198 protein-coding genes and 5 tRNA genes (2 of these 203 cut by a window edge) are annotated in these 230,686 nt (G+C 57.1%); 86 read left to right on the top strand and 117 right to left on the bottom strand.

The window, feature by feature from the left end:
- Both NAT21_RS06055 and NAT21_RS06050 read left to right on the top strand, forming a co-directional pair.
- On the top strand, window positions 1-2,089 hold the 3' portion of the coding sequence (locus NAT21_RS06055) for an O-linked N-acetylglucosamine transferase family protein (RefSeq protein ID WP_250936463.1). 767 nt of this gene lie to the left of the window's left edge; the window shows 2,089 of its 2,856 coding nt (coding positions 768-2,856); the start codon falls outside the window, past its left edge; the stop codon is at window positions 2,087-2,089.
- A 329-nt stretch (window positions 2,090-2,418) separates the two neighbouring features.
- On the top strand, window positions 2,419-2,778 hold the full coding sequence (locus NAT21_RS06050; protein WP_250936462.1) for a flagellar protein FlaG: 360 nt from the start codon (window positions 2,419-2,421) through the stop codon (window positions 2,776-2,778).
- Window positions 2,779-2,830: 52 nt separating this feature from the next.
- On the opposite strand, the gene fliE is transcribed toward NAT21_RS06050, so the two are convergent.
- On the bottom strand, window positions 2,831-3,181 hold the full coding sequence (gene fliE, locus NAT21_RS06045) for a flagellar hook-basal body complex protein FliE (RefSeq protein ID WP_250936461.1): 351 nt from the start codon (window positions 3,179-3,181) through the stop codon (window positions 2,831-2,833).
- Window positions 3,182-3,427: 246 nt separating this feature from the next.
- Between fliE and fliF the strand changes: the two genes are divergently transcribed.
- The 13 genes from fliF (at window position 3,428) to fliR (ending at window position 14,732) form a co-directional block, all read left to right on the top strand.
- Complete coding sequence (fliF, locus tag NAT21_RS06040; RefSeq protein ID WP_250936460.1) at window positions 3,428-5,116, top strand: flagellar basal-body MS-ring/collar protein FliF; 1,689 nt, start codon at window positions 3,428-3,430, stop codon at window positions 5,114-5,116.
- Complete coding sequence (fliG, locus tag NAT21_RS06035) at window positions 5,106-6,113, top strand: flagellar motor switch protein FliG (protein ID WP_250936459.1); 1,008 nt, start codon at window positions 5,106-5,108, stop codon at window positions 6,111-6,113. The genes fliF and fliG overlap by 11 nt, the downstream gene beginning before the upstream one ends.
- On the top strand, window positions 6,106-6,789 hold the full coding sequence (locus NAT21_RS06030) for a flagellar assembly protein FliH (RefSeq protein WP_250936458.1): 684 nt from the start codon (window positions 6,106-6,108) through the stop codon (window positions 6,787-6,789). The genes fliG and NAT21_RS06030 overlap by 8 nt, the downstream gene beginning before the upstream one ends.
- The gene (fliI, locus tag NAT21_RS06025) at window positions 6,789-8,147 is read left to right on the top strand and encodes a flagellar protein export ATPase FliI (RefSeq protein WP_250936457.1); all 1,359 of its coding nucleotides are present in this window, start codon (window positions 6,789-6,791) and stop codon (window positions 8,145-8,147) included. Before NAT21_RS06030 ends, fliI begins: the two co-directional genes overlap by 1 nt.
- A 23-nt stretch (window positions 8,148-8,170) precedes the next feature.
- Window positions 8,171-8,614 carry a flagellar export protein FliJ gene (gene fliJ / locus NAT21_RS06020; RefSeq protein WP_250936456.1) on the top strand — a complete coding sequence of 148 codons (444 nt, stop codon included), beginning with the start codon at window positions 8,171-8,173 and terminating at the stop codon, window positions 8,612-8,614.
- 19 nt (window positions 8,615-8,633) lie between these two features.
- Window positions 8,634-10,121 (top strand): flagellar hook-length control protein FliK, encoded by a 1,488-nt coding sequence (locus NAT21_RS06015; protein ID WP_250936455.1) that lies wholly within the window; start codon window positions 8,634-8,636, stop codon window positions 10,119-10,121.
- Between the two features lie 214 nt (window positions 10,122-10,335).
- The gene (gene fliL, locus NAT21_RS06010; protein WP_250936454.1) at window positions 10,336-10,833 is read left to right on the top strand and encodes a flagellar basal body-associated protein FliL; all 498 of its coding nucleotides are present in this window, start codon (window positions 10,336-10,338) and stop codon (window positions 10,831-10,833) included.
- A gap of 18 nt (window positions 10,834-10,851) precedes the next feature.
- On the top strand, window positions 10,852-11,868 hold the full coding sequence (gene fliM / locus NAT21_RS06005) for a flagellar motor switch protein FliM (protein ID WP_250936453.1): 1,017 nt from the start codon (window positions 10,852-10,854) through the stop codon (window positions 11,866-11,868).
- A complete protein-coding gene (gene fliN, locus NAT21_RS06000; protein WP_250936452.1) occupies window positions 11,861-12,415 on the top strand; it encodes a flagellar motor switch protein FliN in 555 nt (184 codons plus the stop codon). The genes fliM and fliN overlap by 8 nt, the downstream gene beginning before the upstream one ends.
- A complete protein-coding gene (gene fliO / locus NAT21_RS05995) occupies window positions 12,415-12,897 on the top strand; it encodes a flagellar biosynthetic protein FliO (RefSeq protein WP_250936451.1) in 483 nt (160 codons plus the stop codon). Before fliN ends, fliO begins: the two co-directional genes overlap by 1 nt.
- On the top strand, window positions 12,894-13,634 hold the full coding sequence (gene fliP / locus NAT21_RS05990; protein WP_407658215.1) for a flagellar type III secretion system pore protein FliP: 741 nt from the start codon (window positions 12,894-12,896) through the stop codon (window positions 13,632-13,634). The genes fliO and fliP overlap by 4 nt, the downstream gene beginning before the upstream one ends.
- An 18-nt stretch (window positions 13,635-13,652) precedes the next feature.
- Window positions 13,653-13,925, top strand: a complete 273-nt coding sequence (fliQ, locus tag NAT21_RS05985; protein WP_250936450.1) for a flagellar biosynthesis protein FliQ — start codon at window positions 13,653-13,655, stop codon at window positions 13,923-13,925.
- 6 nt (window positions 13,926-13,931) lie between these two features.
- Window positions 13,932-14,732, top strand: a complete 801-nt coding sequence (gene fliR, locus NAT21_RS05980; RefSeq protein ID WP_250936449.1) for a flagellar biosynthetic protein FliR — start codon at window positions 13,932-13,934, stop codon at window positions 14,730-14,732.
- A gap of 63 nt (window positions 14,733-14,795) precedes the next feature.
- On the opposite strand, the gene flgL is transcribed toward fliR, so the two are convergent.
- The 11 genes from flgL to flgB all read right to left on the bottom strand — a co-directional run bounded on the left by flgL (window position 14,796) and on the right by flgB (window position 25,106).
- Window positions 14,796-16,013 (bottom strand): flagellar hook-associated protein FlgL, encoded by a 1,218-nt coding sequence (flgL, locus tag NAT21_RS05975; protein WP_250936448.1) that lies wholly within the window; start codon window positions 16,011-16,013, stop codon window positions 14,796-14,798.
- Between the two features lie 5 nt (window positions 16,014-16,018).
- Window positions 16,019-17,677 (bottom strand): flagellar hook-associated protein FlgK, encoded by a 1,659-nt coding sequence (flgK, locus tag NAT21_RS05970; protein ID WP_250936447.1) that lies wholly within the window; start codon window positions 17,675-17,677, stop codon window positions 16,019-16,021.
- Window positions 17,678-17,774: 97 nt separating this feature from the next.
- Window positions 17,775-18,881: a flagellar assembly peptidoglycan hydrolase FlgJ gene (gene flgJ / locus NAT21_RS05965; RefSeq protein ID WP_250936446.1), complete on the bottom strand. Its 1,107-nt coding sequence runs from the start codon at window positions 18,879-18,881 to the stop codon at window positions 17,775-17,777.
- Window positions 18,882-18,889: 8 nt separating this feature from the next.
- The gene (locus NAT21_RS05960; RefSeq protein ID WP_250938004.1) at window positions 18,890-20,002 is read right to left on the bottom strand and encodes a flagellar basal body P-ring protein FlgI; all 1,113 of its coding nucleotides are present in this window, start codon (window positions 20,000-20,002) and stop codon (window positions 18,890-18,892) included.
- Window positions 20,003-20,025: 23 nt separating this feature from the next.
- Window positions 20,026-20,718 carry a flagellar basal body L-ring protein FlgH gene (locus tag NAT21_RS05955; RefSeq protein ID WP_407658238.1) on the bottom strand — a complete coding sequence of 231 codons (693 nt, stop codon included), beginning with the start codon at window positions 20,716-20,718 and terminating at the stop codon, window positions 20,026-20,028.
- 19 nt (window positions 20,719-20,737) lie between these two features.
- Entirely contained in the window at window positions 20,738-21,520 is a 783-nt protein-coding gene (flgG, locus tag NAT21_RS05950) for a flagellar basal-body rod protein FlgG (protein WP_250936445.1), read from the bottom strand.
- Window positions 21,521-21,532: 12 nt separating this feature from the next.
- On the bottom strand, window positions 21,533-22,291 hold the full coding sequence (locus NAT21_RS05945) for a flagellar basal body rod protein FlgF (protein WP_250936444.1): 759 nt from the start codon (window positions 22,289-22,291) through the stop codon (window positions 21,533-21,535).
- 25 nt (window positions 22,292-22,316) lie between these two features.
- Entirely contained in the window at window positions 22,317-23,510 is a 1,194-nt protein-coding gene (gene flgE / locus NAT21_RS05940; protein ID WP_250936443.1) for a flagellar hook protein FlgE, read from the bottom strand.
- Between the two features lie 71 nt (window positions 23,511-23,581).
- The gene (locus tag NAT21_RS05935) at window positions 23,582-24,262 is read right to left on the bottom strand and encodes a flagellar hook assembly protein FlgD (RefSeq protein WP_250936442.1); all 681 of its coding nucleotides are present in this window, start codon (window positions 24,260-24,262) and stop codon (window positions 23,582-23,584) included.
- Between the two features lie 13 nt (window positions 24,263-24,275).
- Entirely contained in the window at window positions 24,276-24,680 is a 405-nt protein-coding gene (gene flgC, locus NAT21_RS05930; protein ID WP_250936441.1) for a flagellar basal body rod protein FlgC, read from the bottom strand.
- A 3-nt stretch (window positions 24,681-24,683) separates the two neighbouring features.
- Window positions 24,684-25,106 carry a flagellar basal body rod protein FlgB gene (gene flgB / locus NAT21_RS05925; protein ID WP_250936440.1) on the bottom strand — a complete coding sequence of 141 codons (423 nt, stop codon included), beginning with the start codon at window positions 25,104-25,106 and terminating at the stop codon, window positions 24,684-24,686.
- A 195-nt stretch (window positions 25,107-25,301) separates the two neighbouring features.
- On the opposite strand from flgB, the gene flgA reads away from it, so the two are divergent.
- The 3 genes from flgA to NAT21_RS05910 all read left to right on the top strand — a co-directional run bounded on the left by flgA (window position 25,302) and on the right by NAT21_RS05910 (window position 26,958).
- Window positions 25,302-26,024: a flagellar basal body P-ring formation chaperone FlgA gene (flgA, locus tag NAT21_RS05920; protein WP_250936439.1), complete on the top strand. Its 723-nt coding sequence runs from the start codon at window positions 25,302-25,304 to the stop codon at window positions 26,022-26,024.
- A gap of 160 nt (window positions 26,025-26,184) precedes the next feature.
- Window positions 26,185-26,457 (top strand): flagellar biosynthesis anti-sigma factor FlgM, encoded by a 273-nt coding sequence (gene flgM, locus NAT21_RS05915; protein WP_250936438.1) that lies wholly within the window; start codon window positions 26,185-26,187, stop codon window positions 26,455-26,457.
- 3 nt (window positions 26,458-26,460) lie between these two features.
- The gene (locus NAT21_RS05910) at window positions 26,461-26,958 is read left to right on the top strand and encodes a flagella synthesis protein FlgN (protein WP_250936437.1); all 498 of its coding nucleotides are present in this window, start codon (window positions 26,461-26,463) and stop codon (window positions 26,956-26,958) included.
- 15 nt (window positions 26,959-26,973) lie between these two features.
- Here NAT21_RS05910 and NAT21_RS05905 read toward each other — a convergent pair whose 3' ends face one another.
- The 17 genes from NAT21_RS05905 to NAT21_RS05825 all read right to left on the bottom strand — a co-directional run bounded on the left by NAT21_RS05905 (window position 26,974) and on the right by NAT21_RS05825 (window position 46,217).
- Window positions 26,974-27,414, bottom strand: coding sequence for a flagellar protein FlhE (locus tag NAT21_RS05905; RefSeq protein ID WP_250936436.1), 441 nt, complete (start codon window positions 27,412-27,414; stop codon window positions 26,974-26,976).
- 3 nt (window positions 27,415-27,417) lie between these two features.
- Window positions 27,418-29,628 carry a flagellar biosynthesis GTPase FlhF gene (flhF, locus tag NAT21_RS05900; protein WP_250936435.1) on the bottom strand — a complete coding sequence of 737 codons (2,211 nt, stop codon included), beginning with the start codon at window positions 29,626-29,628 and terminating at the stop codon, window positions 27,418-27,420.
- Window positions 29,625-31,724, bottom strand: a complete 2,100-nt coding sequence (flhA, locus tag NAT21_RS05895) for a flagellar biosynthesis protein FlhA (protein ID WP_250936434.1) — start codon at window positions 31,722-31,724, stop codon at window positions 29,625-29,627. The genes flhF and flhA overlap by 4 nt, the downstream gene beginning before the upstream one ends.
- Window positions 31,721-32,875 carry a flagellar biosynthesis protein FlhB gene (flhB, locus tag NAT21_RS05890; protein WP_250936433.1) on the bottom strand — a complete coding sequence of 385 codons (1,155 nt, stop codon included), beginning with the start codon at window positions 32,873-32,875 and terminating at the stop codon, window positions 31,721-31,723. Before flhB ends, flhA begins: the two co-directional genes overlap by 4 nt.
- A gap of 145 nt (window positions 32,876-33,020) precedes the next feature.
- Entirely contained in the window at window positions 33,021-33,677 is a 657-nt protein-coding gene (gene cheZ / locus NAT21_RS05885; RefSeq protein WP_250936432.1) for a protein phosphatase CheZ, read from the bottom strand.
- 29 nt (window positions 33,678-33,706) lie between these two features.
- Complete coding sequence (gene cheY / locus NAT21_RS05880; protein WP_250936431.1) at window positions 33,707-34,096, bottom strand: chemotaxis response regulator CheY; 390 nt, start codon at window positions 34,094-34,096, stop codon at window positions 33,707-33,709.
- Between the two features lie 43 nt (window positions 34,097-34,139).
- Window positions 34,140-35,213, bottom strand: a complete 1,074-nt coding sequence (locus NAT21_RS05875) for a protein-glutamate methylesterase/protein-glutamine glutaminase (protein ID WP_250936430.1) — start codon at window positions 35,211-35,213, stop codon at window positions 34,140-34,142.
- Entirely contained in the window at window positions 35,210-35,896 is a 687-nt protein-coding gene (cheD, locus tag NAT21_RS05870) for a chemoreceptor glutamine deamidase CheD (RefSeq protein ID WP_250936429.1), read from the bottom strand. The genes NAT21_RS05875 and cheD overlap by 4 nt, the downstream gene beginning before the upstream one ends.
- Complete coding sequence (locus tag NAT21_RS05865) at window positions 35,893-36,738, bottom strand: CheR family methyltransferase (RefSeq protein ID WP_250936428.1); 846 nt, start codon at window positions 36,736-36,738, stop codon at window positions 35,893-35,895. Before NAT21_RS05865 ends, cheD begins: the two co-directional genes overlap by 4 nt.
- Before the next feature lie 70 nt (window positions 36,739-36,808).
- Window positions 36,809-38,929, bottom strand: coding sequence for a methyl-accepting chemotaxis protein (locus NAT21_RS05860; protein ID WP_250936427.1), 2,121 nt, complete (start codon window positions 38,927-38,929; stop codon window positions 36,809-36,811).
- A gap of 139 nt (window positions 38,930-39,068) precedes the next feature.
- Window positions 39,069-39,545 carry a chemotaxis protein CheW gene (locus NAT21_RS05855; protein WP_250936426.1) on the bottom strand — a complete coding sequence of 159 codons (477 nt, stop codon included), beginning with the start codon at window positions 39,543-39,545 and terminating at the stop codon, window positions 39,069-39,071.
- A 30-nt stretch (window positions 39,546-39,575) separates the two neighbouring features.
- Window positions 39,576-41,615, bottom strand: coding sequence for a chemotaxis protein CheA (cheA, locus tag NAT21_RS05850; protein WP_250938002.1), 2,040 nt, complete (start codon window positions 41,613-41,615; stop codon window positions 39,576-39,578).
- 55 nt (window positions 41,616-41,670) lie between these two features.
- Window positions 41,671-42,036, bottom strand: a complete 366-nt coding sequence (locus NAT21_RS05845; protein ID WP_250936425.1) for a response regulator — start codon at window positions 42,034-42,036, stop codon at window positions 41,671-41,673.
- Between the two features lie 75 nt (window positions 42,037-42,111).
- The gene (motB, locus tag NAT21_RS05840) at window positions 42,112-43,011 is read right to left on the bottom strand and encodes a flagellar motor protein MotB (RefSeq protein WP_250936424.1); all 900 of its coding nucleotides are present in this window, start codon (window positions 43,009-43,011) and stop codon (window positions 42,112-42,114) included.
- A 9-nt stretch (window positions 43,012-43,020) separates the two neighbouring features.
- A complete protein-coding gene (motA, locus tag NAT21_RS05835; protein WP_250936423.1) occupies window positions 43,021-43,890 on the bottom strand; it encodes a flagellar motor stator protein MotA in 870 nt (289 codons plus the stop codon).
- A 108-nt stretch (window positions 43,891-43,998) separates the two neighbouring features.
- A complete protein-coding gene (eutC, locus tag NAT21_RS05830; protein WP_250936422.1) occupies window positions 43,999-44,817 on the bottom strand; it encodes an ethanolamine ammonia-lyase subunit EutC in 819 nt (272 codons plus the stop codon).
- 8 nt (window positions 44,818-44,825) lie between these two features.
- A complete protein-coding gene (locus NAT21_RS05825; protein ID WP_250936421.1) occupies window positions 44,826-46,217 on the bottom strand; it encodes an ethanolamine ammonia-lyase subunit EutB in 1,392 nt (463 codons plus the stop codon).
- 257 nt (window positions 46,218-46,474) lie between these two features.
- On the opposite strand from NAT21_RS05825, the gene NAT21_RS05820 reads away from it, so the two are divergent.
- Window positions 46,475-46,795, top strand: coding sequence for a hypothetical protein (locus NAT21_RS05820; protein ID WP_250936420.1), 321 nt, complete (start codon window positions 46,475-46,477; stop codon window positions 46,793-46,795).
- A gap of 32 nt (window positions 46,796-46,827) precedes the next feature.
- Here NAT21_RS05820 and NAT21_RS05815 read toward each other — a convergent pair whose 3' ends face one another.
- Window positions 46,828-47,319 carry a hypothetical protein gene (locus NAT21_RS05815; RefSeq protein WP_250936419.1) on the bottom strand — a complete coding sequence of 164 codons (492 nt, stop codon included), beginning with the start codon at window positions 47,317-47,319 and terminating at the stop codon, window positions 46,828-46,830.
- 329 nt (window positions 47,320-47,648) lie between these two features.
- Here NAT21_RS05815 and NAT21_RS05810 point away from each other — a divergent pair, with 329 nt between their 5' ends.
- Both NAT21_RS05810 and NAT21_RS05805 read left to right on the top strand, forming a co-directional pair.
- Window positions 47,649-48,143, top strand: a complete 495-nt coding sequence (locus NAT21_RS05810; protein ID WP_250936418.1) for a hypothetical protein — start codon at window positions 47,649-47,651, stop codon at window positions 48,141-48,143.
- 145 nt (window positions 48,144-48,288) lie between these two features.
- Window positions 48,289-48,906 (top strand): CBS domain-containing protein, encoded by a 618-nt coding sequence (locus NAT21_RS05805; protein ID WP_250936417.1) that lies wholly within the window; start codon window positions 48,289-48,291, stop codon window positions 48,904-48,906.
- A 51-nt stretch (window positions 48,907-48,957) separates the two neighbouring features.
- Here the strand turns inward: NAT21_RS05805 and NAT21_RS05800 are convergent, their stop codons facing one another.
- From NAT21_RS05800 to NAT21_RS05790, 3 genes are read right to left on the bottom strand one after another with little or no spacing between them, the layout of a single operon-like run.
- A complete protein-coding gene (locus NAT21_RS05800) occupies window positions 48,958-49,911 on the bottom strand; it encodes a 5-oxoprolinase subunit C family protein (RefSeq protein ID WP_250936416.1) in 954 nt (317 codons plus the stop codon).
- Window positions 49,908-50,618: a 5-oxoprolinase subunit B family protein gene (locus NAT21_RS05795; protein ID WP_250936415.1), complete on the bottom strand. Its 711-nt coding sequence runs from the start codon at window positions 50,616-50,618 to the stop codon at window positions 49,908-49,910. Before NAT21_RS05795 ends, NAT21_RS05800 begins: the two co-directional genes overlap by 4 nt.
- Entirely contained in the window at window positions 50,615-51,367 is a 753-nt protein-coding gene (locus tag NAT21_RS05790) for a 5-oxoprolinase subunit PxpA (RefSeq protein WP_250936414.1), read from the bottom strand. Before NAT21_RS05790 ends, NAT21_RS05795 begins: the two co-directional genes overlap by 4 nt.
- 169 nt (window positions 51,368-51,536) lie before the next feature.
- On the opposite strand from NAT21_RS05790, the gene NAT21_RS05785 reads away from it, so the two are divergent.
- The 9 genes from NAT21_RS05785 to NAT21_RS05745 all read left to right on the top strand — a co-directional run bounded on the left by NAT21_RS05785 (window position 51,537) and on the right by NAT21_RS05745 (window position 58,959).
- Window positions 51,537-52,541, top strand: a complete 1,005-nt coding sequence (locus tag NAT21_RS05785; protein WP_250936413.1) for a TRAP transporter substrate-binding protein — start codon at window positions 51,537-51,539, stop codon at window positions 52,539-52,541.
- A gap of 20 nt (window positions 52,542-52,561) precedes the next feature.
- Window positions 52,562-53,125 (top strand): TRAP transporter small permease, encoded by a 564-nt coding sequence (locus NAT21_RS05780; RefSeq protein WP_250936412.1) that lies wholly within the window; start codon window positions 52,562-52,564, stop codon window positions 53,123-53,125.
- Between the two features lie 15 nt (window positions 53,126-53,140).
- Window positions 53,141-54,439, top strand: coding sequence for a TRAP transporter large permease (locus NAT21_RS05775; RefSeq protein WP_250936411.1), 1,299 nt, complete (start codon window positions 53,141-53,143; stop codon window positions 54,437-54,439).
- Window positions 54,439-54,960 carry a winged helix DNA-binding protein gene (locus NAT21_RS05770; RefSeq protein WP_250936410.1) on the top strand — a complete coding sequence of 174 codons (522 nt, stop codon included), beginning with the start codon at window positions 54,439-54,441 and terminating at the stop codon, window positions 54,958-54,960. Before NAT21_RS05775 ends, NAT21_RS05770 begins: the two co-directional genes overlap by 1 nt.
- 140 nt (window positions 54,961-55,100) lie before the next feature.
- Window positions 55,101-55,775: a 7-cyano-7-deazaguanine synthase QueC gene (queC, locus tag NAT21_RS05765; RefSeq protein WP_250936409.1), complete on the top strand. Its 675-nt coding sequence runs from the start codon at window positions 55,101-55,103 to the stop codon at window positions 55,773-55,775.
- A gap of 2 nt (window positions 55,776-55,777) precedes the next feature.
- Entirely contained in the window at window positions 55,778-56,416 is a 639-nt protein-coding gene (gene queE, locus NAT21_RS05760; protein WP_250936408.1) for a 7-carboxy-7-deazaguanine synthase, read from the top strand.
- Window positions 56,416-57,255, top strand: a complete 840-nt coding sequence (locus NAT21_RS05755) for a 6-carboxytetrahydropterin synthase (protein ID WP_250936407.1) — start codon at window positions 56,416-56,418, stop codon at window positions 57,253-57,255. Before queE ends, NAT21_RS05755 begins: the two co-directional genes overlap by 1 nt.
- Window positions 57,256-57,326: 71 nt before the next feature.
- Entirely contained in the window at window positions 57,327-58,685 is a 1,359-nt protein-coding gene (locus NAT21_RS05750; protein ID WP_250936406.1) for a mechanosensitive ion channel family protein, read from the top strand.
- A gap of 25 nt (window positions 58,686-58,710) precedes the next feature.
- Window positions 58,711-58,959 carry a YkgJ family cysteine cluster protein gene (locus NAT21_RS05745; RefSeq protein WP_250936405.1) on the top strand — a complete coding sequence of 83 codons (249 nt, stop codon included), beginning with the start codon at window positions 58,711-58,713 and terminating at the stop codon, window positions 58,957-58,959.
- 34 nt (window positions 58,960-58,993) lie between these two features.
- On the opposite strand, the gene NAT21_RS05740 is transcribed toward NAT21_RS05745, so the two are convergent.
- The 10 genes from NAT21_RS05740 to NAT21_RS05695 all read right to left on the bottom strand — a co-directional run bounded on the left by NAT21_RS05740 (window position 58,994) and on the right by NAT21_RS05695 (window position 69,083).
- The gene (locus NAT21_RS05740) at window positions 58,994-59,992 is read right to left on the bottom strand and encodes an NADP-dependent oxidoreductase (RefSeq protein ID WP_250936404.1); all 999 of its coding nucleotides are present in this window, start codon (window positions 59,990-59,992) and stop codon (window positions 58,994-58,996) included.
- 83 nt (window positions 59,993-60,075) lie between these two features.
- A complete protein-coding gene (locus NAT21_RS05735; protein ID WP_250936403.1) occupies window positions 60,076-61,908 on the bottom strand; it encodes a SurA N-terminal domain-containing protein in 1,833 nt (610 codons plus the stop codon).
- Between the two features lie 167 nt (window positions 61,909-62,075).
- Window positions 62,076-62,348: an HU family DNA-binding protein gene (locus NAT21_RS05730; RefSeq protein ID WP_250936402.1), complete on the bottom strand. Its 273-nt coding sequence runs from the start codon at window positions 62,346-62,348 to the stop codon at window positions 62,076-62,078.
- A gap of 169 nt (window positions 62,349-62,517) precedes the next feature.
- Window positions 62,518-64,929 (bottom strand): endopeptidase La, encoded by a 2,412-nt coding sequence (gene lon / locus NAT21_RS05725; protein ID WP_250936401.1) that lies wholly within the window; start codon window positions 64,927-64,929, stop codon window positions 62,518-62,520.
- Window positions 64,930-65,072: 143 nt separating this feature from the next.
- Window positions 65,073-66,359, bottom strand: a complete 1,287-nt coding sequence (gene clpX, locus NAT21_RS05720) for an ATP-dependent Clp protease ATP-binding subunit ClpX (RefSeq protein ID WP_250936400.1) — start codon at window positions 66,357-66,359, stop codon at window positions 65,073-65,075.
- 77 nt (window positions 66,360-66,436) lie between these two features.
- A complete protein-coding gene (gene clpP, locus NAT21_RS05715) occupies window positions 66,437-67,057 on the bottom strand; it encodes an ATP-dependent Clp endopeptidase proteolytic subunit ClpP (RefSeq protein ID WP_250936399.1) in 621 nt (206 codons plus the stop codon).
- 87 nt (window positions 67,058-67,144) lie between these two features.
- Window positions 67,145-68,506 carry a trigger factor gene (tig, locus tag NAT21_RS05710; RefSeq protein WP_250936398.1) on the bottom strand — a complete coding sequence of 454 codons (1,362 nt, stop codon included), beginning with the start codon at window positions 68,504-68,506 and terminating at the stop codon, window positions 67,145-67,147.
- Window positions 68,507-68,757: 251 nt separating this feature from the next.
- Window positions 68,758-68,832 (bottom strand) — tRNA-His (locus tag NAT21_RS05705).
- A 31-nt stretch (window positions 68,833-68,863) separates the two neighbouring features.
- Window positions 68,864-68,940 (bottom strand) — tRNA-Arg (locus NAT21_RS05700).
- Between the two features lie 66 nt (window positions 68,941-69,006).
- Window positions 69,007-69,083: transfer RNA gene (locus NAT21_RS05695), tRNA-Pro, on the bottom strand.
- A gap of 173 nt (window positions 69,084-69,256) precedes the next feature.
- Between NAT21_RS05695 and folD the strand changes: the two genes are divergently transcribed.
- Window positions 69,257-70,129: a bifunctional methylenetetrahydrofolate dehydrogenase/methenyltetrahydrofolate cyclohydrolase FolD gene (folD, locus tag NAT21_RS05690; RefSeq protein ID WP_250936397.1), complete on the top strand. Its 873-nt coding sequence runs from the start codon at window positions 69,257-69,259 to the stop codon at window positions 70,127-70,129.
- A 72-nt stretch (window positions 70,130-70,201) separates the two neighbouring features.
- Here folD and cysS read toward each other — a convergent pair whose 3' ends face one another.
- Entirely contained in the window at window positions 70,202-71,584 is a 1,383-nt protein-coding gene (gene cysS / locus NAT21_RS05685) for a cysteine--tRNA ligase (protein WP_250936396.1), read from the bottom strand.
- Window positions 71,585-71,597: 13 nt separating this feature from the next.
- Entirely contained in the window at window positions 71,598-73,274 is a 1,677-nt protein-coding gene (locus NAT21_RS05680) for a glutamine--tRNA ligase/YqeY domain fusion protein (protein WP_250936395.1), read from the bottom strand.
- A gap of 134 nt (window positions 73,275-73,408) precedes the next feature.
- On the opposite strand from NAT21_RS05680, the gene NAT21_RS05675 reads away from it, so the two are divergent.
- Both NAT21_RS05675 and NAT21_RS05670 read left to right on the top strand, forming a co-directional pair.
- Window positions 73,409-73,906, top strand: coding sequence for a peptidylprolyl isomerase (locus NAT21_RS05675; RefSeq protein ID WP_250936394.1), 498 nt, complete (start codon window positions 73,409-73,411; stop codon window positions 73,904-73,906).
- An 82-nt stretch (window positions 73,907-73,988) separates the two neighbouring features.
- Entirely contained in the window at window positions 73,989-74,732 is a 744-nt protein-coding gene (locus NAT21_RS05670) for a UDP-2,3-diacylglucosamine diphosphatase (RefSeq protein WP_250936393.1), read from the top strand.
- 50 nt (window positions 74,733-74,782) lie between these two features.
- On the opposite strand, the gene NAT21_RS05665 is transcribed toward NAT21_RS05670, so the two are convergent.
- Together NAT21_RS05665 and NAT21_RS05660 are read right to left on the bottom strand one after the other, a co-directional pair.
- On the bottom strand, window positions 74,783-78,679 hold the full coding sequence (locus tag NAT21_RS05665; RefSeq protein ID WP_250936392.1) for an ATP-binding protein: 3,897 nt from the start codon (window positions 78,677-78,679) through the stop codon (window positions 74,783-74,785).
- Window positions 78,680-78,722: 43 nt separating this feature from the next.
- A complete protein-coding gene (locus NAT21_RS05660; protein WP_250936391.1) occupies window positions 78,723-79,343 on the bottom strand; it encodes a MiaE family protein in 621 nt (206 codons plus the stop codon).
- 229 nt (window positions 79,344-79,572) lie between these two features.
- Here NAT21_RS05660 and acnB point away from each other — a divergent pair, with 229 nt between their 5' ends.
- Both acnB and NAT21_RS05650 read left to right on the top strand, forming a co-directional pair.
- Window positions 79,573-82,176, top strand: coding sequence for a bifunctional aconitate hydratase 2/2-methylisocitrate dehydratase (gene acnB, locus NAT21_RS05655; RefSeq protein WP_250936390.1), 2,604 nt, complete (start codon window positions 79,573-79,575; stop codon window positions 82,174-82,176).
- A gap of 238 nt (window positions 82,177-82,414) precedes the next feature.
- Entirely contained in the window at window positions 82,415-83,017 is a 603-nt protein-coding gene (locus NAT21_RS05650) for an outer membrane beta-barrel protein (RefSeq protein WP_250936389.1), read from the top strand.
- 76 nt (window positions 83,018-83,093) lie between these two features.
- Here the strand turns inward: NAT21_RS05650 and NAT21_RS05645 are convergent, their stop codons facing one another.
- Window positions 83,094-84,473, bottom strand: coding sequence for a hypothetical protein (locus NAT21_RS05645; protein ID WP_250936388.1), 1,380 nt, complete (start codon window positions 84,471-84,473; stop codon window positions 83,094-83,096).
- Between the two features lie 82 nt (window positions 84,474-84,555).
- On the opposite strand from NAT21_RS05645, the gene NAT21_RS05640 reads away from it, so the two are divergent.
- A complete protein-coding gene (locus tag NAT21_RS05640) occupies window positions 84,556-84,915 on the top strand; it encodes a hypothetical protein (protein WP_250936387.1) in 360 nt (119 codons plus the stop codon).
- Window positions 84,916-84,973: 58 nt separating this feature from the next.
- Here NAT21_RS05640 and sucD read toward each other — a convergent pair whose 3' ends face one another.
- The 9 genes from sucD to sdhC form a co-directional block, all read right to left on the bottom strand.
- Window positions 84,974-85,846, bottom strand: coding sequence for a succinate--CoA ligase subunit alpha (sucD, locus tag NAT21_RS05635; RefSeq protein ID WP_250936386.1), 873 nt, complete (start codon window positions 85,844-85,846; stop codon window positions 84,974-84,976).
- Window positions 85,846-87,012: an ADP-forming succinate--CoA ligase subunit beta gene (gene sucC, locus NAT21_RS05630; RefSeq protein ID WP_250936385.1), complete on the bottom strand. Its 1,167-nt coding sequence runs from the start codon at window positions 87,010-87,012 to the stop codon at window positions 85,846-85,848. The genes sucD and sucC overlap by 1 nt, the downstream gene beginning before the upstream one ends.
- A 105-nt stretch (window positions 87,013-87,117) precedes the next feature.
- Window positions 87,118-88,557: a dihydrolipoyl dehydrogenase gene (gene lpdA / locus NAT21_RS05625; RefSeq protein WP_250936384.1), complete on the bottom strand. Its 1,440-nt coding sequence runs from the start codon at window positions 88,555-88,557 to the stop codon at window positions 87,118-87,120.
- 77 nt (window positions 88,558-88,634) lie between these two features.
- Complete coding sequence (gene odhB, locus NAT21_RS05620) at window positions 88,635-90,212, bottom strand: 2-oxoglutarate dehydrogenase complex dihydrolipoyllysine-residue succinyltransferase (RefSeq protein ID WP_250936383.1); 1,578 nt, start codon at window positions 90,210-90,212, stop codon at window positions 88,635-88,637.
- Between the two features lie 43 nt (window positions 90,213-90,255).
- On the bottom strand, window positions 90,256-93,090 hold the full coding sequence (locus NAT21_RS05615; protein WP_250936382.1) for a 2-oxoglutarate dehydrogenase E1 component: 2,835 nt from the start codon (window positions 93,088-93,090) through the stop codon (window positions 90,256-90,258).
- A 214-nt stretch (window positions 93,091-93,304) separates the two neighbouring features.
- On the bottom strand, window positions 93,305-94,015 hold the full coding sequence (locus NAT21_RS05610) for a succinate dehydrogenase iron-sulfur subunit (protein WP_250936381.1): 711 nt from the start codon (window positions 94,013-94,015) through the stop codon (window positions 93,305-93,307).
- Window positions 94,016-94,030: 15 nt separating this feature from the next.
- Window positions 94,031-95,806 carry a succinate dehydrogenase flavoprotein subunit gene (gene sdhA / locus NAT21_RS05605; protein WP_250936380.1) on the bottom strand — a complete coding sequence of 592 codons (1,776 nt, stop codon included), beginning with the start codon at window positions 95,804-95,806 and terminating at the stop codon, window positions 94,031-94,033.
- Window positions 95,807-95,809: 3 nt separating this feature from the next.
- A complete protein-coding gene (gene sdhD / locus NAT21_RS05600; protein WP_250936379.1) occupies window positions 95,810-96,157 on the bottom strand; it encodes a succinate dehydrogenase, hydrophobic membrane anchor protein in 348 nt (115 codons plus the stop codon).
- Entirely contained in the window at window positions 96,151-96,549 is a 399-nt protein-coding gene (gene sdhC, locus NAT21_RS05595; RefSeq protein ID WP_265895438.1) for a succinate dehydrogenase, cytochrome b556 subunit, read from the bottom strand. Before sdhC ends, sdhD begins: the two co-directional genes overlap by 7 nt.
- Window positions 96,550-96,968: 419 nt before the next feature.
- Here sdhC and gltA point away from each other — a divergent pair, with 419 nt between their 5' ends.
- Window positions 96,969-98,252: a citrate synthase gene (gene gltA / locus NAT21_RS05590; RefSeq protein ID WP_250936377.1), complete on the top strand. Its 1,284-nt coding sequence runs from the start codon at window positions 96,969-96,971 to the stop codon at window positions 98,250-98,252.
- 310 nt (window positions 98,253-98,562) lie between these two features.
- Here gltA and NAT21_RS05585 read toward each other — a convergent pair.
- The 3 genes from NAT21_RS05585 to gltX form a co-directional block, all read right to left on the bottom strand.
- Window positions 98,563-98,638, bottom strand: a tRNA-Glu gene (locus tag NAT21_RS05585).
- A gap of 5 nt (window positions 98,639-98,643) precedes the next feature.
- Window positions 98,644-98,719, bottom strand: a tRNA-Ala gene (locus tag NAT21_RS05580).
- 106 nt (window positions 98,720-98,825) lie between these two features.
- A complete protein-coding gene (gene gltX / locus NAT21_RS05575) occupies window positions 98,826-100,313 on the bottom strand; it encodes a glutamate--tRNA ligase (RefSeq protein WP_250936376.1) in 1,488 nt (495 codons plus the stop codon).
- A gap of 137 nt (window positions 100,314-100,450) precedes the next feature.
- Here gltX and cydD point away from each other — a divergent pair, with 137 nt between their 5' ends.
- The 3 genes from cydD (at window position 100,451) to NAT21_RS05560 (ending at window position 104,763) form a co-directional block, all read left to right on the top strand.
- The gene (cydD, locus tag NAT21_RS05570) at window positions 100,451-102,217 is read left to right on the top strand and encodes a thiol reductant ABC exporter subunit CydD (RefSeq protein WP_250936375.1); all 1,767 of its coding nucleotides are present in this window, start codon (window positions 100,451-100,453) and stop codon (window positions 102,215-102,217) included.
- The gene (gene cydC / locus NAT21_RS05565) at window positions 102,214-103,965 is read left to right on the top strand and encodes a thiol reductant ABC exporter subunit CydC (protein ID WP_250936374.1); all 1,752 of its coding nucleotides are present in this window, start codon (window positions 102,214-102,216) and stop codon (window positions 103,963-103,965) included. Before cydD ends, cydC begins: the two co-directional genes overlap by 4 nt.
- A gap of 69 nt (window positions 103,966-104,034) precedes the next feature.
- On the top strand, window positions 104,035-104,763 hold the full coding sequence (locus tag NAT21_RS05560; RefSeq protein ID WP_250936373.1) for an SDR family NAD(P)-dependent oxidoreductase: 729 nt from the start codon (window positions 104,035-104,037) through the stop codon (window positions 104,761-104,763).
- A gap of 3 nt (window positions 104,764-104,766) precedes the next feature.
- On the opposite strand, the gene NAT21_RS05555 is transcribed toward NAT21_RS05560, so the two are convergent.
- Complete coding sequence (locus NAT21_RS05555; RefSeq protein ID WP_250936372.1) at window positions 104,767-105,744, bottom strand: quinone oxidoreductase family protein; 978 nt, start codon at window positions 105,742-105,744, stop codon at window positions 104,767-104,769.
- A 327-nt stretch (window positions 105,745-106,071) separates the two neighbouring features.
- Here NAT21_RS05555 and NAT21_RS05550 point away from each other — a divergent pair, with 327 nt between their 5' ends.
- Window positions 106,072-106,695: a helix-turn-helix domain-containing protein gene (locus tag NAT21_RS05550; protein ID WP_250936371.1), complete on the top strand. Its 624-nt coding sequence runs from the start codon at window positions 106,072-106,074 to the stop codon at window positions 106,693-106,695.
- Window positions 106,696-106,751: 56 nt separating this feature from the next.
- Here NAT21_RS05550 and NAT21_RS05545 read toward each other — a convergent pair whose 3' ends face one another.
- From NAT21_RS05545 to NAT21_RS05535, 3 genes are all read right to left on the bottom strand, one after another.
- Window positions 106,752-108,065 carry a carbohydrate porin gene (locus NAT21_RS05545; protein ID WP_250936370.1) on the bottom strand — a complete coding sequence of 438 codons (1,314 nt, stop codon included), beginning with the start codon at window positions 108,063-108,065 and terminating at the stop codon, window positions 106,752-106,754.
- A 127-nt stretch (window positions 108,066-108,192) separates the two neighbouring features.
- Complete coding sequence (dusA, locus tag NAT21_RS05540; RefSeq protein ID WP_250936369.1) at window positions 108,193-109,185, bottom strand: tRNA dihydrouridine(20/20a) synthase DusA; 993 nt, start codon at window positions 109,183-109,185, stop codon at window positions 108,193-108,195.
- Between the two features lie 129 nt (window positions 109,186-109,314).
- Entirely contained in the window at window positions 109,315-110,076 is a 762-nt protein-coding gene (locus tag NAT21_RS05535) for a CDP-alcohol phosphatidyltransferase family protein (RefSeq protein ID WP_250936368.1), read from the bottom strand.
- Window positions 110,077-110,325: 249 nt separating this feature from the next.
- Between NAT21_RS05535 and NAT21_RS05530 the strand changes: the two genes are divergently transcribed.
- Genes NAT21_RS05530 through NAT21_RS05510 form a run of 5 tightly spaced genes read left to right on the top strand, consistent with a single transcriptional unit; the run spans window position 110,326 to window position 114,642 of the window.
- Window positions 110,326-111,294, top strand: a complete 969-nt coding sequence (locus tag NAT21_RS05530; RefSeq protein WP_250936367.1) for a zinc-dependent alcohol dehydrogenase — start codon at window positions 110,326-110,328, stop codon at window positions 111,292-111,294.
- Between the two features lie 42 nt (window positions 111,295-111,336).
- Window positions 111,337-111,747, top strand: a complete 411-nt coding sequence (locus NAT21_RS05525) for a 6-pyruvoyl trahydropterin synthase family protein (protein ID WP_250936366.1) — start codon at window positions 111,337-111,339, stop codon at window positions 111,745-111,747.
- Between the two features lie 2 nt (window positions 111,748-111,749).
- The gene (locus tag NAT21_RS05520) at window positions 111,750-112,799 is read left to right on the top strand and encodes a glycosyltransferase family 4 protein (RefSeq protein WP_250936365.1); all 1,050 of its coding nucleotides are present in this window, start codon (window positions 111,750-111,752) and stop codon (window positions 112,797-112,799) included.
- Window positions 112,796-113,686 (top strand): class I SAM-dependent methyltransferase, encoded by an 891-nt coding sequence (locus NAT21_RS05515; protein ID WP_250936364.1) that lies wholly within the window; start codon window positions 112,796-112,798, stop codon window positions 113,684-113,686. Before NAT21_RS05520 ends, NAT21_RS05515 begins: the two co-directional genes overlap by 4 nt.
- Window positions 113,686-114,642, top strand: coding sequence for a lysylphosphatidylglycerol synthase transmembrane domain-containing protein (locus NAT21_RS05510; RefSeq protein ID WP_250936363.1), 957 nt, complete (start codon window positions 113,686-113,688; stop codon window positions 114,640-114,642). The genes NAT21_RS05515 and NAT21_RS05510 overlap by 1 nt, the downstream gene beginning before the upstream one ends.
- On the opposite strand, the gene NAT21_RS05505 is transcribed toward NAT21_RS05510, so the two are convergent.
- On the bottom strand, window positions 114,601-115,446 hold the full coding sequence (locus tag NAT21_RS05505; protein WP_250936362.1) for a RibD family protein: 846 nt from the start codon (window positions 115,444-115,446) through the stop codon (window positions 114,601-114,603). The genes NAT21_RS05510 and NAT21_RS05505 overlap by 42 nt on opposite strands.
- A gap of 212 nt (window positions 115,447-115,658) precedes the next feature.
- On the opposite strand from NAT21_RS05505, the gene NAT21_RS05500 reads away from it, so the two are divergent.
- Window positions 115,659-115,949, top strand: coding sequence for a hypothetical protein (locus NAT21_RS05500; protein WP_250936361.1), 291 nt, complete (start codon window positions 115,659-115,661; stop codon window positions 115,947-115,949).
- Entirely contained in the window at window positions 115,946-116,524 is a 579-nt protein-coding gene (locus NAT21_RS05495) for a 3TM-type holin (protein WP_250936360.1), read from the top strand. Before NAT21_RS05500 ends, NAT21_RS05495 begins: the two co-directional genes overlap by 4 nt.
- Here the strand turns inward: NAT21_RS05495 and recD are convergent.
- Together recD and recB are read right to left on the bottom strand one after the other, a co-directional pair.
- Window positions 116,483-118,477 (bottom strand): exodeoxyribonuclease V subunit alpha, encoded by a 1,995-nt coding sequence (recD, locus tag NAT21_RS05490; protein WP_250936359.1) that lies wholly within the window; start codon window positions 118,475-118,477, stop codon window positions 116,483-116,485. The two genes, NAT21_RS05495 and recD, sit on opposite strands and share 42 nt — an antisense overlap.
- Window positions 118,467-122,198: an exodeoxyribonuclease V subunit beta gene (recB, locus tag NAT21_RS05485; protein WP_250936358.1), complete on the bottom strand. Its 3,732-nt coding sequence runs from the start codon at window positions 122,196-122,198 to the stop codon at window positions 118,467-118,469. The genes recD and recB overlap by 11 nt, the downstream gene beginning before the upstream one ends.
- 112 nt (window positions 122,199-122,310) lie before the next feature.
- Here recB and NAT21_RS05480 point away from each other — a divergent pair, with 112 nt between their 5' ends.
- Window positions 122,311-123,372: a C45 family autoproteolytic acyltransferase/hydrolase gene (locus NAT21_RS05480; protein ID WP_250936357.1), complete on the top strand. Its 1,062-nt coding sequence runs from the start codon at window positions 122,311-122,313 to the stop codon at window positions 123,370-123,372.
- Here NAT21_RS05480 and NAT21_RS05475 read toward each other — a convergent pair.
- The 4 genes from NAT21_RS05475 to recC are packed head-to-tail and all read right to left on the bottom strand — an operon-like array spanning window position 123,351 to window position 129,096.
- A complete protein-coding gene (locus NAT21_RS05475; RefSeq protein ID WP_250938001.1) occupies window positions 123,351-123,968 on the bottom strand; it encodes a nucleotidyltransferase family protein in 618 nt (205 codons plus the stop codon). The genes NAT21_RS05480 and NAT21_RS05475 overlap by 22 nt on opposite strands.
- Window positions 123,968-124,966 carry an XdhC family protein gene (locus NAT21_RS05470; protein WP_250936356.1) on the bottom strand — a complete coding sequence of 333 codons (999 nt, stop codon included), beginning with the start codon at window positions 124,964-124,966 and terminating at the stop codon, window positions 123,968-123,970. Before NAT21_RS05470 ends, NAT21_RS05475 begins: the two co-directional genes overlap by 1 nt.
- Before the next feature lie 48 nt (window positions 124,967-125,014).
- A complete protein-coding gene (locus tag NAT21_RS05465; RefSeq protein ID WP_250936355.1) occupies window positions 125,015-125,602 on the bottom strand; it encodes a UbiX family flavin prenyltransferase in 588 nt (195 codons plus the stop codon).
- 41 nt (window positions 125,603-125,643) lie between these two features.
- Entirely contained in the window at window positions 125,644-129,096 is a 3,453-nt protein-coding gene (recC, locus tag NAT21_RS05460) for an exodeoxyribonuclease V subunit gamma (RefSeq protein ID WP_250936354.1), read from the bottom strand.
- A 282-nt stretch (window positions 129,097-129,378) separates the two neighbouring features.
- Here recC and fucP point away from each other — a divergent pair, with 282 nt between their 5' ends.
- From fucP to NAT21_RS05440, 4 genes are all read left to right on the top strand, one after another.
- Complete coding sequence (gene fucP, locus NAT21_RS05455) at window positions 129,379-130,680, top strand: L-fucose:H+ symporter permease (RefSeq protein ID WP_250936353.1); 1,302 nt, start codon at window positions 129,379-129,381, stop codon at window positions 130,678-130,680.
- A gap of 222 nt (window positions 130,681-130,902) precedes the next feature.
- On the top strand, window positions 130,903-131,946 hold the full coding sequence (gene rluF / locus NAT21_RS05450) for a 23S rRNA pseudouridine(2604) synthase RluF (protein WP_250936352.1): 1,044 nt from the start codon (window positions 130,903-130,905) through the stop codon (window positions 131,944-131,946).
- Window positions 131,947-132,379: 433 nt separating this feature from the next.
- Complete coding sequence (locus tag NAT21_RS05445) at window positions 132,380-133,249, top strand: aldo/keto reductase (protein WP_250936351.1); 870 nt, start codon at window positions 132,380-132,382, stop codon at window positions 133,247-133,249.
- A gap of 211 nt (window positions 133,250-133,460) precedes the next feature.
- Window positions 133,461-133,676, top strand: coding sequence for a hypothetical protein (locus NAT21_RS05440; protein WP_250936350.1), 216 nt, complete (start codon window positions 133,461-133,463; stop codon window positions 133,674-133,676).
- On the opposite strand, the gene NAT21_RS05435 is transcribed toward NAT21_RS05440, so the two are convergent.
- The 3 genes from NAT21_RS05435 to NAT21_RS05425 all read right to left on the bottom strand — a co-directional run bounded on the left by NAT21_RS05435 (window position 133,673) and on the right by NAT21_RS05425 (window position 136,680).
- On the bottom strand, window positions 133,673-134,230 hold the full coding sequence (locus NAT21_RS05435; protein ID WP_250936349.1) for a DUF1415 domain-containing protein: 558 nt from the start codon (window positions 134,228-134,230) through the stop codon (window positions 133,673-133,675). The two genes, NAT21_RS05440 and NAT21_RS05435, sit on opposite strands and share 4 nt — an antisense overlap.
- Before the next feature lie 76 nt (window positions 134,231-134,306).
- On the bottom strand, window positions 134,307-134,876 hold the full coding sequence (locus NAT21_RS05430; RefSeq protein WP_250936348.1) for a histidine phosphatase family protein: 570 nt from the start codon (window positions 134,874-134,876) through the stop codon (window positions 134,307-134,309).
- 166 nt (window positions 134,877-135,042) lie between these two features.
- Window positions 135,043-136,680, bottom strand: coding sequence for an OpgD/OpgG family glucan biosynthesis protein (locus NAT21_RS05425; RefSeq protein ID WP_250936347.1), 1,638 nt, complete (start codon window positions 136,678-136,680; stop codon window positions 135,043-135,045).
- Between the two features lie 312 nt (window positions 136,681-136,992).
- Between NAT21_RS05425 and NAT21_RS05420 the strand changes: the two genes are divergently transcribed.
- From NAT21_RS05420 to NAT21_RS05395, 6 genes are all read left to right on the top strand, one after another.
- Window positions 136,993-139,251, top strand: coding sequence for a DUF3141 domain-containing protein (locus NAT21_RS05420; protein ID WP_250936346.1), 2,259 nt, complete (start codon window positions 136,993-136,995; stop codon window positions 139,249-139,251).
- Window positions 139,244-140,209: a phosphate acetyltransferase gene (locus NAT21_RS05415; RefSeq protein WP_250936345.1), complete on the top strand. Its 966-nt coding sequence runs from the start codon at window positions 139,244-139,246 to the stop codon at window positions 140,207-140,209. The genes NAT21_RS05420 and NAT21_RS05415 overlap by 8 nt, the downstream gene beginning before the upstream one ends.
- A 1-nt stretch (window position 140,210) precedes the next feature.
- Window positions 140,211-141,404 (top strand): acetate/propionate family kinase, encoded by a 1,194-nt coding sequence (locus tag NAT21_RS05410; protein ID WP_250936344.1) that lies wholly within the window; start codon window positions 140,211-140,213, stop codon window positions 141,402-141,404.
- Between the two features lie 12 nt (window positions 141,405-141,416).
- Window positions 141,417-142,211, top strand: a complete 795-nt coding sequence (gene fabI, locus NAT21_RS05405; protein WP_250936343.1) for an enoyl-ACP reductase FabI — start codon at window positions 141,417-141,419, stop codon at window positions 142,209-142,211.
- Between the two features lie 94 nt (window positions 142,212-142,305).
- Entirely contained in the window at window positions 142,306-143,520 is a 1,215-nt protein-coding gene (locus NAT21_RS05400; RefSeq protein ID WP_250936342.1) for an exonuclease SbcCD subunit D, read from the top strand.
- On the top strand, window positions 143,517-146,810 hold the full coding sequence (locus tag NAT21_RS05395; RefSeq protein WP_250936341.1) for an AAA family ATPase: 3,294 nt from the start codon (window positions 143,517-143,519) through the stop codon (window positions 146,808-146,810). The genes NAT21_RS05400 and NAT21_RS05395 overlap by 4 nt, the downstream gene beginning before the upstream one ends.
- A 78-nt stretch (window positions 146,811-146,888) precedes the next feature.
- Here NAT21_RS05395 and NAT21_RS05390 read toward each other — a convergent pair whose 3' ends face one another.
- The 5 genes from NAT21_RS05390 to NAT21_RS05370 form a co-directional block, all read right to left on the bottom strand.
- On the bottom strand, window positions 146,889-147,446 hold the full coding sequence (locus tag NAT21_RS05390; protein WP_250936340.1) for a hypothetical protein: 558 nt from the start codon (window positions 147,444-147,446) through the stop codon (window positions 146,889-146,891).
- Window positions 147,443-147,880 (bottom strand): PaaI family thioesterase, encoded by a 438-nt coding sequence (locus tag NAT21_RS05385; protein WP_250936339.1) that lies wholly within the window; start codon window positions 147,878-147,880, stop codon window positions 147,443-147,445. Before NAT21_RS05385 ends, NAT21_RS05390 begins: the two co-directional genes overlap by 4 nt.
- A complete protein-coding gene (locus NAT21_RS05380) occupies window positions 147,877-148,941 on the bottom strand; it encodes a lactonase family protein (protein ID WP_250936338.1) in 1,065 nt (354 codons plus the stop codon). The genes NAT21_RS05385 and NAT21_RS05380 overlap by 4 nt, the downstream gene beginning before the upstream one ends.
- 25 nt (window positions 148,942-148,966) lie before the next feature.
- Complete coding sequence (gene nfi, locus NAT21_RS05375; RefSeq protein ID WP_250936337.1) at window positions 148,967-149,647, bottom strand: deoxyribonuclease V; 681 nt, start codon at window positions 149,645-149,647, stop codon at window positions 148,967-148,969.
- Window positions 149,648-149,823: 176 nt separating this feature from the next.
- On the bottom strand, window positions 149,824-151,548 hold the full coding sequence (locus tag NAT21_RS05370) for a DEAD/DEAH box helicase (RefSeq protein ID WP_250936336.1): 1,725 nt from the start codon (window positions 151,546-151,548) through the stop codon (window positions 149,824-149,826).
- 402 nt (window positions 151,549-151,950) lie between these two features.
- Between NAT21_RS05370 and NAT21_RS05365 the strand changes: the two genes are divergently transcribed.
- Window positions 151,951-152,400, top strand: a complete 450-nt coding sequence (locus NAT21_RS05365; protein WP_250936335.1) for a YaiI/YqxD family protein — start codon at window positions 151,951-151,953, stop codon at window positions 152,398-152,400.
- On the opposite strand, the gene NAT21_RS05360 is transcribed toward NAT21_RS05365, so the two are convergent.
- Window positions 152,397-153,389, bottom strand: coding sequence for a glutathione S-transferase family protein (locus NAT21_RS05360; RefSeq protein ID WP_250936334.1), 993 nt, complete (start codon window positions 153,387-153,389; stop codon window positions 152,397-152,399). The genes NAT21_RS05365 and NAT21_RS05360 overlap by 4 nt on opposite strands.
- A gap of 17 nt (window positions 153,390-153,406) precedes the next feature.
- Window positions 153,407-154,324: a LysR family transcriptional regulator gene (locus tag NAT21_RS05355; RefSeq protein WP_250936333.1), complete on the bottom strand. Its 918-nt coding sequence runs from the start codon at window positions 154,322-154,324 to the stop codon at window positions 153,407-153,409.
- Window positions 154,325-154,726: 402 nt separating this feature from the next.
- Here NAT21_RS05355 and NAT21_RS05350 point away from each other — a divergent pair, with 402 nt between their 5' ends.
- Window positions 154,727-156,265 (top strand): peptidoglycan DD-metalloendopeptidase family protein, encoded by a 1,539-nt coding sequence (locus NAT21_RS05350; protein WP_250936332.1) that lies wholly within the window; start codon window positions 154,727-154,729, stop codon window positions 156,263-156,265.
- Between the two features lie 71 nt (window positions 156,266-156,336).
- On the opposite strand, the gene NAT21_RS05345 is transcribed toward NAT21_RS05350, so the two are convergent.
- From NAT21_RS05345 to NAT21_RS05335, 3 genes are all read right to left on the bottom strand, one after another.
- Window positions 156,337-157,926, bottom strand: a complete 1,590-nt coding sequence (locus tag NAT21_RS05345; RefSeq protein WP_250936331.1) for an efflux transporter outer membrane subunit — start codon at window positions 157,924-157,926, stop codon at window positions 156,337-156,339.
- Window positions 157,927-158,116: 190 nt separating this feature from the next.
- Window positions 158,117-158,338, bottom strand: a complete 222-nt coding sequence (locus NAT21_RS05340) for a hypothetical protein (protein WP_250936330.1) — start codon at window positions 158,336-158,338, stop codon at window positions 158,117-158,119.
- Between the two features lie 113 nt (window positions 158,339-158,451).
- Window positions 158,452-158,901 (bottom strand): copper resistance protein NlpE N-terminal domain-containing protein, encoded by a 450-nt coding sequence (locus NAT21_RS05335; protein WP_250936329.1) that lies wholly within the window; start codon window positions 158,899-158,901, stop codon window positions 158,452-158,454.
- 94 nt (window positions 158,902-158,995) lie between these two features.
- Here NAT21_RS05335 and NAT21_RS05330 point away from each other — a divergent pair, with 94 nt between their 5' ends.
- Window positions 158,996-159,448, top strand: coding sequence for a hypothetical protein (locus NAT21_RS05330; RefSeq protein WP_250936328.1), 453 nt, complete (start codon window positions 158,996-158,998; stop codon window positions 159,446-159,448).
- Between the two features lie 190 nt (window positions 159,449-159,638).
- On the opposite strand, the gene NAT21_RS05325 is transcribed toward NAT21_RS05330, so the two are convergent.
- Window positions 159,639-160,208: a TetR/AcrR family transcriptional regulator gene (locus tag NAT21_RS05325; RefSeq protein ID WP_250936327.1), complete on the bottom strand. Its 570-nt coding sequence runs from the start codon at window positions 160,206-160,208 to the stop codon at window positions 159,639-159,641.
- A 378-nt stretch (window positions 160,209-160,586) separates the two neighbouring features.
- On the opposite strand from NAT21_RS05325, the gene NAT21_RS05320 reads away from it, so the two are divergent.
- Window positions 160,587-160,817 carry a hypothetical protein gene (locus tag NAT21_RS05320; RefSeq protein WP_250936326.1) on the top strand — a complete coding sequence of 77 codons (231 nt, stop codon included), beginning with the start codon at window positions 160,587-160,589 and terminating at the stop codon, window positions 160,815-160,817.
- A 25-nt stretch (window positions 160,818-160,842) separates the two neighbouring features.
- Here NAT21_RS05320 and NAT21_RS05315 read toward each other — a convergent pair whose 3' ends face one another.
- The 3 genes from NAT21_RS05315 to NAT21_RS05305 form a co-directional block, all read right to left on the bottom strand.
- Window positions 160,843-162,969, bottom strand: coding sequence for a DUF748 domain-containing protein (locus NAT21_RS05315; protein ID WP_250936324.1), 2,127 nt, complete (start codon window positions 162,967-162,969; stop codon window positions 160,843-160,845).
- Between the two features lie 71 nt (window positions 162,970-163,040).
- A complete protein-coding gene (locus tag NAT21_RS05310; RefSeq protein ID WP_250936322.1) occupies window positions 163,041-163,664 on the bottom strand; it encodes a TetR/AcrR family transcriptional regulator in 624 nt (207 codons plus the stop codon).
- A 77-nt stretch (window positions 163,665-163,741) separates the two neighbouring features.
- Entirely contained in the window at window positions 163,742-165,532 is a 1,791-nt protein-coding gene (locus tag NAT21_RS05305; RefSeq protein WP_250936320.1) for a SulP family inorganic anion transporter, read from the bottom strand.
- A gap of 192 nt (window positions 165,533-165,724) precedes the next feature.
- Between NAT21_RS05305 and NAT21_RS05300 the strand changes: the two genes are divergently transcribed.
- Entirely contained in the window at window positions 165,725-166,156 is a 432-nt protein-coding gene (locus tag NAT21_RS05300; protein ID WP_250936317.1) for a LexA family protein, read from the top strand.
- 2 nt (window positions 166,157-166,158) lie between these two features.
- Window positions 166,159-167,442 (top strand): Y-family DNA polymerase, encoded by a 1,284-nt coding sequence (locus NAT21_RS05295; protein WP_250936315.1) that lies wholly within the window; start codon window positions 166,159-166,161, stop codon window positions 167,440-167,442.
- Window positions 167,443-167,458: 16 nt separating this feature from the next.
- Here NAT21_RS05295 and NAT21_RS05290 read toward each other — a convergent pair whose 3' ends face one another.
- Together NAT21_RS05290 and NAT21_RS05285 are read right to left on the bottom strand one after the other, a co-directional pair.
- Window positions 167,459-167,626 carry a hypothetical protein gene (locus tag NAT21_RS05290; protein ID WP_250936313.1) on the bottom strand — a complete coding sequence of 56 codons (168 nt, stop codon included), beginning with the start codon at window positions 167,624-167,626 and terminating at the stop codon, window positions 167,459-167,461.
- A 97-nt stretch (window positions 167,627-167,723) separates the two neighbouring features.
- On the bottom strand, window positions 167,724-168,413 hold the full coding sequence (locus NAT21_RS05285; RefSeq protein WP_250936311.1) for a hypothetical protein: 690 nt from the start codon (window positions 168,411-168,413) through the stop codon (window positions 167,724-167,726).
- Window positions 168,414-168,566: 153 nt separating this feature from the next.
- Between NAT21_RS05285 and NAT21_RS05280 the strand changes: the two genes are divergently transcribed.
- The 3 genes from NAT21_RS05280 (at window position 168,567) to NAT21_RS05270 (ending at window position 173,170) form a co-directional block, all read left to right on the top strand.
- Window positions 168,567-169,823, top strand: a complete 1,257-nt coding sequence (locus NAT21_RS05280; protein WP_250936309.1) for a DUF445 domain-containing protein — start codon at window positions 168,567-168,569, stop codon at window positions 169,821-169,823.
- An 86-nt stretch (window positions 169,824-169,909) separates the two neighbouring features.
- Window positions 169,910-171,040, top strand: coding sequence for an ABC transporter substrate-binding protein (locus NAT21_RS05275; protein WP_250936307.1), 1,131 nt, complete (start codon window positions 169,910-169,912; stop codon window positions 171,038-171,040).
- Window positions 171,041-171,070: 30 nt separating this feature from the next.
- Window positions 171,071-173,170: a TonB-dependent siderophore receptor gene (locus tag NAT21_RS05270; RefSeq protein WP_250936299.1), complete on the top strand. Its 2,100-nt coding sequence runs from the start codon at window positions 171,071-171,073 to the stop codon at window positions 173,168-173,170.
- A gap of 87 nt (window positions 173,171-173,257) precedes the next feature.
- On the opposite strand, the gene NAT21_RS05265 is transcribed toward NAT21_RS05270, so the two are convergent.
- The 3 genes from NAT21_RS05265 to NAT21_RS05255 form a co-directional block, all read right to left on the bottom strand.
- A complete protein-coding gene (locus NAT21_RS05265; RefSeq protein WP_250936297.1) occupies window positions 173,258-174,157 on the bottom strand; it encodes an alpha/beta fold hydrolase in 900 nt (299 codons plus the stop codon).
- Between the two features lie 137 nt (window positions 174,158-174,294).
- On the bottom strand, window positions 174,295-176,526 hold the full coding sequence (locus NAT21_RS05260; protein WP_250936293.1) for an NADP-dependent isocitrate dehydrogenase: 2,232 nt from the start codon (window positions 176,524-176,526) through the stop codon (window positions 174,295-174,297).
- Between the two features lie 317 nt (window positions 176,527-176,843).
- Window positions 176,844-177,314 carry an Lrp/AsnC family transcriptional regulator gene (locus tag NAT21_RS05255; protein WP_250936291.1) on the bottom strand — a complete coding sequence of 157 codons (471 nt, stop codon included), beginning with the start codon at window positions 177,312-177,314 and terminating at the stop codon, window positions 176,844-176,846.
- A gap of 196 nt (window positions 177,315-177,510) precedes the next feature.
- Here NAT21_RS05255 and NAT21_RS05250 point away from each other — a divergent pair, with 196 nt between their 5' ends.
- Entirely contained in the window at window positions 177,511-178,527 is a 1,017-nt protein-coding gene (locus tag NAT21_RS05250) for a 1-aminocyclopropane-1-carboxylate deaminase (RefSeq protein ID WP_250936290.1), read from the top strand.
- Window positions 178,528-178,602: 75 nt separating this feature from the next.
- Here NAT21_RS05250 and NAT21_RS05245 read toward each other — a convergent pair whose 3' ends face one another.
- The 8 genes from NAT21_RS05245 to NAT21_RS05210 form a co-directional block, all read right to left on the bottom strand.
- Window positions 178,603-179,637 (bottom strand): glycosyltransferase, encoded by a 1,035-nt coding sequence (locus tag NAT21_RS05245; RefSeq protein ID WP_250936282.1) that lies wholly within the window; start codon window positions 179,635-179,637, stop codon window positions 178,603-178,605.
- Window positions 179,638-179,808: 171 nt separating this feature from the next.
- Window positions 179,809-180,591, bottom strand: a complete 783-nt coding sequence (locus NAT21_RS05240; protein ID WP_250936281.1) for a 5'-nucleotidase, lipoprotein e(P4) family — start codon at window positions 180,589-180,591, stop codon at window positions 179,809-179,811.
- 84 nt (window positions 180,592-180,675) lie between these two features.
- On the bottom strand, window positions 180,676-181,482 hold the full coding sequence (locus NAT21_RS05235) for an NAD-dependent epimerase/dehydratase family protein (protein ID WP_250936280.1): 807 nt from the start codon (window positions 181,480-181,482) through the stop codon (window positions 180,676-180,678).
- Between the two features lie 25 nt (window positions 181,483-181,507).
- Window positions 181,508-182,380: an amidohydrolase family protein gene (locus NAT21_RS05230; protein ID WP_250936278.1), complete on the bottom strand. Its 873-nt coding sequence runs from the start codon at window positions 182,378-182,380 to the stop codon at window positions 181,508-181,510.
- Window positions 182,377-183,516 (bottom strand): mandelate racemase/muconate lactonizing enzyme family protein, encoded by a 1,140-nt coding sequence (locus NAT21_RS05225; protein WP_250936276.1) that lies wholly within the window; start codon window positions 183,514-183,516, stop codon window positions 182,377-182,379. Before NAT21_RS05225 ends, NAT21_RS05230 begins: the two co-directional genes overlap by 4 nt.
- Before the next feature lie 18 nt (window positions 183,517-183,534).
- The gene (locus tag NAT21_RS05220; RefSeq protein WP_250936269.1) at window positions 183,535-184,815 is read right to left on the bottom strand and encodes a TRAP transporter large permease; all 1,281 of its coding nucleotides are present in this window, start codon (window positions 184,813-184,815) and stop codon (window positions 183,535-183,537) included.
- 1 nt (window position 184,816) lies between these two features.
- Window positions 184,817-185,362, bottom strand: coding sequence for a TRAP transporter small permease (locus NAT21_RS05215; RefSeq protein WP_250936267.1), 546 nt, complete (start codon window positions 185,360-185,362; stop codon window positions 184,817-184,819).
- A gap of 43 nt (window positions 185,363-185,405) precedes the next feature.
- A complete protein-coding gene (locus NAT21_RS05210) occupies window positions 185,406-186,413 on the bottom strand; it encodes a TRAP transporter substrate-binding protein (protein ID WP_250936262.1) in 1,008 nt (335 codons plus the stop codon).
- Window positions 186,414-186,812: 399 nt separating this feature from the next.
- On the opposite strand from NAT21_RS05210, the gene NAT21_RS05205 reads away from it, so the two are divergent.
- The 3 genes from NAT21_RS05205 (at window position 186,813) to NAT21_RS05195 (ending at window position 190,087) form a co-directional block, all read left to right on the top strand.
- A complete protein-coding gene (locus tag NAT21_RS05205) occupies window positions 186,813-187,394 on the top strand; it encodes a manganese efflux pump MntP (RefSeq protein ID WP_250936259.1) in 582 nt (193 codons plus the stop codon).
- A 118-nt stretch (window positions 187,395-187,512) separates the two neighbouring features.
- On the top strand, window positions 187,513-189,279 hold the full coding sequence (locus NAT21_RS05200; protein ID WP_250936257.1) for a putative phage tail protein: 1,767 nt from the start codon (window positions 187,513-187,515) through the stop codon (window positions 189,277-189,279).
- A 568-nt stretch (window positions 189,280-189,847) separates the two neighbouring features.
- On the top strand, window positions 189,848-190,087 hold the full coding sequence (locus NAT21_RS05195; protein WP_250936256.1) for a hypothetical protein: 240 nt from the start codon (window positions 189,848-189,850) through the stop codon (window positions 190,085-190,087).
- 346 nt (window positions 190,088-190,433) lie between these two features.
- On the opposite strand, the gene glgX is transcribed toward NAT21_RS05195, so the two are convergent.
- The 8 genes from glgX to NAT21_RS05155 all read right to left on the bottom strand — a co-directional run bounded on the left by glgX (window position 190,434) and on the right by NAT21_RS05155 (window position 204,862).
- A complete protein-coding gene (gene glgX / locus NAT21_RS05190; protein ID WP_322974086.1) occupies window positions 190,434-192,635 on the bottom strand; it encodes a glycogen debranching protein GlgX in 2,202 nt (733 codons plus the stop codon).
- A 49-nt stretch (window positions 192,636-192,684) separates the two neighbouring features.
- Complete coding sequence (locus tag NAT21_RS05185) at window positions 192,685-193,104, bottom strand: DUF2934 domain-containing protein (protein WP_250936255.1); 420 nt, start codon at window positions 193,102-193,104, stop codon at window positions 192,685-192,687.
- 80 nt (window positions 193,105-193,184) lie between these two features.
- Window positions 193,185-196,073 carry a malto-oligosyltrehalose synthase gene (gene treY / locus NAT21_RS05180; protein WP_250936254.1) on the bottom strand — a complete coding sequence of 963 codons (2,889 nt, stop codon included), beginning with the start codon at window positions 196,071-196,073 and terminating at the stop codon, window positions 193,185-193,187.
- Entirely contained in the window at window positions 196,066-198,045 is a 1,980-nt protein-coding gene (gene malQ, locus NAT21_RS05175; protein ID WP_250936253.1) for a 4-alpha-glucanotransferase, read from the bottom strand. The genes treY and malQ overlap by 8 nt, the downstream gene beginning before the upstream one ends.
- Window positions 198,042-199,817 (bottom strand): malto-oligosyltrehalose trehalohydrolase, encoded by a 1,776-nt coding sequence (gene treZ, locus NAT21_RS05170; RefSeq protein ID WP_250936252.1) that lies wholly within the window; start codon window positions 199,815-199,817, stop codon window positions 198,042-198,044. The genes malQ and treZ overlap by 4 nt, the downstream gene beginning before the upstream one ends.
- Window positions 199,814-202,027 carry a 1,4-alpha-glucan branching protein GlgB gene (glgB, locus tag NAT21_RS05165; RefSeq protein WP_250936251.1) on the bottom strand — a complete coding sequence of 738 codons (2,214 nt, stop codon included), beginning with the start codon at window positions 202,025-202,027 and terminating at the stop codon, window positions 199,814-199,816. The genes treZ and glgB overlap by 4 nt, the downstream gene beginning before the upstream one ends.
- On the bottom strand, window positions 202,024-203,604 hold the full coding sequence (gene glgA, locus NAT21_RS05160) for a glycogen synthase GlgA (protein WP_250936250.1): 1,581 nt from the start codon (window positions 203,602-203,604) through the stop codon (window positions 202,024-202,026). The genes glgB and glgA overlap by 4 nt, the downstream gene beginning before the upstream one ends.
- A 1,033-nt stretch (window positions 203,605-204,637) precedes the next feature.
- On the bottom strand, window positions 204,638-204,862 hold the full coding sequence (locus NAT21_RS05155) for a hypothetical protein (RefSeq protein WP_250936248.1): 225 nt from the start codon (window positions 204,860-204,862) through the stop codon (window positions 204,638-204,640).
- A gap of 338 nt (window positions 204,863-205,200) precedes the next feature.
- On the opposite strand from NAT21_RS05155, the gene NAT21_RS05150 reads away from it, so the two are divergent.
- Together NAT21_RS05150 and NAT21_RS05145 are read left to right on the top strand one after the other, a co-directional pair.
- Window positions 205,201-205,404: a putative motility protein gene (locus NAT21_RS05150; RefSeq protein WP_250936246.1), complete on the top strand. Its 204-nt coding sequence runs from the start codon at window positions 205,201-205,203 to the stop codon at window positions 205,402-205,404.
- Window positions 205,405-205,695: 291 nt separating this feature from the next.
- The gene (locus NAT21_RS05145; protein WP_250936244.1) at window positions 205,696-206,211 is read left to right on the top strand and encodes a TspO/MBR family protein; all 516 of its coding nucleotides are present in this window, start codon (window positions 205,696-205,698) and stop codon (window positions 206,209-206,211) included.
- A 420-nt stretch (window positions 206,212-206,631) separates the two neighbouring features.
- Here NAT21_RS05145 and NAT21_RS05140 read toward each other — a convergent pair whose 3' ends face one another.
- From NAT21_RS05140 to NAT21_RS05125, 4 genes are all read right to left on the bottom strand, one after another.
- A complete protein-coding gene (locus NAT21_RS05140) occupies window positions 206,632-207,927 on the bottom strand; it encodes an MFS transporter (RefSeq protein ID WP_250936242.1) in 1,296 nt (431 codons plus the stop codon).
- A gap of 325 nt (window positions 207,928-208,252) precedes the next feature.
- Window positions 208,253-209,464, bottom strand: a complete 1,212-nt coding sequence (locus NAT21_RS05135; RefSeq protein ID WP_250936231.1) for a DcaP family trimeric outer membrane transporter — start codon at window positions 209,462-209,464, stop codon at window positions 208,253-208,255.
- 67 nt (window positions 209,465-209,531) lie between these two features.
- Window positions 209,532-210,800 (bottom strand): Nramp family divalent metal transporter, encoded by a 1,269-nt coding sequence (locus tag NAT21_RS05130; protein WP_250936229.1) that lies wholly within the window; start codon window positions 210,798-210,800, stop codon window positions 209,532-209,534.
- Between the two features lie 118 nt (window positions 210,801-210,918).
- Window positions 210,919-211,836 (bottom strand): dihydrodipicolinate synthase family protein, encoded by a 918-nt coding sequence (locus NAT21_RS05125; RefSeq protein ID WP_250936227.1) that lies wholly within the window; start codon window positions 211,834-211,836, stop codon window positions 210,919-210,921.
- A gap of 243 nt (window positions 211,837-212,079) precedes the next feature.
- Here NAT21_RS05125 and NAT21_RS05120 point away from each other — a divergent pair, with 243 nt between their 5' ends.
- A complete protein-coding gene (locus NAT21_RS05120; RefSeq protein WP_434084389.1) occupies window positions 212,080-213,117 on the top strand; it encodes a LacI family DNA-binding transcriptional regulator in 1,038 nt (345 codons plus the stop codon).
- Window positions 213,118-213,452: 335 nt separating this feature from the next.
- On the opposite strand, the gene NAT21_RS05115 is transcribed toward NAT21_RS05120, so the two are convergent.
- From NAT21_RS05115 to xylB, 3 genes are all read right to left on the bottom strand, one after another.
- Complete coding sequence (locus NAT21_RS05115) at window positions 213,453-215,258, bottom strand: IlvD/Edd family dehydratase (protein ID WP_250936225.1); 1,806 nt, start codon at window positions 215,256-215,258, stop codon at window positions 213,453-213,455.
- A gap of 146 nt (window positions 215,259-215,404) precedes the next feature.
- A complete protein-coding gene (locus tag NAT21_RS05110; RefSeq protein ID WP_250936224.1) occupies window positions 215,405-216,811 on the bottom strand; it encodes a sugar porter family MFS transporter in 1,407 nt (468 codons plus the stop codon).
- 58 nt (window positions 216,812-216,869) lie between these two features.
- Window positions 216,870-217,607, bottom strand: coding sequence for a D-xylose 1-dehydrogenase (gene xylB, locus NAT21_RS05105; RefSeq protein ID WP_250936223.1), 738 nt, complete (start codon window positions 217,605-217,607; stop codon window positions 216,870-216,872).
- Window positions 217,608-217,917: 310 nt separating this feature from the next.
- Here xylB and NAT21_RS05100 point away from each other — a divergent pair, with 310 nt between their 5' ends.
- The 7 genes from NAT21_RS05100 (at window position 217,918) to NAT21_RS05070 (ending at window position 226,220) form a co-directional block, all read left to right on the top strand.
- A complete protein-coding gene (locus NAT21_RS05100; RefSeq protein ID WP_250936222.1) occupies window positions 217,918-219,138 on the top strand; it encodes an ROK family transcriptional regulator in 1,221 nt (406 codons plus the stop codon).
- A 229-nt stretch (window positions 219,139-219,367) separates the two neighbouring features.
- Complete coding sequence (locus NAT21_RS05095) at window positions 219,368-220,528, top strand: fumarylacetoacetate hydrolase family protein (RefSeq protein ID WP_250936221.1); 1,161 nt, start codon at window positions 219,368-219,370, stop codon at window positions 220,526-220,528.
- Between the two features lie 510 nt (window positions 220,529-221,038).
- Entirely contained in the window at window positions 221,039-221,995 is a 957-nt protein-coding gene (locus NAT21_RS05090; protein WP_250936220.1) for a Bug family tripartite tricarboxylate transporter substrate binding protein, read from the top strand.
- A gap of 158 nt (window positions 221,996-222,153) precedes the next feature.
- Entirely contained in the window at window positions 222,154-222,633 is a 480-nt protein-coding gene (locus NAT21_RS05085) for a tripartite tricarboxylate transporter TctB family protein (RefSeq protein ID WP_250936217.1), read from the top strand.
- A 12-nt stretch (window positions 222,634-222,645) separates the two neighbouring features.
- Window positions 222,646-224,154 carry a tripartite tricarboxylate transporter permease gene (locus NAT21_RS05080; protein ID WP_250936215.1) on the top strand — a complete coding sequence of 503 codons (1,509 nt, stop codon included), beginning with the start codon at window positions 222,646-222,648 and terminating at the stop codon, window positions 224,152-224,154.
- Window positions 224,154-225,182, top strand: coding sequence for an amidohydrolase family protein (locus tag NAT21_RS05075; protein ID WP_250937999.1), 1,029 nt, complete (start codon window positions 224,154-224,156; stop codon window positions 225,180-225,182). The genes NAT21_RS05080 and NAT21_RS05075 overlap by 1 nt, the downstream gene beginning before the upstream one ends.
- Window positions 225,183-225,242: 60 nt before the next feature.
- Entirely contained in the window at window positions 225,243-226,220 is a 978-nt protein-coding gene (locus NAT21_RS05070; RefSeq protein WP_250936213.1) for a Bug family tripartite tricarboxylate transporter substrate binding protein, read from the top strand.
- A 29-nt stretch (window positions 226,221-226,249) separates the two neighbouring features.
- On the opposite strand, the gene NAT21_RS05065 is transcribed toward NAT21_RS05070, so the two are convergent.
- Complete coding sequence (locus tag NAT21_RS05065) at window positions 226,250-227,131, bottom strand: LysR family transcriptional regulator (RefSeq protein ID WP_250936210.1); 882 nt, start codon at window positions 227,129-227,131, stop codon at window positions 226,250-226,252.
- Between the two features lie 146 nt (window positions 227,132-227,277).
- On the opposite strand from NAT21_RS05065, the gene NAT21_RS05060 reads away from it, so the two are divergent.
- The 4 genes from NAT21_RS05060 to NAT21_RS05045 all read left to right on the top strand — a co-directional run.
- Window positions 227,278-228,270, top strand: a complete 993-nt coding sequence (locus NAT21_RS05060; RefSeq protein ID WP_250936208.1) for a hydroxyacid dehydrogenase — start codon at window positions 227,278-227,280, stop codon at window positions 228,268-228,270.
- Between the two features lie 57 nt (window positions 228,271-228,327).
- The gene (locus NAT21_RS05055; protein ID WP_250936206.1) at window positions 228,328-229,002 is read left to right on the top strand and encodes an RraA family protein; all 675 of its coding nucleotides are present in this window, start codon (window positions 228,328-228,330) and stop codon (window positions 229,000-229,002) included.
- 338 nt (window positions 229,003-229,340) lie between these two features.
- Window positions 229,341-230,294: a tripartite tricarboxylate transporter substrate binding protein gene (locus NAT21_RS05050; protein ID WP_250936204.1), complete on the top strand. Its 954-nt coding sequence runs from the start codon at window positions 229,341-229,343 to the stop codon at window positions 230,292-230,294.
- Window positions 230,291-230,686, top strand: the 5' portion of a protein-coding gene (locus tag NAT21_RS05045) for a tripartite tricarboxylate transporter TctB family protein (protein ID WP_250936202.1). Its footprint extends 81 nt past the window's final position; only the first 396 of its 477 coding nucleotides appear in the window; the start codon lies at window positions 230,291-230,293; its stop codon lies off the right edge, out of view. Before NAT21_RS05050 ends, NAT21_RS05045 begins: the two co-directional genes overlap by 4 nt.

Here is a 230,686-nt window from a genome sequence, read left to right as displayed (position 1 = left end):
AAATGAACATCCTTTCACCTACGAAACAGGTTATTTTACAAAAAACCAAACTATAAAAATAGGACTCGTTTCTTCTGGATTTAGACTCCATCCAGTTGGACAAATGATAACATCTGCCCTCGAAAACACATCAGGAGACTTGGAGTTCCATGGGTACACCACCAATAATTCAAACGACTTTCTGACAAAAAGAATTTCAAAAAGATGCAGAACATGGAATCTGATAGGGAAATTAAAATCGAAGCAGCTTGCCGATAAAATACACTCAGACAACATTGATATATTGATCGACCTTTCAGGCTACGGTGATGGAAGCAGACTACCATGTCTGGCCTTGAAACCTGCACCCATTATCGTAAAGTGGGTCGGTGGGCTTATTAACACCAGTGGCCACCCATCAATTGACTACTTGATAAGTGACAACTACGAGACACCTGATGGCGTAGATGATCAATATACTGAAAAACTGATTCGGATGCCTGATGATTATATCTGTTACACACCGCCAACTTATGCGCCACAGATTACAGCACTACCTGCCATATCCAATCGGCACATAACCTTTGGATGTTTCAACAACCCGTCAAAAATAAACAGTGAACTACTGCAGCAATGGGCAATGATCATGCAGGAAATGCCTGATAGCAGGCTATTTCTTAAAAGTATTCAGTACTCAAGTGAGGAATATACGCAAGCGATTTACAGTGCCATGAGCGAACTTGGCATCAGTCCCGATCGTATCGATATCGAAGGCCCATCCAAACACAGGGATTTGCTAAACGCCTATAACCGCGTAGACATCGCATTGGACACTTGGCCCTATTCTGGTGGATTGACTACATGTGAGGCTTTCATGATGGGTGTACCCGTGGTGACCTTGCCTGGTCCTACATTTGCCGGACGACACTCTGCTACTCACTTGATCAATGCAGGAATGCCCGAACTGGTTGTCAATGACTGGGATGAATATAAACAACGTGTTATCGAGCTGGCAAGTGACATCACCAACTTGAGCCTGATCCGTGCGTGTTTGAGAAAGTTCCTTTTACAGTCACCAGTATGTAATGCGGAAAAATTCGGCAACCACTTTTCTCAGGCCATGCGCGCTATATGGAGCAGGTTTTTAAGCGGCAAACCACCAGCACCACTCAACATGTCATCTGGAGTCGCTAATTTCAACGAAGCATTTAAATCCAAGATGATCACGGAAGGTGCCATCCATCAAGATGAATTTATAATGGGTCAAATTAGCCATATCCCAAAACCAGCAGGACCACTAATAGCAGATGCCGATCGCATTCCAGGAACCCCCGTAGTAAGTATAATCTGTGCCACGTTTAACCACGAGGGTTACATTGAAGATGCCATCAAGGGCTTCCTGTCGCAAAAGACTGACTTCCCGTTTGAGATAATAATTCATGATGATGCTTCAACGGATAGCACTGCTAAAATAATTGAGAAATATGCACTTGAATTCCCATTAACAATAAAACCTATTTATCAAAAGGAAAACCAGTATTCGAGGAACAAAAAGCCTGTTGATAATAGCTTACCATTTGCGCAAGGAAAGTATATTGCTATATGCGAAGGAGATGATTATTGGACAGACAGTCAAAAAATACAAAAACAGTTCGATTACATGGAAAGAAACCCAGACTGCTCGCTAACACATCATAATGCTTTTATATTTAACGAATCTGGAATAATAGCGAGCTCTAAACTTCCCAAAGAGTTCAAAAGAAGTTACAGCAGTGAAGAACTTATTAATAATGATTGCTTCATATTAACGCTATCTGTAATGTTCAGAAGAACATTTGATAAATTCCCTCGAGAAAGGGAGAAAGTTGTTAACGGTGATCTTTTCTTAATCTCTATATTAGGTCTCCACGGTAGTAGCAAATATATGGACGACATAAAACCAGCAGCCTACAGGGTCCATAAAAAATCCATTTGGTCGAGCATGGATTACAAAAAACAAAAAACAACTTTGGCTGAAAGCTACGAGAAACTTGGGAAGTTCCATTTAAAGAAAGGCCGCAGAGAAGTACATGATGCATATTTGATAAAATCAAAAAATCTAAAATCGTGAAAAAGAGGCCGAATCATACTAATGATTCGGCCAAATTATTTAAATATTTATATTACACCTACTCTTTATCACCCCAGCCACTTTGAGACACCATAAATTTTTAAAAAATCAACATGATTAACATAAAGCTTAAACAGCCTTCTCTCAAAATTGATTATTCTTGATTGAAAATATCAACAGAGTGAATTGATTAAATCATCCTTTTCGGTCACCATCAAATCCAAAATCAAACTATCAAGAAAAAAAAATTCTGGTCGATTATGAAAAGAAAAGCGACAAAATCACCCATCCGTACGTTGTCCCTCCACTAACGACACGCGGTGCCCGACATGACTTCAGCCTACATACCACCGGCTTCTCCCTCCATTGCTACAAGTGCGCTACTGCCTCAGCAGGCCACACATAAACCGGATCCAGCCGCGCCTCCGGATCGTTCATCCTTACTCCTTTCCGAAGATGAAAAATCCGATACATCGAACGTTACTCCCGAAACACTCGATGAACTCAATGCGCTATTGGAAGGCTATAGCGTCCAGTTTGAAATCAACGATGACATTGATCGTATGGTCGTGAAACTGGTCGATAAGACCAATGGTGAGGTAGTGAGGCAGATTCCTTCCGAGGAGATGGTTAACATTATTCAGCGCATGAAGGAGGGAACGCTTCAAATGATCAATACCGAAGCCTGAATACAGAAGAAGCCCACATGATGTGGGCTTCTTTTCTTCAGATCACGCTGAACTATACCTGCATACTCATGATTTCCTTGTAGGCACTCATCAGCCGGTTCCTCACCTGAATACCCATTTCCATGGCGACGCTCGATTTCTGCATATCCACCATTACATCATTGATACCGATACCCGGCACACCTCGCTCAAATTGTTCTGCCTTCACGTTGGCAGCCTGTCTCATGCCATCAATACGATCAATGGAGGACTTGAGCATACCGGCGAAGCTTACATGATTGTTACTGTCACCATCTGACAGGGCATTCGCCCCACCTGATAACGGTTGCTGGGATGCCTGTGTTGCAGTTGCCTGTAGTTGTTGCAGGACTGCCTGCATGGAACCGGTTGTATTAATGGCCATTGCCGATCTCCGGGATCAATAGTGAACGTCCATTTTTGGATGTAAGGAAGCCTAACAGCCCCCTGCCCTGGCCGATTACAATAATTAACGATTAAAAGCGTACCTTTTCCATCCATGAAACTTTTCCCGGTTGGTAATAATACCCTCGACCCAGGCCGCGAGGTGTTCAACCTCATCTGTCATACCGGCAAGTACTGAGGTCACCGCTTTTATCTCTTGGCAGAGTTGGCGTGACGAGGCGCACATATGACTAACGGAGCTACCTCAACCACGGTGGAAGACAAGCAGAAGCCGTCGTTGATAGAGCAGATCAAGGCCAACCCGCTGATCCCCGCCATTGTGGCAGGAGCAGCAGCGCTGGCTATTATCGTGACCCTGCTTTTATGGGCTCGAACGCCGGATTACCGCGTCCTGTTTTCCAACCTGAGCGGCCGTGACGGTGGAGAAATCGTCACGCAGCTTGAACAGATGCAGATCCCGTACAAACTCACTCCCAACGGAGAAACCATTTCCATTCCCGCCGACAAGGTCGCACAAACGCGGCTGGCGATGGCAACTCAGGGCCTGCCTCATGGCGGCAATGTGGGGTTTGAATTGATGGATACCCAGTCCTTCGGGATCAGTCAATTCGCAGAGCATATTAATTATCAGCGGTCACTGGAAGGCGAACTGGCACGCTCCATCGAATCTCTGGGTAGCGTGCGTACCGCCCGGGTTCATCTGGCCATTCCAAAGCCCAGCGTCTTTGTACGTGACAAGAAAACGCCGCGGGCATCTGTGGTGCTCTCACTTTACGGTGGCCGGGTACTTGATCCGGGTCAGGTCAATGCCATTGCTCACCTTGTATCGAGCAGCGTTACCGATTTGCCGGCAAGTCAGGTCACTGTCGTTGATGAATCAGGCAAGTTGTTGTCCAGCAAGGCCAATGACGCCATGGGCAGCATGAATGAAACCCAACTGACGTATACCTCGAAAATCGAAGACAATATTCGTCAGCGTATTGAAGCCATTATTGCGCCGCTGGTTGGTCAGGAAAACGTCAAGGCCATGGTCAACGCCGATATCGATTTCTCGGTGGGCGAACATACCCAGGAACAATACGGCCCAAATCAACCGCCAAATGAAGCGGCAGTGCGCAGCCAGCAATCCAGCGAGTCAAGCCAGATCGGTGAAGGCACCGTGGGTGGCGTGCCCGGCGCACTGAGCAACCAGCCACCAGGCACGGCAGCTTCACCGATCAACAACCCCAACACGGGTGAAAACGCCAATACAGAAGTAACCGCCCCAAAATCATCCCAGAAAAACGTCACGACGAATTATGAAGTGGATCGCACCATCCGCCACGTCAAGGAAGATACCGGCACCGTCAGCCGTCTGTCAGTGGCCGTCGTTGTGGATTATCGACCCACGGTGGATGAAGAAGGCAACATCACCATGGTGGCGCTGGATGCCGATGAGCTTGATCGCATCAACCGGCTGGTACGTGAAGCCATGGGCTTCAGCGCGACACGGGGTGACTCTCTTGAAGTGGTCAACTCACGCTTTACCAAGACGCAGCCACTGCCTGAACCCGCCTGGTGGGAAAATCCACAGCTGATTGCACTGGCCATGACCATTGGCAAGTACCTGCTGATCGCTCTGGTGGCACTGATTCTCTGGAAGAAACTGGTCAAGCCCTATGCCGGCCGCTATCTGCCTGCACCTGTCGCCAGCACACCTGAAGGCTTCTCTGCCACAGTAGGCGATGACGACGAGGACGAAGATGAGGATGACGCTGAAGAAAATACAGCGCTGACCAAGGCAGAAGAACAGAAACGCCAGAAAAAACGTGATGACTACAACCGTAAACTGGACAAGACTCGCAACCTCGCGCAGGAAGATCCCAAGCTGGTTGCCGTGATTATCAAGGGGTGGATGAGCGAACATGGCAAATAATTCAGCTGTTAACGAAGAAGGTCTGGAGCGCAGCGCCATCCTGATGATGACACTGGATGAGGATACTGCCGCCGAGGTCTTCAAGTTCCTGTCCCCCAGAGATGTACAACAGCTGGGGATGGCGATGGCAGGCCTGCGTCAGGTATCCAGAGAGCGTATTGCGGAAGTCTTGAACCTTTTCCACAGTGAGCTGGATCAACTGAGCGCGATCGATATCAACTCCAGCGAACATATCCGCACGGTGCTGGTGAAGGCGCTTGGAGAAGACCGTGCCGCCAGCATGCTGGAAGATATCTTCGAGGCAAACCATGGCTCCGGCATTGATGCCCTTAACCTGATGGAGCCGACGGTGGTTGCCGAAATGATTCGCGACGAACACCCGCAGATCATTGCCACGGTAATTGTTCACCTCGAGCGCCATCAGGCGGCAGATATTCTTGCCTTGTTCGATGATGCCCTGCGCAACGACATCGTCCTGCGTATTGCCACGTTCAGTGGTGTCCAGCCCGCTGCCCTGCAGGAACTCACCGAAGTACTGGGCGGCCTGCTCGATGGCCAGAACCTCAAGCGCAGCAAGATGGGCGGCGTAAGAACCGCGGCCGAAATTCTCAACCTGATGAATACTACTCAGGAAGAGAGCGTTATCGAGACCGTCCGCAATTACAGCGATTCTCTCGCCCAGCAGATCATCGACGAGATGTTCGTGTTCGAGAACATTGCCGACCTCGACGACCGTACGATCCAGCGCATCATGCAGGATATCGATACCAACTCGCTGGTTGTGGCACTCAAGGGTGCACCGGAAGAAATGCTCAACCGCTTCCTGTCCAACATGTCCAACCGTGCTGCCGAGATGATGCGAGAAGACATGCAGATGCGCGGGCCGCTTCGTGTATCCGTCGTTGAAGCAGAACAGAAAAACATTCTGCTGCTGATCCGAAGGCTGGCCGATTCCGGTGAAATTCAAATCAGCGGAGGTGATGAGGCATATGTCTGATGCACCCGAGCATTGGCAACGATGGGAAATGGGGTCACTGGAGCGGCGTGCCGGCACCCGCCCTGCCGCCGCCAAAGGCCCCGATCCTCGCCAGCAGCGGCGTGAGGAGGATGCCAGACGTCGTGCCATATACGAGCAGGCCCGCAGGGAAGGCATGGAAGCCGGGCGTCAACAGGGATATGAAGAAGGCTTCAACGAAGGCCGCAAGGATGGAGAGCAACAGGCCCACGACGAGTATGCCAACATGCTGGCCGTGCGGCTGGATAATACCATTTCACCGATCAGCGTACTGGTAGAGCAGTTTTCACACAGCATGGCGCATCTCAATGAAGATCTTGGGCGGCAGCTGGTCGATCTAGCCCTTGAAACAGGTCGCCAGCTGGCCAATCGAGCACTGGATCTGTCACCGGAACATATTCTGGATGATGTTGAGGATCTGCTGGCCAACGAGCCCACGCTGACAGGTCAACCTCGTTTATTTGTCAATCCCGACGATCTTGATCTGGTAAAAAACCAGCTTTCCGAAGCACTCACCCAGGCCGGCTGGCAGCTGCTGGCCGACCATGACATGCAGCGCGGTGATTGCCGCATTGAAACCGACTTCCGTGAAATTGATGCCACGCGTGCCGGACGGTGGGATCGCATCCGCCAGGCCGTGGGCCATGGTGAACATTGATGACATCCCTCTCGTCGCCGTTTACAGCGCACTGGCACCAACGCCTCACTCAGGCCACCGGACAGGTCAACCGCGTTAGACAAACCCAGGAGTTCGGTCGACTGACCCGGGCCGCCGGCCTGGTACTTGAAGCCACCGGCCTCAAACTGCCACTGGGTTCAAGCTGTCTGATCGAACTGGATGACCATAGCGGCACGGCCGAAGCCGAAGTTGTCGGATTTACCGGTGACCGGCTGTTCCTGATGCCTTACGTCGAAACTGCCGGACTGGTACCCGGCGCACGGGTTCGAGCCATCGATACCGGCCACCAGCAAGGCAAGCGCTTTCCTGTCGGTCATGCCCTGCTGGGCCGGATCGTTGATGCACGGGGCCGCCCTCTGGACGGCAGGCCGGCGCCGGAAGATGCCGAATACGTTTCCCTGAACGCACCAATCCTCAACCCATTGCAACGCGAGCCGATAAAGGAAGTACTGGATGTGGGCGTTCGCAGTATCAATGCCCTGTTGACCATTGGCCGCGGGCAGCGGCTGGGCCTGTTTGCCGGGTCCGGCGTAGGTAAAAGTGTACTGCTGGGCATGATGGCACGTTATACCCGAGCCGATGTCATCGTTGTAGGTTTGATCGGTGAGCGCGGCCGCGAGGTCAAGGATTTCATCGAGAACATTCTGGGCGATGAAGGAATAAAGCGCTCGGTGGTGGTAGCAGCACCAGCAGACAATTCACCACTGCTGCGGCTTCAGGGAGCGGCTTATGCTACCCGTCTGGCAGAGGATTTCAGGGACAAGGGCCTGAATGTCCTGTTGATCATGGACTCCCTCACCCGATATGCCATGGCTCAGCGAGAAATTGCACTGGCGATTGGTGAACCTCCTGCCACCAAGGGATATCCACCCTCGGTATTTGCCCGGCTACCGGCGCTGGTCGAGCGAGCGGGCAATGATGCGCCGGACAAGGGATCAATTACCGCTTTCTACACGGTACTGACCGAAGGCGACGACCAGCAGGATCCAATTGCCGATGCCGCACGCGCCATTCTCGATGGCCATATCGTGTTGTCACGGCGGCTGGCCGAAGCGGGACACTACCCCGCCATTGACATTGAAGCATCGATAAGTCGTGCGATGACCGCACTTATCGACGAAACACATTTCGACCGAATCAAGTACTTTAAACAAATGATGTCACGCTACCAGCGAAACCGGGACTTGATCAGTGTTGGCGCCTATGCGCCCGGCAGTGACCCGCTACTGGACCAGGCCATAAAGCTCTATCCGAAGCTTGAAGAGTTTCTCCAGCAGCGCATGTCCGAAAGCACGACCTACGGTGAAGCTGTGATGAAGCTCAACCATCTCTTTTGATGGCAAGGTTCAAGGAGTAAACGATGGCAAGCCATTCTTCTGCACTGGATACACTGATCGATCTTGAAACCAGTGAACGTGATAACGCTGCACAGCAACTGGGCAAGCTTCGCCAGACGCGCCAGCAAAGTCAAAAACAGCTTGATATGTTGCTCGAGTATCGCAGCGAATACCGCCAGAGACTCGACGACGCCATGAAAAACGGCATCAGCATGAATGAGCTGCAGAACTATCAAAGCTTCATCGTCAGCCTTGACCAGGCCATCGAACAGCAGCGTCACTCGCTGAACTCCTGTGATAGCCATGTATCTCAGGGTGTTCGTGACTGGCAGCACCATCAGCAGCGGCTGAATTCCTATGATGTACTGGCCACTCGTCGGCGTGAAGAAGCTGATGAGAGCGCCCGCAAGCAGGAACAACACCAGTCTGACGAATTTGCCAGTCGCGCCGTCTCACAATTTGGCTGAGCCTTCAGGAAATATCACCATGACCTCTTCAGTGACGATGTTATCTCCCTCGGCTGCTCCCGCCAGCAGCCCCGGAAAAGGCAGTACCGCCAGCGAAGGCAGCGATCAAACCTTCAACAGCATGTTCAGCGACTCGGTGTCACGTCAGCAGGCGCGTCCGGAAGGACCCGCCGAAGGCAGGCCTCAAGGCCCGGATCAGCAAGGCTCATCGACCTCATCACCTGATGAGGCCACAGCTGCCAGGGGGGATGAGGCTGACAGCACCACTGCCGATACGGAGACAGATCACTCTGTTGCCAAAAACAGGGCCATTGACTCGGAAGCCTGGTCATCCGGTGCATTGACCTCAGGGAATGCGCCTAAAATGCCAGCAGAAATGTCTGACGCACTGGCAAACAAGCCGTCAGGCCCCAAGGGGCTGATTGATCAACTCTCTGCCTTCAAGGCGCTTTCTGCACGCATGAGTGCAGGAGCCACCACTGCTGAACAAGGTTCGGATACAGGAAGAGCTGTCAGGGCAGGAGGTGAAAAAACGGCGCTTGCGACTGCAGTTTCAACAGCTTCAGAAAGGATTGATAAAGGCGCTGCGTCAAAACAGGGCCTTCGCGATCTGGCCAGTAGCGCGGAAAACCAGGATGTCAAGGACGCTGCTGCCACCCTGGGTGCCGGCGCAGCCTCACTGGCGCAGCAGGCAACCTCTCAGGCACCCCGCAGCGCTGGAGCGGCATCAAATAATGTATCTCAGGGTACATCACGCCCCGCCGCACTCCACAAGGAAGCGTTCCAGGGCGAACAGGCAACTGATCAGCGTCAACGTCTGGCTGCACAAAACATTGCAGAAGCCGATGACCGGCAACAGGGCAAGGGTGGAAATGATCGGCGTGGCGATACCGCCCTTTCCGTGGCTGGCATGTATTCACAGCACGGCAGCCAGGAGAGTTCCTCCTCTGCCCAGGTTTTTTCCAGCCTGCTGCAGCAATCCAGCGGTACTTCCCAGCAGATGGCTGCGCCCGGAAGCGTAGCGGCTCAGGCGGCGACATATAGCGGCGTGGTAAATGAATCCCTGGGAACTCAGGGCTGGAATCAATCGATGGGGCAGCATGTCATCCGCATGAGCCATCAGGGAATGGGGCAGGCCGAACTGCACCTTAATCCCAGAGATCTCGGACCACTGTCCATCAGCCTCAAGATGGATGACCAGGGAGCACAGGCCCATTTCTTTTCAGCCAATGCTCATGTTCGTGCCGCCGTAGAGTCTGCACTTCCCCAACTGAAGGAAGCCATGGCTGACAACGGTATTTCCCTGGGGCAAACCAGTGTCAATGACCAGCAAGGGCAGCCATCACAGCAGTTCAGCTTCAATCAGTCCTCCGACCAGCAGGGCAATGGCCGCACGTCCGGTGGCGATGCCGGTATTGGCGAAGCAGACGTGGTAACAACCGCCGATGACATCATGCAGCGGAGCACACCAGCATCACGACCCGGGGGCGTTGATCTTTTCGCCTGAGCAGGAAAACGCTATCAAAAAGGGGCCGAAAGGCCCCTTTTTCAATGATGACACTCAGTGAATCCTGTCTACGCCCTCCCCGCATAACCTGCCTTTAAGCCCCGGTTCTAAAAGCAAAAGGTAACCCTCTCGATCACGTCTTTTTAGTCCTTCGTTCGGCGCCAGCCTGCGTACTATCAACACTATCAACAGCCCGGCACAGAAAGGCACATTCATGGCAAAAGCAAACGTAAAAACCACCGCTCCTGAAGAAAAGAAGAAATCCAAGACATGGCTGATCGTTTTGCTGGCCGTGTTGCTGACGGCAGGTGCTGCGGCGGGTGCGTACTATTTTCTGCTGGCTGACAAGGGTCCGGGTGAAGAACAGGTCGCAGAAGTAACACCCCCGCCCCCCCCACCGGCTCCAGTCTTTGTCGAGCTCAAGCCGTTTACCGTCAACCTGGGTGACAATAGTGGACGCATGCTCTATGTCGGGATTTCCCTGCGTGCCGGTACCGACAATGACAAGCTGCAGCTGGTCGAGCATATGCCGGAAGCACGTAACCGTATTCTGATGGTACTTACCAGCAAGAAAACGGACGAACTGACCACACTCGATGGCAAAAAGACATTGGCTGACGATATTCGCACAGCCTTTTCACAGCCCTTCGAAGGGACTCAGGCACCGGTCACCGTATCGGATGTGCTCTTCACCGATTTCATTATTCAGTAACCTGACAAGGACACAGCCATGGCTGATGACATGCTTTCGCAGGATGAGATCGATGCCCTGCTGAAAGGTGTAAGCGGGGATGAGGACGAAGGTGCCTCCGCCGCGCAGGACACCTCGTCGGGCAAGAAGATTCGTCCCTATGACCCGGCTACCCAGCAGCGCATGATCCGACGCCGCCTGCATGGTCTGGATATCATCAATGAACGGTTCGCGCGGCGCTTCCGCATGGCCCTGTTCAACCTGATTCGCCGCACGGCCGACATCACGGTAGGGCCTGTTAAATATCAGCGATACATTGATTTTACTCGTAACCTGCCGGTGCCTGCCAATATCAACATGATCGCCATCAAGCCTCTTCGGGGCAATGCGCTGATCGTCTTCCCACCCAACGTGGTTTTTCTGGTGGTAGACAACCTGTTTGGCGGCGATGGGCGCTTTTTGACCAAGTCGGAAGGCCGCGAGTTTACCCATACCGAACAGCGCCTGATTCGACGTCTGCTGAACCTGGCACTGGAAAGCTATGGCGAAGGCTGGCAAAGCATTTTCCCGGTAGAGCTTGAGTACCAACGCTCGGAAATGCAGGTGAAGTTCACCAATATCGTGAACACACCCAATGAGCTGGTGATCAACACCACATTTCATCTTGAAGTCGGTGCCTTTGGCAGTGATTTCCATATCTGCATGCCCTACGCCATGGTCGAGCCGATCAAGGAAGAGATGTCGGGCACGCAGCAGAACATGGACAAGGATGAAGAGCAGTTCCGCCGCCGCAAGCTGGCAGGTGAGGTCAAGGACTCAAGTGTGGATCTGGTGGCCACCTTCGGGGAAATACACACACATCTGGCCCGCATCTCGAAAATGAAGGTTGGAGATGTATTTCCCTTTGACCTGCCAAAGGACGTGATTGCACGCATCGATGGCGTGCCGGTACTGGAATGCAACTATGGCTCGACCAACGGGCAAAAAGGGCTGCGCGTCAAACGCGTGATTGACCATGTCGTACAGGACACTTACCGGGATTTGAAAAATGTCTGATCCAAACAAGCCTGAAGATCAAAAAGACAACGACACCGACCTCCCTGCCAGCGAAAGCGATAGCACGGAGCCGAGTGCCGAGGATATCTGGGGCGATGCCTTCGCCGAACAGGCCGATGCCGAAGGTCAGGAAGAAGCCAGTGCCGAGGATATCTGGGGCGACGCCTTCGCCGAACAGGAAGAGGTCGAGCAGGCCCAGAGCACTGCGACAAATGCCACCGCTGCAAGCGCCGATGACATTTTCAAGTCACTGGATGGCCCGGCGGCCGGACAAAATCATTTGCCGCGCGAACTCGACGTCATCATGGAGATTCCGGTCACCATGTCCGTCGAACTGGGCCGCACCCGGCTGACAATTCGTCAGTTACTGGACCTGGCCAAGGGCTCGGTCGTTGAGCTTGAAGGGCTGGCCGGTGAGCCGATGGACATTCTGGTCAACGGGTACCTGATCGCTCAGGGTGAAGTCGTTGTGGTCGATGACAAGTACGGCATCCGCGTCACTGACATTGTCAACCCGACCGAGCGCATCCAGAGGATCAACCGCTGATGGCCCAGCTCGACCAGACAGCCATGGATACGGCCGTCAGTATCGGGCAGGCCTCATCAGCTGGCGCCTATACCACGCTAGGAACGTCTGGTGAATGGGCCGGCATGGCCAGCATGGGTAAAATGGCGCTGGGACTGCTTGTAGTCATTGCGCTGATTTTTGCCTGCAGCGCGATGATCAAGCGCATGGGCGCCCTGCGCCATCTCCGTGGTGACAGCCAGTTGCGCGTCATCAGCGCTCAGCAACTTGGGCAGAGAGAGCGTATCGTCATGGTGGAAACCGAGGATGCGCGGCTGGTACTGGGTGTTACCCCCCATGCCATTTCAGTACTGCATACCCTGCCCCCATCACCACGAGACGCCAGTCTGGTCGATGCCGAACACAACGGCCCGGCCACGCGGCCCACCTTCAAGCAGGCACTGGCCCATCAGTTGAAACATTCATTCAAGCGCTCAACAACATCAGGGCAGGACCGCTCATGATTCGCTTTTTCCTGACACTGACCATCCTTATGATCGGTATGGCAGGACAGAGTTGGGCTGCAGCTCCGGGATTCATCGCCCAGTCCACCGCCGACGGCAGTCAGGAATGGTCCCTGAATATTCAGATGCTGGTGCTGCTGACATCCATGGCGTTCCTGCCGGCCGCTCTTTTGATGATGACCGGGTTCACCCGCATCATCATCGTTTTCAGCCTGTTGAGAACAGCCATGGGTACCCAGTCAGCGCCATCCAATCAGATTCTGGTCGGCCTGGCGCTGTTTCTGACCTTTTTTGTCATGTCACCGGTTTTTACCCAGATCTACGATGAAGCCTATGTGCCCCTGTCCAATAATGAGATTACGATGGAGCAGGCCATCACAACCGGCGCCGGACCGCTTCGCACATTCATGATGAATCAGACTCGCGAATCAGACCTGGCCCTGTTTGCACGACTTGCCGATGCACCGGCCATGCAAGGGCCGGACGATGTTCCCATGCGCCTGCTGCTGCCGGCTTACGTCACCAGCGAATTGAAAACGGCCTTTCAGATCGGCTTCACTATCTTCATTCCCTTTCTGATCATTGATCTGGTGGTGGCCAGTGTACTGATGGCACTCGGGATGATGATGGTGCCGCCCGCAACGATTTCACTGCCCTTCAAGCTGATGCTGTTTGTGCTTGTCGATGGCTGGCAACTGCTGATGGGCTCACTGGCCCAAAGCTTCTACATGGGCTAGCGCAGTCGGGAGACACGGATGACCCCTGAAACCGTAATGAATCTGGCCTATCAAGCCATGAAACTCATGCTGCTGCTGGCCGCACCGCTGTTGCTGGTAGCTTTGATGGTCGGCCTGCTGGTCAGCCTGTTCCAGGCTGCCACACAGATCAACGAAATGACGCTGTCATTCATTCCCAAGATTCTGGCCGTATTTCTGACGCTGGTCGTCGGTGGCTCATGGATGATCGGCAATATTGTAGATTTCACCCGAACGCTTTTTTACAGCATTCCTCAGCTGATCAGTGGGTAGGTCAGCATGATTGAGCTGACATCGGCCCAGATGAATCAGTGGATCATCGAATTTCTATGGCCCTTCGTGCGTGTTCTGGCCTTTGTGGCAGCCGCGCCGATTTTCCGCCATTCCAGTATGCCTCGCATGATTCAGATCGGTGTAGCTGCCATGCTGAGCTTTACCATGGTACCTGGCCTGCCCCCCATGCCGGCCATACCCGTTATTTCCTGGGCCGGCGGCTGGCTGATCATTCAACAGGTTCTGATCGGAGTCGCACTGGGCTTTGTGGTTCGGCTCGTGTTTGCTGCCATTCAAATGAGTGCCAACATCATCGGCTTTCAGATGGGCCTATCGTTTGCATCGGTATTCACACCCGATTCCGGGGGCACCACCATGGTCCTGGCCCGTTTCTTTGACTTGATTGCCATGATGCTGTTTCTGGCTCTTAACGGGCATCTGTACATGCTGGAAGTATTGCGCGATACCTTCATCCTGCTTCCGATCGGTGCAACGTCTCTGAATGCCAATGCATGGCAGACAGTAGCACTCTGGGGCAGCATGATCTTCAGCGCGGGGCTATTACTCGCTCTTCCACTGGTTACTTCCCTGTTGATCGTGAACATGGCCATGGGCATTTTGAACAGGGCCGCCCCACAGCTGACCATCTTCTCCATCGGTTTCCCAATGACGCTGTTATTCGGTGTCGTCTTGCTGACCTTTCTTCTCCCTGAAATGGGAGGCATCTTTGAAGGGCTGTTCAAGCAGGGACTCGACATGATGTCAGAGCTTTCCACTCAGTTGGGCCAACCACCTGCACCATCATGAAAAGCGATATCCGGATGTAAAAAAGCCCCGCGACAAGCGAGGCTTTTTTTGTGCTACCGACGGTCAGATCAGATCAAACAGCGACATGCGCTGCACCTGACTAAAGGTTTTTTGCGCCGCTTCAAGCGACGTCTGCTTGAGCGTGTATTCAGAAATGGCCTCGGCATAATCCAGATCCACCAGCGAGGAAAGCCGATCTGTATAAGCAAGTTTTCGGTCGCCGCCAATAGTGTCCAGCACGTCCACCTCGTTCATGCGCGCGCCTACGGACGAACGGACGGTCAGGACATTATCAAGCCCGTTACTCATTTGACGCGACGCCGAGGATAGCGTGTTGGACAACCGTGCCCTGGCCACATCCGTATTCTGTTCCGTGCTCAGCGCATCCACGACACCCTTCAGAGTATTAATGAAGTTATTGTCCTGCTCACGCCCACGAGCCACGCTGAAACTGTCACCATCTTCCGGAGTGCCATCGACCGCCAGTGAAAGTCCGCCAAAGGTAATTTGCGAGCCGGGCGTATACGGCTGAGGCGATGTGGTAGTGCCGGCCGTCAGATTTTCAACAGAATAGGTAATATTGCCGGCCCCATCATTTTGAAAGGCGATAGAGAAATCATTGCCGTACTCGGCATCCGCCGAATTACTTACTGATGGGCCGGTAAAGGTCGCAGTACCTGCATTGGAATCCTCAGCACGTGCCACGAATTTCGCACCCGCCGTAATCGAAGAAAACACATCCAGGCCACTATCGAATGACTCCATGCTGCGTGAGGCATCGACTTTCATGAACTGCTGGTTGTTATCACCCTGATAACTGACAGTGCCGTCGGCATTGGTACCAAAGGGAACGGTACCTGTCTGGGAGCCGGAAAAGAGGTAGTTGCCATTGCCATCGGTCGAGTTGGCAAGTCCGACCAGTTCCTGATAAATGCTGTCCATGGCCGTCGCCAGCGATAGTCGGTCGGAATCGGACAGCGTTCCATTACCGGCCTGAACCAGTTTGTCCTGAGCCGACTGAATCGCTGAGGTCACACTATTGAGGATGGTTTCCTCCAGTGCCATGTTCTGCGTCATGGTGGTGCGGGCATCAGCATACTGTTTTGTTTCCGACAGCGACTGCCGGGTAATCAGTGCCTGTGATGCAGCGCTGGGATCATCCGACGCGGTTACCACACGCCTGCCGGTCGACATTTGAAGACTCACATCTGTCAGCTTGGACTGCTGATTCAGCATGGCCGACAAACTGGTACTGAACATGGAAGCCGTACTAAGACGCATGATAATTACCCCATGATACCGATTAGAGTGTTGAACAGGTTCTGGGCTGTACCGATAACCTTGGCATTGGCAGTGTAGAGCTGCTGATACTTGAGCAGATTGGCCGCTTCTTCCTCCAGGTTAACCCCGGATACGGATTGTTGAGCGGTACTGATCTGATTGACCACGCTGTCCTGAGCACTGCTTTTGACCTTCAACGCCGCCGTTTCAGTACCTGCGTTACTGACTAGCTGCGCATAGGCCCCACTGAAGGAGGTGGTACCACCTACCGTAAGACCGCCCTGCAAGTCTGCCATCGCCTGCGCATTGGTATTGTCACCCAGGCTGCCGCTGGAACCGGCCGCTGCCAGCTCGGCGGCATCGCTCAGTGCCAGCGCGAGCGATCGTCCGGCATTTTCCGTTGGCTTGACCACAAAGGAATCCCCATCCTGGGGCGTACCACTGACGGCAATGTTCAGGCCATCCAGGGTCATCACTGGATCACCATCGGCATTATTCGGTAATGATGCCGCTGAAAAGGTGGTAGTGCTATTGTCGCTGTCGCGCGTCACCATGTAATCGCCACCGTCATAGGTCACGGTGTAATTGCTGGCTTTCACTTCACTGTAATCGCCGCTGAAAGTGGTCGATAGCGTAGCTGTACCGTCATTGTTGGCATTGGAATAGGAAGAGGGTTCATCAAACGTAAACAGGGCCTTTCCGGCATCACCGTTGAGGTCAAAACCAGCTTCGTGCTGCTCGTTGAGAGCCCCCCCAAGCGCTACTGCAATCTGGCCAAGCCGGCCCTGTGCATCAGTCAGACCTTCATTTCTGAACCCCAGAAGCCCCCCGATGACACCACCATCAAGACGCTTTTCATTCAGTTCAACGCTGTTGCCACTGCTGTTGACCAGGGCCAGCGTTTTTCTGGTCGGATCCTCGTCTGAATCCTCAACGGCCATCTTGAAGCTCTTTTCGCCCAACACCAGTGACTGACCGGTAGGCAACGACACATTGTATTTGCCGTTTTGTTCGATGACATCCACTGACGTCAGCTCACTGAGCTTTGAAACGAACAGGTCTCGCTGATCCAGCAGATCGTTGGGAGCCTCACCCGTACGTGCAGTGGTCAGTGTAATTTGCTTGTTAAGGTTGGAAATCTGATCGGTATAACTGTTGATCTGACTGACCGCATCATCAAGCTGGCTTTCGACACCGGTTTCCATATCGCCAAGATAATTGGACACCGAATTGAACTGCGCCACCATGCTCTGGGCATTACCCAGCAGGGTCTCGCGTACAGCAGGGTCTGTCGGCGTATTGGACAAACTCTGCAAGCTCGAAAAGAAATTGGCCATCATGGTCGACAGGCCTGATTCATCATTGGCCAGTACATTATCGATCTGCGACATCTGCGTCAGCTGGGTGTTATACGCTCCCTGCTCACTTTTGGCCTCATTGAGCTGCGTCGAAATGTACCCTTCATACTGGCGGGCAATTCCCTGAACGTTGACACCATTGCCAAAGTAACCTTCTGCGCTGGAGGATCCCGGCAACTGCTTCAGGTTGACAATCTGACGGTTATAGCCTTCGGTGTCGGAATTACTGATGTTGTTGCTGGTGGTATTCAGTGCGGCCTGAGAGGCCCTGAGACCCGACAGACCGATATTGATCAGATTTGCCATAGTTTTCCCCGAATAGCCCGGTGGGCGTCAGTAATTACTCTGAAACTTGTTAACGGCGGCCTTGCCATAAAGTGAAGCCCGAATGGGCTTCACATGATCAGAAAATGCGGGAGGGAGTTTGATCAAGGGTATAGCGAGCAAGGCGGTCATCCGATGAGGCGCCCGTCAGGCGACCACTGGCGGAAGGCTCACTGACACTCCCTGATGATGCGACAGCCTTCCCCAGGTGCTCTGGAAGCTGCGACATGATGGAAATGAGCTTACGTGCATACTGCGGATCCGTAGCGTAGCCACTATTTTGAAGCTGCCATGCAGCAGCTTCATCACTTTCAGCAGCCACCACGCCATCGTAACGGCTGTTTTCCGTCAGAAGACGTGCGTAATCCTGAAAGGATTGCTCATAGGAATGATAGACCCTGAATCCATCTTTCATCCGGTAGGCTTCCTTCCCGGCATATTCGGTCGTCATTACATCGGCTCGCTCTCCCTGCCAGCCCGAGGTCGCCTTGATATTGAACAGGTTATGGCTTTTGCTGCCATCGGCCGCGGCAATTTCATGCCGCCCCCAGCCGGTTTCAAGGGCTGCCTGCGCCACGATCAGACGACTCGAGACACCGGCTACCGCACTGATGCGCTCGGCTGCAGCGCCAACCTTGTCAATGAAGGCCTGAACATGCGTGGGAAGTGATGAGGCGTCAGCAGAGCGCGCAGGAGTAACAACGCGCGTCTCCGCCTGCTCGGCCACAAGTACCTGCGCCTTGAACCAGTCACCGGATGACGTGGTATCCCGTGCCTGCCGGTTATCACGTATCCATTCCTGCTTGAGCTCGCCAGGTGTACCTACCGGGATGCCCGCCACCAGGGGCTGGCTGGCATGCAGCGCCTCAGGACTCGCATCATTGACCGCAGGCACATCCTTGCCGCCCAGCTGCTTGATCAGCATGTCCGCAATGCCGATGCCCTGGCCGGACATGGTCTGCGCCCATTGTTGATCCATCATGGACTGATACATTTTGGTTTGATTGCTACCCAGAAGACCGCTTTCAGGCACCGTGTCACGCATGCCTTTCAGCATCATCTGCATCAACATGGCTTCAAATTGTCTGGCAGTCTGCTTCAGGCCTTCCTGCTGATCCTGTCGAGCCGTGAACTTGAGCCGGGATACCCCCTGAACATCAAGTGCAAATTTAGAGGATAAATCCATAAGGCCTCCTATATCACATCCAGTTCAGCATGAAGGGCACCAGACGTTTTCAGTGCCTGAAGGATCGACATCAGATCCGTCGGTGTCGCCCCCAGAGCATTAAGAGCATTGACCACATCCGACAGACGGGCACTGGCGTTGATCACCTGCAGCGAGCCATCCCCTTCCTGCAGGGAGACATCGGCATTCGGCACCACGGCCGTATTGCCACCGGCCAGCGCATTGGGCTGGGACACAATCGGATTGTTATCGATTACTACGGACAGGTTGCCGTGGGCTACTGCCGCCTGACTAAGCGTCACGGTGCCATTCATGACGACCGATCCGGTACGCTGATTGATGACCACCTTGGGTGACGGCGCCCCGGTGCCCACATCCACCCGCTGAATCTGGGCCAGAAAGGCGACCTGCGCTGATTTTTCAATCGGTGCCCTCAGCTCGATCGTACGTGAGTTAAGTGCCCGTGCAATCGGCCTGCCAAAGCTTCGATTGATCGAATTCATGGTATCAAGCGCCGTATTGAAATCGGCATCCTTGAGCTCAAGCGTCATCCGCCCATCCGTAGCCAGATCCAGAGGCACGCTCCGTTCGATGATCGCGCCATCGACGACACGTCCTGCAGACAACTGATTGACCGCAATACTGGAGCCACCTGCTGAAGCGCCGGCCCCGCCGATCAGTACGTTCCCCTGGGCAAGCGCATACACCTGTCCATCAGCTCCCTTGAGGGGGGTCATCAACAACGTACCGCCGCGCAGGCTCTTGGCATTACCCACTGAGGACACCACGACATCAACAGCCTGGCCCGGGCTTGCAAAGGGTGGCAGCTTGGCCGTTACCATGACCGCCGCCACGTTTTTAAGCTGCATGTTGCTGCCTGTGGGTACCGTGATGCCGAGCTGCGACAGCATGTTGCGCAGCGCCTGACCGGTAAAGGGCGCCTGTGTTGTCTGATCACCGGAATTATCGAGACCGACGACCAGTCCGTAACCAATGATAGGGTTTTCACGAACACCAGCGATGGTGGCAATATCCTTGAGGGGTGCCGCGCTCGCCGCGCCGGAACATGTGAGCAGCAAGGCACTCATCAGTACAGACAGCCATCGATTCAATGTGGTCATCATCATGTGATACCCGCGTTTGACTAAAAGGGTGAGATATTAAGAAAGAAGCGCTGCAGCCAACCCATCCGCTGTGCTTCATCAATGTATCCATCGCCGTAGTACTCAAGACGGGCATCCGCGACCTGAGTGGATTCAATCGTATTGGCAGTGGTAATAAATGCCGGATTGACCACCCCGGAAAAGCGAATGTATTCAGCGCCCTGATTGATGCCGATCTGCTTCTCGCCGGCCACTCGCAGATTGCCGTTGGGCAGTACATCCATGACAGTCACGGTAATGGTGCCGACAAAGGTATTGGCTGCGCTGGCGCCACCCGAGCCGTTGAAATCAGACCCGCCACTCATGTCCATATTCTGATCCGGAGTCACCAGCCCGCCGGTAATTCGCGGAACGGTAGTGATACCCAGCGTGGCGGATCCATTCCGACTGGCATTGGCTGCCGAACTCTTGGTCGCACTGACATCTTCATTCAATTCAATCGTCAGGATGTCACCAATGCCACGGGGCCGACGATCTTCAAACAGAGGACGAACATAATTGGCCTGGTAAATGGAGCCATTGGCTACCGCTACCGGAGCGGGCTGAGGCGGTGAGGTGGTTGGCCCCTGAACAATATTCTGACGAGGAATATAGGCGCAGGCCGTCATGGAAAGCGCCATGCACACCACAACAACCGTCTTGAAGATATCTCGCCCCTGCCTGCCCTGTGTCATCATGCCGGCACTACCGTTGTCAGAGCTGAGTCAGACGCTGAAGCATCTGGTCAGACGTGGATACGGCCTTGGAATTGATTTCGTAGGCCCGCTGGGTGGCAATCATGTTGACCATTTCCTCGACCACGTTGACGTTGGACGTTTCGAGATAGTTCTGCTCGATCAGACCAGCCCCGTTATTGCCCGGGATACTGTCAGTCGGAGCGCCTGATGCCGTGGTTTCGGCATACAGGTTATTCCCCATGCTTTGCAGGCCTGAATTATTGATGAAGGTGGTCAGCTGAATCTGACCAATCTGATTGCTCTGTGAATCGCCAGGCTGAGTCACGGACACGATGCCATCCTGGCTCACCGAGATTGACAGGGCATTTGCCGGCACGACGATAGCCGGCTGAATTGGAAAACCACTGGAAGTTACCAGCTGGCCATTCTGGTCAAGTTCGAATGAGCCATCACGAGTGTAAGCCAGGGTGCCATCCGGCATCTGTACTGTAAAAAAGCCACCGCCATTGATGGCCATATCCTTGGCATTACCGGTTTCTTCCAGATTGCCCTGGGTATGGAGGCGCTCTGTAGCCACCTGCTGTACGCCGGTACCAATCTGAAGACCGGAAGGCAGATTGGTCTGAACAGACGTCATTGCCCCTGGCTGACGGGCATTTTGATAAAGCAAATCTTCAAATGCAGCACGGGAGCGCTTGAAACCGGTCGTACTGACGTTGGCCAGGTTATTGGATACCACATCAAGCTTGGTCTGCTGAGCATCCAGCCCGGTCTTGGCGATCCAGAGAGAACGAATCATCGTGTTACCTCATCAAGTCAGTGACAACAACTGGTTGGCACGCTGTTCGTTTTCGTCAGCAGTATCAACCATGCGCATATTCATTTCGAAGCGACGGGCGTTATCGATCATGGCCACCATGGCTTCAGTAGCATTGACGTTACTGCTCTCCAGTGCGCCTGATACAAGAGAGACGCCATCATCTCCCGGCAGTCTGGGCGGTGCAGGATTGCCGTTGGCATCAGCCTGCATCCTGAAGAGGCCATCATCGCCTCTTTTCATCATTTCGTTGCCGGGATTAACGAGCTTCAAACGCCCTACTTCGGCCAATGTATTGGGTTGATCCCCAAGACCCAGGGCTGAAATCGTGCCATCGGAAGCTACGGAGAAGGAGGCATTAAGAGGAAGTACTACAGGTCCGCCTTCGCCCATGACCGGCTTTCCGCCGGACATCAAAAGCCCGGTGGCATCCACTCGCAACCGGCCATCACGGGTATAGACTTCACGCCCATTACCATCGTCTACCGCCAGCCACCCGTCCCCATCGATGGCCACATCAAGAGAACGGCCGGTTTCCTCGATCATGCCTTCGGAATAGTCAGCGCCCGGCGTGGTGTCTGCCACCACAGAGCGCGTTGCCAGGCCGTCCCCCTGAATGGGAACGGCCCGAAAGGCAGACAATTGCGATTTGAAACCGGTCGTTGAGACATTGGACAGGTTGTTGGCGACAACAGCCTGCCGCTCGAGGGTTTGTTGCGCGCCGGAGAGCGCGGTATAAATCATCCGATCCATGTCTGTCCTCCCGGTTTAGTGATAATTAGCGCAGCGTGACCAGAGTCTGCAGGATCTGATCCTGAGTCTTGATGGTCTGGGCGTTGGCCTGATAATTACGCTGTGCCACGATCATGTTGACCAGCTGCGCAGACAGATCCACGTTGGAACCTTCAGTGGCACCGGCAATCAGGCTGCCCAGCTGTCCACTCCCGGCAGTACCCAGCAGCGGCTGACCGGAGGCCGTGGTTTCAACCCAGCCATTATCACCGACGGATTCAAGACCCTGCATGTTACGGAAGTTGGCCAGCGCCAATTGCCCCAGCGCCTGGGTCTGGTCATTGGAGTAGCTCGCGGTCAAGGTGCCATTCTCCTCAATGGAGATGCCGACCAGCGCACCGGAGGTATAACCATCCTGATCCAGCGTGGTGAGGTTGAAGTCACTGCCGAACTGGGTGGTACCATCAAAATCGAGTTCAAAGTCGAGGTTGTTTACTGCAGTTCCCAGATCAAAGCTGAACGCCAGTGGAGTGTTGGTGGTAAGCACGCCACTATTATTGAACGTCAGGGTCTGTTGTTGCCCGGTTGTTGCATCGACATCAGCACCATCGATGGATGCAAAAACATTCCAGGTATTATCGGCTGTATCATCCTTCGCAAAGTAAAGGGCAATATCATGCGCCGTGCCCTGGGAGTCGTAGGACGTCATGGTATTGGAGTAGCTATAGGTCCGGTCATCATCCGATTCAAAGTTGGCCGCGGCCAGACCTGCACTACTGGCATCCAGGTTCAATACCGCTTCTGCCTGCGTCGTTGCCTTCGCGGCGAGAGCATCCGTCGGCACCTGTAACGCAACAGGCTCGCCCCCGGTGCCCTGACCCGCGGCATAACCGGTCAGGAATGACCCGGATGCATTGGCCAGAAATCCGGTAGACGTCATGGTCAGCTGACCATTACGGGAATAGGTCGTCTGTGAGCCGTCATTGAACCGGAAGAACCCCTCTCCGTTGATCGCCAGATCCAGATCGCGACCGGTTGTTTCAATCGACCCGGAGCCAAAGCTCTGTGTTACTGCAGCGACCTTGACGCCCAGCCCCGCCTTGGCACCAGCATAGATGTCGGCAAATTCGGCACGGCTGGACTTGTAGCCAACGGTCGCCGAGTTGGCGATGTTGTTACCAATGACGTCCAGGTTGCTGTTGGCTGCATTAAGCCCGCTTACGCCTTGTGAAAATGACATGTGATCAATTCCTCGTGATGCATTTGAATAGAAGGATCGCGCTCATGGGCACAACCCCTGAAAAGCACGCCTTAAAGCACCTGGTACACATCACCCAGTGAAATGGCTCTGGTGCCGATATCCAGTGATGTTTCACCATTGATGGTGTTCACCCCCCGAACAAAGCCGTAATCGAGCGCCGTGGAAGGCACCTTGCCTGCACTGTTACTGGCCTCTATGGAGAACTTGTAACCGGCGCCTGCCTCGGCAACTCCCCCATCATCCATTGAGCCGTCCCAGTAGAAGGATTGTGTGCCGGCATCGATGGCACCCATGTCATAGGTGCGCACCGTATTACCTACGGCGTCCCGAATTGACACGGTGACATTGCTGGCCGGATCATCCAGAGAGATGCCGAATGGAGTAATCACCCCATCTTCACCCACCAGAATGTCGTTACCGGACACCATTACTCCCTTGTCAACCAGGGCAGTAGCCTGCAGCTGCTGGGTGGTATTGATCTGTTTGGTGATGGCCGCCAGCGTTTCATTAAGCTCGGAAATACCACTGACGGTATTGATCTGAGCCAGCTGAGACGTCATTTCCGAGTTTTCCATCGGATTCAGCGGATCCTGATTCTGCATCTGTGTAATCAGCAACGTCAGAAACTGATCCTTCATCTCATCCGCATCGGAAGACATCGCACTGGGCGAGCTGCTGGAAGCGTTGGCGGTACCGTTAATGGCGCTGAGCGCCGATGCACTGATAGCCATGACAGACTCCCTGTTATTCGCCCAGCGTCAACGTTTTGAGCATGAGCGACTTGTTGGTGTTGAGCACCTCGACATTGGCCTGGTAAGACTTGGATGCCGAAATCATGTTGACCATCTCGGCTGCCGGGTCGACGTTCGGCTTGCGAACGTATCCTTGGTCATCAGCCATCGGGCTTTTGGGGTCAAACTCCAGTCGAAACGGCGATTGATCCTCCAGCACTTCTGTAACGCGCACGCCTCCAGTGGCCTGCCCGGGGGCAGCATCCAGCTCGAACCGGACATGCTTGGCCCGGTAAGGCTCACCATCCGGCCCGGCCACGCTGTCGGCATTGGCCAGGTTACTGGCGGTGGTGTTCATGCGCTGGGACTGGGCAGTCAGCGCTGAACCGGCGATGTTGAATACATTGAACATGCTCATTTATCAGCGCTCCGGCTGCATGGCAGCTTTTAAACCCTTGATCTTGCTCGAGAGGATCTGAAGATCGGACTGGTAATGCACGGCGTTCTCGGCAAAGTTGACCCGCTCCATGTCCATATCGACGGTATTGCCGTCAAGACTTGGCTGAGCCGGAATCCGGTAAGCCAGCGTCTGATTACTCATGGCACCCGCCCCCTGTCCAGGGATATGCGCGGAGGAGGTTCTTGCCATCGCAAGGCCACCACCACCAGCGGGGCTACTCTCGGTTACCGCCTTTTCAAGTGCCTTGCTGAAATCGAAATCGCGCGCCTGAAATCCGGGGGTGTCGGCATTGGCGATATTGGCCGATAACACTTCCTGACGCTGAGCCCGAAGGTTAAGCGCCTGTTGAAAGTAGTTGAGCGAATCATTAAGTTTGTCGAGCATCACGACGTACCCATTGAGTCATTCGAAAGTTTGATTTCCAGGATGCAGAATATCTCAGCCTTTTAAATAGCCATCGGATGAACAGGCCATTAATAGCGCTTTATTTCACCATTTGTAACCAATGGTAATTTTTATAGGATGGCGTAACTTTTCGATACGCACGTCTACCGAGGGCCAGCCATGAAGATTGCGGGCATGCGCCAGGTCAAAATAACGACAGAATGGGTACGCCTCTCCGTAGCAGCCCTTGTATGGCTATGCCTGTCTGTGGTGAATACGGCTCAGGCAGGTTCATCGACATCACCGGATACAGTGCTTGAAGAGCAGTTGAAGGCATTTGTGCTGGAACAGGGGGCCCTGCAGGGTACCGAACAGGCAAATGTAACGGTTCACATGCCTCATGGCGCGCTGGGTCCCTGCCCTGTAGCGGCACCATTCATGCCGACAGCCGGACGCCCATGGGGGCGAATCACGGTGGGTGTAAAGTGCCCAGGCTCGCCACCCGAAACCCGCTACTTCCAGGCCGATGTAAGCGTACAGGGCACGTATTATGTGGCCCGGAGCCCCTTGAATGCGGGACACCGTATTACTTCAGGGGATCTTGTGGCAGTCAGCGGCGACCTCACCACGTTGTCCAACCGGCTGGCTACCTCGGCAGACACTTTGACAGGGCAGATCACTACACGGCGCATTGGCCAGAATACGCCCATCCTGACCTCCATGGTGAAATCACCTCAGGTGATCAAGCGAGGACATGACGTACGCGTCATTGCCAGGGGCCAGGGGTTTCATTTAACCAGCGCAGGCATTGCATTGAATGGTGCCGCACGTGGTGAATCCGTTCGCATCAAGACATCGCGCGGCACCATCCTGAGAGGCATCGCTTCCGGTCCTGATCAGGTTCAGGTGAATTTCTAGCTGGTACTTTACTCATTCGCTGGTTGCATGAGGGCTGTTAATCGTAACACTTTGATACGAAAATACACCTCAACCCAATAAAGTCGGCCCTGTCTACGTCGATAATGCCTACATCAAAGACATACTGACTCACGACATTATCTCCAAAGGGCTATTTACGATGAAAATCAATTCAAACGTTGTTCCTGCCAGCATCCCGTCCACAGAAGCACGTGGCGTTGCCAAAAAGGAAAGCGAACAGACTCAGGCTGTCAGCCAGCCGGCCTCAGCCAGGTTCACGCCGTCCAACGCGGCTGATACATCGCAGGACATCAATACGGCACGTGTTGATGAAATCAAGCAGGCCATTCGTGAAGGGCGTTTTGAAGTTGATGCCGGCAAGATTGCGGATGGCCTTATCGCCAGTGCTCAGGAACTTGTCTCGGAAAAATAAACCATGACCGCCACTGCATCGTCACACAGCCATCCTCTGCGCCAACCGCTGCTTGAGGCGCTTGTCGCAGAGTACAAGGCACTTAACCACTTCATCGTGCTTCTGCAACAGGAACAGCGAGTGCTGGATAATGTGGAGGCAACCGACATCGAGCAGTTTACGCGTCTGACCGAAGAAAAGACGGCGCAGGCTGAATTGCTTGAATCCCTGAGCCAGAAGCGCCTGACGATCGTGGACCAGGCCACAGGTGGCAAGCGTCATGCACAGGCAATGACCACCCTGATGAATAACAATGGTCTGGGGCGTCAGTGGAGTGATTTTAAACGCAAGGTAGTGCAGGCAAGTCAGCTCAATCAGTCCAACGGACTGAAGCTTGGCATACGTGCCGACTATAACCAGCGCGCGCTGCGCTTTCTGCATAACGCTGCGGGCATGTCGCTGTATGGTCGTAATGGGCAGACCCATGCACGAGGCGGATCAAACCTCTATGGCCAGGCCTGATCAGCCAGAACAAGGTCATCGTTCATGGTAATTGACGATGACCTGTATATTTTTGATATTCACATCCTTACGTAGCCGCCCTTTCCCCGGCATGGAAAAACGCAACTGCATGACTTCAGAAGCAGGCAATCCCCTGAAGGCTCGTGTCTGACCGCGCTCCTTCCCCAGATTAATGCAGCGCGTGCGTGATGTGCTGCACAGCTCAGCCTGCAAGGCCGGATGAGGTGATGCCTCGAATCGCCATCCTACGGATGTAATCATCCGATTTCCGGAGTCATCAGGCGCCATAAGCGGCTCGGAGTAGTAAAACCAGTGCTTCTGGGTCATGGTCAGTGAAGCACTGTCTGCAACCCATGCGCCCGAGGCGCCCGAGGCAGGCTGAACGAAAACCAGCGAAAGCACGACGGCGCTGAAGCATCCCGAAAGACGACGCATCAGAAACTTATCGGGCCGCATCGATCAGCATGCCTCTGCCAGCGCACACTGCCCCAGCGCATCCACCATCGCACACAGCTTAAGCGTTGCCTTCAACATGCCCTGAGCACTGGCTTGCCGGCCAGATCGAGTAATCTTCAATACCTGGTCGCGCATGATACGCCCCTCATCACTGCCATCGTTCTTGAGTCGCCAGGCCACCAGTGAGGCCTGAGCCGCTGCAAATGAACGAATCAGCGAGTCGGAAGCAAAGGTTTCCTGCCCCAGCTCGTTTTCCGCCTTTCGCATCAGCGGCGCCTGCGCTTCAACCGCCAGCACACGCTGAATCCACAAGGCCAGATCCTGGCTGTACTCGGCCGATGACAGAACGCCCTGATCAAGACCATATCGACTTGTCAGCAGCTCTCGCGTTACCGGGTCGACAATACGTGCAATGATCAGATGAACCCGCTGCGCGGGGCCGGCACCGTCAACCGAAGCGTCCAGCCAGCCCAGCTCAAGCTCGGTTTCCTGATCCTTGTACTTGAACTGCCCTGCCCGCTCGAAGGTCATTTCATCACTCAGCTGCTGCATCGTCATGCGCTCACCACGATGCTCGATTTTCATATTGCCTCGCACCAGTGCGCGCCAGCCTACACCGAACTGCTCCAGTGCCTGCCGGGTAGTCGCATCCGGCAGCTGAGAAAAGTGATGGCGAATGCGCGCCTCCGGCAACTGATCACCCAGCCATATCGAGCGGCCGGCCATCGAGACCGGCAATCCCTTGCGCGGCAGGAAGGTCACGCAGGGCAATTCATTCGCCTCGGCAAAAATGAACGCCGGCCGGGTTACGTTATTGCTCTTGCGCTGCCAGAACACGTCCAGCCTCCCGCTGGCGGCGGGCGACTGCGTCAACTCCTGAAGCTGGACAGCAGGTTCGGTCAGCGCCTGAGCATCACGCTCATTGCGCCACAGGGTTTCAAGTGTTCGGAAACCGCCGACCTGATCTCGCAGATAATGAACACAGGCGTTGAGGCGCTTTCCTTCACGCAGTAACTGACCGGCCCACTGCGCAGGCACGGATACAGGCGTTCCCCCACCATAAGCCAGTGAGGCTTCAGGCAGACTGAACGCAGTTTCTTCGCGGGGAGCAAACACGTATTGCACCAGCGCGTCAGAGCGATACCAGCTCAAATGCTCGGTAATGTTCTGGCCGTTGGTCAGGCACAGGATGTTGAGATGGCGCCGTGCGGCAACATCCACGGCACTACTGATATGCAGGGCCTCGTCCGTCTTTGAAAGGATGCAGTCCGCAACCCGCCCGCCCGGCAACGCCGACAGCGCCTCATGGTAGACACGGGCAACATCGTCCAGCGTATCGCCATGACGGGTGCTGTCGAGTACAAGAATGGGCCTGAGCCTCGGATTCTGAAGTGGCAGCATGGCAAGCTGCTCGCTCACTCGCTGATCCCGCTGCCCGACACCGACGGTATCAATCAGGATAAGTCGCTTGTGAGACAGGCTTTCCACCAGTGCAGCCAGCTCTTCCTGCGACCTCGCTGCATGTGCCTCAACACCGAACAGACGACCATAGGTCAGTAGCTGCTCCCGTCCACCGACCCGGTGAGTGTCGGTTGTTATCAAGGCAATACTGTCCTTGCTGCCCCGTAATGAAAAACGAGCCGTCAGCTTGGCCACGGTGGTCGTCTTGCCTACCCCGGTCGGCCCTACCAATGCGAAGATCCCCCCGCGAGTCAGCCATTCATCATGCGGGTTGACTGACAATACATCCGTCAGGCCTGCCTTCATGCGCTCATCGCAACTCAGGTGTGCCTTGTCGACAGTCTGTGTCCATAACGTTCGGCACAGCGCCTCACTCAGTCCGTGTCCAAGTCCTGAGCGTACAAAGGCGTCCTCGGGGCTGACCATGGTTTGACGCTTTCCAGCCATCCCTTTATCCGTCAGCACGGCTTTCATGGACTGCATTTCACTGAGCAGCGATGCCATCATCTTTTGAGCATCCCCCTCCACTGCCACCATAGATGAGTCAGGCTGCGCCATTACATCAGAGGGAGTATCACCCGTGGTTACCGCCGGTGGTGTTGACGCCGTCTCTTCATAATCAAGCAGCGCAATGACCTCCACGCCGCCATCAATGTTGCGACTGGAAAGTATCATGGCTTCATTTCCCAGCTCGGCCCGAAGGCGACGCATGGCTTCACGGTGAGTCGGCGCAAAAAACTGTCGGGTATTCATGAACGACCTCCAATCATGATCTCGATACGCACGGTGCGATCATCAGGAATTTCAGCCTGTGACAACACGACAAGCTGCCGGATCTGACGGCGTAGAAAGCGGGACATCAGGGTACGCAGGTGATGCTGGACAACCATCACGGCAGGAAGGCCCTGAGCTTCCATCCGGGCCGTCGCTTCAGCCACCTGTTGCATCAGCGTATCGGCCAGGCCTGGTTCAAGCCCGCCACCATTGTTCATGGCCTGCCCCATCATCTGCTCAAGCTGGCCATCAAGCCCCATGACACGAATGGGGTCTTCATTGGCAAAATAATGCTGTGTAATCGAGCGGCCAAGCGCAACGCGGATGGCGGCCACCAGCTCAGAAGGATCCTTGGTATTGACGGTGTGCTCGGCCAGCGTATCCAGAATCGTGCGCATGTCCCGAATGGATACACCCTCATCCAGCAGATTTTGCAATATCCGCTGCAACACACTGAGGCTGAGCGATTTCGGTACGACATCTTCAACCAGCGAGGCATCTTCCTTGCTGAGGCGGTCCAGCAGCTTCTGGACCTCCTGACGGCCCAGCATTTCACTGGCATGCTCACTCATCAGATGATTGAGGTGGGTAGCCACCACCGTGCTGGCATCCACCACGGTATAGCCGAGCATCTGCGCCTGATCGCGCTGACTGTCATTGATCCAGGTCGCCGGCAGCCCAAAGGCCGGATCAGTGGTCTTGCGACCTTCCAGCTTGCCGCTGGCCTCACCGGGGTCAATGGCAAGCCACTGGCCCGGCCAGGACTCTCCTCGTCCTATTTCGACCCCTTTCATGGTAATTCGATAAGCCTGAGGCTGAAACTTGAGGTTATCCCGGATATGCACCACCGGCGGCAGAAAGCCGATCTCCTGAGCATACTTCTTGCGAACACTCTTGATGCGTTTCAGCAGCTCACCGCTTTGCTGGGCATCGACCAGTGAGATCAGACGGTGCCCTACTTCAAGACCGAGCGGATCCACCATCTGCACATCGTCCCAGCTTGCTTCACCCGCCTCAGGATCAGATGCGGCAGCCGCCTGTGTCTTGCGCTGGGCAGCAGCCTCCTGAACGATGGCCGCCGAATTCTGTTTGGTCAGATACCAGCCAATCCCACCCAGCACGGCGGTAAACATCAGAAAGACAAAATTGGGCATGCCCGGCACCAGCCCGAGAAGCCCCATCACTGCTGCACTGAGAAACATGACTCGTGGATTGGTAAAAAGCTGACCGATCAGCTGTTGTCCGACATCCTGCTCGGTATTGACGCGCGAAACGGTCACACCCGCAGCGGTTGAAATGACCAGTGCGGGAATCTGGGCTACCAGGCCATCACCAATGGTCAGTAGCGTGTAGGTACGCGCTGCCGTGCCCATGTCCAGACCATGCTGCGCCACCCCTACGATCAGCCCGCCAATGATGTTGATTACCATGATCAGGATGCCGGCTACGGCGTCTCCCCGAACAAACTTGCTCGCACCATCCATGGAACCGAAGAAATCTGCTTCCTGGGAAATTTCCGAGCGACGCTGCTTGGCCGTCGATTCGTCAATCAGACCTGCATTAAGGTCAGCATCGATGGCCATCTGCTTACCGGGCATCGCATCGAGGGTAAAACGAGCACCTACTTCCGCAATACGCCCGGCCCCCTTGGTAATAACCATGAAGTTGATGACTACCAGGATAATGAATACCACCAGGCCTACGGCAAAGTTGCCACCAATCAGGAATTCGCCGAAGGCCTGGATGACGGCACCGGCAGCATCTCCTCCCTCATGCCCGTTCATCAGTACGACACGGGTCGATGCCACGTTCAACGACAGGCGTAACAGCGTTGAAAACAGCAGAACGGCGGGAAAGGCAGCAAATTCGAGCGGCTTGGTCGTGAACATGCTGACCAGCAGCACCATGATGGCCAGCGCAATATTAAAGGTAAAAAGCACATCAAGAATGAACGGCGGCAGCGGAAGGATCATCATCGACAGAATCATGATGATCAGAATCGGCCCCGCCAAAAACTTCAACTGGCTGGAATTCTGCAGGCCGGCGCGGCCCAGAAGCGAGGTCAGGGAATTCATGGTGCGTCATCACCTTTGGTAATCGAAGGAATATCCATATCAACTGGCACCGGCAGATTGGTGGGTTGGCCGGGGCGGTCGCCTCCTTCGGATTTGTAACGTTTCAACTGATAAACCCAGGCCAGCACCTCGGCTACGGCAGCATAAAGCTGCCCCGGGATTTCACGATCAAGGTCCACGTGATAGTGCAATGCACGTGCCAGCGGTGGTGCCTCAAGGACAGGCACCCGGTTCTCACGACCAAGCTCCTTGATCTTCTCTGCAATGTGATCGGTTCCCTTTGCAACAACCGTGGGGGCGCCCATGTCGTCGCTGTAGGCTAGAGCCACCGCATAATGGGTCGGGTTGGTCACGATGACGTCAGCCGTAGGCACCTTGCTCATCATCCGGTTACGCGCCATGGCCTGCTGCTGCTGGCGTATACGCGCCTTGATCTGCGGGTCACCTTCGGATTCCTTGTGCTCTTTTTTGATGTCATCCAGGCTCATGCGCAGTTTCTTGTTGTGAGACCAGATCTGGTAAGGCACATCAATGCCCACGACAATCAAAAACCCCATGACGATCAGGGTGCAGCACAACAGAATCAACTTCATTGAATGGGCAATGCCACTGAAGCCGCTTTCATTGGCGAGCCCGAGAAGCTGCCCAAGAAAGAAATAAATGAAGCCGGATGTAATCGCACCAACCAGTACTGCCTTGGCGATCCCCTTGGCGAGCTCTGCAAGTGCCTGGGTCGAGAACACCCGCTTGAGCCCCTTGATGGGATCGAGCTTCTTGAGGTCAGGCGTCAGGGATTTGGTCGAAAAAAGCCATCCGCCCAGCATGGCGGGTGCGATCAGAGCAGTAATGGTCAACACCAGCATCATGGGAGCAATGCCCAGCGCTGCTGCTTCGAGCAGATTGACCATATGAATGAACAAGCGAGACGTATCAAAGGCTTCTTCACGACCAAACCGGAAGCCCTGGCCCATGACCGAGGTCATCTGCTCACCAAACCAGCCGGCCATGATCCAGAAGGTACCCACACCAATGAGCAGCATCATGAAGGTCGAGAGTTCACGCGAGCGTGCTACCTGACCATCCTCTCGTGCCTTCTCGAGTTTTCGTGGTGTGGGTTCTTCTGTCTTTTCCTGATCGCTGTCGTCAGCCATTCCCTGACCTCGGTTGGTGTTAACCGGTAGCCCTGCTGGAATGTATTGTGACGAGAGGGGGGAATAACGATTGATGAAATAACGCGCGAATCGCCAAGCTGTTTTGCAATTCGCGCGGGAGAAAGGGCATGACGGGTGGTTATGGCTAGAACCCCAGACTATCCAGCAGATCATCGACCTGAGATTGATCCGCCACGACATCGGCCTTGGTTGTATCGACCTGTGGTCCGTTGAGCAACGAGTTCCTGGTCTTTTCCTCGTTTTCGGCCGTCAGCTTGGCACGAGTATCCTCGGGGATATTATTCAGCAGTACCTGCACCAGCTGCTGTTCTATTTCACGGATCACATCGACCATTCGCTTGATGACCTGACCGGTCAGATCCTGAAAATCCTGTGCCATCATGATATCAAGCAGCTGCGCGTTGGTGGCCTTGGTCTGCTCGGGTACCCATCGAAGATAGGCCCGCGTGTCATTGACCAGCTCCTTGGCATCGTCCAGCTCGATGGGTGAATCAAACCAGCTTACCCACCGCGCATCGAGCTCAAGCGCTATTTCTTCGATCCTGTCCTGCAACGGCTGCGCGACATCGATGGCATTAAGCGAGCGCTCAGCAGCCTGTTCGGTCATCGTTGCAATGTAGTTGAGCCTGTCACGCGCATCGGGGATTGCCTGTGCGGCCTTCTCGACTTCACGATCGAGCCCCAGATCCCGCATGCTTTCATGCAGTACTCGCGTCAGTTTACCTATCTGCGAAATTACATCATCTTCGTGTGTGGCGGCCCGCTGAGTATCACCTGTCATCACCCATCCCCCCTTTCAGCGTTGATCAGTTACTTGCCCAGCTTCTCGAAGATCTTGTTCAACTTTTCTTCGAGCGTGGCAGCGGTGAAAGGTTTAACGACATAGCCATTGGCACCGGCCTGGGCTGCCGCAATGATATTTTCCTTCTTCGCCTCTGCAGTAACCATCAGCACGGGAAGATGAGACAGCGCACCATCAGCCCGGATGCACTTGAGCATTTCAAGCCCGTCAAGGTTGGGCATGTTCCAGTCGGATACAACAAATTCGAAACTACCGGCCTTGAGCTTTTCAAGCCCCTGTTGGCCATCTTCTGCTTCTTCAACATTGGTATAGCCAAGTTCCTTCAAAAGGTTGCGAACAATACGACGCATGGTCGGAAAGTCATCCACTACCAGAATCTTGATGTTTTTATTGCTCATGTCGTCATCCTGATTAATTACCGGTTAATTCAATATCAGCGCCTTAAACGCGCAGATTCTGCCGATTGGCCCCGTTCAGACAGGCCATCGCCCGTTCGCACATTGACGTAATAGGTACGATTTCATCGGCAGCCCCCAGAGCAATCGCTTCGCGCGGCATCCCGAAGACCACGCAGGTTGCTTCATCCTGGGCCAGGGTGTGTGCACCAGCCTGCTTCATTCTAAGAAGACCGGCAGCACCATCCTTTCCCATCCCCGTCAGGATGATACCAACGGCATTTTTGCCCGCATTTTTAGCAGCTGAATCAAATAAAACATCACAGGAAGGACGATGACGGTTTACAGGATCGCTGTATTCAAGCTCGACCACGTAGTTGGCACCACTTCTTGAAAGCTTCAGATGCGCATCACCGCCAGGAGCTATATAGGCATGGCCCGGCAGCACACGCTCGCCGTGCTCGGCCTCCTTGACCGTAATGGCACACAGGGAGTCCATTCGTTCAGCAAAGGAGCGCGTAAACCCTGCCGGCATGTGCTGGGTAATGACCACCGCAGGACTGTCGGACGGCAGTGGCATCAGGAATTCGCGTATGGCCTCGGTCCCCCCGGTTGAAGAACCCACAATAAAGAGCTTTTCACTGGACAGAAAAGGAGTACGCACCGACGGCCGTACAGGCGCCCCCTGTTTGCACTGCGGCACAAGACGTTTCAACTTGGCACGTGATGCTGCCCGTATCTTGTCGGAAATGGCCGCTGTATATTCAAGCATTCCATCACGAATCCCCAGCTGCGGCTTCGTGACAAAGTCCACTGCCCCCAGCTCCAGCGCCCGCATGGTCACCTCGGAGCCGCGTGCGGTCAGCGAGGACACCATCACCACCGGCATGGGGCGAAGCCGCATCAGCTTCTCGAGAAAATCCAGTCCATCCATGCGGGGCATTTCAACATCAAGCGTCAAGACATCCGGGTTATGTTTTTTTATCAGCTCACGGGCAACGATCGGATCAGGCGCAGCTGCCACCATCTCCATGTCCGGCTGACTATTGATGATTTCGGTGATCAAACTGCGTATCAACGCCGAATCGTCCACACACAGAACCTTGATTTTAGTGTTCAAGACCGTACCCCTTTTGCTCTGTTGCTTCTGATTTGACTCAAGCTGTCAAAAAGCTCGATGGCTGGTGCCTTTTCCTTCCCGGATTTTGCCAGGTTCCTGGCCAGAGAACTCTCGCGACTCTGCAATTTGGAATCACTCGATTTCAGACGTCTCACCATGACCTGGCCACTGTGCGGAAGGTAATTGACACGTCGTGGAAACTTGTCCTTGAGGTCCTGAGCCAGCACGCGAATCCGTTCAAGCTCCAGATAACGAAGAATGAATTCAGAGTTTCGTTCACCGATCCGGGATACGCTCATGTCCGCCAGTACGGTTGCGCCACCAAATACCTTGGCTTCCAGTCGCTCGCGTTTGGCCCCTGCCATCAGCAGGGCATTAATCAAAACTTCCATGGCATATGCGCCGTATCGCATGGAGGCAGAGCCGGTCTGCACCGAGGGGCCACTTTCATCAGGCAGCATGAAGTGGTTCATGCCCCCCACCCCGACTACCGGATCACGGATACAGGCTGCAATACAGGATCCAAGTACCGTGGTCAGCAACATATCCTCGTTACTGACGTAATACTCGTTGGGCAACAGCTTGATTGCCTTGACGTTGAATTCACGATCAAAATAGTGATGCGTCGCCAGACACTCTATATCCGATGCCTGGCTGCTGCGTTCGCGACTGGATTGCGTCATGCCGATGCCCTGCCCTGTTGAGCCAGTTCGTAAACGGTATGCCCTCGCAGCTTGAACACCTTGGTGATATAGCTGAAGTTTTCCGAATGGCCGGCAAACAGCAGTCCATCCGGTTTCAAGTACGTTGCAAAGCGTTCAAGAATCCTGGCTTGCGTTGGCTTGTCGAAATAAATCATGACATTACGACAGAAAATCACATCGAAAGGCCCTTCAATATCCCAGCGCGGCGCCAGAAGATTGAGCTGCTCAAACGTAATCATGCTGCGAAGATTATCCTGCGCCCGCACCATCCCGGCTCGAGCGCCCTTGCCTTTCTGGAAAAAACGCTTGAGCTGTTCATCAGATATCTTGCTGACCTGGTTGTCGGCATAAACGCCGGCTCGAGCCTTTGCCAGAGCACTGGTATCGATATCCGTAGCCAGCAGGCTGGCCGCATTGCCGCTGCCCATGGCCTCTCTCAGCGTCATCGCAATGGAGTAAGGCTCTTCACCGGTCGAGGCTGCGCTGCACCAGACCTTGAATTTGCCGCCGTTGGCTTTTCGTGCATGCTCGGCCAGCAACGGAAAGTGATGCGACTCTCGAAAAAAGGAGGTCAGGTTGGTGGTAAGCGCATTGGTAAAGTGCTCCCACTCATCGTTGTTTTCATCGGCTTCGAGCATCGCCAGATAATCGACAAACCGCTGCATGCCATAGGACCGCAACCGTTTGGCGAGACGGCTGTACACCATTTCTCGCTTGTGCTCGGCCAGCGCAATGCCGGCGCGTGCGTAGATAAGCTTTCTGACGCGCTCGAAATCGGCGTCAGTCAACACCAGATCCCTGCTTTCCTTGATTGCTTGCACGATAGCCTCACCCCTATTCGATGCCATACCTTGAATCAAAAAGTGATCCAGGCGTGATCACGGACTTGTTTTAGTGCGATACGGTAGCTTCTCCGTATTTCGCAACGGGCACTTTCGACGTTCCGGCATTAGATGAACGGGAATTGCCCTTTTGTGAGGTAGTTATCGGCGTAGATTGAAAACCTTTGATATGGAAAATGGACATGGCGTAATTAAGTTCGTCGACCTGGCCTGTCATCGACACGGAGGACGCCAGTGTTTCTTCGGCCATGGCCGCATTCTGCTGCGTGGTATGGTCAAGCGAAACCACGGCCTGACGGATCTGGTCTATGCCATCACGCTGCTCTTTGGAGGCATCGGAAATTTCATGAATCAGTTGCGTCACCTGCCGAATGGAGGACGTAATGCCTTCCATGGTGTGACCGGCCTTCTTCACCAGCGCCGTACCGGTTTTAACGCGATCATCAGAGGTTTCTATCAGCGCCTTGATATCCTGAGCGGCACTGGCACTACGGCTGGCGAGATTACGCACCTCGCCGGCCACCACAGCAAACCCGCGCCCCTGCTCACCGGCCCGTGCGGCCTCCACCGAGGCGTTGAGTGCCAGCAGATTGGTTTGAAAGGCAATGGAGTCGATGATCCCGATGATATCGGCGATCCTCTGGGAGCTCTCGTTGATGTCCTCCATGGTTCGCACCACGTCACCGACTTCGCTTGCTCCCTGGTCCACCAGCACACTGGACGTCTCGGCAAGCTTGCTGGCATGGTCGGCATTTTCGGTATTCTGCTGAACGGTCGCCATCATCTCCTCCATACCGGAAGATGTCTCTTCAAGTGAAGCCGCCTGCTGTTCGGTACGCGCAGAAAAGTCATGATTGGCTTCGGAAATTTCACGCGCTACCGGGGCAATGACGTCACTGCTGTGATGCACATCATGAAGAATACCTACCAGCCCCTTGCGCATGCGGCCGAGCGCCTGCTTGAGCTGACTGAGTTCATCACGCCCTGTCGCATCCATATCGACTGTCAGGTTGCCCAGTCCAATCTGCTCTGTCAGGGCAAGCGCTTCATTGAGCGGTGTAAGCAGCCAGCGCCGCAACCACCAGACAGCCCCAATGATGACCATGCCGCTGATCACGATGGAGAACCCGATCAGCCAGATCGCCTGCTGGAAGTGCTCACGCGCGAGTTGATTCAGTTGCGACGCGGCTTCTACCTGACGTCCTATCAATTCGTTGACGCTTTTGTGGAAGGGTATGTCGAAGCGGTTCAATGCGTCGTTTTTAGTCAGCTCATACGCCTCGACTATGTCATTATCTCGAAAGGCTGCAGCCAGCGGCACAAGCCCCTGCGCCATTAATGCCTCAAGCGATTGCGTCACCTGTGACACTTTTTCACCATCATGGTCTGCCTTGAACCGCTCCCATGCCTGCTGAATGGCAGCGTTTTTTTCTTCCGCCCTGTCAGCCACCCTTTCAGGATCTGCGCTCCCCAGTGCCTTGGCGGCAGACGAAAGTTCAAGCATTTGACTGGATACCATCTGATCCAGCTGCTGAAGTTCAGCAATCCCGGATGCCCCTTCGTCATACAGCATCTGATTGGAATGGTTCAGCTCTGAAATACTCTGATAGCCAATCAGACCGACACTGGTGGTCGCGAGCAGTGACACGGCGACAACCTGCCCCAGCCGCATGGCAATGGATGGCCTTGTAAAGCGCTGGATGATCCGTGACATCCCACGTCTGCGTATTTCACCATCCTTCAGATAGATGCCACGCACCTTGCCCTGTTTGAGAGCAGCGTAGGTGCTGATCGCAAGGGCCTTGTCACTGTCGCTGATCCTGACACGCACCGAGGCATAGCCTGCCAGGCGCCCTTCGATCAGGATCGGCGAGACAGTGGCATTGACCCAGTAATAGCGGCCATCCTTGCGCCTGTTCTTGACAAAACCTCGCCAGGTACGTCCCTCCTTGAGGGTGCTCCATAGATTGGCGAAGGCCGCCTTTGGCATGTCAGGGTGCCGAACCAGATTATGTGGCGCTCCCAGCAACTCTTCCTTGGTAAACCCACTGACGCGTATGAACGCAGGGTTGGCAAAGGTAATATTGCCCTGCGCATCCGTCTTGGAAATCAGATAGTCATCGGATTCCAGAGTATATTCCTGCCCCGCCGCAGCTCGATCATCATCCATTTTAATTACTCATACATGTTTGATTGAATTATTTTTTTTATATATAAAGACTGCACTGTTTAACGACGAAGCTGCGATTTTCTTGATATAAAAAAAGGCCGCACATGGCGGCCTCTAAAAGCACGTAACGGGTCCAGATTCAGGCGGCGACTTCATCCATCAACGCCATCTCCGAACTACTCATCATTTTTTCGATATCCATCAGGATCAGCATGCGCTCTTCAATGCTGCCCAGCCCCATGATGTACTCGGAAGACAGTGCCGTGCCGAAATCCGGGGCATCCCTGATCTGTTCAGGAGACAATGTAAGTACATCCGACACGCCATCAACGACCACACCCACGACGCGGTCGGCGATATTCAATACGATGACAACCGTTTGCTGGTTGTACAGCACCTCTCCTACCGAAAACTTGATGCGCAAGTCCAGTATGGGAACAATAACGCCACGCAGGTTGGTAACGCCCTTGATGAACTCAGGTGCGTTGGCGATCCGGGTAACACCGTCGTACCCGCGAATTTCCTGCACTTTAAGGATGTCTATCCCGTACTCCTCATCACCGATGCGAAATACCAGAAACTCGTTGCCCTTTACTTCATGATGTTGATCAGACATGATTTTTTCCATGAGCCTTCCCCGTTGAACTTAGTGAACCGCCGCCTGTGCCCGCGCTGGTTCGCTGCCCCGGCGATCCCTGCTGACACGCTGAAGTGCAGGAACATCCAGAATCAATGCCACACTGCCATCCCCCATAATGGTGGCCGCAGATACCCCCGGTATTTTCCGGTAATTGGTTTCCAGGTTCTTGACCACGACCTGGTGCTGACCGATCAGCTGATCCACCAGCAGCGCAAAGTGTCGGCCATCGCTCTGCACGATCATTACGATGCCCTGCGTCACGTCCGTCTGGGCATCAGGCACGTTGAACACCTTGTGCAGCTCAACCAGTGAGAGGTATTCACCTCGCACATGAATCACCTGTTCCTGACCGGCAACACGATTGATATCTTCGTGCTTGATCTGAATGGACTCCATGATGGCGCCCAGCGGTAGAATGAACACTTCCTCACCGACCTTGACGGACATGCCATCCAGAATGGCCAGCGTCAGCGGCAGCACAATGCGCGTTGTAGAGCCCTTGCCATACTGGGAAAGAATCTCGACATAGCCGCCCATCTGCTGAATGTTACGCTTGACCACATCCATGCCGACCCCACGACCGGAAACATCCGTTACCTGCTCGGCAGTCGAGAAGCCCGGAGCAAAGATAAGCTGCCACACCTCATCATCACTGATGTTATCCGAGATGGGGATGCCGGAAGATTTGGCCTTGGCCAGGATACGATCCCGATTCAGTCCCGCACCATCATCTGATACTTCAATAAGTATATTGCCCCCCTGATGCTGGGCAGACAGCGTCAGCTTGCCCAGCCGGTTCTTGCCGGCCGCCTCACGCTTTTCGGGCAGCTCGATTCCGTGGTCAATACTGTTTCGCACCAGGTGCGTCAAAGGGTCAATGATTCGCTCGATCAGCCCCTTGTCGAGTTCGGTCGACTTGCCGACGGTAACAAGTTCGATCTCCTTGCCCAGCTTGCTGGCCAGGTCACGAACCAGCCTGGGGAAGCGGTTGAAGACGTAATCCATTTGCATCATGCGAATGGACATGACCGCTTCCTGCAAATCACGTGCGTTGCGCTGAAGCTGACTCATGCCGGTAAGAAGCTGACCGTTGACGACAGGATCAAGCCCCTGGGTTGTCTGCTCCAGCATGGACTGGGTAATCACGAGCTCGCCTACCAGGTTGATGATCTGGTCGACCTTCTCCGTTGAAACACGCAGGGATGCATCACTGCTTTGCGCCTTGCCCGGCTTCTTGGCTGGTGCCTTGGAAGCCGGTGCCTGACTCGCCTTGCTGTCCGCACCCTTTGGCTCGGCGGCAGGTGCTTCTTCCGCCACGGCTTGTGTTTCGGCTTTCATGCTTTCCGCAGCTGCCGCTGCTACCGGAGCCTCCGCCCCACCAGCGGCTTCCTGAATAGCGATCTGGGAGGCGTCAAGCACAAAGCACAGTACCGCTTCGATATCGTCAGCAGGTTCACTGGACTCGAGACTGATCTTCAGGGTGTTGTCAGCATATTCACTGTGTTTGACTGTACCAAACAAGGCAATTTCTTCGGTCAGGGTGGCACACTCATCCTCGTCGAGCTTGGACAGCACGATCTCGAGAAGCCGTATGCCCGCCCCCGCTGCCACAGGTGCCTCGACAGGTGCAGATGCTACCGGTGCAGGGCTTCCAGCATCGGTCTTTTCCTCGGCAATGCGCTTGAGGGTGGTACAAATACGCTCAAAGGCTTCCGGGTCGGGCTCTTCCTGGTTGCGGTAGGCATTTAACTGGTCGGTAAGCATATCTTTTGTTTCCAAGAAGATATCGATGATTTCGCGATCAAGGATCAGCTCATGATGGCGGGCACGATCAAGCAGGTTTTCGAAAATATGTGTGGTTTCCTGCAACACGATAAAACCGAAGGTTCCTGCTCCTCCCTTGATGGAGTGCGCTGCGCGAAAAATGGCATTCAGCTGCTCGTTATCCGGATCATCCAGATCAAGCTCAAGCAACAGGTGCTCCATCTCGTTGAGAAGCTCTTCAGCTTCTTCGAAGAAGGTTTGATAAAATTCGGTGATGTCCATGCTCATAAGTGTATTCTCGGCACCTGAGAGTAAAGGGGCTGCAGGCCTGCAACCATCAGCTCATCAATTGAGCAGCAAGCTCGACCAGACTGTCCGGATCAAATGGCTTTGACAGCCAGCCATTGGCACCGACATCACGAGCAACCTGCTTGAAATGGTCCTGAGACTCCGAGGTCAACACCAGAATGGGCGTGGCATCAAACTCGGGCATGGCGCGCAGTTCGGCAATCAGCTTGTCTCCGTCCATACGGGGCATGTGCCAATCCGTAATAACCAGATCAAAGCGCTCACCGGCCTTTGCCTTTTCAAGCGCGTCCTGCCCATCTACAGCGCTGACTACATGCCACCCTTCACCCTCGAGCGCAGCCACCATGATCTTGCGAATGAGTGTTGAATCGTCTGCCAGAAGTATCGAGTTCATAGCGTGTACTTTTCATTGAAACCATGGATAAGGATGGACGGAGAACCAATCCGCTTCATCACCGTATTACTGTTATTAACGTTCAATGACGCTGTCTTCTTTAGGAGAAATCAATGGACTTTCATAAACAGGAATACCCATTGCCTCATCACGCTCTTCCATCATTCGGCGGTTGGCTTCCTGGTTGAGTACCAGGATGCTGATGCGGCGATTGATGGGCGCATCGGGCACATCAGGGTCCAGACTCATGGTGGCGGCAAGGCCAATGACGCGAAGCAGTTTTTCATTATCCAGCCCGCCAATGACCAGCTCCCGACGTGCCGCATTGGCCCTGTCACTGGAGAGCTCCCAGTTTCCGTAGGATGCATCGCCGGCGGAATACGGCAGGTCATCCGTATGGCCTGAAATCGTGAGGTGATTCGGTAGTTCATTGAGCACCGGCGCGATCGTGCGCAGTACGGTACGCATCTGAGGCACAATGGCGGCACTGCCGATTCGGAACATGGGTCGCTGCTTGTCATCGATGATCTGAATGCGCAGCCCTTCCGGCGTCATTTCGATCCTGAGCTGCTCCTGCAGCGCGCGAAGTGCCGGGTCCTGCTGAATCAGGCTGTCCAGGCGCATTTTCAGCTGGCGCAACTGGGCATCATCGAGTTTGTAGGCATGCGGCGTGATGACAACTTTCTTGACCTCACCTTCCTGATGAGTCACGTCATCACCTCCCCCGGGTATGGCGCTGTTGCTGGCGGAGTTCTTGTCCCCGCCGAACATGGCCACCTTCAGGGGCGTATTGAAGTATTCACTAATAGCCTCAAGTTCAGCCTCGCTCGAACCGGAGAGCAACCACATGACCAGAAAGAAAGCCATCATGGCGGTCATGAAGTCGGCATAGGCTATCTTCCAGCTGCCATGAGCACCGTGATCAGACTTTTTCTTGCGTCTTATGACAATGGGCCGCCGCGCGTTGTGGTTCATGGCGTCCCCTTAGCCTGCCGGCTTCGACTTGACGGTACGAACATGCTCCTCGAGCTCGTTGAATGACGGCCGCTCTGAAGCAAACAGTGCCTTGCGCCCGAATTCGACAGCCAGAGGCGGTGCGTACCCGTTAAGGTTGGCCAGCAGTGTCACCTTGATGCACTGAAGCATCTTCACCATCTCATCAACGTGATGCTTGACCTTGTTGGCAAGCGGCGTCACAAAGCCATAAGCCAGCAAAATACCCAGAAAGGTACCAACCATCGCATTTGCAATCAGTGGCCCGATCTGTTCAGGCGCCAGCCCTTGCACGCCCAGGGTATGCACAACCCCCATGACCGCAGCGACGATACCAAAGGCAGGCAACCCGTCACCGACAGCAGAAATGCTGTGGGCCGGCAACTCGGCCTCATGCTGAAAGGTCTCGATTTCGTGATCCATCAGCGATTCGATTTCAAACGGATCCATATTTCCGCTGATCATGAGGCGCAGGTAATCGGTCAGAAACTCCATCAGCAATGGGTCTGCTACAAGTTTTGGGTACTGGGCAAAAATCTGACTCTCTTCCGGCGCGTCGATGTCCTTCTCCAGCGCCATCATTCCCTCTTGCCGCCCCTTGGCCAGCACCAGATAGAGCAGGGCCATCAGGTCCAGAAACATTTCCTTGTTGTAGTGACTGCTTTTCATGAGTTTCGGCAAAATGCGAATGGTCGCCTTGATGCCGTGGCCACTATTGGACGCCACGAAGGCACCAATCCCGGCACCGACAATGATGATGATCTCCGCTGGCTGCCATAACGCACCAAGGTGGCCGCCAACCATGAGATAACCACCAAACACACACGCGATGATGGCAATGTAACCAATGACGATGAGCACGGCTTTCCCCTACCAAGTAGTTATCTACGTTTCTACTACGGCGGCAGGGATAAAACCTTGAACCAGATGGCGGCGGGTGCCGTCGCGCATGAGTGCGACGGCAAGACATCAGGAGAGAAGAAAATTACCGTCCCGGCCATTGCCGAGCTCGGAGGACGTATCGGAATTATCCTTGAGCGCGACACCGGAGGCGCCGAGCGCCTTCGCTTCACGGATGAGATAATGCAGAAGCCGTGCGGCCTCTTCATAGCCCTGCCCGGCGCGACGCACATTTGAAATGCAGTTGCGTTCGCTGTCGCGGCAACCGGAATGAGGATGATAGGTGAAATAAATGCCCAGGCTATCCGGCGAACTGAGCCCGGGCCGCTCACCGATCAGCATGACTTCCACTTCGGCGCCCAGAAGCTCCCCTACCGGGTCACCCAGCGCCACCCTCGCCTGTTCAGCCAGTACAATCGGCCCCAATGACCACCCTTCATCCCGGGCCATCGGGACAAAGATATTCAGAAATGCCCGAACATTTTCATGAATGGCCCGTGCCGACAGGCCGTCGGCAACAACCAGAGAAAGGCAGGGCGGCGCCCCCGAGGCGGCCCACTGCTCGAGGCGCTCGGTGCTTTCGGCATCCAGCCGGCGACCAAGATCCGGCCGGCACAGGTAGGTAGCTCGATCGGTCGCCTGGCTGGAGACGTGAATCACATCGCCAAACTCCGCCAGCTCCTGCGTCATCTTCTCGGTATCAAGCGCCAGATGCACGGCGTCACGCGCCTGAGCATGCGCAAGCTGGAATGCCAGGTGGGGCCGAGTCGGCTGGCTGCTACCCGCCCGACCAAGCCCGATCCTGGCATCCGTATACTGACGAAGGGACGCCCATGGATTGTCGATCACACTGACCTGCTCGGTAGCGTCGGAAGCTATCTGTTTCATGGCGAACCTCAGGACTGTTCAAGGGCATGCTGGAAGGGCGCAGGTAATTTTTCACCCACAAGAAGTCGGTGCCCGGCATCACTGATGGCCATATCCTGCAGCCACTGATCGAATTCAGGAGCAGGGGCCAGCCCCAGCAACTGCCGAGCATATTGAGCATCGTGGAAGGAAGTCGTCTGATAATTCAGCATGATGTCGTCTGATCCGGGAATCCCCATGATGAAATTGCATCCTGCCGTGCCCAGCAGGGTCAGCAGCACATCCATGTCATCCTGGTCGGCTTCCGCATGATTGGTATAGCAGACGTCGCATCCCATCGGCACTCCCAGAAGCTTGCCGCAAAAATGGTCTTCGAGTCCGGCCCGAATAATCTGCTTGCCATCGAACAGGTACTCGGGGCCAATAAACCCGACCACCGTATTGACCAGCAGGGGAGAAAACTCCCGCGCTACCGCATAGGCACGCGCCTCCAGCGTCTGCTGGTCAACATCATGATGGCCATTGGCCGATAGCGCACTGCCCTGGCCGGTTTCAAAATACATGGCGTCTTGCCCTACGCTGCCCCGCTTCAGGGACTGCGCTGCCTCGAACCCCTCCTTCAACAGGGACAACGAGATGCCGAAGCCTTCATTTGCTGCCTGGGTTCCCGCGATGGATTGAAATACCAGATCTACCGGCGCACCGCGTTCGATGGCTTCGATCGAGGTAGTGACATGCGTCAACACACAGCTTTGCGTAGGAATGTTGTAACGCTGAATGATCTCGTCAAGCATCTTGATCAGCGTCACGACATTGCCGGTGTTATCCGTTGCCGGATTGATACCGATCACGGCATCACCACTGCCGTAAAGGAGTCCATCAAGAATACTGGCCGCGATGCCTGCCGGGTTATCGGTCGGGTGATTGGGTTGCAGTCGAGTCGATAGTCGGCCGGGCAAGCCAATGGTATTTCGAAATGCCGTCTCGACACGCATTCTGCTGCCCACCAGCACCAGATCCTGCAATCGCATGATCTTGGAAACTGCTGCTGCCATTTCAGGCATCAGGCCACGGGAAAGGCGCTTCAACACCGAAGCATCGGCGGCCTCGGAGAGCAGCCAGTTACGAAAGTCCCCGACGGTCATGGAGGACACCGGTGAAAAAGCCGATTTGTCGTGACCATCGATAATCAGGCGCGTTACTTCATCGTCCTCATAAGGGATCAGCGGATCATTCAGGAAAGCCTTCAGTGGAGTATCGGCCAGCACCATCTGCGCGGCTACCCGCTCTTCGGCAGAACGGGCGGCCACGCCCGCCAGCTCATCACCGGACCGACGGGGCGAGGCCTTCGCCATCACGTCCCGAAGCCCTGAAAAACGATAGGTGTGTTGCCCGATAACCGTTTTATAATCTGCGCTCATGATTGTCGCCATCGTTGGAGTTGTTATAGCCATCACCATAACGCAGCGCATGCCGGTCAGCTACAACTCACCATGGCCTCGTGACTTCATTTGTCGATACCACGGTCGTTAACCACTGAACAGACGATTGAAGATGATTCATTCGCAGCCACCCCTTGTGCAGGCTATGTTCTAATGGCAGTCATCATGACGAGGTGTGTGCAGAAGCTAGTGTACTGCGCCGGCGGCAGAACCATGGAGCGAGAGGACAGTCAGGCATGTCAACCTTAACCGAGCGCAGGCGTTATCAGGGGTTTGCTGTCGTATTCATGACGACCACCCTGCTACTCTCCGGGTGCTCCACCATGAGCTGGTCAAAGCCGCAGGCCGACCACCAGGATCTCGTCATGGATAGTCAGGATTGTCGAGGCCAGAAGGATGCCCTGACCAATAACGGCCGGCTGGAAAACGATTATGGAGTGGGGCTGCATTTTTCCACGCTGTCAGGCTTCAGCACTTCCTTTTATACCGAACCCGCCGAATACCGAGTCGACAACTGCATGAGCGCCCGGGGCTGGACACTCACGCCTCATGGCTGATGCCGCACTCGCGACACTGACCCTTACTGCGTTCAAGCCGAGGGAAGACAGGCCTGAATGTTATCGGTCAAGGCTTTCAAGCCATCGCGCAGGTCGATCGCAGGATGATTGCCTGAAGCACTGACACGCTCATCGTGATTGCTACCTAGCCGCGGCTTCTCGAAGTAGTAGTAATTACCTTCGGTATTGGAGTGCTGGAAATGCAGACGTGTAGCCAGCGACATCTCCGATACCGGCAACACGATGCCCATTTGAAGCTCATTGTCTCCAGCATCAATATCACTGACCTCTCCGCCCTGTGCCTTCACCTGCCGGCTGAGGCAATCCAGTGCATCCGTCTTGCTCTCGAAACGATATGGCGCCCTGAACCAGTAACCACTGACAAAGACACCCTCGCCGGTGCGGGTTATCACCGTATTCGGTGTGGCGGTCAGCTCCGGGGTAATGATGTGATCCGACGCGGCGCAACCGGCCAATAGCAGTAGCGCCGCTGCACACCCTGTGGTTCTTGCAACAGTCATCACGGATTCATTCCTTGTGGAAAAAGTGTCTGGACACTTTAGCATGTGAAATGCCAGTGCAGCGTGTTCCCGCGCTCTACACAGCACAGCGGCGGCAGTGCGTATGCGGTGTAATACCCTCTCTTGCCGGGTGCCATCCCTTCATCCGCAGGACCTGTCCAGGCAGGCAAGGCGGTGCCATCCCCACCGCCTTATCCTGGGTCCATCCTGCCTTCTCTCCGATGTTTCGTGGATTATTGCCACGTTGTCCTGATACGTCTGCACCCCAGGGTGGCCTCTACCAGATCAAATAAGCGAAGATAGGCGGCTCACTCACCATCTGGAATACATCGATGTCCGCACTGTTTGACCAATACCAGCAATGGCAACGTTTCAATCAACAGGACCGACTGGACCGCGAACACCGGGCGGCGATGAAAAAAGTGATCGCCTCCGGCGCCATGGCCCGGAAAATGGTTGATGCATTTAAAAGCATGGCCGAAAAAGGTGCATCGCAAGGCGCCTGTTATCGCACTATTTATCGCCACGAAACGGACGATGGTCAGGCGCTGACGCGTGAAGGCTGGCTTTTCATACGCCGGGTACAGGCGGAAGGCGGCGCCACACGAGTAAGAGCCACCCTGTTGAAGTCCTTCACCCTGGATGATGGTGCCATCGAATTTGCCAGGGATCAGGGCGAGGGAATCACGCTCGAAATCTTCGATGAGATCAATACAGCTGGCAGTATCAGCATGAGCTGTCGCGTTGATCGTACTGATGACAAGTACGACTCCCAGTTCGTTACCTTTCTGGACATGGTGCGTGGCGATCTCAAGCCTTATCTGTAAAAAATAGTACGCCACCGGGAGGCGAACTTTCCTGGCTTGCTTTAGTCTTAAGGACATATGCGGCAAGGTGCCGCAGGCAGGGAGATAATATGCCAGCGTATTCGCGACATATTACTTTTGTGTGAACAGCATCAAGGAGAACACCATGGCTACGGAATCAGCAAATTACAGCGCACTGCACCTGTCAGACATCAGCGATGTTCACGCCATCGCACGTCCGAAAGCCAGAACGTCCGAGTCTGCTCTGGATATGGACAGCTCGGCACTGACTCTCCTGACCGATTTCACCCAGTCACGCGCTCAGACCGTACCCGCCAGTGCACGGGCCAATCAGGCACTGGCCATCATGAAGAACAACCAGGTGCATATGCTGCTGGTGCTGGATGCTGACGGCCGGTTTACCGGACTTGTCAGTGCTCGCCAGCTGTTTGGCGGACGGGATATCACTGTGGCGATGAACAAGCATGCCATCGAGCGGGATGAAGTGACCGTTGATATGGTCAAGGTCCGCCGTGAAGAGCTTCATGCACTGGCACTGAACCAACTGGAAAAGGCCACACTTGGTGATCTGGTCAAAACCCTGCACCAATCCGGTGATCGCCATATCCTGATCAAGGATGACTGCTCGGAAGATGGCTGCCGAATCCGAGGCGTTATATCCGCGGCCGATGTCAGCCATGCACTGGGCATCGACCTGGACCATCCCCCGGAAGCCCACAGCTTTTCTGCCATTTGCTCGGTCGTACTGGGACACGACCTGTAAATTCAAGGCACCTGTCACGATGAGCCCGCCCCTGAAGGGCAGGCTCATCGGTCATGAAGCATGAATGGCCGAAGCAATACCTGCCAGAGCATCGCGCCAGGCCGCAAGCGCCCCCGCACGACTCACGGGCTTTAGCCGAACGCATCTTCCGGGCAGGCACTGTCCCAGCCGCGCCAGAGCCAGCGGTGTCAAGGCCCCTATCTTGGGATACCCTCCGATTGTCTGGCGATCGTTGGCCAGGATAATGGGTTGGCCATCCGGGGGTACCTGAATGGCCCCGGCAACAATACCTTCCGAAATCATCTGTGGCTCGAGGCTGTGGATCGGCTCGCCCGTCAGCCGCACGCCCATGCTGTCTGCCCGCTCATCAACCCGCCAGCGCTGCTGATAGGCACGGTAGAGACTTTCACCTCGCAGGGTGCCCGCCTGCATGCCAGGCAATACATCCAGGGTCATGACGCTGTCAGTACACCGCCACGGCTCATTCATTTCCATGTATCGAGCAGGCCGTCCTGATGCCTTGAAGGGAACCGAATCCCCCTTGACCAGTGGCCGCCCATCCTGATGGAGTCCTCCCAGCGGTTCGCGCGCAATGGCAGTGATACTGCCCAGCTCGGCAGTCACATCAAACCCGTCTGGTACCGCCAGATAGGTCCTGGCACCATCCCGGGGTGCCTGAAAGAAAAGGCGCTGCCCAGCCTTGAGTTCGATCGTTCGACCCGGCGCTACTGGCTGATCATCAAGACGCGTTTTCAAATCTGCGCCGGCAAGCGCGATGGTCGTGTGATGGCTGAAGGATAAACACACCTGTCCCAGCGTGATCTCCATCACCACGGCATCCGGCACATTGCCCAGCAATTGATTGGCCTGACGCATCGATACACTGTCGAAGGCGCCGCCCTGACCCAGACCAAGATGGCGAACGCCAAACCGACCGGCGTCCTGAAGGCGACAGCCACCTCCAGCCTGCTCAATATGACAGTGCGCTTTTGCAGACGGGCTCATGCATCACCTCCGGCAAAAGGGGTCGCGTCCCCCCCCAGATCAAGAAATGTCTGACGGCTGACGGCTTCAAAACGTACCACGTCCCCGGTTCGATACAGGGTATACCCTTCCCTCGTCCTGTCGAACAGGGCCACCGGTGTTCGCCCTATGATGTTCCAGCCACCGGGCAGATCCGCGGGATAAGCCGCCGTCTGCCGACCGGCAATCCCGATGCTGCCTTTTGGCACCCTCTTGCGAGGCGTTGCCAACCGCGGTGTTTCAAGCTGCTCATCCACGACGCCCATGAAGCCGAAACCTGGCGCAAATCCAAGCGCGAACACGCGGTACGCCATTTGCTGATGGCGCGTGATCACTTCCTGGAAGTCTCCATCGAACCGGTGTGCCAGCAGGTCAAGCTCGGGCCCGACCGATGAGTCATACCAAACCGGCAGAACATGAGTTCTTGCTTCGTTACCAGACAAGCCGGATACAGGTTGCCTCAACACCTGTTGTATCACGCCGCGAACAGCAGCCTCGCCCATCCGGTACACATCATAATGCAGCAGCACGGTGGTATAGGATGGCGTCACATCGATCAATGCCTCGCCCAGCTCAGCCTTCAATGTATCCACTACCGACAGCAACATATCCATGTTGCTGACATCGATCGTGTCAAACAGCCGAATCATGACGCTATCAAGGCCTGCTCGCTCGATTACAGGCGTCATGATGCCACTCCCGACAGGGCGGCGCGGATGGCCCTGACGGCTGACATCGATTCCGCGTTATCACCATGAACACACAGGGTATCTGCCGCCAGCCGCAGCGGCGTGATACCGTCATTGGCCAGAATCGGCTCATGATGTGCAAAGGCCTTCGCCTGAGCAACAATCGTGTCGATATCATGATGCACCGCATCCGGCAGCGTGCGCGATGTCAAAAATCCCTGCGCATCATAGGTACGATCGGCAAATACCTCATTCCAGACCGTCAGCCCATACTGTCTGGCCATGGCCTGTGTCGCCGTGATATCTGCCGTGGCAGTCACCATCAGTGGCAATGAGGCATCAAAGGATGCGACTGCCTGCATGATCGCAGCCATCACCTCCGGGCGATGTACCATGTCATGGTTGAGCGCACCATGAGGCTTTACGTAGGAAAGCCGGCCGCCCTCGGCCTGACAGATGCCTGCCAGGGCACCGATCTGATACACCATCATTTGCTCGATCTCATCCGGTGAGCACGCCATGGACCGGCGTCCAAAGCCTACCAGGTCGGGGTACCCCGGGTGTGCCCCGACCTGAACATCGTGCTGAAAGGCCATGGCTACGGTACGTCGCATGGTGACCGGGTCCGAGGCATGAAAACCGCATGCCACGTTTGCGCAATCAATCAAGGGCATGACGCGCTCATCCTCGCCCATCGGCCAGGGGCCAAGGCTCTCCCCCATATCACAATTGAGCAGTAATGCCGCCATTGCGTGAGCTCCTGTTGTTATCGTATCGAGCAGTTGTATGCCTTGACAGATATAAAATTTACTGATTAATGTTGTCAACTATTGCAGACATTTTATCGATAAATCATCGATGAAATGTAATCACTGCAACGGAGCAATCACAACAACAATGCCATTACAGGACACCACCATGCCTTTCACCATGCACGCTCGTCGGGTCACAACCACGCTGACACTCCTGGCCGGGCTGGGCCTTTCCACCTCGGCAATGGCCGTTCAGTGGAATTTTGCAGAACCCTATGGCGACGCCAATCTTCATACCCAGAATGCCCGCGCCTTTGCAAAGGATGTCAGCGAAGCAACCCACGGCGGGCTCGATATCACCGTCCATGCCAATGGTGCCCTGATTCCTCACCCTGAAATAAAGAACGCCGTGCGTCGTGGCATCGTACCCATCGGTGAAATCTTCCTGTCACGGCTGGCCAATGAAAATCCCGTGTATGAAATTGATGCCCTGCCCACCCTGGTGCACGACTACCCTTCGGCCCATGCACTGTGGGAAGCCTCCCGGCCCGAGATTTCTGCCCTGCTGGCCAAGCAGGGGCTGAAGGTGCTCTACAGTGTTCCGTGGCCGTCTCAGGGGATCTATACCCAGATGGAGCTGACCTCACCATCACAACTGCAGGGACTGAGGCTTCGCTCAAACAACACATCGACCGAGCGCCTGGCAGAGCTTCTGGGGGCGATTCCGACTCAGACCGAGGCATCCGACATCCCGACGGCCTTCAGCACCGGGCGCGTTAACGCCATGGTGACGTCCGTATCGACTGGCGCCAATACAGCGGCCTGGGACTATGTGTCACATTTCAATAATGCCAACCTGTGGCTGCCCAGAAACATCGTATTTGTCAGCCAGAAGGCCTTCGACCGTCTGAGCGAAGGCGAGCAGAAGGCGGTCATGAATGCTGCCGCGGCCGCCGAAAAACGCGGCTGGGCAGCCAGTGAAGAGGAAAGCCGAACCAACCTGAAAACAATCGAAGACCATGGCATTCAGGTCAACACCCCGACGCCTGAGCTGGAAAGCGCCCTGCAACAGGCCGGTAATACCCTGCTTGAGCAATGGAGCAACCGTGCTGGTCCGGAAGGCAAACACATCCTTGAAACCTATCGAAACCTGACGGATCAGTCCCATTAAGCCCTGAAGGGAGACGGGTTATGCGCTTTTACCTGATGCCACTGTACCGTGGCGGGGCCTGGCTTGCCGGCCTCGCCATGATGGCCATCACGCTACTGATCATGCTGCAGGTACTGGGGCGTGTACTGGACAGGATACTGGTTCTGTTCGGGTACGACGCCCTCGGGCTATCGATCAGTGGCATGTCTGAAATAGCCGGCTTTCTGCTGGTTGGCGCGACATTTCTGGGCACGGCCTACACCTTCACCAAAGGGGGCCATATCCGCGTCACCCTGCTGACCGACCGCATTCCCGTCCGGCCTCGTGCCCTTCTGGAAGTCATCATGCTGACCATCGCCCTGGCGTTGACACTCGTTCTGGGGTGGCAGCTGGCTGCGCTGGTCCTGGATAGTCACGCTTATGATGAAGTGTCCTATGGCATGGCCGCGGTTCCGCTGATGTACCCACAGGCCGTGTTGCTGACAGGCATTGCCCTGCTGACACTGGCGTTGCTGGAAGCTTGGATATCCACGCTTGTGCTGGCCATATCCAATCCGTCCCGGCTGTTTCCTGCTACTGATCCCTCACCTCGCCACGGCGACTGACTTCCGAGGTTTGCCATGCTTACTCTGGCCATCACCCTGACCATTGCCCTGGTCCTGTTGCTGGGCGGCGGGTTATGGGTCGCCTTCTCCCTGATGGCGCTGGGCTATATCGCCATTGATGGGTTCACCGGCCTGCCGCCAGGCCCGATTTTCGGCTCTGATATCTGGAGCGCCAGTTACGGATGGGAGCTTACCGCACTGCCGATGTTCATCTGGATGGGAGAAATCCTGTTTCGTTCCGGGCTGGCTGATGACCTGTTCAAGGCGCTCGCGCCCTGGCTCGACAAACTGCCGGGCCGCCTGCTGCATACCAACATCTTCGGCAGCGGCCTCTTTGCGGCCGTATCCGGCTCATCCGCAGCTACCTGTGCAACGGTAGGCCGCATGACACTGCCCGAGCTTGAACGACGTGGCTATGACACTCGGCTTGCGATCGGCACGCTGGCCAGCTCGGCCACGCTGGGCCTGCTGATCCCCCCGTCCATCATCCTGATCGTATACGGCATTGCGACCGAGCAATCCATTGCTCGCCTGTTCATGGCCGGTATCTTGCCGGGGTTGATGCTGATGGCGCTGTTTGTTGGCTATCTAATGCTGTGGTCATGGCGTCATCCAACCCGCATGCCGGAGGCTGATGCACCGTTGCCGCTAAGGCAGCGGCTACGTGAAACCGGCCGTATTCTCCCCCTGCTTTTGCTGATCACAGGCGTTATCGGCTCGATCTACGGTGGTCTGGCCTCGCCAACGGAAGCCGCAACCATTGGTGTCGTACTGTCATTGATCATCGCCAGGCTCAATGCCGGGCTTGACATGACCGCCTTCAGGGAATCACTTTTCGGAGCGATTCAGACATCCAGCATGATCGCCCTGATCCTGGCAGGCGCTTCCTTCCTGACTACCGCCATGGGCTTTACGCAACTGCCAGGCCAGCTGGCGCAGTGGATTGCTGCAATGAATCTGCCACCGGCCATCCTTCTGGTGGTTCTGACACTGTTCTTTGTTGCCCTCGGGTGTTTTCTTGATGGCATTTCAGTGGTGGTATTAACCACTTCCATCGTCATGCCCATGGTAGAGGCTGCCGGATTTGACCTGATCTGGTTTGGTATCTATCTGGTCATCGTGGTCGAGATGTCGCAGATTACACCGCCGGTAGGGTTCAATCTGTTTGTCATTCAGGGCATGACCGGAAGAGACCTGCTCGATATTGCCAGGGCAACCTTGCCCTTTTTCCTCCTGATGCTGGTCGGGATTGTTCTGCTGTCCCTTTTTCCAGGCATCGCAACCCTTCTGCCCTCCATGATGGGAAATACCTGATGAGTGAACCCGAGACTGCATCATCCAGCTCGATCGTGTCGTCTGATCATCTCTCTCACAAGGCCAGTGAACTCTCGGAATTTGAATATGGCCTGATGGTCTCAAGCAATGCCTTCAATCGATGGGTCGTCCGTTGCATGAATGCCACCGGCTTTGGAGAGCTGAGCACACTGGAAGTACTGGTGCTCAACAGCGTCAATCACCGTCAACGGGCCAAGCGCGCCAATGACCTGTGCCTTGTGCTCAACATCGAGGACAGTCACACCGTTACCTATGCCCTGAAAAAGCTTGTCGGGTTCAATCTGGTGGCCGTCGAAAAGCGCGGCAAGGAAAGTTTCTACCTGTCGACAGAGCGAGGACGGGATGCCTGCCGCCAATACGGTCGGATTCGTGAAGCCTGTCTGATTGAATCCTTTGAACAGCTGGGCCTTGACCGAGAGGAAATCCATCGCGCAGCCGGGCTGCTGCGCACCCTGTCCGGACTTTATGACCAGGCAGCACGCGCCGCAGCCACGCTCTAGGCGACCGCACTACTGGCGCTTTGGTACGACAGCCTTTACACTTGCCGGCTCGAAATAGTTCGTGATTTCGACACCAGTCACCATGCTTCCGGACCGGATCCCGGATGCCGATCACTTATCGGATAAAGAAATTCTCCGTCATGTCTGAAAAAGCCGTTGTTATCTATTCCGGTGGAATGGATTCCTATACCGTATTGCATCGCGCCCTCAATGCGGGCTACGACGTACACGCCCTGTCCTTTCACTACGGTCAGCGCCATGCCAAAGAGCTGGATGTTGCCGCCAACGTATGCCGCCATCTGGACCTGCCGCATCAGGTCGTGGACATTCGCGCCATCCATGGGCTGATTGGCGCCAGCGCACTGACGGATGAACGTCAGGCGATGCCACGTGCCGATTACGCAGAAGACAACATGAAGGCCACGGTGGTACCCAACCGCAACATGATTCTGTTGTCTCTGGCGATCGGTCATGCCGTCAACATCGAGGCATCGGTGTGCTTTTACGGTGCCCACGGTGGAGATCACGCGATCTACCCCGACTGCCGCCCCGAGTTTGTCCAGCGCATGAATGATGTGGCCGCCATCGCCAATTACACACCTGTTGATATCCGGGCCCCTTATCTGCATGCCTCCAAGACCGACATTCTGGCGGAAGGGCTGTCCATGGGGCTTGACTACATCAACAGCTGGACCTGCTATCTCGGCCAGGACCTGGCCTGTGGCGAGTGTGGCAGCTGCCGTGAACGCCTTGCCGCCTTTGCCGCACATGGCATGACCGACCCGCTGTCCTACAAGGCACGGCCGGAGGTCTGAAGATGTATAGCGTAAAGGAAGCCTTTTATACCCTGCAGGGCGAAGGTGGCCAGGCAGGCCGGCCGGCTGTGTTCTGCCGTTTTACCGGCTGCAATCTGTGGTCAGGCCGGGAGCAGGATCGATCCACCAGCATTTGTACCTTCTGTGATACCGATTTCATCGGCACGGATGGTCAGAACGGCGGCAGGTTCAAAACGGCAGACGCTCTGGCTGCTCACGTGGCCGCCTTCTGGCCCGGTCCGGAAGGCAAGCCTCTGGTGGTGTTTACCGGTGGCGAACCCCTGCTGCAACTGGATACGCCATTGATCGATGCCATGCATGCGAGAGGATTCATGATTGCCGTGGAAACCAATGGCACGATTGAAGCCCCTGACGGCATCGATTGGCTGTGCGTCAGCCCCAAGGGACGTGCGCCTCTCAAGCAGCGTTCGGGCCAGGAGCTCAAGCTGGTCTACCCGCAGAGCGACGCGCCCCCGGAACGGTTCATTGATACCGATTTCGAACATTACTACCTGCAGCCCATGGACTTGTCTCCCGCCGGCCACGACGGCTCGACGGTACAGCAGACACTGGCCTATTGCATGGCTCACCCCCGATGGAGCCTGTCACTGCAGACGCACAAGATTACAGGAATTGATTGATGACTCTTTTTGTCAACGCACTGACCCAGCTTGACGCTTCCTTCTGGGACAACGAACGGGGGCTGGTGGGCGCAAGCTGGCACGTGGATGTCACCCTGGATGGCGAGCTTGGCGATGACGGCATGCTGTTTGACTTCGGTGAAGTCAAACCATGGGTAAAGCGCCACATTGACGGAGAATCCGACCACACGTTGCTGGTCCCGACACTGGCACCGGGTGTGGTCGTGAGTGAATGTGCAGAAGGTCTTTGCGTGCAGACAACCCACCCTTGGCCCATGGAGGTTCGGGCACCCCGCCAGGCCTTCACTCTACTGCCCTGGCCCGCCATTACCACTGCCAGGCTGGGCGAGTATATTTCCGAGCAGCTGATGAAACGGCCACCGGCACGGGTCACCGCCATTGATATTCATCTGGCGGAAGAGCAGATCGACAGCGCTCACTATACCTACACCCACGGCCTCAAACAGCACGCGGGAAACTGTCAGCGCATTGCCCATGGTCATCGCTCGCGCTTTTATGTCTGGCGGGATGGTGAGCTGGATAATGAACTGTCCCTGCAATGGGCACATGGACTACAGGATATCTATCTGGCCGACCAGGCAGATGTCATTCAGCCTGAAGACGATTTTTGCCGTGTCGCCTATACCTCGGCTCAAGGACATTTTCGGATCAAGCTCCCCCGTGAACGGGTCATGATCATGCCCATGACCAGTACCGTTGAAAATATTGCCCGATGGCTGGCTGACCGCATCGCTGCGCTGCATGGAGGACACATTCGTGTTCAGGCCTTTGAAGGCATCGGCAAGGGCGCCGTGGCTGAAGCGGAGCATACCCTCTAACGACCCGCACCCGACGAAGGTCGATATATTGCCTATGCTGATGACCAGTGTTCTCCGACAGAGGCAATGTCATGCTCGACCCGTTATGGATGTGGATCAACACCCTGCCCCGATGGACGCTGTCTCTGGCAGCACTGGCTCTGGCTCTGGCACTCCAGGTGATGCTTGGGATGATCAGAGCCCTCCTGTGTCGACTTTTTGATGAGCGTACGCGATTGCCAGGCGTTGCAATCGCGGCCGTTCACCCTCCGCTGATAACCCTTGTCTGGTGGTATGGCCTGCTGAGTGCCCTTCACTTTGCCGTCCCCACCCAGCTGGCCTGGCAGGCCTCCATCCTGTTGATCGCCCACATGGGGGCAGCACTCATTGCAGTGTGGCTACTCTTTCGAGTGACTCGCCGCATCATCCGGGTCATGGACCGCTGGGCCGACCAGCGTGACAACCACCTTGAGCGCTACCTGCTGCCGCTGATAGTACGTAGCCTGAGTGCTCTGGCACCAGTGTTGTTACTGTTTTCATTGTTTCCGCTGTTCATCAGCTCGGCCAGAATAGACAGCGTACTGCACAACATTGCCAGCCTGCTGCTGATTACCAGTATCGCCGGCATCATGGTGCATGGTGTCAACATGACAGAGCGAGTACTCAGCGAACGGTACCGCATGGATGTGGCCAATAATCTGGTGGCCCGGCGGGTTCACACTCAAATCATGGTGCTGCGTAAACTGGTCAACTTCCTCATCATCATGCTGGCGATTGCATCGATGCTGATGGTCTTTGACAAGGTTCGCCAGCTTGGTGCCAGCATACTGGCTTCTGCCGGGATTCTCGGCGTGGTGCTGGGTTTTGCGGCCCAGAAAGTATTCGGCAACCTGTTTGCCGGCATACAGATCGCATTGACGCAGCCCATCAAGATTGATGATGCCGTTATTGTTGAAGGCGAATGGGGATGGGTCGAGGAGCTCACGCTGACATATGTGGTCATTCGGTTGTGGGACTGGCGACGTCTGGTGCTGCCGATCAACTATTTCATTGATCACCCCTTCGAAAACTGGACACGCACCAGTAATGACCTGATCGGGTCGGTGATTCTTTATGCGGACTTTTGTCTGCCACTGGATGAACTCCAAGCGGAGGCCGACCGAATTGCTCAGGCATCACCCCGCTGGAGCGGCAAGGTCTGCAAGGTGCAACTGCTGGAAATGACCGAGCACAACATGCAGCTACGTGTTCTTGTCAGTGCCCGTGGCGGGCCTGACACCTTTGATCTTCGTTGTGAAATGCGCGAGGGACTGATCAAGTACATTGCTACACACTATCCCGAGGCCCTGCCACGGGTGCGTATTGGACAGGCGACAACACCCCGTTCTGCTGAAGGCTCGTTTCTGCATGATCACACAGTTGCAACCGCCCCTGCATCACAGGGAGAATAGCGCCCTTTCATAGATCGAGTGTGCCATGACCTGCCGAGCCGGATGCGGCGCCTGCTGTATCGCGCCTTCCATCTCAAGCCCCATTCCGGGAATGCCCCGAGGCAAGCCAGCGGGCGTACGATGCGTTCAACTTGATGAGAGCAATCTATGTCGTCTGTTTGGCGACCCCGAGCGTCCGGATGTCTGCCACCGTTTCGACTTTGATGTTGAGGTATGCGGAAAGAATCGGGAAGATGCGATGTTTCTGATCACTGAACTCGAAGACATGACCTGATACCGCCGGAGGGCGATACCAGGTCATTTTCAGCCTAGAGCCTTACCAGCCGCTTGCCGGCATAGGTGCCACTTTCAAACAGGGACAGAAAGGCTTCCGGGGTAGCTTCAAGCCCATCGAAGACACTTTCCTGATACTCGACCTTGCCGGCAGCAACCAGCGGCCCGGCTTCTTCGATGAACTTCTGATAGTCGGCCCAGTGCTCCAGCACGATAAAGCCCTGCATCCGCATGCGCTTGGTCAATACCATTGCAATATTGGCCGGGCCTTCAGTACTGGCACTGTTGTAACGAGAGATCATGCCGCATACCGCGATACGGCCATAATCGTTCATGGAAGCCAGACCGGCATCCAGCATCGGGCCGCCCACGTTTTCAAAATAGACGTCGATACCCTGTGGGGCCGCGGCCTTGATGGCCTTTGTCAGCGCCTCGGCGGACTGATGATGATTGACCGGTGAAACCCCAAGGGATTTCAGCCAGTCACACTTTTCATCCGAGCCTGCCGTACCAACCACCCGACATCCCTTCTGATGTGCCAGCTGCACGGCCAGAGAGCCTACTGCACCGCTTGCAGCAGATACCAGCACCGTATCATCACTGCCAAGGCCGGCAATGGTATTCAAGCCGGTCCATGCCGTCATGCCCGGCATGCCTAAAACCCCCAGATAGGTCTGCAACGGTACATCCAGGTCAGGCAGGCGCTCTACGCTGTCGGCACTGACATGGGCCTCATCACGCCAGCCAGCCATGTGACGAACCTTGTCACCGGGCTTGAACCGCTCATCGCGGGATTCAACTACCTCGCCCAGCGCGGCCCCTTCCAGCGGCGCATTCAGATCGAACGGCTCGATATAGGTCTTGACGCCATCCATGCGATTACGCATGTACGGGTCTACCGACAACCAGAGATTTCGAACATGCAGTTCGCCATCCCCGAGTGCCGGCAATTCCATTTCTTCAAGAGAAAAGACATCCGGAGAAGGCAGGCCTTCAGGGCGTGAGGTAATCGTGAAATAACGGCTGACTGTCATACTGAACACTCCTTATTCATAAGACACGACTGATAACGGCGCCCGAAGGCGCCGTCATTAGCGTGCTAACAAGCGTAGCGCGTTTATTTCGTGATGTCAGCCTTATCTCGAAGTGATGCTGTCAATCCGGACACAATGGACTGGGTCATGACACGCTCGGCCATCGAACGCGTAAAATCATTGCTGTTGTCGCTGCCTGACGTGGAGCCTACCTTTGACAGACCAATGATGACCTGACTCTCTCCAACAGGCCGGTGGGCATACACCGTGCTATTGCTGTCCGGGTGAGGTAGCGTGAAGGCGGCCTTCAGCACGCCATCATCCACCTGATCGCTCTGACGCCCGACACTGTCTGCCTGCTGCCAGTTGATTGACGATACAGGCTTGCCGGCCTTGAGAGACGCTGTCATGCGAGAAGCCTCATCCTTCAACGCGGCCTGTTGACGCTGCCGTGTCAGAATGGTCCGAATACGCCCGGCCACATCCGACTGCGGCAGGGTTTCCTCCGGCCGCCAGTCGGCAACACGAATGACAAGACGATGATCATCATCAAGTTCGATTACATCGCTGTTGTATCCCTGGTTGATATCAGACGTGTTCAGCACATCCTGACTGAAGGCAGCCTCCATGACATCCTGATTGCCCAGTAATGCATCATCGTTGTTTCGACCCAGCCATTCACTGTGCTTCAGCGGCAGGCTCAGCGCCTCAGCCACGCTTTTCAGGTCAGGCGCAGAATAACTTTCATCCTTGAGCTTCTGCGCCAGCTCATCGAACCGAGAGGAAGCCTCATCCTTTTGCACCTGCTTGCGCAGCGCTGCCTTCATGCTATCGAAATCCTCGATATCAACATGTGTGACCCTGAGGATATGGTAGGCATTATCCAGCTTCACCGGTGCCGATACGTCACCTTCCGAAAGAGACGACACGGTCCGGTCAAAGGTATCGCCGAAGATGCCCTCGGTAATCACGCCAAGATCACCGCCCTTGTCTGCACTGCTCTTGTCAGAGGAGTACTGTCGCGCCAGCGCGGCAAAGTCACCGCCATCGGCGAGCTTTTTCTCAATGTCATCAGCCAGGGCGTGGGCCTGCTCAGCGGTACGCTCGTCATTGATACTGATCACGATATCGGATACACGTTTTGGAGCCTTGCTTCGCTGGGCCTGATACGCCTTTTCAAGGGCGTCATCACTGACGTCCTGACGCGAGGCCAGTGCATCCCGGTCCAGCAGAAGGTAATTGAGCCTGACCTGTTGCGGACGCATGAACTGATCCTGATGTGCCTTGTAGTAGGCCGTAATGTCTTCGTCACTGACGCTGACCGGAGCATTCAGATCATCAGGCCCCAGCAGCGCATAGCGGAATGTCCGGGTCTGATTTTGCAGGTCACTCACCGCCTTGACCTCAGAGGGCAGAACGAAGCTGCTACCAGCCAGTCCCTGCTGCAGCTGCGTAATCAGCATGTCATCTTCAAGCTGACGCCTGAATGAACCGGGAGAAAAACCGGCATTGTTGAGCGATTGAACAAAGCGCTCCTTGGAAAAATGATTGTTCTGGTCCTGGAACTCGGGCAACTGCACGATCAGCTGATCTGCCTGAGCACGGGTAAAGACCAGACCATGCTCTTCGGCATACTGCCGCAACAGGGAGCGTGTAATCAGCTGGTCAAGAATCTGTGAGCGCGCCTGCCCCTCCTGGTCAGGGGGGATCTGCCCTGAACGAATGCCGCGCTGGAGCTGGAGATTGACGGCCTGCTTTGAAATGGACTCTCCATTGACCGTTGCAGCGTCGTTACTGTCCTGAGTAAAAACGCTGACGATCGACTCCACCCCGAAAAAGGTAAAGGTAATAGCGATCAGGGCAACGATCACCTTGGCGATCCAGCCCTGGGCACGGTCTCGAATATGTTGCAGCATGCAGGCCTCGAAAGTGGCAACTGGGTTCGTAGCAGGCGATTGTACCGGTCAGATACTCATGCGCCCAGCGCTGGCCGATAATGAACCGACACAATGACATAAAAAAAGCGCACCCTGTCGGGTGCGCCTCGATAACAGACCCGTTGATAACGAGTCGGAAAGACGACTTAGTTGACAGCGTCTTTCAGTGCCTTGCCTGCCTTGAAACCCGGGACCTTGGCAGCCTTGATGTCGATCGGCTGACCAGTCTGCGGGTTACGGCCGGTGCGCGCAGCGCGCTCTTTCACGGCAAAGGTACCAAAACCTACCAGCGCTACGGAATCACCCTTTTTGAGTGTATCGGTAACCGAGTCAATCATCGCATCCAGGGCACGGGTAGCCGCTGCCTTCGGAATATCTGCCGATACAGCAATAGCTTCGATCAATTCAGATTTGTTCACTCTTCACCCCTTGACTTTCAATATATTAACTACTTATTAGCGCGAGCAACATGGATGACCAACGCCATCATAATGAACCGCAGTTTATAGCAATGCCATGTAGAAGCGTCAAGCGGCCATTACGGCTTGAGCCGCGCAACTACGGGCCTTGCAGCCCGAAATACGTCTATCAATGAGTATTTGCCTGAGGACGTTCGCCCTCGGTGCTCTCGACAAACACCTCATCGTCGGCGCCGGCGGCGCTCTTGGCCAGCGCAATATCCAGCACTTCATCCACCCAGCGCATGGGCCGAATATCCAGTGCATCCTTGATGATGTCCGGTACTTCCTTGAGATCGCGCCAGTTTTCCTGCGGAATCAGTACCGTCTTGATGCCGCCACGGCGTGCCGCCAGAAGCTTTTCCTTCAGCCCGCCAATCGCCATCACTTCACCACGCAGATTGACTTCACCGGTCATGGCTACATCGCAGCGGACCGGAAAACCGGTATAGGCAGACACCATGGCCGTTACCATGCCGACACCGGCACTGGGGCCATCCTTGGGCGTAGCGCCTTCCGGCACGTGAATATGCAGATCTTCCTTCTCGAAGCGGTCCGCATCGATACCCAGAGCCTTCGCCCGTGACCGCACGACGGTCTGAGCGGCACTCACCGACTCCTTCATGACATCCCCCAGCGAGCCGGTCTTGTGAATACGCCCCTTCCCGGGCGTCAGGACAGACTCGATGGTCAGTATTTCACCGCCGACCGAGGTCCATGCAAGCCCGGTAACCCGGCCCACCTGATCCTTCTTGTCGGCCAGCCCGTAACTGTAACGGCGAACACCGGCGAACTCTTCGATATCCTCACCACAGAGCGTCTGCATGGGCTCGGCCGTCTCGCTTTGCTCCTGCTCGATCCGCTTGCGAAGCACCTTGCGTGACACCTTGGCGATCTGACGCTCAAGCTCGCGCACACCGGCTTCCCGAGAGTAATAACGGATCAGCTCAAGGATGGCATCGTCTTCAAAGGCAAGCTCATCCGCCTTGAGCCCATTGGCCTTGAGCTGCTTCGGCACGAGATAACGGCGGGCAATGGCCAGCTTTTCGTCCTCGGTATAACCGGGGATACGGATGATTTCCATCCGATCCAACAGCGGTCCGGGGATATTCATCGAGTTGGCCGTACAGATGAACATGACATCCGACAGGTCATAATCAAGCTCAAGGTAATGATCGCTGAACTTGTCATTTTGCTCCGGATCCAGCACTTCAAGCAGAGCAGAGGACGGATCGCCGCGATGATCCATACCGATCTTGTCAATTTCATCAAGCAGAAACAGCGGATTACGCACGCCCACCTTGCTCATGCGCTGAACGAGCTTGCCCGGAAGCGAGCCGATATAGGTACGACGGTGGCCACGAATCTCGGATTCATCGCGTATCCCGCCCAGGGCCAGCCGCGTGTACTTGCGGTTGGTGGCACGGGCAATGGACTGTCCCAGTGAGGTCTTCCCCACTCCGGGCGGCCCGACCAGACACAGTACCGGCCCCTTGAGCTTTTTGACCCGACGCTGAACGGCAAGATATTCAAGGATGCGCTCCTTGACCTCATCGAGCCCGTAATGGTCCTCATCCAGCACCTGCTGTGCGTGCGCGATGTCATGCCGGACACGCGTCCGCTTCTTCCACGGCACGGAAAGCACCCAGTCCAGGTAGGAACGAACCACGGTCGCCTCAGCCGAAGTGGGCGCCATCATCTTGAGTTTGCCAAGTTCCTGACGTGCCTTGTCCTCGGCGTCCTTCGGCATGCCGGCGTCAGCAATCTTCTCTTCGTACTGCTCGGCTTCGTTGGGCATATTGTCCAACTCGCCCATTTCCTTCTGAATGGCTTTCATCTGCTCATTCAGATAGTACTCGCGCTGAGACTTCTCCATCTGCTCCTTGACCCGGGAGCGGATACGCTTCTCAACCTGCAATAAATCGATTTCTGCTTCAATGAGCGTCATCAGGTGTTCGACGCGCTCTCGAATACGGTCAATTTCAAGCAGTGCCTGCTTGTCGCTGATGCCAAGCGACAGATGTGCACTGATGGTATCCACCAGACGACTGGGATCTTCCATGCCCTGCAGAGAACTCAATACTTCATTGGGCACCTTTCTTGACAGTTTGACGTACTGCTCGAACTGGTTAAGCAGTACACGAACCAGAGACTCCTGCTCGCGCTCGGTCAGCTCGATGCTTTCACGTGCCTGAACCGTAGCCATACTGCAGCCGATATCTTCACTGTCACTGACATCAGTCAGATCAACTCGCTCGCTACCTTCGATAAGCACCTTCACAGTACCATCAGGCAGCTTCAGCAGTTGCATGATGTCGGCAATCGTGCCGACAGAAAACAGATCACCGGTATCCGGATCATCCTGACCGGCTTCCTTCTGTGCCACCAGCACAACCCGCTTGTCGGACTCCATGGCATGCTCGAGAGCCCGAATAGATTTCTCGCGTCCCACAAAAAGCGGAATAACCATCTGTGGATAGACCACCACATCACGTAGCGGCAAAAGAGGTAGTGTTAGCGTTTGCTCCGTATTCTGCGTCATGGCAGACGTACCTCGATATTATATGGATGGGCCGCGTTAACAGCTTTGTTATCGGATATGTGGGGGCATCCCCGCAGGATTCAACGCCTTGCAAACGACAAAAGGGGCCGAAAGGCCCCTTTTGCTCACCTGAAAGAAGGCGTTCAGCCTTTCTGACCGGCCTGACGCTTTTCATCGCCGTCATTGGAGTAGATCAAAAGCGGCTTGCTCTCGCCAGAGATGACGGATGCCTCGATCACTACCTTGGAGACGTTTTCTGCCGACGGAATCTCGTACATGGTATCCAGCAGTACACCTTCAAGAATGGAACGAAGACCACGCGCACCGGTACGGCGCTCCAGGGCCTTGTGAGCCACTGCCTTCAAGGCATCTTCACGGAAGTCGAGTTCGACTCCTTCCATTTCGAACAGCTTGACGTACTGCCGTACCAGGGAATTCCGTGGCTCGGTCAGAATCTGAATAAGGGCATCCTCATCCAGTTCGGTGAGAGTGGCGATCACAGGCAAGCGGCCCACGAACTCCGGGATCAAACCGAACTTGACCAGATCTTCCGGTTCTACCGTTGCCAGTACATCGCCGACACCCTTGCTGGTGTCCTTGCTCTTGACGTTGGCATTGAACCCGATGCCGCTCTTCTCGGCACGCTCCTGAATTACCTTCTCGAGACCAGCAAAGGCACCGCCCACGATAAACAGGATGTTGCCGGTATCCACCTGCAGAAATTCCTGCTGAGGATGCTTGCGACCACCCTGAGGCGGAACGGACGCTGTCGTCCCTTCAATCAACTTCAGCAATGCCTGCTGCACGCCTTCCCCGGACACATCGCGGGTGATGGACGGATTGTCCGACTTACGTGAAATCTTGTCGATTTCGTCAATATAGACAATACCGCGCTGCGCCTTGTCGACATCGTAATCGCACTTTTGCAGAAGCTTTTGAATAATGTTTTCGACATCTTCGCCCACGTAACCTGCTTCGGTCAGCGTGGTGGCGTCTGCAATGGTAAACGGCACGTTTAAAAGCCTGGCCAGCGTTTCAGCCAGCAGGGTCTTGCCGCTACCGGTAGGACCGATCAGTAGAATGTTGCTTTTGCCAAGCTCAACATCTTCACTGCCCTTGGGTGCCTTTTTCAGGCGCTTGTAGTGGTTGTATACCGCTACCGACAGCACCATCTTGGCCCGATCCTGGCCAATGACGTAATCATCCAACGTATTGCGAATTTCGCGTGGCGCCGGCAGACGATCCTCGCTCTGCTCGGTATCCGCTTCCAGCACTTCCTCGCGAATGATGTCGTTACAGAGATCCACACACTCATCGCAGATATAGACGGAAGGACCCGCGATCAGCTTGCGCACCTCATTCTGGTTTTTACCGCAGAACGAGCAATAAAGCAGCTTGCCGTTCTCGTCTTTACCTTTGCCGTCGGCCATTCGCGTACCTCTTAGGGCCGGCGCCACTGATTAAAACCAGGGCGCCGGACATGACAATTAGTGACGTTTCCACGCTATCAGGATGTCGGACGCTTCTCCAGAACAGCATCGACCAGGCCATACTCGACAGCCCTTTCGCCATTCATGAAGTTATCACGATCCGTATCACGTGCAATGGTTTCATAATCCTGGCCGGTATGGTCCGCCAGAATACGGTTCAGGCGTTCCTTGATGGTCAGAATTTCACGAGCATGAATTTCGATATCCGTAGCCTGCCCCTGATATCCGCCCAGCGGCTGGTGAATCATCATACGGGAATTCGGCAGGCAAAAACGTTTTTCTGCCGCACCGCCTGCCAGCAGCAATGCCCCCATGCTGGCCGCCTGACCAATGCACACCGTTGATACATCCGGCTTGATGAACTGCATTGTGTCGTAGATGGCCATGCCTGATGTCACCGAGCCACCCGGGGAATTGATATAAAGGTGAATATCCTTGTCAGGATTTTCCGACTCGAGAAACAGCAGCTGAGCTACCACCAGATTGGCCATGTAATCCTCTACAGGCCCAACCAAAAAGATGACCCGTTCCTTGAGCAAACGAGAATATATATCGTAGGAGCGCTCGCCACGAGCACTCTGCTCAACCACCATCGGGACCAGACCACCAGCGTTACTGATGTCGAACTCGTTTCCCATTAGGTTCTTCCTTGTCCAGTGATTAGAAACCCGGCATGAAGGCCGGGTTTAATGTTACATCGACGAGTCAGAAGCAAATGGCTCAAATCAAGCCGTTTCGCCATTCTGTTCGGCCACTTCTTCCTCGCCTTCTTCGTCGGCGGGTTGCTGGCGAGCAGCCTGAAGTGCGTCCTGGTAACTCATCTCGACATCCTTGACCGTAGCCTGGGCAAGAAGATGGTCAACCGCTTTCTGTTCAAGAACAGCTGATTTCACCTGATTTTTCAACTGCTCGTCGTTCATGTAATGCTCAACGAGTTCCTGCGGTTCCTGGTACTGGCCGGAAAACTCTTCGATGTATGCACGAATCTCATCATCGGTAGCATCAAGCTCGTTGGCGCTGACAACTTCAGCCAGCAGCAAACCAACGGATACACGATCACGGGCCTGATCTTCAAACAACTCATCCGGCAGCTGGGAGACATCGAAATCCTCACCAAGGCCGAATTGCTGGGCTGCCTGACGCTTGACGGTCTGGCACTCCTGAGCAATCAGGCTTTTGGGTACGGTAATATCGTTGGCCTTCTTGAGTGCCGCCATGACCTGCTGCTTGACACTGTTGTCGATGGCCGTCTTGAGTTCACGTTCCATATTGGCGCGAACTTCGGTTTTCAGCTCATCCAGATCACCGCTTTCAACGCCAAAGTTTTTGGTGAACTCGGCATTGATTTCAGGCAACTGCTGCTCTGAGACAGCGTGCAGCTTGACCTTGAATACTGCTTCCTTGCCAGCCAGATGTTCAGCCTGGTAGTCATCAGGGAAGTTAACCGTGATTTCACGCTCATCACCGGCGCCAGCGCCTTCAAGCTGCGGCTCGAAACCCGGAATGAAGCTGTTGGAGCCCAGAACCAGCTCGTGGCCTTCTGCGCTACCGCCTTCAAAGGCTTCGCCGTCAATGAATCCCTGGAAATCGATACGAACCTGATCACCATCTGCTGCTTCACGCTCGACTTCAGACCAGTCGGCATGCTGCTTGCGCAGGGTTTCAATCATTTCCTCGACGTCAGCGTCGGTAATGTCAGCCTGCGGACGCTCAACTTCTGCACCGTCGATGCTCTGAAGCTCGATCTGCGGGAAGATTTCAAGTGTAGCCACGAACTCGAGATCCTTGCCGGCTTCATCAACCGTTGGCTCAATGGAGGGGTACCCTGCCGGATTGAGTTCCTTTTCGCTGATGGCGCTGACGTAGTGCTGGCGAATCAGTTCACTGACTACTTCATTACGCACGTCCTTGCCGAAGCGTTGACGAACCACCGACATCGGCACGCTGCCCGGACGGAAGCCATTAAGCTTGACCGTCTTGGCAGTCTGCTTAAGTTTTTCCTCAACCGCCTGGTCTACCTGGTTGGCCGGCACCTGTACGGTAACCCGACGCTCGATCGGGGAAGTCGTTTCGACAGAAACTTGCATGAAAGATCCTCTAACCACACGAATGGCGTTGGTCTGTAAATGTATAAAGGCCGGAATTCTAAGAACCCCGTCAGCCGCTGGCAAGCACCACAAGGCGTCTATTTGTAGTCAAAAACGCCATTTTCAAGGTCTGCTCGGCAAAAAAGATGCTTTTTTTGGCAGAATATCGCCACAGGACGATATTTAAACACCATACAAAGAAAAACCCCAGGAAAACACGAATGCTTTCCTGGGGTCATTTTTTGAAGAAATGGGGTGGATGATGGGGATCGAACCCACGACCACCGGAGCCACAATCCGGGGCTCTACCACTGAGCTACACCCACCATTACTTCAGTTCCGCGCTAAACATGCATCTGGCACGCCCAGCAGGACTCGAACCTGCAACCTACGGCTTAGAAGGCCGTTGCTCTATCCGGTTGAGCTATGGGCGCATTCTATAGTTCAGAAAATGCCCGGTCAACCCTGATTTTTGATTTAAACCTTTAAAATCAAAAATTTGGTCGGGATAGAGGGATTCGAACCCCCGACATCCTGCTCCCAAAGCAGGCGCGCTACCAGACTGCGCTATATCCCGAAACCGGTTCGCCTACTTGGCTTCGCCGTGATGCGAGGCGCATTCTACCCGATTACCACAGTGCGTCAAGTGTTTATTTTGCAGACTCTTTCACTTGTAGATTGACTGTAGGAAGGGGCGTGCGAGAATTACCCCTTCACAGAATTATCCAGCGCCATGAGGACACACGTTTAATGACGGCCCGAATAATTGACGGCAAGGCCATCGCAGCCCAGGTGCGCGACCAGGTCACCGAACAGGTTAGCCAGCGACGTAATACTGGCCATCGCGCGCCCGGGCTCGCGGTTATTCTTGTAGGCAGCGACCCTGCCTCTCATGTCTATGTTGGCAAGAAGCATCAGGCCTGTGAAGCGGCAGGCATCGCCTCGTTCCGCCATGAGCTGCCGGAAGATGCCAGCCTCCACGAGCTTGAAACCCTGATAGACAAACTGAATGATGATGAACAGGTAGACGGAATCCTGCTGCAACTGCCCCTGCCTCCCCACCTCAACGCCAACCCCCTTCTGGAGCGTATACGCCCGGACAAGGACGTTGACGGCTTTCACCCCTACAACCTTGGCCGGCTGGCGCAGCGCATGCCCCTGCTTCGTCCGTGCACGCCCAAGGGCATAATGACACTGCTTGAGCAAAGCGGGCTCAAGGTTCAGGGACTCGATGCCACCATTGTCGGCGCATCGAACATCGTCGGTCGACCACTGGCCCTGGAGTTGATGCTTGCAGGCTGCACCACCACGGTATGCCACCGGTTCACGCGCAATCTGGAAGAGCACGTTCGCCGGGCCGATCTTCTGGTGGTTGCGGTAGGCAAGCCAGGGCTCGTCAAGGGTGACTGGGTCAAGGAAGGCGCCATCGTCATCGACGTCGGCATCAACCGGACAGCTGATGGCAAACTGGTCGGCGATGTGGAATTCGAACGCGCCGCCGAACGCGCCGCCTGCATTACACCGGTTCCCGGGGGCGTTGGCCCAATGACCGTTGCCTCCCTGCTTGAAAATACGCTGCTGGCCGCTGACGTGCACGATGGCCTGACCACGCTTGACCACTAAGTCCGACACAGATACCAAAAGAAAAGCCCCGCTTATGCGGGGCTTTTTACATTCACTGGTGAAGCCGCCCTGCTATCGATCAAGCGTCCAGCCAGTTCCCTCACGGCTGTCCTTGAGCAGAATCCCCTTGTCCGCCAACGCATCACGAATACGATCAGCCTCAGCAAAGTCGCCCGATTTGCGCGCATCGTTGCGAGCCTGAATCTGCGCTTCGATCTCGGCTTCTTCCAAGGGAAGCTCCACCCCATCGCCTTTCAGGAAATCATCCGGCGCACGCCCCAGCAGTCCCAGTGAGTCGGCCAGCCGCTTGAGCTCGGCAGCCAGGGCACCAGCCTCTGGTCGTCCTTCTGCCTTCAGGCGATTGAGCTCCCGGGCCATGTCAAACAGCACAGCCATTGCCTCGGAGGTATTGAAGTCATCGTCCATGGCCGCAAGGAAGCGAGTAGAATATTGCTCATCCACTGCCCCTTCACATGGCTCGACGTCGTTCAGCGCATTATAAAAGCGCTCCAGTGAACGGCGCGCATCATCCAGCGCCTCCGGTGCATAGTTGATCGGGCTGCGATAGTGGCTGGATACCAACAGGTAACGCACGACTTCAGGGTCGTGTGCGGTCAGCACATCCCGAATGGTGAAGAAGTTGCCCAGCGACTTGGACATCTTTTCATTATCCACCCGCAGCGCTCCTGCATGCATCCAGGTATGCGCGTAGGTCTGACCTGTAGCAGCTTCACTCTGCGCAATTTCGTTCTCATGGTGAGGAAACGTCAGGTCAGGCCCCCCACCATGGATATCAAAGGTGTTACCCAGGCAGCAGGTCGACATGGCCGAACACTCGATATGCCAGCCGGGTCGACCATCCCCCCAGGGAGAAGACCAGCTGACCTCACCCGGCTTGGCGGCCTTCCAGAGCACGAAATCAAGTGGGTCCTCCTTGGCTGAGGCCACTTCAACCCGCGCCCCGGAGCGCATGTCATCCAGATCGCGATTGTTGAGCTTCCCATACCCCTCAAAGCGCCGTACCCGATAGTAGACATCCCCGTTGGAGGCAGCGTAGGCGTACTCCTTGTCAATCAGGGTCTGCACCATACGCACGATATCCTCGATATGTGCTGTCGCACGCGGCTCCTGATCGGGAGGCAGCACGCCCAGTCGCTGCTCATCCTGGTGCATGGCCTCGATCATGCGCTCGGTCAACGCATCGATCGGCTCATCATTCTCCGCGGCACGAGTGAGGATCTTGTCGTCAATATCAGTGATATTGCGGACATAGGTGACCTCGTACCCGCGAGAGCGCAAATAGCGGGTAATGACATCAAACGCCACCATCACCCGGGCATGGCCCAGATGGCAGTAGTCGTACACGGTCATGCCGCAGACATACATGCGCACCTTGCCAGGCTCGATCGGGGTCAGCAGTTCCTTGCGACGCGTGAGTGTGTTGTATATCTGCATGAAACGTCCCCACTCAGGCTTTTTTCTGCGCTTTGGACCAGCCGTCCTTCAGGCTGACGGTACGATTGAAGACCAGAGAGCCGTCTTCAAGGGCATGACGGTCGGCACAGAAGTACCCAACACGCTCGAACTGAAAGCGATCCTCAGCGCCTGCTTCGGCCAGCGCGGGCTCTCCGATGGCATTCAGGACTTCAAGGGAATCGGCATTGAGGTGCTCAAGGAAGTCGACATCACGATCCTTGTCCGGGGCTTCCACCTGGAACAGATTGTCGTAATTACGAACCTCGACCGGTACCCCGTACTGCTCGCTGACCCAATGAATAACCCCCTTCACCTTGCGGCCTTCGGGATTTTTACCCAGCGTATCGAGATCAACGCTGCACTGAAGCTCGACCACATTGCCGGACTCATCCTTCACGATCTCATCGCAGCGAATGATATAGGCATTGCGCAGCCGAACTTCGCCGCCCGGTGACAGACGGAAAAACTTTTTCGGCGGATGCTCCATGAAATCATCCTGGTCAATCCAGAGCGTGCGAGTCAGCGGCAACCGGCGAACACCCATGTCGTCACGCGCCGGGTGCCCCGGCACTTCGAATACCTCTTCACGTTCGGCGTCCCAGTTGGTCAGTACCACCTTGAGCGGCTTCATGACGCACATGGCACGAGGCGCATTATCTTCAAGGTCGCTTCGAATGGCGTGATACAGCATATGGATATCGACTGTGCTGGCCGCTCGTGCCACCCCGATCATGTCGCAGAACTTTCGAAGCGAGGCCGGGGTGTATCCACGACGACGCATACCGGCAATCGTCGGCATGCGGGGATCATCCCAGCCATCCACTACCCCCTGATCGACCAGCAGCTTCAGCTTGCGCTTGGACGTGACAGTGTAGTTCAGGTTAAGCCGGGCAAACTCGATCTGGCGAGGCGTGGTCGGCACTGGCAGATTAGCCAGAAACCACTCATACAAGGGGCGATGGTCTTCAAACTCAAGCGTGCAGACCGAGTGGGTCACACCCTCGATTGCATCGGACTGACCGTGAGTGAAGTCGTAGGAAGGGTAGATTTTCCATGTATCCCCGGTCTGGTGATGCGTTGCATGACGAATACGGTACAGCACCGGATCACGCAGATTGATGTTTGGTGCAGCCATGTCGATCTTGGCTCGCAGCGACTTCTCACCTTCGGCAAACTCACCGGTACGCATCCGCTCGAGCAGGTCAAGGTTTTCCTCGACACTGCGATCACGGCAGGGGCTTGGCCTACCGGCTTCCGTCAGAGTGCCACGGTATTCGCGCATCTGCTCGGCATTCAGATCGTCGACATAGGCCTTGTCATTGCGCACCAGATGCTGAGCCCAGGCGTACAGCTGGTCAAAGTAATCGGAAGCAAAACGTACCTCGCCCGCCCAGTCAAAGCCCAGCCACTCGATATCCTGCTTGATGGCATCGATATAGACCTGCTCTTCCTTTTCCGGGTTGGTGTCGTCAAAGCGCAGATGACACGCCCCGCCGAACTGCTCTGCCAGACCAAAATTCAGGCAGATGGACTTGGCATGCCCGATGTGCAAAAAGCCGTTGGGTTCAGGCGGAAAGCGTGTAACCACCGAGGCGGAATGACCGGCATCAAGGTCTTCCCGGATCTGGTTACGAATGAAATTCGGAGCACTAGCGCTGTCTTGACTCATGGGGCGTCGGTAAACCTCTGGATGAATTCTATTTTCTGTGCGGTTTCCCGCATATCGATAAAGCCGTTATTATAGCGTGACGTCAGCGCGCCATACCAAGGGTGCGCTCTATTGATCTTTTCCAGGACATTGGCATGATTCTTCTCGAAACAAACTACGGCAACATCACGATCAAGCTGTTCAAGGACGAAGCTCCGGTAACTACCGCGAACTTCGAACAATATGTAAAGGACGGGTTTTACGATAACACGTTATTTCACCGCGTCATTGATGGCTTCATGGTTCAGGGTGGCGGCTTCTCCCTTGATTTCGAACAAAAGCCTACCGGCGAACAGATCAAAAATGAAGCCGACAACGGTCTGGAAAATACCACAGGTCGCCTTGCCATGGCCCGCACCATGGATCCACATTCCGCAACGGCCCAGTTTTTCATCAACGTTTCGGACAATGCCTTCCTGAACCACACCGCTCCAACACCTCAGGGCTGGGGATACTGCGTATTCGGTGAGGTTACCGATGGCATGGACGTGGTCAATAAAATCAAGAGCGTTGCCACTACACGCCGCGGCCCACATGCTGACGTGCCTGCCGAGGACGTCGTACTGAACAAGGCCAGCATTCTGGACGCCTGATTCTTATTTCGCGGTGCGAGCCCCTTCGCACCGCGCTCCTCTTTCCTTTTCAAGCCCGTCCTCAGGGCACTCGAGAGGTGACATGACAACAACACTGTTTATTTCGGATCTTCACCTGCAGGCAGATGAACCGGACATTGCCCAGGGATTTCTGGATTACCTGAACTACCGCGCCTCAAAGGCGAATACCCTTTATATTCTGGGCGATCTGTTTGAAGGCTGGATAGGCGATGACGCATGTGGGCCGTTTGAAAACCGGATGATCGACGCCCTGCGCGCGCTGAGCAATCAAGGCACACGCATTTTCGTCATGCACGGCAATCGCGACTTTCTGCTTGGTCAGGACTTTGCTCGAATGGCTGGAGTAACCCTGATCGATGATCCGCAAGTGATCCACCTGAGCGGTCAGCCGGTGCTGTTGATGCACGGTGACAGCCTGTGCACCCGCGATGAGGATTACATGCGCTTTCGAGCCATGGCACGAAATCCTCAATGGCAGGCAGGCATTCTGGAAAAATCCGTTGAAGAGCGGCTGGCGCTGGCCAGGCAACTGCGGCAGCAATCTGGTGAAGCCAATTCCAACAAGGCCGAGGACATCATGGATGTCACCCCCGAGGAAGTGGAACAAATCATGGCACAACACCAGGTTCAAACCCTGATACATGGCCACACTCACCGCCCTGACGAGCATGACGTCTCCCTGGATGGCAAGACAGGCAGACGCCTCGTGCTGGGCGACTGGAAGGACAACACTGGCTGGGAGCTGCGCCATGACGATACTGACCTGATACTTGAAAGCTTCTCCCTGTCCGACCTACCGCACTGAACATCAGGAACAGGGCGTATGTCACCCTGCCCCTGCCTGCCCGAAACCGGCTATCCGATCACGGACAGGGATTGCAGTTGATGCAGTCGCTGATGAAAGCGCATCATCAAGGGGGCATCGCTGGCGGGCAGGGCCAGAAGATACCCCTCAAAGCGCTTCAGAACCATTTTATTGCCTCGATCCACCAGCTCCAGCCAGGCATCCAGTGCCAGTAGCTCGTAATGCAGGTTGCCATGCAAGCGAGAAATATTGATCGCCTCGGCCAGTAATGCCTTCACCTGGTTGACATCACCCTGCCGAGCCACCTCGTTTCGGGCCGAATTCACCAGCAGCTCGGGAAGATACACCACCCCCGCAGCCCGGAATTCGGCCACATTCTGCTCGATCACCCTGGCCGCCCGGGCGTGGTATCCCAGCGCCTGACAGGCCTCGACGTACCAGACCAGCGCCAGACAGTAGATATTGCCGAAATCGCCTTCCGACAGCGATTCAAGGGCCGACTCCATCAAGATGACACCCTCATGCTTGCCCTGAACTGCATCAACCCAGCCACACAGGCATTCTGCGGACCACCGCCAGGGGTTAAGGTCGGATGAGGCGATCAATGCCAGTGACGCGTTAGCCCTTTCTTCAACCAGACGCACATGCCCGTGACGGCGATACAGACAGGCACTGCCGATCAGAGCCATGACTTCCGATGGAGGGTGTCTCAACTGGCGAGAGGCATCGACAACGGCATCCATGTGAAATTCGGCGCGTTGATAATCAGCATGGTAGGACACCCCACATGCCAGTAACGTATTGCACTGCACCACCGGATGATAGGCAAAGGGCAACCACGATAGACTGAGCTCCTGGTCCAGAGGCAACAGGTCTACCAGTGCACGGTTCGACGTTGCGATATCCCCCATGAAAAAACGGGTACAGGCCCAGGCCATCCGTGCCAGCTTCCCATAGTGCACATCCCTGAGTCCGGCAGCGGCCGCGAGCAGCAGCTCCCCCTGAGCCAGCGCCGTACCGAGCTGCAGGCGCTCGTTCATGACGATCATCTGGCCCCACAGGACGATGAAATATTGATCATCCTGGCCATCCTCCTCGGCCGGGTCTGTTTCCAGTGCCTCCTGAAGCACCCGAGCCTGAGCAAAGCTTCGTTCGGCCGACGGCGACATGCAGCCCTCCAGCTCGAGGCCCGCATGCCCCTTCACCATGAGCAGGCTGATATGACGTTCTTCACCGCCCTGCACGTGATCAAGACATTCAAGCCCGTCGCAGGCCATCGCCATCGCCGTTTTCCTGGCTCCGGCACGCAGGGCGTCCCGCGCCGCCAGCTCGAAATAACGTGCGGCACGCGCATGATGGCCACAATGATAAAGATGATGAGCAAAATACCCAGGATAACGGCTCAGCCAGTAAGGTCGCTCCCGCTCGATCAAGTCCACCAGAAAGGCATGCGTATGCTGTCGCACATCCGGATGACAGCCCTGGTAAGCAGCTTCATGAAGCAGCTGATGCGAGAACTGGTAATCGAATTCATCATTATTGACACATCGCTCGATGACCTCCATTCGTCGCATCCGCTCAAGCGCCTGCTTCAGACGCCGGTCGGTGAGACGAAGGATCTTCTGCAACAGGTCCACGCTGAACTGCCGACCGATAACCGAAGCGACATGTGCCTCGGAGCGAAATTCATCCAGCTGATCAATGCGACTGGACAAGAGACCGACCAGTCCCGAGGGAAGCCGCTCGATCTGAACCGGATGCCCCTCACGACGATCCGAATACAGTCGACGGCAGATTTCCTGCAGATACAGTGGCACGCCATCACATCTGTCCAGCAACTGCTGTCGGGCGCTTGACCCCAGGCTCAGCCGATATCGACGCAGCAGGTAGTCCAGCAGCCTGGTCGTCTGCGCCGGCTCCAGCCGCCCCAGAACAATATCGCGATCCCACTGCAACTGGCTGGCAAGAGGGCTGTTCAACGGCAGACTGGCCACCACCAGCAATGGATGATGAATGGCCATGCGCGCCTGGACGTCAGCCAGAATCTTCAGCGAGGCCTCATCAATCCACTGTATGTCGTCAAGCATCAGAATAAAGGAATGAGATTCACAGCGACGCTCGATCATCATCTGCAATGCCATGGTGGCCAGCTCCATGGCGCGACGCTGGCGTACCATCCCGGGATCACACTCGGGGCACACGCCCAACAGGTTATAAAACAGCTGTGTATCTTCCTCGCTCCACAAGGAGGCCCTGGGGTGCGCCTTACGAACCTGCTCAAGGCTGCTTCTGGTCAGCACGCCCCCCAGCCTCCAGCGAAACAGGGTACGAAGCAATCCGAACGGCTCCTGATAAGATACCCGGGTATTCGAGACCCAGCAGATATCCATGTCATTGCTTTGTTGCATCTGACGGAAATTTACCATCAGTGCACTTTTTCCCATCCCGCTCTCACCGCGAATCAGGACGCTCTGGCGCAGCCCGATGCTGGCACGAGACAACGCAGCCTCCAGCTGCCTGACGGGCTCCTCCCGCCCAAACAGATGGGGTGGCAATGGCTCGGCACTGTGATCATCGCTGAGTACCAGCATTCTGTTACGGACCTCACCATTGGCGGCCCATAGTCGCATGAAGAGTCGAGGCTGAAGGTCCAGCGCTGGCGGCATCTGATGGCTGGCCTCCAGCGAAATGACGAGCTCGCTGTCACGTGCAGCGCAGACAAGCTCCAGCGCCGGTTGAGTGACGGTGCCCAGAGGATCCACCATCCGACGCTCCGGTATGAATATGGCCCGCCCGCTGTGAAGCCCGGCCGATAGTTCAAAGTGTGGTTTGACCTCACCGCCCTGCCAGCACACGGCAAGCTGATCATTCAAATCGCGCCGACAGTGCTCATAAAGCGCCACCAGCTCGGCAAGCTGATGTGCGGGGCCGTGCGTTCCGAAGCAGGCCATGCCCAGCCCGCCCGCTGTACCGGGCAGCCAGAAGCCACCCAGATGCCGACACTGTTGCTCCAGCCACCGCATCATCTGACGCTGGGCATCAAGGCAATGAAGCGTCCATTGCCGGCTCGGGTCCTTTTTCACCGGCAGATTGATACGCATGACCATCACTGAAATCTGACGGTAATCAATATCATCCAGCGTCAGCGTCAACACCGGGGGCTCATCCGATGGAGTGGTAGCTCGGGCGCGATTCCCGCGCTCCGATGACAGGCCATCCCCATCCTCTTCACCGGACCAGAACCGGGCCAGCTTCAGCAATTCGGCAGAAGGCTGACGTCCGGCAACTGCCAACTGTTCAAGATAGGCATTGTAACGGTCTCGGGCAGCCGCCATCCGCCCTTCGTCCACCAGGCTGGCAATGGTCCGGCGTTGAAAGGCGTCGTAATGAGGAAAGGCCCTCGTAGCCTGATTGAGTATATCCATGGGCAGTGAGGCATGGGCCTCGATACCCTGCTCCAGGTACTGAAGTACCCGACGGCGCCAGTGTTCACGCTGCTCGAGAAGCCAGCGCTGAAAATCGGCGCACTGCGGCAGGGCCAGCTCGCTGACAAGCTCTCCCCCATATGCGTTCAATACTGCAGCAAGATTGTCGACACTGGGGGGCTGTTCAAGGCAGGCAGCCAGATCCCGCAGGTCATACTGCCAGTGGTCCGGAGGAAACAGCGCCAGGCTTTGACGAGAGATGACCAGGGCCTCTTCTGCTCCCCCCAGAGTCTGGCGCAGGCTGTGCAGGGCATGACGCAAATTGGTACGCGAGGATGCTATCTCCTGATCAGGCCAGAGCCACTGCGCCAGCTGGTGGCGTGGGACCGCCTTGTCGCTGAGCAGCATCAATATGAACAGGGCCTTGACCTTGTCGTAACTGAACTGGGTAATGAGCTCACCCTGTCGGTTCAGGGAGAAGCTCCCCGTCACGGATAGCTGAACCGGCTCACTTGATGCCATGTCGACCTCTTGGTCTTGAAACGAATGGAGTAGCTATCGGCGGTCAGGCGCCGGACGTGACCAGCACGCCGCTGTGAAACCGGAATTCCGGGTCGGGGGACTCGATCAACAGCCGCTCCTTCTCGCCAAAGAACTGAATGCGTGGCGCAATATCCTCCTCGGCATAACTACGCGCCAGGGTCAGATAATCCTCGAAATGACGAGCTTCCGACTTCAGCAGGGTGCGGTAATAGCGTGCCAGCCCCTCATCCAGAAACGGAATGAGACTGGCAAACCGCTCACAGGAGCGCGCCTCGATAAATGCTCCTACAACGAGAATATCGACAAGTCGCCCGGGCTCATTACCCCGCACGTGCTGGCGCAGGCCCTCTGCATACCGTGAAGCACTCAGCCGGGAATAATCGATTCCCCGCTCCTGCATCAACGTCACGACCTGTTCGAAATGCAGCAACTCTTCTCGCGCCAGTTGCGACATCTTGGTCAGAAGCTCTGGCCGGTCAACGTACTTGAACAGCAGATGCATGGCCGTCGAGGCCGCTTTCTTTTCGCACTGGGCATGGTCAATCAGTAGGATCTCGTTGTTTTCAGCGGCCGCATCAATCCATGCCTGAGGGGTTCTACAGGGCAGAAAGTCCAGCAACGCCTGGGGGATCATGTCTGTCATCATTGTCCTTGCGCTATCTACTTGATCGGCAGAGCCATAACAGGGGCCATTGTCGTTATTCAGCAGGCTGACGTCGACTTTTTATCGAGCCCGGAGTGCGGCTGTGCCGCTTAACATTGTCAACACTTTACCGTAAACTGGCGGCCATCGAAGTGCGGCAGAATCCAGTGTCTTGCCCGATACCCGTTTTGTCGTACTTTGACACCAATAACCAACGAAGGACCACACCGTGCTCGAAGCCTATCGTCACCATGTCGAGGAGCGTGCCGCTGATGGCGTACCGCCCCAGCCATTAACTGCCGAGATGACCGTTGAACTGGTCGAGCTGCTCAAGAACCCGCCAGCCGGCGAAGAAGCATTTCTGCTGGAACTGATCACGGACCGCGTTCCTCCAGGTGTAGATGAGGCTGCCTACGTCAAGGCCGGCTTCCTTTCCGCGATTGCACGCGGTGAAGCAACCTCGCCTCTGATCGACAAGGTACATGCCGTCAAGCTGCTCGGTACCATGCAGGGTGGCTACAACATCGCCACACTGGTTGAGCTGCTTGATGACGAGACGCTGGCGTCAGAAACTGCCGAACAGCTGAAGCACACCCTGTTGATGTTCGACGCCTTCCATGATGTGGCCGACCGTGCCAAGGCAGGCAACTCGCATGCACAGGGCGTGATTGAATCATGGGCCAACGCCGAATGGTTCAAGGCCAAGCCCCAGGTTCCTGAAAAAGCCACTGTTACCGTCTTCAAGGTACCCGGCGAAACCAATACCGATGACCTCTCCCCGGCACCGGATGCCTGGTCACGGCCGGACATCCCTCTTCATGCCAACGCCATGCTCAAGAATCCCCGGGACGGTATCGAGCCGGTAACGCCCGGTAGCAAAGGTCCGCTTGAGCAGATCGAAGCTGTCAAGGCCAAGGGATTCCCGGTTGCTTACGTCGGCGACGTGGTCGGCACCGGCTCCTCGCGCAAGTCAGCTACCAACTCCGTACTGTGGTTCTTCGGTGACGATATTCCCAACGTACCCAACAAGCGGGCCGGTGGTTTCTGCTTCGGTGGCAAGATCGCTCCCATTTTCTTCAATACCATGGAAGATGCCGGTGCCCTGCCGATCGAAATGGATGTTGAACACCTCGAAATGGGCGACGTCATTGACGTCTACCCCTTTGAGGGCAAGGTCTGCCGACATGGTACGGACGACGTTGTCAGCACCTTTGAACTGAAAACCCGCGTTCTGCTGGATGAGGTTCGGGCTGGCGGGCGTATTCCGCTGATCATTGGCCGCGGTCTGACGCAAAAGGCCCGTGACTATCTGAACCTTGGCCCGGCCGAGGACTTCCGCACTCCCGAACAGCCTGTCGATACCGGCAAGGGCTTCACGCTTGCCCAGAAAATGGTTGGCAAGGCCTGCGGCATGGAAGGGGTTCGGCCGGGCATGTACTGCGAGCCACGCATGACTACGGTCGGCTCACAGGACACGACAGGCCCCATGACCCGGGATGAATTGAAGGATCTGGCCTGCCTTGGCTTCCAGGCCGATCTGGTCATGCAGTCCTTCTGCCACACCGCCGCCTACCCGAAACCCATCGATGTCGAGATGCAGCATACGCTGCCTGATTTCATCATGAATCGGGGTGGTGTCTCCCTGCGTCCGGGTGACGGCATTATCCACTCCTGGCTGAACCGCATGCTGCTGCCAGATACAGTCGGCACCGGTGGCGACTCGCACACTCGATTCCCGATGGGTATCTCCTTCCCTGCAGGCTCGGGCCTGGTGGCTTTCGCTGCAGCGACCGGCGTCATGCCGCTCGACATGCCGGAATCCATCCTGGTGCGCTTCAAGGGCGAACGTCAGCCCGGCATCACCTTGCGCGATCTGGTACACGCCATTCCGCTTTACGGCATCAAGCAGGGGCTTCTGACCGTAGCCAAGTCTGGCAAGAAAAATGCCTTCTCCGGCCGGATTCTTGAAATCGAAGGTCTGGAAGACCTGACGGCTGAACAGGCATTCGAGCTGTCCGATGCCTCTGCCGAGCGCAGCGCAGCCGGCTGTACCATTACCCTGAGTGATGAAAGCGTGGCGGAGTACCTGACCTCCAACATCACGCTGCTGAAATGGATGATCGATAGTGGTTATGGTGATGCTCGCACCATCGGTCGTCGCATCAAGGCCATGGAAGAGTGGCTGGCCAATCCGAGCCTGATGCGCGCCGACAAGGACGCCGAATACGCTGAAATCATCGAAATCGACTTGTCCGAGATCACCCAGCCGATCCTGTGCGCACCGAATGACCCGGATGACGCACGCTGGCTGTCAGACGTGGCTGGCGAGCATATTGATGAAGTGTTCATCGGCTCCTGCATGACCAACATAGGCCACTTCAGAGCAGCCGGTAAACTGCTTGAGAAGCAGCCACCCAGCTCCCTGAAAACGCGCCTGTGGCTCGCTCCACCAACCAAGATGGATCAGCACCAGCTGACCGAAGAAGGTTACTACGCCATCTATGGTCGCGCCGGGGCACGGATGGAAATGCCCGGCTGCTCATTGTGCATGGGTAACCAGGCGCGCGTAGCGGCGAAGTCCACGGTGGTATCCACCTCCACGCGCAACTTCCCCAACCGGCTTGGTGATGGTGCCAATGTGTATCTGGCATCGGCAGAGCTGGCCGCCGTGGCAGCCGTTTACGGTGAGCTGCCCAGCGTTGAAAAATACCGGGAAATCATGAGCGAGTTTGATGCCATGGCCGGTGAGATCTACCGCTACATGAATTTCCATGAGATCGAGGAATTTCAGAAGGCGGCATCCAATGTAATCCCGCTGGTCGAGGAAGCCTGACGCACACATCGCGTCATTCGCACTGTGTACACTACCGCCGATCCCTGATCGGCGGTTTTTTTATATCCATGACACAAGGTCGTATTTATTTCCTTGCGTAACCAGGCATGTGGTGCCATTATAAAACGGTGTTCGATACAGCACCTGTCTTTGCCAGTGCAAGCATTGGCCATAATGACAATACCACCGCCGGACAGGCACGCAGGACGCCCCCTGTTTTTTCCTCAAGGAGCAAGATATGAAATACATGTCCAAAATGACCGCACCTGTGGTAGCAAGCGCCTTCCTGCTGACTGTTTCAGGCGCCGCGCTGGCTGACAACAACACTGATTCCGGCCTGTATTCCGGCGTCGGCGTAGGCCAGAGCCGCGTTCATGACGCAGATCTGCACGCCTTCTCCAACAATGACAGCGGTTCTACCATCAGCAGCGATGATGACACTGCCCAGAACGCCTTTGTTGGTTACAAGTACAACCCTTATTTCTCCTCTGAAGCCTTTTTCACCGATTTCGGTGATGTTGACGTCAGCGGCAATGGCACAGACGGCAAGCTTAGCACCAAGGCCTATGGCCTGAGTGCCATCGGCGAACTGCCGATTTACGGCGGTCTGAGCGCCTACGGCCGTGTAGGCTACGCCTACTTTAAGACCAATGGCCACGGCAGCTACGGTGCAGGTAACGACATCGACAACGAATACGGCGGCGCGCCCGTCTACGGTGTAGGTGCAAAATACCAGTTCGAACAGATGCCTGTGTTCGTTCGCGCCGAGTACGATCGTTACCAGCTCGACAGCAACTACAAGCTTGATACCGCCATGGGCTCCATCGGCGTTCAATTCTGATCGCAAACGCCCCCTGGCAGTAACGAAAAAGCGCCGGCATCTGCCGGCGCTTTTTTAATGATCCCGGAAAAGAAGGTCAACGCATCAAGTAGCGTTTCAAACTTATCCGACACAGCGTCTGCTCATGCAGCAGAGAGCGAACAGCATCAATGGCACCAGGCGTAGAACGCTCCACGGATACACCCTGAGGATCAGGCAACGGCGCCTCATCGTGCCATTGCAACAGACACAGGGAGCGCCCTTCTCCACACCTGCTCCAGAATACCTTCCACTCCTCCCAGTCTGCCTGCATGCCTGGCGGCATGATGACCCACAGCCTGCCAGCGCGTGATGCACTGTAGACCAGGGCCTGTGCCATAAGGATGTCCTGATCATCAAAGTGAACAGCACGGGTGCGAGCACGCTGTTCGTCACTGAACCATACACGCTCGGCCGCCATGCGATCATCTACAAGGAAATGGTCCATACGTCGCGTGAGCACATCAAGTGCAGCCACCTGCTTGATGGCTACTTTCTCGGTCTGCTGCAAAATACACTGCGTAGCAGCCAGCCTGGCTCGGCCATCAAGATAGAATTCCTCATCCCCCTGAACATCCAGTCCATGCTGAAAGGAAAAGGGCGTATAACTCGACAGGGAAAGTGCCACCGCCGTTACGTCCTCGGGAATGACCGCGTGAATATCGCCCTCCTCTTCCCCCAGTACGATTACCTGAGTGGCACGGCCAAGCACATTCTTCCCTTCACATGAAGAGGCCAGCGGGTAGCGATGCTGCCCTGAGACCGGAATGGTTGCATATAGTGACAGACAAAGGACGGCCTCCCGATCAGCCCAACGATGAACTGCTTCCTCCCAGGCAGGCGGCAAGGCACCAATCAGTGCCACCGTGCGCTCTGCGGGTGATGGCATGATCAGTGTTGAATTGGCTGCTGTTTCCGGAAAGTGCAGCGCAGTACTGACTGATGCCATCAGGTTACGCGGCCATAGGCCCTGCAGCACCTCCGAGGCCGTAATCACCAGATGCATGCCGGCATGAACCTGCATCAGATCAAGAGCGTGGTCCATACTGCTTAACCAGCCATCACCGGCCAGTATATGCCGATGAAAGCAATCCTCGGGTAAACCATGACCCTGAGCTGAACCGGTGACTATAATCAGCAGTGACATCGAGCACCCTGTTGCAATCTGCTGAAGGCGAGGCAACAACGCTGGAAGGCTGTCAGCTGCAAGCACAAGAGTGACCGCATCATTATCTGCCAGTGCGGCTTCGAGCGCCTGACGCGCGGGCAGGAGATGATGGCCGGTTTCACCAAAAGCCTGGGTGATCGCGCCAGAACACTGATCGTCAAGCCATACACGACGATGGCCACGCGCTTGAATCAACTCTGCAAGCAGCACGGCACCTTCGACATGATCACCTTCAAATGCAGGTTCTGGGTAATAGGTTGCTGTTGACATGAAGACCTCCCGAGAAGTCCCCAAGCTTAAAGACATTCAATGCAACGAACTTTACCAAAAGTGACATTTGACCGGATAACGAATGCTGACACCGATCAGACAATGGCTGAGGCTGATGACCAGCCAACACTCAAACAAGCCTATTGCTGTTTTATGTGGATGCAGCAGTGAGCATTATCGAATATTCAAGCGCATTGAACACACTATCAATGTTCAGGGCATGGTCACGACAGACCCATGGCAGCATGGAACGCAGCTGAATGGTATTACCCTGTATTATCCCGGAGAAATCCTGTCACTGACGCAGCGACTGGACGCGGATTATCTGATTTTCATTGATCCCGCCGAAAGGTCTCTTGTCGAACAGGCATCACCGCCCCGTACCGTATGGCAGACTACCTGGCTTCAGGCTGACGAGCTGATCACTGAAGCCGGATGCTGAGGAACAGCCATAAAAAAACCCCCTGCCAGGGCAGGGGGTTTTTATACACCAGCAGTACTTACCAGCCAGTGGCTTCTTTCAATGCATCACCGATTTCCGCCAGGGAACGCACTGTCTTGACACCCGCTGACTCAAGCGCTGCAAACTTCTCGTCTGCAGTACCCTTGCCACCGGCAATGATTGCACCGGCATGGCCCATGCGCTTGCCCGGAGGCGCAGTAACACCGGCAATGTAGGACACTACCGGCTTGGAGACGTGCTCCTTGATATAGGCGGCCGCTTCCTCTTCGGCGTTACCACCGATTTCGCCGATCATGACGATGGCTTCGGTCTGTGGGTCCTTCTCGAACATCTCGAGAATGTCGATGAAAGTGGAACCCGGGATCGGGTCGCCGCCGATACCTACACAGGTAGATTGACCGAAACCGTGATCAGTCGTCTGCTTGACGGCTTCGTAGGTCAATGTACCGGAACGAGACACGATGCCAACCTTGCCCGGCTTGTGAATATGGCCCGGCATGATGCCGATCTTGGATTCCCCCGGAGTGATAACACCCGGGCAGTTAGGACCAATCAGACGCACGCCCAGCTCGTCACACTTGACCTTGACTTCAAGCATGTCGAGAGTGGCAATACCTTCGGTAATGCAGACGATCAGCTTGATACCTGCATTGGCCGCTTCAAGGATGGAATCCTTGCAAAATGCTGCCGGTACATAAATGACAGATGCTTCAGCGCCGGTCTTTTCGACAGCTTCAGCCACTGTATTGAACACAGGCAGGCCCAGATGAGTCTGACCCCCCTTGCCCGGCGTGACACCACCGACCATGTTCGTGCCATACTCGACAGCCTGCTCGGAGTGGAATGTACCCTGCCCACCGGTAAAGCCCTGGCAGATCACCTTGGTGTTCTTGTCGATCAAAATACTCATTATTTGCCCTCCGCTGCTTTAACTACCTGCTGCGCAGCATCAGTCAGGCTCGTGGCGGCAATGATGTTCAAGCCGCTTTCAGCCAGTTTCTGTGCACCCAGTTCAGCGTTGTTGCCCTCAAGGCGAACAACCACAGGAACGTTGACGCCGACCTGCTCAACGGCACCGATGATGCCTTCGGCGATCATGTCACAACGCACGATTCCGCCGAAGATATTGACCAGTACTGCCTTGACGGACGTATCGGACAGAATAATCTTGAAGGCTTCGGCAACACGCTCTTCCGTGGCACCGCCGCCAACATCAAGGAAGTTCGCCGGCTGGCCGCCGTTGAGCTTGATGATGTCCATGGTACCCATGGCAAGACCGGCACCGTTGACCATGCAGCCGATGTTGCCATCAAGTGCTACATAGTTGAGCTCCCACTGCTGAGCATGGGCTTCACGCTCATCTTCCTGGGACGGATCACGCATTTCCTGCAGATCCGGGTGACGATAAAGGGCATTGCTGTCCAGACCGATCTTGGCATCCAGGCAGTGCAGATTGCCTTCATCCGTGATGACAAGCGGGTTGATTTCCAGCAGCGCCAGATCCTTGTCCTGGAACAGCTTGGCCAGTCCCAGGAAGATCTTGGTGAACTGCTTCACCTGATCCTTGTTCAGGCCCAGCTGGAAAGCCAGATCACGTGCCTGGTAGGGCTGTGCGCCTGTCAGCGGATCGATGGTAGCCTTGAGAATCTTCTCCGGCGTTTCATCGGCAACCGTCTCGATCTCGACACCACCTTCTGTGGATGCCATGAACACGATACGGCGGGTGCTGCGATCCACGACAGCGCCCAGATAAAGCTCGTTGGCGATATCGGTGCAGGTCTCGACCAGAATCTTGGTAACCGGCTGGCCCTTTTCGTCAGTCTGGAAGGTGACGAGATTCTTGCCCAGCCATTGTTCGGCAAAGGCATGTGCAGCTTCGGGGGTCTCGACCAGCTTGACACCACCGGCCTTGCCGCGGCCACCGGCATGTACCTGCGCCTTGACCACCCACTTGTCACCACCGATTTTCCTGCATGCCTCGGCGGCTTCTTCGGGTGTATCAACGGCAAAGCCCTTGGATACCGGTAAGCCGTAATCGGCAAACAGCTGTTTTGACTGATACTCGTGAAGATTCATCGTCTCATGCCATTGGTTGCATTGGACTCCCACGATCCCGGCCATCCTTCAGCCGGAACCACGAAAAGCCGGCAGGTCTTCACCTGCCAGCCGCGTCAGTGACGCTTATTTGCGCTTTTTACGATTCGCCATGTGAATAGCGTGACCATCGACGGCAAGCGCGGCCTCGTGTACTGCTTCAGACAGGGTCGGGTGTGCAAAGCAGGTCATGGCCAGGTCTTCGGCACTTGAACCGAATTCCATGGCAATAACGCCCTGGGCGATAAGCTCACCGGCATGCTGGCCGATGATATGAACACCAAGGATGCGGTCCGTATCGGCATGAGCAATGACCTTGGCCATGCCTTCTGTCGCATTATTGGCCATGGCACGGCCACTGGCAGCAAACGGGAACGTACCGACCTTGATATCGATACCCTGTTCCTTGGCTTCCTGCTCATTGATGCCGACCCAGGCTACTTCCGGAGCGGTGTAGATAACGCTGGGGATGGCATCATAGTTCATTTCTGCCTTGTGACCGGCGACGATGTCGGCCACCATCACGCCCTCTTCCGAGGCCTTGTGGGCCAGCATCGGGCCACGAACCACGTCACCGATGGCAAACACGCCATCCACGCTGGTACGACAGGTGCCGTCGACCTTGATGAACCCGCGGTCGTCCAGCTCGATACCGGCACCATCGTCCAGAAGGCTTTCGGTATAAGGCTTGCGACCAACACAGACAATCAGCTTGTCAAAGGTCTGAGTCTGCTCGCCTTCGGAATCGGTGTAGCTGACAACCACTTCACCATCCTTGACCTCACTGCCGGTTACCTTGGCACCCAGCTTGATATCAAGGCCCTGCTTGCTCAGCAGTTTCCTGGTTTCCTTGGCGATGGCATTATCTACCGTTGGCAGGAAATCGGACATGGCTTCGATAACCGTGACGTCGCTGCCCAGACGGCTCCATACACTGCCAAGCTCCAGGCCGATGACACCAGCGCCGATCACACCCAGACGCTTGGGCGCTTCCTGGAATTCGAGTGCCCCCGCGGAATCAACAATCAATTCATTGTCGATGGGCGCCGGCGGAATATTGACCGGTACGGACCCGGAAGCGATGATGACATTATCAGCCTCATAAGTAGCCGTCTCGCCATCCTTGCCGGTGACTTCGACCTTCTTGCCGCTCAGCAACTTGCCGGTACCTTCAAGCGCAGTCACGCCATTGGCCTTGAACAGCGAGCTGATGCCGCCGGTCAGATTGGCTACGGTCTTTTCCTTGCGCGCCATCATTTTCTTGACGTCGACACTGATATCGCCGACCTCTATACCCAGCTCGTCATAATCGTGCTGGGCTTCAACAAACTTGTGAGAGGTTTCAAGCAGCGCCTTGGAAGGGATACAACCGACGTTAAGGCAGGTACCGCCATGTACGGTCTTGCCTTCCTTGTTGACCCATTTCTCGACACAGGCCGTCTTGAGACCCAGCTGCGCGGCGTGAATGGCAGCAACATACCCGCCTGGGCCCGCGCCAATCACGATCACGTCAAATTTATCGGCCATGAGATCTTCCCGTTATTTCAAAAGATAAAAGGCGACCGACAGGCCATCCCGAGATGGCCTGTCGGCGTACTATCCGATTATACGTCCAGCAGGAACCGTGCCGGGTCTTCCAGCAATTCCTTGACCACGACCAGGAACTGAACCGCGTCCTTTCCATCGATCATGCGGTGGTCATAGGACAGCGCGAGATACATCATTGGACGTATCTCGACCTTGCCGTTGACTGCCATTGGGCGCTCCTGGATCTTGTGCATGCCCAGGATAGCCGTCTGCGGCGGATTCAGGATCGGTGTGGACATCAGCGAGCCGAAGATACCACCGTTGGTGATGGTAAAGGTGCCGCCCTGCATGTCCTCGATGCCCAGCTTGCCATCGCGACCGCGCTTGCCGAAATCACCAATGCCCTTCTCGACATCAGCCAGTTTCATGCTGTCGGTATCGCGCAGTACCGGCACAACCAGACCACGTGGCGTGGATACGGCAACGCCGATGTCCTGGTAACCGTGGTAGACAATCTCGGTGCCATCGATGGACGCATTGACATCAGGGAAGCGTTTCAGCGCTTCAGTCACGGCCTTGACGAAGAAGCCCATGAAGCCAAGCTTGACGTCATGCGCCTTGAGGAAGGCATCCTTGTACTGCGAACGCAGCGACATGACTTCAGTCATATCCACTTCGTTATAGGTTGTCAGCATGGCCGCCGTTTGCTGCGCCTGCACAAGCCGTTTGGCAATCGTCTGACGAAGGCGACTCATCGGCACGCGCTTCTCGGGACGATCACCTTCTGCCGGAGCAGATGCCGCCGGTGCGGAGGCCCTGGACTGACCGCCGGACGCAGCAGGTTTGGACTTCGCAGCACTGCCTGACTTGATGGCTTTCTGTACATCTTCCTTCAGTACACGACCACCCTTGCCAGTGCCTTCAAGTTTTGACACGTCCAGGTCGTTTTCAGCCGCCAGACGACGGGCAGAAGGTGCCAGAATCTTGTCGCCGACCTTTTCATCGCCGTCGTCGTTCTCGTCGCTACCGCCACTCTTGTCGCTGGAAGACGAGGCCGCAGAACCAGCACCGCCAGCCTCACCTTCAACAAAAACAGCCAGCAACTGCTCGGACTCAATGACATCGCCTTCTTCAGCCTTGATTTCCTTCAGGCTGCCGTCGGCAGGTGCCACTACTTCAAGAACTACCTTGTCGGTTTCGATGTCGGCAAGCACTTCGTCGCGCTTGACCTGCTCACCCGGCTTCTTGTGCCAGGTGCCGATGGTGCCTTCCTGAACGGACTCGGGGAAGGAAGGTGCCTTGACATCATGCGACTTGCCGCTCGCCGAAGAAGACCCGGCAGATTGCTCAGCCTTGTCATTGTCTTTTTCAGCAGGCTTTTCCTCGCCCTTTTCCTTGCTGTCACCCGAAGACGCACCGGCAGCGCCAAGCCGACCCAGCACTTGTTCCGACTGGCAGGTATCACCTTCCTCGACACTGATTTCTTCAATCGTGCCGTCTTCAGGTGCGACGACTTCCAGCACTACCTTGTCTGTCTCTATTTCAACGATCAGTTCATCACGGGATACAGAATCGCCCGGCTTCTTGTGCCATGTAGCCACAGTGCCTTCGGCGACCGATTCCGGAAAACTTGGCGCTTTGATATCCGTTGCCATTTGGATTCCTTAGTTCATCTTCTCTCGATACCCGGCTGAGCCTTCACTGATTGAAGGCATCATCGACCAGCTGACGCTGTTGCTCTACGTGAACGGCCATGTAACCGGCTGCAGGTGCTGCAGATGCAGCGCGGCCGGCAAACGACAGATCTCGACCCAGTCCCGCCTTCACCGCATCCGCCGTCTTGCGCATGTGGTGCTGACTCTGATACCAGGCCCCCTGGTTCTGGGGTTCTTCCTGACACCAGACGACTTTTTCAAGATTCGGATACTGCTCAAACATGCTCTGAAGCAGTTCTTCCGGGAACGGATAGAGTTGCTCGACACGCAGGATGGCCGTATCACGACGCTCGTTTTCATTACGATAGTTGGCAAGGTCGTAATACACCTTACCGGAACAGAGGATAAGACGTTTGACGTCTTCTGCTGCAAGCTCTGCCTGATCCGGCAGAATCATGTTGAACGTACCCTCTGCCAGTTCTTCAAGCGTGGACGTCGCGTCCTTGTGACGCAACAGACTCTTGGGCGACATGATGATCAACGGCTTGCGGATCGGACGCACACTCTGACGGCGCAGCAGGTGGAATATCTGTGCAGGCGTGGTCGGCATGCAGACCTGCATGTTGTGCTCGGCGCACAGCTGCAGGAATCGCTCTAGTCGCGCCGAGGAATGCTCGGGCCCCTGACCCTCATAGCCATGAGGCAATAACAGCGTCAGGCCGCAAAGCCGCGCCCATTTCGTCTCGCCCGAGGAAATGAACTGATCGATAACCACCTGGGCGCCGTTGGCAAAATCACCAAACTGCGCTTCCCAGATGACCAGTGAGTCCGGCCGTGTGGTTGAGTAACCATATTCGAATGCCAGCACCGCCTCTTCCGAGAGGTAAGAATCGCGAATCAGGAAGTCCGGCTGGCTTTCCTTCATATGCTGAAGCGGCGTCCACGTATCACCGTTCTTCTGATTATGAAGGACTGCATGACGGTGGGAGAACGTGCCTCGGCCAGCATCCTGCCCGGTAATACGCACGCCAAAGCCTTCATCAAGGATGGTGGCGTAGGACAATGTCTCGGCAAAGCCCCAGTTAAGAGCCAGCGAGCCGGCAGCCATCTTGCGCCGATCTTCATAGACCTTCGCCACCTGCCGCTGAACTTCATAGTCCTCGGGCACTTCACACATGACGGTCGCCAGTTCCTGCAGGCGCTTCATGTTGAAGGTAGTGTCGGCCACACCGGTCCACTCATGCCCCAGGTACGGAGTCCAGTCGACAAACAGTGACTGGTTCGGCTGTTTGACCAGGGCATTGGCAACATGATTGCCCTTATCGAGGGAATCACGATACTCGTCAACGAAGGTCTTAGCTTCATCCTCACCAATCACACCGTCCCTCACCAGCTGCTCGGCATAGAGCGCCCGGCTGGTCTTGTGCGACTTGATCTTCTGATACATCAGCGGCTGGGTTGCCGAAGGCTCATCAGCTTCGTTATGACCGCGACGGCGATAGCACACAAGATCAATGACAACGTCACGCTTGAACTGCTGACGGTAGTCGATGGCAACCTGCGTGACATGGATGACCGCTTCGGGGTCATCGCCATTGACGTGCAGGATCGGCGCCTGAACCATCTTGGCGATGTCGGTGCAGTACTCGGTCGAACGCGCATCATCCGGGCGAGAGGTTGTAAAACCAACCTGGTTATTGATGATCAGGTGTATCGTACCGCCTGTCTTGTAGGCACGCGTCTGGGACATCTGGAAGGTTTCCATGACCACGCCCTGACCGGCAAAGGCAGCATCACCATGAACAACCAGAGGCAGAACCTGATCACCTTCAGCGTCCTTGCGACGATCCTGACGAGCACGAACCGACCCCTCTACCACGGGAGAAACAATTTCAAGGTGAGACGGGTTGAACGCCAGCGCCAGATGCACTTCACCACCCGGAGTCATCACATTGGAACTGAACCCCTGGTGATATTTAACATCACCGGAGCCCCGCTCCAGCATTTTCTTGCCATCGAACTCGTCGATCAGCTCTGACGGGCTCTTGCCAAGGATATTGACCAGCAGATTGAGGCGACCACGGTGCGCCATACCAATGACAACTTCGCGTGTGCCATAGTTGCCGGCACGCTGAATCATCTCGTCAACCAGCGGAATAAAGGACTCGCCGCCCTCAAGACCGAAGCGCTTGGTGCCCGGATACTTGCTGGCCAGATAGTTTTCCAGACCTTCAGCTGCCGTCAGGCGTTCAAAGATATGCCGGCGAACTTCGTTGCTGTACTTCGGCCTGGACCTGACAGACTCGAATCGCTGCTGAAGCCAGCGCTTCTCTTCCGTGTTGACGATATGCATGAATTCGCAGCCAATCGAGCGGCAGTACGTCTGCTGCAGAGCGTCAACGATTTCCTTGAGCGGTGCGGAATCCTTGCCCATGAACATCGAGCCGGTCTGGAACTCGGTATCCATATCGCTTTTGGACAGCTGATGGAATGAGAGGTCCAAATCAGGTACACGCTGACTGGAACGAAGACCAAGCGGATCTATATCAGCCTGCTGGTGACCACGAAAACGATAGGCATTGATCAGCTGAAGAACACGAACCTGCTTCTTGTTCTCGGCACCTTCGGAGGATGAGCCACCACCGAGCGTGCGGCGCTGCTGGCCAATGTTGTAGAACTCTTCCCGAACGGGAGCGAGCGGAATATCGTGAGACGGAGCGCCTTCATACGCAGGCAGCTGGTCAAAGTATCCCCGCCATTCATCCGGTATTGAAGTAGGCTCGTTGAGGTACTGCTCGTACAGATCTTCGACGTAATGGACATTGCCTCCGCTCATGTGCGAAGTCTGTCGCATTAACTCCATGATACCTTCTTGCATCTTTCGATCACCCTATGCTTTTGGGGTGGTGTCGGCGCCTGGCACGGCCAGACCGCGTCGGCGTCATGACATTGAAAACGCGGCCCGTGGGTCCGCACTGCATCGAATAATCGACAAAGGCCGACGCCCCGGGGCGCCGGCCTTTGTTCATCAATAGCATTACCCGCCGCGCGCGAGCTTGTGACGGGTATGATACCAAGCCCTGCGACGCATATTAAGTCGCATTGGACAATAACATGTCACGAATCTTGCCAATGGCCCGCGTCGGGTTAAGCCCCTTCGGACAGACGTTGACACAATTCATGATGCCGCGGCAGCGGAAGACACTGAACGGGTCATCCAGGCCGGACAGCCGCTCGGTGGTTGCCGTATCACGGGAATCCGCCAGGAAGCGATACGCCTGCAGAAGGCCCGCGGGACCAACAAACTTGTCCGGGTTCCACCAGAAGGAAGGACAGGACGTAGAGCAGCACGCACACAGGATGCACTCATAAAGCCCGTCCAGCTTGTCGCGCTCTTCCGGCGACTGCAGCCGCTCGATCGACGGCGTGGACTGATCATTTTGCAGATAGGGCTGAATGCGCTCGTACTGCTTGTAGAACACTCCCATATCCACGACGAGATCCCGCACTACCGGCAGACCAGGCAACGGCCGAAGCACAAGCCGATTATTCTTGACCACTTCCGAAAGCGCTGTCACGCAGGACAGACCATTCTTGCCATTCATGTTCATGCCATCTGAACCGCAGACACCTTCACGGCAACTCCGACGGTAAGCAAGCGTACTGTCCTGCTCTTTAAGCATCTGTATAACATTCAGGACCATTAGATCACGGCCCTGTGTATCGACCTGAAACTCCTGCATATAGGGTGCATCGTCGGTTTCAGGATTATAGCGATACATCGAGACTTGCAATGTGGACATTTTCACATCACCTCATCAATAGGTCCGTTCTTTCGGCTCGAAGGTGTCAACGCTGACTGGCGAGAAGTTGACATCACGTTTACCCAGCGTTTTCTCTTTCGGAAAATAAACCGAGTGCTTGAGCCAGTTTTCGTCATCACGCTTGGGATAATCCTCGCGAGAGTGCGCCCCCCGGCTTTCACGACGCTCAAGCGCAGCAATTGCCGTAGACTCGGCCACTTCAAGCAGGTTATCGAGCTCAAGCGCTTCGACGCGTGCGGTATTGAACACATCCGACTTGTCCGGCAGATAAGCCTTGCCGATACGCTCGCGCAGGTCAGCCAGCTTCGACACACCATCCTTCATGTATTCTTCCTTGCGGAATACACCGAAGTTGTTCTGCATGACTTCCTGCAGCTCCTTGCGAAGCACGTGAATTTCTTCACCTGAGCTGTCGGAATTGTTCCAGCGATCCAGACGCGACAAGGCATTCTCGACGTCGGTCTCACTCGGCTCCATGTAGTCCACGCCTTCGTTCAGCGCCTTCTCGATGAAGATACCGGCTGCGCGCCCGAACACCACCAGATCAAGCAGTGAGTTACCACCCAGGCGGTTGCCGCCGTGAACGGAAACACACGCGACTTCGCCACAGGCGTAAAGCCCGTTGATCACCGTATCGTTGCCATTCTGATCGATATTGATGGCCTGACCATGCACGTTGGTCGGTATACCGCCCATCATGTAGTGGCAGGTTGGTACGACCGGAATCGGCTCCTTGGTCGGATCCACGTGCGCAAACGTCTTGGCCAGATCAACGATACCCGGAAGGCGCTTCATCAGCGTTTCTTCACCCAGGTGGTCGAGCTTGAGCATGACGTGGTCGCTGTTTTCACCACAGCCACGACCTTCTAGCATCTCCTGAACCATGGAACGTGCTACCACATCACGGGAGGCGAGATCCTTGGCATTGGGCGCATAACGCTCCATGAATCGCTCGCCATCCTTGTTGATGAGATAACCACCCTCACCCCGGCAACCTTCCGTTACCAGACAGCCCGCACCATAGATACCGGTCGGGTGGAACTGCCACATTTCGATGTCCTGTACCGGGAAGCCGGCGCGCAAGGCCATGCCAACACCATCACCGGTGTTGATCAGGGCATTGGTTGTCGAAGCGTAGATACGCCCGGCACCGCCAGTGGCCAGAACCGTGGCCTTGGAGTTGATCTGAACGGTTTCACCGGTTTCGATGCAGATGGCAATAACGCCCACCACATCGTTGGAGGCATTGCGGATCAGGTCAACGGCATACCACTCATCCAGAAACACGGTCCCGTTCTTCAGGTTGTTCTGGTAGAGAGTGTGCAGCAGTGCGTGACCGGTACGGTCTGCAGCCGCGCATGTACGTGCAGCCTGGCCGCCCTTGCCGAAATCCTTGGACTGACCGCCAAACGGACGCTGGTAGATCCGACCATTATCAAAACGCGAGAACGGCAGCCCCATGTGTTCAAGCTCGAAGACAGCCTTGGGGCCCTCCTGACACATGTACTCGATCGCGTCCTGGTCACCAATATAGTCCGACCCCTTGACGGTATCGTACATATGCCAGCGCCAGTCATCATTGGGGTCAGCACTGCCGATGGCGCAGGTGATACCGCCCTGTGCAGACACCGTATGTGAACGGGTAGGAAACACCTTGGAAAGAACTGCTGTCTTCTTGCCGGATTTTGCAAGCTCAAGACCTGCACGCAAGCCGGAACCACCACCACCAATAATGATGGCGTCAAAACTCATGCTACGCATCTGTGCCATTACTTAAGCTCCCCAAAGTACCTGAACGCCCCAAACCACAAAAGCAAACAATGCTGCAACGACAGCAGTCTGCACCCCGAGACGAACACAGGACTTCTTGATGTAATCCGTCGATACGATCCAAAGGCCGACCCAGGCGTGAGCAGCAATGGAGAGCAACGTCAACAACGTAAATATGCGCATCCAGGTGCGCTCGAACAATCCGCTCCAGGCAGCATAATCAAGGTGCGGATGAAACAGCAGAAACGCCACCATGAAGACCGTAAAAAGAGTCATCAGTACGGCGGAGACACGCTGAATCAGCCAGTCGGACACGCCGGAACGACCCAGATTTGTAATATTGGTTACCATACCCACACTCCGGCCAGAATCACGATAACTGCGCCACAGACAACGGCAATCTGCGCGCCGCGCTTGCCACCTTCAAGAGTCTCGCCATAGCCGGCATCCATCAACAGATGCCTGACACCCGCAACAAGGTGATACCCGAGGGCAGACAACAGCCCCCAGCACACCAGCTTGGCGAGTGCATTGCCTGACAGAACATCCTGCACCGCTTCAAAACCATGCGGCGATGACAGCGAGGTATCAAATGCCCACAGCAGGAAGATCAGCCCCACAAACAGAATAATGCCTGTTACGCGGTGTGAAATGGAGACAAGGGACGGGAGGGGAAACTGCATACTCGATAAATCGAGGTTAACGGGTCGCTTTTTCGGCGACGGATTTTTTCTGCTATTCACGGCGCGTTCACTCTCTCTTTCTCCATCAGCAAAGCCACGCTTGGAAGCCGTTACCAGGAGATCGTTTTGGATGTGTCACGGAAAGAAGGCCAGAGCACGCTCAGGACAGCCAAAGCCTCATTGCGCGGTGCAAAAGTATAGGCTGTTGCAGAACGTATGACAAATTGCCACGCAACAATATCCCGGCATGGCGGGCCAACACCCGGGAAGGCCTGATGCGTTTATCGGCAGAGCGCATAAAAACTTTGTGCTCTGCAGCATAACCCATCATCATGAAAGCCATCGTTCGCATTCAGCCCATCGTCAAACAAATTGACAATGTCTACCGTGATTCTATAGTGGGCAGGTCAAAGATGACCGGGCAAGGCATGCAATCAATAACTTACGCGTACCGTACTATATAATTACAGGAGGCCATGATGGCTGAAAAAAAGGCGCAGCTGATTATCGAAGGGCATGATACCCCTATCGACCTGCCCATCTATAGTGGAACTCTCGGCCCTGATGTCATTGATGTAAGAAGCCTCATCGATTCAGGGTACTTCACATTCGATCCCGGCTTCGTATCGACCGCCTCCTGTGAATCAGAAATAACGTACATCGATGGCGCCAATGGCGTACTTTTGCATCGTGGCTACCCGATCGATCAGCTTGCCGAACATTCGAATTATATCGAGATGGGCTACCTGCTGCTCAACGGCGAGCTTCCGACCGAAGAACAGTACCGTGAATTTGACTATCATGTTCGCAACCACACCATGGTTCACGAACAGATAGCCAACTTCTTCAAGGGCTTTCGTCGTGACGCACATCCGATGGCCGTCATGTGCGGCGTTGCAGGGGCGCTGTCAGCGTTTTATCACGACAACCTGGACATCGATGATCCGGAAAACCGTGAAGTATCAGCGATCCGCCTGCTGGCCAAGATGCCGACCCTGGCGTCCATGTGCTACAAGTACAATATTGGGCAGCCCTTCATGTATCCGCGAAATGACCTGTCCTACGCGGAAAACTTCCTTTACATGATGTTTGGCAACCCGTGCGAACCGTTTGAGGTCAACCCCGTGGCAGCCAAGGCCATGGATCGCATCTTCATGCTTCATGCAGACCATGAGCAGAACGCCTCGACGTCAACCGTACGTCTGGCCGGCTCCACCGGTGCAAACCCGTTCGCATGCATCAGCGCAGGCATCGCGGCACTGTGGGGCCCCGCCCATGGTGGCGCCAATGAAGCCGTGCTCACCATGCTTGAGGAAATCGGCGACGAATCCGAAGAAAACATTCAGCGCTATGTCGATCGCGCCAAGGACAAGGATGACCCGTTCCGCCTGATGGGCTTTGGCCACCGTGTCTATCGTAACTTCGACCCACGCGCCAAGGTCATGAAGGAAACCTGTGACGAGGTACTGGCCGAACTCGGCACAGGCAACAACGCCAAACTCAAGATCGCCAAGCGGCTGGAGCAGATCGCACTTGAAGATGAATACTTCATCGAGCGCAAACTCTACCCCAACGTCGACTTCTACTCAGGCATCATCCTGGAGGCACTGGGCATCCCGACCAACATGTTCACGGTCATTTTTGCCATGTCACGCACGATCGGCTGGATCTCTCACTGGAACGAGATGATCAAGAACGGCGTACGCATTGGCCGGCCACGCCAGCTGTACAAGGGATATGACAAGCGCGACTACCCCGCCTGACCTCCCGCCAACACGGCAAGATAAAAGCTGCTTTTCGAAGCAGCTTTTTTATGAGCAACCCCTGGATGTTTTCCACACTTTCTGTGGATAACCCTGTTGAAAACATTCGGAATAGCGTTCAAGAGAGCCATGACAGGCGGGTTACAGACAGATTGAACATTTTTTGACCAGACATAACCCAATGATTTTATTGAATATTATCTAAAATATTGATTCATGGCGACAGAATGACAGCGCCGCTCGACCAGCAGGCACGAAAGGAAGTCGCAGTGGACAAAAATGATATTGTCAAGAACAGGAGAGAATAAAATGGCGTCCCATAGGGGGTTCGAACCCCTGTTACCGCCGTGAAAGGGCGGTGTCCTGGACCACTAGACGAATGGGACGTAAATGGTGGAGCCTATCGGGATCGAACCGATGACCTCAACGCTGCCAGCGTTGCGCTCTCCCAGCTGAGCTAAGGCCCCACAAGTGCAATTGCACGGAGGGTGTCCTGCGGGACATTCCCGAAAAGACGGTGCGCATCTTATGCGACCACCGCCCTCCCGTCAAGCCTTCATGACACAAACAGCATCAGATACTGTCGAGCGCCTTGAAACGTTTTTCCAGTACCTTGGTTCGCTTCTTCGATGGCGCACCCAGTACGGTGATCGCATGGCGGAGCCGCGCACGCGTGACATCGGATCCCAGAATGGCCATGGCATCCATTACCGATGTTGATGATGTGCTTCCGGTAACGGCCACAAAGACCGGAGCCAGAAACTGCTTCATCTTGAGATCAAAGTCTGCCGCCAGTAGCTTGACCTCCGCCATGAGGTGCTCCTTGTCCCAGTGCCGTACCACTTCCAGCCGCCATACCAGCAACTGAAGCAAATCAACCACGGTCTCGGCATCGAGTTTGACGTCCTCGAAATCTGCTGGCGTTACAGATGGCAGCCCACCGAAGAAATGACCGGCCAGCGGCATGACATCTGACAGTGTCTGAATCCGCGGGCGTACCTGAGGCAGGATCTGCTCGATATACTCCTCATTGAAAGCCCACTGCATCATGTGACGCAACAGTGCCTCATTGCTCAGATCCTCGCGAATATACACCCCGTTGAGCCATGTCAGCTTTTCAAGATCAAATACCGGACCACCCAGCGATACCCGCTGAATATCAAACGCAGCCATCATCTCGTCGAGCGTGAACTTCTCCTTCTCATCCGGCATGGACCACCCCATGCGCCCCAGGTAATTCATGACCGCCTGGGGAAGAAAGCCCATCCTGCGATAGTAATTGATCGAGGTCGGGTTCTTGCGCTTGGACAGCTTGGACTTATCCGGATTACGCAGAAGAGGCATATGGCACAGTACCGGCATATCCCAGCCGAAATACTTGTACAGCAACTTGTGCTTGGGCGCCGAATTGATCCACTCCTCGCCTCGCAATACGTGCGTAATCCCCATCAGGTGATCATCCACGATGTTGGCCAGGTGATAGGTGGGCATGCCATCCGACTTGAGCAGAATCTGGGCATCCACCTGCGCCCAGTCCACCTCGATGTCGCCTCGCAGCAGATCATTGATGACACAGACACCTTCGGAAGGCACCTTCATCCGCACCACATGAGGCCACCCCTCCGCCGCGCGCCGCACCACTTCCTCTTCAGGCAGTGCCAGATCCTCAAACTTCAGCGCAGCAAACTGCCCGTTGGCCTTGCGCTCGTCACGCAACGTATTGAGCTCGTCACTGGTGCGATAGCATTTGAAGGCATCGCCCTGCTCCAGCAATTGATCGGCATACCTGCCATAAATGTCGCCACGCTCGCTTTGACGGTAGGGGCCATGAGGCCCGCCAACATCGGGGCCTTCATCCCACTCAAGGCCCAGCCAGCGCAGGCTGTCCAGGATCATCTGCTCGGATTCCGCAGTCGAACGCGTCTGGTCAGTGTCTTCGATACGAAGAATGAATTGCCCGCCATGCTGGCGCGCAAAACAAAGATTAAACAGGGCGATATACGCCGTACCAACGTGAGGGTCGCCGGTGGGTGAAGGCGCAACGCGTGTTCTTACCGTCATAATGTCCAACCATTGGTAGCAGGGAGGTTCAGGGCAATTATACGGGAAGAGGCCCTGTTGTTCGACGTGCGACACCAGGTCGCTTCATCGCACCCCCCAATGCTATACAATACGGCTTTGCCGTATTCGGAGCCGTTATGCCAGAACGCCCTACTGCACGTCAGTGGCTATCCCGAAATGCCAGGCGCGCGTCATTCTGGCCCTTGATAAGCGTTGCCGCCGGCGGCGCTTCTACCCTGCTGCTGTTTTTGCTGGCCTGGGCCATCGCCGGCATCGTTCAGAAAATGGTACTGGATGATGCTGATCTCTCAACATTGACGCCCTATCTTGTTGCCCTGCCACTGGCCTTTGTCGGCCGAGGCGCTCTGAGCTGGCTCAAGACGGAAGCCGGCACTCGTACCGGTATTCTGGTGCGCCAGTCCATTCGCCGTGAACTGCTTGAGCACCTGGGAGAACGTGGCTCGTTATGGGCACGCCGTCAGCACAGTGCCACCCTTGGAAACCGTGTATGGGATCAGGTAGATGCCCTGCAGGGCTATTACGCTGACTTCCGCCCCCAGATACTGCTCAGCGGACTCGTCCCGCTCATGATCCTGTGTGTGGTGTTCCCGCTTAACTGGGCTGCCGGACTGATTCTGCTGCTCACGGGGCCACTGATCCCCATGAATATGGCCATGGTAGGAATGGGGGCCAAGCAGCGGCAGGAGGAGCAGTTTCAGGAAATGACCCGAATGAGTCGACACTTCCTGGACACCCTGCGCGGACTGACCACCCTTAAACTGTTCGGTCAAAGCCGACAGCAGGGTCAGATCATTTACCGGGTATCCGAAAACTTTCGCCGCAAGACCATGCGTGTACTGAGACTGGCCTTCCTGTCATCCACGGTGCTTGAATTCTTCAGCTCGGTATCGATTGCGCTGATGGCGATCTATATAGGCTTTACATACCTGGGCCAGTTTCATTTTGGTGACTGGGGGCATGGCCTTGATCTTTTTACCGGCCTGTTCATCCTGATTCTGGCGCCCGAGTTCTACCAGCCACTGAGAGACCTGGGAGCGCATTACCATGCCAAGGCGGAAGCCGAGGCCGCCGCGGAAGACCTGATCCCCATTCTCGAGGCCAGGGCAACACCGCCGGAAGCCAATATGCCATCGGCTCGCTGGCAGGTACCAAACAGCCTCGGACTGGTACTCGATAATATTCACGCCCGCTATGATGGGCAGACCCGTTACGCCATCGAAGGGTTGACACTGACACTGGCGCCGGGCGACTGCCTGGCCGTTGTCGGCCCCAGTGGCGCAGGCAAGTCCACCCTTCTCAATGTACTGACAGGCGCCCTGTCTCCGGCCCAGGGCACGCTGAGCACCAGTGATGGCGAGGATGTTGCCCGAATGTATCCCGGTGACTGGCAGGCAGCTTTGGGCTGGGTGGGTCAGAGCACTTCGCTTCTGTCGGCAAGCCTGGCCGACAACCTGAGACTGGCCAACGTTGATGCCAGCGACCAGACACTTGAAGCAGCGCTGAACGAGGTGGGCCTGCTTGAATGGGCAAACAGCCTTCCTCAGGGCCTGTCGACCCGACTGGGCGAACAGGGGCAGCCGGTATCCGGCGGCCAGGCCAGACGCATTGCGCTGGCTCGCGCCTTTGTCCGCCAGGCCCCTCTGATTCTGCTCGATGAGCCCACTGCAAGCCTTGATCAGGACAGCGAACGTCACGTCATGGCAGCCCTTTCTCGCCTCAAGGCTTCTCATACGCTGATCATTCTGACTCATCGGCTTGATCTTCTGCAGCTGGCAGACCAGGTCCTGGTGCTGGACAACGGGCACATGCGCGCCCTGGATACGCCGAACAACCTGGCAGGCACGCCAGGTTTTGGCCCCGACACTCATGGAGGTACTGCATGAACCACCGCCATGCGTCCCTGCGCCCTTACCTGAGACAGATGAAATCACATGCCCTGCTGCTGGGGCTGGGGGTACTTCTCAACCTGGTTGCCGTAGCATCCACCATTGGCCTGATTTCGTTGTCGGGCTGGTTTTTAAGCGCCAGTGCTCTGGCAGGCGTAACCGCCGCCACCGCGCACAGCTTCAATTTCTTCCTGCCCTCTGCCGGTGTGCGATTTTTTGCCATCACTCGAACCGCGGGCCGTTACGGGGAGCGAATCACGACTCACGAAGGTACCTTCAGGCTGCTGTCACGCCTGCGACGCAGCCTGTTCAACACCATCGAACCCCTGTCACCGACGCAACTGCAACGCTATGGCAGCAGCGACCTGCTGACGCGTCTATCCAATGATATTGATGCCCTGGACGGTCTGTATATCCGAGTCATCACCCCGTCGCTGGTCGCCTTGCTGGCCATTATCGGTTGCGGTGTGGTCATCGGCATCTTTGCGCCCGCGATTGGCATGGCCGCAGCCATCGCCATGCTGGCCAGTGGCCTGGCAGGCCCCTGGATTGCCATGAAAAAGGGCGCCACACCGTCACGTGAATGGCAACGCCTTGATACGGAAGGACGTGTGTATCTACTGGAAAGACTGGCCGGCCTGCCTGAACTACTACTCTATGGACAGTGGTCAAGGGAAAGGGAAACCCTGCTGAGTCATGCCCGACAGCGTGACCAGCGGGAAATGACGCTGGCAAGACTCTGGGGGGCCTCTCAGCTGCTGAATCAGTGCCTGCTGGGCCTCACCATCACCGGCGTACTCGCAGCAGCAGCCTGGTACGCCCGGTATCATGAGCTGGACCCGACATTGATCGCCCTGATGGGCCTGACGATTCTGGCCGGTTTCGAAGCCATTGCACTGCTGCCACGAGCCTGGCAGGAGCTGGGCAAAATGCGCCGCGCCGCAGCCAGAATTGACGAAATACGCCATACGGCCGACCCCATTCACTTCCCCGAGACCACCGGTACACAGCCAGTAGACTCCCGACTGGATATCAATGAATTGAGTATCACTCTGACCCCGGGCATTCGTACGTTGAATGCCCTGTCACTGACACTTGAAGCCGGTGTTCATCTGGCGCTTCTGGGCCCTTCCGGCAGCGGCAAGACCACTCTTGTCAATGCCCTGACACGGTTTGTCATTCCAGAAAGCGGTCACATTCGGCTGGGTAACGTAGCGCTTGAGACACTCAGCGAAAAGGATCTGCGCAACAGTATGGCCGTCGCCCCACAGGACGTGCACCTGTTCATGACCAGTTATCGAGAAAACCTTCGTATTGGCGCCCCGGCCGCCGACGACCACACCTTCATCAGCCTTCTGGAAGAACTGGGACTGGGCAGCTGGCTCAGTGAGCAGCCCGAAGGCCTGGACAGCTGGCCGGATGAAGGGGGCAGCTCACTGTCGGGCGGACAATTACGGCGATTCGGCGTGGCCCGGGCCCTGTTGTCACCGGCGCCCATTGTCATTCTGGACGAGCCGACCGAAGGGCTTGATGTGGAAAGCGAGCGCCAGGTCATGGCGACCATTTACCGGCATACCCAGGGGCGTACGCTTCTGCTGATCACCCATCGCATGACAGGCCTTGATCAGATGGACCGGATCGCCATCATGCAGGCCGGCAGTCTCCTGGAAGAAGGCACACCCTCTGCGCTCATGGCTGATACCTCCTCACGGTTTCACACATTGCAGGGCCGTGTCGTGCTATAGCACCTTCGGGCATTGCCGGTGTTATCTATACTGGGATATCACCGGACAATGCCCCCTTCAGGAGATGCCATGTTTTCTCACCTGCCAACCCCCTTCAACGCACTCGTAACCGGCGGTGGCGGCCTGGGCCAGGCCTTTGCCACTGAATTACTGACATATCGTGATGTGAAGAGACTATGGCTGACCACACGGCGCGAGCTTGAACTTGATGACGAACGCGCTCGCGTACTGCAGCTGGACGCCACAACTGCAGAAGGCCAGCAGGTACTGGTAGATGAAACGGACGGCCACCCGATTCATTTATGGATTCATACCGTCGGGACGCTGCATTCAGACAGTATTCGTCCCGAAAAACGCCTCGAAGCGCTTGATACCGATCAACTGTCGGCGCTGTTTCGCATCAATGCGGGCAGCTTTGGCGGGCTGCTTGGCCACTTGACGCCCTCCCTGTCTCAAGGCCCCTGCATTGTGGCGGCACTGTCCGCACGAATCGGCTCGATTTCCGACAACCGCCTGGGCGGCTGGTATGGCTATCGCGCCAGCAAGGCAGCCCTGAACATGTTGATCAAGACGGCCGCAATCGAGATGAAGCGTCGCAATCCCCAGGCCATCCTGCTGAGCCTTCATCCAGGCACTACCGACACCGAGCTCTCAGCCCCATTCCAGCATAATGTGCCAGCGGAGAAACTTTTCACTCCCGACTACGCTGCCCGCTGCCTGCTGGGCGTCATGTCGCGTCGAACCCCTGAAGACAGTGGAAGCTTCAGGGACTGGAACGATATGCCTGTCGACTGGTGATACTCAGGGGATCAGAATGGTCGAGCCGGTCGTACGACGCTCTGTCAGGGCATCATGAGCTTCGCCGACACGATCCAGCGAAAACCGTTGCCCGACAGGCACCACGACCTGACCACTGCGGATGACCTCAAACAGCTCGGCTGCCATGCTTCTTGTCCGCTCGGGCGTGGTGGCGTATCCGGCCAGACTGGGACGCGTTACAAAAAGAGAGCCCTTCTTGTTCAGGATGGCCAGATTGACCCCCTCGACCGGACCCGAGGCATTGCCGAAGCTGACCATCAGCCCCCGTGGCGCCAGGCAGTCCAGTGACATTTCCCAGGTATCCTTGCCCACGGAATCATATACCACATCGCACATTCGGCCATCGGTCAGCTCCCTGACCCGCGCCACCACATCCTCACGGGTATAATCAATGGTTGCCCATGCACCAAGCTCGCGTGCTCGTGCCGCCTTTTCAGGGGTCGATACGGTACCGATCAGTCTAACTCCCAGAGCATTGGCCCATTGACAGGCCAGCGACCCCACACCGCCGGCAGCCGCATGAAACAATACGGTATCTCCCGCTTCAACGCAGTGAGTCTGGCGCAGCAGATATTGCACGGTCATGCCCTTGAGCATCGCAGCTGCGGCCGTCTCGAAGGAAATATCGTCCGGAAGTGCCACCAGATGTTTTTCAGGAAGGCAGTGCCAACTGCCATAAGCCCCTAGCGGCCCCTGTGCATAGGCAACTCGATCGCCCGGTGAAAAGGCGGTGACCCCGTCACCTACTGCCTCGACAATGCCAGCCCCTTCAGTACCCAGGCCGGAGGGAAACGAGGGAATCGGATACAGTCCTTCCCGGCCATACACGTCAATGAAGTTCATGCCGATAGCCTGATTGGCAACCCTGACACACCCTGCGCCTGGCTGCTCCGGATGTTGTTCGACGACTTCAAGCACATCACTCCCACCGTGTCGACTTATCTGCACCTGCCTGCCCATGTCTGGCCCTCCATTAACGTGAAATGTACCCAGGGAAGACTACGCCGGTCCTTCCCGCTCAACAACCGGCACCAAGGCCGCCACCACAGGACGGATCAAGATAAAACTAATACTAAATTACCACTACCCATGTTTAACTCTTAATGAAAGATCACTTTAACTTACTATCACAAAGACATTTTTTAACGTAAACAATTCTCATGTTTGTTTATCATGTAGATTGTTCAAGCAATTAAACTAATTAATAAGTATTAGCATCAAAAGAGAAGCACACTTAGGAATCATGCTTTTATACTGTCGAATCAACACCGAGAATGAGAGCTATTGATGAACAAGCTTGGCGAGCGAATTCGCAGCCTGCGAGAGAAGGCTGGCCTCAGTAAAGCTGCCCTTGCCCGACGGGTAGGTGTCTCGGATGTAACAATCTCCTATTGGGAAAGCGGCGCCATACAACGGGTCGGGCATTCACGACTGGGTCCACTGTCGCGCGCGCTCAACTGCAGCGTGGGCTATCTGCTGGGTGATACGAAACACGGCACGCAGGACTCGTTCGATGCCTGTAATGTCTCACAGCACGGGGTCTGTATTTTCTCGCTGACACGAGAACCTGCCTGCCTGAATGGTGGCAGCCAGGCCCTGGGGAGCATACCGGCCAGTCTCCTGCCGGAGGCATGGCAGGAGCAGGACGGATACCTGCTCAGGCCGGATGACCGGTCACACTTTGATTTTTGCCACGAAGGTGACTGGATGTTTGCAGCACCGGCGCTTCGATTTACAACGCCCGGGCTGTATGTCATGGAGGAAAAGGGGCAGCTGATCATTCAGCGGCTGGTCAAGGAGCCTTCAGGCTGCTGGGCTGAAAACAGCCGGGGGGAACGCAAGGCACTGGCCGTCAGCGCTCTGCCAAGAGCACGCGTGCTGGGTGTATGGCAACCGATCACACTGTACTAGAGTGATCCGCGACCACACACCGGCAAGAAGAATGCCCCCTGCGGGGCATCCCCGTTCTAAAGCGTAGCCTGCACCTTCAACCCGCCTACCAGTGCATTATCAACATCCGTCACCCCGCCTGGATGCACCATGTACTGAATATTCGGCCGCAGGGTAAGCCAGGGGCTCATATGGAAACCGTAATAGACCTCCATATCATATTCACTGCCCTGAACCGGTGAATAAAGGACACTTCCAAATGCCTGACCATTGTTGTTACGGCGCTGGCTTCGAGTGACATCATCATTGACGTGTACCCATGCAAGCCCCACGCCCATGTCATCCTTCGGGCGCGCATCAAACGGTCCGACATAACTCATCGCCGCAGAAAGATATCGGTCAACATTGGCCGTCTGATGGTCGTTGTAGATGCCCTGGAACGTCAACGTCATGCCCCGATGGACATCCCCGTCACGAGCGGTGACCTGCTGCTGAGCCACAAAATAGGCGCCATAGCGGCGGCTTTCCTGGCGAGGATCACCATTGCCGTTTTCAAGATAGACAGCATCGGCAGGCGCCGAGCTGTAGTACCCACCGATGGCATATTTCCCCGGCAGTTGCTGCGTGCCAAGGCGAGGCGTCCAGCCAAGCTCCACTGGTACCAGTGTTCCCGTGGTACCACTGTGCTTGAGATCCAGCGCATTGCTGACCTCGAGGTTTGAGGGGTTCTGGTTGAACACCCCGACCTGAGCGTACCACTCGGGGGTCATGTTCAAACGCACCCGCCCGGCCCACTGACTTACCGGCCAGTTGTACCAGATACCGCCGGCCCAGTTTCCTGGCTGACCGCTGCCCAGCGCCAGATTCTGGAACTGACTGTCGATGCTGGCGAAGTCACCGCCGACCGGGATACGCCCCAGCTTGATATCCAGGGTGTCATCAAAATAACTCTGCTGATACCACAGTTGGGTAATGCGCGTGGTTTGTCCACGCCCCCAGACTTCCTGAGTCGATGACAGGGCTCCGCTGCGCGGGTCGACCACGCGGTCACGGGTAATGTCCCGACCGTTGCGATCCGTTAGGCTGAACTGGAAGGTGGCATTGGGAATGGAAAACAGACGATCAAGGTCCAGGGTCGTACCCAATGTCCACTGGTCACTGTAGCGAGCAGTGCGATCATGGTTATACCCGCCAGCCGCGTTCCATGCGGACTCGGAGACGTACCCCAGGGTAAACGAAATGCCCTTCTCTTCCAGTGCCGTTCGCTCCCCCCCCCAGTCACCCAGCATCCATGGAGAATCACTAGCCAGAACGGAATAGGCCTGAGCCTGCGATGCCATCAGCATGATACCGCCCAGACACACTAAAAGACCCGCTACCTGCCGAGACATGATTACTGCTCCTTATCGTTATTCATTGATTACCTGAAGGAGGCACTATTGTTTCATGTCCCAATCTTTTTCCAAGCTTAATTTTTGCCCGATTCTTTAGCCATTGGTCTCATGCGACCGGATCACATCACACCACAAGAGCCGCAGCATCATCGAACACCTGTATTCCCGCACCGGGACGATGGGCCTGCTCCGACAGATGCCGCCTGAACGCTCGTCCGCCATGACAGCCATGAAAAAGACCCAGCATATGACGTGTCAGATGATTGAGCCGTGCGCCCTCTTCCAGCCTTCGCTCGACGTAGGGTCGATACGCCCTGAGCACGTCGGCACGGCTGGAAACAACCGGCACACCTCCCCACAGGCGCTCATCTACCTCGGCCAGCAGATACGGGTTCTGATAGGCTTCGCGCCCCACCATCACACTATCCACATGGGCAAGCTGTGCCTGACACTGCTCAAGTGTCTTGAGCCCCCCATTGATCCCAATGTGCAGCTCAGGACGAGCGGCCTTGAGGCGATGCACCCGGTCATAATCCAGTGGAGGCACATCCCGATTTTCCTTGGGCGACAACCCCTGAAGCCAGGCCTTGCGCGCATGCACGGTAAAGATGCGTGCGCCGTGATCGGAAACAATCTGAATAAACCGGGCCAGGTCGGCCTCGGCATCCTGATCATCTATGCCAATGCGGCACTTGACCGTCACGGGTATAGAGACCACTTCCTGCATGGCCCTGACACAACGCCCTACCAGCTCGGGATGAGCCATCAGGCAGGCACCGATCAGATTATTCTGAACCCGGTCGCTCGGGCAGCCCACATTCAGATTGACCTCACTGAACCCCCATTGCTCTGCAATCGCCGCGCACTCAGCAAGGGCAACAGGGTCGCTGCCACCAAGCTGCAGTGCCAGGGGGTGTTCGATATCGTCATGACCGATGAAACGCGTACGTGGGCTGCCATGAAGCAAGGCACCAGTGGTTACCATCTCGGTATACAAAAGGGTACGACGGGTCATGCACCGGGCCAGAACGCGAAAGTCCCGCGTGGTCCACTCCATCATGGGGGCTATGGAAAAACGGCGTGCATCTTCCACACGAGAAAGGGGATTATCCAGCATTATCATCTACCATGGCGCCTGACAGACGCGATCACATGAGCGCAAAAGGGAATGGAATATTACAAGGGCGCGAAGTGTCGCACAGCCGACTTTCTGGCGCACCTTTAGCCCGGTATTTTCACGCCCTGTTCAGGACAGTACATCGCGATGACGGGCAGTATTGTAGAGCCACAACGTATCTACTCCAAAGGAATGGATCAACGCCACCAGTGCCACTGCACCAATGATAGAAGCAGCCAAGGGCCCTACCCACGGCAGCAGACACATCATCAATGCCACCACCTGTACCACACATACCACCTTGCGTCGGCGAGAGGGAAACAGGGGCGCCTTCAAGGCAGGCCAGCATGCACCAGCCGCAATAAACAGATACCGCATAAGGCCTGTCAGCATGATCCATGCCCCCACCTGCTCCAGTTGCCATACCGCAATGCTCAGAAGCAGAATGAACCCGGCATCCAGTTCCATATCAAAGCGCGCGCCTACCGATGAATCACACTGAAAGCGTCGTGCGGTCCAGCCATCAACGCCATCAAGCGATAGCGCCACCAGTGCCAGAAGCAGAAAGGCCAGCATATCCGAGCGAATATGTTCGGCATACATCACCATGCCTGCCAGATAGCAGACAATGACACAACGAAGCAGTGTGACGGCATTGGCCCATCCCAGATGGCGCTGCCCATATCGGCGCAAGGCTGTCCAGACCAGAAAACCGCAAATGCAGTAGCTTGCAAACGCGGTCTGACCCACGCCCGGCACTGAGTGGCTCAACCCGGGATTGTGACTTGCCAGCCACTGTAACCCCCAGAGTCCGACAAAAAGCTCCAGCAGCACCCATTCCCCGCCAGGTGCACGAGCCTTCATGTCATTCCACCAAAGCGGCTGTTCCATCGAGGCACTCCCTGACCCACATCTGTATAACTATTTTATAACTTCAAAGGCGTACTCAAGCCACTTTCGCAAACAGGCCTGGACTCATTTGACTATAGCTTACATCGACTTGTCAGACCTTGTGGTACGGCCCTGCGGTGGCACGCACCATTGACATCAAGGCTAAATCAGCTTAACTGAGCAGCCAGCAGTACAATATTTGTAGCGTATTGGCGCTATGGCCATGTGAACGTACAAGGAGCAGGCATAGTGCGCCGTACTTCCCGAGCATTCTGGATCACTGACTGCCAGCGTGGCGAGTTGCGTAACACGCCCCTCCACGCTGCCACTGATCAGTCGGTACTGGTCACGACCCATTACAGCGGCATCAGCCGGGGGACCGAGCGACTGGTTTTTGAAGGACGCATTCCGGAGAGCGAAAGGGAACGCATGCGCGCTCCCTTTCAGGCCGGCGAATTTCCATGGCCGGTAAAGTATGGCTACAGCGCCGTGGGCAGGGCCGAAACCGGGCCGCTCGCCGGACAGATGGTATTTTGCCTTCACCCCCATCAGGACTGCTTTCTGGTACCGGAAGATGCAATAACGCCACTTCCGGCGGGCCTCCCCCCGGCACGTGCCGTGCTTGCAGCGAACATGGAAACGGCTCTGAACGGTGTCTGGGACGCAGCACCACGCATAGGCGATCGAATAACGATCATCGGTGCCGGCGTGGTTGGCCTGCTGGTCGCCTCGCTCTGCAAGGGCATTGTCGGCACCGACGTCGAAGTCATCGACCCGGCCGCCTCGAGAACAACGACACTCTCCCGCCTGGGGCTTGATCATCGCCTGTCCGCCGAAGAGGCATCGAGGGAGCGCGATGTCATCATTCACGCCAGTGGACACCCGAAAGGGCTTGAAACGGCGCTGACACTGGCAGGCCAGGAAGGCCGCATCATTGAAATGAGCTGGTACGGCTCTACCACAGTGCCACTGATGCTTGGTCAGACGTTTCATTCCCGGCGCCTGACACTTCGCTCAAGTCAGGTTGGAACCATTGCTCCTGATCAGCAACCGCGCTGGAACTATCGACGCCGCCTGGAAAAGGCAATGGCGTTACTGTGCGATGAGCGCTTCGACACCCTGATCAACGGAGAAAGTCCGTTCGAGCACCTGCCTGAACACTACGCCGACATCGTGAAGAACCCGGATACACTGTGTCATCGCGTGTCGTACTGCTGACAACACTCGCGTTACACCCTTTTCACTTTTCAGGATAACACCATGTATAGCCTGACCGTTCGCGACCACATCATGATCGCCCACAGTTTCAACGGTGATACCTTTGGCCCGGCCCAGAAGATGCACGGTGCAACCTATATCGTTGACGTGACATTCAAGCGCCCCGAGCTGGACGATGAGGACCTGATCGTGGACATCGGCCTGGCCAGCCAGGCGCTGTCTGACGTACTGAGCGCCTTCAATTTCGAAAACCTTGATGACCTCAAGGCGTTCAAGGGACGAAATACCACCACTGAATTCATGGCGCGGGCTGTCTTTGACCGCCTCGCTCATGCTATCAATGAAGGGAAGCTGGGAGACACCGGCAAGGCACTGACTGCCATGGCAGTCACACTGCACGAATCGCACATCGCCTGGGCAAGCTACGAAGGCGAACTGAAGGAGAATCACTAAGCATGGATACATTCCATTTCGTTTCCGCCGGCCGGCTCAATCAATTGACCGGTGGCTATATCTACAATGCGCGCGTGATCAACACCCTTCGTCGTCATGATATCGATGTCAACGTCATTGAACTGGAAGGCGTGTTTCCACAGGGTGATGACACGGCACGCAGGGCACTTGACCATGCGTTGAGCGCTCTACCCGACCAGTCCCGGGTCATTTGTGACGGACTGGCCATCGCCAACCTGCCCGATATTGTCGAGGCCCATCAGCACCGGCTGCACCTGACCGCCGTGGTCCACCTTCCGATTGCTGACGAGACCGGTCTGCCCGATCAGACACGCCAGCAGTACATGGCACAGGAAAAGCGTACTTTAGCGGCCATGGATGACATCATTGTTACCAGTCGTTTCATGGCACGGCGCCTGGCGGACTATGGCATTGAACCCGATACCATTCGTGTCGTTGAGCCCGGCGTCGACAAGGTAGCGGCCTCGCAACCGGATCTCCATCCACGTCGGCTGCTGTGCGTGGCCACGGTCATCCCGCGCAAGGGGCAGGCATTGCTGGTCGATGCGCTCGCTGAGCTGTCTGATCTTGGCTGGAAATGCGATATCGTCGGTGATCTGGAACGAGATCCGGAATACGTCGATGACGTGCGCGCCCGCATCAAGGCCCACGGACTGGAAGAACGTATTGAACTGCATGGCGAGTATCAGGGCGAGCAGCTGCAATCCATGTATCAGCGCGCCAGCCTGTTCGTACTGCCCTCTTACTTCGAGAGCTACGGCATGGTCATCAGCGAAGCCATCGCCTACGGCGTGCCGGTTGTGACCATGAACGGTGGCGCACTGATGGAAACCCTGCCCCGTAATGCAGGCATTACTCTGCCTCCCGGTGATACCAACGCCCTGTCGAACACCCTCAGGCATCTGCTGCAGGACAACAAGGCCCGTCAGCAGCTCGCCCAAGGGGCGCTGGAAGCCCGTTCAAGCCTGAGGCTCTGGACGGATACCGGGTATCGCTTCATGAAGGCGGTACGCCATGAGCAGCCGGCATGACAGCGGCCGCTTCACCGGCACCGGGCAGCCAGTTCGCATCGGACTGGCTGACGCTGAGGGAACCTGTCGACCACCGGTCACGCCATCCGTCATTGCTCGCACCATTGATTGATGCACTGAACAGCCAGGCGCACAAGCGCCTGGCTGTTGTCGATCTGGGGTGTGGTCGAGGCAGCAACTGCCGCTATCTGGCACCTCGCCTGCCGTTTGATCAGCACTGGCAGCTGATTGATCATGACCCGATTCTGCTTGATGAAGCCATGGTCAGTGCTCCCACCCTGTCATCAGGGCAGCTTGAGCTTTCCAGCCGCTTGAGCAGCATTGCCCACCCGGCAGAACTTGTTCCGCCCTCCACCACACTGGTGACCGCCTCAGCGCTACTGGACCTGGTATCCCGCCCCTGGCTTGAGGCACTTGTAGCGCACTGCTCAAGTCACTGCATGGTAGTCATGATGACCATGAGCGTTGATGGGCGCTTTTTTATCGAGGACCCTGACGGAAATCCGGCACTGAAGCGGCTCGATATGTTGATGGAAGAGGCCATCAACCATCACCAGCAACAGGAACGCGGACTGGGTACAGCCTGTGGCAGCGAAGGCTGGCGTATTGCGGCTGAATTGCTGGCCGATGCAGGGTATCAGGTACATTGCGCTCCCGCTGACTGGCAGCTGTCTCGCGCCTCGGGCACTGGCGACCTCGCCCTGGCCGAGCGTCTGCTGAGTGAGCGGGTTGATGCCGCGCTTGAGGTGGTGCCTGCTTCGCAGCACGATGCACTTCGAGCATGGCTCGCGGCACGGCTTGAAGGGGTTAATCAGGGAAAAATCACCATCAATGTCGGGCATCAGGATGTATTGGCAGTGCCAGACCAGTGGCATCAGGCCCTGTAATGCACACGGGGCTGCGTCTTGCGTTCATGGCCCTGTGCCTTGGCATCATGGCGTATACGCTGGATATATCACATATACGTCAGTCCCTGTCGGCCCCCTCTCCAGGCTGGCTGTTACTGGCTCTGCTGCTGACCCTGCCGCAGGTCTTTCTGTCGGCCTGGCGCTGGCAGCTGACGACCCATGCCCTCGGACTGTCACTATCGCTGCGTCGGGCCGTCAGCGAATATTACATCGCCACCTTTCTCAATCAGCTGTTACCCGGTGGAGTGGGTGGCGACGTGGCGCGCGCCTGGCGACACGGTCACCGACAGGCCTCGCGAACCCGCGCCTTCCATGCCGTCATGATCGAACGAGCATCAGGCCAACTGGCTCTGCTGCTGATTGCCGGCATCATGCTGGCCACCCATCCTGTCGTGCTGACTTCATTTCATCGCAGTGAACCGTCAGGCACCACCGGTCAGATTCTTCTGGCAGTGCTGGCAGGTATCGGAAGCCTGCTTCTTTTTCGCACATCGACGAGAAAGGCGCTGGCGCGCTTCGGCCATCACATCGCCTTAAGCCTGTGCGGCAGCCACCTCTGGATTAAACAGTTGAGCGGCTCGCTGGTAATCGTAGCGACCTATATTGGTGCTTATGCCTGCTGCGCACGTGCCTTGGGCAGCACGCTCGACAGTCTGACCCTGCTGGCACTGATTCCACCGGTGCTGATGGCGATGGCACTGCCCTTGTCGATCGGGGGGTGGGGAGTTCGGGAAGGAGCGGCGGCGCTGATATGGGCCTCGGCCGGCCTCTCCTCCAGCGAAGGCGTAGCAATTTCAGTCGCCTATGGTGCCACCGTGCTGGTTTCAAGCCTGCCTGGTGCCATTGTGATGCTGATGCGACGGCAGAACACGCCACCACACCAGCAGACCTCTTCACACAGAGCCGGGGAAGCGGCAGTCGAACAGGACATCTGATCCCATCGTCCATGTACGGCATTCCGGCCTCAGTGCCTGATCCAGCTCCTCGATATCAGGCAGGGTAAATGCCGGTCGTCCGGAACCGATCAACATGGGTGCCACCATGACATGCAGACGATCAAGGCAGCCTGCCTCCAGAAATCGTGACACGGTAAGCCCTCCGCCCTCGACCAGTACCCGTGACAGTCCTCTGGCGGCCAGCAACGCAAGGATCTGTTCCGGTCGACTGCCATCTGACGCCTGACATTGTGAAATATCCAGATAGTCAACATGAGGCGAAGGTGGTTCTGATGCAGGTTCATTCACCAGATGCAACGTAGGGGCCGCATTATCCGTGAACAGCGCCAGATTCGAGTCAACCCGGTGACGCGGGTCCAGTACCACACGGCACGGATGACGACCGGCCACCAGCCGAACCGTCAATCGGGGGTCATCGGCCGAGGCCGTGCCAGCACCAACGATGACCGCATCCACCAACGCGCGCAGTCGATGAAGATGAACCAGCCCTTCCTGCCCGGTCACATAGCGTGAGGCGCCTGTAACCGTGGCAATACGCCCATCCAGGCTCTGTCCCAGCTGTCCGATGACCATCGGCCCGGCCATCGCCAGGGGCAGATACAGATCAAACAGACGCACTGTCTGCGCCGGAAGCAGTGTATCACTGCTCCATGCGCCGTCTCTCTGCAGTCTGATGACCCCCTCATCAAACCGGATTTCCGAGCGCTGACAGGCCGTATTGTCACGATCACGTACTGCAAGAATTACCTGCCAGGCATCCCCGTCAATTATCTGTTGTGTCATGCCGGCTCCATGGCTGATCAACGTACTGTGTACTTTTGTACGATCGGGAAAACCAATCCCTTAAATTAAAAATTACTTAATCATTGAATATTAAAGTATTTTACTGCTTGATTCCTGCTGCCCGCGTCTCAGGCCTTCTTACACGCCCATCTAATGTAACTTACAGAAACAATTTGTGATGATGGTTGCGTCCACCAACGGAGATCACTGAGATGACAACTGGAACCGCCTCATTTGGCTACCCACAAATCTCCTCCGCTTTGGCAGTACTGATGACAGGAGTTATCGGTTGGGCTGGACAGACGCTGATGGAGACCCACGACATGGTGATTCGACACGACGAGCGACTGAGCCTGCAAGGAAATGCAACCCCCCCGCATCCCGGCGCCGTATCCCAACATGCCTGGATGACCGCAACAGAGCGAGAAGAGCGTCAATATCGACAACTTTTGATGGATTTGATGTCCATGCAATCCACCCTGACCAAGGAGACCACCCCATGAACTGGACCACTATTGCCAACACTGTTGCAAGCATGGCCCCAACCGTGGGACAGGCACTTGCAGGGCCTGCCGGCCACCTGGTAGGTCAGGCTGTTTCACGAATCCTGGGAGTAGAAAACACCCCGGATGCCATTCATGAAGCCCTGAAGACCGATCCGGCAGCAGCCGTCAAGCTGGCTGAACTTGAAACCCAACTCAAGCAATCCACGCTGGAGCACGACACACGACGCCAGGAAATAGAGCATGGCGCACGGACTGACCAGCTGAAGAGCATCAACACCACCATGCAGTCTGAACTGTCCAGTACAGACGGGTTCAAAAGCCGCTGGCGCTCGGCCATTGGCTGGACCATGGCCCTGTCCTTCGGGTGGATCAGCGTCATGCTCGGTGTTGCGATCATTCTTGATCCTTCGCAACTGGCCGAGGTCATGGACGGTATCGTCATGCTGATCGTGTCCATGGGTGCAGTGCTTGGCGTCAATATCCGTCAGGTCAGTGTAGAGCGCATGGCCTCAATGGGACAACGGCCTCATTCACTGATGTCCTCCATTCTGACCCGGCCCCGTGCTGGTTAGCCCACCCATATCGGACGCGGAGCCTGACCCATCCTTGACGTCAAGGCGGCACTGTAAACCGGAAGATCGTTCAACACGGTGCCGCATGGCTTCAAAAAAAACCTCGGGACGACGCGCTGCGATATCGCAGCGCGTCTTTGCACGCGTGACCGCCGTATATAAAAGCTCACGGGTAAGCAATGGGGAGTGACGATCCGGCACGATAAACAACACTGATGAAAACTCCGACCCCTGGGATTTATGAACCGTCATGGCATAAGCCGTTTCAACACTGGTCAGTCGGCCGGGCAGAACCGCCCGAACGCGCTCTCCCTGATCAAAAAACACCCTCAGTCTCCCTCCGGCAGCGGCGTCCGGCAGCGCTATCCCGATATCGCCATTATAAAGATTCAACTGGCGGTCATTGCTTGTCACCATGACCGGGCGACCGGCGTACCAGCCATGATCATCACTGATCAGCCCACGGTTGAAAAGCGCCGTAGCAATCGCCTGGTTCAAGGCATCGACGCCCCATTCGCCCCTGCGCAGCGCACACAATACCCGAAATTGCTGAAAGGCCCCGAGTACGTCTTCCGGCGCGGCCTGCTGATGTACCTGTTCAAGGCAGGCACGATACCCCTCAACGGCACGGCTGATATGCCAGCGAGCACGAATCTCGCCCAGGGGCTCGAGTGCAATATCGGTATAACCGGCTTCCAGCACCTGCCTTGCCCCCGCCGGATCACGTTGATTGATCATCCTCGATAGAGCGCCGATGCCGCTGCCGGCATCAAATCGGTAGCTCTTTTGCAGCACCACAACGTGATCGGCAATACAGCGTTCCGTGGTAGAAGGGGCAAGCGGATATGACGAGGCCTGAGTCAGCCAGTCAGCCACATCGGTACTGAACGCCGGGGGCCAGGCACCTTCGCAGACATCCCCGAGAATAGCGCCCGCCTCCACCGAGGCCAGCTGATCGCGATCTCCCAGCAGAATCAGGCGCGCACGAGCCGGCAGGGCCTCCATCAAACCGGCCATCAGCTCCAGGTCGATCATGGAAGCCTCATCCACCAGCAGAACATCCAGTGGCAGGGGCATCCGTTCACCGAAGCGAAAGCGTCGTGTATCCGGGCGCGCGCCCAGCAACCGATGCAGGGTCACAGCCTCCCGTGGAAGGGCAGCCTTCACGGCCTCACTTACGGGCAGATGGGCCAGTGCGCCACTGATCGATTCGGTCAGTCGTGCCGCCGCCTTGCCGGTCGGCGCGGCCATTTCGATCACCAGCGGTATCCCGTCATTTTCCAGCGCCTGCTCCTGCAGCAACGCCAGCAACCTGGCCACCGTAGTGGTCTTGCCCGTCCCGGGTCCGCCGGAAATAACGCAGAATCGCTGTCGCAGTGCCAGCGCACATGCCAGACGCTGCCAGTCCGGCTGCTCCGGGCCGGCAGGAAACAGAACATCAAGCCGCGCGACCGTCTTCTGGTCAGCGGGTAACAACGGGCCCATCCGCGCCCGTATTTTCGAGGCCACCCGGCATTCGCTGCGCCAGAAGCGGCGTAGATAAAGGCGCTCCCGATCCAGCACCATAGGTGCACTACCGTCGCCGGCCGAGACCATTGATGAGCCGAGCAGCCGCTCCGATAGAGGCTCCTGGGCCAGCACTGACAGCAGGCATGTCAGGTCGCCGCCCTCATCCACTTCCGGAGGCAACTGTACATAGGCACACGGCGAGGCCTGGAAACGCTTCAATACCAGACAGATATGGCCGCGACCCGACTGATGACTGACCAGCATGGCCAGCAATACAACGAGGCTATCCTGCTCCCCCTGCTCGGCAATGAAACGAGCAAAGTACAGATCAATGGGCCGAATCCAGTCTCGCTCGCTCCACTGCTCGAGTAACGTCAGCACCTGGTCGACAGCGGGAAGCGCTGCCGGCGCTGCCAGTCCCAGCTCGCCCTGTTCATGCACCATGTGCCACCTCACTGCGGTCGATGTCGGATATCGGCTGTTCAAACAGCGCATCAAGCCGGCTCAATTGTTCAGCGGTGGGAGTGCGGGCCCAGATACCCAGCGCCTCATCGGCGACCTCCCCGGCAAAACCACGCAGGAAGAGATAACGCACCCCCCCAAAATGACGCGCCGGATCATAGCCCGGAACACGAGAACGCAGCAGTCGATGCACCGCCAGCGCATACAGCCAGTACTGCACGTCGTAGCGATGCTCGGCAACCGCGGCCTCCATGGCCTCAGCGCGATAATCTTCCAGCCGGTCTCCCAGATGATTGGATTTCCAGTCAATGATGTACCAGCAGTCATCCTTCTCGGCCAGCAGATCAATGAAGCCCTTGACCATACCACTAAGCTGCCATGCTCCCAGAGCCGGTCGACGGGTAGCTATCGGGTCCATCTGGCGAATGGCCTGGTCCAGTGATGCAACATTAACCCCGTGGACCGGCACCCAGAACTCAACCTCCACCTTCCAGCGATCAAGGCCGGCCAGCGTCACCTCCGGCGCCGCCAGACGGCGAGATGCCAGGCGGCGTGCCACATCAATGAGTACAGGTCCCCAGCGCGCTTCCATCCCTCCCTGAAGCAGTCGATGCTCAAGCCAGACCCGAAGGGAGGAGTCATGCTCTTCCTCCCCCAGCCGAGGCCAGTCCACCTGATCAAGTAACGCATGAAGAAAGGTTCCCGGTCCCGGCCCGCGGGGAAAATCAAGCAGGGTATCCCCCGGAGGCAGCGGCAAGGGGGTCCGCTCATCAACCACTTCCACGTCCACGCCCTGCATCGGCGCCTCGTCATCCGTCGGTGCCACCTGGGTACGCCGCATCAACTGTGAATAGGAGCTGACGGCATATCGCCGATCTACCCGGCCCGTGAACAGCCGTGCCGCCCCCGTTTCCGTGGCAGGTCCGCTGGCCACTGGCGCCGACTGAATCGGCTCGGGCAGTGCCAGACAGGCACTGATGTCCGGCGCATCCAGTCCGCGTAATGCTGAAAGCACTGCCGTACCACGGGTGATATCTCCCCGTTCCTCCAGCAGCCAGCCAATGGCAGACCTGTCAAGCGAGGTGGCATCCTCGGGGTGCTGCCTGCCCTTTCGCCCCTTGAACACGGGAGCCAGTCCCAGACGGCAGGCGTACTGTGCACGGGTCAGCCCTACATACAGTAGCCGCATGTCCTCCTCGAGCCGCTGTCGATCTGCAGAAGTGCGCTGCTCCGGGCTCAAATGCCAGGCCTGGAAGCGACCCAGCTCGGGATCCGACAGTACCACTGGTCCGGCGGTGTCCTTGATCTCTCGATAATTGGCAATAAAGGGCAGATAGACGACCGGATACTGTAGCCCCTTGGCCTTGTGCAGGGTAATCACACGCACCAGTGCCTCATCGCTTTCAAGCCGCTGCACCAGTGCATCCGAACTCATGCCCTGCTCGACATGCCCTGACAGGGACCGGTGCAACCAGCGCATCAGGGCCTGCTCCCCTTCCAGAAACTGGCTGGCCATTTGCGCCAGTTCACCCAGATGCAGCAGATCGGTCAACTGACGCTCTCCATCCGGCCAGGAAAGACACCGCACCCCGATATCGAAATCCTGCATCACGGTACGCAGCATTGGCAGCACCCCATCACGCTGCCAGCGCCGGTGATAGCCATCAAAGCGCTCGATCATGGTCTCCCAGGCCATCTCGTCCTCGCTCAGCGAGGCCACAACCGACAGGTCATCCGATAAAAGCCGCGTCGCCAGAGCAGCACGCAGCCGGCGATCGTCCCGTGGGTTGGACGCTGCCTCCAGCACCTGCAACACCTGAAAGGCAGTTGCCGACTCGAACACCGAGCGTTTCTGACTCAGATAGACACTCTTGATCCCCTGCGCATCCAGCGCCTGTCGCACCAGATCCGCTTCTCGACCGGTACGGACCAGAATGGCAATATCTGCCGGCCTGATCGGCGTCAGCGGTGTATGCTCGTCGCGCCGAAACCCGGCGAGACCGGCGCGCCCGGAATCAAGCAGGCAGCGGATATCATTGACCAGCGCCTGGCTCATCAGGCGGGTGTAGTCACTGACGGAGACGGAATGGCTGGTCTCCGGCCACCAGAACCCCATGGCCGGCAGGGTAACGCCCTGCGCTTCCAGCCGCGTATCCAGCCCGTTCGCCGTCACCGCCTGAAACGGGATTTCCTCGCTGCTGAACGGATTAACCCGCGCCTTGAACAGCCGGTTGACCGCGTCGACCATGGCCGACGTAGAGCGAAAATTCCGCTCAAGCGTGTGGTGAGAATCGGCCGAACGCCGGGCCGCCAGATAGGTTTCGATATCGGCACCACGGAAGCTGTAGATGGCCTGCTTGGGATCCCCTATCAGCAAAAGCGCCTGGTCCTGCCGCGTAACCGGATAGATTGTTGAAAAAATTCGATACTGTACCGGGTCGGTATCCTGAAACTCATCGATCAGGGCCACGGGAAGCTCATCACGGATACGCCCGGCCAGCCGTGACCCTGCAGGGCCGGCCAGCGCGTCATCCAGCTCATTGAGAAGGTCGTCGAAGGTCCACTGTGCCTGGCGACGCTTTTCACGCAGGAGCGCCTGACAGATATGGTCCCGGGCGTGAGCCATCAGCCCCGGCGTCGGGTCTTCCGGATGGTCCCCCAGATCGACCCAGTCTTCCAGCTGCGCGAAGAAGGCATGCTCCGGGGCGTCATGGCCTTTTTTCACCGCATCGCGGATACGAGTACGGCCGCAAAACGGCTGTTTTTTGCTGTCGCGCAGGGCACTCGGAAATGTCAGGGATGGCGAGCTCAGCCACTGTTCAAGCAGCGACCACTTCTCCTGAAGGTCCTCCAGCCTGAAGCTGCGCGCATTAAGCCGCTTCTGCTCGACGGCCTCCGACAGGCAATGGGTAATCGCTACCTGTTCGCGCGACCACAATTGTTGCAACGCAGCCTTTTGAGCGGCCAGCGCAGCGTCAAAGGCCAGCACGGCAGACAGCGCCTGCTCCACCGATTCAGGGCTTTCGATCAGGGCGTTGTCCCAGTAAAGCGGCATCGGTCGCCCGTCCATCACCAGAGGACGCACAGCCTGCCCCAGCGCGTCCGGCCCGCTCCAGAGCCTGCCGATCACCGCCTGTGCCTCCACCGATAGTCCGTAGAACTGCTGGCGCCAGTAATCATCCACCACCTGTTGATACAGTGGCGCAATATCCTGCACCAGCGTAGAGGCAAACAGGCTGCCACTGTCAAAGGCATGGCGCTTCAGCATCCGCTGGCAAAACCCATGGATGGTGAAAATGGCGGCATCATCCATCATTCGAGCGGCCTGATCGAGCCGAGCAGCAGCGTGGCGACGCTCCTCCGGGGTATAGGGCTCGAGCAGTAGAGCCAGCACCTTGTCAGTGATGGGGTCACTGGACAGCAGCGCATCCCGCGCTTCGGTCAGCCGACGACGAATACGGTCACGCAACTCCTGAGTAGCCGCTTCGGTAAACGTTACCACCAGAATTTCCGGCGGCATCAACGGTCGGGCAAAGGCGTTGTCACCGCCATGCCCAAGTACCAGCCGGACATACAGGGCTGCCAGCGTAAAGGTCTTGCCGGTGCCGGCGCTGGCTTCGATCAATCGGCGGCCAAACAGTGGAAAGGCAGCAATATCGAGGTTTGTCACTGACGGTGCAGACGGAGTGGAATCAGTTATCACGGCGAAAAACATCCCTGAAAAAGCCGGACGGCCCTCGACGTTACGGCCATGGCGAACCAGGCTTTACTACAGGCGTAATGGACGCTGTTATCGAGAGTGAGGATATCAATCCATGGTGACACAGATAGAAGCACGCGGCAGCCATTGGGCGCTGGGCGAAACACATGGTCGCCTGGCTGCCGAGGAAATCAGGCTGGGTCTGGCCAATTATCGGCGCATGTTCGAGGAAGTAGCCGGCATCGACTGGAATGAAGCTCGCCGAACGGCAGAGTCCTTCATTCCGGCCATCGAGCAGGCATGTCCGGAGCTGATGGAGGAAATGAACGGAATTGCCGAGGGCGCGAGCGTCGAGCCACTGGACATTCTAGTGCTCAATGCACGCAGTGAAATCGTGCTGACCCATGCCAGCCGGCCCGTTCAGAGCGATGGGTGCTCCGCACTGGCACAACGCCACCCGGCCGATGGCAGCCAGTGGCTGGCTCAGAACTGGGACTGGATTCCCGATCAGGCTGATGCCCTGATCACCCTGACACTTTATCCGGACAACAAACCGGCCATCCACATGATTACCGAAGGTGGCATCATCGGCAAGGTAGGTCTGAATGATCAGGGCGTAGGCGTATGTCTCAACGCGCTGCGTTCACAAATCTGCGAACCCAAGCTGCCGGTTCATATCATGCTGCGACGCGTACTTGAAAGTGACAGTGTCGAACATGCACTGGACATGATTGATGATGTAGGCACCGCCTCACCAGCCCATTTTCTGATCGGTGACGGCGATGGCAATGCCGCATCCATGGAGGTCTCACCGATGGGCGATGCCGCCATGAAACCGCGCGAGGGCAATCTCTTTCACACCAACCACCTGATTGCACCTCACCTGCCGCCGGGCCTTGAGGACATGCCGCATGACAACTCCATGACACGTCTGGCGCGCCTGCGTGCCATCAGCAGGGAAACCACGCCGTCCGTCGAGTCACTGTATGAACGGCTCAGTGACGAAGACAATGCCCCCTGGAGCATTTGCCGTCATCGTGATACCAGGGTGCCGGACAGCGAACAAATGGAGACCCTGTTCACGCTGGTCATGAACCTGACCGAGCGCCGGGCCGAATACAGCTTCGGCAAGCCCTCGGCACGGCCGGAGCGCCTTCATTTCGCCTTCTCGTCCTGAGACAGATCCAGGTCACGAGGCCGGTCAATATCACGAATCACGCCCGGGTCATTGACAGGCACCTCATCAAGCGCCTCAGGGTATTGAGCCAGCACCGCCCGACCGGCTTCGTCCCGGTCCAGCGCCTGAAGGGCGGGCCAGAAGCGTCGCCCCCAGACGACCGGATGGCCCGGAACATGCCCCCCTGCTCCGCCTTCCTCGTACCGGGGCCGAACGACCCGCACTTCACTGGCCCGAGCCGCCAGCAGGTGAAGGGTAGCCGGCTGAATCCAGGGCATGTCTCCGAGGGCGATCATGACAGCCCGGGAGGAAAGGCACGAAGAGACGGCCGCCATCGTCTCGGACAGGCTCGCACCCATACCCTGTTCGGCTCGATGACAAAAGATCGGCACCCAGCCCGGGTGTGCGGCGAGCAGGTCCTCGCACCAGTCAGTGCATCGGTCGCTGTGCCTCAGCGCCACAAACCGTGCCGGAGCATGCCTGAATGTGGCAAGCGTCGTGGCGAGGATGCCCTGTCCATCAGGCAGTATCGCCTGGCGCTTGTCCGCGCCGAACCGGTGACTTCGCCCCGCTGCCAACACCACAACCGGCAACATCACGCGGGAAGCACGTCATCGGGGCGCGTTTCATCCGCGGCCAGCGCGCGAAATGCCCGCACGATGTCTGCCACGACGGCCAGAGCAATCTCTGCCGGCGCCTTGCTGCCGATATCCAGCCCGACCGGCATGTGAATACGGGCGATATCCTCGTCATCAAGCCCCCCCGACCGCTTGAGTCGCTCGGCCCTTGCCCTGGAGGTACGCAGGGACCCCATCACACCGATATAAAAGGCATCCGTCCTGACCGCCTCGATCATGGATGGATCGTCCAGACGCGGGTCATGGGTCAGGGCCACGATCGCCGTTGCCCCATGGGTGGCGCCGGAGGCAATAAACAGTGCCGGCAGCACGTTCTGCACCTCCACACCTGGCACATCAAAGGCGCGCCGCTCCGCTTCGCGGGGATCACAGACAATCACTTCAAAGCCGGCCAGGTGCGCAAATTGCGCGCAGAAGGTGGCTACCGGCGAAATGCCCGCGAGTACCAGCCGAAGCGCAGGACCTACCCTGACACGAATCCGGGTGGCGTCCTCTTCAACCACCGGACCACTGGCCTGCTCGTCCAGTTCGACGCGGTAACGCCCGGACGCCGGAGTGACAAGGCGTACCAGCCGCCGCTGGCCCAGCAAGGTGGCATGCAGCACTTCCAGGTGCGTCAGCCATTCGGCGTCGGCGGGCCGGCGCTCGATCATCACCCTCAATACGCCACCGCACGGCAGATGAAGTCGCTGACCTTCTTCCTGACTGGCCCCGTAATCAACGCATTGAACCGGCTTGTCGAGCAGGCCATCCACGAGGGCCGTGATAAACGCCTCTTCGACACATCCGCCTGACAGCGACCCGACATATTCACCGCGCGCACAGGCAACCAGCAACGACCCCGGCGGACGAGGCGATGAGCCCCATGTAGAAAGCACCGTACAAAACCACAGGGTTTCACCCTCGCGCGCCCATTCAAGTGCCTTTTCCAGCACCTGCACATCCATGTGATGCATGCTGAACCTCATTACTGTCAAAAGGGAAAATCAAGTTCTCGGCGGCCGTCATGGCGCCGAGTCATCCTTCCAGCGCGACACAACGCCGAGATCAATATCAAACAGATCCAGCACCCGGCCCAGACTGTGGTCCACCATGGCCATCAGACTGTCGGGACGGGCATAAAACGCCGGCACCGGTGGGGCAATGATGACGCCCATTTCGGCCAGCGAAGTCATGTTACGCAGGTGATTTCGATGCAGTGGCGTCTCGCGCACCATCAGCACCAGACGACGCTGCTCCTTCATCACCACATCCGCGGCCCGGGTCAACAGCGTCGAGGTGGACCCGGTGGCCATATCCGACATGGACCGCACCGAACACGGGGCAACCACCATTCCCAGTGTCCTGAAGGACCCGCTGGAAATGGACGCCCCGATGTCCTTGCTCGAATAACAGACATCTGCCAGCGCCCTGACTTCCTGTGCCCGATAATCGGTTTCATGAGCCAGGGTAACCTCTGCCGACGGCGTCATGACCAGATGGGTTTCAATGGGCGTCGGGCGTAAAAGTTCAAGCAGACGTACGCCATAAATAGCGCCTGAGGCACCGGAAATACCGACAATCAAGCGCGTCGGACGTGATGTACTACTCATGCAGCTCTCCCTGATCTGCCGCACTGAACGCGACAGCCGGATTATGAAGAAGGGTCAAGCGGTGACTGTTCGACCCGTGTTGACAGGTCAGACCAGAAATCACCATAAAGTGCCCGTGTTGCGTGCTCGAAACCTGCCTCAAGCAGGTGGTTCATGGAAGGCCAGAGCTCTCCCATGGCGGGCTGACGCTGACGCAGCCCGAGCAGGCCATTGAAGACCCCCTCCTCGTAAAGGGTAGTCAGCTGCTCATGCAGTGCCCAGCGCGCCTCATCACTTGATGAAGCATCATCGCCGACAGGCTGACGTGACCACCAAAGCAGCGCCAGCTCGCTGGCCGTGGGCAGAGGCGACTGCCATGCCGCCAGCCACTGGGTCATCAGCGTCTGGCAGCGCTCACGGGCGACGGCCAGTGTCGGCGGGGGCAGCGTCAGGGCCCGGTCTTCAAACAGAACCCCCAGATGCACCGATTCGCCGCTGGCAGCCAGCCACTGCTGCCAAAGCCAGCCGGAATACAGTCGATGCGCCTTGCCGTAACGATCCAGACGGCCATCCCGGTGGTGACGGAAATGGCTGTAATGACCGGCTGCCAGCTGCCACAACCAACGTCGTCCGTCAGGGTCCTGTCGGATATCATCCCGCCGGTCCCGCAGGGTCAGGGCGATGCCGCCCACGGTCAGGCACTCGTTGAGCACCACGTCGCCGGTGAGCGTCAGCGACTCCATCACCCCACACCAGTGCGCCCACTGCTGCTCCACCGGTGCCAGCAGCGTCTGTGCCCACCGGTCTCCGAATCCTTCCGCCGGCAATTCGCCACGGCGTACCCATCGGGCCATGCTGGTTGCCAGTGCCTCGCCCTGCTCGGCACTGTCAAGCAGCGACTGCTTGATCTGGTGTACGTCAAGGCCATTCAGGCCAAAGGGCTCGCGGTCCTCCTCCGGCACCGAGGGTGCCTGAAAGCCGATCCCCAGACGCTGCTGTACGCAGACGCCCATGGGCTGACGCATCAGCCGCTCCAGATCCTCCATCCGCAGCCGGGCCTCCGGCATGCCGGCTGCCAGCCCCCCTGATGAAGCGGGGGCGTGGGGGCGATGTATCCGCGCCCACTGCTGATCGTAGGTCCAGAGCGGGTCGGCAGGATCAAAATAGCGCCTTGAAAAGGGCTGCAGCGGGTGACAGGTGGTTAACTGATCCACCACTGCCCCGCCCTGCCAGGCGCACCAGCCGATACGCAGCGTATCCATCAATTCGTTGATCAGTACCGACGGCGTGCGCTCGCTGTTGTCGCGCTGATCGTGCCCCACCCAGGACAGGGTCAGGCGGTCCCGGGCCGACAGCAGCGCTTCAAGAAACAGGTAGCGGTCATCGTCACGTCTTGAGCGGTCACCGGCCAGCGGCCGCCGCGCCATCATGTCAAAGTCCTGAGGCAGCCGGGAACGTGGGTAGTCACCATCATTCATGCCCAGCAGTACCACTTCCCGAAACGGGATCGCCCGCATCGGCATCAGGGTGGCAAAGTTGACCTTCCCGGCGAGAAAGCGCTGGGCCAGCCCGCCTTCATCCAGGCTGCTTGCCAGTGCATCATGCACCACCACTGCCGGCAGGGGGTCGTCAAACCCGGCGCATCGGCATTCGTCGCACCAGCGCGTGACGGCCTGCTGCACCCGTTCGACAATCATCCACTCCCCCGGTGTTTCCGGAGCCAGCAGCGTGGCCAGTACGTCATCCAGCACGCGCTGCCAGTCGGCAGGCGCACGAGACGTCATTAGTCGCGTGGCCAGAGCGTCAAGCCGGTCCAGCAGCATCGCCAGCCGGCCGGCCAGCGCCGCATCGATGCCGGCAACGTCTGCGTAGGGCTCGATACCGTTGAAGGCCTCGCCTTCACCACTGGCATACCCCAGCAGCATGCGCTTCAATCCAAACGCCCAGGTGTTTTCTGCAAGTCCCGGCAGCCCCAGCCGTTCGCGATGTGCGCCATTAAGCCCCCACCGCACACCGCTTTGCTCCAGCCAGCGTCGCAGCAGCGGCAACTCGCTTTCTTCGATACGCACCCGGCGCCTGAAGGCAGGCACATCCAGCCAGTCCAGCAATCTGGACACCCCAAGGCGCTGATCCGGCAACTGCAACAGCGATAATACCAGCATCAGCAGTGGATCAGCCTGACTGGCCTGCTGGTCGGCAATGGTATAGGGAATATAATCGCGCTGATCAGGGCTGATCTGCCCAAACACGGCCTTGATAAAGGGTGCATAGGCGTTGATGTCCGGCACCATGACGATAATATCCCGCGGCATCAGGTCCGGCTGCGCTTCGAAGGCCGCCAGCAGCCGGTCTCGCAACACTTCCACCTCCCGAAGAGGGGAGTGGGTAACGATCAGACTGATGGAGTCATCATCCTGCGCTACCGTGCGCTTCTGCCCGGCCTGTACATGCTCACTCGGGTGGACGAGGTCCAGAACATCCTGCTGAAGCTGATGAAGCAGTGGCGCGTGTGCTAAAGACCCTGCCTCGATCCGGTCACGGAACACATCCTCTTCGATCGAAAAGGGGTTGTGGGTTTCAAAGTCATACAGCGATACCAGAAAGTCACGTCCCTGGGTCCCCCAGCTGGCCAGTAGCGGGTTGGCATGCAGATGAAGTGCTTCAGGTGCCAGGTCGGCAAGGCCTGGCTTGTTCTGGTGACGGCGCGCCTTGAACTCGCGCCGCAACACGTCCCGATCGGCAATCACGTCGCCCCAGTAAAAGCGACAGGGATTGGTCATCAACAGCACCACCTCCATCACCCCCGAGAGTGCATGAAGTACCTCCAGCACCTGACGCGGCAGCGAAGACACCCCAAAGACAAACACCCTCGCCGGCAGGCCATCCGGTATCCGTTCAAGGGTAGCGGCCCGGGCAATGAACCGGGTATGAAGTGCGGCACGGTGCTGGTCGCGAAGCGCCTCCGGCGCATCCTCCATCAGCGCACGCCACAGTGCCGGTTGCCACTGCTCCTCCTCGGTCATGTCTGCCGGGAGGGTCTCGTTGGCCGCCCAGGCGGCCATCCACCCGGGACGATACACCAGATACTGGTCAAACAGGTCGGCCAGCTGAGCCGCCAGCTGATACTGCTTGCGGGCCATGACATCCCGGTGGGGATAGCGCTCTCCCTTCAGGTAATGGCGCAGGGGAGCAAAGGCCGGAACCTCAAGATACGCAGGCAACAGCCGCATGATCCGCCAGGTCAGCGCCGGCTTGTCAAAGGGAGACTGGTCGGGGATATCATCACCCAGCACGGCGCGGTAGGCCCGCCAGGCAAAGGAGGACGGCATGGGAAAATCCGTCGAGGCAGCCACGCCCAGTGCGTCGGCCAGTCCCAGCTTCAGCCATTGGGCCATGCCGTTGGACTGAACGATAAAGGTTTCGTCGTCCAGCGGCGGCAGAGGCTGCCTGGCGACCAGCGACAACGCAAGGTCCCTGAGGTCTTCAACGTGATTGGCGTGTACCACCGTAAACATGCAGGTCCCCTTTCCAGTGAACCGATATCCTGCCATCAAACACCGGGCGAAGGTACCGCTGCACCGGCCTACATAAATCAACGTCTACTGATCTATTCGACGATAGTCTAAATATCACCTTCAGCACATCCTATGTCGGACATGCACATGGTAAGGTCGCCGTCGCTAAATCGTGTCAGCGGCCCCTTTTCCCGTCTGAACACGTCATTTTCAACACTCGTTACACCTGACGCAGTGGCCATGACGGTCCATCGTACGCGTCGGCTCCAGAGATAGAATTCAATGGCAACCCATGCAAGCTCTCAGGCAGCCCCTTCCGGGAATGCTGCTACCCGTACCCAGAACGGGCCGTTGGCGGTCGTTACCACGGTCTTTTTCATGTGGGGATTCATCACCTGTCTGAATGACATTCTGATCCCGCACCTGAAGGCCGTCTTCTCGCTGAACTATACCCAGTCGATGCTGATTCAGTTCACCTTCTTTGGTGCCTATTTCATCATGTCGATGCCGGCCGCCAAGATCCTGACCCGCATCGGCTATAAAAACAGCATCAGCCTTGGCCTGCTGATCGCCGGTCTGGGGGCAATCATGTTCGTACCGGCAGCCATGGCCCCGTCCTACGCCCTGTTCCTGCTGGCACTGTTTGTACTGGCAACCGGCGTGACCATGCTGCAGGTTTCAGCCAACCCGTATGTCACGCTGCTGGGCCCGGAGCACTCCTCTTCCAGCCGGCTGAATCTGGCACAGGCCTTCAACTCTCTGGGCACGACGGTTGCTCCGCTGATTGGTGGCGCCGTCATCCTGTCCGGCGCCGTGCTGGGTGCCGAACAGATTGCCCAGATGACCGATGCACAGGCAACTGCCTACAAGATCAGTCAGGCCCAGAGCGTTCAGGTACCTTATATCGTACTGGCCGCGGTACTGGTCGTACTTTCAGCGATCATCTTTTTCTGGAAGCTGCCTCACTTCAAGGATCAGGCCTCCGGTGAAAGCGATACCGGCAGCTATACCTTCAAGGATGCCCTGCGTCATCGCCACGTGAAACTGGGCGTTATCGCGCTGTTTCTGTATGTCGGTGCCGAAGTATCCATCGGCAGCTTCATGGTCAATTACCTGGCGATGCCGAGCATCGGCAACATGACGGAAGCCAGCGCCGCGCATATGGTCACTTTCTACTGGGGTGGCGCGATGATCGGACGTTTCATTGGTTCGGTATTGATGCGCTCCATCCGGCCGGAGCTGATGCTGGGCCTGGCTGCGCTGATTGCTGCCGCACTGCTGGGCACGACAGTGGCCACTACCGGCCATGTTGCCATGTACGCCATTGTGGCCATTGGTCTTTTCAACTCGATCATGTTCCCGACCATCTTCACTCTGGGTATTGCCAGGCTCGGGCCGCTGACCGGCAAGGCCTCCAGCCTGCTGATCATGGCGATTGTGGGTGGAGCGCTGCTGCCGGTCATTCAGGGAACCCTGGCAGACAGCCTTGGCCTGCAGGTTGCCTTTTTACTGCCACTGCTGTGCTACCTCTTCATCGCCTTCTACGGCTTCAAGGGCTCGAAGGTAGTCACTCCGGTGAAGTGATCCAGATACTGATCACACGATCCTGACCCCGCTACGGCGGGGTTTTTAATGCCTGAATATCACCCTGTGCGCCACATCCTGGCTTCACGGGTGATTTTTTCTCGACGCGCCCCAATGTCTTTCCTCTACAATGGCCTTCCTGCAAGCCTGTCAGACTGGCACACCGCCTTTCGAGGCCGGGCGCGGGGCATTTTCTTTCAGCACTTATCAATACGGTTATTCATGGTGAACCCTTCCACGACCCGTCTGAACAAGTACATCCGGGAAAGCGGTATCTGCTCTCGCCGGGATGCCGACCGCTTCATCGAACAGGGCAATGTCTATATCAACGGCAAGCGTGCCGGCATTGGCGATCAGGTAGCGCCAGGCGATACGGTGAAGGTGAATGGTCAGCTGATTGATCCTCCGGACCCGGACGATTTTGTTCTGATAGCCCTGAACAAGCCGGTCGGTATCGTCAGTACCACGGAGAGCTCGGAGCGCCATAATGTTGTCGACTTCGTACAGCATGGCGCTCGCATCTTTCCCATCGGCAGGCTGGACAAGGAGTCCCAGGGACTGATCTTTCTGACCAGTAACGGGGATCTGGTCAACAAGGTGCTGCGAGCGGGCAATGACCATGAGAAGGAGTATCTGGTTACCGTCAACAAGCCGATAACCGATGACTTCATCCGGGGCATGAGCGAGGGCGTACCGATTCTCGGCACGCGTACCAAAAAGTGCCCGGTCTCGAAGGAAGCGCCCACCGTGTTTCGCATCACGCTGATTCAGGGCCTGAACCGCCAGATCCGACGCATGTGCGAGTACTTTGGCTACGAGGTTCAAAAGCTTGAGCGCGTGCGTATCATGCACATGACTCTGAAAGGGCTGCCGGTAGGCGAATGGCGGGACTTTACTCAAAAAGAGCTTGAGCAGCTCCTGGCAGCCGTTGAGGATTCCTCCTCCCAGGCCCCGCCCGGACGCAGGAAGTCATCCGGGCATTCCGCGGGCAAGGCCAAGAATGCTGCCTCCGGCAAGGCGCGTCACAAGGAGGCGCGTGGTGCAACGTCTACCGGACGCAAGCCCTCCTCCAGAAAAGCCGCCACGTCCGCAGGGGGGAAACCATCGTCTCGCGGCAAGCCGGCCCCCGCGAATGGCAAACCTGCCCGGAAAGGCAGCAAACCGGCTGGAACCGGCACCAAATCGGCGGGAGGTGCCAGACCTTCTGCCAAAGGCAGCCGAAAAGGACCGGCGAAGCCGGCCGGAAAACCGACCAGACGTCGCTGAGCGCCAGCAACCCCATAAAAAAACCCGCCAAGGCGGGTTTTTTTATTAAAAGTGGCCCGGTGGGACCGTCAGACAGTGGCCGTTGTCGCCACGCGACGCGTCTGGCGCATGACCAGCGCCCCGATCATCATGCCCAGCGCGCCAATAAAGGCGATGTAATACACCGGTGCCATCGGGTCCAGCGCCATGAAAAAGGTGTGTAGTCATGAGCACTTCTTGTTTGGTGTTGGTATGCGTGTCCGCCCCTGCCGATGCTGGCACCGACAGGGGCGGAAACTGTAGCACAGCGCCGGCCGGCTGCGACATGTACTCCCGGCCATCAGCCCTTCCTGCCCAGGGCATCATGAATTGCATTTAGTCCTCGAGATGCCGATAGTGCGTTCAGCACTCGTTATCACGAGCCCTGTTTTATTCAACAACCTCAGGATCGCCCATGGACATTCCCCACGTTCGTCTCCCGGACGGCACGTTGCTTCCCGCCATCGGCCAGGGTACCTGGCATCTGGGTGAAGGCCGAAAGGCACGCCGCGATGAAGTCGATGCACTGATTCACGGGCTCGACCGCGGACTGAAGGTGATTGATACAGCCGAAATGTACGGTAATGGCGGATCGGAGGAAGTAGTGGGCGAAGCGCTGAAGCAGCGCCGCGACGATGCCTTTCTAGTGACCAAGATGCTTCCCGGCAATACCGGTCACAACAACATTGTCAGTGCCTGTGAGCGCAGCCTCAGACGGCTGCAGACCGACGTCATTGACCTGTATCTGCTTCACTGGCGGGGCGCCTATCCGCTTGAAGCCGTCATGGAAAGCTTTGGCCATCTGCGTGACGAGGGAAAGATCCGCTATTTTGGAGTGTCCAATCTGGACATCGGCGACATGAAGGAGCTGCGCGGTACTCAACTCGGTCGCGAGTGCGTGACCAATCAGGTGCTGTACCACCTGGCCTCACGCGGTATCGAGTTCTCACTCAGGCCTTCCATGGCCCGCTGGGAGATGCCGTTGATGGCGTACAGCCCGCTGGCGCAACACATGGGAAAAAGCCATCAGTCACTGCACCGTGATTCGGTACTGACAGACATTGCTGCACACCGCAATGCATCGGTCGAACAGATCCTGCTGGCCTGGGCCATTCGCCCGTATCAGGGGCACCACACAACGCTGGCCATCCCCAAGGCCACCAGTATCGAACATATCGATGACAATGCCGACGCGATGACGATGGTGCTGACCGACCACGAGCTTGCCCTGCTGGATGAAGCCTTTCCGGCGCCAAAACAGAAAGTGCCACTGGATCTGATATAGGCCCGCCGTCCTGTTATCAGGACCGGTCCTTTCAGGCCGTCAGCACTTGAAGAAACGTAACACTTTGCCGCAGTGCGCGTCGGTAGCGTGTCAACGCGTTACCGCACAGCATCAGGCGTGAAGAGGAGGCACGCTATGCACCACTGACCGGCCGGACCGAGCACATCGCCCGCCAGAGGCATACGGTCCACTTCAAGACAGGGAATACGTTATGACACGCTTATCCAGCAACAGCCTCATGCCCATCACCGAGCCTTCCTCCGGCGATGCCTATAACGATCATGACTACAACCAGACTGATCGCTTCAGCGGCTTTTACGACATCATGCGTAAAAGACGGCTCGAAGAGTGGCGCCAGCGTCAGGCCTACTATCAACGTCACGGCTACGCGCCGGCCATCAACATCATTCGTCCGGGCCGCCGCTAGCGGCTACGGCAGCCAGCCATGAGCGCCTGCCAGAAGGCGGCTCCCTTCTCACGGGTGTAGGCAATATTGCGCTGGTAGATGTCGTCCGGTGATTCCCACTGTGCCAGCGCACGCTCCAGGCTGTCCTCTCGCAATAAATGCAGTAATGGCCACGGTGAGCGGTTGGTATAGTTGGACGCATCACCCGGTGGCTCTCCGGCAAAACAGTATTCCGGATGAAAACTGGCCACCTGATAGATTCCTTCGTACCCCCGGGCAGCCACGGTATGCTCGGCGGCTTCAACCAGAAACAGGTAGCTTTCGAAGTCCTCGGCGCCCTGTTCCAGCACCATCAGCGTGGTTTCGGTATCGGGATGTTCATCAAGCCAGGCACATTCATCCAGCATGTGCATGATCAGCGATTCCGGCGGCGAAGCCTCGGCACTAACCAGACGCACTGACTTGCGAACCCACTCACGCTGCGCGAAAGGGCAAAGGTTATGGCCGATCACGACCTGTTCAAGCCAGCGGGCGGTATCAGCGATCGCTGGGGTATCATGGGATGCGTCGTGCATGGGTATCCTGAACAAGGCGGGCAAATACAGGGGCTGCCCGGTAATAATCAATATGACCAGCCATGATACAGGCCGGTCATTCGGTCATGTCGGCAAAGGCATTCTCGGCCAGAGGACGGAGTTCCCAGCGTGCTTGACCTCTGCCCGGGGGCAGACATTCCACGGGGCTTACATTGTTGACTCGCGGCCCTTCATGGGTGCCGATGGCCGCATCGCGAATCACGCGGAAGACTCCTGAGTGCGCCACGAACAGGGGACGCTCGTACTGATCCAGTACGGTGTTGATCACATCAAGCACGCGATGGCGAAAGCCATCCCATGACTCGCCCCCTTCGGGCGTATCGACATAGGGCATTGGATGACGATATGCCTGCCCTTCCAGCGTTCCCCAGTTGCGCTCGCGCAATCCATGAAAGTAGTGGAACCTGCCGTTTGGTACTGCCAGCATCGCCGTCTTGCGAGCACGAAACATGTCACTGACGGCAATATAGGACCAGTCCTCATCCAGCCAGTCCCGCGCATTGATGGCCTGTTGTTCGCCATCCGGCGTCAAGGGAACATCAAAGCGGCCGGCGATGATCCGGGCACGGTTATAAAACGTCTCACCGTGACGCACAAAGACAAAGGGTCGTGGTAAAAGGCTCATGCTGGGCGCACCCGGAAGTTACTGGATAATGGATCGAGCCCTATAGGGCGCGGCGAGTGTAGCGTACTTCAGTCTCCTGAACTATCGGCGCGCGAGCCGATCTTCTGAAACAATGTTAAAAAATGTAATCACAAAAAAGCGGCCCGCAGGCCGCCCTGTTGTTCCTTTAATAAAAGCGTTCTTCCGGCTTTGGCGGTACCCACTGATAAAGCCAGGTCTCGCTCAGTGGCTTGTCCTTGTGACGCAGGTACATTCGGAAGGTTACCGCGCTGGTATCCTCACTCTCCGGCGTCCAGTCAAAGATCGCCCGGTAGGCCTTGACGTCATCAAAACGCAGGACCTGCTGATGGCTCAGTGCACCACGTGAGGCTGAGACCACCACCTCGATGTCGGCATCCTTCGGCAGGTCCATGATATTCCCGCCCTTGAAGTCCACCGCAAAGCGACGAGCATAATGCTCGGGCGACTTGTCACCGGGGATCCAGCCTTCCAGCACGTTCCCCATTCCGGTCCATGTCTTGTCGACATGGGCCAGAGACGGTGATACCGGCGGCAGCGGACTCCAGTACAGGGTATAGGAGAACGACATCGTTTCCCCCGGCTGCACCTTCTCTTCCGGCACCCAGAAGGCCACGATGTTGTCGACGGTTTCACCGACCGTGGGCAGTTCGATCAGATTGATGGCCCCCTTGCCCCACTGACTGGTCGGCTCGATCCACAGGCTGGGCCGGCGACTGTACCAGGCCTGGTTGTCCATGTAGTTTTCGAAGTCATGATCGGTCTGAAGCAGCCCGAATCCTCGCGGGTTCTCGTCAGGATAGGCGTTGTACTGAACCGTCTTGGGGTTATACAACGGGCGGCAGACCCATTCCCCATTCCCGCGCCACATGCTTAGGCGGTCTGAATCATGAATCTGGGGATGAATGGTATCGCGGGCCTTTTTCTGACTGGTTCCGGTCAGGTACATGCTGGTCATCGGCGCGATGCCCATGCGAGCAATGGGCTTGCGCGGATAGATATAGCTCTGCACGCCCATCACGACCTGCTCGTCCTGACAATCGATATCAAATCGAAACGCCCCGGTCGTACTCGGCGAATCCAGCAGCGCATAGGCTACAAAGCGGGTGGTATTGGGTTCCGGATGGATAAACCAGAAATGGGTGAAGGATGGGAATTCCTCCGGTGCCCCGCCATCGGCGGCCGTATTGATGGCCAGACCACGCGCCGACAGACCGTACTGGTTGTTCTTGTCAATCGCCCGGAAATAGCTTGCCCCCAGAAAGGACACGATGTCCTGATTATCCGCCCAGCGCGGTTTCTTGGTGACTCGAAAACCTGCAAACCCCAGGTCATTGCCTTCAAGCGTCTTCGGATCGATACCGACTTTTGAATAGTCGTAGAGTTCCGGGCTGAAGTGGATCTCATGTGACTGGCCTGTATCCCGATCAACGGAATACATGCGTACCGGTTGATTGAACTGCATGCCTACATGGAAAAACTGCAGGCGTATATCGGCCTTGGGATCATCGGCCCACAGCGCATGAGAGGGCTTGTAGGTAATTTTCTGATAATCCAGCGGGCGCAGCTTTTCCAGCGTCAGGCTTTCCGGCAGGGTTTCCGTCGTCGGCTTGAATGCCTGGCCTGACATGGATTTGGCATGCTGTCGAAGCCATTTGAAATCAAAATGGCTACTGCTGGCGTCGGTACTGGTCGCGCCTTCGTTTTTGGCGGCAAAGGCCGGTAATGGGGGGAGGCCCAGTGCCGCCAGTGCCATTGAGGCCTTTAATAATGAACGTCTTTCCATGAACCCTTTTTACTCCCTGAACTGATAATCAATAGTGAACCCGTGAAGGCCCGTCGGCACACAAAAACCACTACTGTCTGACACTGACCGGGATCAACAGACCGTGTTCCCGGCCGAGGCGGGCTTTCGGGTAATAATTTGTTGATCCCTGTTATGAAACCATCAATCGCGTCAAAGGGCATTAACGTTGTTTTAACTGGCACATGGCCGCAATGGCCTATACTTTATTTATACTGCAATGCAACATGATAAAAGCTTTATCTATCATGCAGGATGCCATATCGCTCCGACCGCCTTTATGGGACAACCGCCATGTTTTCCGCGCTATTCCCTGCCCTGACCGCTGGCTTTCGCCTCTGGACAGCCCCGATTGATGCCTTTCAGCAAGGCATGGCCTACAGCCTGGACGCTGTCGAGCGCTCCTGGCTATATCTTGATGCCCAGCGCCAGCGCAGCAACCAGTATCTGGCGCATACCCATGACCCCGCGCCCAATTTACTGATTTACGCCACCGACCTGCTGCTCGATGGGCGTACGCTTCCTCGACCGGTCAACTACCGATTGATGCGGGTACATCCCCCCGAGGGCGTTCGGATTGATGATGCAAAACGCCCCTTTATCATCATTGATCCTCGAGCCGGCCACGGGCCGGGCATTGGCGGATTCAAGGCCGACAGTGAACTGGGCGTGGCCATGAGCGCAGGCCACCCCTGCTACTTTGTAAGTTTTCTACGTTACCCCGAGCATGGACAGACCATCGAGGACGTTGTCGATGCACTGAGTCAGTTCATCAGCCATGTCCGTGCCAGCCACCCGGAGGCAGACAGCCGCCCCATGGTCATCGGTAACTGCCAGGCCGGCTGGCAGCTGATGATGGCGGCGGCTCTCGCTCCGGAGGATGTCGGCCCGATACTGATTGCCGGTACTCCCCTGTCCTACTGGGCCGGACACCGAGGCGGCTCGCCGATGCGGTATACCGCCGGTCTGACCGGTGGCAGCTGGATCACTACCTGGCTGGGCGACCTCGGAGGCGGATTGTTTGATGGCGCCTGGCTGGTCTCCAATTTCGAAAGCCTTAACCCGGCCAATACATGGTGGCAAAAGCAGTATGCCCTTTACGCCCGGGTGGATACGGAAGTGCCCCGATATCTGAATTTCGAGCGCTGGTGGGGTGGCCATGTCTTCAGTACGCGAGAAGAGATGGAATACATCGTTGACAACCTTTTCATGGGCAACCGTCTGACCGATAACCGCATCACCTTTCGGGACGGGCGCACCGTGGATCTGAGACATGTGCGCTCCCCGGTCATCGTCTTCTGCTCCGAGGGAGACGATATCACCCCACCCCCGCAGGCACTGGGCTGGCTGACGGACCTGTACAGTGATGAGGATGCCCTGCGGGACAATGATCAGACAGTACTGTACTGCGTCCATGATCACACCGGGCATTTGGGCATCTTCGTCTCCGGCGACGTGTCACGTCGCCAGCATACCGAATTCACCAGCAACGTGGACTTCATCGATGTTCTGCCCCCCGGGCTGTATGATGTTCTGCCCCCCGGGCTGTATGAAGCCAGCGTGCAGGACAGCGCCCCCGACACGGCCAACCCTCAATGGGTGGAAGGAACCACCCTGTTCACCACGGTTCCGAGAACCTTCGATGAACTGAGCGCCCGTATTGATCACAGGGAGGAGGATGATCGCCGCTTTGCGACGGTCGACGGCCTGTCACGACTGACTCATCAGGCCTATACGGTCTGGGCCCAGCCCTACTGGCGCGCCATGGTTACCCCACCCGTGGCTGATGCCCTTCGTCAATGCCACCCGCTGAGGCTGGGCTTTACCGCCTGCTCGGATCATCACCCTGCTGCGCCACTGATCAAGAGCGCCGCGGATCATGTGCGCACTGACCGGCATCCAGTGTCTTCCGACAACCTCTTTCTCGCCATGGAAACCGCCACCGCAGCACATATCGTCACGGCCCTCAATCAGTGGCGAGACCAGCGTGACAGGCTGCGCGAAGCAATGTTCATGGCCCTCTACGGCCAGCATTGGCTGCAACGACTGGTAGGAGTGGATCCCGACGCGTCACCGGTTCGCCCCCTGCCGGCCTGTGAACCGCCGCCGGATGAGTTTGTCCCGCTGCACGCCGGAGAAATTACGCAGCGGCTATATCACGTTGATCATCTTGATCTGGTCGTGCGCGCCATGCTGTACGTCTTCTCGGCCGCCCCGGCCATCGATGAGCGCCATTTCAACGCACTCAAGGCGCTGAATGCAGCTCACCCATCCGGTGGTGCCTCCCTGGCCGACCTGAAACAGCGAATACGATGTCAGGCACACCTGCTGACCGTCGTGCCGGATGAAGCCATTACGGCGCTGGCCAGGCCGCTGGTTCGGCTGTCAGCGGCGCAGCGCAAAAAGGATCTGGCCCACCTGACGACCATCCTGACCGCCGGCACGCCTCTTGATAAGCAGGAAAGTCACCGCCTTGAGCGCATCAGGCGACTTTTTACCGCCCCCTCTCGCACTGACGACCATTCCGCCACCACGGAGTCATCTCATGATTGACGGCCTGAACGATGCGCCACGCAGCGACCCTCAGTACCACTATGAACAACTGATTACGGCAGCGGGCCGTCATGTGCCGTTACGCTGCGCCGTGGCCCATCCCTGCGACGCAGCCTCCCTGTCGGGGGCGCTGGATGCCTTCGAGCAACAGCTCATTCACCCGATACTGGTTGGGCCCCGGGCACGCATTAATGCCGCCGCTCAGACACTGGGCCGCTCAACCGATGGGCTTCAGATCATCGATGTGCCTCACAGCCACGCGGCCGCTCAAGAAGCCGTAGCCCTTGTTCGTGCCGGCGAGGCAGAGCTGTTGATGAAGGGCAGCCTGCATACCGATGAACTGATGCACGCGGTGATCGACAGGGAGACCGGTCTACGCAGCGAACGGCGCATCAGCCACGTCTTCATCATGGATGTGCCTCGCTATCCCAGGCCACTGTTCATTACTGACGCGGCCATCAATATCGAACCCGATCTGCTGACGCGCGCGGACATCATTCAAAATGCCATTGATCTGCACCTGGGCCTGGGACTGGGCACACCGCGCGTCGCTATTTTATCAGCGCTTGAAACCATTACCCCCAAAATCCCGGGCACCATTGAAGCGGCGGCCCTGTGCAAGATGGCAGACAGAGGGCAGATTACCGGGGGCATGCTGGATGGCCCGCTCGCGCTGGACAACGCCATCAGCCCGGCAGCGGCGCGCATCAAGGGAATCGTCTCCCAGGTCGCCGGGCAGGCACAGATTCTGGTCGTCCCGACGCTGGAAGCCGGCAATATGCTGGCCAAGAACCTGACCTTTCTGTCAGGTGCCGATGCCGCCGGTATCGTGCTGGGCGCCAGAGTGCCGATCATCCTGACCAGTCGCGCCGACAGTCACAAGACACGGCTGGCCTCCTGCGCCACCGCCAGCCTGTATGCACACCACCTGCGGCAGACACATCCGATAAGGAGCTGACATGGCAGAGCGTGATCTTCTGCTGGTCATCAATGCCGGATCATCCAGTCTCAAGGTCGAGGGATTTGATGCCAATGATCCGGCGCTGTCGACCTGCATACGAGGCACCTTTTCCGGGATTGGTACCGTTCACCCGCACCTGGTCATCAGTGATGGTGACGACAACACCCTGATTGATGTGTTGCCCATGGCCCACCAGAGCCTGGACGCAGACCAGGCCCAGACGCTGCTGGCCGATCAACTGACACCGCTCCTGCCCGGCCGGGTAGTGGCGGTCGGGCACCGCATTGTTCACGGGGGGCCCTCGTTTGACAGGCCGGTAATACTGGATACCCATGTACTCGAACAGCTTGCCGCCCTCACTCCGCTGGCCCCCCTGCATCAGCCGGCCAATCTTGCCCCGGTTCGCTCGATCCTGCGCCGGCGACCCGACCTGCCCCAGATAGGCTGTTTCGACACCGCCTTTCATCATGATCATGAGCCCATGGTAGAGCGGCTGCCCATTCCGGAAGCGCTGCACGAGGAAGGCGTGCGACGCTACGGGTTTCATGGTCTGTCCTACGAATACATTGCCGGTCAGCTCCCGACCGTCGCCCCGGAGATCGCACAGGGCCGTGTGGTGGTGGCCCATTTAGGCAATGGCTGCTCGCTGTGCGCCCTGCACAAGGGCAGGAGCATTGATTCCTCCATGGGCTTTACGGCGCTTGATGGTCTGCCAATGGGAAGCCGCCCCGGCCGACTCGATGCCGGCGTCCTGCTTTACCTGATGCAGCAAAAACGCCTGGGCCCGGAGGCCATGGAACAGCTGCTCTATCATGAGTGCGGCCTCAAGGCCCTTTCCGGCATCAGCAGTGATGTACAGGTGCTGTCCGCCAAATCCGATGCCCGTGCCGATTTCGCGCTGGCCTATCTGGCTCGCCGCGTAGCGATGGGAATCAGCGAGCTGGCTACGGCCCTGGGCGGGCTGGATGGCATCGTATTTACCGCCGGTATTGGTGAACACAGTGCCAGACTGCGCCGCCTCACCTGCACCTGGCTTGGCTGGTTGGGCATTGCCCTGGATGACACAGCCAATCAGCGCCACGCCTCCTGCATTTCAGCACCGCACAGCGAACGCCCCGTTCATGTTATCCCCACGGATGAGGCGCGCATGATTGCAGAACACGTTCGCACCTTCCTGTCCACGCCCCATTAAAAGGAACGCGCCATGACCACTGACCCACGCCCCCTGCCTGCCTCGCTCTCCCTTGAGGGCAAGCGCGGTCTGATCATCGGCATCGCCAATGACCGCTCCATTGCCTGGGGATGTGCCCGTGCCTGCCATCAGCTGGGCGCGGAGCTGGCCATTACCTACCTCGATGACCATGCGCTGCCCCATGTTGCCCCTCTGGCGGATCAGGTTGGCTGCGAGCTGCTGATGCCGCTGAATGTGCGTGATGAGCACCAGATGGAAACCCTGTTCGAGACACTCACCGACCGCTGGGGACGGCTCGATTTTGTCCTGCACTCGATTGCCTACGCCCCGGCCGAAGACCTCAAGGGCCGGCTGGTTGACTGCTCCCGCGAGGGGTTCAATGACGCCATGACGGTGTCATGTCATTCGTTTCTGGCCCTGTGCCGGCTCGCCGAACCGTTGATGACCGAGGGCGGTACGCTGTTCACCATGACGTACCACGGCAGCCAGAAGGTGGTGGAAGGCTATCACGTCATGGGGCCGGTCAAGGCGGCCCTTGAAGCGGCAACACGCTACATGGCAGCCGAACTCGGGCCGAAGGGAATCCGTGTTCATGCCCTCTCTCCCGGCCCCATGAAAACCCGCGCAGCCTCCGGCCTGTCACGCTTCGACGATCTACTTCAGAAGGCCCAGGAACGCAGTCCCTCAAGTTCACTGCCGGACGTGGATGATGTCGGCATGACCATGGCGTATCTGGCAACTGATGCCGCCCGCATGCTGACCGGTGATGCCCTGTATGTGGATGGCGGCGTGCATCTGATTTCCTGACCATGCAGGCCCTTTAAAAGGCGGGTACCATACGGAGCCCGCCCCGTTGATCACTTGCCGGGCCATTGTCGACCTACCGGGCCATACCGCCGCCATGCTGACGTTTCTTCATACTGCCGACTGGCACCTCGGCCAGAATTTTCACGGCCATGACCGCCATGCTGAACATCGCGCCTTTCTCGACTGGCTGCTTGAGACCCTTAATCGCGAAGCCATCGACGCCCTGCTGATTGCCGGTGATATCTTTGATGTGGTCAATCCGTCGCTGGCCGCCCAGCGCCTGCTGTATGACTTCATCCTCAAGGCACATACGGCCCGGCCGGCCATGGATATCGTGATGATCGCCGGCAACCACGACAGCGGAGCCCGTATCGAGCTGCCCGGCCCGTTGCTGGAGCGTCTTAATACACATGCCATCGGCCAGCTGCACTATCTCGATGGCGCCATTGATACCGACAGGCTGTGCGTGCCGCTGACGGATGCCGCCGGCCGCCAGGCAGCCTGGTGCGTGGCCATTCCCTTTCTGCGCCCGTCGGATGTATCCGGCCGCGGCTACTCCGATTATCAGGCAGGGGCTCGTGCCGTACATGATGACATCTTCGCTCGCGCCCTTGCCCGCCGCGCACCCGATGAGGCACTGATCGCCATGGGCCATGCTCACCTCAAGGGGGGCAGTATTTCAGAGCACTCCGAGCGCCCCATCGTAATCGGCGGCGAGGAGTCCCTGCCGGCCAGCCTGTTCCCTGAAGATATTGCCTATGTAGCCATGGGCCATCTGCACAAGCCCCAGCGCGTCGACCACCAGGATCGCATCCGCTACAGCGGCTCGCCCATTCCTCTGGATCTATCCGAACGCCACTACGCGCGCCAGGTATGCATCGGCAAACTGGATCAGGGTCACCTCGTACATCAACGCAGCATAGCCATTCCCGATCATACGCCCATGCGCCGGATCGGACCGGCCTCCCTGCCGGAGGTACTGGCCGAACTTGATGCGCTGGAGCAGGATACTGCTGCCTCACCGGGCTGGCTGGACGTGCAGGTCATGCTTGAAGGCCCCTGCCTGTCCCTGCGGGCAGATATCGATGCCCGGCTCACCGGCAAACCCTGGCGACTGGTCGCGATTCAGGTACATTACCCGCGCTCCGACAAGCAGGCGCCCCCCTCGCCACGTCTGGAAGACACCACCCCGGCCGCGCTGTTTGAAGCGACCTGGACCCACCATTATGGCAGCGCCCCCGATGCCACCGTGCTTGCCGACTTCCACGCACTGGCTCAGGCCGTTCACGACAGCGAGGACCCCGCATGAGGATTCAGCGCCTTGTGATTCATAATCTGGCTTCCCTGGCCGGCCCTCACACGATCGACTTTGATGCCGGTCCGCTGGCGAGTTGTGGCCTGTTTGCCATCACCGGTCCGACCGGTGCCGGCAAGAGCACCCTGCTGGACGCGCTGTGTCTGGCCCTGTACGGCACTACCCCCCGGCTGCGGCACGCCACCCAGCAAAGCGCCAAAACGCCGGATGTCGAGGGTGATAGTCTGGCCATGAATGACCCGCGCACCCTGCTGCGACGTGGTGCCAGTCAGGGGTTTGCCGAAGTCACCTTCATCGGTATCGATAATGCTGCCTATACCGCCCGCTGGAGCGTACGGCGCGCCAGGGACAAGGCCGGCGGCCGCCTTCAGGCCAGTGATCAGCAACTGGTAAGGGTCAGCGATAACACCGTACTGAACCGGCACAAGCGGGAATTTCAGGCTGAAATTGCGGCCAGGCTGGGCCTTGGGTTCGAACAGTTCACTCGCTCGGTACTACTGGCCCAGTCGGAGTTCAGTGCCTTTTTGAATGCCGATGACAACGCCCGCAGTGAACTGCTGGAAAAGCTGACGGATACCGATATTTACAGCCGGCTGTCACGGGAGGCCTATCAGCGGGAAAAAACGGCGCGCGACGCTCTGGACGCACTGACGCAAAGTCAGGCTCATGCCCCGCCGGCCGATGACGAAACCCGCGAAGCGCTGGAACAACAGGAACAGGATACGCACCACCAGTGGCAAACCCTGAATGCGCGCCAACAACACCTGACAACACAGCGCCACTGGCTGGAGCACATGAACCAGCTCCAGACAGCACACCAGGCAGCCAGCGCGCATTACCAGGGAGCAATGGACACCTACAAGGCACTGGAACCACAGCGCCAGTGGCGTGATCAACTGAAGGCAGCAGCCCCCTTGCGTGAAAATGCGCGAGCACTGACCCGCGAACACCAGGCCTGCCAGCGTGCTGCACGGGAACTGGCTGATGCCCGCCGCAAACGCCAGGCCGCTCGACACACGCGACGCCAGGCGGGCACTCTTCACCAGCAGGCACGGCGGCAACAACAGGAGGCCGCAGAACAGCGCGATGCCGCACGCCCCCACCTTGATCAGGCACGGACGCTATCGGAAGCCATTCGCCACGCCCTGCGCCGCATGGTCACACTGGCCGAGCAGCATCGTGAAGGCAGTACGCGCCTTGAAGCCCTGCAGAGCCGTCGGGACGGGGTCGGTCAAACCTGCCAGGCTACCGCTGAGCAGATCGACGCCGTCATGGCTCGGCGGGCCAACATTACGGACCCCAGCCACTGGCGCCGGGCGCTTCAGGAGACTCGCCAGACCACATGGCAACAGCTCCAGTCCCACCAGGCAATGCTGTCGCATCTTGCATATTACCGGCAGGCCAAACGAGATCACGAGAGCAGCCGGCAGGCACTCGAGGATCACCGGCAGACAAGTAATGCGGCCGAGGCCGATTACCGAGCGGCAGAAGAGGCACTGGCCACTGCCGAGCAGGCACGCACCAGTGGGCTTGAACGTATTACCCGTCAGCGACAGGTGCGACTGGATGCGGTACTGACCCTGCGTCGCCAACTCACGCCGCACACGCCCTGCCCGGTCTGCGGCAGTGAAGAACACCCTTATCTGGTTTCACCTCCTGTTTCCCCGGAAGCCGCCCAGCTGGCGGCCATGGAAGCCGAAGAGCAGCGGCAGGAGCAAGAGTTTCACCAGAACTGGCAGGCCGCCACTGCCACCGCTCACGAGGCGAGGGTCCGGCGGGAGGTGCTTGAGCGTCAGTACACCGGCCTGGTGGCCACCTGGGACCAGACAGGACAGGCCCTCAATGAGGCCAGGGCGCGCCTGGACACCGAAGGGATCGAGGTGCCCGACGCCCCTGATATTCGCTGCACCGAACTGGAAGCCGAGTGCACGCGACTGAGCCGATGCCATGCTGACGCGGAACAGGCCCTGTCCACCTTTCTGGCGGATGAGGAAGCGCTCGTTCCACTACGCGAGCGCAAGGCGGACCTTGCCAGCGAACTGGCCGTTCTGGATAACCAGCATGAGACGCTGCGGCAGGAGCTGGCCCATCAGCAGAACGAACAGACAACGCTTGAGGCCGACCTGGCCCGGCAGAAGGCCCGCCTGCGCGAGCTGCAGGCCCCCTTCACTGACGTGGACGCGTGGCAGCAGCAGCTTGATCAGGCGTTTCACCAGGCGGCCCAAAGGGAAACAGAGGCTGCAGAGGCCTTGCGTCATCATGAGCAAGCCGGCATTCAGGCCACTGAACAGGCGTGGCATGCCCTCGCCACCCTGCGCCGAATACACGAACGTATCCATCAGCTCGAACAGTCGCAACAGGCGTGGCAGGCGGCCCATCCGCAGCTGTCCGGCCAGACGCTTCAGCAGCTGATGACGACCTCCAGCGAGGAACTCGCCACGCTCGAGGAAAACCTTCAACAGGCATGGGAAGCCCTGACCCGGGCCGAGGCGGCGTCTGCTGCGGCCACGCATCACCGTGACCGGCACCTTGATACGTCCCCTCTGACGGACACTGCCTCACTTCCTGTCAATGACGATCACGCGCTGACTACCACCCTTGACGCTCAGGAAGCGCAGCTTGACGAGACGCTTGCGGCACTGACGCCTGAGCTGTCACTGGCACTTGCCGCCCGTGATGATGCCATGGCACAGCGGCGCGAGGACGATCAGCGGCGCCAGACCTGGCGCGACCTTGCAGAACGCATTCATGCTGCCCGTGCCGAGCATCAGCGCTGGGGACAGATCAGTCAGCTGATCGGGTCCGCCGATGGCAAGGCATTTCGACGCATTGCCCAGGGCTATAATCTTGATCGTCTGGTCGAGCAGGCCAACCTTCATCTTCATCAGCTGGCCCGGCGCTATCGCCTGATACGAGGCGGCAGCCCGTTGGGGCTTCTGGTCATCGACCAGGACATGGGGGATGAACAGCGCTCGGTGCACTCACTGTCAGGGGGTGAAGGATTTCTGATCTCGCTGGCCTTGGCACTTGGGCTTGCCTCGATGGCCTCGGATCAGCTGGCTATTGATACCCTGTTCATCGATGAAGGATTTGGCAGTCTGGATGCCCAGTCCCTGCACATGGCCATGGATGCCCTGGATGCGCTTCAGGCGCAGGGGCGCCAGGTCGGGGTAATTTCTCATGTGCGGGATATGATAGAACGCATTCCGGTACAGGTTCGACTGACACCACAGGGCGGCGGCATCAGTACCCTGGGCATCAGCGTTCAGGGTGCCCCCCTGTAAAAGGATGACGCTTCGATGCGGCATGAAAAAAGCGCCCGAAGGCGCTTTTTTCGTCAATGCATCAAAACAGGGTCGCGCCTACAGGCTCCACCAGGCTGTCAGCCCCAACAGTACCAGCAGCAGCACATAGAGGCCCACCCGCGGCAGCGGCTTGAATTCCAGTGGCGAAATATTCACCAGAGCCAGACGCGTGTGCTTGATCAGAAACCAGATCACGCCCAGTACAACCAGCATGACAATGAACAGGCTGAAATTGACGCCGATGAAAACCGACTGCCAGGCAGGCATACCCGCAGCAGCATGCGGACCGTAACTGGCAAACAGAGCCCCACCCAGAGAGAACAGTCCGACGTCAAAGGTTGTACCCAATAGACGGGAAGCAATGACGCGGAGGGATTTGGTCAGCGGATTATCCTTCATGAAATCCCGCGCCCAGAAGGCCAGAATACCGAAGAACAAGGCCACCAGCCCCATGGCATTCCAGTAGGTCGCCAGCGGTGGTTGCGCTCCATCGGCATGCCCGGACGGGTCCGGCAACGGTAGATGCGACTGCATCAGCCACTGAACCAGTGCACCGATCACGATCCACAGAAATACTGTAAAGATTACTTCACCCAAACTGCGTTTTGTCATCATGGTCTGCCCTTGTCGTGATCACCCGCACCAGCGGATGAGGGACGGCGAAATACGCCGCTGGCGACAGCGATGGTGTCGCCCTGTGAATCGATAATATCGGCCTGAGTGAAAAAGACACGCTGACCGCCTCCACTGACCCGGCCCCGGGCGAGCAGCGTTTCCCCCTGCTGCGCCGGAGCATGGTACTGGATGTTCAGTGACAGTGTCACCGATGCCGGCCGGATTCCCCCGGAACCGAACAACCCGGCATAGCCACTGACGGCATCCAGCAACGATGCAAGCATGCCACCATGGCCAAAACCCTGCAGGTTGCAATGATGCGCGGCCACCTTCAGACGTATCTCACACCCTGTTTCATCAAAGCGAACAACCGTCGCCCCCAGATGACTCAGATAAGGGGTTTGAAGCTGTGCGGGGATGCCTGACGTACTCATGAAGTGCTACCTGCCGCCACCAGATGAAGAAAGGCCACGTCATCAAGGTTCAACAGGGTCTCAACCTCTCCGAACCCGCCATCGGGCAGTAGCGCCATGCGGGTCACATCCCCACTTTGCTGATTGCCGATCAGAACATGCCCCCCATCGGGAGTAACGGTAAAGTGACGCGGAAGCTGGCCGCCGGTGGACGTGGAGCCACGCCAGGTCAGAATCCCTTCCTGATCGATATCCAGTGCCACCAGCTCATCAAACTGACCGCGATTGGTCACATAAAGGCTTCGACCATCATGGCCAAACTGCAGCTCCCCTGCCCCATGTTCTCGATCATCATTGGTCGAGGTCAGCGACGCCACCTGATACTGCACCAGCGTTGTTCCGTCATGACGATAGCCCACGATGCTGCCATCCAGCTCTCCGACCAGATAGGCCCAGTGGCCCTCGGGATGAAACTTCAAATGACGTGGGCCGCTTCCGGGAGGCGCGATAATGTCCTGACGCTCTCCCAGCGGCTCATTGTCGTCACCTGTCAACGCAAATTGATAAATGCGGTCATTGCCCAGATCACAGGCAAACACAAACCGGCCGTCCGGGCTGCACGTGCAGGAGTGAAGATGAGCCTTTTCCTGGCGCGTAGCGTGAACACGTGACCCGCCATCAAAGGCTATCTGCTGCACGGCCTCACCCAGAGACCCGTCGTCAAGCCGTGGAAACACGGCCAGAGACCCACTGCTGTAGCAGGACACCAGCACAAAGCGCTCATCGGGTGTCAGGGTGATATGACAGGGGTCTTCACCGCCAGCACTGACCCTGGACAACAGGGTAGCCTCACAGGAGGCCGGTGAAAACGAGAACGCAGATACCTGACCGATTCGGCCAGGGGTTTCATTCACGCAGTAAAGAAAGCGGGCCGCGTGATCCAGCACCATGAAGGATGGGTCATCAGCCTCGATCACGACCGGCTCAGCCAGCTGCCCGGCATCGGCCCGAGCGGTATAACAGTAGATGCCGCCGCTTCCTCGGCTGGTATAGGTACCTGCCAGCAATACATGTGTAGACATATGATCTTCCCGAATTGTCATTCCATCAGCGCCGTGATGCCAGCTTGTCGGCCTGACGTGTGGGTTCCGGCAGTTTATAGCGAGTCAAACACTTCATGACCCATTCCACGGCACTCTCAAGGCAAATGCGGTGGCCAGGTGAGATATAAAGTGGTTTGACGTTTTCCCGTGTTCTAAGCACGGCACCGATCGTTTCCTGATGATGCGTGAGCGGTACCCACTCACCTCTGGCAGACGGCACCTCATCATGAACGCCGCACAGCCGGGATTTACCAACTCCGATGGTCGGCCAGTCAAGCCATACCCCCAGGTGTGTCGCGATACCCAGCCGTCTTGGATGCGCAATACCCATGCCATCCACCATGATCAAATCCGGGCGACCGGACAGGCAGTCAAGGGCTTCCAGCATGGCCGGCAGTTCCCGAAACGACAGCAACCCCGGAATATAGGGCATACGTGTCGGACAGCGCACAACATGATGTTCAAGAATACGCAGCGACGGGTACTCCATCAGCACGACAGCTGCTCGGGTTATTTCACCCTGCTGCTCAAAGCCGGCATCAATGCCGGCAATGGTCTGGATGGAGGTGAACTCGTCCTTGAGGCAAACGCTGTCTGCCAGCCGGCGCTGACAGGCTACGGCTTCCGAGGGGGCAAGATCCCAGCCGTGAAGCGGCTGGTCGCGGGTAGCAAATGCATGTGGCATGGCCTTGGTCCAGAACCATTGAAATGTGAATCATGAACGGCGCAGGCTACCGTTTCGAGGGACAATATCCCTAGAGCATAACGTAAATGCCTGCCCCTGCAAGGGAACCTGCCGCGCATAAAAAAGGCCCCACCCGAAGGTGGAGCCTTGATACATCGATCACGCCGGACGCTGGATCAGGAAGCGGCCTGACGGTCGTTGTCACGAGGACGACGACGCTCGGCGCGATCACCGCCGCCGCCATTGTCTTCGCTGATTTCCAGAGGACGGCCGCCAACCCGCGCGCGGGCCATCTTGGTCAGGATGGATGCCGGCAGGCCCTGAGGCAGCTCGACAACACTGTGAGACTGGCGAATATCGATACGGCCGATACGGGCACCTTCAATACCACCTTCATTGGCCAGTGCACCAACCAGCTGACCTGGCTTGATACCGTCCTTGTGACCGACCGATACGCGATAACGCGTCATGCCTTCACTGGAGCGCTGTGCACCGCCACTGTCACGACGACGTGCGGGCTTGCCATCACGGCCGGAATCGCGGCTGTTGCGCTCGGAGCGCGCCGGACGTGCGGACGGTTTTGGCAGAGACTGAATGCGCGGCTCATCGGCACGGGCCAGTGATGCCATGGCACATGCCAGTTCGACCGGATCATATCCCTGCTCGACCAGCGCTTCGATCAGAGCACGCTGGTGATCGGCGCCCTTGTCGAGAATGGCTTCGGCACGCAGCTTGAACCGCTCATCGCGATGGGCACGGATCGTGGACTCATTCGGCAGCTCCATGATCGCGATGCTTTGACCGGTAGCACGCTCGAGCACCTGGACCTTGCGTGCTTCACGGTTACCGGCAAAGCTGATGGCTGTACCTGTACGCCCTGCACGGCCGGTACGACCGATCCGGTGGATGTAGGATTCGGTGTCATGGGGCAGATCGTAGTTGAAGACGTGCGTAATACGCGGCACGTCGAGACCACGAGCGGCTACATCGGTTGCTACCAGAACGTCTACCTTGCCACGCTTCAGGCGCAGTACGGTACGCTCACGCAGGCTCTGATCCAGATCACCGGACAGGGCAGCAGCAGACACGCCGCGAGCCAGCAGCTGCTCTACCAGTGTGGTACAGGCCGCACGAGTACGAACAAACACGATGGCGGCATCCACCGGCTCGACTTCAAGAATGCGCGACAGCGCTTCAAGCTTGGCCGGACCATCGATGCGGCAAAGACGCTGCTCGATCGTGGTTGTCGCCGCCTTGGCTTCAATCTGTACCTTGACCGGGTCAACCAGATAGCGGTTGACGATCTTTTCGATTTCGTACGGAAGCGTGGCGGAGAAGAACACGCGCTGAGCTTCCTTCGGTGTATCACGCACAACGCGCTCTACGTCATCGATAAAGCCCATGCGCAGCATTTCGTCGGCTTCATCAAGTACCAGCGCAGACAGGCCGGTCAGGCTCAGGGAGCCACGATCAAGGTGATCGATGACACGGCCAGGCGTGCCCACGATGACCTGGGCGCCATTACGCAGACCGCGCAACTGATCACGATAATCCTGACCACCACACAGTGCCTGTACATTAAGGCCGTCGATGCTCTGACCATACAGGGTAAAATTGGCCGCTACCTGCTGAGCAAGTTCACGGGTAGGTGCCAGTACCAGCACCTGCGGCTCACGCCGATTGATATCCAGTCGAGTCAACAGCGGCAGCGCGAATGCTGCCGTTTTGCCAGTACCGGTCTGTGCCTGGCCCAGTACGTCACGACCTTCAAGTACGGAAGGAATCGTCTGTGACTGAATGGGAGAAGGCTGCTCGTAACCAAGTTTTTCGAGCGATTCAAGAACGGCAGGCAATAACGCCATGTCGCTGAAAGTCAGCGAGGCATTGGAAGTCGAGGTCATTTCACACCTTTTGAGCCGACGCGGCAGTCGGCAAGAATTTTATAGTGGCTCAGCCGGGCAGATTATGCCCAGAAGAACCCGGGTCGCACGAATGCAGCAAGGGGGTACCTTGCGTTACACGCAACGTGTCGCGACCAACAGCGCTGGCAACCTGCCGAACGCATTTCCATCTATGCGGGATAGCGCAAGAGCGCATTTGCCGTCGGAGAAACGTCCCCGAGCGCAAACAGTATCGGATGGGGGCGAATCAACAATGATGGTAGGGTCTTACTACACATGCGAGGAGGGCGTACCTTACCACAGGAGCTGTTAGTTGACTACCTTTTGTTCATTGACAAGTCTGGCCAGGTGCGTTGCAGGCAGCACTGGGGCATTATGCCCGCTTTCACCATGGAGAAACTCATGAGCGTCATTTGGGTCGATGCCGACGCCTGCCCGCGGGCCATGCGGGATATCATCATTCGCGGCGCAGAGCGCAGCGGCATTACTGCCACCTTTGTGGCCAACCATGCCCTTCCCCTGCCGCGTCTGGCACTGATCAGGATGATTACCGTGCCTGGCGGTGCCGATGCGGCCGATCAGCTGATCATCGAGCGCGCCGAGGCAGGCGATCTGGCCATTACATCCGATCTTCCGATGGCGCTTGAACTGATCGAAAAGGACGTTGAAGTATTGACTGCCCGGGGGGAATCCCTCACCAGCGACAATATTCGTGCTCGCCTCAATATTCGTGACTTCATGGAGACCATGCGAGGCAGTGGCGAAATGACCGGCGGCCCGTCCCGGCAAAATGCCCAGGACGTGCGTGAATTTGCCAACGCCTTTGATCGCGCGCTGACTCGGCGACGCTAGCATGCTTTCGACATGATGCCTCGACCGGTCAGGTGCTCACGGCCATGAGGACGGTCCAGTGCCAGATCAGGCCCTCTGGGGACGATGCGATTGGGATTGATGGTCGGGTGGCTCATGTAATAGTGGCGCTGAATATGATCCATGCAGACGGTTTCCCTGATGCCTGGCCACTGGTAAAGCTCACGCAAATAACCGGACAGGTTCGGGTAGTCCTCGATAAGCCGAATGTTGCACTTGAAGTGGCCGTGATACACCGCGTCAAAGCGAATCAGCGTGGTAAACAGGCGGATGTCGGCTTCGGTCAGGTATTCGCCTGTCAGGTAACGCTGCTGACCAAGACGGTCGTTCATCTCGTCGAGTGCTTCAAACAGGGTCGTCACGTGCTCTTCATACACTGACTGTTCAGTCGCAAAGCCCGCCTTGTAAACGCCGTTATTGATCGCGTGATACACACGTTCGTTGACGGCATCGATCTCGGCGCGGAGCACCTCGGGATAAAAGTCCAGCGTATTGCCGGTCAGCTCATCAAAGGCGCTGTTGAGCATGCGCAGGAGCTCGGCGGACTCATTGTTGACGATGTCGTGCGCCTGACTGTCCCATAGCACCGGCACTGTCACCCGGCCGGTATAGAGTGGGTCCGTCAGGGTATAGAGCTGGTGATGAAATGTGACGCCGTTGAGTGCATCACCGCTGCTGCCCTCCTCCTGATGGTAGGTCCAGCCATTACTCCCCATGATCGGACTGGTTACCGACACGCCTATCAGAGCCTCCAGCCCCTTCAGCGCGCGCAGGATCAACACGCGATGTGCCCACGGACAGGCCAGTGATACATACAGGTGATAGCGTTCGGCTTCAGCCAGCCTGTCTGCATCACTACCCTGTGCGCCCACCCACTGTCGCAGCCGGGCCTGTTCGCGGATGAACTCACCCTTGTTGCCATCGGTGTCGTACCACTGGTCCTTCCACTGCCCTTCTACAAGTAATCCCATCGTGTGCCTCCCTGGCATCATGACTCGTTTTCATTGCTGTCCTGGCAATCGTTGCAGCCGGCCAGAGCCTTTTGCAACTCTTCAGCCAGAGCTCGGGTGGCTGGCCCGGCACTGTCCATATCCAGATAATAAAGTCGTACGGGCACCTCACGGATACCACCTGCCTTCAGCGGTAATGGCAGGATATCCGCAGGAGAGCGATCGTCATTCAGCCGCGTCTCGGATACCCAGCAGAATCCCAGCCCCCGAGACAACATATCCAGCGCCGTACTGACATGACTGACCGTCCAGCGCTGCTCCGCTTTCAACCATCCGGAATCCATCGCATTCTGACGAGCAGAATCACGCACCACGATCTGGCGGTGCTGGTGGAGGTCTCGCAGATCAAGCGCTCGATCAAGCTGATGGAGCGCATGCGCGGAGTGTGCAACCGCAATGAATCGGACAGTCACCAGCAACTCGCCCAGAAAGCCCGAGGGTTCCACGCCGCTGATCAACAGATCCACCTCACCGGCCTGCAGCATTTCGACACCACCTTTCAGGACGGTTTCGTGCAACTGGATGCGCGTATGGGGATACCGTACTGAAAAGCCGTCCAGGGCCTTTGACAGAGCATCCGTTGGAAAGATCTGGTCTACCGCGATGGATATCTCGGGCTCAAGCCCCTCGGCCAGGCTGCCGGCCACGTTCTCAAGGGCTTCAGCGCCTTCCAGCAATTGACGCGCACGCCTTAAAAGCAGTCCCCCGGCCTCACTCAGGCGTACCTGCCGTCCATCGACCACCAGCAGCTTTACGCCCAGCTGATCTTCAAGCTTGTGAACGGCATGATTGATCGTGGAAGGGCTCTTGTGAATTACATCAGCAGCCCGAGCGAACCCGCCATGGTCGGCAACGGCTGCCAGCATCTGCCACTGTGACAAGGTGATTTTTGACATCGAATTTCGGCCTGCTTCTGCACGGTTCCAGAAGTGATGGTAAGCGAACGAGAAGAAATACCATGACACAATTAAAAAGAAACAACAAAGCAACAACAATTAACAATTAAAAACAAAATATATTTATCGTGATGTTTTACTCCAACATCATTTTATGTGCACTTATAACCCCGATTAAATTACGCAACAGTGCTGCATCACACCGTTATTAAACCAAATATATACAACATCTTTACCATAATGTTACAAATCCCGGATTACAGGTGTTTATTCCCTTTGGTAGCCCTTCAAGGCTGCAATCCCGCCTTCTAATCCGGCTTTTCACCCGCTGGCTGCTGGGATAAAGTAGCCCTGCCTTTTTATTTATATCTTCGTTCACCTTATATACAGGCCCTTGTTTCCATGCTGCGAATCATTAATTCGCTGCCCCGCACACACAAACTATTACTTTTACCGGCGATTACCGTGGTAACAGTGCTGGGCGCACATACAGTATTAAGTAATCCCGATTCACCGAACAAAACAATTATTTCAGATGTTCAGCCAATCACACTGGTTGAAGCCGATACCGGACAGCCGTTTAACGCTGTTAATGCCACCCCCCAGGTTCGTGCTGAACTGGCCCTCTCGATACCGGCCACGCCGCCGACCGAACCGGCAATTGATACAAACGCTCTGGAACTGGCACGACTTCTGTCACAGCCTCTGGCTCAGGACAGCCCACAGATCGCAGAAAGCAGCTATTCAGAGCCCGTGGATCTGGCAGATGACGGTAATGACAGCACGCTTCTGGACAGCGAACTGGTCGCAAACGAGCAGTATGTTCCCGAGTGGCAAAGCTATACCATTCAGCCCGGTGACAGTTTTGCCGTTATGGCCGAGCGCAGCCTGGGCCTTGGGTACAGCGACGTACTCAAACTGCTCAGCGTATTGCCGGACAAGAAGGTACTGACACGCCTTCAGGTGGGCCACGATCTCTACTACAAGCTGGACCAGAAGGGTGACCTGATTGCCCTCAAGGTCATGACGGACGCACGGAAAGGTTACCTGCTGGAGCGTCACGATGCCGATCAGTCGTTTGAAATCTCGAATATCAAGCAGGCCACGCAATCCACACAGCGCCTGTTTGCCGGCACCGTGGAAGGCAGCTTCGGTGCTTCGGCCCTTTCTACAGGCCTGAGCAGCGGTGAAGTCGCGGAGCTGTCTCAGGCACTGGGCAAGAAGGTTGATTTTCGTCGTGATACCCGCCAGGGAGATCGCTTTCAGGTACTGGTCGAGTCAGACATGATCGATGGGCGGCCGCTGGCATCTCGCATTCTGGCAGCCCACTACGAGGGCAAGAAGACGGATCTATCGATTGTCCGCCATGATGAAGCCTTCTATACGCCGGACGGCAAAAGCCTTGATCCCTCGTTTGAACGCTATCCATTCAGCGGTCATCAGCGCATGAGTTCGCCCTTCAATCTGCGCCGTCACCATCCGGTTACCGGACGCATCAGCCCGCATTACGGTACCGATTTCGCCATGAAGGTTGGCACGCCGGTACGTTCTACCGGGGCGGGCCGTGTCACTCGCGTTGTACGGCACCCGCTGGCCGGGCTGTACGTCGTGATTACTCATGACAATGGCTACAAGACCCGGTACCTCCACTTGTCCCGCACGCTGGTCAAGGTCGGCCAACGGGTGAAGCTGGACCAGAAAATAGCCCTGTCCGGTAACAGCGGTCGCACAACGGGCCCCCACCTTCACTATGAAGTCATCGTCAATAATCATCGTGTGAACCCGATGCGCTTCAAGCTGCCGGGGGGAGTCAATCTGAAGGGGCAGGAACTGGCAGCGTTCAAGAAACGTACCAACTCACTGCTGGCCAAGCTGGATAATGCAGATAACTCTCGCGCCGTTGCCAGAACGCGGTCAGGCTCGGATGACAGCGAAAGCTGATCTTCTGAAATGCAAAAAGCCCTCCATGCTGGAGGGCTTTTTGCATGGCCGTTCGCTTGCAGCACTCCCGATTACGGTGACGTACTACCAGCACCAACAGCAGGCGTCAGAACATCAGGCACGGCAGGCCCTGAAATCAAACCCTCTTCATGATCCAGGTGCATGCTGTCTCCCTTGAACCCACCTCCCAGCGCCTGAATCAGCTTCACGGCCGTCTGTTGCTGCTGTGCACGAATATCGGCCAGCGTCTGCTCGGCATTCAACAGCTGCTGCTGAGTGCTCAGCACCTGCAGATAGCTGGTAAGCCCGGCATGGTATCGCTCGGAAGCCAGGTGATAGCCCTGCCGCGCCGAGGATTCAGCGTCACGGGCTGCCTTGACCTGAATGGCATACCCCGAGAGGGCATTGAGGGTATCTGCCACCTGATTGAGTGCCGCCAACAGGGTCTGATTATACTTGCCGACCGCCATGTCATAGTCGGCTTCGGTACTTTCCAGATTGGCGCGCAACTTGCCGCCCTCGAACACCGGCAGGGAAATGGCCGGGCTGACACTCCCGGCCTCCGCACCCTCACTGAACATGTAATTACCCAGATAGGACTTGAAGCCAATCATCGCAGACAGGTTGATATTGGGATAAAAACGCGTCTTGGTCGCCTTGACGTTTTTGGAGGCCGCTTCAACACGCCAGCGGGCCGCCACGATATCCGGACGGCGCCCGAGAAGTTCAGCCGGCAGTGAGGAAGGCAGTGCTACCGGCAACTCGATCAGTGGTGAGGGTTTTGGCAAATCCATTGCAGCATCAGGCCCCTTGCCAATCAACTCGGCCAGCGACAGTCTGGCGCTTTGCAGCTGCTGTTCCGCTCCTGCCAGTGATTGCTCGGCACTTGAAACGCTGGAACTGGCCTGCAGGCGTGGGGCCTCGTTCTGTAATCCACCCTGGGAAAGCTCCTGATTGATTCGCGCAATTCGACGTGTTCGCTCCAGATTTCGACGGGCAAGATCCTGGCGCGTATAGGCATCATTGAGCTTGATATAAGCCTGCGCCACGCTGGTGGATAACGACAGTAATCGGGCACGGTAATCGATGTTCTCGGCACGAGCCTGCCCCAGTGCCGCCTCCCAGGCTGCTCGATTGCCTCCCCAGAGGTCCACGTCGTAACTGAAGTTCAGCATCACGCTGCGGTTTGTGCTGTAAAATCCGCCCTGCCCCATCGGGTCATCCACCTCGGAAACACGGCTTCGTGACATGCTGGCCGAGGCATCAAGTGTAGGATAACGTGCTGCTTCGGCAATTCCTGCCTGAGCATTGGCCTTGCGCAGACGAGCACGCGCCACCTCAAGGTCGGGGCTGTTATCCAGCGCCTGCTTGATCAGGGCATCCAGCGTCGGGTCGTCAAAGCGTTTCCACCACTGCCTGTCCGGCCAGGCCGCTGGCGACAAGGGTACGCTGGAAAAGGTTTTTTCAGCCTTGACCGTGTCGGGAGAGGTGATACTGCCCTGGGGCTCTATTCCGGCATATCCGGCACAACCGGAAAGTAATGCCATGGACAGGGCCATGATCGCCCAGGGGCCTGCGCAGGCAGAACCCTGCTTGTGGTAAAACGCATTGATCACCTTGTTCTCTCTCCAGATCACGGCTTGTTCGTAGGGAGCCATCATAGCGGATTCCCTGCATCACACGCCAATACAAAGCATGCTAGGTATTCACATGAAAGGCTTGAGCCATGTGTGGCTCTCGCTCTACATGGTGCCGTACCCTGGTGCAGGTGTTGTCAGAAAAACGAGCCAGGACACAAAAAAGCCCACCGACAGGTGGGCTTTCAGCAATACCGGCGCATATGCACCGCCATCACGGTTTTCGATTGGCAACTTCCTCGATCAATGCTTCCTTCTGGCTTTTGGGCTCTTCGATCAACTCTTTCTTGAGGTCACTGTACGTGCCTCTCAGGCTGTTGCAGGAAGAACAGAACACCTTGTCTTCAGGATTATGTATCTGTGACAGACGTACGCGATGGCTGCCACAGTCCGGACAGGGTGTTGGCATCCGCATTTCTTCTGAAAGATCGCTCATGGTGACCTCCTGGATCAGTGTATCGTATCTGCAATTATACGCAGTCTAACGCAAAACCGTGGCGGTCGACGACCGCCACGGTTTGCAGACATGCGCCATACAGGTTGAAACGATTATTTGAGGCGCTTGAGGGTCAGATCAGTATTGGAAGGGATCTTGGTGTAATCACGGCTCAGAATCTGCAGGTTGCCATTGCTCAGCGGCAACAGGTTATATACCGCAGTGCCGTCGCCACCGGTAAGCTGATACACGATCGGATACTGATTAGGGCCTACATCCTTCATGACCATGACCTGACCTTCGGTAACCATCGGGTCATTTTTCTTGGCATCGCCCTTGCCAAGATACTTGCTCTTCATGGTGAAGGTACCAGATACATCATTCTGGTTTTCAATCATCAGCCTAGTATCGATCCCTGAGCAGTCAGCACAAGGCAGTACGCCAGCGTAGTTCCCCTGAACCTGATCGTAGGGTGAATTCTCTTCCAGACCGCCACTTGCACAGCCTGCGAGCAGTGCAATACCCATTGCACCCGTAATACCTGCCAATTGCTTGCGTAACATACCCGAATCTCCTTTTCGTGGACTTGCACTATTACCATAGACCCCAATTGCCAAAGCCACAAAGCGGTATCGTACAAGACAGCCGGCAAGCGTCATGGCAGGATGGCATTTTCCATTTCCCAGAGATGATGTGATGCGTTATCTGATGCTGGCAGCCGCCATGCTGATACCAGCCACGGTGCAGGCTGCCCCTCTTCTATCCCCCCAGGCCGCGGATCAGCGTCTGAGCCGTTTCGTGGACAGCAACGATCCGGCAGTGCGTTATCGGCTGGACACCCTGACCGAAACACAGCTTGCGGTTACCGTCTGGTATGACGGCCACTACCGCTATTCCAATGAAGAAATTGCAGGCTACACGGATGGCCTTTGCTACTCATTACTGAGCCAGACCATCAAGTCCGGGCAGGTGCAGCCGAACAGCACACGGGAACTGACCTGTTCAGCACGCGCCACCGATACGCAACGCGAAAGTGCCGAAGGCCATTTTCTGGGACGCAGCACCAATGATCCCGAGACGGATCTGTTCCATTTCACCGCTGTGCCGTGAGCAGGTCACTGCTGCCGAACATACAGCTCCTCCGCGCAACATCTCCAGCATGGGTCACCAGTTCCGGAAAATGGCCATGCCCCGGGCTGTGCACCGGGGCAGTCCTTCATGACAAAGAGCCAACAGCTCGATGCGCCTGCTGGCACAGAAGCTGCGGCAATAAAGAGGCAGCGCGACCGGCCGCCCCGACCTAACGCATCAATTCAGCCACGATTCGGCGCGCCGTCTCCGGCGCCTGGTTGTCCTGCTCAACGTGCATGTTCGACATGACACCTTCCTTCAGCAAACACAGTGTATCGCACCAGGTACTGCGCTGGGCCTCGGCAATGCCCATGTCAGACAGGTAATAATCAAGCAAGGCCCGAACCCGCCGCTTGTGCTGCGCGCAGCGTTGATGCACCTGATGCGCTGGATTGCTGAACTCACCAGCCGTATTCACGAAAAAACAGCCTCGGTATACCGGCAATTGCTGTTCATTGCCCTGCTGCCAGTCCTCAAGCGCATCGAACAGGCCATTGGCCAGCGCCAGCGGCGTATCAGCCACTGCCAGCCGGGTAGCCAACCACTCGACAAACCGGTTATCCCAGTAGTCGACCACATCCACGATCAACTGCTCCTTGCTCTGAAAGTGGGTATACAGGGTTTTCTTGGCAATACCGGAGGCACTGAGAATCTGATTGATTCCGACAGCATGTATTCCGTAGGGATAAAACTGGTCAAAGGCGGTTTCTATCAACTGTTCTCGTTTACTGCGTGTCATGAACATCCCTCGCTTGGTGGCCAACGCGGGCAGCAGAAGAGAGAGAATGACGTGAAAGTCACGTCATTCCGGGTTGCCTATCAGCATAGTGCGTTTTAACCATTGCGTGACCTGTCACGGCTTCCCTCAACGGGCCAGTAAGCTGATATACCCCATTTCCTGATGGCTTCATTTTGCTTTGGCTTTCGCTACCTGAATTACAATCCCCATGCCTTTCAAACATTTAAAATACTAAAAAATGCTTAAAAGCTAAAAAATGATGCTTAAAGAGGCATGGATTCGATGCCCGCAAGGCGCACAGAAGACTATAATACTCATCCTTAAATTCAGAAATTATAATAAAAAAGTATTGAAAACTATGCTTAAAAGGATTCATACATGGTCAGGCCAGCCCTCTACTTCATGATTTCGGCAGGAATGCTGTTAATCCTTGCTCCCATCCTGCTGTACAGCATTCAACTCTGGAAGGAACGCCGTATCGAAAGGATCAAAGGCTACAGTGAAAGGTTCAATCACTCCGCCGCACTGCGGCTTGAAAGAAAGGCTCAGGAAGAGCACAAGGCCTATGCCGATCACGTCAGTGAATGGCGTAAAACCGGCACCTCCTGATTGGCAAGGGCCCAGGCGATGCGCCTCAATGGCCTGCTGCCTCAAGGGTCAGAGTAGTAGTGGATGGCGGTGAGCCGGCTTTTCTTACCTGAATCTGCTCCGGCTTGACACCATGGCGCGTCAGAAGCGCTTCAAGCATCTCGGCACGCTGATCAAGCAAAGCCTCACCGCCAGACTCATTTCCGGCAAGCCCCGGCCTGATGACGACCGACAATCGTGATCGCCTCGACAGCCCCTCGGCCCATCCCGCCAGCCGCCTGGCCTTTGCATCATTCAATGTGGCCTCATCATGGCCAAACCGGATGGAAAGTTTGGTGCCGTTACGGGATAACGACGCCTCCTGAGCATGCCCGATCGCTGCATAGATAGATGCCGGCCCCTCGCCTGTACGCGCTCTCCGGGAAGCGGTTGACGGTGAATCAGCCTGGTCACTGTCCCCTCCCAACGCGGCCAGTGCATCAAATGGAGACGTCAGTACCTGAGACAACCCTTTCCGGATGGCCTGCCATATAACGGCACTCACATCCACGGCGGCCTTGTCGGGTGTCAGGGTAAAGGGCACATTCAGTGACACAACACCATCGTCACCTTCCAGCAGCGCGATTGCTGTCTTGATCGGGAACGAAGGAGGCTTGCCGACCGGCTCGCCCAGCTCGAGCTTCCGCAACAGAATCGTGTTGTCCGAACGAATGGTCTTGCCGTTCAACTGGTAGTGCATGTCGGCACTGACCTGCCCCCGCTTGACCGCGTAGCCCCCAAAGGCCTTGATATAGGGCGCGAAGATTGATATCGGCATTCTGGCAATGTGCAGGTTCATGTTGCCGGACATCGGAGTATCGAAAAGAGCTACCTGCCCATCCAGGCGCAAAGGCGCCCGGCTATTGACCTGTCCCGTCATGGAAAAGGTCAGCGGCGCCTCCTCCTGGCTATCAACATCCGTGATCTGCCCCTCAAGATTGACCAGATCAGCACTGAAGGTTTCCTTGAGGTGGTGGTCCCGCAATGCCACGGTTCCCTGATTCCACCCTACCTTGCTGAGGGTAATATGCATGCCGGATGAAGATTCACCGGTAGATGACGCTCCTGAGGCAGTAGAGGGCCCGGAGGCATCCTGCTCTTCTGGAGATGACGAAGAAGGTGTCAGCTCGCTCAGCGTCGTGGTGCCATCCTCGGCGATAGTCATCATCAACCAGGGGTCATCGACAACAATGCTGCCGATGGCGAGCTGCCCAGCCTTTTGCTGATAACGTAACCTGTCCATCTTCATGCTGCCGACGCGAATCAGTGGCGTCTCCTGTGACGGTGGTGTCAGTGCCAGATCACTCACATCAGCACGACCACTGAGCACGATGCCTCCTGCATTACTGTCGCCGGTCCGCGCCCCATCCTCGAAGTGCACGGTAGATGAAAAGACCCCTGACGAGGGAAGCACGCCCATGACCGCACCGGCCCATCCACGTAATACGGTGACGGGCACGCTATCGGCTTCAAGCCACAGTGAGGTTTGCCAGGGCAAAAATCCCATTTTGCCGTGCCCCTTGAAGACGCCACTCTTCCAGTCAGCCTTACCACGCAGGGAGAAGGGGTGACGCGTCGTGGTATCAAGTCCATGTGCATCAAGCTGCATATGGGTCAACGCGGTTCGGCTACTCCCTTTGGCGGTCGGCGTCGTCCAGCCCAGTGTGCCCTGCTCAACCCTGAAGTCCTGCACTTCCAGCCCCTTGCCTCCCCCGCTGGAGCTATCGGAGAACAGACGAGCCACATTGAGGCCATCGGAAGTACTGATCAGCTCAAGGCCAGGCGATATCAAGGTCACCTGCTGAAGGATCCAGCGATTTTTCCAAAGCGACGACCAGGCCCCATTGATGGTGATTCGCCTGGCAGCCATGACCGGCAAGGCATCAGCCGTAGCCCCGGCCATGGAAAACCCTTTCAGGGTCAGCGTGGCCGTCAGCGGATTGATGTCCAGAGAGGCCAGACTGACCTTGCGACCGGTACGCTGCTCAAGCGTTTCCACCAGACGATCTGCTGCCAGCCTCGTCCCCCCGATATAGCCCAGAGTACCAAGGCCCACCACACCTGCCAGCACGAGCCCGCCAATCCACCAGCGGCGGGCAGATGAGTGATGGGGAGATTCAGACGCATCGTGCATGCAATAATCCTGCGGCAGTCAATAAGGGGAATGAGGCAATGGCTACATACAGTATAAACACCGAATCTGCCTCAGGTGCTTAACCCGACGCCGCGTAAAATAACCTGTGTGACCGTATGCACTGCCAGCTCGAACTGATGGTCCGACAAGGGCGTATCGTTATTAATCAGCTCGATCTGATAATCGAAGTCGGCATAATGCTGGGTGGCCGACCACACCATGAACAACAGATGCGCAGGCGCTACCGGACTGATGCGCCCCTCCGCTACCCAGCTGGCTATCCGGGCTTCCTTCATGCGGGCCCAGCCGACCAGATGCTCTTCGAGCGCGTCTCCGAGTACCGGCGCACGATGCATGATCTCGCTGGCCCACACGCGAGAGCCTGCCGGCCGGGTACGTGAGCGATTCATCTTGGCACGAATATAGGTCGTCAGCACGACTCGTGGATCATCGTACAACTCGAAACACAGGGCATCCTGCTTCCACAGTTCAAGAAGACCGAACAGTACCTCACGGTAAAGCTGCTGCTTGGTGGAAAAGTAATAGTGTACGTTGGACCTGGGCAACGCTGCCGCCTGAGCAATGTCGCTCATGCGGGCCCCGGCATAGCCACGGTCGGCAAATACCTGCTCTGCGGCCAGAAGTATCTGCTCTATATTGCGTTCACGAATACTGCTCTTTTTCTGCACTTGCACGCCGGCTCTCTCCACAGGTCATCACGCCGGCTCTCTCCACAGGTCATCATGGCCCCGGCACCTATCCTGCCATCAAGTTACCAGCCTGTCTGTGCATGCACCGACACCAGTGAGTCTCGCGGCTCACGGCCGGCACCATGCAACTCATCCCAGGCATGATAGACACTCAAGTGCACCTGCCCTCCAAGCGCACTCAAAAGCTGCGTATCACGTAGCCGGTCCATGACCGGGCCCTTTACCTCGGCCAGATGAAAGGCAATACCGGCGTCCTTGAGGCGTGCGTTGATTTCCTCCAGGCTGTCCAGCGCCGAGGCATCAATCAGATTGATGGCCTGACAGGCCAGTACCAGATGCCGAAGCCCCGGAAAACGAACACACAATGTATCGATCGTTTCTTCCAGAAACCGGGCATTGGCAAAATAGAGGCTTTCATCGATGCGCAGGATCAACACCTCCTGATCCGTTTCGACCTCATCAAAGCGGTCGATGTTTCGAAAGTGTTCCGTGCCAGGAACACGCCCCAGGATGGCGCAGTGCGGACGGCTGGTGCGATACAGATACAACATCAATGACAGGGCTGCACCGGTTATCAGACCTGTCTCTACCCCCTGCCACAGGGTCATGAAAAAGGTAGCCAGCATCGCTGCCGCATCCCCGCGGGAATATCGCCATGCCCGCACCAGGGTAGCCCAGTCCAGCAGTGACATGACCGAGACAATAATGACCGCCGCCAGTACGGTCGTCGGCAAATGTGCTATCACCGGTGTCAGTGTCACGGACGCCAGCGCCACGCCTCCGGCGGCAAACAAGCCGGCAGCCGGTGTCGCCGCCCCGGCATCATGATTGACGGCCGAGCGCGACAGACTGCCCGCCACCGGAAAGCTTCCGCACACCGCTGCCCCCATATTGGCCATACCCAGCCCGACCAGCTCCTGGTTTGGATCAAGCCGCTCACGTCGTCTGGTGGCTAGTGCCTGAGCCACTGACATCGATTCGACAAATCCCACCACACTGATCAGCAGGGCAGACACGCCCAACTGCTGCCAGCGCCCGGACGACATGTCCGGCCAGACCAGCGATGGCAGGCCGGATGTCACACTGCCCACGACCTGAACCCCATCAGACGCCAGCCCGCCTCCCCAGGTAATGGCGGTCACAACGGCAATCGTCATGATGGGCACCATCCGCACTACAAAACGGGCCAGCCCCGGTGAGCATCCAAGACGTGACAGGCCATGGGCCAGATAGTGCTTGCCCAGCCACATGACCAGTGCCGCACTGATACCCAGCACAAGCGTCGGCAGGTTGACCGTATCGGGATGACTGATCAGCGCCATGAGGCGCCGGGCAAGCGACCCGTCGGCGTCCGGCAATCCCAGCAACGAAGGCAACTGGCTGGAAGCGATGATCAAGGCAGATGCGGAAATGAAGCCGGCAATGACCGGATGGCTCAAGAAGTTGGCCAGAAACCCAAGCCGGCACAGCCCCATGACCGTCAGGATAATACCGGACAGCGCCGCCAGGCTGATCACCACGGGCAGGTACGCATTACTGCCCGGCCCGGCTACCTGTGCGGCCGCCGTTGCCGTCATGAGAGATACCACCGCCATCGGGCCAACGGAAAGCGTTGTACTGGACCCGAACAGGGTATACACCACCAATGGCAGCAGCGAGGCATACAACCCGATGACGGCAGGCACGCCAGCCAGCAGTGCGTAGGCCAGCGCCTGAGGAATCAGCATCAGCGTCACGATCAACGCCGCCAGTGTATCGTGCCCCAGGGTATGGACACGGTAGCGAGGCAGCCAGCTGGCAATGGGAAACAGCTGGCGCCCCCATTGGCGGATCGCCTGTCCATCAATTCTCATTTCATGCTCCCACATCGCGCTTAAGCATCAAGGATATAAGAATAGCACTTAAAACCATATGCCTGAGCCCAGCGTGACGCCATTGGCGAGTATGGATGGCCTCGTACTATGGTCGACCCGGGTAGTCAGGATGCAAAAATAACTGTATAAAAAAACAGTATCCGTTTCGTTAACCCACCATGGTTTCCTGTCATGCAACGTCGCGCCGCCCTCACTCCTGTCCCGCCTTCCCTGACCTGTCCGAAAGTGACCTTTCACGTCCGTGCCGGTATCTCCGGCTTTCCCAGCCCCGCTCAGGATTACGTCACCGAACGGCTGGACCTGAACGACTATCTGGTGCAGCACCCCTCATCGACCTTTCTGGTCACGGTAGAAGGCGATTCCATGACCGATGCCCGGGTTCAACCAGGCGATCTGCTGATCATTGACCGCGCCCTGTCCCCTCGACACGGACAAATGGTCGTGGCCGTGGTGGATGGCGAAATGATGGTCAAGACCCTGAAGCATCAGGGGAAGCGCCCTGGGCTTTACAGCGCGAACCCGGCTTATGCCCCCATTCCACTGGCCGACCGTGATATCCAGATCTGGGGCGTGGTCACCTTTGTGATTCACCGGGCCGGCTGACCATGGCCGGCCCTTTCGCTTTAGTGGATTGCAACAACTTCTACGCCAGCTGCGAGCGCGTCTTTGATCCAGCCCTGTACGGCCGCCCCATCGGCGTATTGTCAAACAACGATGGCTGCATCATTGCTCGCTCCGAAGAGCTCAAGCAGCTGGGGGTGCCGATGGGCATGCCTGCCCACCTGATAGACACGGCCATCGCACGACGGGTAGTGCTGCGGTCATCCAACTATGAGCTTTATGGTGACATGAGCGCACGGGTCATGGACGTGCTGTATCAGAGCCGGGCACGGGTCATCCCCTACTCGATTGATGAGGCATGGCTTGACTTGAGTGGTCTGCCGACCGACGACCTGATACCGGATGCTCACCGCCTTCGCCACCGGATTCACCGTTATACCGGCATTCCGGTTTCCATCGGTGTCGCACCCACGTTTACGCTCGCCAAACTGGCCAGTCGGCTGGCCAAGCACCGGGGTGATCACGTGCATCAACTGGGAGACATGACGGACCCCAGCACTCGTCAGGTCCTGGCCACGACCCCCATTGAGAACATCTGGGGCATTGGTGCCCGCCTGGCGGCCAGGCTAACGCTGATGGGTATTCACAGTGCGCTGGATCTGGCCTGCAGCCCGCCTCAGCACATTCGCCGACATTTCAGCGTAGTGCTTGAGCGCACCGCCAGAGAACTGGGTGGACGTGCCTGCCTCGACACCACCACCGGACCCGAAGGGGAAAAGCACCACTTGATGACGTCCCGCAGCCTCGGGCAGGCAACCGGGCATTACCCTTCGCTGGAACAGGCCCTGCGCCAGCACACCAACAGGGGTGCCGAAAAACTGCGAGAGCAGAAAAGCCTGGCACGTGCCGTCATGGTAACGCTATCGACCGCGCGTCATGCGCGGCAGACGGCCCCCACTCATCAGGGCCGACTGATCATGGAACTCGGCTACCCCACCGACAGTACGCGACTACTGGTAAAGGCAGCCCTTGACGGGCTGGCGCGACTGTATCGCCGTGGGCACCGATATCAGAAATGCGGTGTCATGCTGATGGATCTGCAGCCATGTCAGAACAGGCAGCTGCACTTTCCGGATGACACTACCCGGGAGGCAGAGCGGGATGAGGCGTTGATGACCACACTGGACAAGGCCAATCAACGCTTCGGACAACACACCATCACCGTTGGCTACGTGCGCCAGAACGATGCCTGGCAGCTACGATGCCGGTATCGCTCGAAGCGCTGCACGACACGCTGGGAAGAGCTGGCGACCGTCCGTCTGGTCTGAGCGGCAAGAGAAAGGCTTAACGCGACGACTCATCCTTGTCGTCGTCGCCACGCTGACGCCACACATCCCAGCCGATACCCACGGCAATCCCCACGCCGACACCTATCAGCATGTTATTGGTTGCAAGCCAGGCAATGCCACCAACAGGAATGCCCAGCAGGGCCCCGGGGAAGTTCTTGATCATCTCGAATATCCGTTTACAAGGAAAAGGTCGACCGACAGGCCAGCGACATGATGGCCTGTCACACGTGCCGGGTCAAAGCAGGTCAGCACGGCGGGCATCACTCGATGTCGTTGACCCAGCGGCGCAGCATTCGACGATGCCGGCGCTTGCTGGACTGCGGTGTATAGTTGGTCGCCGGGATCAGGCGTATCAACCCGCTGTCATCATCCACCGAAATGTTGAAACGCCGCGAGGCCCCGATGGGCTTTGGATCCGGGCCAAAAAAACCGATAACGCGAATTTCGATGGCTTCCAGCGTTTCCTCCTCGAGAGAAGGCAGCCCGTTATCGTTGGTCGCCAGGTCATGTTGCAGGCAAATGCACTCGATAAAGGAGCGAAAGCTGCCCCCCTCCATGTATTCGGCAGTATCGAGCGGCCCCTGACGCGTCCACCGCCCGGACTGCCGCTCGGCCTGGGACAGTTCACGAAGGCGCTCGTCCTCGTTTCCGGCCTCATTGACCTCATCGGTAATATCCCGGCAATAGCTGTTTTTATTGGTGATCAGACAGGCTATCACCGTCTCCACAAAGACCGAGGACTGGCTCATGTTGCTGACCAGACAGCGCGAATCAAGATCTCGACCATGGCCGCGGTTGATGATGATCTGAGGCCGTCGCTGCATCCGGAAGTTATGCAATAAAAGCTGCAGGTACACCCCCCAGATAATCAGCATTCCCACGCTGGTGAGCGCGCTGAACACCGTTGCATTGGCCTGAATCCAGTCCCACAGGGAATACCAGAGATACATTGCATACTTCCTTTCATGCGTTAAAGCCTCGCGTCCTGCGAGGCCCAAACACGCAAGTCTAACAAAGGATGATCTGTTTCACCCTCTCTACGGCGCCCGCAGGATGACGTATCCTGACGCCACGAATCACCTTGCCACGACAGCGCGAACCCTATGAAAAATCGTAAACGTCTGGCCGGCGCCTGCCTGGTTATTGCCGCCTGCCTGTATATTGTGAGCATTAAATGGGCCGGCCTCTCTCCGGCCATGGCGTACCTGAATGCCTTCGCCGAAGCCGCCATGATCGGTGGTATTGCCGACTGGTTTGCCGTGACAGCCCTCTTCCGTCACCCGTTGGGCATTCCCATTCCTCACACGTCGATCATTGCCCGCAACAAGAGTCGCATTGGGCACAGCCTGTCGCGTTTCATCCGCAACAACTTTCTTTCCGGCGCCTATGTACATGCCAGCGTCGAGCGCGCGGACCTGGCCGGCAAATGGCTGCAATGGCTGCAGGCGCCGGCACATCGGGAGAAACTGGCTGATGGCCTGTGCCGCGCCATACGCTATGCCCTGCGCGCCGGACAGGATGACAGCGCTCGGCGCTTCATCGAGGCCACCCTGCTGCGCTACGCATCCCGGCTGGCCCCGGCCACGCTGATCGGCCGCGTGCTCGCAGCCCTCAAGGAGGATGGACAACACCAGGCCCTGCTCGATGACACCCTGACACGGCTGGCGCACTGGCTTGAAAGCCCCGTCCATCAACGCTGGCTCAAGCGCCAGCTGACTCAGGTCATCTTCCGCCTGATCAATCCCCGGTTTTTCGGCCGCGAGATCAGCCTCAACCGATTTGCCGGGTGGATTGCCAACGAACGGCTGATCGAACGTTTTTCACGCCTGCTGACCGAGGTAAGCCAGGACCCGGACCACCCGGTACGCCGACAACTCGATCAGACGCTGGACCACTTCATCGAGCGCACCCGCAACGACCCGGTCATGATCGCAAGGCTCGACCGCATTCGTGATGAACTCTTGAGCAATGCCCCCATGCAGCGTTATATCCAGCGCCTGTGGGCCAATGTACTGCTGCGCTGGGAAGCCGACCTTGACTCCTCCACATCACACACCAAAGCCAGCCTGCTTGATTTCATCGATCACTACGTTCAGGTGCTTGACCAGAACCCGGCAGCACGAGACTGGATCAATACCCAGGCCATTACCCTCATACCGCCTCTGGTGGCCAGCAATTCAGCACGCATCGATGCCTATATTCGCCACTACATCGATCAATTGAGCGCCAGAGATGTGGTAGAACAGATCGAGCACAACGTGGGCAATGACCTGCAGTACATTCGCATCAATGGCACACTGGTCGGCGGGCTGGTCGGGGTAGCCATTCATGCCCTGACCCAGTTGGCATTGCTTTTTTAGACATGACGCACATTAATGAAATATTTTTACAAACAATAATAAATGATGAACAATAGTAATTATCATCAACATCATGTGTAAGCCTCATGCACCGTGCTCGGTACTGTCTTCTGATGGCCTGTCTTCTGACAGGCCTTTTATTGTCATCGCTGGCCGCTCAGGCGGCGTCAGGGTATCCCCGCCATCTGACCGATCTGGCCGGCCGGCACGTCACGATTGATGCAAGGCCCCAACGCATCTTCCTGCTTCAACCCCGCCAGTTCTACGCACTGATGCTTGTCTCCGACCAGCCGACTCGGCATCTCGCAGGGTTTGGCGCGCCCCTGGCCCATTACGACCCAGGCATGGCCCGATGGCTGACCGCGACCTGGCCGATGCTTCACCACATCCCCCATCTTGCCCGCAGCTCCTCGGCCCCGCTGAATGTCGAGCGCCTGCTGGCACTGCGCCCGGATCTGGTCATTCTCCCCTTGTCGCAGCAGGCCGATCTGGCTACTACCCAGGCCCTGAGCACCCTCAAACGACTTGGGATACCGGTGCTGTATCTTGATTTTCATACCCATCCGCTGAAGAACACCCCACGCTCGCTGAAGCTGCTCGGCCAGGCACTGAACCGTACCGAGGCGGCCTCGCGAGCCATGGCCCTGATTGATCAGCACCAGAAACGCCTTGATGAAGCGCTCGCGACTGCGCGCACCCGGCCTTCCGTACTGCTGGCGATTGCGCCCGGACTCAAGGTGGCCTGCTGCCGAACCAATGTCGGCACCGGGCTGGATCTTCTTCTGACCCGGGCAGGAGGACACAATGCCGTGTCCATGGCGCGTGAGGGCAGCCCGGTCATCAACAATGAATGGGTACTGTCCCATCCGCCAGATCACATTGTCGCCACTGCCGGACAATGGCCGGACGGCAGCACGGTACGTGCCGGCATCGGCGTCGACAGGGCCACCCTGCTCAAGGGACTCGGCCAGCTGGAAGAGTTGCCCGGCTGGAAAACGCTGAGCGCCGTTCACCGGGGCCACCTTCACGCCCTGTGGCACGGCTTCCACCAGGGTCCATTTGCCATGGTGGCCCTTGAGCAACTGGCTGTCTGGCTGCACCCGGAGGTCACCCGCGGTATTGATCCACGGGATACCTTCAGGCAATTGCTGGCCCTGGCAGGGCTTGACCTGCCCGAGCCTGCCACGTTTCAGGGTACGTCTGTGCCCACTCCCTGAACGCGCGTTTATCCATCACACGAGATTCCCATGGCCCGCCCTGCAACACGCCTTGTTTTTGTCGGTTTTTCATCCCTTTCCCTGCTGGCAGCCCACCTGCCGGCGCACGCTGATTCCCATACCGTAGTGGTCGAGTCACACCGCCTGTCTTCCATCGCACCAGAAAGCTACCGAGCCCGCACCAGCACCGTTGCCTCGAAGCGCCCGGTGAGTTTCCTGGACGAAGCACGCACCGTCGAAACCATTACGCCTCAGCTGCTTCAGGACAGCAACGCCACTACCCTGACCGACGCCATGACCTTCTCTGCCGGTGTCACCCAGGGCAACACCATGGGCGGTACCGAAGACGGCTTTATCAAACGAGGCTTTGGCAGCAACAGCGATGGCTCCATCCTGATTGACGGCATCCGCCAGCCCCGTGGCACCTTTTCAATGGCCACCGTCGATCATGTGGAAGTACTCAAGGGCCCGGGTGCCCTGTTTCATGGCCAGCAGGATCCCGGAGGCGTGATCAATCTGGTCACCAAACGGCCTGAATACACCTGGCAGCGCAGTATCAGTGGCGAGCTTTCCTCCTTCGGCGGAGGCAATGCCAGCATCGATGTCACCGGCCCGATTCAGGATACCGGGCTCGCCTTTCGTTTTATCGTGGATCACAGGGATGAAAATGACTGGCGCAGTTTTGGTACCCGCCGGCGAACAACCGTAGCGCCTTCTCTCCGCTGGGAGGGGGAGCACAATCGGGCGCAACTTTCCTATGAGTACCGGGATTATGACCTGACCCTGGATCGCGGCACGGTCATCACCAAAGGTACCCCTGCCGGCGTCCCGCGCAAACGCCGATTTGATGAATCATGGTCTCGTGTCTATGGCCATGATCAGGCCATCACCGGCTGGTGGGAACAGGATCTGGTGGACGACTGGAAGATGCGCCTGACCTATGGCTGGAACAGACGGCAGTACAGCGATGGTCAGCCGCGCGTTCTAGGCGTGGACGATACGACGGGAGCACTGACCCGCCGCGCCGATGCCAACAAGGGGTTTGATCGCCGGGTCATTTATACGTCACTGGACGTGACCGGAGACCTGTGGCTGGCCAATCAGCGCCATGAGATAGTGCTGGGCGCCGACCATGAGCGCCAGCGCGACTACCTGGCGGATGTCTACCGGGGCAGCGCCGTGACGGACAGCACGATTTACAACGCCGGCAACCGTACGCTGACGCTTGATACCGATGACTATAATGCCGGTCGCAGCCACCGCCTTGACGAAATCAATACAACCGGGGTCTACGTCAATGATCGGTGGCATCTGGATGATCAGTGGATTCTGGCCCTGGGCGGCCGCTTCAGCCACTATGAGCAGTACGGTGGCCAAGGCCGCCCCTTCGTCGTCAGCACCGATACGCAGGATGATATTTTTCTGCCCTCGGCCAGCCTGCTTTACCGACTCAGTGACCGTACTTCAGCCTATGCAAGCTACAGCGAAGCCTTTGTACCCAATGGGGCCGACAGCGATACCGGCCAGTTGCTCGAGCCGGAACACAGCAGAGGCTACGAAATCGGCCTCAAGCATCTCTGGACGGATCAGCTGGCCGGCACGGTCGCGGTGTACCGCATTCGCAAGGATAATGTGGCCGTATCCGATAACGGCGTCACTCGCACCGTCGGTCAAGCCAGTGCTCAGGGCATCGAGCTGGGCCTGAACGGCGAATTTCTGCCGCGCTGGTCAGTCCTGGCCAACTATGCCTATACCGATACCGAGGTCATCAGGGATACTGAAGGCAACAAGGGCAACCGCCTGCCGAATGCCGCCCGCCATACGGCCACTGTCTATATGGCCCATGATCTCGCCCTCGCACCGCATCTCGGCCAATGGCGCGTCGGGGGCGGTGTACGCTACGTTGGCGCACGTGAGGGCGACAGCGACAACAGCTTTTCACTGGATGACTATACCGTGGCGGATGCATTCATCGGCTGGGACTCACGGCTGTGGGGGCAATCCACACATCTGCAGCTCAACGTGAAAAACCTGTTCGATAGCACCTATTACCCCTCCAGCGGTGGCAGCACACGTGTTGTTGTCGGTGACCCGCTGGAAATCACCCTGACCGGCAGGGTGAGCCTTTAACTCCGGATCGAAAAAGTACCATCAAAAAAGCCGGGCGGATGCCCGGCTTTTTTGACACGCACCGCAGTCGATTCGACTGCGTGACCGTCAGCCCTGGGCGGCGGCAGCACGCTGTTCCATGAAGTCATGAATGGCGCGATACACTGCCTCGGGGCACTCCTCGTGCATCAACAGCCGTCCATGCGGCAGGGTTACCGCGTCAACGTTCCCAGCCTCACCCAGTACCTGCATGTTTTCCCCGGAGCGGGCCGGCATATGCGGAGTACTGAGCATCAGCACCGGCACGTTCAGGCCTTCCACTGCTGCGCGTGCATCCTCGGCATGGATAAAGGCGTCATAACAGCCTGTCACGAACCGGATGGAGCCGTGGCGTGCGCCGGCACTTTTCGGCACCTGACGCTTGCCGGCCATACGTGCCCTGTTCAGCCAGTCCTGCTGCTCGAACACGTGCTCGTTAACCATCTTGCGAATACACCAGGGCCGTATGTTCAGCCAGTAAAGCCCCTTGCCTACCGGAGAATCAAACACCTGCCGAAGCTGCTTGAACCAGGGCTTGTTGACACCACGGGTCATGGTCGGCAATGGCCCGCGCCAGGTCGGCGCGACCAGCGCCAGCGCATCGCAGGCGTCGGGGTGGCGCTTCAGGTACAGCAATGCAAGCCCGGCACCGTGACCGGCAGCGACCACTAGCGCCGGTCGCTCGCTCAGATGCGTCAGCAGATCATCGAGAAAGCGCACCATCAACGCTGCATTCCCCTCATGAAACGGGCGTGCCCGATCGCCGAAGCCTGGCCAGTCTACCGATACGGTGCGGTAATGTTCGGCCAGCCGGGCCTGGAGCGGGGCCAGCTCATGCCGGGTGGAGACAGTAGAAATCGCCGGCAGAAGCAGTGCCAGCGGCCCTCGTCCCTGAGTGGTCATGTCGACGGTGATGGGAACACCGGCCCCGTGCCAGATAAAGGCGTCCTGTCGTGCAAAGTGGGCCATGCCACCTCCAGATGAATGAATCCCGTTGCGCTATTATATCCTGAAAGTGCTTGATAATGGCTTTCATTACCGGGAGCACCCTTCAAAAAAACAGGCCCCGAAGGGCCTGTTCCATGGTGATACGTCCTGGCATCCTGTCAGTTGGATACCTTCTCCAGCGCCTTGTTCAGCGTCTCGCTCGGACGCATGGCTTCACTGGCCAGCTTCTTGTCCAGATGGTAATAGCCCTTGAGGTCTACAGCCTTGCCCTGAGCACCATTGAGCTCACCGACAATGGTCTGCTCTTCGGCTTCAAGGGTGTCGGCCAGATCGGAAAACAGCGCTTTCAGCTCGCTGTCATCATTCTGCTCGGCCAACGCCCTGGCCCAGTACATGGCCAGATAGAAGTGACTACCCCGGTTGTCCAGTTCACCGGTCTTGCGCTTGGGCGACTTGTCGTTATCGAGGAAATCGCTGTTGGCCTGGTCCAGCGCTGCGGCCAGGATGCTGGCCCGCTTGTTGTCAAAGGTCTTGCCCAGATGCTCAAGCGAGGCCGCCAGTGCCAGAAACTCACCGAGGGAATCCCAGCGCAGGTGATTTTCTTCCACCAGCTGTTGAACATGCTTGGGTGCAGAACCACCGGCACCGGTTTCAAACAGCCCGCCACCGTTCATCAGCGGAACGATCGACAGCATCTTGGCGCTGGTGCCAAGCTCCATGATCGGGAACAGATCCGTCAGATAATCACGCAGTACGTTACCGGTCACGGAAATGGTGTCTTCGCCCTTGCGAATCCGCTCCAGCGAGAACTTCATGGCCTCGACCGGCGCCAGAATACGGATGTCCAGACCGCTGGTATCGTGATCCTTCAGATAGCGTTCTACCTTGCTGATCACCTGCGCATCGTGAGCGCGGTTGGCATCCAGCCAGAAGATGGCCGGCGTGTCGCTGTCACGTGCCCGCGTAACGGCCAGTTTGACCCAATCCTGAATCGGAGCATCCTTGGCCTGGCACATGCGCCAGATATCGCCTTCCTCGACAGCGTGTTCGAACATGACGTCACCGGCACCGTTGGTGACCTTGACCGTGCCCGCCATCGGAATCTGGAAGGTCTTGTCGTGAGAGCCGTACTCTTCTGCCTTTTGTGCCATCAGCCCTACATTGGGTACGCTGCCCATGGTGGTCGGATCAAAGGCACCATGCTTGATGCAGTCCTCGATCACGGTCTGATAGATCGTGGCATAGCAGCGGTCCGGGATAACGGCCTTGGCATCATGCAGCTCGTCATCGGTGCCCCACATCTTGCCGGAATCACGAATCATCGCCGGCATGGAGGCATCAATGATCACATCACTGGGCACGTGCAGGTTGGTAATCCCCTTGTGGGAATTGACCATGGCCAGCGACGGACGCTCCTGATACAGCGCGTCGATATCGGCCTTGATGGCATTCTGACGATCTTCCGGCAGCGACTCGATGGAAGAATAAAGGTCACCAATGCCGTTGTTCGGGTTGAAGCCTGCCTTGTCAAGGTCATCAGCGTACTTCTCGAGTACCTGCTGATAGAACTCCTGCACCACCAGGCCAAACATGATCGGGTCGGACACCTTCATCATGGTGGCTTTCAGGTGCAAGGAGAACAGTACACCCTTCTGTTTTGCATCTTCGATTTCATCAGCCACGAACGCACGCAGACTTGCAGAACTCATGGCAGAGGCATCGACCACTTCACCATCAAGAACCTTGACGGAATCCTTGAGAACCCGGGTCTCGCCGTTTTTGCCAACAAGTTCGATGCGCAGGGCATCATCCCTGTCCATCGTGGCAGACTGCTCACTGCCGTAGAAGTCACCTTCGCTCATGTGGGCGACATGCGACTTCGAATCGCTGCTCCACGTGCCCATGCGGTGCGGGTACTTGCGAACGTAGTTCTTGACCGAGGTCGGAGCACGACGGTCGGAATTGCCTTCACGCAGTACCGGGTTGACCGCACTGCCCTTGACCCGATCGTAGCGCGCCTTGATGTCCTTCTCTTCATCGGAGGACGGGTCATCCGGATAATCAGGCAGATCAAAGCCCTGACCCTGCAGCTCCTTGATCGCGGTTTTAAGCTGCGGCATGGAAGCGCTGATGTTGGGCAGCTTGATGATATTGGCTTCAGGCCGCTTGGCCAGCTCACCCAGCTCGGCCAGATGATCGCCCAACTGCTGCTCGCTGGTCAGACGCTCCGGAAACAGACAGATAATGCGGCCGGCCAGAGAGATATCCCGCGTTTCGACTTCAATGCCTGCCGGGTCGGTAAAGGCATCGATGATCGGCAACAGCGAAAACGTCGCCAGTGCGGGCGCTTCATCTGTCAGCGTATAAATGATCTTTGGCGTATCGGACATATTGGCGTTGACCTCTTTTGTCACAGCAATTGACGTGAGTCTGGATATTCAAACCTACAGGCCGCCGAGGTAACAGCGATCGGCAGCCTGTCAACAATGCACTTGCCCGGCCGACGCGTAAAACATGCCGACCGATGAACCCCGGGAGTATATCATTCCTGCCTTTCACGCGCATGGCTTGGGGAAAAATCACTCACCGAATGCCTGCAACTGATCTTTCATGAGCCCTTTCAAAGGCGCCAAACGGCTAATGAAGTGTCTACAATCCTGCACACTTCCCATGTACGCAGAGCTCACGTCGCTCGGCAATCCTCTACCTACATCGGAATCTGCGTCGTTGACAGCACGCGCCTCAACCCCATGAAGGAGCGAATCTGCCGTACATGCGGCAGGTGAAGCAACTGCTCGGCATGCAGCCGATTGAAGCTTTTGTAATCCCGGGTGCGCAACAATAAAAAGTAGTCGAATTCGCCGGTCACCACATGACATTCCATGCACCCGGTGACCTTCCCGACAGCCTGCTCGAATTCGGCAAACGAGGCGGTGGTGGAATGATCCAGCACGACACCGACGATGACGACCATACCGGCCCCCAGCTTCTCCTCGTCAAGCAAAGCCACCACCGAACGAATCAGACCGGCCCGCTTCAATCGCTCTACCCGCCGCAGGCAGGCGGGCGCGCTGAGATTGACGCACTCTGCCAGCGCCACATTGGACAGGGAGGCATCGGCCTGAAGCAGGCGCAGCACCTGCTGGTCAATACGGTCCAGCGTTATCTCGTCACTCATGAGCAGGCCTTTTTTTATTGCGCAGATGATGTCTTTTATTTACTCATGCATCGCCAGGCACGGTTTGATTAAAACATTACGCATCAATTGATCCTGATAACGCAACCTCTTGCATATCCGAGATCGTTACACTGGTAATCGATGCAGCCCTTATTCATGCCAGCGCTCCGATACGCCAACAACAAGGAATCATGCCATGTCTCTTGAGGATTTCGACAAGTACCCACTGACGTTTGGCCCCAGCCCGATTCATCCGCTGAAGCGACTCAGCGAACACCTGGGCGGCAAGGTGGCGCTGTACGCCAAGCGGGAAGACTGCAACAGCGGCCTGGCCTTCGGAGGTAACAAGACACGCAAGCTTGAATACCTGATCCCGGAGGCAATCAGGGGCGGCTACGACACCCTGGTATCAATAGGGGGCATTCAGTCCAATCAGACCCGTCAGGTCGCCGCCGTCGCAGCACACCTGGGCATGAAGTGCGTGCTGGTACAGGAAAACTGGGTCAACCATGACAGCGAGATTTACGACAAGGTCGGCAACATCGAAATGTCCCGCATACTTGGCGCTGATGTGCGGCTCGATGATGCCGGCTTTGATATCGGCATTCGGCCCAGCTGGCAAAAGGCTATGGAAGAAGTCGAAGCGCGCGGGGGCAAACCGTTTCCCATCCCGGCCGGTTGTTCAGAACACCCGCTGGGCGGGCTGGGATTTGCAGGCTTTGCCGAAGAGGTGCGTCAGCAGGAACAGGCGCTTGGCCTGACCTTTGACTATATCGTGGTGTGCGCTGTTACCGGCAGTACGCAGGCTGGCATGATTGCGGGCTTTGCGGCCGATGGCCGCGCCGACCGGGTCATCGGCATCGATGCCTCTGCCGCGCCGGAGAAAACACGCGCCCAGGTACTGCGCATTGCTCAAAAGACAGCTGAACTGGTGGCGCTGGGTCGTCCGATCACCGACGACGATGTGGTGCTTGATACCCGCTACGGCCATCCGGAATACGGCTTGCCCAACGAAGGTACACTGGAGGCCATACGGCTGTGTGCTCGACTGGAGGGCATGCTGACCGACCCGGTGTATGAAGGCAAGTCGATGCATGGCATGATCGACATGGTCCGAAACGGTGAATTCCCGGAAGGCTCAAATATCCTGTATGTCCATCTGGGCGGCGTACCGGCATTGAGCGCCTACAGTGATCTGTTCAGCGCCGGATAACGTCCTGTCAACTGACACCATGATACACACAGGGCGGCCGGAAGGGCGCCCTGTAAAAACATGCCGCTGGCAGGTTCAGCGAACACCCACCTTGCGCTGCTTGTATTTGGTGCCGAAAAACACGATAAAAAACAGCAGGGTATCCTGCCTGTGACGGACAAGGCGTGTCATGAGTGCCGTCTGACGCCCTGCCTGCCAGGGGGTAGCCTGGCCCAGATCGGCCTGGCGACGTGCAGTACGGGCATTGTCACGAAACTCATGAAAGGCAGCCGACAATGCGGGGCCACCCCGCTTGGCAATGTTTTGTGCGCTGTTGACCAGTGCACGCGTCCAGTGCCTTGCCATGAAGGCATCGCTGTAAATGCCCCGTTCGCGCAGCAGCTTCTCCACTCGGCCCAGTCCGTATTCAAAATAGGTGAACTGTCTGGGATTATAACTGGTGGTCAGGGATTCAGACTGACCCACCATGTAGCGATAGACATCATCGTTGCAGATGACCCCCTGCTGAACGTGCACAAAGATGTCCAGGTTGAAGCGGAAGTCTTCTCCCAGCGCCACACCTTCTTCGAACTCGATGGCGTGCCGGTGCAAAAGGTCGGCCCTGAACAACTTGTTGAAGACCGGGTTGAACAGACCTGCCTCATAAAGCATGGGAAAGTCACGATCAAAATCAAACCCGTGCTCCTCCAGCTCGGAGCGCCTGAGTATCTGGCCTGTCGATTCATCCATGGTTGCGTAATTGAACACCGCAACGTCTGCATCGGCGTCCACGGCCTTGTCGAGCACCTGAAGCAATGGCGCCGCTTCAAGGTAATCATCCGAATCACAAAAGGCGACATAGCGACCACGCGCAGCGCGAAGGCCCGCATTGCGGGCAGCCGACACCCCCCCGTTCGGCTGGTCCATGACCGTGACGTTATCACACTCTTTTTCAAAGCCACGGCATGTGGCAAGACTGTCGTCCTTGGAACCATCATTGACCAGCAGAATTTGAACCCGATCAGCCGGCAAGGCCTGAAGGTGCTCAAACAGGGTCGGTAGCGAGCCGATGGCGTTATAGACGGGTACGACCACACTAAGGTCAGGCGTGAGAACAGATTCAGACGTCATAGACTAATCGCCAGGCGCGTTAAGGATAGAAAAATTTGACCAAGCTTAATCAACTGCAGACAAATGCGAAAGCAGTGCAAATGATATATGCCTGAAATCATCGTTCGAGCATATTTCACGACATTGTCGCAAAGGGGAAGGCCACCTTGAGCACGTGGCCTTCAGCCGGGGTCACTGGTGGCTTTTTTCCTGCCATGTCTTGAGGTCTGAATCGCTCCAGTGTCCATAGGCCGCATTGGGCAGCATGATCCAGTCATGGCCGAAATGGTCGGCGCTGCGCTGAACCTGCTGATGATCCTGAGCTGGCGTGGTACCGGCAAAGCGGTCCGAAAAGTCATGCAGGGTATCACCCAGCTGCATGATGACAGTGTGATCCTTCAACACGCTGGCGCGGCGCTCTGCCTTCGGCGGCCCCAGAAGCAGGACATGATCCTCACTGGTCTGAGGCAGGCCAAGCCGGTCAAGCGTAGCTATCGTATCGGACTTGTTTTCGTCCGAGCGGTCGGAAATGTAATAAATGGACACACCGGCCCTGTCAGCCTTCTCGAGAAACGCCAGAGCGCCAGGAATCAATGTCGGCACGCCCTCTTTTTCCCAGTCGTGCCAGGTATCCCACGTGGTGTAATCGTGACAGCGTTCCATGTCACGTACCAGCAGAGACGAATTATCAAGTACGGTCTCGTCAAGGTCAGTGATGATAGCCAGATTGTCTGTATCAGGATGGGCGGCGAGTGCCTGATCCAGCCGCAGGGAAGCCAGTACATAGCTCTGACGCTGCAGGGCAGCCACTTCAGCAGACTGCTGATAGTGCAGCCCCATACGGTAGGCCATCGGTTCACAAAGCTGCGCGGCGACGGGGTCCTGCTTTTGGGCCATGGCCGCACCTGCCCCAAGACCCAGCACCGTGGCACACCCGATGACTCCGGCGTAACGTGCAAGACTGACCGAGACCATATTGTCTTCTCCTGACATGATTGTTGTTGGTAGGGTCAGAAAAGCATAGCAGCATATGATCGCCCGGTTACGCGAACATTCTCCTCAGTCGTCGGTATCGTCCGGATGGCCCTGTGCTGCAAATCCGCCCCCCTGATAGCGCAGCTCGGGAGCATCCACCGGCAGCACCGGTGTGGCATCCAGTGCCTGAGCACGCCAGGGGGCCGAACTGTCTTCCGGCCGCCATCCCAGAAACGAGGCATGCCGGTTGTCCCACCAGCACTCATCGTTGTCGGATACGCCATAAATGACCGTATGAGCCAGAAAAGGCGCATCAAAGGCCTGCACCAGCAGGCGCATGAAATCCGCCACACTCATCCAGGTTGCCAGCATGCGCTGATCCCTGGGCTGCGGAAAACAGGAGCCAATGCGTACCGACAGGGTCTGCACTCCGAACTTGTCCCAGTACAGGCTGGCGAGGTCCTCACCGAAACACTTTGACAGGCCATACAGTGAATCCGGCCGATGCGGAACACGAGTATCAATCCGCTCGTGGCGCGTATAAAACCCGATGGTGTGATTGGAACTGGCAAAAACAATACGCGGCCTCCCTTCCTGCCGAGCGGCTTCATAGAGGTTGTAGGTGCCAACGATGTTGGACTGCAGGATACCCTGCCACGGCTTTTCAACCGAAACCCCTCCCAGGTGAAGAATGCCGTCACAGCCAGCAACCAGCGAACGAACGGCCTGCATATCCGCCAGGTCACAGGGCCTGCTTTCTTCATGGGCAGCCAGCTCATCAATATCCGACAGATCGGACAATCGCACCTGACGCGCAAGGTCCGACAACTGTGACCGAATCGCTTTTCCTACACCACCGGCGGCTCCGGTGACCAATAAACGCTCGAGCATGAGGCACTCCTCCTTGTGGTCTGTTTCAGGGGGTCGCAAAGCCGTAAAGCTCGGCAGGATTATCCACCAGAATTCTCTGTTGCTCCGCCGGAGAGGCCCAGCGCATCAATACATCCAGCAGGTCGACGTCATCCGGGTAATGCGTACGAGGCACCCCGACATGAGGCCAGTTACTGCCCCATATAACCCGCTCGGGCGCATGGTGAATCATTCTTCTGGCAACCGCGCCCACATCCTCGAAGTCTGGCCCACCGGTCAGGCTGCTTTCATAAGGGGCACACAGTTTGAACCAGACATCACCGCGATCCATCAATCTGGCGAGGGCGTCAATCCGGGCATCATCTGCAGCTACCGGGTCCATGAACTTGCCCAGATGATCAATGATGAACGGGCCCTTGAGCTGTTCCAGTACCGGCAGGTAGGTCATGAGAGACTGCCCGTTGAACTGAATCATCAAATGCCAGCCGTAATCACGAACACGTGCCTCCACGGCGCAAGCCTGATCAATGCCGACAGCACCGCCGGGCAGCTGCATGATTCGAGCCCCGCGCACGCCGGCACGATGCAGCGCCAACAGCTCTTTTTCGGGAGTATCCGGCCTGACCACTGCCACCCCTCTCGCCACATCCGGGCCCAAGGACTCAAGCCCCTTGAGCAAGGCGGCATTGTTGGCCTGATACGCATTGGGCTGCGTCAGCACAACGCGCTCCAGACCAAGCCATCGTTGATAGGCCCGGTAATCTTCCGGCTCGGCCCAGGCCGGAATGGCCAGACCATCAGGTTCTGCCTCATGCCCTCTCGGATACAGGTGAATGTGGCAGTCAGTCGCGCCTGGCGGGGTGATCAACCGCGGAGCACGACCGTCGAGCGGCCTGAAATTATCAGGAACAGAGGTCATGCCGAGGCTCCTTGAAGAAAGCGATTCAAACCTGCTCGATCAATATCGATACCAAGGCCCGGGCCGTCAGGAATATTCATCCAGCCGGCATCAGGCAGCAGAGGCGATGTGACCATCGCCTGACGCAAGGGATTGGGGGTACAGTCGAATTCAAACCACAGGGGGCGAGGCTCGCGCCTGCGTGGAGACGGGGGAAGAGCCGCCAGAAACTGAAGCGCTGCCGCCATGCCGATCGAGGTGCCAAATACATGGGGCACCAGACGAATACCATGCAGATCCGCAAGCGCCACGATCCGCAGCGCTTCCGTCAGCCCGCCTGCCGCACAGACATCCGGCTGCAGAATATCCACGGCACCGGCCTTCAAGGCCTCCTGCATGGCAAAGGCACCCTGCCAGGTTTCCCCGCCTGCCACTGGAATCGGCTGACCGGCACGAACTGCCTGATAGGCCGACAATTGTTCCGGCACTACCGGTTCCTCGAACCAGTCGATGGAAAATATCGCCGCACGCTGGCCCAGCTCGATGGCTTCAAGAGCATCATAGCCATGGTTGGCATCGATCATCAGCCGGACGGAGGGGCCGATGGCCTCACGCACCGCGCGAATCAGTCGAAGGTCTTCCTCGACATCAAATCCGATCTTGATCTTGACACCGGAAAACCCCTCACGGGCATAACGCCCCATGTCGGCGCTGATGGAGGCAATGCGATCAAGACCGTCCGTCCGAAATCCTCCCGTGGCGTAGGCCGGCACGGACTCACGAAAGCGGCCACCGAGGAGCGTCGCGACCGATACACCCAGATGACGCCCCTTGATATCCCAAAGGGCAATATCGATCCCACTAAGGGCCGTCACGGCAAGCCCTCGCTGCCCCTGGTCACGCAGCAGATTGTAGAGCTCGGACCAGCAACAGGTCGTGTCCAGTGGGTTCATGCCTTCAAGCATCCGGCCATAAATGGTCACGATGGCGGCATTGGCACGGGCAGGACCAAGACACTCACCCCACCCGATGGTCCCATCATCACAGGTAATTTCTACCAGACAGGCCTGACGGCGCTCGAACCTCATACTGGCGCTCTCAAAAGCCCGCTCAAGGGGGGCATCCAGAACATGAGCCACTACCGATTTGATACGCATGTTATCTCCCGGACCGGTTTACTTGATCAATGCAGGAAGCGTCAGCGACACCGCCGGTATGTAGGTCACCAGCATCAGTACCGCAAACAGGGCCAGATAGAAGGGCCAGATGGTCCTGACGGCCTGCTCGATCCTGATCTTGCCGATCACACTACCGACAAACAGACATGAGCCGACCGGTGGAGTGCACAATCCCAGCCCCAGATTGATCATCAGGATAATGCCGAACTGAATGGGATCCATTCCAAACTGAGTCGCGACCGGCAGGAAGATGGGAGTACAGATCAGAATCAGAGCGGCCATGTCCATCACCATGCCTAAAGCCAGCAGCAGCATATTCAGCAGCAGAAACACGACCCAGGGACGATCTGAAATACTTAAAAGTGCTTCGCTCATCAGCGTCGGCACATCGTAAAGCGCCAGAAGCCACGAGAAGGCCGAGGCACAGGCCACCAGTATCATGACCATCGAGGTGGTGCGCACCGATTGAAACACCGCAGCCTTGAAGCCGGCCCAGGTCATCTGCCGGTAGATCAGAATCGTTACCAGCAGCGCATAGATCGCACCGAAAGCGCCTGATTCAGTCACGGTCAAAATACCGGAGAGCACGCCCCCCACGATAATGACGGCAGTAAGCAGCCCGGGCAGTGCGGCGACAAGGCTTATCGCCAGAGCCTTTATGCCGGGAAAGGGCTCACCGGCATACCCCCGCCTGACCGCGACAAGCCAAGCTGCAAAGCCAAGCACAACGCACATCAGGACCCCAGGCACCAGACCGGCAATAAAAAGCTGTGTTACCGAAATACCGCCACCCGCCGCCACGACATAGAGGATCATGTTGTGGCTGGGTGGAATAACCACACCTGCAATCGAAGACGTGACCGTTACGTTGACAGCGTAATCCGCGTCATAGCCCTTCTCTTTCATCACAGGAATCAAAATGGAGCCCAGCGCCGAGGTATCCGCCACCGCTGATCCGGAAATACCGCCAAACAGCATGGACGAACTGACATTGACCAGCCCCAGGCCGCCTCGCACGCGCCCTACGGCAGCAGACGCAAATCGCACCAGGCGGTCGGAGATTCCGCCGTGCAGCATCAGTTCGCCGGCAAAGATGAAAAAGGGAATGGCCAACAGTGAAAAGACAGACATGCCGGACAGCATCCGCTGAAAGGCAACAAACAGAGGAATACCTTCGTAGATGAAGGCGCTGACTGCCGCCAGTCCGACGGCAAAGGCAACCGGCGCACCAACGACCAGTCCGAGAATAAAGATGCCAAACAGAATGATAAGCCCCATGTCACTGCCCCTCCCGGGTACGATGGATCACGGCATCCACACACTGAGCCAGTGCGAACCAGGCCATCAGCACCCCACTCGCCACCAGCGGCGCCGCGCGCCAGCTTTCCGATAAACCGACCATCGGGATGGGCCGATCAAGGTTTCCCATGAACATGACACCGCCCTGCCAGGCCATCAGAAGACCGAACACAATGACAAAGGCATTCGCCACAACGCTGTTCACACACTGAGGCCAACCGCTCAAGCGATCCTTCAGAAAATCGATGCTCAGGTGGACCCGGTGATGGACACCGGCCGCAGCTCCCAGGGTGGTGATATACACCACACACACCAGCGCGGACTGCTCAACCCAGGTCGGCGTGTCATTAAGCACGTAGCGACCGAAAACCAGCCAGCCGAAGCTGCCGATCAGATACACCATCAACACACCGGACACGGCCATGCACAACCAGGCAGCGCCGTTCATGCATCGCTCATGCCCCAGGGACAGACGGGCCCTGCCCGCCACGCGCCGGGACTGCGTCAGATGAACACTGGCAGACATAAAGCCCCCCTGCCTTGATCAGGAAAAGTAGACATCCCTGCTATTACTGCGGAGACTGCGCGGTTTTGATCTCTTCGATCAACGATGCAAACTGCGGATACCTTTCAGTGAACTCGGTATAGATCGGTGCCATCCGGTTCTGAAAGGCTGCCTTGTCCTTGATCTCATTGACTTTGGAGCCAGCGGCAATGACTTTCTCACGACTTGTTTCGGACCGCTCGGCCCACAGCTTTCTCTGCAACGCGCCGGCATCAGTGGCCGCCTGCTGGACCACGTTCTGATCTTCTGGAGACATCGCGTCCCAAGTGGTTTTGGCAACGCACAGACACTCCGGCAATATCAGATGATCTGTGGTGGAGAAATACGGCGCAATTTCGTAGTGGTTACTGGATTCATAGGACGGAAAGTTGTTTTCAGCGCCATCCAGCACCCCGGTCTTGAGGGACTGGTAAACCTCGCCGTAGGACATGGGGGTCGCATTCCCTCCAAGGGCGTCAATCATGTCGACATAAAGGTCATTGTTCATGACACGAATCTTGAGCCCCTTGAGGTCATCAGGCGTGGAAATGGGACGTTTGGTGTTGTAAAGGCTGCGGGCCCCGGAATCAAACCACGCCAGTACAACCAGCCCCTTGTCCGCCAGGGCATCGGCGAACTTCACACCAATCGGGCCATCCATGACCGTGTGCATGGCCTCGATGTCCTCAAACAGAAAGGGCAGCGAGAGCACATTGGTAGCCGGCACGATAGGCCCCATCGGCCCCATGTTGAAATTGGCAAAATTCAGTGCCCCGTTACGGACCTGCTCGATGGCATCGGATTGATCCCCGAGGATGGCATTGTCATAGACCTTTGCCCTGATATCTCCATGTGTTCCCGCGGTAACCTGGTCGGCAAACTGCTTCATGGCGACACTATTGGGATAGCCTGCCGGATGAATGTTCCACCCACGCCAGTTGTCGGCAGCGGCTGGCATCGACATCATGCCCAGCGTGGCGGTTAATGCCAGCACCAGTGCACAGCGAGGGGGACGGTGAGCCATCAGAAGCATGGGATATTCCTCGATTATTGTAATAGTGACGACAATCCAGCGGAGCTGCCGATCATGGGGGATTCCAGAGCAACTAGGTAATACATCATACAAATAATAATTCGCTAAAGGCGTTCGAATAACAATCACACCAAGGATTAATCACCTTAAGTCCAGGAAGGGAAACAGCGGTATCGGGAATGATAAAAGAAAAACCAATTCAACCCGAGTTAATCATCATCACCCTGGAAATCTTGCTATCCATTCGGCAAACAACACAACCACTGATGAAACAATGTCGTTGAACTACACAATAAAACCAGTGTAAATTATTGTTTTTATTGAGATTTTAAAAAAAAGCCTTATCATTGACGTCTATACACCACATTCCATGGTCCGGTTGCCGATGAACCTTCTGTCATGACATTTTATTCTCTGACGTTTCTTGCCTTCTCAATGTCAACCGACGCCTTTGCCGCCTCCGTCAGCAAGGGAGCGTTACTGACCAGACCCAGCATCGCAAGGGCAGTACGTACCGGACTGCTGTTTGGAATCATTGAAGCACTGACACCGCTGATCGGCTGGTGTCTGGGTATTACTGCCAGCCAATGGGTCATGCAGTGGGATCACTGGATTGCCTTCACCCTTCTGGCTGTTCTTGGTGGGCGCATGGTGTACACCAGCCTTCGTCAGGTCACTCGACCCGATCCGGATACAGACGCAGCAACCTCGCCTTCAAGCACCTCGCTGATTCAGCTTGTCCTGACGGCCATTGCCACCAGCATTGATGCACTGGTCGTGGGAGTAAGCCTCGCCTTTGCCGACGTCAATATCATACATGCGTGTCTGGCTATCGGGTTTTCCACGGCCCTGATGGTGATGATTGGCACCCTGCTTGGACAGCGCCTGGGTGGGCTTTTTGGCCGCCGCGCCGAAATGCTGGGCGGTGTAATATTGATTGCCATTGGTCTGAGTATTCTGATCGATCACTTGAGCGCCTGATTTCGCTACAGGTGTCGCACCTGCCCGCCACACCTGCCCCGCCTGTACCCTGATCAACACTATCGCGACACTGGTCATGCAAGCCAACACCTGCAAGCAAATACTCAGGGAGCGGAACATGACTACTATTATTTTTCTCAATAATATCGAAGAACTTCGTCAGCGCACTCCTGCCAAACAGGAAGAGGTCGTTGAAGTCGATCATCATACGGTTCCCGGCTATGGCAGTGGTCGCTATCGCCATGCCCCTTCAAGCAAAAATGACGATGATGGTGGCGATACCATCGTTACAAGCTCCGGAGCACGCTATCAACGTATCTGGTCATCCGGGGAAACCGGCAACCCGCTGATGTGGGGCGCAGATCCCACAGGCAAAACAAGCAGCAGTGACGCTTTTCAACGTCTGGCTGACTCTCAGCTGGTGACCACCATCGAAGTGCCGACTCGAGGCATATTCAGCTTTGATCGGACGGTAGAACTGACGAACCGCCTGAAGGTCGTGGGCAAGCAGTGGGGACACTTCGGTAACTCAAGCAACCGCGCCTCGTTAAAAAGCATGAATGAGCTGGAAGGCCCGATCTTCTCGAATGTTTATCATGCTCAGGGGCTGTCTTTCTTTGCACCGAATAATGCCAGGGATAACCCGAATGCCTACGCCATAAAGCTCAACGGTTATTGCAATCAGGTCAGCGAATGTACGTTCCGCATGAAACGCCTCGATGCCATACATACTGATACGGCCTGCGATATCACGATCCGTGACTGCCAGTTCACCGATACCCACGCCTGCCTGGAAATAGGCAACAAGCTGATAGCCACTACGGTGCGCTTCATCCGAAATCAGTGCCAGTATGTTACCTACGGCATTCTCAGTGGAAATGAGTTCTGGGGGGGCGCCCTGATCGATAATGTATGGGAAGTCTGTGACAACTCCCTGATTCGAACCAAAACCATTTTCAATACCCGTATTGAAGGTAACTGGATTGAACGAGGTGGCAACTCGGACAAACCCATTCCCATCATCAAGGCTACTGCCCGCGGTCAAATCACGGACTGTTTTGCCTCAGGCAATAGTTTCCACTTTGCCAGTGGGTGGAAAAACACGCTTTCACCCGAGGCCGGCCGTTATACCAATGCGTTCGGCGGCGTTAATGTCGATAACAATACGGTATCAGTTTCGTCGGCAACCGGAGCAGGCAGCTTCTTCAAGGTCAACGGGATTACTCAGGAACTGGATGACTGGACCCGGCTGAATGACTTCAGTATCGAGACCAACAGAAACAGAAATGGTGCCGCCGACATCAAACTGAACTCTGCCGGTAACATCACACTGAAAGCCGGCAAAAAGAAGATTTATATCAGCGAAGGCGAGGACGAACATTCCGAAGTAGAGCTTTATTATCCACGCCGTATTCTGGCGGACGCGGGGACCGATGCAAATATCGCGCTGGCGCCGTTCATGTCAGGCCATTTTCAGGCGCGTGTACCAGTCATCAACACCTTACCGGCTGACAGCAGCAAAAAGGTCATTGCATCAGCGCTTACCGCCATGCCTTATCTGATGGAATACGATGGGCCGTACAAGCCAGGTGAACATACCGGCAAGGGGATGGCCCTGTTTGATACCGTCGAGATCGACGACGAGTATGTGTCGCTCATCAATGACCACTATCATTTCAGGGATCCCATCGTCATGGTCACGGTCAACCAGGAAGGACTTCGCTTCTCTCACTGGGAGCCCATCAATGCTTATGGCCATTCATGGAGTGCATATCAGCGCTGCAAGGGCGTACGGCTTTATTTCAAGGATGCCAAGACAGGCAATGCCGTAATCCCGGAGTCCCGCGGATTTGCTCTCATGTTCATGGAAACAGATGGCAAGTAACTCAGGAGTAAGAAGCGCCCGTCCCGACGGGCGCTTCTTATAAGGCATTGCAATGGCCACCGCGCTTGATGTCGCGGACCCTTCCATACATACCCGCTCCGCTGCCCTTCTGATCACCGAGCTTATCCTGTCAGTAGCACAGCGTGCCCCAGGTTCCTGTCAGACAGGCGACGCATCATTACTTACGGGGTCATTAAAACATTATACAAATGCGATAACCCTTTGGTATAACCTGCCGATAAAAACGCCCCGACACATTGCCTGCCCAGTGCCTGCTCACCCAGTGTCGAGCACCAGCCGCGCCGAGCTGAGCATTCCTTAAAAATAATAAATACATAAGGTTATAACCTTAAACCTGTCCACTCCGGCCAATGAAATGTACTGGATACCACCAACCCTTAACTGTACATTTTTTAAAAAAAAAATATTGTACAGACCTACTACAATATGCGATCTTGTTTGTGCTGCGCCACGAAAGGGAACCGGCGGCCGGCAAGGATGCCCGGCATCAAGCACCGACGAATAGTGTTGCCAGGATGGCAACTTGACCAACGCAAGGAATGCGAACATGAATTACGGAATGAGCTGCCATCGTTGCGGAAGCAAACAGATTATCTCCAGCAACGATGAAGATGATTGTGCTGAAATCAGTTGCCATGAATGTGGTGAATTTCTGGACACCGTAGGCCACTGGAATGACATTCATTCTCCCAGCCTGGCATTTCAGGCGCTGAACCAGTCTAGAATTCTGGCGTTCCAGATGAACCGCACAACCACCTCATCAGACGCTACGCAACTTGCATCATGATGCGAGTTGCACTTGATCTGAAGTGCTCTTCCTGCAGCCATGATCAATTCATGGTGCCTGTAAAGCGCGATCAGGGAAATGATGTGTTGTGTGCCAGGTGTAATACTGTTACCTGTGCCGCAGAAGATCTGGAGCAGGCTCTGAGACTGGCGAGGTCGCACCATGCTTCACACGGGCATGATGCAAGAGCTTCTTCATCACTCTGAACCCTGCTGTTGATATCAAAGGCCCTGCCCTCGTGGCGGGGCTTTTTAATAGGCGGCCAGTAGGCAATCGACCATAAAAAGGCCATAGAGCGCCCATTCAACAGACACTCTATGGCCCGCCCGGTGACACTATTTTCGTTTCAAAACAGCGGCATCAGCTCCATCAGGACCAGAGAACGGGGCTGCACGTTGTACATACTCCCGAACTCCAGCATGGCGTCTCGACTGACCGGCGCATCAGACGCCTGTGCAGTATCAAGACAGCGCATCCAGAGCCGACCATGAGCCACCTCCGGCAGACGCCATTCAATGGCTTCGTGATGCGCATTGAAAATAATGAAAAGCGTACTGTCTGATCCTGCGCGACGTATTCCTGTAGGCTGCGCCCGACCATCAAGGATGACACCAATGGCATGGGCATGGGCATCATTCCAATCGGGTACATCCATTAACGTGGCATCAGGAGTCATCCAGCTGATGTCCTGAATACCCAGCTCCTCATTGAATTCGCCGGTCAAGAACCGACCACGGTGCAGGATGGGGTAATGCTGACGCAATCGAATAACTCGTCGTGTGAACTCCAGCAGTTCGCGACCTTCGTCCGACAGGTCCCAGTCTATCCAGCCAATCTCGCTGTCCTGACAGTACGCATTATTGTTTCCTCCCTGGGTTCGCGCAAATTCATCGCCGGCCAGCAGCATGGGCGTACCCTGCGAGAACATCAGAGTCGCGATCAGATTGCGCATCTGACGCATGCGCAACGCGCTGATCTCCGGATCATCGGTCCAGCCTTCGACCCCGTGGTTCCATGAATGATTATCGTCATGGCCATCACGATTATCTTCACCGTTCGCTTCGTTATGCTTGTCGTTATAGGTCACCAGATCCCGCAACGTGAAACCGTCATGGGCCGTGACAAAATTGACCGAGGCATACGGTTTGCGACCACGGTGGTCAAACAGGTCAGCAGACCCGGTCAACCGTGTCGCGAAATCAGCCAGGGTGCCGTCATCACCTTTCCAGAATGCACGCATGGTATCGCGATACCGATCGTTCCACTCGGCCCACCCCGGAGGAAAGCCGCCTACCTGATAGCCACCCGGGCCACAGTCCCAGGGTTCCGCGATCAGTTTGCAGCGCGACAGCACCGGGTCCTGTCGGCAGGAATCCAGAAACCCCCCGCCTTCATCAAACCCATGGGGCTCACGTCCAAGAATGGTAGCCAGATCAAAACGGAAACCGTCCACTCTCATTTCCAGCGCCCAGTAACGCAGTGAATCCGTTACTAGTTGCAGCACCCTGGGGTGAGACAGGTTCAGGGTATTTCCCGTACCGGTATCATTGATGTAATAGCGCCTGTCATCCGGCATCAGACGGTAATAGCTGGCGTTATCGATTCCCTTCCAGGAAAGCGTTGGCCCAAGTTCATTACCCTCGGCGGTATGGTTGTACACCACATCCAGAATGACCTCGATACCACCGGCATGACAGCAGGCAACCATCTGCTTGAATTCGCTGATGGTGCTGGTGGCCATGTATGCCTGATGAGGTGCAAAAAAGGCCAGGGTATTGTAGCCCCAGTAATTATGCAGTCCCTTCTCCTGCAGGTGCCGGTCATCGGCAAAGGCATGAATGGGCATCAATTCCAGTGAGCTGATACCAAGGCTTCGCAGGTAATCAAGTACTGCCGGCTCACTCAGCCCGGAAAAGGTACCGCGCACGTTCTCACTGACATCGGGATGACGCATGGTCAATCCCCGCACATGCGCCTCATAAAATACCGTCCGCTCCCAGGGCACATGAATTTCCTGCGAGCGGCCCCAGGTAAATGCCGGGTCGATCACTCGACACTTGGGAATGAACGGCGCGCTGTCACGCTCATCAAAACTCAGATCACCATCTTCATGCCCGATCGTATACCCGTAAAGGGCATCATCCCATATCAGCTCACCTACCAGCTGGCAGGCACAGGGATCAATCAACAGCTTGTTGGGATTGAAGCGATGCCCTTCTTCCGGTGCGTAGGGGCCATGAACCCGATACCCATAGAGCAGACCAGGACGAGCATCGAGAAGATAGCCGTGCCAGACCTCATCGGTATACTCGGGCAATTCAATTCGCTCGATTTCGGTCTGACCGTCGTCACTGAAAAGACAGAGCTCAACCTTGGTGGCATGGGCCGAAAAAATGGCGAAGTTAATGCCCAGCCCGTCCCAGGTCGCGCCCAGAGGATAGGGCAGGCCTTCCTGAACCCGACTGCCTTCTTCTGTATGCATGAGAGGTGCCTGCGCCGGAGTGGTTACCCCTGGCGTCGACTCCCCGGAATGCGTTGATGTGGTCATGAAAGGCCCTTGTGAGTACTTGAAATCAGTATGTTGTATCGGCTACCGATCATTCGCCGGGAGCCTGTCTGGCTCGGGTACTCGCCTTTCCGCCCTTGCTGCCTCGTTTGGCCGTGGCACGACGTGGAGGCTTCTCGACACTGACGTTGCCATCCTTCTCCGCAGCTGCATCAACACTTCGACGTGATGTCGTGGTTCGTTTGGCCCTGGCAGGCGCAGCCGGCGTTTTCTCTTCTGCCCCGGCAGGCACTGCAACAGCGGCCCCGTCTTCTGCGACAGCATGTTCCTTCGGTCCGGAAGGGTTCATCTCGAAACGCTGCGGCACTTCCTTGGGCAGATCAGTAATTCGTTCCGCTGCCACCAGACGACTGGCCATCTGCCAGTGGCGCTCGGACTGCCCATCCGGGCACCCTTCGGATTCCCAGATTCGGTAAGCCAGTAAACGAATACGCAATTGATCATCAGCCATGACGACACCCTCCCTGGCGAGGCATACGATATGCCTCGACGTATTGAAAAATAATGCTTCCCTGGTCCGCTGGAAGCCTGTCAGTGCATTGAATCCGTAGCAGGTAAATCAGCAAGCGCCCTGTCAGACACGGCTTCTTCAGCCATAGCCTGCTCGCCCTGGGCGTCAGGACGCACTTCACGCACCAGTATACAAAAGGGCAATTCAGCCAGAAGTTCGGACAGCGCCCCGCCGGAGGACACGCGCTTACGTGTAAACCACGAGGACCATGCACTTCCAGGTGAGGTGAGATCCAGTCGTGTATCGCCCCAGGCATCGGGAGCCACTTGTGGCATGGTCGCATCCTTCAGCATGGACGCCATATGCCGAACCGTCACGACAATGATCATCTGGTTCTGATGCTGTCGCGCAAACGCTACCACGTGATGCCGCTTCGAGCCGGTCACCTCAAGCGGGAGATACTGCCCCTCGGCAAACAGCGTGGAAAAGCGATGCCGAAGTGCCAGTACATCCATGATCATCGCCTGCTTGACCCGGCCATCACGCCACCCCGGTAACAGTTCAACCACCGAGCGCGCGTCATGTTGCTGGGCACGACGAAGGCCATAATCCACCGGGCGACGATTGTCGGGATCAACCAGTGAAAAATCCCAGCGCTCGGTGCCCTGATAGCAGTCAGGTACACCAGGCACCGTGAGTCTCAGCAGCGTCTGCACCAGCCCGTTGAGCGCGCCGGCTATACTGATGGCGGTCACCAGTGATGCCAGCTCACCACGCAGCACCGCCCCGGCAGGGGTTGTCAGCAGGGCCATCACATAATCACGACAGGCAGCTTCATAGACCTCGTCAGGATAAAGCCAGTGGGAACGCTGCTTGGCTTCACGCAAGGCCTTTTGCTGCCAGTTCGCGACGCGCTCGGCAAACGCGTTCAATCCGGGCTGATCATCAGGTGTCAGTGACAGGGGCCAGGCCCCGACAATGATCTGATACAGCATCATTTCGTCGGCTTCGACCAGCCTCCTGCCCTGCGCCTGCAGGTCACCGGACATGGATAGCCACCCAGTCACCAGATCGCGATACCCCTGACCTGTTTCAGACAATACAGCCAGCCTGGCCCTGACATCCTCCCCCCGCTTGTGATCATGAGTCGCAGTTGTTACCAGGGTATGAGGAAAGGTACGGGCATTGTGTTGATTGAACGCATGAAAATCAGCCACCGGTGCACTCATCCGTGCGCCGTTGAATCCGACATCATTGCGAGAGATCAGAACCGCCCGGCGATAGCCCGCCGTATCCTCCACGGCCTTGGCAGCCAACGGAGAAGTCAGCTGCGCAAATCGAGTGATCGCCGTCATCCGCGCGTCACACTCTATTTGTGGAACATCTGATGGCGGCTGACGGCCCAGCCACTGCGCCATGTATTCAAGAACAGCATGATCAGGAGGAGCCAGCTCAGACCGCGCCTCATCCAGGGTAGCTTCCCACATGACGACTTCCGCGGCAGGCCACCCCTGGTCATCGGCATAGGAGCGATACACCGGAAAATGAGCAGCCACTGCCCGAGTGGCGCGCCCAAGCGCCTGGATAGTGATGTCACGAGTACCCGGTTGACATTGCGCTACGCCCACCAGCGCTCTCACGGCGCGCTGGAACTCCGTTACCAGAGCGGTTGCCATGATTTCACGACGAGCCTTTATCACCTCATCATCAAACTCCATGGTATCGCTGGCATGGGCCTGCCACAGGGCCGTCAACGCCGCCTCACCTTCCGGATCATGCTGAAGAAGGGATACGGCATTCATGAACTCATAGCCGGTCGTGCCCGAGATACCCCAGTCCATGGGCAGGGTTTCATCGGCTTCAAGAATCTTTTCTATCAGAATCGGCAGCGGGCCCTGAATCGCCTGCACAGGGCGCCGGGATGTTGCTTCATCCAGTCGCTGCCGGAGCTGTCGGCAGTATCCTGCCGGATCGGCGAGGCCGTCCACATGGTCCAGTCGAACGCCATCGACCAGCCCACGAGCCACCAGCTCAAGCAAATAGGTATGGGTAAGGGTAAAGACGGTGGGGTTATCAACACAGACAGCCCCCAGCTCGGTAATATCGAAAAACCGACGCCAGTTGAGCTGGTCATTGGCGGTTCGCCAATAGGCCAGCCGGTAATTCTGCTGCTCCAGCAGCAGGTGCAATCGCGCGTGCGCATCAGCCTCCTGCCCCTGATAACTCGCCAGAAGCGCGTCGATGGCCTGGTGGCCCTGCTCCGTGTGTCTGGCCTCCATGACGGCGCTACCGGCTCTGGCGGCCCCGGCCTCCAGCGACACCATGTGAGGTATCTGCTCGCAGGCGTGTGACACCGCATCAAGCCCGGCTTCCTTGAAGATCATCGAGCAGGTACGAGGATCAATCGGGAAGCAGTGCTCAAAGTAGGCGATGTGAAAAAGGCCCGTGTCCTCGTCGAGCGCCAGCCTGAGTTCACCTTCGGCAAGGACTTCACCGTAGGGGCGGCCAAGGAACGGGACAAGCAGCTTTCCTTCAAGCTCCAGGAGACCATGTCCGATCCACTCGATGTCAAACATCGGAGCAAACCGGCTTTGCTGCCCCCAGCGCAGCACATCCTGCCAGTAATGGTTTTCGCTTCCGCCCACGGCCAGGTGATTGGGCACAAAGTCAACGATCAACCCCATGCCGAACGAGCGCAGACGCTCCACCAGCCTTTCCAGAGCTTCTTCATCACCGATCTCGGGATCCAGCCGAGTCGGATCAATGCCATCATAGCCATGAGTCGACCCCTGACGAGAAGCCCACAGGGGAGAAGCATATATATGGCTGACCCCCAGGGCTGCCAGATACTCGACCTGAGCACAGGCATCATCAAGCGTGAAGTCTGCGTGAAACTGAAGGCGATAACAGGCACGCAATGGGTAACCTGGCACGACGTTGTCGGCATAGGCCGTGTTTTCATCAACCATGGTGGTGTTCCTGTCGTCCCTTGATCAAGGCCTTGAGCCGCATCCGAACGGTTTCACTATCAAACAGCCGTTCAACATTGACCGGCAGTCGTCGCTGCCAGTTGGGGTGTTCATCCAGCGTACCAGGCAGATTGGGCTGCTCCACAAGGCCCAGCAAATCCTCCAATGGCAGCAACGCAAGTGGCGCAGGCGTAGCGCCGATGTGGTAAGCCACGGCTTCAAGCCAGCGGTCTACCGATGAATCAGCATCAATATTCAGCGCCTCGGCCAGCCACGTTCGCTCCCTGGCGCGCTCCGCCATGGCCTCGTCAAGCGCGGTATCACCCAGCATGCCCAACCGATGCCGCCAGTGGATATCTCGACCCGCCAGCCAGCCAGCCACGGTCGGCAGATCATGTGTACTGGCCATGGATACAGCGCGGGCAGGATAATCCGCAGCGCGAGTAAAGCTTTCGGCCTCACGCTCAAACCACAGCACCCCCATTCCCAGAATGCCGGACTGATCCAGCCGGGTACGGAAGTCCAGTTCAACGGTCCCGAGATCCTCACCGATCACCAGTGCCTGATGCTGCCAGGCTTCCAGCGCCACCAGACGCAACAGATCCTGTTCCGGATAACGAACGTAGGCACCCTCGGTGGGTGCCGCTCCCTGAGGGATCAGCCACAGGCGCGACAACCCCATGATGTGATCAATACGCAGCCCCCCAGCGCCCTTGAGGGCCGCCCTGACCGTCTCGATAAAGCCACGGAAACCATGCTGCAGCAGCCCCTGAGGTGAAAAGCCGGCGACACCCCAATCCTGACCGTTGGCATTGAAGGCATCAGGAGGAGAGCCGACATGGATCGTATCGAGAACATCTTCCGGATGTGCCCACGCCTGACTTCCCTGAGGGTCCACCCCGACAGCGATATCGGCAATCAGGCCGACAGCCATGCCCGCCCTGCGCGCTCGCTGCTGAGCCTGAACCAGCTCACGGGTGATACACCACTGAGCGAACTGATAGCGTTCAACATGCTCCCGGTGCACCTGCACGAACTGTCTTACCTCTTCACTGTCAAGCTGGTTGTACGCCGTTGGCCAGTCTTCCCTGGGCCCCAGCAACTCCAGCATGGCCTCAAAGCAGGCATGACGCTCAAGGCGAAGCCCTTCTTCGCGACAGAACGCCTCAAACGCATCCCGTTCGGCAGCGTCCATGGCATAAAAGGCCTCTGTCAACGCCGCCCAGCGTGACGTCAATACGGCGGGATAATCTATCAGCGCGGTATTACTGCCCGGCTCGTCCGGCTCGCCAAGACTTGTATATCCCGGATTGAATGCCAGACGACTCGAAGGAGAATACGGGGAGAACTGATGTGGCCGTGTTGGAAACAGCGCATGTACCGGGCTGATGGCCAATGCATCAATGCCCTGCGCTGCGGCAGCTTCAGCCAGCAGTGCCAGAGCCTCTATATCTCCCATTCCACGGTTGTTGCCGAACCGGCGCAGGCTGTAAAGCTGTACGCCCAGCCCGGACAGCGGGACCTTACGGCGAGGCGCCAGTTCCTGAATGCCTGGACAACGCGTCGGTGCCACCGCCAGCGTAAGTTCGTGTCCCAGAATATCCAGTACATAGTAGCCGGGAAGACTGATTGGTCTCAGGCATCCACTGGCATCAAGCACGTCCGGTAGACCATCTCCCTCTTCAGGGATAACGGTATACGGCGTTCCCTGCGGCAACATGCCAGGCAGCACGATGGGTTGATTCACCACCGCAGTAATCATGGCCGGCCACTGATCCACCGTTTCCGGAGCAGTCAGGCGGGCCAGTCGCACTCGGCTTTCAGCGATATCCTCTTCATCATCCGCAGCATAGCCCAGTGCCCTCAGCACCTGGCGCTGCGTATCGGGAGACAGTGTCCGTGTCTGGCCGTCACTGTCTTCCCACACCACTTGAAGGCCCGCATCACGCGCCAGTTGTTCGAGCGGAGTCATGAAGACCCATCCTGCCAGACGATACAGCGTCCAGGCATCAGCGACGTCATGTCGGCGTCAGGGTGCGTGTCATGAACCACATCGCCGGCGGGTACCGATAGATGGACAGCCTCGCTCCCCAGGTTGATGGCCATCACCCATGCGCTGTGATCGCTCAGCCGCCAGATCGCCTGCACGGCACCCTCTCCCAGGACAGTGGCCCCTTCGGGCCAGGTGCCACTCAAGCGGGGTACGAGATGACGGTGGCGCAGGGAAAGCAGCGTCGAATACAGCGCTGCCCAGGACTGGTCACCGACCAGGCCGGGGCAGGAGTCATCAAAGGTCGCAGCAGCATTCGGATCCGGGATGGCGTTACGGGCATCTTCATTCTTGAAGGCCTCAAACTCGGCAAACTCGCCGCGACGCCCTTCTCGTACCGCATCTGCCAACTCGGCCTTGTGATCGGTAAAGAAGAAAAAAGGTGCTGTTTCACCCTGCTCTTCCCCCATGAACAACATCGGGATCATCGGGCACAGCAACAACAACGTGGTGGCGGCACGCAGTCGGCTCGGCTCGGCCAGGTGAATCAGTCGCTCGCCCAATGCCCGGTTACCGACCTGGTCGTGATTTTGCAAAAACGTGATAAAGGACGTTGTGGGCAAATGACGGCTGGGTTCGCCGCGCGCATGGCCCCGGCGGTCTGCCTGCCCCTGAAAGACAAACCCCCCGGCAAGCGAGGCCGCCAGCTTGTTCGTCGCATCATCAGCATAGTCGGCGTAATAGCCTTCCTTCTCGCCGGTCAACAACGTATGAAGCACATTGTGAAAGTCATCGTTCCACTGGGCATCGAAACCATCTTCCAGCAGGGAGGCACTATTGCGTTCATTTTCCAGAACGAGATGAATCTGGCGGCCGGGCTCGACATGCTCATGCACAGAGGCTTGCAAGGCACGTAGAAACTCATCGTTGTCGATGGCATGCACCGCATCCAGTCGCAACCCGTCAAATCGATACTCCATCAGCCACATCAGCGCATTATCAATGAAATAATCACTCACCTCGGGCTGATCAAAGTCGATCGCATCGCCCCAGGGCGTGTGCTTGCCGGTAAAGAACGAAGGCGCATAGTGAGACAGATAGTTGCCGTCAGGGCCAAAGTGGTTATACACCACGTCCAGCATCACCATGAGACCATGGCCATGGGCGTCATCTATCAATCCCTTGAGTTCGTCCGGGCTGCCATAGGTGGAATCAACCGCATAAGGCAGTACGCCGTCATACCCCCAGTTACGTTTGCCCGGGAAGGCATTGACCGGCATGAGCTCAATGGCCGTGATTCCCAGGGCAGCCCAGGCCTCAAGCCGCGTGCGAAGCCCGGAAAACCCGCCCAGCGCTCCCGCGTGCACTTCCAGAATGACGGCCTCATGCCAGGGCCGTCCCGACCAGCGCGTATGGCGCCAGACGTATCTGGAAGGATCAACAACGCGGCTAGGGCCATCGACATCGCCCTTCTGGGCCCGTGCGGCCGGATCGGGTACGCTCAGTTCATCACTGATACGGTATCGATAAACGGCTCCCGCATGGCAGGCCGTCTCAAGCACAAAGTGCCCTTCACCGGTATTGTGCATTTCAAGCCGCTCGAACTCCTCTCCTTCAGAGCGCGCCAACTCAAGCACCACATGCCTGACCACCGGCGCCCAGAAGGAAAACCGCACCAGCCCCTGGCTGACAATATCGGCACCAAAGCGGTTACGATGCCGAAACTGCCCATCACCCGTTGCTGAATTGCTCATGTAGGCCAGTCTCCCTGACGCAGATAAAGCGTGCTCATCGGTGGTAGCGTCAACCGCAGGGATGCCGGCTGCCCGTGACTGGGCTCCGGGTGTGCATGTACGGCACTGCCATTGCCCATGTTACTGCCCCCGTAAAAGCGACTGTCGCTGTTGAAGACTTCTCGCCAGGCACTCATGACCGGTACGCCGATGTGATACTCATGGCGCACCACGGGTGTCATGTTACATACCACCAGCAGTGGGGCCTTGCCCTGCTCTGCATAGCGCAGAAAGGCAAAGACACTGTTTTCGTAATCATCCTTGACCACCCAGGAAAACCCGCCCGGGTCAGTATCGCGCGCATGAAGCGCCGGATCGCTGACATAAATACGGTTCAGATCGGCAATGCTGCGCGAAAGCCCGCGTGGGCCGGCTTCATCCAGCCGTTGCCAGTCCAGCTCGTGGTCATGGTCCCACTCTCGCCACTGGCCGATCTCTGCCCCCATGAACAACAGTTTCTTGCCAGGGTGTCCCCACATGAAGGCAATATAAGCCCTCAGACCGGCCAGTCTCGTCGCTTCATCCCCCGGCATCTTGCCCAGCATAGAGCCCTTTCCATGTACAACCTCATCATGAGACAGCGGCAGAATGAAGTGCTCGGAAAAGGCATAGTGCAGCCCGAAGGTCAGTTCGTGATGATGGTGACGGCGGAAAAGCGGATCACGCCCCATGTAATTGAGGGTGTCGTGCATCCACCCCATGTTCCATTTGAAGGTAAAACCCAGCCCCCCCATCTCCACCGATGCCGTTACGCCTGGCCAGGCAGTGGATTCCTCGGCAATCATCATGGTGCCCGGGCAACGATCCGCCACGGTAGTGTTGAGCTCACGCAGAAACTCGATCACCTCAAGATTTTCCCGGCCACCGTGCACATTGGGCACCCAGGCATCACTTTCGCGGCTGTAATCGCGATACAGCATCGACGCCACGGCATCGACCCGCAGCCCATCGATATGAAAACGTTCAAACCATTCCAGGGCGCTGGCGATCAGAAAACCACGCACTTCATGACGACCGACGTTATAAATCAGGGTATTCCAGTCAGGGTGGAATCCTTCCCGCGGGTCTGCATGTTCGTACAGGGCGGTGCCATCAAAATTGACAAGCCCGAATTCGTCGGAAGGAAAATGCGCCGGCACCCAATCGATGATGATGCCGATCCCGGCGGTATGGCAGGCATCCACGAATCTGGCAAAGGATTCCGGTGTTCCCATACGCGACATCGGCGCAAACAGGCCGATCGGCTGATACCCCCATGACCCCACAAAGGGATGTTCACTGACCGGCATCAGTTCAATGTGGGTAAAACCCAGATCGGCCACCCATGGAATCAGACGGGAGGCAAGATCATCCCATCCAAGGGTTTTTCCCTCGTGGTCGTGCTGCCAGGACAGTACATGAAGCTCATAAATCGACAGGGGGGCACGACGCATGTCCGTCGTGGAGCGCCGTTGAAGCCAGGCATTGTCATGCCAGTCGTACAACCGATTGCCGGTGACAATCGAAGCCACCTGATTTTCCAGTGCGCTCTGGCGCGCCAGTGGATCCGCCTTGCGGCGAGCCTCACCATGATAATCCAGCATCTCGAAGCAGTAGCACTCACCTTCTTCCAGGTGAGGAACAAACAAGGCCCAGATACCGCTTTCATCGTGCGGCGTCATGGGGTGGCGTCTGCCATCCCATTGATTGAAGGCACCGATTACGGAAACACGCTGTGCGTTCGGAGCCCAGAGCGTAAAGCGCACTCCTGCCACGCCATCCACTTTTACAACCGTTGCACCGAAGACGTGTGCCAGCTCACGATGGCGCCCTTCACTGAACAGGTAAAGGTCCAGCTCACCCGGCATCGGATCAAACCGATAGGCATCCTGAGTCACGAGCTCTCGCCCATCAGGCCAGCGCACCCTGAACCGATAGGATGTATTCAGCGGCAGGCAGGCCCGGAAGACCCCTTCAACCTGGTGCTCTGCCGAGGCCAGCAATGCGTCGTCAGGCCCGATCAGCTCAACCTGTTCGGCACCTGGAAACAGACCCCGAACAATACAGATATCACCATTCACGTGCGGGCCCAGCCAGTCGAATGGGTGTCCATGACTGGCTGTGCCCAAACGCGTCAATGCATTTCTTTCGATCTCGTCCGGAGTGGGACAGGATACGGACATGGTGGTCATTGAGCAGCTCTCCGTATCGAACCAGCATTGCCGGCGCTCTCGAGGTCCATTAACTGATGATATAGACGGCGATAAGGTGTCACTGACAACCGCCACTGATAGTAGATCGCCATGGCCGCACGCCGCATGGCATAGAACAGTTCAGTACAGCCATACACCCGGAAGGCCCGGTCAATGGCATGCTGAAAATCCGATTGATGCAGTTCATTGAACAAAAAGCCGGTTACCCCATCTTCGATGGTGTCGGCCAGTCCACCGGTACGGTGCGCTACCGGCAGGGAGCCGAAGCGCTGGGCGTACATCTGCGATAACCCGCAGGGCTCAAACCGGGACGGCATCAACAGGAAGTCGCTGCCGGCAAAGATGCAGCGGGCCTCACGCTCGCTGAAACCGATATAAACTCCGATGGCGCCCGGGAAACGTGCCTCGAGATTACGCAGGGCCTCCTCGATGGCCGGTTCACCACAACCAATGACCACCAGCTGACCACCGGCACGCACGATCGATTCGGCAGCAGCAATCGTCATGTCCAGCCCCTTCTGGTGTACCAGCCGCGACACGACCGCAAATAGCGGCCCATGGCTGACCGCAAGACGGAACATGCGACGAACGTGCTCGGTATTGACGCGCTTGCCGGCCCAGTCGTTGGTCGCAAAGGCACAGGCCAGATAGGCATCCGTCTTTGGATCCCAGCTGTCATCAATGCCATTGGTTATCCCGCTCAATCGGCCCTGCTCGGCGCAGGAAGACAGCAACCCTTCCAGGCCACAGCCAAATTCGGGCGTCGTTATCTCCCGAGCGTAGGTTTCACTGACCGTCGTGATGTGGTCACTGTAAACGATCCCTGCCTTCATGAAGGAGAGCTGGTTATAAAAGGACAGCCCTTCCTCGGTAAAGGCATGCTCGGGAATGCCCAGCGATGCCAGCCGATCGACACCGTAAACGCCCTGATAGGCCAGATTGTGAATGGTATAGACGCACGGCGTTTCATCACCTTCCCAGCGCAGGTAGGCAGGCGTCAGACCGGTTTGCCAGTCATTCAGATGCAAAAGCTCCGGGTGCCAACCGTTGTCACTGAATACATCACCCTCAAGACTCGTCATTTGTGCCGCAGCCAGGGACAAGCGAGCAAACCGGATATGATTATCCGGCCATTCCCGTCCGTGCTCGTCCAGGTACGGGCTGCCGGGACGTTCAAAAAGTTCCGGACATACCAGCACATAGACAATCAGACCCTCCGGGAGATAAACCCGACCAAGGTCGCAGGCCGGAATCTCGGCAAGTCCCGGCAGGTGTGCAACAATCTCGATGGGCCACAGGCTTTCGACAACCTCCCTGTAAGCCGGCATCAGGACACGCATGTCGTAATAGCGCAGCAATGCCCGTGGCAGCGCGGCTGATACATCACCAAGCCCGCCAACCTTGACAAAATCAGCCAGTTCGGAGGTAACAAAGAGAATGGGTTTGCCAGGTTCAAGCGGAACGGAGTAAAGCCCACTGGGTGTTCGCATTGCAGCGGAGGGCAAGGGCGGAATGACTGACGGCCGGGAAGACTCGACGGCTGCTGGATTAGACATGAGCTTACCTCGCGTTAAGGGCGATGGTACCGCATATCATGCCGAGTCAGGCCACGGAGGGAGGCGGACACATACGTTGCCTTGACGGCATGTCAGCTTTAGACGTTCATTGCGTGCTCCGGCATCCTTGCCATGACACAAAACGTCCCTGCTCGGCGTGCATCCTGCACCACCGACACCTGATTACCTGCTTCAGGGAAAGGACTCTGCATCGTTTTAAACAGAATCTTATATAGTGGATATAGTTCCCACGCCCCCTACCGTCAAAATCTCATTCTGCTTTTCAGGCACTTTTTTGTAACTTTTGGCAACATTCACGCTCTGGCACTCGTATAGATGAGATTTTCCTCATCATCCAAAGGGATCAGGGGCCCCAAGTGTCCCAGCGCAGCTTACATTCGCAGAACCCGCCTTATCACTTTTCAAATATCCAGCATGTGCCACATTGAAGTTGCCGGCTCAATAAAGGCAGGCGGGGCGGGGACCCGCCAGGAAGGCATAACACCAGAAGAAACAGGGAGGATGCCTGATCTGCCGCAGGATGGACCGGTTTTATCAAAAACCGTCGCGACCGGTAAAATGGCCGGCGGTTTTTTTACTCGTGCCCTATCTGCTTCCCGACAGAGCCCGCAGTACAAACTTTATTTTGGCGATGTAACGTACTCCCACATGGACCTCAGGAACTAATACAAAAAAACTAATAAAAGCAATTAATTCCGCGTTATTATCGTTTAGAAACCCGCCCAGGTATTAGACAATAGCCCTACTAATCAATTGCACTCATCAGCAATAAAGGTGAGTCAAGAAACGCTATTGCCATCAGGGGCGAACGGATGAGCCATCTTTATCTTCTTGTGACACGGTTCAAGCATGCTGTTGAAAAAGCCCTGTGCAATTCACTTGGCATATCTCCTGACGACCTTCCCTGACCTTCAACGCAGAAACAGGAAGCCCGGCATATAGCCGGGCTTCCTGTTTCTGCCGTATAAGCACGTGCCAAGTAGTCGCACTTGCGGATTGAATCACGCAGGCATCAGAGCCCCATGTTCTTGTTGTCATCCTTTTCGCGACGAAAGCGCGGCAATCGAATCCAGGGACGAGGCTGAAAGGTATCCAGCTCTTCATCATGCTCTGCATTGGACATCGTCATATCGAGAGGCCCTCTGAATAACCATAAAAGCAGCCACATGGTCAGCATCAGAAAAGGAACGATCAGCAGCGCTTCATAAATCGTAAAGGACAAAAAAATCCTGCTCATATATGTACTCCCGGGTGTTTGCTGCAGGAACCAGCCCCTCGGAGGCACCGCCTGAAACTTTAGCATTCATTAGTAATGAATTGATTCTTTTTGTAACCTGAACACAACTTTAATCGCATCCGCTCTCGCCTACAACAGCCGCTCTCACAAAAAGCAACAATCGGCACCATTGTCTGGCTTTATCAATACCCACGATCCCCTGGCAAACTTCTGCAAGACTGCAGAAAACACCAAAATGATGTGTTCATATCATGAAACCACGCCCAAGATGCCTTCAAACCGGCCGATAGAAGAGGTGAAGTACCTTAATTCACGTGTTAACGCAGTGAGGTAAATTCATGGATGCATCCATAAATGCCATGGTCAGCATGTCGTCCGCTCTTCAACAGGCCAATGCCATGCAGGAAGCACAGGCAGGTCTGTTAAATGAAGTGCTGGATACACAGGCCGCCAGCGTCAATCAGTTGATGGATTCGGTTAAACCGACTGCAGAACTGGCCACCTCCGGCAGCCTTGGCACACAGATCAATACCTACGCCTGAGCGTAATGACGTTACAGAATGCCACCTTCAGGGGTGGCATTTTCATGTCCCTGACATGTAAACCCCGCAAGCAGGCGAAACAGAAGCCGGGGTATATCCCTTCAGTATTCTTCATGAATACTCGGTGCACTGTTGGCTATTGAACGGCTCTACCCACCGCAGTCATCGCCATCCCCTCTCACGTAGGCATCATATCGATTTCAATATTTCCAGATTCGCTGGAATAAAAGCCCTATCGGCTAGAATGGCTTGAGACAAGTCATCACCATGGACCTTTCAAGAGAAGCCTTCATGACCTCTTCCTCCTCCCGCAGTACCTTTACACGCACACGACAGGTTGTCGGCCTGATCGGATGGCTGGCACTCAGTGTGCTGGTCATCAGCCTTGGCGCCTGGGCATCGATTGATGCTCGTGACGTATACACCACACTGCAGCAACCAGCCTGGGCTCCCCCCGGCTGGCTGTTCGGCCCCATGTGGACAACGCTCTATACCCTGATGGCCATTGCTGCCTGGCGTGTATGGCGCAAGGGAGGATTCTCGGTACAAAAGCGCCCCTTGAGTCTTTATCTGCTTCAGCTGGCCGTCAACGGCCTGTGGAGCTGGCTGTTTTTTGCCTGGTTCAAGGGGCTGTGGGCCCTGGTAGATGTCAGTCTTCTCTGGGCATTGATTCTAGCCACGCTGATAACATTCTGGCGTATCGATAAACCGGCCAGCCTGCTGTTACTGCCCTACCTGGCATGGGTTACCCTGGCAACAGCGCTCAATGCAGCCGTATGGCTGTTAAACCCGGCGGCGCTGGGCTGAGCCATGCATCATCAACGCCCGGGCGGTATATTATCAGGCACCTCAGCAGGCGCGCCCGGTGGTATTTCGGCCGGCGCATCCGGTTGAACTTCAGGTGGCTGGTCCGGCTCGATCTCCGGGGATATGCCAGGCCGAGGACGCGGCACCGTATCGGGCGGCACCTCAGGTGGAGCTATCGGCTCATGCTCGGGTGGCCGCCCTGGATCCACCTCCGGCGGGGGTGGGTCAGGTATATCGGGGGGCGGCGCGTCCGGTGTAATGGGCAGCGGTCTGGAAGAAGCGGAGTCGGAGGAAAACTCCTGAACCCTGAACAAATGCACACCTACTCTCCATGGCAGATGTGGCATATGGATTACCGCCACGTGATAACAGGCGTCACGCTACTACCCGCTCAGACACTCCCAGGTCATATACCGATAACTACGGCTTGATGTCATCGGAGCCGGCCTGCTGTGCGTACGCTGCCTCGGCATGTTCCGCTTCGGCATGTTCAACAGCCCAGAGGCCAGCAGCTTCTACCGCCACGGGAGACGCCGTGGGCACGACCCCAAGGTAGCTTTCCGGGTCATGCGCAGATGCCGGCGCACGCTGGGTCATGCAGTACAGTGCATAAAGGGTAACGACCAGGAAGGTCGCCCCCAGCACCGGCCAGAAGGCAAAGGGTCCATACCCTTCCATCGCCCACCCAGTGACCAGTGGGCCGATAATGGCGCCCAGCCCAAAGGTAAATACCAGCCCACCCGACGCCGCCGGCATATCCTCGGGCGATAACGCATCGTTGGTATAGGCCAGAAACAGGGCATAAAGTGGCGTGGTTACACCTCCGGCAAGGAAGGCCGCCGCCATCAAGGCCCAAAGGTCATGACCGACGAGCCATGCCAGCACGCAGGATACGGTTCCCACCCCGGAAGCACCAAAGATCAACCTGCGCCGGTCCATTCGATCGGACAGCCAGCCGATGGGGTACTGAAGCACCAGCGCTCCGGCAAAGAGCATCGCCACAAACAGCGCAATCTGCGCTGCCGTCAGGCCGATCTGAGAGCCAAACACGGCCCCCATCCCCGCCTGGGTGGCATAAATGCTGCCCAGAAGAAAGATGCCCACCGTTCCGAGGGGCGATCCCGCCAGCAGCCTTTTCAGTGGCATGGGCGGCGCAACATTGACAGCCGGCACCGGTGACACCGACAGAAGAATGGGGGCAAAGGAAATCGACACCAAAATAGAGGCCCCGATGAACAGCACGGACGTGGCCGCATCTCCCAGGGATAACAGCCCCTGTGCGCCGATGATGCCCAGCGTCTGGGCAATCATGTAAGCCGATAACACCTTGCCCCGGGTATCGTTGGTTGATGCATCGTTCAACCAGCTTTCAGCCACCACGTAAATACCGGACATGCAAAACCCCACCAGCACGCGAAGTAATGTCCAGGCCCAGGGATCGGTTAGAAGGGGAAATGAAATCAATCCTGCTGACATGAAACTGCCCAGCGCGGCGAATACGCGGACGTGGCCTACCCGTCGAATCAGCAGTGGCGTGAACCGGGCCCCCGACAGAAACCCCATGAAATATCCCGAGGTAACAACGGCCAGCTCCGCCGACGAAAACCCCTCAATGCCACCCCGCAACCCGATCAGCGTAAAGTGCATGCCGTTGCCCAGCATGATAAGCACGATACCAAGCAGCAGCGCCCAGACCTGAGCCAACATTTTAACCATGGAATATCCGTTCGGATGATTGTTGCATCGAACTACCCACAGCCTGCACAGCCCAGTCACTGTTGTAGCACCCTGTTTGGCTCATGGCCGCCCAGCTCGGCTATTCCAGCACCACTTACCGTATTTTTCGAGCACGAAAAGGTCTAAGGTCGCCCGACGAATCTGCTGCAGGTGACACAACACAGGGCCATGACAAGACATCAGCACGGTCTTGAAGGAAGAACATGGACAGCGGAGGTAAAAAACGACGGTGAGCCCAGCCGGGTCAGCCGGGTCCACCGTGATCGAGAGATGTCAGAAAGAGACGTTGATTTATGAGGCGTGATCAAAATTCATAAATGACACTTCCCTGAATTCGATCGACACGTCCATCGCGTTGGTCCACGGTTTCACGCATGGCATGCGCCAGCTCGATCCCGTAGGTAACACGCTCGATAGGGCTCCAAAGGTAATTGACGTGGATCAGCTCATGCACCTTATCGTAGGCATCGACGAATCCACCGGCATTATCGGTATCGACCAACGACACGCCATCGCGCCTTGCCTTGTCCCAGTCCGCTTCGACACGGGAATAGGAGACGCTGAAGGTGCCGGGCCCGACGTCCTGACTGATGCCGAGCGAGCCTCCCCAGGCAGTAATTGTTTCAAGGTGATTGCCTACCCGGTAGGCCGCCGGAGCAGGGTTGACCTTCATATACGCACCGATGCCCTTGCCGCCCGTCAGCTGACCACGGATCGTGGTAGATGGTGTGATGGCGTAGCTTCCCGCCACGAAGAGCCCCCAACCCAGCGTAGAGTCCTCCTCCCCTCCGGAATCGAAGGCCACTTCGCGTAGCAGGGCCGCCATGGACCATTTCGCCGGACCGGCGCTGGACTCATAACGCAGAGTGAGGTCAGGTAGGCCATCCTTGCGGTCGACGTCGGTACCGGCAATGGATTTCGCACCATTGGAGGCGCTATACCCTCCATCGAAGGAGTCCCCCGACATGACGCCACCGGGGTCCTCCAACGCTATATGGAAGTTCCCGAACGAGTAACGCAGCTGGGCCTGGCGTAGAAATGCATCGCGCCCGGCGGGCCCGGTAAAGTCCAATGTTGGCGTCGTGCTGATGAACGTATGAAAATTACTCCAGGTCTGGCCGGCCAGGAGCCCATTCCAGGCACCGTAGGCCTGACGCAAACGGAAATCACCGAAAAAGAAATCCCCTTCGATATTGGTGACCAGATCCCCTTTTGCGGTGGGCGTAGTGGTGCGGACACCGATCCTGGATTCACCCGCGCTCAGGTTCGAATGTCCATCCGTGCTCGGCTGGCCATCCACCGCGATCTTGCCGAAATTGACGCTGTCGCCCAGCCCATCGCTGTTGCCAGACTTCACATTGCCAATGTCATACATGATATCGAGCTTGGCATATCCGTAGACCGACACCTTGGTGTTCTGCACATCGAAGTCGATAGCGAGCGCCGGCACGCTTGATGACAGCATGAGGGCACCCAGAATGAGGGGCGAGCGGTGGCGTGAAATGCGTGGTTGCATCTCGGAACTCCATAACTGTTATTAGAATTGGAAAGTGAGGAATTGGAAGTTGGAATCGCCGTTCGGCTCAGCCCAGAAGCCTGAAAATCAGCCGGAATGAGATGGCGAAGATGGCAATCAGTCCCAGAATCGCAAACCCGGTCTGCCATGGGCCGTTCTTGAGGTCTCCCATCACGTCACGACGTTGCGTCAACAGGAAAAGGATGATGCCGAGGAAGGGCGCGACCAGAACGGTCAACGCCTGGGCCACGATGATCAACTCGATGGGCGATCCCTCGGAGATCACGGTCACCACCGCGCCCCAGGCCAGAACACCGTAGACCAGGAGTTTGACGCGCCAGGTCGAAAGGCTACTGTCCCAGCCCAGGGCATCCGCCAGCAGTGTTCCACCGGCCGACGCGTTGGCCGCCATCGACGAGAAAGCCGCCGCAAAAAAACCCAGGCCGAACAGGATGGAACCCAGCCGTCCCGCGAGCGGCTCAAGCACGCTTGCCAACTGTGGAAACGTGGTTACCACGGTACCAGTGGAGTTGAGCACGGCCGACGCCACGATAATGATCAGCATGGCCATGAAAGCTGTCGCCATATTGCCCGGCAAGGTATCCATCAACGTAATGGCACGATATTGCTCGCGCTTTAATTGCCGCTCGTGAATGGCATAACCTGTATAGAACGCCGAATTTATCGAGAAATTCGTTCCAATGAGAGCAATCAACAGCACGCCAGCCTCAGCGGGCATCTGCGGTATCAGCCCCTTGGCCGCTGCTGCCCAGTCAGGGTCGCTCAAGATCGTCGATGCCAGGAAACCGACCGACATCAGCCCGATCAGTGCCACCAGCAACCGCTCCATTGCCTTATAGGTATTGCGCATGGCAATAAGAAGCCCAACAGCGACAGTACAAGCCAGTGTCCAGCCGACGACCGAACCACCCAGCAGCAGACTTAGTGCAAGGCCCGACCCGACCGCGTTGCCGACGGCAAACATCAAGGTGATCGCAAAGACACCGAACCCCGCCATCACGCCGACCGGACGTCCAAGCTTTTGCTTGGTCACTGCGACGACCGAGTCGCCCGATGCCAGCCCCAGACGGACCGCCATGTCATTGAAGACGAACATGAGAATCGCCGAGACGAGAATAACCCAGAGCAGTACATAGCCATATTGGCTACCGGCCTGGACGGCAGATGTCAGCGCGCCGGGGCCAAATCGCCAGGCACCTGCCACGAAAGCCGGTCCCATGAGGGCCAGCATTTGCGGCAAGGATAGAGACAACCCGGGCCGGCCCGAGGTCGATGAGGACAGCGAGTCGCGGTCCCGCTCGGTATGAGAGTTCATCACACGCTCCTGATAGCTCTTGTTGTAGGAATGATGGAATGGATGAATCTGGCGAGACGGTGATATTTGACGGCATCACCGAGGCAGCCGGCCTCGAAGCGAGGCCGGCCAGAGACGATTAAACGAGTCCCGCTTGACGCATGGCATCAGCGATCTGCCTGTCGGCTCCTTCGGCGAGCGGGCGCAGCGGTGTCCGCACCGTCGCGTGCTCAAGCACACCGCGTGCCACCAGCGCCCACTTCAGCGCCACCGTGCCTTCCATGTGCGAACCACGGTGATAGACGCTTTTGGTCACCGGCATCAGGCGATCGTGAAGCTCACGCGCTCTGGCATAATCCTTCGCCTTACCGGCCTTGATCAGCTCGATCAGCGGCTCGGGAGCGATACCGCCGTAGCCGACCAGCGCCCCATCGACATCGAACATGGTGTGAAGCAGGTACTCATCGTGGCAGGTCAGGATCTGCAGATCGGGGTTCTGCTCACGGATCACCGGAATTTCCGTGTCCCAGCGCTTCATGTTGCGCACGCCGTTCTTCATCGCGAAGACCCCCGGCTGGGCCGCAATATCGAGCTGGGTCTGCAGGTTGTAGGTTGCCTTGGTGTTGTCCGGGTACTGGAACAGGATCAGCGGCATGCCGCTCTCTTCATGGATGCGTCGATAGCGCTCCTGCGGTGCCCCGTCCTGATACCCGAAACGCAGCCACCCATGAGAGGGATAGACAAGCCCCGCCGTGGCCCCCGCCTTGACCGCTCGCCTGGTCTCCTCGGAAGCCACATGATCGCCTTCGCCAGTGATGCCCGCGATGATCGGTACCTCCCCCTTGACCGCCTCGACATAAGCCTCGATGACACGTGTCTGCTCGTCGGACGTGAGGAAGGTGCCTTCACCGGCATGGCCCAACACGACCAGCCCCTTGACACCATCGATACCGCCCAGCCAGGCGCCAACCTTCTTGATGCCGTCATAGTCGATTTCACCATCGCGGGTGAAGGGAGTGACCGGTGCAGGCGTAAGACCTCTGAGATCGAGTGACATGGTGATTCCTCTTCTTTTCGGGTTTTGGTAACGTTACTGGGAACGTTTGCACATCGTTCCATCAATACCCGACCGTTCAAATACGACAATGGTCTCAGGATTCAATTACGCTGCAGGAAGCGCCGATAGCCTCCCCATGACCGAATTGCCGGTCTCGCGCTTATAAGATGGCGTGTGAATCGCTAGAATCGTGTGGAGTGCCGTTAGCGCGCAGGCACGAAAGACTTCAACTTCAAGGAATGTTTGATATTCCTTCCGTCATGGATCACCACATCAATGAATGACAAACCGATAACCATGCATGACGTGGCCAGGGCGGCTGGCGTGAGTACATCAACCGTCTCTCGAGTACTGGACGAGCGCCTTCCGCCATCCAGAAGCCGCGCTGCACAGCGGGTCCGGGAGGCCGCCAAAGAGCTGGGTTATAAACGGGACATACTCGCCTCCAGCCTGCGGCGTGGAGGTACCGGCACCATCGGCGTTCTGGTGCCGAGACTGAGTGACACGGTGATGGCACTCATTTATGAAGCAATCGCACGCGCCGCCATGGAGCGCCATTACTTCGCCATCGTGGCGACCAGCGGCGACGACCCGGAAAGCGAACGCCTGGCCGCCGAATCACTCCTGAACAGGCGCGTGGACGGCTTGATTCTGGCGACCAGCCGGCTCGATGATCAATTACCCTCACGCTTGCGCGACCAGGGGGTGCCACACGCGCTGGTGTTGCGAACCGACGGCATCAGCCCCTCTTCATTGGGTAACGACATCCAGGGGGGGTATCTCGCCACTCGTCACCTGCTCGATCTCGGCCACCGCGACATCGGGCTGGTTGCAGGACCAGGCTTTACCTCCAGTGCCAGGGACCGTCAGGAAGGCTATCGTCGCGCCATGCAGGAAGCCGGCGTTTCGGTACATGAAGACTGGGTCATGGAGTCAGGTTTCGGGATAGAGGCCGGCGAAACGGCGGGATACCAGATCCTCTCTCAGCAGCAGCGCCCCTCGGCACTTTTTGCAGTTAATGACAACCTGGCCATCGGGGTAATGGCTGCCGCACATCGCCTCGACATCAGCATTGGCTCATCGCTCTCGCTGGTCGGTTACAACGACATACCACTGGCGAGTCGTCTGCCTGTGGCGCTGACATCGGTTCACATCCCCCTGGATTATGTCGCCCACCAGGCTATCGAATTGCTGCTGGGCGAGAGACCACAGGGAGCCGACTGTATCCGGCTAGCCATGCCCAGCCTGATACCAAGGGCTTCATCAGTGAGGCATTCATGAAAGCAGGCGTCTCCGGGGAGGACATGCACCGTCCCGAGTCTTCCAAACACTCGCCAGGCACCAACGGCTGATCGATCATCACTCGTCCCATGACAGCGCCCCGGGCTATAAAAAAACATCTTGATATAATCGGATACAGCACCATCAGCCACCATCTACGGCCACATGGAACCGATGATGCTCGGCCCGCTCGACGATGTGCGCCCGTGGAAACGGTCACTTGAACGCCAGGGACGCCTGAGAGAGATAGTAGAGGCCGCCGAGCTCGCCGGCGTCAGAACCAGAAGAAGAGCCGTCGGGCCGGCATCAGCAGTACCCGCCCGACTCATCGGTGATCAGTGATTATCCCGGGGCGGACTCTGGCGCGCGACATCCTGATACTCGGTGGCGCCTTTCAGGGTCATGCCCTGATCCAGGGGCTCGACCAGAGTGCGCTGAATTTCCTGCCAGGGCGTCTGATGGGCCGGATAACGATACCCGCCCTGCTGTTCAAGGCGCCCCCGCCGAGCCACCAGTTCCGCATCATCAACAAGCAGCATGACCTCTCCCCGATCGAGATCGACGCGCAGCCGATCACCATCTTCGAGCAACGACAGCCCGCCGCCTGCGGCGGCTTCCGGAGAGGCATTGAGAATCGATGGCGAGCCGGACGTCCCTGACTGGCGCCCGTCACCAATACAGGGCAGCGCTTCGATGCCGCGCCTGATCAATGCTTCAGGGGGCTGCATGTTCACAACCTCGGCGCCACCGGGGTGCCCTATCGGGCCGGCACCGCGCATGACAAGAATTGTCCGATCATCAATATCCAGCCGGGGATCATCAATACGCGCATGATAATCCTCGGAGCCATCGAAGACCGCCACCGGGCCTTCAAAGGCATTCGGATCATCGGGGTCGCTCAGAAACCGCTGACGAAAGCCCGCGGAAATCACGCTGGTTTTCATCAGGGCGGAATCAAACAGATTGCCCTTGAGGTTCAGGAAGCCGGCACGGTCCACCAGGGGATTATCGTACCGACGGATCACTTCCGGATCCCGCGTCTCACGCCCAAGGATATTGGCTGCCAGCGTCCTCCCATTGACGGTCAGAGACTCACCGTGAAGTCGACCGGCAGCCAGCAACTCATGCAGGATGGCAGGCACCCCGCCGGCCCGGTAAAACTCTTCACCGAGGTAGGCCCCGGCAGGCATGATATTGGCCAGCAGGGGGATATCGTGGCCGACTGACTGCCAGTCATCATTGGTCAGCGCGACCCCCGTATGCCGGGCAATGGCATTGATGTGAATCGGTGCATTGCTCGACCCCCCGATCGCCGAACACACGCAAATGGCATTTTCAAAGGCGTTACGGGTGAGAATATCGCTGGGCCGCAGATCCTCCCACACCATGTCAACGATCCGTGTACCGGTGTCATAAGCCACCATCGCCCGCTCCTTGTAAGGTGCGGGGATCATGGCCGAACCAGGCAGGCTCATGCCCAGCGCCTCGGCCATGGAGTTCATGGTGGAGGCAGTACCCATGGTATTGCAGTGGCCTACCGAAGGGGCGGAATCGGTAATCCGCGACAGAAATTCGGCGTAATCAATATCGCCGGCCGCGAGGCGCTTGCGCATTTCCCACACCACCGTACCGGACCCCACCCGTTCGTTGCCATGCCAGCCATTGAGCATCGGCCCGCCGGAAAGCACGATCGCCGGGATATTGACCGTCGCGGCGGCCATCAGGCTGGCAGGGGTGGTCTTGTCACATCCGGTGGTCAGCACGACCCCATCCAGCGGGTAACCATGAAGCACTTCGACCAGCCCCAGGTACGCCAGGTTGCGATCGAGCGCTGCCGTCGGACGGCGGGCATTTTCATGAATCGGATGCAATGGAAACTCGAAGGGCACGCCACCGGCAGCACGGATCCCCTCCTTCACCCGCTTCACCAGCTCGATGTGATGGCGATTGCATGGCGTCAGATCCGAGCCCGACTGGCAGATGCCGATGATGGGCCGGCCACTGGTCAGTTCTTCCAGGGTGATGCCATAGTTCATGTACCGCTCGATACACAGCGCTGTAGTGCCCGGATGCTCGGGGTTATCGAACCACCACCGTGAACGCAGCTGGTCCGGAGTGATCCTGTGTTCTGAATTGCGCATATGTAACCCCTGGCGGAAAAATCGGGAATGGTGTGATGTATCAACAGGCCCCGGGTGATTCCGGCAAGACTTCCCTGTCTGCCGGACTGGCCTGAAATCAGGAAACGTCGCACCTGTCCCTCAAGACAGATGCGCCGGTACAAGCCCTATTCGTAGGACATGGCTTCGAGCTCCTTGCCACGGGTTTCCCTGACAAACCTTACGACAAAGAAGATCGAGACCACGGCGAAGAAGGCATAAATGCTATAGGCACCCGCCAGCCCGATGGCTGCCAGCATGATCGGAAAACTGATGGTGATCGCAAAGTTGGCAAGCCACTGGAACAGACCGGAGATGGCAAGCCCCGACCCACGCATCTGATTTGGAAACATCTCCCCCAGCATGACCCACATGACCGGCCCCCAGGACACATTGAAAAAGAGCACGTACGCGTTGGCGGCCAGCAGTGCAACAATGCCCATCCCATCGGACAGATGCAGGGAGCCATCGACCATGCTCGCGGTCGAAAAGGCGTAGGCCATGGCCATCAGCGTCAGTGCCATGCCCGATGAGCCGATCCACAGCAGTGGTTTGCGGCCAATACGATCAATGGAGGTAATGGCAATGACCAGCGCGCCCAGGCTTACCCCGCCTGAAATCACATTGATCAGCAGCGCATCGTTTTCGGAAAACCCAACGGACTGCCACAGGACCGCGCCGTAGTAAAACACCACGTTGATGCCCACCAGCTGCTGGAAGACAGCCAGACCGATCCCCACCCACACGATGCCATGCACCTTGCCCGTCGCTTTATTGATGACATCACGCAGGCCCGGCTGATGATCGCTGGCCAGCGATCCCTCGATCTCGGAAAGCTTGGTATTGACCTCTTCATCCGACAGCAGCTTGCCCAGCACTCCGCGCGCCCTGTCGATCTTGCCGGCACTCATCAGGTAACGCGGGCTCTCCGGAATGAACATCAGCGCGATCAGAAACACCGCCGCCGGAAAGACTTCAATCCAGAACATCCAGCGCCATGTGGCAAACCCGAACCACAGCGCAGCCACCGATGAACCGGCCATGTTGGCCAGGGTGTAGTTACTCAGAAAGGCCACGAACAGTCCCAGCACGATCGCAACCTGTTGAATCGTTGCCAGCCGCCCGCGGTAAGCCGCGGGAGCCACCTCACTGATATAGGCAGGAGCAATCACGCTGGCAGCGCCAACAGCCATTCCGCCCAGTACGCGATACATCACAAACGCCAGTGACCCACCGGCAATGCCGGACCCCCAGGCGCTGACAAGAAAGAAGACCGCCGCAATGATCAATAGTGTCCTGCGACCAAGACGATCCGCCATCCGACCGGCAAAAAAGGCCCCTACGGCGCACCCCAGCAGCATCGAGGCAACATTGAAGCCCGTACCGACGCTGTCGGAGCCGAAGGCACTTTGAAGCCCATCGACCGTACCGTTGATAACCCCACTGTCAAACCCGAACAGGAACCCGCCAATGGCGGCAATACAGGAAATACCGAATACGTACAGGCCACGCTTGCGTGTCATGTCACTTGTCATGGTATTGCTCCGGAAAACGTGTCGTTATCGTATGGAACGCGTGATGCGGTGAGATGATTCAAAGCCAGCCGGCGTCGACCCAGTAATTGTGGGCAGTACAGGCAGCCGCAGCGTCAGAGGCCAGAAAGGTCACCATGCTGGCGACATGGTGGGGATGAATGCGGACCTTGAGCTTCTGCTCATCGATGATCTTCTGCTCATCTTCAGGGCTGTACCATCTGGACTGGCGAGGCGTTTTCACGTTGCCCGGAATGACACAGTTCACGCGAATGCCGTCCTCGCCCAACTCACGGGCCATGGCACGCGTCATGCCCTCAATGCCTGCCTTGGCCGTTTCATAGATGGCCAGATGCTCCTGGCCAAGATGCCAGCTGATCGAGCCCAGGTTGACGATGGCTCCGCCGCCGCGTGTTTTCATGCCTGGAGCCACTGCCTGCATGGAAAACATCACATGACGCAGATTCACCGCGACCCGCTCATCCCAGTAATCCGGCGTAATGTCCCCCAGGGTATGACGGTCATCGTTTGCAGCATTATTGATCAGCACATCAACCGCACCGATGTGCCTGAACGTTTCCACCAGGGCGTGAAGGTCAGTAAGGTCACACAAATGGAAGGTCGCATGGCCCGCCAGCCGTTCGACCAGCGCTCGGGACTCATCTTCACAGATGTCCAGAAAGTGAACCTCGGCCTGCTGCTCGACGAAGGCTTCGACCAGGCCGGCACCAATGCCGGAACCGCCGCCGGTAATCACGACACGTTTATCTGCAAGACCGGGATAGATTGCTGTACCCATAAGTCACTCCACCATCCATGAAAGAGAAAGCACTGGTATGCAGGAACCCTTCCACCATGGGGAGATGCTCAACGCCACCATCGGGTACGGGCCACTTGGTATAGTCTTGTTACTAAGTGGCGATTATCAATTCATGATGTCAGGACAACCATACGACATAGGGTTAACGTAATCAGACAGGTGATACATCACGACACACCTGCCGAATACTGCCTCTTCAGTGCAGGCACCAGGCAGGGAATTTCGTCATGAAACTGTATAAGATTCACGTTCAGCCACCGGAACAGGCCGTAGAGGGTTCACTTTATTCATGCCAGGCAGTTACCAGAATCAAAAGGCGGGCGATCTCAACTTTCTCAAGCGGCTGAACTTAAGCGCCATCCTCGAGACAGTACGGCGCGCACCGGGAGTAACGCGCGCCGATATTGCTACCCAGGCACAATTGACCAAGGCCACGGTAGGCACAGCCGTTCAGTCGTTGCTGAACCAGGGATGGCTGAAGGAAGGAGAGCTGCAGAAAAGCAGTGGTGGCCGGCCGGGGCGCGCCCTGCACCTGAACGATGACCACTACTACCTGCTGGGTGCCGAAGTGGGCGTACACGGGTTGCGGCTCGTGGCCTGTGCCCCCTCCGGCCAGGTGCTTGAAACACAGCATGAACCCTTCCCCTGTACGACACCCGACACCACAGCCGCGTCGCTGGGTGAGCTATTGCGGCAGTTCACGCACCGCACGTCCCTGCAGCACAGGGACAGTCTGGGAATCGGCGTGGCCCTGCCAGGCACCATTGCCACCGATGAAGCCGTGCTGCGGCGAGCGCCCAACCTCGGCTGGCATGATGTGCGCTTCATGGAGTTACTGCGCCCGCACCTGCCTGAGGCCACAGGCGTCTGGCTGATGGACAATGAAGCCAAGGCCGCGGCCTTTGGCGAGCTTTATTTCCGAACCGGCGCGATCCCGGAGTCCCTGCTTTACGTAAGCGCCGGCACCGGGATCGGCAGTGGTCTGGCGGAGGGCAGGCACCTGCCACTGCTCACGCGAGGCGTTCAGGGGCTGGCCGGAGAAATCGGCCATACCGTTCTGCAGCCGGGCGGACTTTATTGTCATTGCGGTAACCGGGGGTGTGCAGAAACCCTTGTCAGCGGCTGGTCGATCCGTGCCACCCTGGGCATTGACGAGAAGGATGACCTGATCAACAGGCTGACACCTCGCCTGCAGGAACCGATGGTAGTGCACACCCTTCGCCGCGCCGGAGAGGCACTGGGCATGCTGCTTCTGAACCTGCATCACACCCAGAACCCTGCTGAAATTGTTCTGGGCGGTTCATTGACGCGGCTGGGGCCCCTCTTTCTTGACCCCGCCCTCACCTATTTTGAAGCCCATCAGCACCGCCTGCTGGGAACCGCACAGCGCGTTTCATTACGCGTCATTGAAGACAGTACCTTCGTGGCTGCCCGGGGCGCAGCTGCCCAGGTGCTGGCCAGAGCCATCCATGATCAGGCCCTGCCACAGGCCACCCACGGTTCGTCCTGAACTCGGGCGTGATCAGCGCAGCCGCATGATCACGCCCGATACCCTGCGAGGCGCCACGTAGACTAAAGTTGGCGCAGCCGAATAAGTAAACAGATTGAACTTACTTCCCCGGTCTTTCACTATGAAAAACCGGTCTGTTCGAGGCTGCCTGCGTACGCTGGGGTACCGCAGGCAGCCTCGCAGATACACACCAACGCATCTCGCGCGACAAACCGTCGAGGTAATCCTTTTGCATACTACAACCTTTCTTCCCGAAGACCTGGAAAGCGCACTGCTGGCCGGGCGGGTATGGCGCGAAACGCCTGACCAGTCGGGGCCTGCCATCGTGGTGATTCGAAACGGCGAGGTCATCGACATCACGTCCACCTGCGCCTGTATGGCCGATTTGCTGGACCGGGATGATGCCACCGCCGTGGTTGCCCGGGCCGAGGGCGAGTCACTGGGCTCGATCGAATCACTGCTGGAAAACTCGCTGTCATCCTCCCCGCACGCGCCCTATCTGCTGGCTCCCTGCGATGTACAGGCCATCAAGGCCTGCGGCGTAACCTTTGCCGTCAGCCTGATGGAAAGAGTCATCGAGGAGCAGGCAGCCGGTGACGCTGCTCATGCCACCGCGTTGCGCCAGGAGCTGCAGACCGTAATCGGCAGCGACCTGTCGCAGATGGTTCCAGGCTCCGATGAGGCGCTGGCGCTCAAGGCAGAACTGCAGCAACGGGGCGTCTGGTCTCAGTACATGGAAGTCGGCATCGGGCCGGATGCCGAGGTTTTCACCAAGGCACAACCCTTCTCGTCAGTGGGCTTTGGCAGTAGCGTAGGCCTGCACCCGTCATCACGATGGAACAACCCCGAACCCGAGATCGTACTGGCCGTCGATGCTACCGGTCAGCCACGAGGCGCGACGCTGGGTAATGACGTCAACCTGCGTGACATCGAGGGACGCAGCGCCCTGCTGCTGGGCAAGGCCAAGGACAACAACGCCTCCAGTGCCATCGGCCCCTTCATTCGTCTCTTCGATGAACACTTCACCCTCGATACGGTACGCCAGGCACGGGTTTCACTGCGTATCGAAGGCGCCGATGACAGTTTCGTGCTTGATGACTCAAGCGACATGCGCCAGATCAGCCGTGATCCACTGGATCTTGTCCGCCAGACCGTGGGCCCACATCACCAGTACCCGGATGGTTTCATGCTGTTTCTCGGCACCATGTTCTCTCCCATTCTGGATCGTGATGGCGAGGGACAAGGCTTTACGCATCACGTGGGTGACCTCGTCACCATCGCCACCCCAGCCCTGGGCGCACTGGTCAATCGCGTGGACCGCTCGGACCGGCTCCCCCCCTGGACCTTCGGCATACGTCAGTGGCATGCACACCAGGCCCGGCACCGCTGATCGATACCTGCCCGACAGGTGGCACATGTCGGGCAGTAGCCGAGGACCCACCGTGACAGATTACGCGCCCATCCGCCGATCGGGGGTGGTTCATCGGTTAGCTGTAAATCAAGCTCTCCCTGATACACAGGTCCCGCCACGATCATGTGCCGTCACGTTCGGCGCTTTTTTTACATACCCGTTTTAAATGTGTACGTGGAACGTCAGAACATATAAATAACCGTGTTATTCCGCGCCCTGACATGTCGTCCATGACTCTATTTTTTTAAAATACGGCCATGCTTCCAATGTAACTACGGATATATCAGAACCGGGATTCATTAGTCTCATTGACACTCTTGTTTTCATAGTTTAAGTAAAACCACTTTTTTTAAGACCAAGGTATAAATTATTGGCGTTAAAGCGCCCAATGAAAAAAAACTGGTCAAGGCGAGAAAAATTATTCGCTGTAATGCAGTTTTACTGTGCCCTTAACTTTGCAGAACATTTCATGTCTCAAGGGGCACCACCATGGGTTTTAAATCAATTGCCATTGCCGCAGCGCTGGTTCTGTCGAGCGGCATGTCCACGGCTGCACTGGCGGACTATCCCGAAAAACGCATCGACCTGATTGTCGGCTTTGCCGCCGGCGGTGGCACCGATGTCATGGCCCGGACCACGGCTCCCTTTCTGGAGAAGTACCTGGGTAATGATGTCTCGGTAGTGGTCAAGAACATGCCGGGCGCCAGTGGTCAGATTGGCGTTACAGCGGTCGCCGAAGCCAAACCCGATGGCTACAAGATCGGCACCTATAACCTGCCGGGCACCATGGCCAGAACGCTTGATCGCAATGCCGATTACAATGCCGACAGCTTTACCTACCTGGCCAACGTCGTGAACGACCCCAATGTCATCGTTACTCCCAAAAACAGTGACATCGACACCATGGACAAGCTGGTCGAAGCGGCCAAAAAGCGTCCCGGTGCGGTAACGGTCGCCATGTCGAGCCTGGGCGGCGATGACCATTTCTTCCTGCAAAAGCTCACCGATGTCACCAAGGCCGACTATACCGTCGTGCCCTTCTCCGGTTCAGCTCCGGCCCGCAGCGCGCTGATGGGCGGCCACGTCACCATGGGCATCATCAACATCTCCGAAGTCGTGGCCTTCCGCGATGAGCTGAACGTACTGGGCATCGCCTCCGAGAAGCGCTCTTCCATGGCGGAAGACATCCCTACCTTCAAGGAGCAGGGATTCGATCTGGTCAACGGGGCGCTTCGCGGCTTCGTGGCGCCGGCCAATCTGCCTGAAAACGTCAGGGCCAAACTGCTCGACGCCTTCCAGAAAACCTACGACGACCCTGATTTCCAGCAGGCCATGCGCCGGTCCGGCAACCCGACAGAACTGGCTCTGGGCGATGACTTCAAGACCCTCAACGCCGAGCAGCTGGAACTGGCAAAACGCATCTGGGAAACCACTCCCTGGAAGTAAGCCTGCGCTCGTTATCCCGGTTTTTCTGACACATGACCTTCACGACGGAACCACCATGCCATTTCCCAATGACCGCGTGGTGGTTCAACCGGCATGACCGACTCGTCATTGCCGGCCTGTCGTGACTGGCTCCAACGCGACTTCATGAGACATATCCCATGACCAGTGAACCCACTAACACGGCCAGCGAGTCCTCTCGCGGCATCGATCCGGATTTGATCGCCGGTACGGTCATCGTGCTCGGCGCAGGCGTACTTCTGACGCGCACCTCGGATATGCCCGGCATGACAGCACTGTTGCCGGTCACCATGCTCTCGGCGCTTATCCTGCTTGGCGTCCTGCTGATCGGACGCTGTGTACTGCGCCGTCGGCGCCAGACCGTGGCGCCCATCAAGGTCTTCGATGATGCCAAACGCTTTTTCGGCATCGTGGCATCCATTGCGATCTATGTCGCCGCCGTCGCCCTGCTGGGCTTTTACACCGCAACGGCTGTCATGATTCCGGTGGTGGCCTGGTGCTTCGGGTACCGAAGCCTGAAGGGCGTACTGCTTGCCGATCTGATTTTTACAGGCGGCATCGCGATCATCTTCGTGTTGCTGATGGGGCAGGAACTGCCCACCGAATTCTTCCTGCGCTAACGAGGATATCTCATGTACGGCAATCTTATTGATGCACTACCGTCCGTATTGTCCATGGGCAATCTCCTGGCGGTCATTGTCGGCGTTGTTGCCGGTATCTGCGTAGGCGCCCTGCCCGGCCTCAGCGCCACCATGGCCATTTCGGTGCTGATTCCCTTTACCTTCGGCATGGATCCGCTGGTCGCCCTTGGCATGATGGCCGGTATCTACAACGGGGCCATGTACGGCGGTTCAATCCCCGCTGTGCTGCTGCGCATTCCCGGAACGCCTGCCGCCGTCGCCACCAGCTTCGATGGTTACCCGATGGCTCAGCAGGGCCGTGGTGGCTATGCACTTCAGGTCGCCGTGGTCTCTTCTGCACTGGGGGGTATCGTCTCGGCGCTGGTCCTGATGCTGCTGGCTCCTCCGCTGGCCAAGGTCACGCTGCTTTTCGGTCCGACCGAGATTTTCTGGGTGGCGGTATTCGGCATGTCGGCCATCGTTTTCCTGCTCGGCGGTGATGTGATCAAGGGGCTGATCAGCGCAGCCTTTGGTGTCTTTGTCTCCCTCGTCGGTGCCGACACCATTACCGGCGCCGAGCGCTACACCTTTGGGCACCTGGAGCTGCTCGACGGCATCAATATCGTCGTGCTGCTGGTCGGGCTCTATGCACTGCCACCGGCCATCGGCCTGCTTGAGGAAATCCGCGATTTCGACACCGAAAATACCGGCCGACTCAATACCACCAGCATCTGGAAGGCCATCCCCGGCATGCTGAAGTACTGGAAGACCTGGGTACGCTCTTCAATCATCGGCGTGTTTGTCGGCATCCTGCCTGGCGCCGGCGGCTCCATGGCAGCGTTTCTCAGTTATAACGAAGCCCGCCGAGCCTCCAAAAACCCGGATGACTGGGGCAAGGGCGAACCGGAAGGCGTTGCTGCCTCGGAAACCTCCAACAATGCCGATACTGCCGCCGCACTGATCCCGGCGCTGACGCTGGGCATTCCCGGCACGGCGGTTGCTGCCGTCATGCTCGGTGGACTGTTGATCCACGGCCTGCAGCCCGGCCCCATGCTGTTCCGTGACAACCCTGAAATCGTCTTTGGCTTCATGTGGCAGTTCCTGTTTGCCGCCATCCTGCTGATCTTCCTCGGGGGAGCGCTGGCCACCAACAGCTTTGCACAGGTGCTGCGCCTGCCACGACCGCTGCTGGGCGCCATCATCATCTCCCTGGTGTTCATCGGCGTGTACTCGATCAATGGCCGCATGTTCGATGTCTATCTGATGCTCGGCTTTGGCCTGATCGGCTATTTCATGGACAAGCTGAAGTTCCCGCTGCCACCGGTTGTACTGGGGCTGATTCTGGGAGGATTTGCCGAACAGAACCTGCGTCTTGCACTGCGCATCGGTGGCGGTAACTGGGACATTCTGGCCTCCAGCCCGACGGCCAAGGTGCTGATCGGCATGATCCTGCTGGTGATACTGTCACCGCTCTTCTCACGGCTGATGCGTGCGCGCAAGGCCAAACGAGTCGCCGAGTGATGACACCTCATGCCTCGATCCGGGAAGCATGGCTGGCACTGACTGATGAGTCGGTGCTGGACCCGGCCCAGCCGATTCTGGACGCGCACCATCATCTGTGGGATCGCGAAGAGAGTCGCTATCGCACCGAGGACTTCATCGCCGATGTGAGCTGCGGCCATGACGTGCGCGCCAGTATCTACGTGCAGTGTCGCACCGGATATCGCCGCTCGGGGCCCGAGGCGCTCTACCCGCTGGGCGAGGTCGAAACGATCCTCGAGTGGAGCGCTCAGGCCCCGAATCATCCGGTCGGCATCGTTGCCTTTGCCGACCTCATGCAGGGCAGCGCGGTACGCGACACCCTCGATGGCCTGCTGGATCTGGCCCCGAATCACGTATGTGGCATTCGCAATACCACGGCCTATCACCCCGACCCGGCGGTGCGCTCCAACCCGAGGCCGGCCCCGGATGGTCTGCTGCGCTCAAAGGAATTTCACCAAGGCGCCGCTGAAGTCGCCCGGGCCGGACTGGCCCTGGACATCTGGGCCTACCAGACACAGCTGCATGAAGTCGAAACGCTCGCTCGCCTGCTGCCGGAGCTGACGGTGGTCATCAATCACTGCGGCGGTCCACTCGGCGTCGGGCCATTTCGTGAACGAACACCGGCTGATTTTGCCGCCTGGCGCGCAGGCCTCGAGAAACTCGCTGCCCTGCCCAACACGCGCCTCAAGATCGGCGGATTCGGGCTTGCCGTTTTCGGCAATGACTACCACCACCACCCCGCGCCCCCGGACTCCGAACGTCTGGCAAGAGACTGGGCACCCTGGTTCGAGACCTGCCTCGAGGCCTTTGGTCCGGCGCGCTGCATGTTTGAGAGCAACTTCCCCGTGGACAAGGGAATGTTCTCCTATGTCGCACTCTGGAATGCCTACAAGCGACTGACTCGCGCGCTGAGCCAGAACGACCGGGATCAGCTGTTCTGGAAGACGGCTGCCAGCACCTATGGCGTGGCCTTCGACGGATGGGTGACACCCCAGGCGTCGTCATGACAGTGGCACGACCTCAATGCGAATAACACCACGATACGAATAACAACGAGGGATCAGGACATGTTCAAAACGCTTCGGAAAACACTGGTCATTTCAGCCATTGCCGTATCAGCGCAGGCAATGGCCGCACTCAACACACCCGCCTTCGCCGACTACCCCGACAGCAAGCCCATCGAAGTGATTGTCGGCTACTCCGCCGGCGGGGGCACCGACGTGCTTGCCCGTGTGGTGGGAAAATATCTGGAGCAGGAACTGGGAAATGATGCCCGTGTGGTGATCAAGAACCAGCCCGGTGCCGGCGGCCAGATCGGGTTTACGAGCGTGGCCAGGGCCAAGGCAGATGGCTATACCCTGGGCACCTTCAATCTGCCGGCCGCCATGGCACTGACCTACGACCGCAAGGCGGCCTACGACGCCAACAGCTTTGACTATCTCGCCAACGTGGTACACGACCCCAACACCCTGGTCGTCAGTCAGACCTCTCCCTATCACAGTCTGAAGGAACTGATTCAGGCGGCGAAGGAAAAACCGGGCAGCGTGGGCATGGCCCTGGCATCACTGGGGGGCAATGACCACTTCAGTGCCCTGCTGCTGGCCGCAGCGGCAGATACCGAATTCAACCTGTTCCCCTTCAGCGGCGCCTCGATGGCACGCACCGCCCTGCTCGGCGGCCACGTCGCCGCCGGTACCATGGCCCTGAGCCAGACCATCGGTTTTGAAGACGAACTGCGCGTACTGGCTGTTCTTGATGACAAGCGCTCCTCCTTCGCGCCTGACGTGCCTACGGCGAAGGAACAGGGCTATGACGTCGAAATGGGCTCCTATCGCGGCTTCGTGGCGCCTCACGGGCTCCCGGAGAAGGTCAAAACTCGACTGGTGACGGCCTTCAAGGCGCTGGCCGACAACAAAAAGCTGCGCGATGAGCTGGCGGCTCAGGGCAATACGCTGGACATCATCACCGGAGATGACTATCGCCAGCTGAACGACGCCCAGTCCGACGTCGCCAGAAAACTGTGGGAAAGCCATCCATGGAAATGAGGGGCAGAAAGCGGCCTGTCAGCGCTGGATCACATGAACACGCCGAATTCGCCGGAAAGCTCTGCCAGCTTGTTGTGCATGGCCATAAGAAGCTCGGACTTGGCCGAGTTGGCATGACGTACCGTTCCAATCTGACGATAGATCTGAGGGCGGCCGAACGGCAGCTTGAGCATGTCACGGCCATTTTCACGCACTGCAATATCAGGCACGACCGATGCCCCCAGCCCCGCCGCGACACACTCGACGATCGCCGGGATGGTGTCGATCTCGGCAATGTGCCTGGTTCTGACTTCCTGATGGGTCAGCTCATTGTTGATCAGCGCCGCCAGAGGGACATCGCTTGCAAAGTGCACGAAAGGAAGGGTTTCCAGCAACTCCCGCACCGGTCTTACCGGTGTGCCGGGAGGCGCTATGAAGACCAGCGGCTCACGCAGGAACGGGGACCAGGAAAGGTTTCGCGAGACCCCGGCATGCTCGGCCACGACCGCCAGATCCAGGCGGCCGGCGTTGACATCACTGAGAAGGGCCGAGGACATCCCGACACGAAGGTCCACATGCAGTTCTGGAAATATTTCGCGCAGCGCCACGATCGCACGTGGCAGCAAAGCGATGGTACTGGTGCGAACCGAGCCAATGCTGAGCGAACTTGACACGTTGCTGCCCTTCAGGGAAATCCGGGTTTCCTCGACCAGTCCCAGAACCTTTCGGGCGGTTTCAAGAAGTTGCAGCCCATGAAGAGTGAGACTTGGCGGACGCGTCTGCCGATTGAACAGCGAGGCCTCCAGTTCCTGCTCCAGCGCAAGCATCTGCTGGCTGACGGCCGAAGGCGTCAGGCAGACCTCGCGGGCAGCACGGGCAAAGGTACCGTATTCGGAGATCGCAATTAGCGTGCGTAGCTGACGTGTGTCCATGCTTTTACCCATTAAGACTTTCTTCACTTAACGTAAAATATTAGTCGCTTTTATAAAGAAAAACTACCTGTATTCTAATCGGCAACCGCCCAGGAACGACACCTGGCACCACGTGTGCTGCCACTGACAATCAATGGAGAGAGACCTTGGAGAACCGCCCCACCATTCTTGTAACCGGCCCTCACCTGGCTGAAGAAGCACGTCAATATGCCGAAGCCGCGGGCTACGCCGTACACCACACGCCGGCCTACCCTTCGTCGGAGGTGCTCGTTGAACACATCAACCGTCACGACCCGGTAGGCATCGTGTCACGCATGGGGCGATTCGGAGCTGAAGCGGTTGCAGCCGGCCGGTCACTCAAGGTGATTTCCAAGCATGGCGCCGGCGTGGACAACATTGATGTTGATGCAGCCACGCATCATGGCGTTCAGGTCATTCGCGCTGCCGGTGGCAATGCGGTCTCGGTGGCAGAGCACGCTGTCGCATTGATGTTTGCCACGGTCAAGCGTCTGCTGCCGCTGGATGCCGGCATGCGACAGGGCCACTGGGAAAAGGCCGACTTTCTCGGGCGGGAATTATCCGGCATGCGCCTGGGCCTGGTCGGCGGTGGTGCCATCGCCGCCGCCGTGGTCAGAATCGTCCAGGGGCTGGGGCTGGATGTTGCCGTCTACGACCCTTACGCCTCACCGGAAGCCATTCGCTCCCTTGGTGCCGAGTTCATCGATGACATCGATACGCTGCTGGCCCGATCCGACATCGTCAGCCTGCACTGCCCCCTGACTGAAGCGAACGCACATCTGCTTGATGCCAGAACACTGGCCCTGATGCCGAATGACAGCTACGTCATCAACACCTCCCGCGGCGGACTGATCGACGAGCAGGCTCTGCTGGCTGCGCTCGAGAGTGGCCACATTGCCGGTGCCGGACTGGATACCTTCGAGTGCGAGCCGCCGGAAGGCATCAATCCGCTCGCTCGCTCCGAGCGGGTCATCCTGACACCGCACATCGCAGGGGTGACCGAAGAAGCAGGTACACGCGTGGGTGTTCTGGCGGTCAGTGGCATTGTCGACCTCATTGCCGGCACAGCGCTGCCACCGGCACGCATGGTCAATACCCTGCCGGAAACCACCTGTTCCTGATCCTGTTTTTCATGACATATCGGCCAGAGATTCAGGCCATCTCAATGGAGTAATACCATGCCCATCGGCAACCGAGTTCTCAAACGCCAGCGCCAGGTCAACGCATCCACCGTCGAAGCCTTTGCTGCACTTCCTGTTGCAGTGGTCAGTGACAGCATGTCCCGCGTCTTTGCCGGTGGCAGCGACCTTCGTCCCATGCACCGCGAGGGCTCAATGGCAGGCGTGGCCCTGACCGTGCGTACTCGTCCGGGTGACAACCTGATGCTGCACCAGGCCATCGACATGGCCCAGCCCGGTGACGTCATTGTCTGCGACGCGGGCGGTGACACCACCAACGCCCTGATGGGCGAGTTGATGCTCGCCTATGCGGTCAAAAAGGGCGTGGTCGGCTTTGTTCTCAACGGTGCGATACGCGATCTTGATGGCTTTCGCGAAACCAACCTGCCTACCTTTGCAGCCGGGGTTACCCATCGCGGTCCCTACAAGAATGGTCCGGGCGAAATCAATACCCCGATCAGCCTGAATGGCATGGTCATCGAGCCGGGCGATCTGATCATCGGTGACAGTGACGGCATGCTTTGCGTTCCCTATGACGATGCAGAGACCGTGCTTGAGGCCGCTCAGGCCAAACAGGCGGCTGAAGAGAAGCAAATGGCTGCAATTCACGCCGGTGAGAACGATCGGAGCTGGGTGAGCGCCGCACTCAAGGCCACAGGGTGCGAAATGAACTAGGCACACTGTTTTACAGCTGAACGTAAAACAATAAATCCCCTACCCCCGGATTTATGAAAGGGACGCCGGATATTCAATTACCCGGCGTCCCTTTTGCGCCTTCAACTCAGGTAAAAATTCTCCAAGCCATTAATAATAAAGAAGAAAAACGCCAAAAGTAGACAAAGGTTTAATAATTAAAACCACCCGAGCGGCGTAGCATTAACGGCCCGACATGACGATGAAAAGTCATGGCACATCAGTACGACTCATGTCGAGGCAAGGCTTTAATCATCACTCCGTCAATGTATTCACCATTCGGCATCTCTTTTTTATTTATCTTCATCGGGAGAGTTTCGATGCGTTCACCTCGAAACCGTTGGCTTTATTTACTCAGCACCCTGCTGATCATGCTGGCCTCTCCGGCCTGGGCGAGTGACTATCCTGCTCGTCCCATTACCCTGATTGTTCCCTATGGTGCGGGAGGGACCACCGACATTTCAGCCAGGCAGCTCGCCAGACTGGCAGAGCCGCTGCTTGGCCAACCGGTCGTCATCGAAAACCGCCCTGGTGGTGGTGGCGTGAACGCCATGCGCACGGTATCCCGCGCCGCGCCGGACGGTTATACCCTGATTGCGACCACCTCCTCTCCCTCCTTTGTCGCGCCGGCACTGCGTGATACGGGCTATGACACGCTCAAGGATTTTACGCCGATCCTGAATTATCCCGGGCCCTGGCATGGTGTTCTGGTCAATGCCGATAGCCCCTATCACACCCTGACGGAACTGCTTGATGCTGCCCGCGATGGCTCCCGTCTCACCTATGCCACGGCCGGCGCCCTGAGTGGTGCGCGCCTGGCGTTTACTCAGCTGGGACGCGACACCGATGCAAGGCTTCAGCACGTTCCGTTTGACGGTGCCGCCGGTGCAACCGCGGCACTGCTTGGCCACCATGTCGATATCGCGCTGGTGCCTGCCTACCGCGATCTGGTTAAAAGTGACCAGCTACGGCTGCTTGCCGTGCTCGATGACCAGCCTGACCCGGATTTCCCGGAAGTGCCCACGCTTGAGCAGTCAGGATACGACATTCAATTTCCCTCCATCGTGGCCCTGATGGTGCCCCATGGCGTGAGCGCCAAGCGCGCCGAGACACTGCGCGCCGCATTCAGCCAGGCCGCCTCTTCACCGGAATTTGCCGCCGTCATGAAAAAACTCAACCAACCCGTGAGGCTACTGCCAGGTGACGAAGTCGAGGCCGTCATCGGCAAGAACCTGGTGGCGTATCATCATCTGGCCGAGACCCTGAAGCGATGAGCATCGACACGAACACATCCTCCCACCGCCGCATGCCTCGATTTGGCCTGCAAGGTTGCACCTGCCTCGGCATCCTGCTCGTCGCAGCCATCGGACTTTTGACCCTCCACGATCAGGTGACGGTGTTTGACTTTGGCGACCCGGGCCCGGATGCACGCTTCTTCCCCAGGCTGGTGCTATGGCTACTGGCCCTGGGAGCCGTGCTTCGACTGTGGCGCCATCGCCGAACGGCCGAGACCGCCATCGGCCCGGCTGTCAGCTGGATCCGCGTGCTTTTCGTCATGATGCTGATGGCCGTGGCCCTGGCAACCATGCCGATGCTGGGCTTCATCATTACCGTGGCCACGATCGGTATCGTGCTGGCCTGGCTGCTGGGCGAGCGTCACTGGCTG

Source organism: Larsenimonas rhizosphaerae (assembly GCF_023700005.1).
Taxonomy (GTDB): Bacteria; Pseudomonadota; Gammaproteobacteria; order Pseudomonadales; family Halomonadaceae; genus Larsenimonas; species Larsenimonas rhizosphaerae.
The sequence above is the reverse complement of the archived record's forward strand: the minus strand, read 5'-3'. Positions and strand labels throughout refer to the sequence as shown.

Coding starts and splice junctions, on each gene's coding strand:
- NAT21_RS06050 (WP_250936462.1), top strand. CDS start 2,419: ATGACTTCAGCCTACATACCACCGGCTTCTCCCTCCATTGCTACAAGT.
- fliE (WP_250936461.1), bottom strand. CDS start 3,181: ATGGCCATTAATACAACCGGTTCCATGCAGGCAGTCCTGCAACAACTA.
- fliF (WP_250936460.1), top strand. CDS start 3,428: ATGACTAACGGAGCTACCTCAACCACGGTGGAAGACAAGCAGAAGCCG.
- fliG (WP_250936459.1), top strand. CDS start 5,106: ATGGCAAATAATTCAGCTGTTAACGAAGAAGGTCTGGAGCGCAGCGCC.
- NAT21_RS06030 (WP_250936458.1), top strand. CDS start 6,106: ATGTCTGATGCACCCGAGCATTGGCAACGATGGGAAATGGGGTCACTG.
- fliI (WP_250936457.1), top strand. CDS start 6,789: ATGACATCCCTCTCGTCGCCGTTTACAGCGCACTGGCACCAACGCCTC.
- fliJ (WP_250936456.1), top strand. CDS start 8,171: ATGGCAAGCCATTCTTCTGCACTGGATACACTGATCGATCTTGAAACC.
- NAT21_RS06015 (WP_250936455.1), top strand. CDS start 8,634: ATGACCTCTTCAGTGACGATGTTATCTCCCTCGGCTGCTCCCGCCAGC.
- fliL (WP_250936454.1), top strand. CDS start 10,336: ATGGCAAAAGCAAACGTAAAAACCACCGCTCCTGAAGAAAAGAAGAAA.
- fliM (WP_250936453.1), top strand. CDS start 10,852: ATGGCTGATGACATGCTTTCGCAGGATGAGATCGATGCCCTGCTGAAA.
- fliN (WP_250936452.1), top strand. CDS start 11,861: ATGTCTGATCCAAACAAGCCTGAAGATCAAAAAGACAACGACACCGAC.
- fliO (WP_250936451.1), top strand. CDS start 12,415: ATGGCCCAGCTCGACCAGACAGCCATGGATACGGCCGTCAGTATCGGG.
- fliP (WP_407658215.1), top strand. CDS start 12,894: ATGATTCGCTTTTTCCTGACACTGACCATCCTTATGATCGGTATGGCA.
- fliQ (WP_250936450.1), top strand. CDS start 13,653: ATGACCCCTGAAACCGTAATGAATCTGGCCTATCAAGCCATGAAACTC.
- fliR (WP_250936449.1), top strand. CDS start 13,932: ATGATTGAGCTGACATCGGCCCAGATGAATCAGTGGATCATCGAATTT.
- flgL (WP_250936448.1), bottom strand. CDS start 16,013: ATGCGTCTTAGTACGGCTTCCATGTTCAGTACCAGTTTGTCGGCCATG.
- flgK (WP_250936447.1), bottom strand. CDS start 17,677: ATGGCAAATCTGATCAATATCGGTCTGTCGGGTCTCAGGGCCTCTCAG.
- flgJ (WP_250936446.1), bottom strand. CDS start 18,881: ATGGATTTATCCTCTAAATTTGCACTTGATGTTCAGGGGGTATCCCGG.
- NAT21_RS05960 (WP_250938004.1), bottom strand. CDS start 20,002: ATGACCACATTGAATCGATGGCTGTCTGTACTGATGAGTGCCTTGCTG.
- NAT21_RS05955 (WP_407658238.1), bottom strand. CDS start 20,718: ATGACACAGGGCAGGCAGGGGCGAGATATCTTCAAGACGGTTGTTGTG.
- flgG (WP_250936445.1), bottom strand. CDS start 21,520: ATGATTCGTTCTCTCTGGATCGCCAAGACCGGGCTGGATGCTCAGCAG.
- NAT21_RS05945 (WP_250936444.1), bottom strand. CDS start 22,291: ATGGATCGGATGATTTATACCGCGCTCTCCGGCGCGCAACAAACCCTC.
- flgE (WP_250936443.1), bottom strand. CDS start 23,510: ATGTCATTTTCACAAGGCGTAAGCGGGCTTAATGCAGCCAACAGCAAC.
- NAT21_RS05935 (WP_250936442.1), bottom strand. CDS start 24,262: ATGGCTATCAGTGCATCGGCGCTCAGCGCCATTAACGGTACCGCCAAC.
- flgC (WP_250936441.1), bottom strand. CDS start 24,680: ATGAGCATGTTCAATGTATTCAACATCGCCGGTTCAGCGCTGACTGCC.
- flgB (WP_250936440.1), bottom strand. CDS start 25,106: ATGCTCGACAAACTTAATGATTCGCTCAACTACTTTCAACAGGCGCTT.
- flgA (WP_250936439.1), top strand. CDS start 25,302: ATGCGCCAGGTCAAAATAACGACAGAATGGGTACGCCTCTCCGTAGCA.
- flgM (WP_250936438.1), top strand. CDS start 26,185: ATGAAAATCAATTCAAACGTTGTTCCTGCCAGCATCCCGTCCACAGAA.
- NAT21_RS05910 (WP_250936437.1), top strand. CDS start 26,461: ATGACCGCCACTGCATCGTCACACAGCCATCCTCTGCGCCAACCGCTG.
- NAT21_RS05905 (WP_250936436.1), bottom strand. CDS start 27,414: ATGCGGCCCGATAAGTTTCTGATGCGTCGTCTTTCGGGATGCTTCAGC.
- flhF (WP_250936435.1), bottom strand. CDS start 29,628: ATGAATACCCGACAGTTTTTTGCGCCGACTCACCGTGAAGCCATGCGT.
- flhA (WP_250936434.1), bottom strand. CDS start 31,724: ATGAATTCCCTGACCTCGCTTCTGGGCCGCGCCGGCCTGCAGAATTCC.
- flhB (WP_250936433.1), bottom strand. CDS start 32,875: ATGGCTGACGACAGCGATCAGGAAAAGACAGAAGAACCCACACCACGA.
- cheZ (WP_250936432.1), bottom strand. CDS start 33,677: ATGACAGGTGATACTCAGCGGGCCGCCACACACGAAGATGATGTAATT.
- cheY (WP_250936431.1), bottom strand. CDS start 34,096: ATGAGCAATAAAAACATCAAGATTCTGGTAGTGGATGACTTTCCGACC.
- cheD (WP_250936429.1), bottom strand. CDS start 35,896: ATGACGCAATCCAGTCGCGAACGCAGCAGCCAGGCATCGGATATAGAG.
- NAT21_RS05860 (WP_250936427.1), bottom strand. CDS start 38,929: ATGGATGATGATCGAGCTGCGGCGGGGCAGGAATATACTCTGGAATCC.
- NAT21_RS05855 (WP_250936426.1), bottom strand. CDS start 39,545: ATGTCTGATCAACATCATGAAGTAAAGGGCAACGAGTTTCTGGTATTT.
- cheA (WP_250938002.1), bottom strand. CDS start 41,615: ATGGACATCACCGAATTTTATCAAACCTTCTTCGAAGAAGCTGAAGAG.
- NAT21_RS05845 (WP_250936425.1), bottom strand. CDS start 42,036: ATGAACTCGATACTTCTGGCAGACGATTCAACACTCATTCGCAAGATC.
- motB (WP_250936424.1), bottom strand. CDS start 43,011: ATGAACCACAACGCGCGGCGGCCCATTGTCATAAGACGCAAGAAAAAG.
- eutC (WP_250936422.1), bottom strand. CDS start 44,817: ATGAAACAGATAGCTTCCGACGCTACCGAGCAGGTCAGTGTGATCGAC.
- NAT21_RS05825 (WP_250936421.1), bottom strand. CDS start 46,217: ATGAGCGCAGATTATAAAACGGTTATCGGGCAACACACCTATCGTTTT.
- NAT21_RS05820 (WP_250936420.1), top strand. CDS start 46,475: ATGTCAACCTTAACCGAGCGCAGGCGTTATCAGGGGTTTGCTGTCGTA.
- NAT21_RS05810 (WP_250936418.1), top strand. CDS start 47,649: ATGTCCGCACTGTTTGACCAATACCAGCAATGGCAACGTTTCAATCAA.
- NAT21_RS05805 (WP_250936417.1), top strand. CDS start 48,289: ATGGCTACGGAATCAGCAAATTACAGCGCACTGCACCTGTCAGACATC.
- NAT21_RS05800 (WP_250936416.1), bottom strand. CDS start 49,911: ATGAGCCCGTCTGCAAAAGCGCACTGTCATATTGAGCAGGCTGGAGGT.
- NAT21_RS05795 (WP_250936415.1), bottom strand. CDS start 50,618: ATGACGCCTGTAATCGAGCGAGCAGGCCTTGATAGCGTCATGATTCGG.
- NAT21_RS05790 (WP_250936414.1), bottom strand. CDS start 51,367: ATGGCGGCATTACTGCTCAATTGTGATATGGGGGAGAGCCTTGGCCCC.
- NAT21_RS05785 (WP_250936413.1), top strand. CDS start 51,537: ATGCCTTTCACCATGCACGCTCGTCGGGTCACAACCACGCTGACACTC.
- NAT21_RS05780 (WP_250936412.1), top strand. CDS start 52,562: ATGCGCTTTTACCTGATGCCACTGTACCGTGGCGGGGCCTGGCTTGCC.
- NAT21_RS05775 (WP_250936411.1), top strand. CDS start 53,141: ATGCTTACTCTGGCCATCACCCTGACCATTGCCCTGGTCCTGTTGCTG.
- NAT21_RS05770 (WP_250936410.1), top strand. CDS start 54,439: ATGAGTGAACCCGAGACTGCATCATCCAGCTCGATCGTGTCGTCTGAT.
- queC (WP_250936409.1), top strand. CDS start 55,101: ATGTCTGAAAAAGCCGTTGTTATCTATTCCGGTGGAATGGATTCCTAT.
- queE (WP_250936408.1), top strand. CDS start 55,778: ATGTATAGCGTAAAGGAAGCCTTTTATACCCTGCAGGGCGAAGGTGGC.
- NAT21_RS05755 (WP_250936407.1), top strand. CDS start 56,416: ATGACTCTTTTTGTCAACGCACTGACCCAGCTTGACGCTTCCTTCTGG.
- NAT21_RS05750 (WP_250936406.1), top strand. CDS start 57,327: ATGCTCGACCCGTTATGGATGTGGATCAACACCCTGCCCCGATGGACG.
- NAT21_RS05745 (WP_250936405.1), top strand. CDS start 58,711: ATGACCTGCCGAGCCGGATGCGGCGCCTGCTGTATCGCGCCTTCCATC.
- NAT21_RS05740 (WP_250936404.1), bottom strand. CDS start 59,992: ATGACAGTCAGCCGTTATTTCACGATTACCTCACGCCCTGAAGGCCTG.
- NAT21_RS05735 (WP_250936403.1), bottom strand. CDS start 61,908: ATGCTGCAACATATTCGAGACCGTGCCCAGGGCTGGATCGCCAAGGTG.
- lon (WP_250936401.1), bottom strand. CDS start 64,929: ATGACGCAGAATACGGAGCAAACGCTAACACTACCTCTTTTGCCGCTA.
- clpX (WP_250936400.1), bottom strand. CDS start 66,359: ATGGCCGACGGCAAAGGTAAAGACGAGAACGGCAAGCTGCTTTATTGC.
- clpP (WP_250936399.1), bottom strand. CDS start 67,057: ATGGGAAACGAGTTCGACATCAGTAACGCTGGTGGTCTGGTCCCGATG.
- tig (WP_250936398.1), bottom strand. CDS start 68,506: ATGCAAGTTTCTGTCGAAACGACTTCCCCGATCGAGCGTCGGGTTACC.
- folD (WP_250936397.1), top strand. CDS start 69,257: ATGACGGCCCGAATAATTGACGGCAAGGCCATCGCAGCCCAGGTGCGC.
- cysS (WP_250936396.1), bottom strand. CDS start 71,584: ATGCAGATATACAACACACTCACGCGTCGCAAGGAACTGCTGACCCCG.
- NAT21_RS05680 (WP_250936395.1), bottom strand. CDS start 73,274: ATGAGTCAAGACAGCGCTAGTGCTCCGAATTTCATTCGTAACCAGATC.
- NAT21_RS05675 (WP_250936394.1), top strand. CDS start 73,409: ATGATTCTTCTCGAAACAAACTACGGCAACATCACGATCAAGCTGTTC.
- NAT21_RS05670 (WP_250936393.1), top strand. CDS start 73,989: ATGACAACAACACTGTTTATTTCGGATCTTCACCTGCAGGCAGATGAA.
- NAT21_RS05665 (WP_250936392.1), bottom strand. CDS start 78,679: ATGGCATCAAGTGAGCCGGTTCAGCTATCCGTGACGGGGAGCTTCTCC.
- NAT21_RS05660 (WP_250936391.1), bottom strand. CDS start 79,343: ATGACAGACATGATCCCCCAGGCGTTGCTGGACTTTCTGCCCTGTAGA.
- NAT21_RS05650 (WP_250936389.1), top strand. CDS start 82,415: ATGAAATACATGTCCAAAATGACCGCACCTGTGGTAGCAAGCGCCTTC.
- NAT21_RS05645 (WP_250936388.1), bottom strand. CDS start 84,473: ATGTCAACAGCAACCTATTACCCAGAACCTGCATTTGAAGGTGATCAT.
- NAT21_RS05640 (WP_250936387.1), top strand. CDS start 84,556: ATGCTGACACCGATCAGACAATGGCTGAGGCTGATGACCAGCCAACAC.
- sucD (WP_250936386.1), bottom strand. CDS start 85,846: ATGAGTATTTTGATCGACAAGAACACCAAGGTGATCTGCCAGGGCTTT.
- sucC (WP_250936385.1), bottom strand. CDS start 87,012: ATGAATCTTCACGAGTATCAGTCAAAACAGCTGTTTGCCGATTACGGC.
- lpdA (WP_250936384.1), bottom strand. CDS start 88,557: ATGGCCGATAAATTTGACGTGATCGTGATTGGCGCGGGCCCAGGCGGG.
- odhB (WP_250936383.1), bottom strand. CDS start 90,212: ATGGCAACGGATATCAAAGCGCCAAGTTTTCCGGAATCGGTCGCCGAA.
- NAT21_RS05615 (WP_250936382.1), bottom strand. CDS start 93,090: ATGCAAGAAGGTATCATGGAGTTAATGCGACAGACTTCGCACATGAGC.
- NAT21_RS05610 (WP_250936381.1), bottom strand. CDS start 94,015: ATGTCCACATTGCAAGTCTCGATGTATCGCTATAATCCTGAAACCGAC.
- sdhA (WP_250936380.1), bottom strand. CDS start 95,806: ATGGCACAGATGCGTAGCATGAGTTTTGACGCCATCATTATTGGTGGT.
- sdhD (WP_250936379.1), bottom strand. CDS start 96,157: ATGGTAACCAATATTACAAATCTGGGTCGTTCCGGCGTGTCCGACTGG.
- gltA (WP_250936377.1), top strand. CDS start 96,969: ATGGCTGAAAAAAAGGCGCAGCTGATTATCGAAGGGCATGATACCCCT.
- gltX (WP_250936376.1), bottom strand. CDS start 100,313: ATGACGGTAAGAACACGCGTTGCGCCTTCACCCACCGGCGACCCTCAC.
- cydD (WP_250936375.1), top strand. CDS start 100,451: ATGCCAGAACGCCCTACTGCACGTCAGTGGCTATCCCGAAATGCCAGG.
- cydC (WP_250936374.1), top strand. CDS start 102,214: ATGAACCACCGCCATGCGTCCCTGCGCCCTTACCTGAGACAGATGAAA.
- NAT21_RS05560 (WP_250936373.1), top strand. CDS start 104,035: ATGTTTTCTCACCTGCCAACCCCCTTCAACGCACTCGTAACCGGCGGT.
- NAT21_RS05555 (WP_250936372.1), bottom strand. CDS start 105,744: ATGGGCAGGCAGGTGCAGATAAGTCGACACGGTGGGAGTGATGTGCTT.
- NAT21_RS05550 (WP_250936371.1), top strand. CDS start 106,072: ATGAACAAGCTTGGCGAGCGAATTCGCAGCCTGCGAGAGAAGGCTGGC.
- NAT21_RS05545 (WP_250936370.1), bottom strand. CDS start 108,065: ATGTCTCGGCAGGTAGCGGGTCTTTTAGTGTGTCTGGGCGGTATCATG.
- dusA (WP_250936369.1), bottom strand. CDS start 109,185: ATGCTGGATAATCCCCTTTCTCGTGTGGAAGATGCACGCCGTTTTTCC.
- NAT21_RS05535 (WP_250936368.1), bottom strand. CDS start 110,076: ATGGAACAGCCGCTTTGGTGGAATGACATGAAGGCTCGTGCACCTGGC.
- NAT21_RS05525 (WP_250936366.1), top strand. CDS start 111,337: ATGTATAGCCTGACCGTTCGCGACCACATCATGATCGCCCACAGTTTC.
- NAT21_RS05520 (WP_250936365.1), top strand. CDS start 111,750: ATGGATACATTCCATTTCGTTTCCGCCGGCCGGCTCAATCAATTGACC.
- NAT21_RS05515 (WP_250936364.1), top strand. CDS start 112,796: ATGACAGCGGCCGCTTCACCGGCACCGGGCAGCCAGTTCGCATCGGAC.
- NAT21_RS05510 (WP_250936363.1), top strand. CDS start 113,686: ATGCACACGGGGCTGCGTCTTGCGTTCATGGCCCTGTGCCTTGGCATC.
- NAT21_RS05505 (WP_250936362.1), bottom strand. CDS start 115,446: ATGACACAACAGATAATTGACGGGGATGCCTGGCAGGTAATTCTTGCA.
- NAT21_RS05500 (WP_250936361.1), top strand. CDS start 115,659: ATGACAACTGGAACCGCCTCATTTGGCTACCCACAAATCTCCTCCGCT.
- NAT21_RS05495 (WP_250936360.1), top strand. CDS start 115,946: ATGAACTGGACCACTATTGCCAACACTGTTGCAAGCATGGCCCCAACC.
- recD (WP_250936359.1), bottom strand. CDS start 118,477: ATGGTGCATGAACAGGGCGAGCTGGGACTGGCAGCGCCGGCAGCGCTT.
- NAT21_RS05480 (WP_250936357.1), top strand. CDS start 122,311: ATGGTGACACAGATAGAAGCACGCGGCAGCCATTGGGCGCTGGGCGAA.
- NAT21_RS05475 (WP_250938001.1), bottom strand. CDS start 123,968: ATGTTGCCGGTTGTGGTGTTGGCAGCGGGGCGAAGTCACCGGTTCGGC.
- NAT21_RS05470 (WP_250936356.1), bottom strand. CDS start 124,966: ATGCATCACATGGATGTGCAGGTGCTGGAAAAGGCACTTGAATGGGCG.
- NAT21_RS05465 (WP_250936355.1), bottom strand. CDS start 125,602: ATGAGTAGTACATCACGTCCGACGCGCTTGATTGTCGGTATTTCCGGT.
- recC (WP_250936354.1), bottom strand. CDS start 129,096: ATGTTTACGGTGGTACACGCCAATCACGTTGAAGACCTCAGGGACCTT.
- fucP (WP_250936353.1), top strand. CDS start 129,379: ATGGCAACCCATGCAAGCTCTCAGGCAGCCCCTTCCGGGAATGCTGCT.
- rluF (WP_250936352.1), top strand. CDS start 130,903: ATGGTGAACCCTTCCACGACCCGTCTGAACAAGTACATCCGGGAAAGC.
- NAT21_RS05445 (WP_250936351.1), top strand. CDS start 132,380: ATGGACATTCCCCACGTTCGTCTCCCGGACGGCACGTTGCTTCCCGCC.
- NAT21_RS05440 (WP_250936350.1), top strand. CDS start 133,461: ATGACACGCTTATCCAGCAACAGCCTCATGCCCATCACCGAGCCTTCC.
- NAT21_RS05435 (WP_250936349.1), bottom strand. CDS start 134,230: ATGCACGACGCATCCCATGATACCCCAGCGATCGCTGATACCGCCCGC.
- NAT21_RS05430 (WP_250936348.1), bottom strand. CDS start 134,876: ATGAGCCTTTTACCACGACCCTTTGTCTTTGTGCGTCACGGTGAGACG.
- NAT21_RS05425 (WP_250936347.1), bottom strand. CDS start 136,680: ATGGAAAGACGTTCATTATTAAAGGCCTCAATGGCACTGGCGGCACTG.
- NAT21_RS05420 (WP_250936346.1), top strand. CDS start 136,993: ATGTTTTCCGCGCTATTCCCTGCCCTGACCGCTGGCTTTCGCCTCTGG.
- NAT21_RS05415 (WP_250936345.1), top strand. CDS start 139,244: ATGATTGACGGCCTGAACGATGCGCCACGCAGCGACCCTCAGTACCAC.
- NAT21_RS05410 (WP_250936344.1), top strand. CDS start 140,211: ATGGCAGAGCGTGATCTTCTGCTGGTCATCAATGCCGGATCATCCAGT.
- fabI (WP_250936343.1), top strand. CDS start 141,417: ATGACCACTGACCCACGCCCCCTGCCTGCCTCGCTCTCCCTTGAGGGC.
- NAT21_RS05400 (WP_250936342.1), top strand. CDS start 142,306: ATGCTGACGTTTCTTCATACTGCCGACTGGCACCTCGGCCAGAATTTT.
- NAT21_RS05395 (WP_250936341.1), top strand. CDS start 143,517: ATGAGGATTCAGCGCCTTGTGATTCATAATCTGGCTTCCCTGGCCGGC.
- NAT21_RS05390 (WP_250936340.1), bottom strand. CDS start 147,446: ATGATGACAAAACGCAGTTTGGGTGAAGTAATCTTTACAGTATTTCTG.
- NAT21_RS05385 (WP_250936339.1), bottom strand. CDS start 147,880: ATGAGTACGTCAGGCATCCCCGCACAGCTTCAAACCCCTTATCTGAGT.
- NAT21_RS05380 (WP_250936338.1), bottom strand. CDS start 148,941: ATGTCTACACATGTATTGCTGGCAGGTACCTATACCAGCCGAGGAAGC.
- nfi (WP_250936337.1), bottom strand. CDS start 149,647: ATGCCACATGCATTTGCTACCCGCGACCAGCCGCTTCACGGCTGGGAT.
- NAT21_RS05370 (WP_250936336.1), bottom strand. CDS start 151,548: ATGACCTCGACTTCCAATGCCTCGCTGACTTTCAGCGACATGGCGTTA.
- NAT21_RS05365 (WP_250936335.1), top strand. CDS start 151,951: ATGAGCGTCATTTGGGTCGATGCCGACGCCTGCCCGCGGGCCATGCGG.
- NAT21_RS05360 (WP_250936334.1), bottom strand. CDS start 153,389: ATGGGATTACTTGTAGAAGGGCAGTGGAAGGACCAGTGGTACGACACC.
- NAT21_RS05355 (WP_250936333.1), bottom strand. CDS start 154,324: ATGTCAAAAATCACCTTGTCACAGTGGCAGATGCTGGCAGCCGTTGCC.
- NAT21_RS05350 (WP_250936332.1), top strand. CDS start 154,727: ATGCTGCGAATCATTAATTCGCTGCCCCGCACACACAAACTATTACTT.
- NAT21_RS05345 (WP_250936331.1), bottom strand. CDS start 157,926: ATGATGGCTCCCTACGAACAAGCCGTGATCTGGAGAGAGAACAAGGTG.
- NAT21_RS05340 (WP_250936330.1), bottom strand. CDS start 158,338: ATGAGCGATCTTTCAGAAGAAATGCGGATGCCAACACCCTGTCCGGAC.
- NAT21_RS05335 (WP_250936329.1), bottom strand. CDS start 158,901: ATGTTACGCAAGCAATTGGCAGGTATTACGGGTGCAATGGGTATTGCA.
- NAT21_RS05330 (WP_250936328.1), top strand. CDS start 158,996: ATGGCAGGATGGCATTTTCCATTTCCCAGAGATGATGTGATGCGTTAT.
- NAT21_RS05325 (WP_250936327.1), bottom strand. CDS start 160,208: ATGACACGCAGTAAACGAGAACAGTTGATAGAAACCGCCTTTGACCAG.
- NAT21_RS05320 (WP_250936326.1), top strand. CDS start 160,587: ATGGTCAGGCCAGCCCTCTACTTCATGATTTCGGCAGGAATGCTGTTA.
- NAT21_RS05315 (WP_250936324.1), bottom strand. CDS start 162,969: ATGCACGATGCGTCTGAATCTCCCCATCACTCATCTGCCCGCCGCTGG.
- NAT21_RS05305 (WP_250936320.1), bottom strand. CDS start 165,532: ATGAGAATTGATGGACAGGCGATCCGCCAATGGGGGCGCCAGCTGTTT.
- NAT21_RS05300 (WP_250936317.1), top strand. CDS start 165,725: ATGCAACGTCGCGCCGCCCTCACTCCTGTCCCGCCTTCCCTGACCTGT.
- NAT21_RS05295 (WP_250936315.1), top strand. CDS start 166,159: ATGGCCGGCCCTTTCGCTTTAGTGGATTGCAACAACTTCTACGCCAGC.
- NAT21_RS05290 (WP_250936313.1), bottom strand. CDS start 167,626: ATGATCAAGAACTTCCCCGGGGCCCTGCTGGGCATTCCTGTTGGTGGC.
- NAT21_RS05285 (WP_250936311.1), bottom strand. CDS start 168,413: ATGTATCTCTGGTATTCCCTGTGGGACTGGATTCAGGCCAATGCAACG.
- NAT21_RS05280 (WP_250936309.1), top strand. CDS start 168,567: ATGAAAAATCGTAAACGTCTGGCCGGCGCCTGCCTGGTTATTGCCGCC.
- NAT21_RS05275 (WP_250936307.1), top strand. CDS start 169,910: ATGCACCGTGCTCGGTACTGTCTTCTGATGGCCTGTCTTCTGACAGGC.
- NAT21_RS05270 (WP_250936299.1), top strand. CDS start 171,071: ATGGCCCGCCCTGCAACACGCCTTGTTTTTGTCGGTTTTTCATCCCTT.
- NAT21_RS05265 (WP_250936297.1), bottom strand. CDS start 174,157: ATGGCCCACTTTGCACGACAGGACGCCTTTATCTGGCACGGGGCCGGT.
- NAT21_RS05260 (WP_250936293.1), bottom strand. CDS start 176,526: ATGTCCGATACGCCAAAGATCATTTATACGCTGACAGATGAAGCGCCC.
- NAT21_RS05255 (WP_250936291.1), bottom strand. CDS start 177,314: ATGAGTGACGAGATAACGCTGGACCGTATTGACCAGCAGGTGCTGCGC.
- NAT21_RS05250 (WP_250936290.1), top strand. CDS start 177,511: ATGTCTCTTGAGGATTTCGACAAGTACCCACTGACGTTTGGCCCCAGC.
- NAT21_RS05245 (WP_250936282.1), bottom strand. CDS start 179,637: ATGACGTCTGAATCTGTTCTCACGCCTGACCTTAGTGTGGTCGTACCC.
- NAT21_RS05240 (WP_250936281.1), bottom strand. CDS start 180,591: ATGGTCTCGGTCAGTCTTGCACGTTACGCCGGAGTCATCGGGTGTGCC.
- NAT21_RS05235 (WP_250936280.1), bottom strand. CDS start 181,482: ATGCTCGAGCGTTTATTGGTCACCGGAGCCGCCGGTGGTGTAGGAAAA.
- NAT21_RS05230 (WP_250936278.1), bottom strand. CDS start 182,380: ATGACCTCTGTTCCTGATAATTTCAGGCCGCTCGACGGTCGTGCTCCG.
- NAT21_RS05225 (WP_250936276.1), bottom strand. CDS start 183,516: ATGCGTATCAAATCGGTAGTGGCTCATGTTCTGGATGCCCCCCTTGAG.
- NAT21_RS05220 (WP_250936269.1), bottom strand. CDS start 184,815: ATGGGGCTTATCATTCTGTTTGGCATCTTTATTCTCGGACTGGTCGTT.
- NAT21_RS05215 (WP_250936267.1), bottom strand. CDS start 185,362: ATGTCTGCCAGTGTTCATCTGACGCAGTCCCGGCGCGTGGCGGGCAGG.
- NAT21_RS05210 (WP_250936262.1), bottom strand. CDS start 186,413: ATGCTTCTGATGGCTCACCGTCCCCCTCGCTGTGCACTGGTGCTGGCA.
- NAT21_RS05205 (WP_250936259.1), top strand. CDS start 186,813: ATGACATTTTATTCTCTGACGTTTCTTGCCTTCTCAATGTCAACCGAC.
- NAT21_RS05200 (WP_250936257.1), top strand. CDS start 187,513: ATGACTACTATTATTTTTCTCAATAATATCGAAGAACTTCGTCAGCGC.
- NAT21_RS05195 (WP_250936256.1), top strand. CDS start 189,848: ATGAATTACGGAATGAGCTGCCATCGTTGCGGAAGCAAACAGATTATC.
- glgX (WP_322974086.1), bottom strand. CDS start 192,635: ATGACCACATCAACGCATTCCGGGGAGTCGACGCCAGGGGTAACCACT.
- NAT21_RS05185 (WP_250936255.1), bottom strand. CDS start 193,104: ATGGCTGATGATCAATTGCGTATTCGTTTACTGGCTTACCGAATCTGG.
- treY (WP_250936254.1), bottom strand. CDS start 196,073: ATGGTTGATGAAAACACGGCCTATGCCGACAACGTCGTGCCAGGTTAC.
- malQ (WP_250936253.1), bottom strand. CDS start 198,045: ATGACTCCGCTCGAACAACTGGCGCGTGATGCGGGCCTTCAAGTGGTG.
- treZ (WP_250936252.1), bottom strand. CDS start 199,817: ATGAGCAATTCAGCAACGGGTGATGGGCAGTTTCGGCATCGTAACCGC.
- glgB (WP_250936251.1), bottom strand. CDS start 202,027: ATGACCACCATGTCCGTATCCTGTCCCACTCCGGACGAGATCGAAAGA.
- glgA (WP_250936250.1), bottom strand. CDS start 203,604: ATGTCTAATCCAGCAGCCGTCGAGTCTTCCCGGCCGTCAGTCATTCCG.
- NAT21_RS05155 (WP_250936248.1), bottom strand. CDS start 204,862: ATGAGCAGGATTTTTTTGTCCTTTACGATTTATGAAGCGCTGCTGATC.
- NAT21_RS05150 (WP_250936246.1), top strand. CDS start 205,201: ATGGATGCATCCATAAATGCCATGGTCAGCATGTCGTCCGCTCTTCAA.
- NAT21_RS05145 (WP_250936244.1), top strand. CDS start 205,696: ATGACCTCTTCCTCCTCCCGCAGTACCTTTACACGCACACGACAGGTT.
- NAT21_RS05140 (WP_250936242.1), bottom strand. CDS start 207,927: ATGGTTAAAATGTTGGCTCAGGTCTGGGCGCTGCTGCTTGGTATCGTG.
- NAT21_RS05135 (WP_250936231.1), bottom strand. CDS start 209,464: ATGCAACCACGCATTTCACGCCACCGCTCGCCCCTCATTCTGGGTGCC.
- NAT21_RS05130 (WP_250936229.1), bottom strand. CDS start 210,800: ATGAACTCTCATACCGAGCGGGACCGCGACTCGCTGTCCTCATCGACC.
- NAT21_RS05125 (WP_250936227.1), bottom strand. CDS start 211,836: ATGTCACTCGATCTCAGAGGTCTTACGCCTGCACCGGTCACTCCCTTC.
- NAT21_RS05115 (WP_250936225.1), bottom strand. CDS start 215,258: ATGCGCAATTCAGAACACAGGATCACTCCGGACCAGCTGCGTTCACGG.
- NAT21_RS05110 (WP_250936224.1), bottom strand. CDS start 216,811: ATGACAAGTGACATGACACGCAAGCGTGGCCTGTACGTATTCGGTATT.
- xylB (WP_250936223.1), bottom strand. CDS start 217,607: ATGGGTACAGCAATCTATCCCGGTCTTGCAGATAAACGTGTCGTGATT.
- NAT21_RS05100 (WP_250936222.1), top strand. CDS start 217,918: ATGCCAGGCAGTTACCAGAATCAAAAGGCGGGCGATCTCAACTTTCTC.
- NAT21_RS05090 (WP_250936220.1), top strand. CDS start 221,039: ATGGGTTTTAAATCAATTGCCATTGCCGCAGCGCTGGTTCTGTCGAGC.
- NAT21_RS05085 (WP_250936217.1), top strand. CDS start 222,154: ATGACCAGTGAACCCACTAACACGGCCAGCGAGTCCTCTCGCGGCATC.
- NAT21_RS05080 (WP_250936215.1), top strand. CDS start 222,646: ATGTACGGCAATCTTATTGATGCACTACCGTCCGTATTGTCCATGGGC.
- NAT21_RS05075 (WP_250937999.1), top strand. CDS start 224,154: ATGACACCTCATGCCTCGATCCGGGAAGCATGGCTGGCACTGACTGAT.
- NAT21_RS05070 (WP_250936213.1), top strand. CDS start 225,243: ATGTTCAAAACGCTTCGGAAAACACTGGTCATTTCAGCCATTGCCGTA.
- NAT21_RS05065 (WP_250936210.1), bottom strand. CDS start 227,131: ATGGACACACGTCAGCTACGCACGCTAATTGCGATCTCCGAATACGGT.
- NAT21_RS05055 (WP_250936206.1), top strand. CDS start 228,328: ATGCCCATCGGCAACCGAGTTCTCAAACGCCAGCGCCAGGTCAACGCA.
- NAT21_RS05050 (WP_250936204.1), top strand. CDS start 229,341: ATGCGTTCACCTCGAAACCGTTGGCTTTATTTACTCAGCACCCTGCTG.